Here is a 230,686-nt window from a genome sequence, read left to right on the forward strand (position 1 = left end):
TTGCAAGCATCAAAATATCATTCACCGTGTGAATCAACGATCTTGCTGAACGCTGCCCCGATCACAACTGCAACTGCCAGATCCAGTACATTTCCTCTCATGATGATTTTCTTAGATTCTTTAAACATTTTTCCCCCTGCACTTGTGTAAAAGTGAATGGATCATATATTTACATCATTCCTTAACTCAACCAATTATTCTAGCAAAAAAAAGACGCCCTAAAAAGAGCGAGAGAAGAGGAAATCTTACTTTTGAAATCAATATATAGGCGAATGTGGTAGAGTTTCAACTATATATTGTGTTTTAATTTTAACATATTTTTTTTAATGAGCAACTATTTTCAGAGAATTTTGTTTATTATTTAAGGTATTCAAATCTATTATGTAGGGCAAAAGTCATTATTTGGCACAGAATAGAACAAATGTTCGGAAAGATAGCATGTATATGATATAATAAAGATACGGCAGTACAGATCAGTGGGCGGCCGGCCACCCCGGAAAGGGGGTGAGGCTTCTGAGTATTTTCGAAACCTTAATGGCCATGTTTTCATTTGCCACTCTTGTCATCGCTATTTTGACTTTTCAGCATAGAAAATAGACCTCCCATGGCCCTTATGCATATGGTAGGTCTATACAAACTTAATATGAGCCGAGCCCCACTTTAAGGGACCGTCTGCCGTAAAGCCGTAAATGCTGGCACATTTACGGCTTTTATATTTTTTGCATTTCTTCCATAAGGATACCATAAGATTCTTGGACTGTCACGATAAGCATTATTATGTCTACCTTCAATAGGCTGAATTTTTGTATAATTAGTGTAAACTTTAAAGGAAGGGGAATATAGCATGGGATCAATTGTCTCACTTCAAATTGGAAGGCCGCAGCTGCAAATTCTTTCGGGCGCACAGCTTAATACCGCGATTAACAAAAATCCGGTAGAAAGCGCCGTAGCGACAAAGGAAAATATTAAAGGGGATGGTGTTGGAAACAGAAAAAATCATGGCGGGCCTGACCGGGTGATTTGTTTTTATGCCCATGAGCATTATCCAATGTGGGAAACACTTTTTGCGAAAAGGCTTCCAATGCCTGCTTTTGGTGAAAATCTCACAGTTAGGGGAATGAAAGAAGATGAGGTCTACATAGGAGATATTTTTAAAATTGGCGATGCGCTTGTCCAGATTACTCAAGGCCGTATCCCGTGTGCAACCATTTCCTATTTTAATAAAGAGCACACATTACTTAAAAAGATCCTGGAAACAGCTTATACCGGCTATTTTGCAAGGGTTCTAGAAGAAGGTAGGATCTATTCCCAAGGCTCAATAGAGCTTATGGACAGGGTACAGGATAAAGTGAGTGTCCTTTATGGAAATCAGGTTCTTTTCCACGATAAGGATGGGGTGGAGGGGTTGAGAAGGCTTCTGGAAATTGACGAACTTGCCGAAGTCTGGAAAAACAAAGCATCGCTGAAATTGGATGCTCTGTTTAAAAATAAATAAGGATGTAATTCATTTTTCCGAAACACCTTATTGAAATACGGCATGCTTAAAAATGGTTCTTTTTGCAAATGGCTGTTACACATACAGTTAATTGCGGCCTTACCTTTTTGAATTTTACCGATATATCGCGGAAGCCTGCATAAAATAAATCCTGCTCGATTTGGACCGCATGGGAAAAGGTCTTTTCACGCGACGCATCTTCTTCCCTCGGCTGCACAGTAATTGCGATTCTTCCCCCATCGCGCATTAATTGATGGATTCGGATCAACGATTTTCTTTTATTTTTCCAAAGTGGATAGTTGTTTACTGAAATGACTTTTTTATAGGGTGATAGATTTTCGTTGAAATCAGCAATATCACCCTGGAACAATCTTAGACGCCCGTTTCTGATAACCTGCTCATTTTTTGAAAGGACAGTATGAAGCATAGTCTCTGACAAATCGATCCCGTCAATTTGGAGGTTCCGATATCTTTGGAACATTTCCTCAATGGCGTATCCGGGACCAAATCCTATTTCTAAAATATGGTCTCCTGGTTGGATACCAAGCCGATCGATGGTCCAGCGGTTTATTTTTCTGTTCTCAAAAAACATCACCAAGCCTGCCAGCCTTCCTAGTGCGCCATTTGGTTTCCTAAACTGTTTTGCCAGTGCACCAAGCATCTTGATCCTCCTTGTCTTTAATTGGGCTTTTACTATTCATATAACCAAAATAAACGTAACGAAACATCTGTAGACATATAATTGTTGTTTACAAAAATCAAATCCATTGTATTTCCTCCTCACTAAAACAGGCATCCTAAGTGTCTTTATTGATATTTGTTAGGGAAAAAAAGCGTTTTTTGCAAGAAGAAGGATTGGTGGTGACATTCTCCTCATTTATCAAGGGTTCGAATTACGGCTTCTTTTTCTTTACGGTACCAAGAAAACTTAATGGAATGAAACACTTTCACGAAGTTCACATTATTAATAAAAGGAAAGGGGTAGATCACGTGAAAGTGCTATTTAGTTTTCTTTTCTTCTTTTTTCTTGTGAATGATACAGCTGGGGCTCCTATGGCGAGTCATGCACCTGCAGGCCTCCGAATCAAGGAAATGGCTCGGCCGAATCCGGATGAATTTATGCAGTTTGACCCCATAAAAAGGGCAGAGCAGCAAAAAATAGCATACCTCACATTTGATGATGGCCCATCGACTAATACAAGGGCGGTTCTTGATATCCTTGACAGATACAAAATAAAAGCCACTTTTTTTGTTATGGGTCATGAAGAGCCATATGCCATGAAAGGGTACGAGGAAATCAAACGGAGGGGTCATGTTGTCGCCCTACATTGTTTTACGCATGACTATTCCGTTATTTACCGATCTAAAGATGCATATCTTAACGATTTGAACCAGCTTGAAGCGTTTCTAAAGAAAAATTTCGACCTTTCTTCAAAGCTTGTACGTTTACCTGGAGGTTCTAGAAATATTACGACGAGGCAGGCAAGCACACAACATGTAGTTCCAGGTATTATTAACGAGCTTTCTAAAAAAGGGTATGTTTACTATGACTGGAATGTCGATTCAAAGGATGGTGATAGTCCATTTGTTAGCGAGCAGGCCATTATTAGAAACGTTTTGAAAGGGACAGTAAATCAGGAACATGCAGTTATTTTGCTCCATGACATCAATAGCATGAAAAATACGGTCAAGGCTCTTCCTGAAATTATCGAGGGTTTAAAAGCCCAGGGCTTCGCGTTTGATAGTATCCATGAGTACTCGCCTCAAGTGCAATTTAAATAATACTAGCATTAACAATGTATATAAGAACCTCCCTTCTTGTTTGAATAGAAGATTAGTTTGTATAATAGAAACAACAAGAAGGAGGCACTATCATTGAAAGAACTATCTATTGATGAATTTATTGAAAAAAATGATGCAGTCGCTATTGATGTACGTTCCCCTATTGAATTTGCTGAAGGATCGATTCCGAACGCCAAGAATATTCCTTTGTTTACAAATAGGGAAAGGGAAGAAGTAGGGACGATTTATAAACAACAAGGACCGCAAGCGGCTAAATGGAGAGCCATGGAGATTGTCTCTCCAAAGATTCCCGGCCTTTTAACTGAAATCAAAAGGGTAAAGGAAAACGGAAAAGAACCGGTTCTCTATTGCTGGCGCGGGGGGAGCCGGAGCCAGTCCATGGCTACTTTTGCCGCCCTGTCGGGACTCGAAGTGCCTAGAATTGTTGGAGGGTACCGGGCTTATCGTGAAAAAATACTGGAACAGATACCTGAAATGCTCCAGAAAAAAGCGATTGTTCTACACGGGATGACGGGTGTCGGGAAAACGTTAATCCTTGAAGAATTGAAGGGAAAAGGGTACCCGGTATTAGACTTGGAGAAATACGCAAACCACCGTGGATCCGTTTTCGGCTCATTTGGACAAGGGGATCCTCATAATCAAAAAATCTTTGACGCGCTTTTGTTTGACGAATTATCCCAAATGTCACCATCGAATTATTTTATTATGGAAGCCGAGAGTAAACGAATCGGCCGGGCGACACAACCTGATGCCTTATTAACCGCGAAAGAAGAAGGAATCCACATCAGTGTTCATGCCCTAATGGAAACGCGGACAAAACGGATATATGAAGAGTACGTTTTTCCTTATAAAGAACAACCGTGGTTTAAAGAAAGAGTATGGGAAAGCATCCACAAAATCGAAAAGAAAATCCGAAACAAGGAGTCTTTGCAGAGCTTGTACGAAGCAATAGAAACAGAAAACTATGAAAAGGTTATCAATATCCTGTTTGTGGACTATTATGACCCTCAATATTCCCACAAAGAAAATTCTTATCAAGGGGAATTTTTTTATGTGAATGCCGATTCCATCGCCAGTGCTGTAGCCGAGATTGAAAAAATTATTGAAAAGATTGGATTTGCTGTACCTTCCCAGCTTAATTCACAATAATAAACAGAATATACCTCCTTTGCAGGTCAAGGGAGGTACTTTGCTTTGGAGCCGGATGTTTATTCAGGCTCGTTTTTTTTAAATATCCATCCTCTATTTCCTTAAAAAAGTATCGAAAAAACAGATTCTCTATACTGAAAAGCGTTAACTAAGTGGTTTAGTTTTCCTTTGTTCAGGAAAATAGATAGAGAAAAAAACCATTTGAAAGGACAAGTATAGATATGCTTCCATCACTGTTTTTGGCACACGGAACACCCACCCTTGCTTTAGAAAAACATGAATATGCGGAATTTCTTAAGGGCTATGCATCGGAAATCCCAGTCCCAAAAGCTATTGTGATATTATCAGCACATTGGGAAAGCAGTGAACAAACCGTTACCGCGGTGCAGAAACATGGGATCATCCATGATTTTACCGGATTTTCAGAGGAGCTTTATGACATTACATATCCTGCACCAGGCATGCTTGAATTGGCAGATGATATTCTATCTTTATTGGCCCATGCTGGTGTATTTGCTTTGTTAGATAATAGGCGTCCACTTGATCACGGGGCATGGGTCCCGCTGCATATCATGTACCCGAATGCGGATATACCAGTCATTCCTCTTTCCATTAATCCAAATCTCTCAAATAAAAGGCAATATGAGATTGGTATGGCACTGGCTGAATTAAGGAGTAAGGATGTATTAATAATTGGAAGCGGCGGAATTGTCCATAATCCAGAGGAATTCCGATTGGATATGGATGTTGCAGAGGGATGGGCTGTTTATTTCGAAGAATGGGTCGAAGAAAAAATATGCAATTGGGAATTGGATGATCTGTTTAACTATGAAGCATTAGCACCATATGCAATTTCCGCAGTACCCACTAAGGAGCACTTTACACCTCTGTTAATCGCGATGGGCGCAGGGCATGAAAATAAGGATCCCCGTTTGCTTTACCGATCTTTTGAATACGGAAATTTGAGCCTGACTGCATGGGAGTTTTGAAATAAATCAGTCAGGAGCGGTACAGTTTAACACCAATTATCAGGCAATACAGGGAAGGATATAAAAAGTAATGAAAAGCAAAGCAAATTGTGAAAAAAGTACGATTTCGTTCAATTTTCAGCCAATAATAAAAAAATGCCGTTCTTTTTCACTATTATTGCAGTTCTAAGGTTTGGATATTTCCCGGAAAACATGATAATATAGCATTTGAAAACGTTTTATGCTTTGAATTTTAATAATCTTTCAAAAAAAACACTATTTTTATATAGTAAATCGAAAATAGTTCCTGTTTTTTGGAGAATGTATTGATTTTTTTAGAGCCAAAAACGAAGATGTGAAAATTCTACGAACAGTTGGGGGTTTACGAAATGGCCAACAAGGATGCTAGCGCATATGACCCATGGAAAGTTTTTTCTGGTCCAAACCTTGGCTACGTCATGGAGCAATACGATTTATTTCAAACAAATCCGGATGAAGTAGATCCGGAGCTAAAAACTTTTTTTGAAACCTACGGCCCTCCATCCGAGGAGATCGTAGCTGGGACAGTGAGCGCTCAAATCCCGGTACAGCAACCGGTCTCTTCATCTGGTTCGCTCCCGATGAAGAAAATCATGTCGGCTGTAAAGCTTGCTGAAAATATCCGTACATATGGGCACCTTGCTGCTGATATTTATCCGTTAAATGAGATTGAGCTTGATCATGAACTTCTTCATCTTGATAATTACGGGTTAACTGCCGAGGATTTAAAGGGGATACCGGCTGACCTGATTTGTGATGCTGCGCCATCGAACGTGAAAAACGGCTATGAAGCAATCCAATACTTAAAAGAGCTTTATACCAAAACGATTGCTTTTGAATTTTCTCAGGTAAATGACCCTGAGGAAAGGAAATGGCTGAATAACATGGTTGAGTCTGGGGAGATTTTCCCTGAGATTTCTAAAGAAAAGAAAAACCTGCTTTTAAAGAGGTTGAATGAGGTAGAGGGCTTTGAGAAGTTCCTTCACCGTACATATGTAGGCCAAAAGCGGTTCTCAATTGAAGGACTGGATTCCCTTGTTCCGGTTCTTGATGAAATCATTTCAGAAACCGTCCAAAATGGGACTCCAAATGTTAACATTGCCATGGCACACCGCGGCCGTTTGAATGTGCTTGCTCACGTGCTTGGTAAACCCTATGAAATCATCTTTTCCGAATTCCAGCATTCGCCAAACAAAGACCTGGTTCCTTCTGAAGGTTCCGTCGGGATTAACTATGGCTGGACTGGAGACGTAAAATACCATTTAGGCCTTGATAAACAAATTACGAAAGAAAATACACAAAAAGCCAGGCTGACACTTGCTAACAATCCAAGCCATTTGGAGGTTGTCGGACCTGTAGTGGAAGGTTATACACGGGCCGCGCAAGATAACAGAACAAAGTCAGGTTTCCCTGAAACCGATATCGAAAAGTCGCTTGCTATACTTGTTCACGGGGATGCAGCATTCCCTGGTGAAGGTATTGTTCCCGAAACCATTAATTTAAGCCGGTTGAGAGGCTATCAAATTGGCGGGGCCATCCACATCATTGCAAACAATATGATTGGCTTTACGACTGAAAGCGAGGATTCTCGCTCTACAAAATACGCAAGCGATCCGGCAAAAGGCTTTGAAGTCCCAATCGTGCATGTGAATGCAGATGATATCGAGGCATGCCTTGCTGCAGCCTCCCTTGCACATAAGTACCGTACGAAGTTCAAGAAGGACTTCCTGATTGACTTGATCGGATACAGGCGTTTTGGTCATAACGAAATGGATGAACCGCTTGTTACACAGCCGCAGATGTATACTTTGATTCACAAGCATCCAACTGCTAAAGAAATTTATGCAAATCAACTGCTTAAGTCTGGGAATGCCACCCAGGAAGAAATCGCTCAGGTTGAAGAGCAAGTGGAGGCAAAGCTTAAAAAAGCCTATGATCGAGTATATGGAAACAAACCGGAGGAACCAGAGGAATTAAATCCGCCTGAGACCGTAGAGCATGGTTTGCCAAAGCTTGACACTTCTGTATCTGAAGAAGAATTGAAAGCGATTAATGAAGGTCTGTTGAAATGGCCTGAAGGATTTAAGGCGAACAAAAAGCTCGGCCGCATCCTGTCAAGGCGCCTAGATTCATTTGGTGAAAATGGCAAGATTGATTGGGCCCATGCAGAATCTTTGGCTTTTGCGACTATATTAAAAGATGGAACACCGATCCGATTGACTGGACAAGATTCAGAGCGTGGAACATTTGCCCAGCGTAACATTGTCCTTCATGACAGTGAAACCGGGAAGACGTTTTCCCCGCTGCATACATTAGATGGGGTAAAAGCATCCTTTGCTGTACACAATAGCCCGTTAACGGAAACAGCGGTACTTGCTTTTGAATACGGTTATAATGTTTTTGCTCCTGAAACGCTTGTACTTTGGGAAGCGCAGTTTGGAGACTTTGCAAATACTGCCCAGGTCATTTTTGATCAGTTCATCGCAGCCGGTCGTGCAAAATGGGGACAAAAGTCCGGGCTTGTTATGCTACTTCCTCATGGTTATGAAGGGCAGGGGCCCGAACACTCCAGTGCCCGCCTTGAAAGGTACTTATCATTGGCTGCTGAGAATAACTGGACTGTGGCAAACTTAAGTTCTGCTGCCCAGTATTTCCATCTGCTAAGAAGGCAGGCGGGAATTCTTGAACTGGAGGAAGTGCGCCCGCTTGTTATCATGACACCAAAAAGTATGCTTAGAAACCAAACAATGGCATCACAAATATCGGAATTCAGTGAAGGTGTATTCCGACCAGTCGTCGAAACTCCAAGCGGCAATCCGGAAATGGTGGAGCGGGTCGTATTCTGCACAGGCAAGATTGCAGTGGAATTACGGGAATTAGCAGCTTCCCAGGAAGGTTTAGAGTGGCTGAAAATAATTAGTATCGAGGAAATTTATCCGTTCCCGTTCAAAGAGATTTGTAATCTTCTCAGTCAATATCCAAATCTCAAAGAATTGTTCTGGCTTCAGGAAGAACCGAAAAACATGGGGGCATGGAGCTATATTGAACCAAGGATCAATGCTGCTGCACCAGCCGGCCTTTCTGTGTCCTATATCGGCCGCAAGCGCAGATCAAGTCCTGCAGAGGGTGATCCGCTGGCCCATAAAAAGAAACAGCAGAAAATAATGAGGGAAGCAATCACGCGTACTGTAGAGGGGGAAAAGTAAGATGGCTGAAGTCAAAGTGCCAGAATTAGCGGAATCCATTTCGGAAGGAACAGTTGCCCAATGGCTAAAACAACCGGGGGACCACGTAGAAAAAGGTGACTATATCGTTGAGCTTGAAACTGATAAAGTAAACGTTGAAATCATTTCTGAACACGCAGGAACGATTCAGGAACTTCTTGCTGATGAAGGCGATACCGTCCAAGTTGGACAGGCAATCGCAATTGTTGATGAAAGCGGTACAGCCGGAGGATCATCTTCGGCAGCGGCTGAAGCTCCTAAGGCAGAAGCCCAAGCCCCGGCAGCAGCACCTGAAGCAGCAAAGGCTGCCCCGGCAGCTGAAAGCGCACCTGAACAGCCGGTGACGAAAGATGAGTCTAGTGCCGTAAATGGCCAAAGAACTATTGCATCACCAGCAGCCCGAAAGCTAGCTCGGGAAAAAGGAATCGATTTGACTCAGGTTCCTGTAACGGATCCGCTTGGCAGAGTTCGTGTCCAGGACGTTGAAGCAGCAGGAAAAGCTCCTGTAAAAACGGCTGCACCGGCTCCTGCAGCACAGACAAAGCCTGCTCCGGCTGTGCAACTACAGAATGATGAACGAGTAGAAGTTATTAAAATGTCGCGCCGCCGCCAAACCATTGCGAAGCGATTGGTGGAGGTGCAGCAAACGGCAGCAATGCTGACAACATTTAATGAAGTAGATATGACTGCGATCATGGAGCTGCGCAACCGCCGCAAGGATGCATTCTTCAAGCAGCATGATGTGAAGCTCGGTTTTATGTCTTTCTTCACCAAAGCTGTAATTGGGGCGCTTAAGAAGTACCCACTGTTAAATGCCGAAATTCAGGGCAATGAAATCATTAAGAAAAACTTCTACGATATCGGTGTTGCTGTCTCAACTGATGAAGGACTGGTTGTACCGGTTGTCAGGGATGCGGACCGAAAAGGCTTTGCCGACATTGAAAGCTCTATTGCTGATTTGGCTGTTAAAGCCCGGAACAATAAACTGGCGCTTTCCGACCTTCAAGGCGGTACATTTACCATTACAAATGGCGGTACTTTCGGTTCCCTGCTTTCAACGCCAATTCTGAACGCTCCACAGGTCGGAATTCTGGGAATGCACAAAATCCAGGTAAGACCGGTTGCGATTGATAAGGATCGTATGGAAAACAGACCAATGATGTATCTTGCATTATCTTATGACCACCGCATCGTTGACGGTAAGGAAGCGGTTGGTTTCCTCGTAACAGTGAAAGAATTGCTGGAAGATCCTGAACAATTATTATTGGAAGGCTGATTAATTTTTATAGGTTGCCCGCCCCCTGTCTGTCCTCAGACAGGGGTTTTCTTGCAAGTATGGGGAGCGACTTGCAGAAGTTTGTGTGTTTTGAACGAATTATGGATATATTTGGAAATAATATGTGGAAGTTTGGACAGATTGCCATGAATTTTGAACAGATTAAACTGAAAATTTAATAAAACAGTTCTCACCCAAAAGCAGGAGGCGGAAGAAATGTTAAAAAAGATTAACCTAGAGACGGCAAAGCGTGATGATATGATAGAAGTTACTGGGGACGTACAAAAATTTATTTCCGAAGCCGGACTTGAGTCCGGCACCGCTTTAGTTTATTGTCCTCATACGACAGCAGGAATTACAATCAATGAGAATGCAGATCCCGATGTTAAACAGGATATGCTGCGTAGATTTGACGAAATATATCCGTGGAGTCAGACTCTTGACTTACATGATGAAGGGAACACCGCTGCCCATATGAAGGCAAGCACTGTAGGTTCTTCCCAGCAAATAATCATCCATCAGGGGAAATTAGTGCTTGGCACCTGGCAAGGCATCTATTTCTGCGAGTTTGACGGTCCCCGCAACAGGCATTTTTTCGTCAAACTAATGGAGGGTTAATTTTTGAGAGGTAAGCAACCATAGCTTACCTTCTTTTTTGTATAGAGGTTTCTTAAACAAAGGAATTGGGTAACGGATTGTTGAGGAATAAATTGGAAAGTGTGCAGATTTGTTACATAGTGTTACAAGTGAGGAAGAAAAAGCCTTTATAGGTCAATTGACCCTTTTTTTAAAGGGAAAATAAACCATTAATCCCATATATGGCAATTTTTTTACATGATATATTATAAAATGACTATAATTTTGCAAATAATCAAATCTATATTCTCTTGTGTAAAGCCATTTTAGGAAGAGGTGCTATACATATTGTTCGCTTATTTATATGAAAGGTTAAGAGAAAAACAGGAACACCTCGTACGCTTGAAGACCTGTAAAACTAAATTGGAAGGAAGCCAGGATGAATTCATGAGCTATGAGAGAATGTCCAGGGAGCCGGCGCTTACAGTTGAGACATGGCATGGCAAATGGGCAACTGAGTTTGAGGACATTCGAAACAATGGAATCCTTATGCAATATAAACAACTTGCATACCAACAGTTAAACAATTCTATAACTGCTGTAGAAGCCGCTATTGTAGATACAAAGCTTGAAATTGAAAACATTAAAAACCAAATTGAGGCTGCGGAGGATCGGGAACGGCGGAAACGGGAAAAAGCAAGACAACAATAATAAAGCGTATAAAGGATAGTGAAAAAATTGAGTGAAATTAAACTAAGATCGAGTGACATTAAGGCAGCGTTAAAGGAAATGAATTCCGCTGCCCAGGCACTGGAAACCAGTTATCCTTCCGATATTGCATCTCGCAATCAGCTGGAAATCGTCAATAGAATGAATGAAATAAACACCAGTATGCAGCAGGCTTTAGAAACTTATAAAAAATTACTCCTTGCAAATGTTGATTCCACAATGAAATCGACCGAATGGCTGGAACATGTGGATGCCGAGGTTGCAAGAGCCATTAAAATCAGATAGATCGGGGGATATTCGCCGTGAAAGTCTTGGACGTTAGCGGGCTGGAAAATGGGATAAAGGAAATAGAAAAAATTCTCAAGTCACAGAAAGAACAAGCGGAAGGCATAGAAAAGGCCATCAATGATTTCAACGGGCTGGCCAACTCTTTTTCCGGGAAAGGAGGCAACGCCATCAGGGCCTTTTATGAAGAGTGCCATCTGCCCTTCATCCAATCCTTTCACAACTTTCTTGGCTATTATAGTGAAGCAATCGAAACAATGAAAAAGGAATTGAATGACTTTGAGCCGGTAAACAGCGGATTCATTTCCCAAAGCTTCCTGGAACACGACATCGACCCGGCATTGAACCGATTGAAAAACACTGTATCAGAGATGACCGTTGAAGCGAACGGATACATTGCAGAAGTCAGCGATATTGCCTATATTCCACGTATTGAAGACCATTCATTCCAGGGAATGGTACAAAGCGGCCAAAAGAAAATGGATGAGACAATCGAGAAATTGAATGAATTTGATAAGGACAACGTGTCTGCACTTGGTATTCTGGAAAAAGACGCGCAAAACCTGAAAAGCTATATGAGTAAAATAGAATCACTGTTTCAATCAGGGGGTCTAAGCATTTCAACATACAAGAGCGGGCAGATGGAAAAGTATGAAGAGTACAACAAGGTGACTGCCGATCTGACAAGGGACATGTGGAGTGACCTTACGAACCCTTTTGGGCAGGTGAATGACAGGTTAAGCTGGGCCGATGCGGCTTTTATCAGTACGCACGGATTGTCTTTATTTGGATCAACCATCATGGCAAAAACAATGGAATTCAAATACGTGGGCGGGAAACCGAATGTAAGGCAAATGCTAAAAGGTGATTTTCGATTCAGCGTGAGAGCATCTGATTCATGGACCAGCAGGGGGAATTACAGTTCTTATTTCGCCAGGAAATTCAAAAACTTTCAAGCTTCCTCACCAACTAGCTGGATCGGTAAATTCGTTCACAGGCACGCAGCCACATACCGGACGCCTTCTGATTTTATCAAGTATTTGGCCGGTTATCCGAAGAACATGAATGGCATCATGAGGGGAACAGATTTATATAAGAGTTATTTCAATAGAATCGAATCAGGCTCTAAGGAAATTTTAAAGTCTGTTGCAAAAGCAAAAGGATTTACTAATACAGCAAAGCGGATTCCAATTGTGGGAACGGCGATTTCTTATGTATCAAATTTAGGTGAACTGGTTTCACAGGAAAATAAAGATAAAACACTTATGGAAAAAGCTGGTCGTACTATATTCGGTATTGGAGCTGATACTTTTTCTGTAGCTGCTGGTGCGAAAGGTGGCGCCGTGGTGGGGGCACTTATAGGAGGTCCGCCAGGTGCCATTATCGGAGGGGCTGTTGGAGCGGTTGGAGGTGCTTTTGTCGGAGCTGCCGCTGGCGACAAAATAAAAGACTTGGGTGAAAAAGCGTTTGGAGGACTGGAGAAAGGTTTCAAATCTATAAAGAAATGGTTTAAGTAATATAAAAAAATAGTCTGACTAAAAGAGACTATACTTAATATTGGGAGAAAAAATGGGTAATGATTTTGTACTATATATAAAATATATTGGGATTGTATTAATGTGTACTCAACTAGGTTACGCTAGTGCAATTTTGGTGTTAGGGAAAACGATGCTTGAGTATTATGAATGGGGTTACTTCAAAAAAACCGAAAATTTGTTTCAACGATTAACAAATATTTTTTTAGATGTTACAGCAGGATCCGGTTACTATATTTATAAGGCATTATTACGCTTTCCCTGGATTGTGAGAAAACTTTTATTTTTACTCATTTATGGGATTGCCATATTTGTAGGAATGGTTGTTGTTGCATTTTTAACTACAAGATAGTCACAATTATAAAAAATTAGTAAGGTTTCCCGGGAGTTTAAGAAAATTATTTTTTGCTTTAATTAACATTGGGGCAGTAGCTAGAATGTGAATTAATGACTTAGATGGGAAGGGTGATGCATTTATGAAATTCCTGACTGCATGTACGACAGCAGAGCTTGCGGCAATGGTGTCCATTAATGGCTATCCAGGTGTAGCAAAGGGCATTGCTGAGGCCGGGCTTGGAGAAAGAAGCGCCAAGGAATGGGAAGCCATTATGGAGGTTACTGCCCATCAATTAATACTTAAGCAAATATGGGATGAGGAAAAGGATGAAAGGGATGGGAACCCGTTTACTCCTGAGCTGCAGGAATTTATTAAGAATTATGTAGAATCAAAATGGATGGTACGTTGTACAAATATCCCGAAAAAATCCGTATTGATGATCCACCACATGAACGACGATACCTGGTTAAGCCATATTATTTATAAAGACTTTCTTCATGAGTTCTCATACATAAAATCTGAGGACATTCTCGATTACATAAAAGAATTTTATTTATTCCAGCCAGTTTCACCCGGTATCGAAGCGGAATTTAGATTGACTGATGACCTTTTTGATATGCTAAGCGAAAAGAAGAAGCTTAAAAAAGTCATGAAGTTATCATCGTTTTCATATGAAGAAGAAGAAAGTTTTAACAGTTTTATAGACGACCTGGATCAGCAGCAATGGTCCCTATATAACATTTCGTATTTTAATATTCCCCATTATGAAAAAGAACCGTTCCTGGAGAATATCGTATTCTTCCTGCCAGGCCCAAACGGCATCTGGCTTGTAGAGTACACGGACCATGAAACCAAGCCGGTTCATATACGCCTCGCTTCCAGTGAGGAGTGGAATGATCTTTTGGCCGGTGTCGGCACTGTGGCTTCGTATGCAAACTAGTAGAATAGAAAATGGTGGCATGAAAATTTCATGCTTCTTTTTTTTCAATGAGTACTCATTTGCTAAAACTAAATTTTGTTGCATGGGTTATGAGATTTTAGTATCTTTTGAAGAGTTTTATATTTATTGAAATTGAGCGACTCAAATTAGCTTTTTGTATTAATATTTAAAATACTCACTATAAATAGTTCCTTTTTTTCCGATTTCTATTGACGGTCCTTTAGCCAAAGGTCTAAAATCAGAAAACAATACATATTGCGCCAACTTGACATTGTGGCTGTAAAAGAGGTTTTAGACTATGAGAAAAATACTGACAGATGTAGGTCCGGTAGGATGGAATATTATTATCGGAACCATGTTTGGCCGGATGGCCACCTCGATGAGCATGCCTTTTCTGGCGATTTATTTAACGAAATCCATGAATGTAACCCCGGCGATGACTGGTGCGATTGTTGCTGTCAGTTCCCTTGTCGGCGTGCTGGCAAGCTTTCTGGGAGGTTATTTATCAGACCGGTTTGGCAGGAAAAGGGTCCTCATCTTATCAATTTTTGCCTGGGCTTTTGTTTTTGCCGGGTTTGGTTTTTCAAAGACCGTAGCTGCTTTCTTTATTATGAACTCCTTAAATGGCCTTTGCAGAGCCCTGTTTGAACCTGCGTCAAGAGCGTTGCTGTCCGATATCACCGATCCGAAAAAAAGGCTGCTCATCTTCAACCTGCGTTATTTTGCAATCAATGTCGGGGTAACCTTCGGGCCGCTGCTGGGTTTGAAACTGGGTTCTGCAGACTCAACGGCCACATTTTTTGCTGCCGGTATCATTTATGCTTTATACGGTGTAACCCTGGTGCTTGCATTGACAAGTTATCAAGAGAAGGTTGCTGCCGCCTCCAATACGATCACTTTCACGGAAGCCGCAGGAGTAATAAAACAGGATAAAATTTTTACTATGGCACTGCTCGGTTTGATTCTGGCAATCATCGGATTTTCACAATTCAATTCCACGTTGCCGCAGTATTTCTCTTCTTCGGATGCTTTTGAAGATGGAGTTGCCATCTTTTCATACCTGCTGACGCTAAATGCCATTATTGTAGTCATATTGCAATATCCAATCGTTACTCTAAGCAAAAGGTTCCCTTCCGTTCTTTCCATTGGAGCAGGTAATTTGATTATTTCATTGTCGCTTTTGGGATTCGCTTTTGCAAAGAGCATTCCTGTCTTAATCGCGGTTATTTTATGCTTTACAATTGGTGAGATCCTGATGTTTTCGATGACGGATATTTTCATTGATGATTTGGCGGATTCGGATATGAAGGGAACCTATTTTGGAGCCATGGGCTTTAGCAATCTTGGAAATGTGATTGGGCCTTGGTTTGGCGGTGCTTTGCTCGGGCACTTTGGCGCTGGCCAGCCCCTGTATTTATTTGGGGGACTTGGTGTTACAGCCATCGTGGGAGTCCCGATATTTCTGATTGTCTATATCCAGCTGAAAAAAAGGAAAACCAGTGAATTATCCCATCATATCGAGGTTTCCAGGTAAAAGATGGGTAAGCTGCTGCGTCATGGTTGATCATCCAATACAAAAACTTCCTTAGCTTCCTTGGTAAATATTTTGCACTGATAATATGGGTCAATTCTGTTATCCTTGTCACGTATTTACCAAGGAGGTTACCTGCATGAATCATAAAAAAGTATTATCATTCATTCTGGCTCTTTGTGTCACTACACTTGGATTCAGTTTTGGACAAGGGGAAAAGGAAAACGCCGCTTCTCCTGTTAGCCATAAAGATAGAAATTACCTTTATAAAGCAAAAAAGCCTTTCTTACCAACAGGGGAAAAGCATGTTGTAAAAAAGGGTGAAACGATCTCAGATGTAGCTAAAATGCACGGAGTTCCGATTGATAGGCTAAAGAAGGTTAATGATAGTGAACGGGATGGTGTAAAACCGGGAGAAGCTTTACAGATACCAAAGTCGCCGCTAAAACCTTCTGATAAAGAATTATTGGCAAGGCTTGTGCACGCTGAGGCAAAAGGAGAGCCATACAAAGGTAAGGTCGCCGTAGCCACGGTCGTGTTAAATCGTATCAAAAGTGAGCAGTTTCCGGATACCGTCCGGGACGTGATTTACCAGAAAAACCAGTTTGAGCCTGTGGCAAATGGCAGTATTAATAAGCCAGCGGGGAAAGAAGCGAAAAAGGCGGTTAATGAAGCGATTGCTATTCAGGGTAAAACGGAAAAAGCATTATATTTCTATAATCCAAGTATTTCTGACAGTCAATGGATGAGGCAGCTGACAGTTATCAAGGTTATAGGCAACCATCATTTTGCCATATAAAGTAAACCGGCCGCATGTTATGTTATCTTCTGCAGGCCGGTTTTTTCTTTTGTTGAAATAATATCTCTTTAAAGTGATACAGGGATAAGATATAATGATTTAAACTAACTTGTATTTTCTGCCCGATTTGGAAAATAAGGAGATGACATTTTGGCCGATACCCATGTTTATACAAAAAAAGAGGAAATCGTCAACGCCATTACACATGGTATTGGTGTGTTGTTAAGCATCGCCGCGCTAGTATTCCTAGTTTTATTTTCGGTAAAACAAGGAACTGCATGGCATATTACGGCTTCGTCCATTTATGGAGCTACAATGGTTGTTTTGTTTGCAGCTTCGACATTGGTTCATAGCTTTCCACCCGGAAAAGCCAAGGATGTTTTTGAAATTTTCGACCATTCCGCCATATACTTTTTCATAGCTGGTACATACACACCGTTTACGCTTATTGTTATAAAGGGTGCCCTTGGATGGTCACTATTGGGAATTGTATGGGGTATAGCTCTTGTTGGGATTGTTTTTAAGGCATTTTTTGTGAAAAGATTCTTATTCCTATCCACGATTTTGTATATTGCGATGGGGTGGCTGATTGTGATTGCTTGGAATCCGTTAACGGAAACTTTGCCGCCAGCCGGAATGCAGCTGCTGGTTGTAGGAGGGCTTCTATACACGGTTGGGGCCGTGTTTTATGTGTGGCGCGGATTTCCCTTTCATCATGCTGTCTGGCATATATTTGTGCTCGGTGGTACAGCCGCCCACTTTTTTGCGGTTCTATACTATGTCATCCCGATTACTTTATAAAAAACCTATCCAAACGGATAGGTTTTTTTCTTGGCGGAAAGAGAATGAACGGTAACATTATGTAATATTTAAGGCATCCATTTTCTATGATATGTCCATCACTGTTTCTTGATTGAATAATCCTGTATGAGTATACCTTTTCAGAAAATTCGATCATGTTTTTGCGTAATGAAAAGGGGAATAAGTATGTAAGCCAGTTAGCTGAAATGTAGGCAACAAAAATCAACTGCTATTTCAAGCCAAATGTAGTGGGGCTGGTACAAACATCTAAGAAAGTGGGATAGCATCATGGATGGAATTTTTTACGCGCTGCTTCCGGCAATTTTCTGGGGAAGCATCGTTTTGGTCAGTGTCAAACTGGGAGGCAATGCGTACAGCCAGACATTGGGAATCACCCTTGGCGCACTGCTTTTTTCTTTTATTATGTATATTATTAAGACTCCTCATATGGATATGCTAGTTTGGGTAGTCGGAATCATTTCCGGAATTTCTTGGGCTGTCGGACAGCTCTATCAACTAAACAGTGTTAAGTATATGGGTGTATCAAAAACCGTCCCAATTTCCACAGGGATGCAGCTTTTGGGGACCACTTTGGTTGGAGTTGTAGTTTTTAAGGAGTGGACCACGCAGACAACAATCACCATAGGAGTGATTGCACTTGCGTGTATCATTGCAGGAGTTATTTTAACCGGGTTAGGCAAAAAAGAAGGAAGCGGAAAACAGGAGAATCTGAAGAAAGGGTTATTGGTGCTTGCCATTTCTTCCCTTGGTTTCCTTGGTTATGTAGTCATTGTTAGATGGTTCAACATAGAAGGGTGGGCTGCCATACTACCCCAGTCGATTGGGATGCTTTCAGGTGCTATTTTCCTATCACTAAGGCATAAACCTTTTACAAAATATGCTGTCCGGAATATATTGACCGGAATTATGTGGGCGGTTGGAAACATTGGCCTGCTTCTGGCAAACCCCAAGGTTGGAGTAGCGATCGCTTTTTCACTATCACAAATGGGTATTGTGATATCCACCCTGGGAGGAATTTTTCTATTGGGTGAAAAGAAATCCAGGAAGCAACTAGCATATGTAATCATTGGCTGCTCGCTTGTTATAACAGGCGGAGTTATGCTAGGCATCACAAAAAAATAAGGAGTGGTTAACATGTACAAGGACTTAGAAAATAAAGTTGTGGTTATTACCGGTGCAGCTAAAGGATTAGGCAGGGCAATGGCGGAACGGTTTGGCGAGGAAAAGGCAAAGGTGGTTGTGAATTATCATTCAGACAGCCATGAAGTGGAAGAACTTATTGAAAGGATAAAAGCCTCTGGTGGGGATGCAGTTGCCATAAAGGGTGACGTTTCAAAGGAAGATGATGTAAAAAAGATCATTTCATTTGCGGCTGAAACTTTTGGCTCATTGGATATCATGGTCAATAATGCGGGAATTGAAAATGAAGTGCCGAGTGAACAGCTTTCATTGGAAGATTGGAATAAAGTCATTGATGTGAATTTAACAGGTGTGTTTTTGGGTAGCAGGGAAGCTATTGTGTATATGCTCGAACATGATATAAAAGGGAGCATCATTAATATGTCATCTGTTCATGATAGGATTCCATGGCCCCATTTTGCCCATTACGCGGCAAGCAAAGGCGGTGTTAAAATGCTGACTGAAACGCTTGCGCTTGAATATGCACCAAAACAAATCCGCGTGAACAACATTTCGCCTGGAGCGATTGACACCCCGATTAATGCGGAAAAATTTGCTGATCCCGAAGCGAAAAAAGAAGTGGAGGCTTTAATTCCAATGGGTTATATCGGCAAACCTGAAGAGATTGCTGCATGTGCGGTTTGGCTGGCTTCCAAGGAGTCTAGTTATGTCACAGGATTAACACTTTATGCAGATGGTGGAATGACTAAGTACCCCGGCTTTCAGGCAGGTAAGGGTTGAGTAGACAAGGGAGTGATTTTCACTCCCTTATTTTTATACCGACAAAATATACCAAAAAGAGTATAATAGTAATTATTGGTTAAAGTTTTAAACAAAGAGGGGTAATTATGAGTCGGTATAAAGGATACATAATGGTGATTATTGCAGCTTCGTTATGGGGAATCTCCGGAACAGCCGCCCAGCACTTATTTCAGCAATCCAATGTGGAAATGGGGTGGCTTGTTACAGTCAGGCTGCTCGCTTCAGGAATGCTTTTTTTGCTGTTTGCCCTATTAGGCGGCAAGAAGCAGGCAGTATGGAATGTTTGGAAAGGAAAATATTCCATCTTTCACTTTGTCCTTTTTGGTTTATTTGGAATGCTTGGGGTGCAGTTCACCTATTTTGCGGCTATTGAAGCCGGTAACGCAGCAGTTGCAACTTTGCTCCAATATGCAGCACCGATAATTATTATGGGTTACTATTTGCTAAAGCTCCGCAAATTTCCAAATCGTTTTGAAATCATTGCGGTGTTCTTAACGCTTATGGGAACATTTATGCTTTTGACAGATGGATCGCCAGAAACGCTTGCCGTATCTAAAACTGGGTTATTTTGGGGGATATTATCTGCATTCGCGTTGGCTTTTTATACGCTTTATTCAGACAAATTAGTTAGGGAATTCGATTCAATTATTGTTGTGGGATGGGGAATGATGATTGGAGGCCTGGTGTTATGTCTAGTATATTCTCCTTTTTCTCAGGCATTTGAGTCATTGGATTTTTATGCTGTAATATTGATTTTATTTGTCATTATATTCGGTACATTGATACCGTTTTATTTATTTATTGATAGCATGCGGTATATTACTCCGAAGGAAAGCAGTCTTCTTTCGTGTACAGAGCCTTTATCATCAGTCATTACATCGGTCTTTTGGCTGGGCGTTTCTTTCGGCATGTACCAGGCTCTAGGCGCAATCGGGATTATCTCTATGGTCATTCTCCTAACATTAAGCCCAAAACAGGTTGAAAGTGGCACTGTACCAGTGGACGAAATGGACACCAGATTTTCATGACATCCAAATGCCTAAATTTCATTTTTCATGATGATTGCCTACTCAACATCTGCCTTATAGACATATTACTATAGGGAAAGAACACTTCACCATGAGGAGGAATATTATGAATAACGAACTTCAAATAGCAGATGATATGAGGATACGTCCGTTTGGCTTTGGACGGTGGGGCTTTGGTAGACCATGGGGCTTCGGCCGCTGGGGCTTTGGCCGTCCGTGGGGAGGTTATGGATTTGGAGGGCCTTGGGGCTTCGGATTAGGCTTTCCTTTCTTTGGAGGTTTATTGGGAGGACTTGCAGCGGGTACTTTACTTGGCGGCTTGGGCGGATACGGATATGGTTATCCAGGCTATGGGTATGGCTATGGCTACGGATACCCTGGCTATGGATATGGGTATGGCTATCCGTTTTACGGCGGCTTCATCTAAGAAAGACGACTATCGGGCAGGCATACTGCCCGTTTTTATGTCCAGTCAATTAATCGCACCAGTCCCCTTAAAGCCCACCACAATAACCGAAATGGAAGAACGATCAATTCTGGTACATAGAAAAATAAATCGGCAAAAAAATCAGTCCATGAATACCTAGCTTGATTTCGTGATTTTCGTTTTTGCAGATATTTCTTTCTGCGTTCTTTAAATGGCATAGATACACTCCTTATAAACTGAGGTATTTTTTCCATCGGTTATGGGCAAGCATGTTTGTCAATGGCATGGCCCTTCATTAAAGAGCCTGTTTTTTTCATATAAGTTATGGAAGATTCTAAAGTGGAAGGCAAAATCATCGAATAGGTTCCTTTCATTTTCGGCAAAGCTGTAATTATCTAAAAAGGACTCGAGGATCCTGCTATTTTCTATTTTATCAAACAAACCGGAGACATAGAATTGATAGTTGAATTTTTCATAGAGAAATTCGTATCCACTGTTTTCAAATATATCTTTCACCACACCTGCATCCAATTAAATTCCTCCTTTTGGTGCATATTATTCCAGGGAAAAACGAATCTTAAACAACAGTGATAAAAATCAGGCAAAAAAATACCCGCCAACAGGCGGGAATTGATCATCATTGGGAAAGGGTATCATCATATTTTCTTAGCCTGATAAAACGGTACGTATTAAGGACGATTGCCTTTGAAACGGCATACGTCGGGACAGCCAGCAGCAGGCCGACAACACCGGCAAGACTTCCAGCCACCATTAATAACAGGATAATGGTTAATGGATGAACGTCCAGCTGCCTTCCCATAACCTGTGGAGAAATGAGATTGCTTTCAATCTGTTGGACAATTAGTACAACCAGTACAACCCAAAGGGCCATCATTGGTGAATCGATGAAACCAACGATGACTGCCGGAATAAGACCGATAAATGGCCCTACAAAAGGAATCACATTCGTAAGCATCGAGACGATGGCCAATATTAGCGGGTACTCCAGGCCAATGATCAAATAGCCTATATAAATGAATATTCCCACGAAGACGCTGACAAGAATTTGCCCCTGGATATAGGAGCTTAATGCCTCATCCATGTCTTTTAATACCCTGCGCCCCTCATCTTTATGTTGGTCAGGCACCAGCTTAAGGATTTGATCAGGAAGCCTGTCGCCATCCTTCAGCATATAAAACAGGACAAAAGGAATCAGGACAATGAGAACTAGTATGCTTGTCAGAGTAGAAAGGAAACCAACAGCTTTCGCACCTAAATTGGAAACGAATCCGTTGATGTTTTCTGTAACCTTGTCGGACAGGTTTTCAAAAGAAAAATGTTCGTTTTTCTGAAACCGGTTCACGTACTCATTGTCATTTAAATCAATTACAGTTTCCCTGACTTTTGTAATGTAGGTTGGCGTATTTTCAATCAGGCTGCTGAACTGCTTCTGAAGCGGAGGCCCGACGACAAACACGAGTGAGACGATTAAGCCGATTGCGATCAAATAGATCATTAAGATCGAAAGCACCCGGGGAATAAATCTCGACAATAAATTCACGAGAGGACGTAGCAAATAATAAAGCACACCCGATAGAACGATCGGGGTAAACAAGGTAGTCACCATAACGGCAATTGGCGTAAAAATGAAATTAACTTTTGCGGAAAGTAAAACGATCAGCAAAATAATGATAATTCCATAGCCGAGCCGGAACATTTTCGTTTGCGGCACAATATCAACTCCAATACGGTTTACAGCATAAAACACTGTTTCAATCATACATTATCCATCATAAATTGCAATCTTTAGTGTATCCAGATTTTCCCTTTGAACAAAAACACACTCCCAAATGGAGAAGTGGAGTGTGTTTTTGCAATCGTTTTTAGTTATACATAGAAGCGACTTGCTTTTGGAGCTCGCTGTTTTCCAGGTATTCATCGTATGTTACTTGCTTATCTACCAATCCGTTTGGCGTGATCTCGATGATACGGTTAGCGATTGTTTGGATGAACTGATGGTCATGTGAAGCAAAAATCATTGAACCTTTAAAGTTAATCATCCCATTATTCAAGGCAGTAATGGACTCCAAATCCAGATGGTTGGTCGGTTCATCAAGCATCAATACATTTGAGCCGCTGAGCATCATTTTCGAAAGCATGCAGCGAACCTTTTCGCCTCCGGATAAAACACTAGCCTTCTTCAGAACTTCTTCTCCCGAGAATAGCATTCTTCCAAGGAAGCCGCGGAGGAAGCTTTCACTTTGGTCATTAGGAGAATATTGACGCAGCCAGTCTACAAGAGTGACATCCTTTCCTTCGAAGAATTCAGCATTATCTTTCGGAAAATAAGCCTGGGAAGTTGTGACTCCCCATTTAAAAGAGCCTTCATCAGGTTCGATTTCTCCAGCCAGTATTTTAAATAAAGTGGTTTTAGCGATTTCATCACGTCCGACCAACGCCACTTTATCTCCTTTATTCATGATAAAGCTGACATTATCCAATACCTTTACACCGTCCACGGTTTTGGAAATACCCTCGACGCGAAGCAAATCATTTCCGATTTCGCGTTCAGGCGTGAAATGGACATAAGGATAACGGCGGGAAGAAGGCTGGATGTCATCCAGGGAAATCTTATCAAGCAGCTTCTTTCGAGATGTGGCCTGCTTCGATTTTGAAGCGTTCGCACTGAAGCGGGCGATGAAGTTCTGCAGCTCCTTTATTTTCTCTTCCTTCTTTTTATTGGCTTCCTGTGCCAGTTTTGTAACTAATTGGCTGGATTCATACCAAAAATCATAGTTTCCGACATAAATTTTAATTTTGCCGAAATCGAGATCCGCAATATGCGTACAAACTTTGTTCAGAAAGTGGCGGTCATGCGATACGACAATGACGGTGTTTTCAAAGTTGATCAAAAACTCCTCAAGCCATTGGATCGCCTTAAGGTCAAGGTGGTTGGTAGGCTCATCAAGAAGCAGGACATCAGGCTTGCCGAACAGTGCTTGGGCAAGTAAAACCTTTACTTTATCTCCACCTGTCAGTTCCGCCATTTTTTTGTTGTGAAGGTCCTCTTCAATGCCAAGGCCTTTTAATAAAATAGCAGCTTCGGATTCAGCTTCCCATCCGTTTAGCTCAGCAAATTCGCCTTCCAGCTCCGCAGCTTTCATACCGTCTTCATCGGTGAAGTCAGCTTTCATATAGATGGCGTCTTTTTCCTGCATAACCTGGTACAAACGTGCATGACCCATGATCACGACGGTCATGACCTCCTGGTCTTCATATTCAAAGTGGTTTTGTTTTAAAACAGCAAGGCGTTCACCTGGCCCCATATGAACATCGCCAGTCTGTGCTTCAATTTCGCCAGAAAGGATTTTTAGGAAGGTAGATTTTCCGGCACCATTTGCTCCAATCAATCCGTAACAGTTTCCGGGCGTGAATTTTATATTTACATCTTCAAACAGCTTGCGGTCACCATAGCGCAAGCCGACATTAGTAACAGTAATCATTTGCTCCGCATTCCTCCTTGACAATATCCTTAAAATTATATCATGAATGAGGGAGATCTGGAAAATGGTTTCTGTAGAAGCATTAATAAACGGGCTAGTTTTCAGGTTTATATCAAAAACCACTGAAAATAACAAGGAGGAAGGTGAAGCCGCCTTCCTTCAGAAAAGACTTATTAATTCACTAAACTGTATAAGCCTGTTGACTTATTATAAGAAAAGATGCTGTATGTCTTGGACCGTTCCTTCCGACATTAACTTATTTCTTTAACGGGCTGTTTACCTGCGTACATTTGTTCTTTTTCCATTATGGTAACAAATACCTCGGCAATATGGGGATCCCATTGGGTTCCCTTTCCCTACCTTAAAATCTGCAGTGCCAGGGAAACATCCATCCCATTTCGGTAGGTCCTGTCAGAAGTCATAGCGTCAAAGGCATCCGCTACGGCTATGATTCTGCTAAAAAGGGGAATTTATTTTCCAGTGTGGCAAGCGTACCATTCTTGACAGAATCCATCCCAAGTTTCAATTCATCAATAGGCTTTTGGATGTTATCCGAAAGAAGGACAGATCCACCGAATGCCACAAGAACCAATAACGCAAGGAAAATCACTGGTCAATTCGAAAAATCGTAGAGTACGTTTCGCTCTCCTTCCATCATATTGGCAAAGGTTAATAAACTGAAAAACAAAATGGGAAACACCGCCAGAAACAGGGAGCTAGCAAGAAGTTTCTTTTTAATCCCCAGAAAATAAGTTTCTTTACCGTGTATCAAGTTAGCATCTTGTTTATTCATTTGCCGCGATATGTCGGTCAATAAAGGTTGAACCGCTTTTCATTGTCAGGAAATACTCAATTAGCGCGTGCATGGCCGACATCAATATAGCCCCAATAAAAGCTAAAAGCAATAGGAATGAGGAAGGTGCAAGTCCTTCATATGCATAAATAAAAAGGTCTATGGAATATGGAAGCGGCATTGCCGCAAGAAATCGATTATATTAAATTAGTTAAGCACCAACTGGATCACGAAAAAGGGAAACTTACTTACGAATTTTACTCTTCTGAGGAAATAAGGAAACCGACAATCGTGGCTGTAGACGTCATCCATAAACCTGAAGGCTGGAAAATCAGAAGTTTTGCAATGGATTCCTAATCGTCGTCAGTCTCCCCCTACTTTAACGCATCGCAGTAGTGGGGGACTGACCCCTTTATAAATACACGAGTATGTCATGAATGTCCTCCCAGCCATATGCTACCTCTCTGAGTGGAGCTCCTGACATCAAAATTGGTTTTTTGTTGACGATTTTTCCCCCTAACGAGTCATAAAAGGAGCGGCAGGCGTTTTTTTCCAATGCCCAGATCACGAGGTTAGGGAAACCTTGCCCAATTAACTCTTCAATGACTGGTTTCAACATCTTTTTCCCAATCCCTTTTCTTTGATGGCTTTCTAAAATGTAAAGGGCATATACTTCCCCTAAGTACTTGGGATCACTAGTTTGTTCACGGCCGCCGCTGGCAAACCCTACGATTTCTCCACTTTTATCCTCAGCTATGTAAACAATGCTGTTGCCCTGTGTGATAATGTTTTCCCAAAATACTGCCTTTTCTTCAATGTTTAAACTCTTTAAATAGGCGCTAGGCACAATTCCCTTATAGGTAGTGTTCCAGCTATTGATATGTACATAGGCAATTGCCCTTGCATCCCTAATTGCTGCTTTTCGGATTATCAAAATACTTTTCTCCTTTTGTTTAAACTCGTGTTTCCAGCTATATTTTACCTCATTTCGAGGGAAGAACAACTTCGTTCATTTAGTAAATCAAATTAAATAATATCCGGCTTCGATTTCATTAATCCATGTTTACCTTCCACGGTTTTAGGTTATGAAAATATAGTAGGTAAAAACTAACCACCCAAAGCTGAAAGGATGAATCAATCAAATGAAGTTGAAGGTATCATTTTATTTCCCCAGCGGGGCAGAAGTTTCCCACGAAACAGAAGGGGAAGATTCCACACAATTAATCAGCAATATTCAAAAGCACCGATACTATAACATGGTGAAAGAAAATACACACTATGTAGTAGACACGGAAAAAGCTGCGTACTTTAGTGTTACTGAGATTAATGAATAGTTAGCATGAGCGGCCGGGAAAACGGCCGCTTATTTAATTTCTCAAACCATTGGCGATTCAAAAGTGGGCGGTACGAACAATAAGATAAATATGCAGCGCCTTAGGTTGGAAGATCACAATTAAAGTAGGAATTATGCAAGAAACAGAGATGAGTCGCAACTTCAAATAAACTAGTCATTCGTTCAAAAGTTGAATTACATAAAAGTTCACATCCGTTGAATCCAAGGGTTCATTACAATGTTGATGACCTTTCCTCATTTTTTTTGCCAGACTTTGCCCAAATAGGGTAAAGTTAAGTTAATGACTCTCTAAAAAGGAGACCCTTATGAAAATTGACCTTACAAATCAACAGTACGAACTATTAGTGAAACTGATTGAATATGGAATGTGGGTGGTAGATTCTGAAAACCCCGAATCACCTAATAATGATTACCGGGAGGTGGAACAAACCATTTTAGCAAGTGCAGAGAAATTTCAATTCTTCGATATAATCCAGAACAAGGACCAAAATCTGTTAGAGCCAGCACCTCCATTGCAGAATGAAATATTCCAGGTGTTGGATTCCTATGAAGATATGGTGTTTTGGGATAAATTTGTCTATTACATGGCCCGCAAAGACATTGATACTGAGCACCAAATTCATAACTATAATGAGGAGCAATATATGGACCGGCTCATGGAACTGGAAGAGTATTATCATGAGGAATTTAAACGTTTTGGGGTGGGGAAAGTCAAAATCGAGGACTAAAGGAAACAAATCAGTATGGGTACCGCGATTGAAACCAGTAGTTTGTTTGTTCCCTTCCCATTGCGCATAAAAAAGAACCAGCCTTTCGAAAATGATGATATCATTGAACGAGGAGCTGGTTCTTATTTATTTCTGAAGTTTCCAATTTTTATAGTACGAGTATTTTTATAGCATTTGGTTTATCAATCGGCAAGGTAGATTGGTCTAATCCATTTATAAAGGCCGCTCTATCCATCGATGAGCGGCTTTTTTCTTCTGGCTGCTTCAATTCTTGTAATAAGTGGGATTTTCCCTATCGCTAAGCATATGGTCTTTCAACCGGGGTAGCGCCATTGCCTCAACTCATTTGTGTATTCGTTTAGGGTGGAATAATTTCTGTCTGGCGAATTCAAGGAAAGCCATCATTTCTTCCTTAGTACTAAATCCTGCCTGTGCGCTTTTATTATTGCCGCCGCCTTTGCCGTTAAAAGGAGGTAAATGTTCCTTCAGGAAATTGCCGCAATGTAGTTGTACACTTCCATTATGGGAAAGTAAAATCTTATTGTCCATTAAGGTGCCGAATAACAAGAGGACATCCTTATCTTTTGCCGCAAGTGTAGCAAGTTTCTGAAGATCCTTTAGCGATTTATCGTCAAAAATATAGAAAATATTTTCACTGATGCTTTGTTGTATCAAGTCTTTTATAAGATAAGAAGCATTTTCTTCGGAAAGCCTCTCCTTCTCGATCAAAGCTTGCCTATAGTCCTGTTCTAATTTCTCGACGCGGCTGATGACATCCCTGTGTCCGGTGTTAAATATGGAAGATACGGTATTAAGGATTTCCAGACTGTCATTAAAGTGGGAAAGTGCTCTAAAGCCGCATTTAAAAAATATCCTTGTTACTCCTTTTTGTTTTTCTGTTTTCAGGATTTTAATGCTGCCGATCGAGCCAGTTGCTGACAAATGTGTACCTCCACAAGGATTATATTCGATACCTTCTGTCTCAACGATGCGAATATTCTTAGTTACTTTTGGCATTTTTACGACAGATAGCTTGCTGATCTCTTCGCTTGTCACAAAGTAGCTATGAATCTCCCTACTTTCAAAGATGTATTGATTAACCTGCGTTTCTATATGGCTTATTTGTTCGGATGATAACCCGGGATTATTGATATCAATGGAGACAGAATCGGTTCCAAGGTGAAAGCTGACAGTGTTTGCGTTGTATAATTCCCTGCACACAGCTGATAAAAGGTGTTGGCCGCTATGCTGCTGCATATGGTCAAAGCGCCGTTTCCAGTCGATTTCACATTCAACAGCATCGGTTTCCGGACGCCTTGGCAGTTTATGAAAAACTGTATCATCATCCAAATAAACGTCGAAAACCGGTATCCCACTAATTGTCCCGGTATCAGAAGGCTGTCCGCCTCCTTCCGGGTAAAACGCTGTTTCAGCTAGGGTTACAAGGTAGACCTCATCTTGTTGTATCACTGACTCAATAGTGGTTTCCCATTCCCTTATATATGCATCTTCATAATATAACTTTTTGCCCATTGGAGTTCCTTTCTTCCTTTTTTGACTAGTATATCATTTTTTATAGGCTATACATCCATAAGCAAAAATGATAGATTCAACTATGTTGGAAAAATTTCTAATTTGGGTAAACTGATATAAGAATGTAAGCAAAGCGGGAGGAAGTAAGCATATATGACTATAATAGAAGCCGGTACTGTTGTGGAATTGGAAGTGGAACGGCAGGCCGATTTTGGTGTTTTTTTAACGGACGGAAACGAAGATGTATTACTTCATAATAATGAAATGGAGACGGAACAGGAAATTGAAATAGGGGATAAGGTTCGTGTTTTTCTGTATAACGATAAGCAGGGCCGCATTACTGCTACAATGAAAATACCAGAGATACAAATCGGTACCTACGGCTGGGCCGATGTTGTCAATGTACAAAAGAACCTCGGTGTTTTTGTTGATATTGGAATATCCAAGGATATCCTTGTATCTGTCGACGATCTGCCAGGGCTTGAACATCTTTGGCCAGCAGCAGGGGACAAGCTCTATGTTTCATTGAAAACAGACCGCTACGGCCGTCTGTTTGGAAAGCTTGCAACTGAAGATGTCATCCAGGAAATATCGTTAAAATCCCCTATGAAGGGTATGAGGAATACGGCCGTGAAAGGGCATGTATACCGTCTTTTGAAAGTGGGCTCGTTTATGATATCTGAAGAAGGATATAGATGCTTTATCCATGAAAGTGAACGGAAGGAAGAGCCGCGTCTAGGTGAATTTGTAGATGGTAGGGTTATCGATATAAAAGAAGATGGAAGCTTGAATGTATCCTTGCTTCCATTCAAACAGGATAAAATGTCGGAGGATGCCCAAGTCATTTTCAATTACCTTCAGAATAGGGGCGGGGCAATGCCTTACACTGATAAAACGCCGCCTGAAGACATCCAATTCCATTTTGGCCTGAGCAAAGGCGCATTCAAAAGAGCGCTCGGCAAGCTGATGAAGGAAGGGAAAATTCATCAGGAAGAAGGCTGGACTTATTCGTCCGACCGCAAAACAAACTAAGAAGGAAGTAATATTCATTTTATAAACACAAATACCCGAATTATGCATCGCTGGCGTATATGTATGAGCATCGCCTTTAGTAAAAAGCAGCAGAGTGAAATCTGCTGCTTTTTTGTTAGAAAACTTTTTTCTGATCCTGATCTTCTTTTAAAATTTCAACCGCTTCACGGAATCGCATGGAGTGGACGATTTCACGTTCACGTAAAAAGCGCAGGGAGTCGTTAAGGTCAGGATCATCCGACATGTCAATCAGCCATTGATAGGTTGCTCGTGCTTTTTCCTCGGCGGCAATGTCTTCATATAAATCGGCTATCGGATCTCCTTTCGCCTGGATATAGGCAGCGGTCCACGGAACACCCGCCGCGTTGCTGTAATGCAAGGCAGCATCATGATTTGCATAATGTTCCCCAAGTCCGGCATCTCTTAGCTGCTCTGGTGTTGCGTCTTTTGTAAGCTTATAAACCATTGTAGCAATCATCTCAAGATGCGCAAATTCTTCTGTACCTATATCAGTCAACAACCCGATCACTTTATCGGGTATCGTATAACGCTGGTTTAAGTATCTTAATGCAGCGGCGAGTTCGCCGTCAGCACCGCCGTATTGTTCAATTAAATACTTGGCAAGTGTGGGATTGCAAGTGCTCACTTTTACAGGATATTGCAATTTCTTTTCATAAATCCACATCCTTTTTCCTCCTTAAACCTGCCATGGCCATGGCCCCCGATTCCAATCCCAGCGGGGGCCTGGATCGTTACTAACTCCAAATTGGAATAGAGGTCCGTATTTTTGCTCAAATGCTTGTTTGATTTGCCGGGAATAAGCTGAATATTGATTGAATTGCTGAAGAGCCTGCTGATCTCCGGGATGGGTATCCAGATAGAGGGTTAGTTCGACTAATACGAAATCTACGGCTTGAATCTGTCCCATTAATTGATAATATTCATCATCAATATTTTTCACAAATTAAGACTTCCTTTCATAGGGATTTTCGTAGAAATCGTATAGTGCTTTCCAGAGAGTTCCCCTCCTTAATGCTTCATATGGCTGAAATTGTTCAAGATTAGGAGGTTGAAAGTTCATGAATAAATTGGGAGGAGTGCTATAGTATTTTTGTCCGATTGGCGGACAGGGATCAAAGGGGCTGTGAAAGGGACGATAAGATTTAACCCGTGTAATGTGTTGCGGATTTTCTTGGTGCAATTTAGACCCTCCTTTCTATATCCGTTCCATCTAATTGTATGTATGATGTTGAAAAAAATGATATTAAGGACTGAATATTACAGTATCGCTTGGCCTGACTTGTTTCGTAATATCCTGTTAAAATCCTGTTATGTTTGTTACCAGACTTTTACCTCTTTGACCTTTGTTTGAAAGATTACTATGCTATGATAGGTTTCGTTAGCTTGATAGAAGCTTACAGGGAGGTAACTAATATGAAAAAATCAATCTTGGCTTTCGCAGCCGCTGCTGCAATCACAGGGGGTCTTGGAACTCATGCATCTGCCCAGGATGTGAAAGTAAAAGATGGAGACACACTTTGGGCACTTTCCCAAAAATACGACGTTTCTGTTAAAGACATAAAGACATTGAATAACTTAAATTCTGATGCAATTTACAGCGGGGAAGTCCTTACGGTTTCTGGCCAGAAGGTTTCAAACAAACAATATTATACAGTTGAACAAGGCGATACTCTTTGGAAAATTGCGCAAAAGTATAGCACAAGCGTAGAAAACATAAAATCATTAAATAAATTAACATCCGACATAATCCATCCGAATAGACAGCTTTTGATACTTAAGGGGCAAAAAGGAGCTACAGTGCAACAAGCATCTGCTCCAGCTGCAGCACAAGCCGAGCCAAAAAAATCAGTGGTTAAAGCGGCTACGAATGTACCCGCCTCAAATACCAATGGCTCGTCACAAACAGGTGATGCCGTTAAACAATTGACTGTAAGCGCAACTGGTTATACTGCATCTTGTGAAGGCTGCAGCGGAGTAACAGCGACAGGTGTCGATTTGAAAGCTAATCCAAATGCGAAGGTCATCTCAGTTGATCCAAATGTAATTCCACTTGGTTCAAAAGTTTGGGTAGAGGGCTATGGATACGCTACTGCTGCAGATACAGGCGGCGCCATTAAAGGAAACAAAATCGATCTATTCTTCGCAAATAAACAGGATGCTCTCAATTGGGGAGTAAAGCAAGTGACTGTAAAAGTTTTAAAATAAATAGCATCAAACAACAAGGTGTTAGAGATGGGTAGACCCCCTCTGGCACCTTTTTTAAAACTATTTATTATAACGTGCGTTTTTTTTTCTTTATCTTTATCGGTAAAGCGAAATCACCAATTCTATTCACCCAGCATCTTCATTAATGAAGGAACAAGCAGCAATCTTATAATATTTATTAAGAAAAAGATACATGATAGCAACCCAAAATGATCTTTATGTTTTAAAAAAATAAATTATGTGACTAAACTCAACTCGATGTGTTATAAATGTTATATAATCTTGGTATAAGCAGTGTCCCTTCTTTTTTCTCCGCATATCCTCTTTCTTTCCTAGCTACATCTCTATGAACAAAATGAGACCCAAATCTAGAATGATAATACCAGCAAAACGATAAAAAATAGAATGGGGGATTTTTTTGCTGCATCAAGCAAGGCAATATTTAAAACAGTATTTTGGCTATGATACATTTAGAAACGGTCAAGAAGCGATAATCGCAAATGTTTTGAATGGAACAAATACAGCGGGAATCATGCCGACTGGAGGCGGAAAGTCAATTTGCTACCAAATTCCGGCGCTTATTTTCCCTGGAATCACACTCGTAATTTCCCCATTGATTTCCCTTATGAAGGACCAGGTTGATACCCTCATCCAAAACGGGATTCCTGCAGTTTATTTAAATAGCAGCCTCTCTGCGCAAGAAGCGGATAAAAGAATGGATGATGCAAAGAGCGGGGCTTATAAACTGCTTTATATTGCTCCTGAACGGTTAGAAAACCGATTTTTTCTCGAAAGTTTAAAAGAGTTGGAGATCTCACTTGTCGCCATTGATGAAGCCCACTGTATCTCACAATGGGGCCATGATTTCCGTCCGAGTTACTTAAAGATACAGGCCTTAATCAATCAGCTGCGGTCTGAGCCTTTAATCTTAGCGTTGACAGCCACGGCTACAACTGCAGTGCAGCAAGATATTTGCCGGTCTCTTGGAATTGTCGAAAAAGATGTAGTCGCAACCGGTTTTTCAAGGGACAATTTGTATTTTAGTGTTGTTAAAGGTACTAATAAAACTGCCTATGTAGAAAACTTTCTGGCTCGTAATAAGAACGAAGCGGGAATTATTTATGCTACTACACGAAAAGAAGTGGACTCTTTATATTTACTGCTGACCAAACAAGGAATAAAGACCGGAAGATATCACGCCGGAATGAATGAAATGGAACGCAATGCACAGCAGGTTGCGTTTCTCCAGGACGAACTGCTGGTCATGGTTGCTACGAATGCATTTGGGATGGGAATAGATAAGTCCAATGTGCGATTTGTGATTCACTACCAAACACCAAGGAATATGGAGAGCTATTATCAGGAAGCAGGACGAGCGGGCCGGGACGGGCTGCGAAGCGAATGCATCTTACTGTATTCTCCTCAGGATTTACGGATTCAAAGATTTTTAATTGATCAATCTGACGCTTCAGAGATCCGGAAGGAGCAGGAGCTAAAGAAGTTAAACTTGATGAAGGATTATTGCCATACTGAAGGCTGCTTGCAGGCTTTTATTTTAAAATATTTTGGGCAGCTTGAAGCTGGAGATTGTGGCCATTGTGAAAATTGCCTGGATAAAAGAACCTCTCATGATGTAACCGTGGAAGCGCAGATGGTGCTATCCTGTATTGTGAGGATGGGAGAGAGATTTGGTAAAACGCTAGTCAGCCAGGTGCTCGCCGGATCAAAAAATAAGAAAATTGAAGACTTCGGCTTTGAGAAACTTACTACCTATGGAATCATGAGACAACAGTCAGCTAAATCGATCGCTGATTTTATTGATTTCCTGACTGCGAGGGAGTATATCGAAATGAGCAGTGGACAATTTCCGGTGTTAAAGATAACCAAAGAGGGGAAAAACGTTCTTACTGGTAAGGAAAATGTCCTGCGCAGGGAATATACCAGCACTCACACAATGCTTGAGGATGATGCTCTGTTTGAAAGGCTGCGCACGGTTAGAAGGGAGATTGCCAGGGGTGAAGGGGTACCGCCTTTCATTGTTTTTTCTGATGCAGCCTTAAAGGATATGTCAGCAAGAACGCCGCGTTCAGAAGCTGAGTTTCTAGAAGTGAAAGGAGTTGGAAAACAAAAACAGGAGAGGTATGGCCAACAATTTCTACAGGCAATAGAGGATTACCTTAGTAGCGAAGCAGAGATAGGGGAGAACCAATTATAGACTGGTGCAGTTCATGAAAAAGGGACATACGGTAGCCGATAAAAATAAATATTACTGGTTGAACTTGCGTATACTATCTAAGTAGGCAAAAGAGAGCTTACACGGCTTTCTTATGAATCGAAAAGGAGGTTACTCATGTACTTTGGAAAAAAGAATTCTGAGGAACCCGTAGTGATCATGGAAGACACGGTCGTATACGCTTGTGAAGCCCCAAATTGCAATGGATGGATGAGAAAGGAATTTTCGTCTGATAATCAAACGTGCCCAATGTGCGGCGGAAATTTGCTTGAGGAAATTAGGGAGCTCCCGAAAATCCAAACTGAATATAATTCATTTCGCTGATAAACTTTGATATGCCACTTTCATTAGTGGCTTTCAATTTTTTTACCTTTGGGATGTGAGTGGAATGTTGACTTTTGGGTTTATAGGTGGTATAATTCATTTTCTGTTGTTCTTTATGTTTACGTGGATAACAGTGAGGGTAATTTATATAAGTACACATTTTTATTAAAGTAAATTAAAGTAAAATGAAACAGATGTTTAATCAAAGAAAGTCAGAATGCTTTAGAATAAGTTAGTTACAAAAATTGATAATCCCCATGTGTTTTATCCTTCCACATTAACTGCTTCTACTATTTGGAATGCTTAAAAGCAAGCGATTTTTGCAAAAAGAAAAAAACGCTAAAACTGCTCCAGATCATCTTTGACTCACAATACCCTTTAATAAACATGTGCTATGAAGCTGAAACCTGATTCCAACAGGCGCGGTCCAGGAACCGCATGGATGGAAGAGAGGCAGGGCTTTCATTGTGTTGGGTTTGGCGCGAAAAATTACTCTTTAGTCCTTAACGAACAACGGGCCGTTCATTTATAGCTAGTTGCCCGGAAAAAGTGTTAAAGACAATCGCATGTATACATGCTGAGGCTATCTCGTTGGAAGGAGATAGCCTCTTTCCTTTTTGTCCATCATTATATGTTATAATAAATTTGGAAACAGTTTTACTGGTTTACCAATCTGCTTCATTGAAGATTGTTTAAAGCAAAGAGATGGCACGAACAAATCAAAGGAGTGAGATATATGTACCGACGAATTAATCCAGAAGAAATCGTCCACGTAGAAACAAAAGTATGGCAGTGCACATCCGAAACTTGTAAAGGATGGGTACGAGATAATTTCACGTTCAGCGATGAACCAAGCTGCCCGCTTTGTAACAGTAAAATGCAGGCTGCAACAAAAATGCTCCAAGCGATCAATAATCCGGGAATGAAATAAAGATTATTGGCTAAGGCTGTATCATAAGGGTTTTGATTCGTGGTCTGTATAAAATGCAGTCGGGTCAGACCCTTTGTTTTTTTTGCATAGCCTCTAATATTCTTGGTTACATAATCAATGGATATCCTTCTTCTTAAACCGGCCGCCGCGAACCTCTGCGATATCAGCTACTGCCAGGAAGGCTGTAGGATCATACTCACTGACAATTTCCTTGAGTTTTGCTTCTTCCAAACGGTTAATTACACAAAAAATCACTTTTTTATTATCTCCAGAAAATGCTCCTTCTCCTTTTAGGTAAGTAACGCCCCTCCCTAATCGGTTGATAATGGCATCCCCTATTTCCCGGTACTCTTCGCTTATGATCCACACTGATTTCGATTCATCCAGTCCAGTTATCGTGATATCCATCGTTTTAAAGGCTACAAAATAGGCTAGCAACGAATACATGGCTCGATCCCATGAAAACACGAAACCGGCCGATCCTAGAATAAATAAATTAAAGAACATGACAATCTCGCCTACGGAAAAAGGGAGTTTTTTATTCGCAAGGATTGCTAAGATCTCAGTCCCATCAAGGGAACCTCCGTACCTGATCACGATTCCTATCCCGGCACCTAAAAAAAGTCCGCCGAAAATGGTCGCTAGCAGGATATCCTGTGTTAAGGCAGGCACCGGGTGAAGGAGTGAGGTAGTGATTGAGAGTATAAAAATTCCATACAAAGTAGATAGGGCGAAGGTTTTCCCTATTTGTTTATATCCGAGGAAAAAGAATGGAAGGTTAAGCAGGAAGATAAACACTCCGAGCTGCCAGCCCGTAACATAAGAAAGCATGATTGATATCCCTGTGATCCCCCCGTCAATAACCTTATTTGGAACAAGGAATATTTCAAGGCCTACACCCATCAGTATTGCTCCCAGGGTAATTAATAAACCGCGCTGAAGGATCTTGGTGGCGGGCAGCTTTTTATGCTGGGCCTTTTTAATGGGAATTTCAATTACAGGCGTTTCTGGCACAGTATCCGGCATGGATACACCCCCTTGATTTTTTTTTTGTATATATCTATTATATTTTATTTGGGGTTTTTACGAATGAAATTAATGGATATTATTTTTTACAACCTCTACACACACAGAAAATAGTCAGTACTGCCCTTTTCTACATGCCGTATATTCTATCCTATTTATATGATTTAATAAGAAATATATTAAATGAATCAGGTGATGTTATGAATTATAGCTATCGCATTTCGGTAAGATCGTTTGTTGAGTATGTTTATCGTAGTGGCAGCCTCGATACGCGCTACTATATGAATAATAGTATGGCGGAAGGGACAAAGGTCCACCAAAAAATCCAAAAACAATATCGAGAAAAAGACCAAAATGAATGTTTCCTTAAGACAGATCTTGAATATAAGGACATTACCTTTCAAATCGAAGGAAGGTGCGACGGGCTTTTGTTTGATGAAGGGACCGTCACGGTTGATGAAATTAAATCCAACCAGAAGTCTTGATTTGGTATCTGCAGACAGCCATCCGGTCCATTGGGCACAGGCTAAATGCTATGCATATATGTATACAAAAGCAAATGAGCTAGATCAAATAAATGTGCAGCTGACATATGTTCATACAGAAACAGAACAGATCAAGCGTTTCCAAAAGTTGTATTCTTTTACAGATTTACAGGCCTTTATTCATCAAGTCAGTGAACGGTATTATCCATTTGCGAAATGGCAGGTAACACATTTAATCCGCAGAAATCAGACCGTAGGGGAATGCAATTTTCCATTTTCGGAATATAGAAAGGGCCAAAGAAAACTAGCGGGAGCTGTTTATCAAACCATAAAGGAACAAAGGAGTTTATTTGTTAATGCTCCCACAGGAATAGGAAAAACGATTTCGACCATCTTTCCGTCCCTAAAAGCAATGGGGGAAGGAATGGTTCAAAAGATTTTTTACCTGACTGCACGTACCACAACAAAGCAGTTGGCAGAGGACGCCTTTTCTCTATTGACTAAAGATGGCCTGTCGCTCAAAACAGTTACCATCACTGCTAAGGAGAAGGTTTGCCTTCAGGAAGAAACATTATGTACGAAAGAGGAATGCGAATTTGCTGATGGATATTATGACCGGCTTAATGATGCCATACTTGATATATTAATGAACGAAAATATATTGAATAGTCAGGTGATTCAACGATATGCCAGAAAACACAAATTATGCCCTTTCGAGTTTTCGCTTGATCTTGCCTATTTGGCCGATGCCATCATCTGTGATTACAACTATGTATTCGATCCGCGAGTTTCGCTAAAACGCATCGTGGAGGAGCATAAGAAAAAAACAGTATTACTTGTTGATGAGGCACATAATTTAGTGGACCGGGGCAGGGACATGTTTTCGGCAGAGCTAAATAAATCACCATTTCTACAGTTGAAAAGAGAGTTTAAGAATATTGATAAAGGCCTCTTCACCCATTTTAAAGAAATAAATCAATTTTTCATCGATTTAAAAAAAGAGCACGAATCAATGAATGCCTTCGAATTAAGTGCCATACCGGAAACATTAATTGGACTTCTTAAACAGTGCGTGGAAGCTGCGGAACAATTTTTATCCGTGTCGGTGAATGAAGGGGATAAAGGTCTATTGCTTGAGGTGTACTTTGCTGCGCAGAATTTCTTAAGGATTTCTCAATTGTATGATGAACATTATACAATTTATGCAGAAGTAAAACGCAATGAAGTTAGGCTAAAACTATTCTGTCTTGACCCATCACAGCTGCTTCAGAAAATCTCGGCCGGATTCAGGGCGACGATTCATTTTTCAGCAACTTTAATGCCGATGCCTTACTACAAAGAAATGCTTGGCGCGTCGGTTGATGACTATTCCATTTCTATTTCTTCACCCTTTTCTCGTGAGCAAACGGAGGTTTATATCAAACGGGTGTCGACCCGTTACAGGGATCGTGAATCATCTAAGGGAGAAATTATCGACATGTTAGAAAGTATTTTAACCGTAAGAAGGGGCAACTATCTAGCGTTTTTCCCTTCCTATCAATACATGAATTTAATATATGAAGCTTTAAATAAGGAAACTGGTATTAAAACCCTCATTCAAAGCCCGAATATGATAGACGCTGAAAGGGATGCTTTCTTAACGCGGTTCCAGGAAGAAAACGAATCTACTCTGCTAGCATTCGCCGTAATGGGCGGTATTTTCTCAGAGGGTATCGATCTAAAGGGTGATCGTCTAAACGGCGTCATTGTAGTTGGTGTCGGAATGCCTCAGATTGGTTTCGAACGGGATATTATTAAAAATTATTTTCAAAGACAAGGAAAGAACGGGTTTGATTATGCGTATGTATACCCAGGTATGAATAAGGTCCTGCAGGCAGGGGGGAGGCTTATTCGGTCAGAGCAAGACCATGGCCTGATTGTACTGGCTGATGATCGTTTTTTGACATCCAAATACCAACACATGCTCCCTGAAGAATGGGAAGATTTTACAATTATCTAATACTTTTATCCTAATAATAGCGCGCAGACAGCCGTAAAGTTATTGTTGTACAAGTGCAAATACGATAAGATGATTAGTAAGTCTTGACAGGAAAAGGTGATTAATAATAATGGATGCCGGTATCGTTTCTACCAATCCGATTTTATTATTGGTGGCAGTAATCTTAACGTTTATCGCGACGTATACAGCGCTCGATTTGTTGACCATGCTTCAAACAGCGGAACGTAATAAGAGATTTCTTTTTCTTGGAGCGAGTTTTTCGATGGGCATCGGAATTTGGACGCTCAATTTTTTTGGTGTTTTGGCCTTTGATATAAGCGGTGCTGCAACTTATAATGTGCCGGTGGCCATTTTATCGATCGTTCTAGGCATGGCATTGGCATCGATGGGCTTTTTTTCTGTCACAACCCAAAGGATCCGGTTCACAAATGTGGGCATTTGTAGCCTCCTGCTAACAGTCGCCCTCCTTTCTAATTATGTCGTTGGCATGTATTCATTGAATTATAACTTAAACATTCATATTTATTTGCTATCATTCACTATTGTTCTTATTTTTTGTTTATTTTTGTTTGCGTTCATGGTGTTATTTTATTCAAATAGGATGGGGACATCGAACCGCCTATGGTTTAAGCCGGTTTCGACTTTTATAATTACTGGTGCCATCGCACAAGGGCATTTGTTATTGCTAAGAGCACTGCCTGTTGATGCTCCTGTGAGAACGATCAACCAGCTTGTAAACGAAACGCCATTCATCGTTTATTTGGTCATATTCATGTCCATTTTGATATTAACAGGCCTTCTTGGATCTAGTGCAGCCATTAGCAGGCGCCTTGCTGCGAGCGCTCAGCACGTCAAGGATATTCGATCTGCTTTGGACCAGTCGACGATTGTGGCTATCACTGACGCTCAGGGCATTATTACTTACGTGAACCAAAAATTCATTGAAATCTCCAAATATAATGAGGAAGAACTCATTGGCCATAGTCATGCGGTGATTAACTCTGGCTACCACTCGAAAGCTTTTTTCGCAGAGCTTTGGAATACAATCTCAAAGGGGAGGACCTGGAAAGGGGAAATATGCAATAAAGCTAAAGATGGGACATGGTATTGGGTGGATACAACAATTGTTCCCTTTATGAAAAATGGTAAGCCTTATCAGTATATTTCGATCCGTACCGATATATCCAACAGAAAACAAGCGGAAGAAAGCTTAAAGAATTCGATCAAAGATGTACGTGATATCCATTATGCACTCGAACAATCCTCTATTGTCGCTTTTACGGACGCAAAAGGAATCATCACACAGGTTAATAATAAATTTTGTGATATTTCCGGGTACAGCCATGAGGAGCTAATCGGTAGAAATCACAACATTTTAAACTCCGGTTATCATCCGAAATCCTTTTTTCTGGAGCTGTGGAAAACGATAGGGAATGGGAAGGTATGGAAAGGAGAAATCAAGAATAGAGCAAAAGATGGTACTTACTACTGGGTGGACACCACGATTGTACCTTTCCTTCGAGAAAACGGTAAGCCTTATCAATACCTGGCAATCCGGAATGATATTACAGAAAGGAAGAAAACGGAAGAAGTGCTTCACCGGCAGGATAAATTGGCAGCGGTCGGCCAGCTTGCAGCAGGGGTTGCTCATGAAATACGCAATCCGTTAACTTCCATGAAGGGGTATACCGAATTCCTTCAATTAGATGAGTCTGATCCCTCAAGAAGGGAGTTTCTAGATATTATCCTAGAAGAGATCGAGCGCGTGAACAACATCGTGGAGGATTTTATGGTATTGGCAAAACCAAAAGCCGTTCATCTTGAAATAAAGAATATTATCCCTGTTGTCCGAAATGTGGTGTCCTTGATTGAATTCGAAGCCCGAAAACGGAACATCCACCTTCATTTTCATGCTGCTGAGAAAGATGAAATTCTTGTTTTATGCGATGAAAACCGATTGAAGCAGGTCTTCCTGAATTTCTTAAAAAATGGGATGGAGGCTATACCAAATGGCGGCACAATTGATGTAGCGGTCCAGTGGAAAGACGGGGACGTTCAAATATCCATAACGGATAACGGAGTAGGAATACCCGAGGATAAATTAAAGCGGCTAGGAGAGCCTTTTTATACGACAAAGAAAACAGGAAACGGCCTGGGATTGATGGTTAGCTTTAGGATTATCGAAAGCCATCATGGCCGTGTTCTAGTTGAGAGTGAACTGAACAAAGGAACCCGATTTAACATTGTTCTACCTACGAAAACTGCATAAGTAGGAAGAAACAGGGACAACATGTTCCTGTTTTTTTATTTGGTGTATGAGTATTGAATAGAATGGGAAATAAGCACTGATATTCCTAAAAAAAAAAATGATGAATATCATCAAGCCCAGTTAAAGAAAGGGTTAACGAAAGTTAAGATTTGTAATTTCACCTTTCCATTGTCCGGAAAAATTGTATGATAGGCTTGTAATCCATATTGGACAATCAAGGAGGCAAAGGAAAAATGAAAAATGTAAAACAATGGTTATTGGCGTTGATGGCGGCTTTCCGGCTTTCATGTTAACAGGTATTGCCACAGGTTGCAGTGAGGATTCTGGTTCGGAAGGAACAAATACGGAAAAAACTTAAAACACAGAACAAAACACAGAAGAAGGCCCTGAAGAAAGTGTAGATGAGGAAACAGGCACGGAAGAAAGCACAAATGAACAAACAGAAACTGAAAACGAAACTACCCAGGAAGTAACAGACGAAAGCCAGAATTAAATCATAGGGTGCAGACCAGTTATGGCTCTGCACTTTTTATGTAGTTATGAATCCATTATAGAAATACTAGTAAAAATTTTCTAGTAATACTATAATGTTGATGTTGTATATATTTTGATCACAGTGATTCCGTTTCACCATACTGTAATACAGTGCATGTGGGGTTATTGATAACATCGCACTGAAGGTCAGTGAATAACATTGTCCGGATGAGTATTCGGACAATTTTTATTTTAATTAGCGTAAGCGAGAACATAACGACATCTTGGGGGATACATAGTTTTGGAAAAATCTATTCGACTTAACCTGATGAGGCTGCAGGGTTTTTATCTGTTCGCTTTTTTTGCGATGGGGAGCCTCACCCCTTTATTAAGCGTATACTTAAAAGAAGTGGAGCAGTTGGACGGATATCAAATAGGGACAATTATGTCGGTTGGACCGGTGCTCATGATCATCTTTCAGCCATTATGGGGAATGGCTTGCGATTGGACGGGAAAGCCTGCAAAAATCTTGTCAATTGCTACCCTGCTTGCAGGAGTCTTTGGATTGGGATATTTATTTCTGCATCAGTATCTCCTGTTGGTAGCGGTTGCTGTATTCTTGGCGATCTTCCAAAGCGCGATCATCCCGGTTTCTGATAGCATTTCTCTCCAATACACTAACAAGATCAAGGCGAACTACGGAAGCCTCCGTATGTTTGGTTCACTTGGTTTCGGAATAGCGGTCTTTGCAATGGGGCGCTTGTCTGAAACAAACATAGGTCCCACAGTGATTTTCTATGCTTTCTTTCTTGCATTGGCATTGGCGGCAATGCTTGCACTCAAATTGCCGCAGGAAAGACAGGATTCCAATGGGCGAATCACGCAAGGAATAAAGGAATTGTTTACAATCAAGCGATTTTTGATTTTTCTTGCTGTCACATTTCTGATTTTTGGGCCGAATCTTGCCAATAATGTCTATTATGGTTTATTTGTAGAGGCGCGGGGAGGAACATATACCGGTATTGGGATTGCTTTTCTACTTGCCGTGCTTTCTGAAATTCCGTTCATGAGGATTGCGGCAGGCTGGATCAGCAAATTAGGGCTTCTTCCCATAACGCTAGTCGCCGGGGTTGCTTCAATGGTAAGGTGGATATTTTATTTCACTGAACCTGAACTTGGGATTATATATGTCACGTCTGTAATCCAAGGCTTTTCACTGGGTCTGTTTATTCCGGCGGGGCTCCAATATATCCGCCGGATCATACCGGCACATATTATTGTAACCGCAGTAACGGTGTATTCCGCGATTGGAAACGGTCTGGGTAACTGGTTTAGTACCTTTACTGCAGGAATTGTAATGGACAAAAACGGTATTTATAGCGTTTATCTTTTCTTGGGTATTCTTTCGTTTATTGGTGTGCTTCTGACATTCTGGCTCATAAGGCTAGAAAAGGAAATTTAACTTGGCCCAAACAGCGCTAATTGAATAACATTTGTTGTATATTCGTTTTGCAACCACATTTGATACGGGAGCGGGGAAACCATGAATTTTCATTGCTGTGCCACGTGTATCCATTTTCGGGCGGAAAAGAAGGAAAGCTCTATGAGATATTATTGTTCCCGCCTTGGGTTCGATACAAAAACCACTTACCAATTCAATTGCTGGACACCGACACAGAAGGTACAAAAATTGATGAAAAAGCGTACAGAAAGCTCATAGACTTTTTTCCAGGTAGCCGGAAGTACTGGGAAAACCTACACCTTGCGGATTTTATTCGGATCTTGTAGTATTAGAACATAAGCTGCTTTGTACGTATAGCTTAATTAAGTTTTAACCTTTAAGCTGTAATAGGGAGTTTTATATTAAAACGGAGATGGCGGGCCTCTGTCACGGACAAAGGATATACAGGAACGTTTTTGCAAACACCCACTTTGAGGAGTGGTGGTTTAAAACTTTCTTAACAAAGCTACGGCAAGTGCGGCTTACTCTATACACTTTTGGAAATAAACACCTTTGTATTTTACAGAAATTTAGTGTATTATAATTATATAGCTGCGTTGTACGTATTGCATAATAAAGTTTTAACCTTTAAGCTGTAATAGGGAGTTTTATATTGAAACCGGAATGGCGGGCCTTTATCACGGATAGAGGATAAACAGGAACGTTTCTGCAAACACCCACTTTGAGGAGTGGTGGTTTAAAACTTTCTTATCTAGCTACGGCAAGCGCGGCTTACTTCTTATATATCTGGAAATAAACACCTTTGTATTTTACATAAGTTTAGTGTATTATAATTATATAGCTGCGTTGTACGTATTGCATAATAAAGTTTTAACCTTTAAGCTGTAATAGGGAGTTTTATATTGAAACCGGAATGGCGGGCCTTTATCACTGATAGAGGATAAACAGGAACGTTTCTGCAAACACCCACTTTGAGGAGTGGTGGTTTAAAACTTTCTTATCTGGCTACGGCAAGCGCGGCTTACATATTCGAAATTAAACCAGTCCTTCGGGGGCTGGTTTTTTTGTATTCCTGCGTTTTCGGATGGCATTAGGTACGACTCTTTTTCAATTAAAGACAAGTTATGTTTTAATGGTTGTATCAACAAAAATCGAAAGAGCAAACAGGAATGTCGACTAAAAGTTGCCATTTCCTTGGGCAAGCATCACGTCAGCACATCCTGTGCAAGTGATTATGAAAGGATGGTTTTTCTGCGCAAAAACAGTGTGAAACTCGTGACTTCCCTTTCTGTCGTACTTGGGATAGTGTGGTTAGCAGGTTTTGTATGGGCAGTACAGGATTATTATGGAGGACAATCTGCAACAGGGTTAAAACATACACCTGAAAGACCCGTCAATGAAATGGATGGCCAGGAATTGACTATTGTTGCTTTGGGAGATTCATTAACAAGAGGGACGGGCGATGAAACTGGAAAGGGATATGTCGGGCTTGTAACTGAAGATGTTAAGAAACGGTTTGAGGGAAAGGTTACGGTTCATAACCTCGGAATTAACGGACAAACGTCACGAGAGTTGCGAAAGCAGGTAAAGCAAAGAGAGGTCCGCCGCCAGTTAGGTGCAGCTGATACGATTTTGATTACAATCGGGGGAAATGACTTATTCAGAGGAGGACAAACCCTGCTGGATTATAGCCCTGGCTCACTCAGCAAGCTTCAGGTGAATTTTATCCAGAATCTTACATCGATACTAAAAGATGTCCGTGGCGCAAATCATAACGCAACAATCTTTTTTGTTGGCTTATACAATCCATTTATCAAACTGGAAGATGGAGATGAAACGAGCCGGGTTGTAAGGGAATGGAATAGGTTGAGTGAAGAAACAAGCGCTGCCTTTTCCAATGTCGTGTTTGTACCGACCTACGACATTTTTCAATTATCTGTTGATGATTATCTTTACACCGATCGATTCCATCCGAATAAACAAGGGTACCGATTGATAGCTGAACGAGTTGCCCCTTTGATTAAATGGGAGGAGAAGCAGGAATGAGCAAGGTTACTCTCTCAGTTAGCGACTTAAGAAAGACAATAAAGAAGAAAGAAATTATTAAAGGCTTAAATTTTCAACTCCATGAAGGGGAAGTTTTCGGTTTTCTTGGTCCGAATGGCGCTGGTAAAACTACGACGATCAGAATGCTGGTGGGTTTGATCAAGCCCACATCAGGAGTCATACGGATTTGCGGATATGACGTGAAAAGCGAATTCACGAAGGCCATGCAGTATATGGGGTGTATTGTAGAAAACCCTGAATTGTATCCATTCTTATCCGGCTATGATAATCTTCTTCATTTTGCCAGGATGCTTCCTGATGCGGATGAAGGACGAATACAACATGTGGTTAATTTGGTAGGTCTGCAAACCCGCATTCATGACAAGGTTAAAACCTATTCGCTGGGAATGAGGCAGAGGCTCGGAATAGCTCAGGCCTTATTAAATAAACCAAAAGTGTTAATCCTTGATGAGCCAACAAATGGGCTGGACCCTGCAGGTATCAAGGAAATGAGGCAGTTTATTCGAACTCTGGCCGAAGAAGAGGGCTTAAGTGTCCTTGTTTCCAGCCATTTATTAAGCGAAATCCAACTTTTATGCGACCGTGTTGCCATTATTTCAAACGGGGAAATTATTAAAGTTGATACGGTCCACAATCTTCTCAATAAACAGGAAAAAATGATTTGGAAGCTGGAGCCGTTTGAAAAAGGAAAAAAAATATTAAGCAGCTTAACCGAAGTTATCATAACGGAAGATGGCTATATCATTACGCCTTTTGAAGAAGGGAAGGCGGGTGTCTGGAACCGTGAATTGACAAAAGAGAGCGTTCTTGTAATGGAAATGAATCGGAAGCTTCCCGCCTTAGAGGAATTATTCCTTGAATTGACTGGAGGGGGAGGTGGCGGCATTGGCTAAATTAATCCAAAATGAAATGATGAAATTGCTGGCAAGAAAACGGCTGCATGTGATCGGAATCATCGTCACAGTTCTTGTACTGCTTTTTACTTATGCCCAGTATAAACAAGTGGAAGAACAACGGGAAAAGCTTGGTACTGCAGATTGGAGGGCTGCTGTTCAACAGCAGATCATAGATATACAGAATCGGCTTGGCTCGAGCAGGATGTCCGATGATTGGAGGGAACAGCTTCAGGTTACAATGAAACAGCAGCAATATTATCTTGACCATAACATTAATCCTACGGAACCGGGAGCGCCTTCTTTTATGAGGATGTTCGTCGAAAATTCCAGTGACCTATTCATACCGCTCCTCGTCATGATTATTGCAAGTGACCTTGTTTCGTCAGAACATAGCCTAGGTTCCATGAAACTGCTGCTGACAAGGCCGGTGAAGCGGTGGAAGATTTTGCTCAGCAAGTATATTACCTTACTGTTGGCGATATCAATGATTATCGCTATGGCAGGTTTATTATCCTATATTCTCTCAGGCATTGTATTTGGTTATAAGGGAATAAACGCACCTATTATTACGGGCTTTACTGTAACCGGAGGGAATCTGAATACAAGCGAGGTTCGGCTCGTTGAGCAGTGGAAATTTCTTCTCATGGATTTTGGGCTTGTCTGGTTCGTCGCTGTTGTTGTCGGTACACTTGCATTTATGCTGTCCGTTTTAATTAGGAGTACCGCTGCCGGAATGGGTGTAATGCTTGCTGCACTAATTTCGGGCGCGATTCTTAGCAATATGGTATCTTCTTGGGAGTCTGCAAAGTACTTATTTATGGTGAATTTAAAGCTTACAAATTATTTAAATGGGGTGGCCCCTCCGATTGAAGGAATGACGCTTTTCTCATCACTATTGGTTTTATTTTTCTGGTGGGCTTCGGCCCTTGTTGTTTCCTTTGTGGTTTTTACAAGGGAGGACGTATATTAAATTTCTCAATCTGCCTGTGCGTTGCGGGCAGATTTTTTTCATAACTAGATGAGTAATTTAGGAAAAATAGGGAAAGGGACGGATGGAGGCTCTTTAAGTTCTACTAACCATCATATTTCTGGGATGGAATGATAATACTAACAACGCAGTTTGTTAAGGGAGGATTCCATAATGGATGACAATAATATAAGTAAGAAATTCATTCCCGTCACTTCTGTCACAAGCGGCGACAATATAGCTGTTTCGAGTGATATTTTTTGCTTGCCGATTCAGATCGTCAATATCTGTTACATTGGAAATCCCGGCACGAACGACGATTGGGTTTTGATAGATGCCGGAATGCCTAGGTCAGCGGATGAAATCATAGGGACTGCAAGGGAAATTTACGGAGAACATGTTCCTCCAAAAGCCATCATTCTTACACATGGCCATTTTGACCATGTCGGCGCCTTGCTTGAGTTGGTTGAACAATGGAATGTTCCGGTATATGCTCACGAACTGGAAATGCCATATTTGACTGGAAAGAAGGATTACCCGGAGCCAGACTCTACAGTTGAGGGCGGAATGGTGGCCAAAATGTCAAAATTATTCCCAAACGAAGGAATTGATTTAGGGACACATGTCCGTGCTTTGCCAGCGGATGGGTCGATTCCTGTGCTGCCGGGCTGGAAATGGATCCATACACCGGGGCATACCGAAGGCCACATTTCTTTATTTAGGGAAAGAGATCGGGCTTTAATCGCCGGTGATGCGTTCGTAACTGTCAAACAGGAATCACTGTATAAAGTGATAACCCAGGAAAAAGAAATTAGTGGCCCCCCGAGATATCTAACTCCAGATTGGGCAGCTTCCAAGAAATCGGTGGAAAAGCTCGCGGCTCTAAATCCCACAATGGCCATAACTGGACATGGACTTCCTATGTCAGGCGATGAACTAAGGGTTAACCTGGAAAGGCTTGTGTCCGAATTTGACGAGATTGCAAAGCCCGATTATGGAAAGTTTGTAGACTAATCTACCAGGAGGAATTTGTATGGAAAATAATAAAAAAAAACCATCGTTTGATTCAACTGAAATTGCAGGAAGAACCTTTGATTTTGAAGACTATAATAAGGACGAAGAGGTTTCTTCAGGCCTTGCGGAAACACACGAACAAATGAGCGACCATTATGCAGGACGAGGAGATACGGTAGAAAACCGGGATCGCAACATTTAACCGCGGGAACAACCATAAGGACATTGCGAGTTTCCTTGTCAATGCAAAAAAGACTGACCTAACCAGCAGGATTATGCTAGGACAGCCTTTTATACGGAAAAGCCGGCCTCAGCCCGTGCCGGCTTTCTCTATTTATGCTTCCATCTTTTATTATGAAAATGATGGTGTGGCATAAGAAAATCATTTTGTTCAACCATCTTATAGTGATCTTCATACCGTTTTATGATCCTATCACCGGTTTCTTCTGTAATGATTTCAAACTCGACATATTTCCGGATCAACTTTTTCTTTTCTTCTAAAATATTTTTATGAATTTGTTTTAAGTCTGCTTTTTGTTCTGGAGAGAGGTCAATAGTCCGTTCTTGCAAGGGTGCCTGGGCTCCCTCTGCAGAAACTGCGCCTGTGATCCAACCAATCGACAAGGTAAATGCAATACAAAAAGAAAGAATATATTTTTTCATATTCAAACTCCTTCCATTTTTCTATTATTTTCTGTTAAACATACGAGAATTATGTAATATAGAGACCAACACCTAATGCGTGGTCGCGTCAGGCGAGCCATGTCATCAAAAGAGGTGACGTTATGTATAAAGAACTTAAACAAGTCGACCATCGCCCTTTTCCTCTTCCAAAGGCACCTTGGATTATGACACAGGTATGGAGGAATTTGCTTTTTTTGCATTATCCGATTCAGCCCGAAGCAGTTGAAAAATATATTCCCGATGAACTCATGCTGGATACTTTTGAAGGGAAAGCATGGATAAGCATCATACCCTTGAGGATTACAAATATGAGGGTGAGAGGTCTCCCGCCGTTGCCTTTTTTACATTCATATTTAGAGTTAAACGTAAGGACCTATGTGGTACGTGATGGGATTCCGGGCATTTACTTTTTTAGCTTGGATGCAGATCATCTTCTGGCTGTTGCTGGAGCAAGAATTGGTACGGGCCTGCCGTATAAACAGGCGAAAATAAGGTTTAAAGAAGAACGGGAAACATTTCGGTTAATAAGTGAGCGGCTAAAGGAAGGGGACTTACTCGAGTCGCTGGATGTATCTTATAAGCCAAGCGAAACTTTATATGAAACCGAGCCGGGTTCTGTTGACCACTGGTTATTAGAAAGGTACTGTATGTACTCCTTCCACGGGGGTCACTTGCTTAGGGGCGATATTCACCATGAGAAATGGAAAGTAAGAGATGCAAAAGTAGATATTCTTTTTAATTCCATGGCTCCATACTTGTGTTCCAATTGCTCGGATAACCCGCCAATCATTCATTACTCAAGTAGAAGAAGATTCTTTTTTTATCCACTGGTAAAGCTGCTCTAGATTAACGTGTAAAAGGAAAATAAGCTGGAAAATGGCTAATAAAAAAAGAGGTGTCGTCGAACACCTCTTTTTTGCTTTAACAAGTAATCTTCTTAGTTAGAGCACCAAAAATAGTGTAAAATTTATAATTCCTTCGCCCCCGAGATATAATAACAAACAATCAATCTTTTGGAGGTCCTTCTCCCATCAACCGTTTATGGATCCAGATTGCCGCCTGGGACCCATCGCCCATTGCAATGGTTGTTTGCTCGGAATGTGCGATTAGATCTCCGCCCGCCCATATTCCTTCTATATTAGTTTCTTTTGTGCGAGGGTTTACAATTACATGTTTTTTCTCATTTAAGGATACCCCTGCTTGTTTAGCAAGCTCATAATTTAACTTGTTTCCGCTAAAGCCGGTGAATCCTCGTTCCGCTTCAATGATTTGGCCGCTCTCGAGCATAAAGCCTTTTAGATTTTCATCCTGGTCAAGGATGACTTTTGAAACAGGTTCCGTAATTAGCGGTATATTATGGTTGTCTATCGCTTCTTTAGCACTCCCATCAATCTGGGTTTTGCCATGGTTAATATAAATGATATTATCCGACCAATATGTGAGCATAGCCGCCATATTTGCTCCCGTATTTCCATTTCCTAGAACAACCGTTTTTTTTTCTGAAATCTCATATCCATCGCAGTCGGGGCATACATAAATACTTTTGCCAAGGCAAGGCGCCAAATTTTCGATGCTGGGCAGATTATCGACTAGCCCAGTAGCCAAGAAAACAGTCGCTGCCGAATACTTCCCATCTTTCTCGGTTCCCAGTTCAAACCGTCCTTCATTTTTTGTTAGGCTTACAACCTTATCTTGTAAAAAAGAAACGCCATATTTCTCCGCATGCTGCTTACCGAGCCGCCTTAGTTCAGCCCCGCTTACACCGTCAGGCCATCCCAATATATTATGGTAACATTTGCAAATTGTTGACCTTCCCTGGTTAGAGTCAAGTACCAGTACATCATGGTTATACCTTCCTAACTGGATGGCAGCCTGTAAGCCCGCAATGCCTCCTCCGATAATTACACAATCTGTTTGTCTCATCCAGTCGCCCCCACCTTTGAAATGAATTACAATACCTTGTAGGAAATATACCTAGTTTTAAACTTATATTTGAAGATTATACCACCCGGATACAATGAATAAACTATTCTCCACCTGAAGGGAGATTATGAATTCCATTCTAAAAAAAACGCTACCAGAATATATAAAGAGAGGAGAGAGGAGGAGTTTCATGTCATATAAAGAGGAAGCCATGTTTGAGCACAGCTTCTGGCTTCAGGTGCTAGGTGATCATTCACGATTTATTTTAAATACACTTGCGCCGACAGAAGCTCAAGATATACAAAAGGCACAATACTTTAAACAGAATTATGATGCCATGTTGAACGGTCTGCCGAATCTTTCAGAAAACCAGTTGGTGCCTTTTACAAGCAATGTAAAACAGCTGACGCTCCGCTTTCGTGAATTCAAGTTATCTTTGATTAGAAGGCATCTGAACGGCACAATAAAAATCAATATGACTCCAACGTTCATTAACCACATGGTAAATGAACTGGAGGAATACTTAAACGTTATTGGTTACCTTGAGAAAGGAGAAAAACCGCCGATTTTTCATGAACTCCATCACCATCTTCTGTGGCTAATAGATGCAGCAGGCCATGCAGGCATAATAAATGATACAATGGATGCCGTAGAAAAGGATTTAAAGCTTAAATCCGCCGTTTTTTCAAAGAAATTTGAGGACTTTTATTTGAAGGCCGTTGAACTTACGGGGTATTTGCGAACGAATCTTGATAAATTCCCTGCCTTGCAAAAGATGAATAAAGATGTAAAGCTTGAAATAGAGCTGTTTCGAGTTTTTTTGGGGGAGCTTGAGGAATATGAGCTATCCGAGCAGACATTGGGAATCTTTTCTGCATTGATGGCTGATCATATGGCAAGGGAAGAGTGCTATTATTTAATGAAGGTAGCGGAATCGACCCAAACACAGCCTCCAAATTGCAACCCTTCGAAAAAACGGGTGGAAAAACGGATTGAGAATGAGTAAAAAGGAGGACCTTGGTTGGCCTCCTTTTAACCTTATATTTATTTAGCAGGTTCAATCCACTCCGTGCTCCAGTTCTGGATTTCCCTGATTACCGGCTCAAGAGCTATTCCCTTTTCCGTTAAAGAATATTCTATGCGGACCGGCGTTTCTGGGTAAACCTCCCGCTTTACAATCCCTTCCTGCTCGAGATCCTTTAACCGTTCTGAAAGGATTCTTCCGCTAATCGGAAATGAGGATTCAATGTTACAAAATCGTTGTGGACCGTTTAGAAGTTGGCTGACAATTAGGCCAGTCCAGCGTTTACTCAGTATTTGCATTCCTTTTTCAAAACGAGGGCAAATCGTCGATTTCTCCATATTCATCACCTCTATACATATATTATAGCCCGAAAAAAGGAATTGTAACAGATTGACTTTTTAATAACTAATGCCTTGACACTATTAATATACGATACTATACTAGGTTACGTAAAGTAATCGACATAGAATCCGAAATATTTTCCGCTTTTATAAAGGAATTACTTCCCTTTGTAAAAAAAGATATTAAGCAAAAAATAAAAAGGGCCAGCGTGTTCGGCTCTTTACGTTTTGGGCACCTTGTCGAGATCTTTACCGGTGGTGGGTTTTTTGCCCATCACAAAACACAAAACAATAAAGGCAGGTAAATTTCATATGGCACAAGTTTTGTACATTACCGCACACCCACATGACGAAACACTTTCTTACAGTATGGCAGCAGGAAAAGCGTTCATTGAATCTTACCGGGAAGCAAATCCTGGAGATGAGGTCGTCCACTTAGATCTATATAACCTGGATATCCCACAGCTTGATGCTGATATTTTTAGCGGTTGGGGCAAGTTGCGTTCAGGTTCTCAATTCGACCAGCTTTCAGCAGAGGAACAACGGAAAGTGAGCCGTTTGAACGAGCTCAGTGACCAATTTGTTGCTGCTGACAAATATGTTTTCGTTACACCGTTATGGAACTTCTCTTTCCCACCGGTAATGAAAGCTTATTTAGACTCTGTTGGACAAGCAGGTAAAACATTTAAATATACAGAACAAGGTGCAGTAGGCCTTTTAACTGACAAAAAAGCCCTTCATATTCAGGCACGAGGCGGAATTTATTCAGAACCGCCAATGTCTGAGATAGAAATGGGCCACAGATATATCAAAATTATGATGGACTTCTTTGGTGTCCCATCTGTGGAAGGGCTGTTCATCGAAGGTCATAACCAATTCCCGGATCGCGCAGAAGAAATCAAACAGGATGGAATTGCACGAGCAAAAGAATTAGGAAAAAAATTCTAAGATCATATTGTGGCTGTCTCCATTGATTCGGCTCATCTCCCGCAAGAAATTAAGGAACGGAAGAAAGTAAGCTTTTGGATGTTGCGGCTAGGGTGTTTGAGCAGTCTTAAGGGGGCAGCCTCTTTTTATTACCAGTTTTCTCGTACCGTAAAGTGGTTTTGATACAAATCCAGAAACAGGTTAGATTAAACCATGGCCCTAAAGGATAGGGTCTACATCATGATGCGTAAGAGAAAAAATAAAAGGAAGCCTGGCTGGCTTCCTTTCATTTGTGTTAAACGCTGTCTTCAATTGGACTTCCTCGGAAAGCTTTGCGATTTTCGAGCTTCATCGCAACAAAGAGAAAACAAAATGAAGCGGCAAACCTTGCGGCTGATACAAGCGTCATTGCGGAATCCATGCCAAATTGATTTAGTAAAAAAACACCCATCTGTGGGGCAATAAATCCGACAATTGCGAGCAAAAAGTTATAATTTGCAATGTAGTTCGTCCGTGATTTATCTGGAGTCGCTTTTAAAAGCTGGTTAAACAAAAGCAGATTTGTTCCGGCTACGAAGATCCCGATCCAAAAATTAATTAATGTAATATACACCAGGTTTGTAGACAATATTGTCAAAACAGGAGCTGATGCCATGCCCGCAGCTGCAACAAATAAAAGGATGTTGTTTCCCCATCGGTCCGCAAATTTTGCCCACCATTTAAGGCTGAGAATTTGCGCCAGCTGATTTGTAACTGAAAATAAACTGAACCATAAGGCTGTAGCATGGGCCTCCTTAATGTGATAGATGCTAAAAATCGACCAGCCCATTTGGGCAGATATATTGTAAGCAATCGCACACACCAGAAAGGCAGCATAAGGCTTGTACCTAAAAACGGTAAGCGACAATTTTTGCCTTTTCATTGTTTCTTGTTTTTTTTCGGAGGTAGGAAAATCGTCTTTATGTTTCAATAGGAAAATAATTTCCAGTAGGGCAAGTAGAAAACCGATAGCAAGGAGAATTTGATAAGGAAACGCATCTTGCTTATTAAATAAGCTAAAAAAAAGGCCTGTGAATAAAGTAACGGCCAATGCGGCAACGTATTGCACCTGTTTCGCGAACTGAAAAAGTTTCCTCTGCGGTCTTCAGGCACAATATCCCCAATCATGGACTGCCAGGACAAATTGGAAAGCGCTCCAGGAAAATTTAATAAAGCAATTAATCCAACAAGCAGCCAAGCTGCATAACCGGTTTCAGAAAAAAACGGAATGAACAGAATCAACATAAATAAGAATCTTGTGGCAAAAGTGGAGGCAACTGCGAAGTTTTTCTTACTTTTCGATTCATTGAGCCAAATGGCGCCCGGAATCAGAGCAAGCATTCCGATGATGGACGGTAAGGATGTAATAAGACCCATTTGATTATTAGAAGCACCAAGGACACTAATTGCAAACAATGGAATATACCCATTCACCATGGTGGTGGAAGCGGTAGACGCAATGCCGTTGTATATGCTCAACTTTTCATTTTTTGTAAATCCCAACGATTAATTTCCCCTTTTTATCTTTTCCTGATTCACACACTTCTGTTTCATACTGTAGAGTCGTGTTTATCCTCACATATTCCCATGAACCGAAATGAATTTTACAATGACGGTGCTCGCATGGCAAGAGTGCGGGCGAAAAACAGTCCGATCGGCATACCTTCTCAATTGAGAACAACGGGCATGACCAATGCGTTAACACACAAACGCGCAGAGGTCAGACCCCCAGCGCGTCAATGCGTTAATGAGTTATTGAAGTCAAAGCCCAGACATTTTAGTAAACCATTTGCTGATCCTTGTAGTACTTAAATTCAAGAAGATTGTTTGAAGGGTCGATTAAAAAGAAAGTTAGGTGTTCTTCAGGCATACCCTTAAACCTTGTTCTAGGTTCAAGAAAAAAGGGAAGTTCGCGGGTATAAGCGTAAGAAAGGGTAGTATCATATTCATCTTTATTAAAGAAAGTTACTCCAAAGTGCCTTGGATACATGGCAGGTTCTGGCTCGATACTTTCCGGCTTTAGATGGCATACGAGTTGGTCGCCAAAAAAATTAAATGTGGCGCGGTCATTATATCTCCTGCACACGTTGCATCCAAGCTTCTCGTAAAATACCACTGTTTCATCCAGATCTTTGCAAGGTATCGCCAAATGAAACACTTTATTTGTATCCCGCATATCCTATCTCCTGTGCACTTTCTAGGTCGAACGTATCGGAGCGTAACCCGAGTCTTAATGTTTCCAAGGCGATAGGGTCTGTTAAGGGGATATTCGCAAGATTCACATTAGGTCCTATAGCTTTGATAAAAAAAGTTTGCATTTTTTTAGTCGGTGCTTCAAAAATTAGCCGTTCCATAGCAATGCCGGATGTAAGAAACTGTTCAATTAGCTTGACACGGAGCGTTCCGTCTTTTAAACAAATCCCACTCGTTCCACTTTCTCGTGCTTCCGTAATCACTTTCAGGGAGCCAGCCTCCAGGTCTTCATGAATATATTCCATCCATTCTGAGTCGCTCTGTAGCTCGGCAAGGTCGATGTCTTTTTTTCCGATTTCACTTAACACATTGAATTCCGTTGAAAAATCTGTTATAAATCGTGCTTTTTCTTTATTGGAGATATCAATAGTACCATTTGAAATTTCAATGAAGCGACAATGATTTTTTTTGCAGTACTGATAAAAATCATCAATCTTCCCTTGGCTTAAATATTTTTCAAAAAGGGTACCCCCGAAAAAATATTCGATGTTATTCTCTTGCAAACACTCAATCTTTTCCCTAAGATGTCTGGTCACCAAGGATGTTCCCCATCCGAATTTAATAAAATCAATATAATCACTTGCACTGTTCACAGTATCCTTAAAAAACTGGAGGGGGGCGCCATTGTCAATTACAATTGTGAGTCCGTTCGTCCTTGGTTTATTCTCACGTCTTGGGACGGCAAGTCCGGTTAGATTCATATAAAGAACCTCTCAATCGTCGGTATTTCGCATTCTTGATTCACTTTCATCAAGAAATTGCTGTTTATTTCTTTGCTGCAGGTTGCTATGTCTTTGTAATGGAAATATGGGTTGCTTTCATCAAAGAATTTTTCTGCCACATGTGAATTCTTTATTCTGGCCACCACTTCTTCCGTCGAAATTGTATTAGAACCAGCGATTATGCTATGGATATATTCGGCACAGGCAAGGTCATCATCTCCAGAGGGATGGGAAGCAATGATATTGATCTTTGCAGTTTCATTACTAGAGAGATAACGTTTCCTCGCATATTGGGCAGTCTGCCGTGCGTTGGAAAAGCCGGTCACAAATAATTCGTTTGCATTTAAAGAGTTTAGTGCAGCCCTTACTCCATTGGTTGTTTTTTGGACAATGGTTTTATCTTTTACATCGCATTCCATGATTGTTAGAGGAGAATTATCTAGATCAAACCCCTCTATTGCGATTCCATTGATTTCTCCTGCCAATAAATAGGCCGGATGGCTTTTTCTTAATTGTATGGCTGCATCTACATTTCCAACAAGCAGGATTTGTTTAGCTCCCCTTTCAAAAGCATAGTGGGCAACGGTAAATGCGCGAATGACATCAATCACAATATTGATGTCGGAATTCTCTAAGGTGTGGTCATAGCCCTGAAAAATTCGAATTCCCATGTTCCAACCTCTCCTGGCAAAGATAGATAATTAGGTTTTCAAACAATTATATTCCATAGGCATTTATAAGGTTACGATAATTTCTCCAATTACCAAAATACTTCCTATTCAATAAGAAACAGAAAATTTTGTTTTCCTTAGCTGAGAAAAACATTATTGTACTTTGTACTGACAAGGATTAAGATAAAAGGTGTTGTTTTACAAGAATGTTATAAATGTATTTTGAGATAATTAGAATAAAAGGGAGTTGATACCAGAATGAGTGGTTCTTACGATCCTGATCCCAGCAAAAAAGAGGAGGCTGAAGCCATGAACTTGAGAGCTCTGAAAGTATCAATTCGAAAAAGGTGGAATGGCTTCCTCTAAACGAATGAAGAGGAGGTAAATAAATGCTGGCCATCTATAAGACAACTGAAGACAGACGGTTGGAAACCGTTTCCGAGATATCAAAGGGCTGCTGGATCAATATGGTGGCTCCGACCGAGGACGAAATCGAACAGATTTGCACCAGGCTTGATTTGCCTGTCAATTTTATAAAGGACCCCCTTGACGATGAAGAACGCTCTCGTATCGAAAAGGAAGACGGGAATGTCCTGATCATTGTAGATTACCCCTACATTGCACGTGATGATACAGGATTGGCGATATATGAAACGATACCGATTGGGATGATCTTTACGGAAGAATGTTTTATTACGATCTCGTTAAAAGAAACCCCTGTTTTGGAAAATTTCATCATGAACAGGAAGAAAGATTTTTATACCAATAAAAAAACGCGATTTGCCCTACAGCTCCTATTCGAAATATCTTCCTATTATTTGCGATATTTAAAGCAAATAAACAAAATTTCAAATGAAGCCGAACGGGAGCTCCACCAGTCTATGAAAAATAAAGAGCTTTATACATTCTTAACTTTGGAGAAAAGCCTGGTTTACTTTACTACCTCGTTAAAATCAAACAAAGTAGTTCTCGACAAAATACTTCGGTTTAATTATTTGAGAATGTATGAAGAAGACAAGGAATTGCTTGAAGATGTTATAATCGAAAACACCCAGGCAATAGAGATGGCGGAAACCCACAGCAGCATACTGAGCGGGATGATGGATGCTTTTGCATCGATAATTTCAAACAATGTCAATATCGCAATGAAATTTTTGACTTCGGTGACGATCATTTTAACACTTCCTACAATGGTTGCGAGCTTTTTCGGAATGAATGTGAAGCTGCCATTTGAACATAACCAATTTGCTTTTGTGATTACACTTCTAATCGCAGTTGGCCTGGCGGGTGCAACAGCGTTTATTTTTTGGAAAAAGAAGTATTTTTAACATGAGAAGGCCATCCGTTATGGAGGCCCTTTTTGTATAAAAAGAAATCCCTTCGCTTCACTCTTGGCGCCAATGTATCTGATCAGTCAAATGTAATTATTAACCCCGAAAGCATACTTCGGATAATAGTGAGTAATTTAATCATCAAAGAAATTCCGAAGGCGGGTGTTTCCTTCATCCTTGCCATTTCTTTCGAAATATGGGTTTTCATCCTCCACATTCTCTACATCCAAATTCGTTTGGATGACCAGCCGGGGGCTCCCGGACGGCTCTGCGATTATACGATCATTCAACTCTTTAAAATCCGGCAGCTTTTTGTTGCCTGGTTGCCTCGGTTCCATTCCACGCACCTCCTGGAATTAGGATGTGGAAGGAAGGTGAAATTATGTATTCCCAAATGTGGATGAATAATGGTGGATAGAGGCAGATTACAAGAGAAACACACCAAAAGGGGTGAAAGGATGGATAAATGGAATAGCCAAGCAGCACAGAATAATAATCAAAAATCAAGTGATATAGCGCCGGCAACTGATGCCGCTTCGGATATGAGCATAGAAGGGATCGCTCAAGAAGGTGTTAGCGATATGAAGACGGAAAATGAAGTAAGAAGGCTTAACTTTTAGCACTATGTAAGGATAAATCGGGACAATCGATCTTTTTTCATCAAGAAAATTTTTTTTACAAAAGGCTGACTCGTTTTTACATGAGTCAGCCTCACCTTTCAGTGCCGCTTTTGCTTCTTTCTTGTGGAGGATATCTTACTAGAGCCTGTTTCCACGTTGGTCGTTCCCTGGCCTTCCACCTGCGGAGAACCTAACCCAATGGTCGATGGATCCTTTTTACGCTTATGGTTCACGACTTTCACCTCCATCGTTACTTTCTCTATTTGCCTTGTGTTATATACATAATTCGTGTTCACTGGGAAAGTTTAAATGATGGAGGAGGTGTAAAACCATGGCGAGAATAGGTGTTGAACAATCCTTGAGCAATATACAGCAGGCATTGAGGGATAGAGGGCATGATGTAGTTGAATTGAAACAGGAATCCGATGCAAAAGGCTGCGATTTCTGTGTAATCACAGGCATAGATTCTAATGTGATGGGAATGCAGGACGTTGCCATTCAGGGATCGGTCATTGAAGCTAATGGATTATCCGCTGAAGAAGTATGCCAGCAGGTTGAAAACAGAATATAACGGTATCCGGGATAAACAATTCCCATGAAACGGTGAATCGCTACTTTTTTGCGGCCGTTTCATGGGAATAAGTCATTTTAGAAAAGTCTAATCTTTTACTGACCAGCTATTGTAATTTCAGGTTTGAGCTCTAGTTCGATATTTCCTTTTATAGCCCGCGATATCATACAAGATGTTTCCGCCTTTTCAGCTAATCGGTGTGCCAAGCTTAAATCCCTTTCAGAAGCATCTGGAAGAAGAATGATTTTTGGGGAATGTATGATTTTTTTATATGTTATGACCCCGTTTGTTACATCGACAATCCCTTCTGAATCCATTGTCAATTGCCGTTTTGTAAGTCTGCTCCGTTCCATCATTGCTGCCAATGTAATTATATAACAAGTAGCAGCAGCTCCTAAAAGCATCTCATCCGGGTTAGTTCCGATTCCAGGGCCATCCATCTCTTGTGGTATCGAGATTTTTGTCCGTAAATTTCCTGCCTCGATCTCCCCGACGTCGTTCCTAAGACCAGGCCAATTTGCAGTCAGATAAAAATGATGTTCCGCCATAAAAATGCCTCCTTAATGAATGAATACCTCTAGTTTAATATAATTTTCCTAAATTTTATGTATAGATGCTTGCTTCAGACACTTTGTCCAGCTCTGTTTCTTTCTACTCGCTTAGCTTTAGACCAGCCAAAGATCATCAATGGAATAACAGGGAGGCTAGAGTAAAATAAAAGACTTGGTTCATTTTTACTTTTTTGGATACCGGAGTTTTAGCCTCCTTACTTCCAAGAGAAAAAGCAATAGCTTCCATCCTGTGTCCGTTTGTGAACATTTCCAATCTAAACAGGTGGTCGAGTATACATCTGCCAGCCATTATAACATTGTAATAACAAAAATGTGTTTTCCAAAAAAATAAGTCAGTTGTGCGCAGAAAAATCACCTCTTTTTTTTCAATATCCTGCCGGTGCGTAGGCTCGGGCGTCAGAAAAGAACAATTCCACATTTGTCCTGATGAATTTGTCTATCCCTGTTTTCCGTAACTGAATATATTGCTGATATAAAGCGAAAGGAGGAATAAATATGGCGAGAAGAAATGGCAATGGGGATTCAGAAGCGGATGCTCGTTTTGACGCAGAATTAGACAATGATTTTGACAACGACGTGGATATTGACAATGATAATGATGTAGATTCCGAGAATAGAGTGAAGAATGAGGACCATAATACGAATGTTGCGAAAATCTGCAACTCTGGAAATTCCAGAATCGATCTGGATATCGATGTAGATTCCGATTCTAGCGCCCGTGTACGCTCCCGTTCGCGCGCGAACTCCGATGCGGATGCCGACCAGGATCAAGACTCCGAACAGGATCAAGACACAGATCAGGACCAGGACGTGGATGTGGACGACTAGGTTTCAGGCGGGAAGGGGATGTCCTGTTCCCGCCTTATTTTAAACAGAGGAAGTGTTTTGAATGCCAAGTGAGCAAGACAATGTGTTTTCACGCGGAAATGTCAACCATAATGACACTGATTCCAATGAGAACAATGCCAGGATTGGCCACAGTGGCAACTCTGATGTCGATATCCAGTTGAATGTTCAAGTTGACACAAGGCCGATTGCCTATGCGATTCTTTGTTCTCTGCTCGCGACAAAACAGATGACCAATGAAGAATTTTCAGCAGCAGTCCAGAAAATGGATGAAATGACTCCATATCAGACAAACGATAAGGACAACATTGAGCGGGAACCGGACAAAAAGGGTAAGGGGAATGGTCCAGAAAGGTCACAGAATGAAGGTAAACCTGAAAGTGTGAACAGGCGGAGGCCAAATAATTATCCTGGATTAAGCTTCTTTGGGCCGATGAGAAGGGAAAGGCAATGATTCAGGGGCGTTCATTAGCTTTTCCTTTACATATTTTATTGAGAACTGTTTGTTGTCCCGACTTGTTGTTGGGTGATAGTACTTGGACATTCTTTGTGTCTAACACGCATATTGCAACTTGCTTCGGTCTCCTTTATTAAAAAGCTAATCAACCAATCGGTTGTTTTCTCATGATTTTAGATAAGATTGGCAAACTATGAGACAAAAGGGTGTGTTTTCAAACAGGAGGAACGTAAATGCAAGACGAGAATAGGTATGCGCGTGACAAGGAAATCTGCATGCATTTGGGCGATGACCAGGAGCGGTTTACGGGAGCTGTTGTACCACCGATATTTGGTAACACATTGTTTACCTATCCGACCCTTGAAGAGCTGGCAAAGGCGGAGTCTCAAGAACAGAACCACTATGTATATAGTCGGGGAAGCAATCCCACGGTAGAAATCGCTGAGAAAAAGCTTGCTGCCCTGGAGCGGGGTGAAGCATGCAGGTGTTTCAGTTCAGGAATGGCTGCTATCAGCGCAACCCTATTTAACAGCCTAAAAAAGGGTGACCATGTACTTTGTATTGACAATCTGTATTTCTCAACAATGGATTTAATGAAATATCTACAAAAATTCGGGGTTGAACACTCCGTTGTGTATTCCGTTTCAATTAGTGAGATTGAAAACGGAATCAAAGACAATACCAAGGTGATCTATATAGAAAGCCCAACTGATATGACATACCGCCTCGTAGATTTACAAGCTGTGGCAAAATTAGCAAAAAACAAGGGAATTAGAACAATCATTGATAATACCTGGGCTACCCCCCTTTTTCAAAAGCCGCTAGAAATGGGCATTGATATTGTTATTCATTCCGCGTCAAAGTATTTAGGAGGGCACAGTGATCTATTGGGTGGTGCAGTGATTGCCTCACGTGAAATCATCGATTCCCTCTTTCACAAGGAGCTATTGCTTTTTGGGGCTAATTTATCGCCCTATGAGGCCGCGTTGCTGCTTAGAGGGCTAAGGACTCTGCCCTTCAGAATGAAGGCCCACCAGGAAAATGGCATTCAGGTAGCTAAATTTCTTGAAACCCACCCCGCGGTGAAAAACGTCCATTATCCGGGTTTGCGCTCACATCCTGATTATGAGCTCGGAAAAAGACAGCTCAGCGGCTATTCCGGGTTAATGGGTTTTGAACTGGAGGATGTACATTTTGAACAGGTAAAAAAAGTCGTTAACTCCGTGGAACTCTTTCAGGTAGGCGTCTCGTGGGGTTCATTTGAAAGTTTAATTTATTCCAGAAACAACGGGAAAAATGCTGATCGGCTCAGAAAGGAAAATCAGAGTCCGGGGCTTATCCGGCTGGCAGTAGGATTGGAAGACTGTGACCTGCTTATCGGTGATTTGAAAAAAGCCCTTGATAGATTATTATAATTTTTTGTAGGTCGATTGCGCTGTTATTGTGAAACAGCGCAGCTTTTCTTTATTGACATTTATATTTCAATCATTTATCTTTAAATCAAGGTAAATATCTCGAATTCAAGGTAATAGTTTGTTGAAAAAGGAAAACGGCAAATAATAATGAGACGAGGTGAAAATACATGGAGTTAAAAGGCATCCACCATGTTTCGGCATTAACGAAGAACGCGGAGAAAAACTATCATTTCTATACAAGTGTGATGGGCATGAGGCTCATAAAGAAAACTGTGAATCAGGACGACATCTCGGTTTATCACTTATTCTATGGAGATGGAATCGGAACTCCAGGAACCGAATTTACTTTTTTTGAAATACCAAATGCAGGACGGGCGCATCCAGGAACAAACAGTATTTCAGAAACGTCACTCCGGGTCAGGACCGATGCGGCCTTGGATTATTGGAAGAATCGATTTGCTAGGTTCAGCATCAATCATGGCCAAATAACAGAGCGTTTTGGTCGAAAAGTACTGCCTTTTACAGGTTTTGAGGAACAGAGGCTACTGCTGGTTTCTGACGAATCTGAAGAAGGAACTGTACAAGGGAGTCCTTGGGTATTGAGCCCTGTACCCCCGGAATACGGAATTGTCGGATTGGGCCCGGTAAAGCTAACTGTTACTGATTTGGAAGCAACCTCAGGGATTCTCTCAAGTTTGCTCGGCTTCAGCAAAAAAGGCACCTTTCCTTCCATCTTTCCTGGACAGCGCGATATTGAAGTTTATGAGACTGGCGGGGGCGGAATAGGGGCAGAGGTGCATCTTGAGGAGAGAAAGGATCTTCCGAAGGAGCGGCTGGGCCGTGGAGGTGTCCACCATGTGGCTTTCAGAGTTTCCGATGAACAGGAAATGATGCAGTGGATCAATAAAGTACAAGCGGCAGGGATACCGAATTCAGGGTTTGTCGATCGTTTTTATTTCCGTTCACTCTATTTCAGGGAGCCCAATGGTATTCTTTTCGAGTTGGCAACGGATGGACCTGGCTTTGCTACAGATGAGGAACTGGAACATTTAGGGGAATCTCTGGCGCTGCCGCCATTCTTAGAGGAAAAGCGGCCCATCATAGAAGCAAAACTAAAACCTCTTAAAACGAAGAAATAGGGCTTATTCGATGGAAGGAGAACATGATGAAAAAAAAGACAACTGGTATTCACCATATCACCGCGATTGTAGGGAATCCTCAGGAGAATGTAGATTTTTACGCTGGTGTGCTGGGTCTTCGTCTTGTAAAGAAAACGGTGAACTTTGACGATCCGGGAACATATCACCTTTATTTTGGCGATGAACAAGGGAGCCCGGGAACCATCATGACCTTTTTCCCTTGGCCAAACGCATTCCGTGGTAAAATTGGGGGTGGCCAAGTCGGAAAGACGTCTTTCGTTGTACCGGAGGGTACTCTCGATTTTTGGGAACAACGGTTGGAAAAGTTTAAGATTTCATTTGAAAAATCCTCCCGGTTTGGTGAAGAATACCTTGCTTTTGAAGATCCACATGGTCTAAAACTGGAGCTTACAGCTAGAAAAGAAGGCAGGAAAAGCGATTGGGCTTTTGGCGGGGTTTCACGCGAAAATGCTATTAAAGGCTTTGGAGGAGCAGTATTACTATCTACCCAGCCGGCCAAGACGATGGAGCTGCTTGTGGATGTGATGGGTCTTGAACAGGTAAAAGAAGAGGGCGATTACGTAAGATTTCGTTCAATTGGTGATATAGGTAACACCATAGATGTAGGAAAGTCAGCTATGCCGCTAGGATCTATAGGAGTAGGCATCGTCCACCATATTGCCTGGAGGGCAAAAGATTTTGAAGACCATGAAAGTTGGAAACAGCATGTAGCCAATGCTGGTTATGGTGTTACACCGGTCATCGACCGCCAATATTTCAATGCGATTTATTTCAGGGAAGAGGGCCAAATTCTCTTTGAAATAGCGACCGACCCGCCCGGTTTTACCCGGGATGAAACTGCCGAAGAGATGGGAAGAAGGCTTTTGTTGCCTCCGTGGCTTGAGGAAAGGCGTCAGCGTTTAGAGGCAACGCTCCTGCCTGCCGAGGTACGGGTCTTAAAGGAGGATAAATCATGAACATGAAGCATATTTTTAAAGAAGGAAGCAGCAATAAAGCGCCTGTTCTTTTACTTTTGCATGGTACAGGCGGCACGGAAGAGGATTTGTTGGGGCTTGCAGAATTGATATCCCCTAAGTCATCCATTTTAAGCGTAAGGGGAAACGTTCTGGAGAATGGAATGCCCAGATTTTTTCGCAGATTGGCCGAGGGTGTATTTGATGAGGAGGATCTCGTCATCCGCACAGAGGAATTAAACCAATTTCTTCAGGACGCTTCGGAGCAATACGGGTTCGACCGCTCAAATATAGTGGCGGTTGGGTATTCCAATGGGGCAAACATTGCCGGAAGCCTGCTGTTTCATTATGAAAATTCATTAAAGGGGGCAGTCCTTCACCATCCTATGGTTCCTAGAAGGGGAATAAAGCTGCCGGTTATGCGAGATCTGCCTATTTTTATTGGAGCCGGTAGCAATGATCCAATTTGCCCTGCGAGTGAAACAGAAGAATTAGCATTTTTATTAAAAAATTCCGGGGCAAGCGTTGATATACACTGGGACCAATTTGGGCACCAGCTGACCCGGTCGGAAGCGCTAGCTGCCGCAGGCTGGTTCCAAAAGACTTTCACGGTTGAATAGGAGTTGATTTGAGTGTTAACGTTAAATCCTAATAAAATGTCCGAACGCGACAATTATAAATTTTTAACAGGGAGTATCATTCCAAGGCCGGTAGCGCTTGTCACGACATTATCTGTGAACGGTTCATTAAATATCGCCCCGTTTAGTTACTTTAATATTGTTAGTGCGAACCCGCCTATGATTTCCCTTTCAATCCAGCGCAGAGGTGGAAGCAAAAAGGACACAGCCAAGAACGCTTTGGAAAAAGGTGAGTTTGTGGTCCATATCACAGATGAATCGAATGTAGAAGCTGCCAACAAAACCGCCGCAGAACTGCCTTATGAAGAAAGCGAATTACCGCTGTCGGGCTTTGAGGCAATAGATAGCAGTTCGATATCAGTGCCAGGCATAAAGGAAGCAAAAATCAGATTCGAATGTAAGCTTGAGCATTCACTCGAGTTAGGAGGAGCTGAAGGGGAACCTGCCTGTGATTTACTGATCGGCAGAATTGTAACATATCATATAGAGCCAAGCCTGTATCATGACGGTAAAATCGATCCTTTCAAGTTAAGCCCTGTAAGCCGTCTTGCAGGAAATGATTATGCCTCTTTAGGAAAGACATTCACGCTAAATCGGCCGCGATAAAATAGAACTTCTCCATTTGAAAATGGGGAAGTTTTTTTATGTAGTTTTTCTGTAGGAGCACTTGCGTATAGAAAAATGTTATATTTTACAGTTTATGCTAATAGATTAAAAAGTATTAACCGAAACGGGTTTATGCAATCTAAAACCCACAATACATAAAAGGAGCTGTTTGGCATGCCAGAAGGATTGCATAAAGTTTTGCTTCCGTTTCCCATAAGGATGGTTTGGAATTTTGTAAGTGTTATGGATAATTGGTCTCCCCTGGTGCCAGGATATGTTGGTCACGAAATCATTAGCGATAATGAATCCACATGGGAGTTCGTAGGAGATTTAGGTCCTCTTAAGAAAAAAATAAAAATGAAGGTGCAAATTACAAAATGGGTGGAACCGACGAAGGTGACATTTGATTTGTTAGGCCTGAATGAAAAATTTATTGGAAAAGGTCATTTTTCAGGCAGACAAATAGACCCGCAAACTACTGAGATGGAGGGCTTCCTCGATATTACTGCGAATGGGGCAACTGCACGGCTTACAAATGGATTACTAAAATCTTTTGTTCCCCGCACGTGTACTGAGTTAACAGAAGCTATTGCAGAAAAATTGATCAGTTCAGCTGGGAATGAGCATAATGTTTTAAGGTATCACACTGGTTTTTCCAATAAATAAGCTGTGATATTATTAACCCTGTTTACAAAACCTAAACTTGATGCCAAAGGCGCATCAAGTATCCATCAATTGGGGTGATTCGATGAGTTACAAAGATCAATTAGATCCACACTCTGAGCTTTTTCACCATAATTGGACCAGGCCCAAGCGTGCTAAATCACAGGTAAATGGGCATACTCAAATGACCAAGACCAATATCATATTAAGAAGCAACGCCAAGGCTCATCGCTGGTAAGGATGCTATGGAAAACAGGGAAAAGACGCTTAAGGCGTCTTTTTTCTTTTATGAGTGCTGTTATGGATGTTATGTCTAGGTTGAAAGTAAGGAACCTATGAAAGTTAGGTGGCGTAAGGGTTTCCGTGTAAGTGAATATCTGCTTGAATTGGATGGTGGGTGTTAATTGAAAACTTACTATGGTTTACCAAGAGGAAATAAATTTGGAAAATCAGGGAAATGCTGCTTATGATTACATTTTCATTGCTCAATCCCAAGAAACAACAAACCGCACTAGTATATAACCGTGCGGTTTGTTTAAAACTTTATTCTAAATTCGCATGTTTTCCATACATTGTGTTGGAATCCAGTCCTTTTTTCTCCATGAACCGTAAAATGACAGCATCATAAAACAAAAGGAGTGTTTGCTCAAAAAGCGAACCCATCGGCTGTATTGTTTGGTAGTCGGCTTCGGATTGGTCTTTAGGGGAACCGGGCATTTTGATCGTAAAATTTGCAAGGCGCCCGATCGTAGATTCGGGAAAAATGGTAGCAGCCACCACGGTACCGCCTATGCTTTTTGCTTTTTCAGCCATGGATACAAGGCTTTTTGTTTCCCCTGAACCGGAACCGATGATCAAAATATCACTTTCTTCGAAATTTGCGGTTACTGTTTCCCCGATAACATATGCATCCAAGCCCATATGCATCATCCGCATAGCAAATGACTTGCCCATGAAACCTGACCTGCCTGCTCCAGCGACAAATATTTTCTTTGACTCGAGAATCGCGTTCACCAGCTTTTCCGCTTCTTCATCGGAAATCATGTCTGCTGATCGTTCCAACTCTTTTAAAATCATTGCTAAATACTCGGTTGTCTGCATGTTGCTTTTACCCTTGCTTAATCAGTTTTTTCATTTCGGCTGCCGCCGCTTTTTTATCATCTTTCCCGGTAATGCCGCCACCTACGATTACAAGGTCTGGTTGGGCTTTCATGACTTCAGGGAGTGTTTCTAGCTTAATTCCGCCCGCAATCGCAGTTTTTGCATTTTTTACAACATTTTTGATTTTTCGAAGGTCTTCAAAAGAGTTCTCTCCGACTGCTTGAAGATCATAGCCTGTATGAACACAGATATAGTCTACACCAAACTCATCAAGCTCCTTCGCACGCCCCTCGATGTCTTTTACTGCAATCATATCAACCAGGATTTTCTTGCCCTGTTTTTTCGCTTCTTCAACAGCACCCTTTATCGATTGGTCCTCGGCAGCACCCAGGATTGTGATGATGTCAGCGCCAGCTTCGGATGCTTTCATAACCTCATAACCTGCCGCATCCATGATTTTTAAGTCAGCCAATACTTTTAAGTTTGGGAAAGCTTCCTTGATTTCCTTAACTGCACGAAGCCCTTCATTAATTACAACTGGTGTACCAATCTCGACGATGTCGATATGTTCTTCGACTTCCTTCACCAATTGTTTTGCTTCTGGAATGTTTACAAGGTCTAATGCAAGTTGTAATTCCATGAATGTCTCACTCCTAATCATTTATTTCTTAGGTGTACAGTTTTAAAATTCCCTATAAGGATTACACTAAACCTGGAAAGGAATCTGTACTTAAAGCTTTTACCTGGCAAGTATATCTCCTGTCCGATGAAATAAGAAGTACGCACTTTATTTTTACATAGTAACAAAAAGTATACTATATGTTTTCAATGTCAGTGAGTTAGCATTATCACTCAGACAATTTACAAAAAACTTTCAACGAACCGGGCCCCGTTTGGAATGGAACCCGGTTTTTCCGTTTTTAGATGAAATAGAAACCTTGGTACATACTATTTCTAACACGGTATGAAGGAGAGTAAGGTATGACGATCTACATAAACACATTAGGGATTGTTTTTGTATCAATCGGGATAACCTTGGCTCTCTTCAGTGAAGGGTATCACGCTCAGGCTGTAGTTTCAAAGAGACAGAACACTTTTGATCAGATTTCAAACATACTGGACCATCCGCTGCTTGACGGATCTGTCACAGGAATCAGCGTCAGGAGTGCAGAGAGCGGAGAAATACTATATGAACATAACGGGAATACTCGACTGAGACCTGCGTCAAATATGAAGTTGTTGACGGCAGCAGCGGCGCTGGATCAACTGGGCGAGAATTATACCTTTAAAACGGAATTGATGACAGACGGTTGCATTCGGGCTAGAATTTTAACAGGGAACCTGTATTTGAAAGGATACGGTGATCCCACTTTAGTGGAGAAGGATTTCAATGAAATGGCCGATGCTCTAAAAGACAAGGGTGTCAAATTGATTATTGGGAATATAATAGCTGATGATTCCTGGTACGATAAAGAGAGATATTCGAAAGACCTTCCCTGGACCGACGAAATGCAATATTATGGAGCACAGATTTCGGCCATAACTGCTGCACCAGATGATGACTATGATTCAGGTACGATTGTAGTCAAAGTGAGGCCGGGAAAAAAAGTGAATAGCCCTGCAGTTGTTTCTATATTTCCTCGAACCAAATATGTTAAAGTTATCAACTCAGTAAAAACAGTTGGTCAGGGTAGAAAGAGAACATTAAAAATCCGAAGGGAACATGGAACAAATACAATAACAGCGGAAGGAACCATTCCAGTCGGTGAAAAAGCGGCCAAAAGCCGTGTAGCTATTTGGGAACCCACTGGGTATGCTCTTGAGTTATTTACAAATGCGCTTCAAAAACAAGGGGTAAAAGTGTTAAAAAGGGTGAAGCACGGGATAACTCCAAAGAACGCCACCGTTCTGGTTTCCCATAGATCCATGCCGTTATCCCAGCTCTTGGTACCATTTATGAAACTAAGCAACAACACCCATGCTGAAACTTTGGTCAAGGAAATAGGCAGGACTGCAAAAGGGGAAGGTAATTGGGAAAACGGTCTTGAGGTAATGGAGAGAAATCTTCAAACCCTAGGGGTCGATACCGGAAACATGGTCATTCGCGATGGATCCGGAGTTTCGCATGTCAGCCTGCTTAAGGCTAACGATATCACAAAATTACTTTTCTTATGCCAAACAAAGACATGGTTTCAGACATATCTGAACTCCCTTCCGGTAGCTGGTGCCAGTAATCGTATGGTTGGAGGTACCTTGCAAAAACGAATGAGAAATACCTCAGCAGCAGGAAACGTAAAAGCAAAAACAGGCACTATTTCCACAGTGAGCTCACTTTCGGGCTATGTGTCAGGAAAATCAGGAAAAAAGTATATATTTTCTGTTCTATTGAATAATGTTGCCGACGAAGCAGCAGTTAAAAAAGTGGAGGATCAAATAGCCATATTATTATCCAATCAATAGTCCGAACCATAAGAGGATATGAGTTATTGGTGTCGAATTAGCTTTAATAGGAGGAGAGAAAGAATGAAAACATACATAATTACCGGTGCCTCGAAAGGACTTGGAGAAGCGATTGCTGAACAGTGCTTGCAAGACGGCAATCATTGCATTTTTGTGGCCCGTTCAGCTAATGACCAGCTGATTGAGAAGGCTGGAAGCCAGGGTGTTAAAGTCTCAAGTATTTTCGCTGACCTCGGTGAATCGGACCAGCTTCCTGAACTAGTGGACAGAATTTTTTCTGAAATTAGTGACGCGGAGGAGCTATATCTCATTAATAATGCCGGGGTGGTTGAGCCGATTAAGCCTGTTGGCCAGATTGAGCAGGAAAGATTGGAAACCAGCATTAAGGTTAATTTCCTTGCGCCAATGATGCTATCCAATGCTTTTATTGAAAGGACGAGGGATTTTTCAGGGAAGAAAACTATTGTCAATATATCCTCTGGCGCAGCATTGCGGCCATATCAAGGATGGGCGGCTTATTGCAGCACAAAAGCCGGTCTTGAAATGTTTACCCGGGTTACAGGCGCCGAGCAAGCGCAGGAACGGCATCCTGTTACTATTATTTCGTTCTCACCGGGAATCATGGATACAAATATGCAGGCGGATATCCGGCAGGCTGACGAGAAAGACTTTGCACAAGCTAAGACCTTTCATTCCTTCAAAGAACAGGGGATGTTGAGGCCGCCGCAGCTTGTTGCCGAGAAATTGATGGCGTTACTAGAGGGTGGTCCGCTTGAAAATGGAGGGTTTTATGATGTCAAAAATCTCTTATAGCATTTCTATTATTTTATCGTAGACATATACTAAAGCTTGCCCCAATATGTCTTTCAAGCTTTCCCCTTGCAGTTCAATGGTTTATTGACACCCTTCTGCCAAATAGTGATTGGCCGGCCTTAGTGTCAGTAAGGCTTGGTTTATTGCTCCTATATGTTTTACGTACATTTTTGCAATATGTTGTAAATTATTGGGGACATTAGCTTGGGATCAATATTGAGACTGATATGCGTCAGCAGTTGTTCCAACACGTTCAAAAACAGTCGTTTAAGTTCTTCGATAAATCCCTTAAATTCAACTAAAGCTTTGACGAAAAAGACATTACACAGGGCTGTTTTTTACAACTTGCAACAGCATGTAAACACTGCAATTAGGAACTCATGGTGAAAATCAAATTTTCTCCGTGGGTTTTTTGTTTTGTCATAAGGAAAAAATTTAGGGATTTCATTAAAAGAAGCAAATAATACCAAGCGCTTAATTTGAGAGAAATTACTTTTATATTAGTTAAAAAGAAATTTAATACCTTTACAAACCTCTTATTTCCTGGTATATATTATTATTTAGTTGGTACAAAATTACTAATCAAAATGAAAAAAATATATACACATTAAGGGGGAGCAATCATTGAAATACCGTGTTTCTGCTGTTCAATATCACTTGCATACTATCCAATCATTTGAAGATTTCGCAAATCAATGCGAACATTATATAAAAACTGCCCAGGAATACGGTTCTGAGTTTGTCCTGTTTCCTGAGTTTTTTACAACTCAGTTGTTGTCAATCGGCAGCGACCAGGGAACAAGGTTAACAATCAATGAGCTCCCTGGCTTTACTGAACAATATAAAATGTTATTTTCAAACTTTGCCAAAGAAACTGGCATGCATATTATTGGCGGCACGCATGTTATCCAAAAAGAAGGCCGTCTATATAATGTAGCCCACCTTTTCTATCCGGACGGAAGGATCGGGGAGCAAGCAAAGCTCCACATCACGCCGACCGAAGTTCATGAATGGAATATGTCTGCCGGTGATCACTTGAATATTTTTGAAACTGAGAAAGGAAAGATTGCCATCCTGACTTGTTATGACATTGAATTTCCGGAAATCGTGCGTATGGCAAAGGCAAAGGGAGCAGATGTGATTTTCTGTCCATCATGTACGGATGACCGACATGGCTTCCATCGGGTACGCTACACTTCACATGCCCGCGCAATCGAAAATCAAGTGTATGTTGTAGTTACTGGAACAATTGGTTCCCTTCCAACAGTTGATTTCATGCGTGCTAATTTCGGGCAAGCTGCCGTCATTACACCTAACGATATTCCTTTCCCTCCGAAGGGCATTATGGTGGAAGGTGAGTTAAATAGTGACATGATCGTCACTGCAGATCTGGATTTGAGCCTGTTGCATGAAGTTCGTGAAAAAGGGTCAGTGACAACCTGGAGAGATCGCCGGACTGATTTATACACGGATTGGGAAGAAACTGAAAAAATCTAAGGGTGATGGATGCAGATGCCGTACCGAAAAGAATTATTTGTGTTTGACGATGGAAAGCCTGTCCCTGCTGTCATCCGAAATTATTCGGAAACGGATTTTAATGAACTCATCGCAATTCAGGCGGAATGCTTTCCGCCGCCTTTTCCCTCTGATTTATGGTGGAATAAACAGCAATTGCAAAACCATGTAACATTATTTCTGGACGGTGCATTGTGCATTGAAATAAACGGGGAGGTGGCAGGATCCTTGACAGGCCTATGTGTCAATTTTGACCCTGCCCACCCGGTACATACGTGGGAGGAAATTACCGATTCAGGGTATATACGCAATCATGACCCGAACGGAAATACTCTATATATTGTCGATATAAGTGTTAGGCCGAAATATCGGAAATTCGGATTAGGTAAGCTCATGATGCAGTCTATGTATCATGTTGTCATCGAAAAGAAACTGGATCGATTGCTTGGCGGAGGAAGGATGCCAGGATACCATAAACTGGCAGGTGAGCTAAGCGCTGATCAATATTTGCAGAAAGTAGTGTGCGGGGAATTAAAGGACCCGGTTATTAGCTTTTTGCTAAAGTGCGGCAGAATACCGGTAACAATTGTTGAAAATTATCTTGATGATGAAGAATCACACGGTTATAGCGTGCTGATGGAATGGAAAAACCCGTTTAAATAATCCCATAAAAGGTGGAAGCTTGATGGAATATATTAGAATTTCCAATATAGAAGACCCATTGTTTGAAAAGATGCATGATTTAATGAAGAATGTATTTCCACCGGAAGAAGTGTTGGACTTCCAGCTTTGGAAGGAACCGCTTCAGGATCCTGGCATTCGGGTTTTTGTTGCCGTCCATGATGACAAGGTAGTGGGGGCAACCGAATACCGCTACTATCCTGACTGGAATATTGCCATGACCGATTTTACCATTGTCGGAGAAGCCGGTTTAAGCCTGGGCCGATTCCTTGCCCAAAATAGACAGCGTGATTTAGATGAACTGGCCAGGAATAACGGAAAAGAACTGTTTGGCATGTTTGCCGAAATCTATAATCCTTATATTTCAAACGAGAAGCATGATTTTGGCGGCGTTCAGACAATGAATCCTTTTGTCCGCAGGGAAGTGCTGTCTCACCTTGGATATAAGCGTTTGGACTTTCCATATGTACATCCATCCTGGCAAAATGATGGGGAAGCTGTTTCAGGGCTTGATTTCTGTTTTATGCCACAAAATGAAGAAGTTTCGGAAATACCAGCCGAACTGATTGTTAATTTCTTAACCACTTATTATGCTGTTCTTCCGAAGAAACCGCAGCAGTGGCAAGATATGATAGAAAATCTCAAAGCAGTGAAAAACGTAGCATTGTTGCCTTTATAAAAATGAATCAGGCTTTGAACACTTCCAGATACTCTATTGGCAGATCTACTAAACAAAATACATTTTACGTAAATGGAAACCGGATCCTGGCTGTATTAATATGGCCATGATTCGGTTTTTTTAACTGTATTTCAAAAGTTGTTTAAAAGGACAAATCATACATTTTGATATCTATCCAAACTAACCAGTGCAAATGAGCATAACTATAAAATAAATCACCAAGGAAAGGAGAAAGTTCTTTTGCCTGTAGCCATGCACTTAAATTTAAGAGTTGATCCAACTCAATATATTTCCCAGGTTAGGGAGGTACCAGGCTATGATTATATTCATTTGGTGCGAGTGCCAAAGTATATGGTAAATCTCTCTCGACAGCAATTAGGTTTTATTAATGCTTTTTTTAATCAAGTTAAGAAAATAGATCCTGCCTTGCACTCTGAATGGAAAGAATCAAAATAAAAGGTACTTGCATCTTGGCAGGAATAAGCACGGTTACTATTCAACTTTTTCCAAAGGCTCGCCAAACGGCGGGTTTTTATTTGTTTTAGGGATATTACCGAAATGATTACATGTGGTAACACTTATGACCTTTCATATATATCTTTGTTTGTCATACATTTTATTACTAAAAGAAAAATAGATTTATAATCGCCACAGCCCTGTTTCTATTGGCACTGTTTCTATGTATGTGAGTTTACACCTCAACTGAAGCAAGCATGTTTTATATTTTAGCTGGCAGGGTACTGAAAATGAGAGAAGCTGATTCTATCAGTGCTGATTATCTGGAAAGGGGAGTTTTTTTTGGAAGAAAAGATGCAGATTAATGTAAACGGTGTGGAGATGGAAATCACCGGCAACAAGACAGTCCTTCAAATGCTCTCTGAAAGTTCTATTGAAGTGCCAAGCGTTTGTTACCATCCAAGCTTAGGGCCAATTGAGACTTGCGATACTTGTATTATTAACGTAAATGGAGAGCTAGTCAGGTCATGTTCGACATATTTAAACGATGGGGACGTCGTGAATACCATTTCTTCTGAAGTAAAGCAAGCACAAGTAATGGCGATGGACAAAATCTTATATAACCATGAATTATATTGTACGGTTTGTGATTATAACAATGGAGGGTGCGAGATACATAACACCGTCAAAGAAATGAAAATCAACCACCAGAGTATTCCGTATGACCACAAACCGTACGAGGAAGATAATTCACATCCTTTTTACCGCTATGACCCGGATCAGTGCATCCTATGCGGACGATGCGTGGAAGCATGTCAGGACGTGCAGGTTACAGAGACACTGACCATTGATTGGGAGCGCGAACGGCCGCGCGTCATCTGGGACAAAGATGTACCGATCAATGAATCTTCTTGTGTATCTTGCGGACACTGTTCTACCGTTTGCCCTTGTAACGCCATGATGGAAAAAGGAATGGTAGGGGAGGCTGGATATTTAACCAATATTGCTAAACAGACCTTGCGCCCTATGATTGAAATCACAAAAGGAGTGGAAACCGGCTACGGCTCCATCCTTGCCATTTCCGATATGGAATCGGCCATGCGTGATGAAAGAATCAAGAAAACAAAGACAGTTTGTACCTATTGTGGGGTTGGCTGTAGCTTTGATGTATGGACCAAGGACCGTCAAATCCTGAAGGTAGAGCCCCAGGCAGAAGCACCGGCCAACGGAATCTCTACATGCGTAAAAGGGAAGTTCGGCTGGGACTTTGTCAACAGTGAAGATCGCCTAACCAAGCCGTTAATTCGTGAAGGCGATACCTTCCGCGAAGCTGAATGGGAAGAAGCGCTTAGCTTGGTTGCAAGTAAATTTTCAGAAATAAAGAACCAATACGGGCCTGATTCTTTGGCATTCATTACATCCTCTAAGTGTACGAACGAAGAATCTTATCTAATGCAAAAGCTTGCCCGAGGTATTATTGGTACAAATAACGTTGATAACTGTTCACGATATTGCCAGTCTCCTGCAACAGTAGGGTTAATCCGCACTGTTGGGTATGGAGGCGATTCTGGCACAATCAAAGATATAGAAAAGGCTGGACTTGTTTTAATTGTCGGTTCCAATACTTCCGAATCGCATCCTGTTTTATCCACCAGAGTCAAACGCTCCCATAAACTGCGCGGCCAAAAGCTGATCGTTGCAGACATCAGGAAGCATGAAATGGGAGAGCGAGCCGATTTATTTGTTCATCCTAACGCCGGCTCGGACATGGTATGGTTGTCTGCAGTGACCAAATACATTATCGATCAGGGCTGGACTGATCATAAATTCATTCAGGAGCGCGTCAATGGTTTTGCGGAATTTAAAAAGAGCCTCGAACCATTTACAATGGAATATGCCGAGGAAGCAACAGGAATTGCGAAAGAGGACCTCATTACAATTGCAGAAACAATTCATAAAGCTGAAGGAACTTGTGTGCTATGGGCCATGGGTGTCACCCAGCATATCGGTGGCAGCGATACCAGTACGGCAATTTCAAATCTCTTGCTTGTAACCGGTAATTATTGCAAGCCGGGTGCAGGATCTTACCCATTGCGCGGGCACAACAACGTGCAAGGCGCCAGTGACTTCGGCTCTATGCCAGATCGCCTTCCTGGGTATGAAAAAGTCGCCGATGAAGAGGTTCGTGCTAAGTACGAAAAAGGTTGGGGAGTGAAGATTCCGGAAAAGCCGGGCATGAACAACCATGAAATGATTGAAGGCATCCATGCCGGAGTACTGAAAGCGATGTATGTAAAAGGCGAAGAAATGGGACTGGTGGATTCAAACATTAATCACGTACACGCCGCTTATGAAAAACTTGATTTCTTTGTTGTACAGGATATCTTTTTCTCCAGCACCGCCCAGTATGCGGATGTTGTACTGCCAGCAAGCCCAAGCTTTGAAAAAGAGGGAACGTTCACAAATACAGAGCGTCGTATCCAGAGGCTTTACCAGGTTTTGGAGCCGCTGGGTGAATCCAAGCCTGACTGGCAGATCATTATGGAACTGGCAAACCGGCTTGGTGCTGGCTGGAATTATACACATCCGTCACAAATCATGGATGAGGCCGCGATGCTGTCACCTATTTATGCTGGTGTTACGTATGAACGACTCGAGAGATATAACACATTGCAGTGGCCGGTTAATGCGGACGGAACTGATACACCGCTTCTGTTTGCGGATGGTAAATTCCCATTCCCGGACGGTAAGGCGAACCTCTATCCGGTTCAATGGTCTAAACCGATTGACTTTGGAGAAGAATATGATATCCATGTCAATAACGGACGCTTGCTGGAGCATTTCCATGAAGGAAACCTGACATACCGATCTAAGGGCATATCCATGAAAACTCCGGAAATCTGGCTGGAAGTTTCTCCTGAGCTCGCAGCAGATAGGGGGCTTAAGGACGGTACGCTTGTAAGGCTGACATCTCCTTATGGAAATGTGAAAGTGAAAACTCTTATTACCGACCGTGTCCAAGCTAATGAAGTATACCTGCCGATGAACGATTCAGGTGAAGCGGCGATCAATTTATTAACAAGCAGCTTTTCCGATAAAGATACCGACACGCCTGCTTACAAAGAAACGATGGCTAAAATGGAAATCCTTAAATACGAAGGTACCAATCCAATGCCAAGAATTAACCATCGAAATGGAAATCCACAGCCGCAAATAGGGGTACAGGTTCAAAGAAAATGGGCGCGCAAGGATTATGTTTTTCCTGGAGACGCAGTAAGGGAAAGGAGGAAGCAGCATGGCTAAGGCGATAAAACAAATTCAAAGACTAGAATACTCGGAAGAAGACAAACGGAAAAAAGATTTGCTAGAGGTGGAAAATGCCTTGCTTGAAAATAAGGATGCTATCCTTGAATCGTTGCAGGTAATGAAGCATATGCATGAACGAGGCATTCTGTCTTTGTTAAGGGGAGTGTTCGGCCAAGGAGACAAGGTCCTTCATATTCTTGTTAAAACAGCCGATACACCTGAAACCGCGAATATGCTGAAAAATCTTCTCCTTCTAGCAGGAACGCTTGGAACGTTGAATGTAAAACAGCTTGAACCGTTCATTTTAAAAATCAATTCCGGTATTGCTAGGGTCTCAGAAACTAGAGAAATAGATGATAAAGTCGGATATTTTGATATTGCAAGAGCGCTGAAGGATCCCGAAATAAACCGTTCGGTATCATTGCTGCTTAATTTCCTCAAAGGTATGGGACAGGATACCGAACCGCTAGAGCGAAATACACAGCTGCCAGAAGATCAGCTGTATCAGCAAATACCGCGTGAGAAACATGGAATGCATAAAAGAGATTAAAAAAAAATAAACACCCGGATCGAGCATCCCAGCTTGGTCCGGGTGATTTTTTTTATATAAGTGGTTTGTCCTCCTGCGCATTAATTCCTTAAAGCAGAAGCCCCTTAATATTTCCTTATTACAAAGTGCAACCTATAAGCAAAATATTGAAATTTCTTAAAGGAGTTGAACTGGATGGCTTTATGGCTTTTGTATGCAATCTTGGCTGCTGTTTCAGCTGCATTGGTTAGCATTTTCGGAAAAATCGGACTGCAAAATATTGATGCTAACACGGCAACTGCAGTTAGGGCGTTAATTATGGCTATTTTTTTAATAGTAGTGGTTGCTTATGAAGGCAATTTGAGTAAGATCCCTGACATTGTCGCTGACAGAAAGACTTTTTTCTTTATTATTTTAAGTGGTGTAGCCGGAGCGACGTCGTGGTTATTTTACTTTCTGGCGTTGAAGGTCGGTAAGGTTTCACAGGTGGCACCTATTGATAAACTTAGTGTAGTAATTGCGACAATTATTGCAGTCATCTTTTTTGGTGAGAAATTAAGCTTACTAAATGGCCTAGGAGTTGCCCTGATTGCGATTGGAGTTGTTTTAACCGCGTTATAAAATTGCCATTCAGCCTATCGCCCTAAGCCTTCCATTTCCCCTTATTATCCTAAGTTTGTTAAATTAGTAATATCGTCAGAATTAGAAAGGCAGGAATGGTATGATACATAATATCACAAAAAAAGAGATAAAGTTAATCGCGCTTGATATGGATGGTACGCTATTGAACGAAGATGGCAAAGTAACGGAAGGAAATCGGGCTGCTATTAAAGAGGCGGAGGAAAAGGGAGTAAAGGTAGTGCTCAGTACTGGGAGAGCCTATGCCACATGCAATGAAATCGCAAAATCGCTTGCGTTATCGTCATATCTTATTACGGTGAACGGCAGTGAGATATTTGATCCGAATGGAGACTTGGTTGAAAGGAATATAATCAGTCATGAACTGATTGAATGGATGTGGAATTTAACCCAAAAATATAAAACCGGTTTTTGGGCAACAAGTACCGACAAGGTTTGGAGAGGTGAGATGCCTGAGGATATTCGCTCCTATCAGTGGCTGAAATTTGGATTCAACATTGCGGAAGACAAAATTAGGGATAAGATCTTTTCCTTATTAAAGGAAACCGGGAAGCTTGAAATAAGTAATTCAAGTCCTACAAACATCGAAGCGAATGCTCTAGGAATTAATAAAGCAAAAGCTATAGAAAAGGTATGCAGCTTTCTGGGATTTGGTATGGAAAATGTCATGGCAGTCGGTGACAGTCTGAATGACATTGCGATGATTAAGGAATCTGGATTAGGAATCGCAATGGGGAATGCCCAGGAAATTGTGAAGGAAACTGCTGATTGGATCACCGATACAAACCAAAATGACGGAGTAGCCAAAGCCATCCGGAAATTGGTGTTATAAATCTGGAACCAGTGAGAAGCCGAACTTTATTCCATAATGAATTTCATTGCCCTTTTACTGGATAGCCAATCCGCATAAGCGGGTTGGTTTCTTTTTCGAAAAAAAAGACTTTCTGCCACCAGTTAAGGACAACAAGTCTACCGCAAAACGGGAAAATAACGAGTTGCGTTTTGTCTGAAACTTAAAAAGCTTCAGAAAAGCGACTGGCTTCTCTATAATTGCGTTGAAATTCTATAAGAAAGGAAAAACTTGAACAAAATTTATTCCGGGAGTATGATTGAATAGTGATTCATATCTGAAAATTCAGTACGGAAAGCGAGGAGTTTAAATGGGGAAAACAATTCCAGAAAAATGGTGGAACCAGCTGAGATTACCAGCAATTTCAGCGCCAATGTTTTTAGTGTCTGGCCCAGAGCTTGTGGAGGCTGTATGCATGAACGGCGTAATTGGTTCATTCCCTGCACCGAATGCGCGTCCAATAGAAGTGCTTGATGAGTGGATGGGTCAATTGAATAAAAACCTGGATGAAGCAAGAGCTAAAGAGCCGGAGCGAAAAATCGCGCCGTGGGCCATGAATATGGTCGTCCACAGCTCTTACAGCAGATTACAGGACGAACTCGAATTGGTAAAAAAGCATAAGCCAGAGTTGGTGATTACTTCACTTGGGAGCCCACGTGCTGTGGTCGATACAGTACATAGCTATGGAGGTCTTGTTTTTGCCGATGTCAGCAATCTCAAATGGGCAAAGAAAGCAGCTGAAGCTGGAGCGGACGGGTTAATCCTCGTTGCGAGCGGTGCTGGCGGGCATGCCGGCAATCTGAATAGCTTCGCTTTTGTAGATAGCGTCCGAAAATTCTGGGACGGAATCATCATCCTGGCCGGGGCGATTTCGACAGGGACGAGCATTTTGGCTGCACAGGCCGCCGGAGCAGATCTTGCTTATATGGGTACTCGTTTTATTGTTGCTAAAGAAAGTCTTGCAAACGATGACTACCGACAAATGTTAGTGGATTCTACCCAGGACGACATCATTCTTACCGATGCATTTTCCGGTGTAAATGCAAATATGCTCATACCAAGCATCGTAAAGGCGGGACTGGATCCTGCACATTTAAAGAAAAAGGAAAACGTTGAATTCGACCACATGCAAAAGGAAAACAAAGATGTGAAAGCATGGAAGGATATTTGGTCTGCCGGCCATGGTGTCGGTGCGATTACCGAGATTGATACTGCGGAAGGCATCATTGCAGCGTTGGAAAAGGAATATAATGAAGCGATCGAAAGACTGGCTGTACAGACAGGTAAAGTGAAATCAGTTGTTGTAAAATAAATTTATATGTAAGCGCTTTAAATGAATTCGCTGGTCATGATAAAAAGTGGCCAGTAAATTTAACTATTAAATATTGGTTAGAAGGTGAATTTACTTCTTTTTGGTAGCACTTTCACTCAGGGGACTTCTTGAATTTCAGCCATTTGTCTTTTCATTTTACAAAGGGGGTTTATTTATGGTTCAAACATTCCGGCCATACTGGCCAGCAGGAACACCTGATAAAATCAATTATTTGCATGGAGAAAAGCCTCTTTATCAATATCTCGAGTATCACGCCGCCAAAAAACCCGACGAAGTAGCATATTATTTTTACGGAAATAATATTACATGGAAATCCCTGATTGATCATGTAAATCGGTTTGCTGGTTACCTGCAAGGAAAAGGGTTTAACAAAGGCAGCTATGCAGCTCTATATCTGCAAAATTGCCCGCAATACATCATTGCACACTATGCCATACAGCAGCTGGGCGGCATTGTAATTCCGATTAACCCAATGTTTAAGGAAAGTGAACTGGCATATTGCTTTGAAGAAGCCCCAATTACAGTGATTATCACAAGCGACAGTGCATATGACACCACGTTTAAGGCAGCTGAAAAAAGTGAGTCATCCCCTCTGATTGTCACCACAAATTATTGTGATTATCTACCTAATACACCTATATTCCCGCTCACCGAAGAATTTTCCCAACCGAAACGAAGCAACCAAATAGCAGAAGATATGTGTGAAATCATCCGAACCAGTCCAATTCTAACCGAACATGCTGAAATTGATCTTTGGAATGATGTCGGACTAATGGTATTCACATCCGGAACTACTGGGCGGCCGAAAGGTGCACTTTTGACTTACGGAAATGCATTATTTAAGACGGCAGCCTCCGTTCAGGCTAATGGTCTTTCTGCCAAAGAACGTTTCATGGCCCATGCACCGCTCTGTCATATAGCAGGAATGCTAATGGGACTGAACACTCCAATTTATAGCGGGAATCCCTGCGTCCTTTTTACGAGATTTGATCCAGTATCGACAATCAATGCCATTGAAAAGTATAAAATAACTTCATGGTACAGCATAGCACCGATGAACGGAGCAGTCCTGCAAGTACCGGGTGTTGAAGACAGGGACTTTTCAAGCCTGAAAATAAACCTGGCTACAAGCTTTGGTGTTCAGGTAACACAAGAGCTTTCGGAAAAATGGAGGGCGATAACAAAAGGCTGTCTGATGTACGAAGCTGCATACGGACTGAGTGAAACCCATACTTGTGACACATTCATGCCCAGGGAAAAAATAAAATACGGTTCATGCGGATTGCCAATCATAGGCACGGAAATCAAAATCCTTTCACTAGATAATGGTGAAGAAGCCCCTACGGGAGAATCTGGTGAAATCGTTGTTCGAAATCAGGGAGTCTTCAAAGGCTACTTGAATAGGCCGGAAGCAACTGCGGAAACGCTGAAAGACGGCTGGGTATATACAGGGGATATCGGATATCTAGATCAGGACGGCTATTTGTTTTTTCAGGGGCGGCTAAAAGAGATGATCAAAAGCTCTGGCTATAGTATCTTTCCTGAAGATGTTGAGGCATTGCTTAATGAACATCCAGCCATTAGCCAGTCTGCGGTAATTGGGGTGCCTGACCCGATGCGAGGGGAAAGTGTAAAGGCATTTGTGGTTCTCCATGAATCGGAAAAAAACAGGATCACACCAGACAAAATCATTTCATGGGCAAAGGGACATATGGCAGCATACAAGTATCCTAGATACGTAGAACTCATTGATCAGCTGCCCGCTACCCCATCCGGAAAGGTTTTAAGAAAACTGTTGAAAGAAGGATGACGCCAGTACGATCAAGCCCTTTCCCTCTATTATAAATAATCGACACCTATTTAATAGACTGTTTATGCAGTCTTTTTTTGCTGTGTGGACATATAAGAAAGTCGGATTTGTAATATCGGAAAAAATTTTTAAAATTTTAAATTTTGGTACAAGCTAATCTATTTATTTCTACATAACATAGTGTAAAAGGAAGGGGGCAATCAAATTTGAATGATGTTAATTCCACAAAACAAGCTTCCCTTGTTCCAAACAGGAGATTTATTACCGGACACTTAAAGCAATTTCAGGCCGATCCTCTCGGTTTCCTAAAAAAAGTTGCTGGCCATGGTGAAGTTGCAAAAATGCGTTTTGGGCCTTTCCAGCATGTTTATCTTATATCCGATCCAGAGTTGATTAGGGAGGTGCTGGTCACAAAACAAAAATCCTTTGTAAAATCAAAGGACTTCGATGCGCTAAAAACAATCGTCGGTGAAGGGCTCTTGACCAGTGAAAAAGAGACCCATATGAGGCAGAGAAGGCTCATCCAGCCAGCCTTTAAAAAATCGCATATCAGCAATTATGGCCAGGATATGATAGATGTTACAACTGAATACCTATCGAATTGGAAAGACGGGGAAGAGAGAATAATTACCCAGGATATGATGGATATCACACTTGAAATTATTTCAAAAACAATGTTTAGCATAGACATAAAAGAAGGTTACAGTATCGTTGGCGAGGCTATAGAAACGGCAATGAAAATGGCCGTCCAGAGGATGAGGACAATCATAAATCTTCCATTATGGATTCCGACTAAAAGAAATCGTGATTGTAAACAAGCAATAGATAAACTTAATTCCACAATATTCCAGATTATAGAGAGTAGAAGACAGGATAAGGCAACGCATGAAGACATGCTTGGAATATTAATGGCTGCACGTGATGAACAGGATGGCTCTGGGATGACAGATATTCAAGTCAGAGATGAGCTTATGACAATATTTCTTGCGGGCCACGAAACTACTGCCAATGCTTTATCATGGACTTTGTACTTGCTATCACAGAACCCTGAAGCAGAAAAGAAACTCTTTGAAGAGATTGATATGGTGATTGGTAATCGAACAGTGTCTCCAGGTGACTTTGCCCATTTGCCTTATACCCAAAATATAATCTGGGAATCCATGAGGATCTATCCGCCTGCCTTTGTTATAAGCCGCAAAGCAGCTGAGGATGTCAAAATAGGAGGTTACCAACTTAAAAAAGACGACACCATTATGGTTTCCCAGTATGTCATGCACCATAAGCCGGAGTATTTTTCTGATCCAGAATCCTTTCTTCCTGAAAGGTTCGAAAATAATTTTATTAAAACAATCCCCTCATTCGCATACTTTCCATTTGGAGGCGGTCCAAGGGTCTGTATTGGCAATCATTTTGCACTCTTGGAAGCAGTGCTTGTCCTCGCCACTATTGCCCAGCGTTTCAGAGTCCGGCTCATACCAAACCACCATCCAGTACTATTATACCCATCAATCACTCTGCGGCCCAGAAGCGGATTACGCATGATAGTTGAAGAAAGAACTGAATAACTTTAGACAAGCCAAAAGAGAATATGCACAATAAAAAATTGGAATAAAAAATCTTACACTCTCTTTCCAAAGCTATTAATAGAAAGGGATGATTAAAAATATACCATGACAAAAAACAAAAAAGAGAGCATCCAATCAAACGAGAGTCATTTTTTAACCAGCAAGGATATAAAGTCTATTCATGAATGGATGGCTATTTATAGAAGATACCTCCTCTATACCCCGTGGCAAAAAAAACAACTAGCTCTTCGTACGCTCACACTTCCCTATAAAGTTATTGGAAATGGTCTAAACCGGATGGTCTATGATTTAGATAATGGTTATGTCTTAAAGATTGCACTTTCGGAGATAGGTGTGATAAGCAATTCTCAAGAGTTTAATCTATACCAGACATCCGATTCAACTATTCGAAAATACCTCGCTCCGGTAATGGAAATGGGACAAGGTTGGATTGTCATGAAGAAGATGGATCATAAGGTCCCTATAAATTTGGTAAGCCTGCAAAACCTGACTGAGCTCACAATGAAGTTTTTGCTGCACAGGGTTGTTCCAGTTGATCTAAGACTGGGAAATGTGGCTCTAACAAACGATAACCAAATGATTGTAATCGATTATGGTTTATTTATAACATTATGAATTTGGTTTGCTATTAGGGCAGAATTTTCTTGGTATTACTTGCTTTTTTATAGTTAGAAGTGAAATAAAAATATAAATAGAAAGGACTATGTAAATGGAGAAAAATAAGAAACCAGATGAATTTTACGACACTCTTAGAAAGATGGGTTTAAAGGTAGAGAAAGAAATCAATAAAAAAATTAAGGATTTGCTGAATAATAGAAGAATCATCAACCAGGCAAGCATGGAATCAAATAATATTGCCCAGGCTTTTAAATGGCTGCAGGATTCAATGGAAACAATATCAGCCCTTGGCAATTTTCCGACAAAAAGGGATATAGCCAATGTGGCTAAAATGCAAGTGCAGCTGGAGGGAAAAATTGATCATATTGAGGACATGCTATCGAATCTTGAAAATGACCATAGACCAAAAGGAATTCATTCCATACAAGCGGAATCTGCTGAAAAGGATAGGAAAGCCAGGAAGCGGGCCAGACTGCGCGCAGTCTTACGATCCATGAACCAAGGGGTGGGTTCATAGGATGAAAAAAAGGAACAAAAACAACAACGAGGATGAATCCTTAGCGAAATTTGAATTGGCGCTTAAGGCTTTAAAAAGCCCCTTGCCCGAAATGGGCGTAACCAGAAGAGAAGCTGTATGGAAGAAGAATAAATCAACATTATGGTATTACCCGCCGGAAAGGAAAAAGTATAAAGTTCCAGTGTTTTTAGTCTATTCACTTATCAATACACCTGTCATACTTGACCTTGGTCCTGGCAGCAGCTTAATTGAGCATTTTGTAAACGAAGGTTTTGAAGTGTATCTATTGGATTTCGGTGCGCCTGGATATGAAGATGGAGATATCAGCTTGGAAACCTATATCGTTGATTACATTCAAGTAGGAGTGAGAAGGGCATTGAGGCATTCTGGCGCGGAAGAAATTACTGTATTCGGCACATGTTTAGGAGGCACTCTTGCAGCAATGTACGCTTCCATAGCAGAAGAACCTATCAAAAACCTGATTCTATCTACTCCGCCAATTGATTTTAGTCATACTCCGGAATTTGACCAATGGGCCGAAGCGATCCGAACTGGAGAGGCGAGGTTTGATGAAATCCTTGATGTCATACAAACCGTTCCTGGTGCCTTTGTAAATGAAGGAATAAGTTTACTCATTTCGCCCATTCATTTTTCCAGCTATCTTTCATTAATTAGTAAAGCAGATGACCCCGATTATATTGATAGGTGGCGCCGGTTTAATAAGTGGACGGAAGACCACGTTTCATTTACCGGAGCAGCGATGAAACAAATGCTAAATGATCTAGTTAAAGAAAATAAATTCATTAAAAGAAGACTTAAGATAAAAAACAAAAAGGCCGAATTAGCAAATATTAAAGCAAATTTGCTCGTTGTTGCGGGAAAAGACGATATTTTAATACCTGAAGCGATGATCAAGCCAGTGATGACGATGGTTTCCAGCCAGGATAAAACCTACAAGCTTCTAAAGGGAGGCCATACCACAATTAATATAGCTCCTCGTTTTCCAGATTACCTTGCTGAATGGCTTCCTGACAGATCAACTCCTATATTAAAATCCAGGTAATTGTACAAATTGCTCTTAGGCTATATTTTTTATTAGATCCACACAAAGTCTTCTTACCTGATACATTTTTCAATGAATAAAACGTATCAGGTAAGTCCCAACCATTTCAACGCGAACATATAGATGATTGTAAAAAGTGAAAAGGAAAAGCCATTTGGAAATACAAATCAGCTAGAGTCCGGTTGAATAACCGGTTCTTTTTTACAATAAAGATTGTCTAGTTGTTCGTATACATGGATGAAATAACCGTTTTTCCGTTGTATGTTAAAAGCCCGCATTCTAGTTTTGCAGGAGAAACCAGAATGGTACCCAGGTTGTTTTCTGTTTCAATAATGGAACCATCGTCGAGAGTGTAATAGTCGATCAACTCTTTTGCTACGGTTTCGTGGGAAAAGTCATGGTCAATCTCAACATGAAAAGTTGTCATGTTATCCCGTATACTTTTTTTTCCTTTGTTGTAAAATCGTAACACCGACCTTACTAGTTCATTCGATATGCCCGTCATGGTAGTGTTTTTTAACGGGCTGCTGGTCATCTGGAAAATCGTTTTTTTATCCCCGTTTAAATAAAGTGAATCGGTTTTGGCCATGTAAGCGTACTGTGCATCTCCCGATAAGATTATACAATATGCCGGATCTATATCGGTGATCCATTTATGGAAGCTTTCATACCCTTTCCCATTATATTTCCAGGAATCCATATTAAAGGTTGTCTGTACCGGAATTCGTGTATTAACTAACGGATATGCAGTCTCTTTCATTGCTGAGTCAATTAAACCCACGCTATAAAACGGAACAGAAGAAACAACAATAACGGGGTGCCCCGAATTCCATCCACATTCCAATAACGCAAATTTGGCCTGCAGCCAGCCTAGTTCATTAATGATTTGCGGCGCTCCCCCGTTCGCTGTATGCTCACTTATGGAGGAAGAACGATGCGTTCGCGTATCAAGAAATACGGCCGGGGGATAGGTAGGCGCTGCAAAAGTCCAGACATCAAAGCTCCACATCGATGATTCCCAGTTAAGCCGTGCTTCCTTGATTACATTTTTTGAGGTTAAATGTTTCGAAATCATGTTGATAAAGGATTCATTGAATGACAACGGATTGTTTCCCCACCCCTGGAACGCCCAAAAAGCCGTGAGTGCATTGGAGATTATGTGCCTCCCCAAAGGAGAATGCCTAACAGCATGGCGCCATTCAAAGGTAATATTCCAATCATCCGTTATGTCATGTTCATCAAATATCATATAGGAGGAGATATTAGCCATAAGTCTCCGCACATACGGAAGTGAGTCTGCAAATTTCCTGATTTCCTTTAATTGTTTATTAAAGGCCCGCCTAATGGTTTGCGTGTTCGTTGCAGGGAAAAGAGCTGGATTCCTTTCCATCCATTCATCGAAAGTGGCAAGAAGGCCTTCTTTCTCGGCAAGTCTCCATATTTCAGGATTAAAAGCAAGCAGATACATAGATGCATACTCACCGAATCGCAGCAAATGATTGGACGATTTCCTTGAGGTAAACCTGCACAGGTCGGATGCAATTCGTTGCCTCCCATAAATTGCATCAACGACTGTTTTGTAAGGATCATTGCCTAGGCGAGGCTCTATCTTCACCAAATTCTCTTTCTGGCCTGTAAGGGTTTCTCCAAGCTTCATGATAAATGGCATGACCGGTCCGGCTACATCATCCGCATAAATTTGGTCTCCCATAAGAAACAGAGCTTCCGGCCTTTCCTTTATATTGAGGTAATGCTTCTGCAGTAGCAAATCGGCACCTGCGAGAACATCTTCTCCCTTCCCGTGAATCTTCCGGCCGGAACCGTACAAGATCCTGGATTCCTTTCGCTCGGTAATATAAAAAGAGGGATATTTCAGATGTCCATATACAATGGAATCCCCGGAATCCGGTGATAATAACCCGAGGCTTCTCAAATCAAAAGAGGCCCGGTTTTTAGTAAAACGCAGATTATATCCTAGCAATCGATCCAAAGGAAAAGAATCGCCCTCGGGTGATAATGTTACGATATTGGCTATAAGCTTATCCCCGAGTGACACAGATCTTACAGAGGTGTGACTTTGAACCGGGGTGTAGGTGTACTCGCCAACTTCCTCATTTATCAAAAATAATTCGGCAGTTATGTCGAACATTTCACAGCAGGCAATCCAAATATTTACATGATCGTTTTCTGTCCTGCGCAGGAAGGGGCCTGCCAAGATTACCGGCAATTTCATGGTGCACCACCGCCCATTTTTTCATTTATGCATAGAATATTCAGAAGCAAGGGAAGTTGTGTTGAGGTGACCATTATAAAAAATTAATAGGTATAAAGTTTATAATGATAGTAAAAATTGAGGATAAGAGAAGTGCAAGCATGGAACCAAAAAATTGCCCAACATGTGGTGGAAAGCTTGTGGAGGATGTAAGAGAAACTATAGAATTCCTGCCAGATGGAAAATATGATGATTAATGTCGATCTAAGAAAATTCATTTTATCGTTTTTGTTTGTTGTTATTTATTTTTGGGTGTGATATATTCTTTCAATAGTAAATGACCAAATTTAAATTTTAGTCAGAGGTGTAGATTATGGCAGTTGACCGAAGAAGGTTGATTATCGAAGCTGCAAATAAATCGTTCTCCATGTTCGGTTACAAAGCAACTACAATGGATCATGTCGCCAAGATTGCAAATGTAGGAAAAGGAACGATTTATACGTTCTTTTCCAATAAAGAAGATCTTTTTGAAGAGATTGTATCAAGTTTAGTAAAGGAAATGATCGCCCAGGCAGAAGCGACAATAAATCCAGAAAAGCCGTTTTCAGAAAACGTACAACAGGTCCTGGCTAAGCTGCTTGAGTTTAGAAATACTCATGTTTTGATGATCAAACTGCTGCAGGAAGAAAAGGAAATCGGCACACCTGCCGTCCTTGAAATGTTAAACCATATAGAGGATGAAATTATCGGCTATTTGAAAAGCAAGATCGATACAGCAATCGATAAAGGCTATATTATTGAAAATGACTCGGAAATCACTTCATTTCTTTTATTAAAAACCTATATCTCTCTTGTTTCTGACTGGGAACGTAACCACAAGCCATTATCGTCAGAACAAATTGCCAGCATAATAAAGTTCTATTTGATGAAAGGGTTATCTGTTTGATGATCCTTACTTTTTCTGAAAAAAATGACTAAGTGAGAAAAAAAGTCAAAAGTTCAAATGTGAATAAAAGGAGGATATTTTCAAATTATGTTTACATCAATAAAAGGGGAATTTATGGGGATTTTCAGGAACAAGAAGCTTCTGATCGCCATCATTGGTATCCTTGTCATTCCTTTATTATATAGTGCCGTTTATCTATGGGCTTTCTGGGATCCGTACGGCCATGTTGAACGGATCCCAGTGGCAGTCGTTAATCATGATGAAGGGGCGGAGTATAATGGGAAGAGGCTTGCGATCGGCGATGATTTAGTAGAAAAATTAAAGAATAAGGAAAGCTTTAATTATTCATTTGTAAGTGAAGAAAACGCTGACAGGGGACTTCAAAATGAGAAATATTATCTGAAAATAAAAATTCCAGAAGACTTTTCCAAGAACGCGACAACATTGCAGGACGAAAATCCGAAGAATTTGACTTTGATTTATACGCCAAATGAGGGAACAAACTATCTTTCCACCAAAATAGGAGATGCAGCAATCGAGAAAATGAAGGAGGAGGTTTCTACCGCGGTAACCAAAACATATGCTGAGTCCGTATTTGATAGTATAAAGGATTCCGCTAAAGGCCTTGAAGAAGCAGGGAGCGGAGCAGGAGAGTTAAATGATGGCATTCAATCTGCGAGAAATGGGGCAGTTGACTTACAACAAGGGGCTGCATCCGTGAAAAAAGGCGCCGGAGACTTAGATAACGGACTGAAATCAGCGGAAGAAGGTGCAGACCAAATTAGTAAGGGTGCAGGAGATGCCCATTCAGGCGCTACCGAAATACAAAAGAACCTGAAGACATTGGCACAGAGGTCGGTCACATTTTCAAACGGTATAAAATCTGCGTCGGCAGGTTCCACGAAATTAAGTAACGGGTTGCAGCAATTCAATACTGGATTAGGCCAAATGAAGGAAGGACAAATGCAGCTGCTTGAGGGAGCGAAGAACTCTCAGGCTGGGGCAGGTCGGCTTTCCGTTGGGCTAGAAGATTCCCTTAAAGGGTTCAGCGAAGTACAGGGCAATCTTCATCAATTTACGGAAGGTGCGAATGCGATGGCTGAAGGGGCAAAGGTGATTGCAGGGAATTTAAATGAGTGGAAAGCGGGGGCAGAGGAGGCAAAAAGTAGAGCTTCTGAAGTGAGCAATGGTATAGAAGGCGTGCTAAATGATTTGAAAGAACAATCCGCAGCAACCAAAAATGCAGAACAAAAGCAGCAAATCGATCAGCTAATTGCGACGCTAGATCCTATTTATCAAGGGAGTAAAGGCGTGGCTGATGGAGTTGGAACACTATCCTCAAATGCAGGCGAAATCGCTGCTACAGGTTCAAGCCAATTAACAGATGGTGCAGCCAAAATGGCACAGGGAGAGCAGGCTTTAAGCGATGGTTTTAACCAGTTAGCCGCTGGGCAGCAGGAACTAGCAAAAGGTGCCAGCAATCTAGAAAAAGGACAGGGCGAGCTTGTTAGTGGTTTAGCCTCTTTCGGGGATAAAATCATTGAGGCGCAAACTGGTATGAGTGAGCTTTCAAAGGGAAGCAGTGAGTTAACTTCTGGGCTTGGAAGTCTGGCGGAAGGTTCCGGCCAGATGGAAAATGGGACAGCTCGACTGGTGGAAGGTTCCAAGCAGCTTGCAAATGGAACACAGAGGCTTTCGGAAGGTTCTTCCGAATTGGCCGGCGGTGTGGGACAACTATCACAGGGATCCGGCAAACTTGAAAAAGGAATGGACCAGCTTTTGGGTGGAACAACCGAACTCGAACATGGAATGGGTAAGCTTGAAGATGGTTCGAAACAGCTTAGCGACAAGCTTACAGAGGGAGCTAAGGGTGCAGCAGAGATCAAAGCCAACGATGAAGTATATAACATGTTTGCGAAACCGGTCGACGTGAAAGAAAACCGGGTCAATCATGTACCCAATTACGGTACGGCATTTGCACCTTACTTTTTGTCACTCAGCTTGTATATCGGAGCACTAGTACTATCCATCATCTTTCCACTGCGAAACCCGGCTATTATACCAAGCAATGGTTTCAGCTGGTTTGCCGGAAAACTGGGAGTCATGCTTTCAGTAGGAGTAATCCAGGCTTTGCTAGCTGATTTTGCCTTATTGCAATGGCTTGGACTCGAAGTGAAAAGCGTTCCTTACTTGATGATGTTTAGTATATTAACTAGCTGGACGTATCTTGCCATCATTCAATTCCTGGTTACTGCTTTCGATAATCCAGGACGATTTGTCGCCATCCTGATTCTAATCATGCAGTTGACCAGCAGCGCGGGAACCTTCCCGATTGAATTATCGCCTAAACTTATGCAAGAGATCAGCAGTTATTTGCCGATGACTTATTCTGTTTCAGGATTCCGGAACATTATATCAACAGGCAATTTTGATTTTGCATGGCATTCCGCCGGTACGATGGGAATCTTCTTTGCAACATTCCTGCTGATAACTTTGGGATATTTTCAGTTATCATACAAAAGAATGAAGCACGTTTTTAGCTCTGAAGCCAAAACGGCATAAACTGAAATAACTTAGGAGGCTACTTTAAAGGAAGCCTCCTTTTTGTATATTAGTAGGAACCTAGGCATTTATCATCCGTATCTCAACTGAGTGTTGTTCTCAACGTTTAGTCCCAGCTTGCGTGCCCATCAAAATCTTAACGTATCGTTTTACCAATCGAAACAGAATGGAGGAAATTTTTCAGATATATAGTGTGAATTTCTAATGCAGATAGGAAAGTGATAAATTTTAAATCTGCCAAAACTATTTCCCATTGGATTGGGTTTTGGTGCATCACTTAGAAAACACATTCCACCACTTTTTCTCACCTTTCTCCTTTTTGGCAGCAGCCACTTCCCTAAAGCTTGACACCATATCCTGAAATGCTTCTTCCCTGTCCCGGATAACCTGTGTCAATTCCTTTAAATTTTTATTCATCGCATCGACAAATAGTTCCTGGTCATGATGCAGCGATTTTGATACCGTTCGAATATCCTTCTGTGCCGCTTTAACATCCTGTGCCACCTTATTTGCCAATATCTTATAGTCTTTCGAGGTTGAGTTTGTAGAGTCAGTAAGGCGTTTAGCAATTTTATCGTACGTATCCTCTGATGATTTTATTACGTATTCGGAGAAGGCTTCAATTGTTAAAGAAGTCTGTTCCGAAGCTTTCGCAATGTCCTCCGAAAGAGTTCCGAACGATTCAGAAGTATAATCTACTGCCTTTGTGATTGTCTGGGCGATTTCCTCTGCCTCTGCCTTACGTTTATCGTTGGATCTTTGAATCGATTTGGACAGGCTTTGTACCGTGTGCATGGTTCCTTGGGAAATTTCCTTTTTTACGTCTTCAACTATTTCGGTCTGGCTTGATTGGATCACATTTTTTATATCAGATAACATACTCTGTTTGTAGGTTTCCATAGCTGCGAAAAATTCCTCGATATTTGGAGATTGTACAGGTGAAACCGCATTCTCAGCTGGTACGATAGCATTTTCCTCAGGGCTGGGACTAGAGGTTTTGAATGTTTCGGAAGGAGCCTTCGAATCCTCGTTTAAATGCTTATCCAGCAGCATGCGAATCATATCTTTGCTAAGGTTATTAGCTCGCATTTCTTTTACTTTCTCCAGGAGTATTATTTCTTTTTCCGTGTAAAATCTTGCTCCCTGTTTAGAACGGGGAATATAAATCAGTCCTTGTAGATCCTTCTCCCACTGTCTGATTGTCCCGGTAGGAATGCTGATTTTTTTGGAAACATCTTTAATCGAATAAGCGCGCTGGATTTGATTATTAGTCATATTGCCAATCCTTTCTTTTAAATCATTTTATTTGGTGAAAATATTACATTCGTTTGCAGTGTATATTCTGCAAAGCTTTCGGCATTTTCCTGCCATATGACAAAAGCTCTCAAAAGAAGATGGATTTCTGCAAAACAACGGAAAAAACCGCAAATTGCTGCTCGATATGCCATATAAGCTGATTCAACGATAAAATACTCCAAAGGTAGCTGTTAAAACGAATTCTGAATTGTTACACTATTTGTAACATCATGATTGGCCAAAAAATAGAAGCTGTCAGGAGGGAGTACGAATGAAACAAAAAATGCGGTTAATTCCCTATCAGATCATGGAAGAGACAGAAGAGGTAACAGAAATTCCACGAGGTGTTGAACTCATCCAGGCCCCAAAAATTTGGAAGAAGTCAAAAGGGCAGGGAATGACGGTTGCCATTTTGGATACCGGCTGTGATATAACCCATCCTGACCTAAAAGAGAGGATTATCGGTGGAAGGAATTTTACAGGCGATGACGGGGGAAATCCAGATATTTATAAAGACTACAATGGCCATGGGACCCATGTGGCAGGGACGATTGCCGCTGTTGAGAATGACAAAGGAGTCGTAGGTGTAGCTCCTGAAGCGAATTTATTAATCCTTAAGGTGCTTGATAAAAATGGTTCAGGCAGGTATGAATGGATCATCAATGGCATCCTTTACGCCGTAGAGAAAAAAGTTGATATTATTTCCATGAGCCTTGGAGGTCCAGTGGATGTTCCTGAGCTTCACGATGCTATCAAAAAAGCAATTGCAAGCCATATCCTTGTTGTTTGTGCTGCGGGAAATGAAGGGGATGGGCAGGATTCGACAGATGAGCTGGGTTACCCAGGCTGTTATAACGAAGTCATTAGTGTGGGGGCGATAGACCTTGAACGACGCTCTTCTGAATTTTCGAATTCAAATAATGAAGTGGATTTAGTAGCTCCCGGAGAGAACATCCTTTCAACTTATTTAAATGGAAAATATGCTACTTTAAGAGGGACATCAATGGCAACTCCGCATGTTTCAGGAGCTCTGGCGCTTATCAAAGATCTTTCTAACAAAAGCTTCGAGAGAAACCTGACCGTCCCTGAATTATATGCTCAATTGATCAAGAGAACTGTTCCACTTGGAAACTCTCCACAGCTTGAGGGGAACGGACTTTTATATTTAACAGTAACAGATCATTTGGCGGATGTGTTTACAATGGAAGTAAGCGCTAAGGTAATGGGGCTGAAATGGAAAATCTGAAGCAGTTATCAGAAGAATTTCTGGCAGCAAAGGACTTGTTAAACAAGAGCCGTCAAAACCGTCGATACTATGACGTAACAGTGGATGTTGGAAAACGGAATGAGTATTACAGGCATATTTCGTTCACTGAACCCGGGTTGGCGGACAGCATCCATTCACTGCTTGAGCAAACCCATACGAAAACATTAAATTACACACCGCATCTATATTTATATCCATGGGTCGATTTGCATGAGGATGGAGCTTTGAAAAGCATTTACTCAGGAAAGGGCATGGAACCACTTGAAGCCATCCAGCATGATATTCGACTCTATGAAAATCAGGAAAAAGGGTTAATTACTGCCTTTCAGGGAGAAAATCTATTAAACTGTGAGCATGTCGTCCCCCAATCTTGGTTTGGCAAGAAGGATCCAATGAAAGGGGACTTGCATCACCTCTTCGCCTGTGAACCTGGCTGCAATAGCCGACGGGGCAATTTTCCTTATTATGATTTTCTTGATTATCAGCCTGAGGCGCAGATTCTCGCAGTCAAAGATGGATGCGGAAAGGCAGAGGAGGGCAAGTTCGAGCCTGAATACGGAAAAGGGATTGTCGCCAGGGCAACGCTTTATTTTATGTCCCGGTATCCGAATGAGATTAAACGAGACTTGGTGCATGTCCCACTGTTGCTCGAATGGCACGGAAAATTCCCTGTTTCTGTTTATGAAAAACACCGCAATCTTGCGATCCATGACTTGCAGGGAAACCGTAATCCATTTATAGACTTTCCAGATTTGGCGGAGAAAATAAACTTGAGCTTTATGTAATTGTATGTGGATAAATTTAAAGAGTGAAAAAATGGCAGCTATCAGTTGCCATTTTTTTATGATGTGTATCTATGTAAAGCCATGTAGTAGTTTAGAATCTAGTAATTTACCGGGAAATGAAATATTTCATTGTAAATGTTATTGATAAAATTAAAATTTATGTAATAATTAAGAAAAATAAAAATTCATCTAAGAAATGTTGTAACTGCTATGGAGGAGATTAATATGTCTACAGGAAAAACGGCAATTGTCGTTGGCGGGGGAATCGGAGGGCTCGTTACTGCTCTTGAACTTCACCGCGTTGGCGTATCAGTGCGTGTATTTGAAAGTGTAGAGGAGATTAAAGCGCTGGGAGTTGGCATTAATTTACTTCCCCATGCTGTCCGCGTTTTATCGGAATTGGGCTTAGCGGAGGAACTAGAGCGGATAGGCTTGCCTACAGCGGAACTAATTTATTTCAGCAAATTCGGCCAGAAAATATGGCAGGAACCGCGGGGAGTGAATGCCGGCTATAAATGGCCTCAGTATTCGATTCACCGAGGCCGTTTGCAAATGCTTCTGCTACAGGCAGTAAAAGAACAATTGGGGGAAGAAGCTGTTGTTACCGGACATCATTTGTCTTCATTCAACATATCTGATGACCATGTAGAAGCTCATTTTAAGAATCGAAAAAGTGGGGAGAACATCGGGGCCTATCGTGCAGATATTTTAATAGCAGCGGATGGCATCCACTCTGTGGTCCGTAAACACTTTTATCCTAACGAAGGCCTGCCCAAATTCAGCGGAAGGATTTTATGGCGGGGGGTAACGGAAGCAGACCCGTTTTTAACAGGCAGGTCCATGATTATGTCTGGATATCAGGATCAAAAATTTGTCGCTTATCCAATTTGTCCTGAAACAGCAGCAACCGGACGTTCACTGGTTAACTGGATTGCGGAGCTGGCAGTTGAAGGGGATGCGCCTGCGCGAAGTGATTGGAATCGAAAGGTTAATAAAGAAGTTTTCGCACCACAGTTTGCCAACTGGGATTTTGGATGGCTGAATGTTCCTAAGATCATAGAGGATGCGGAATTTGTTTACGAGTTTCCAATGGTGGACCGAGATCCTTTACCGCAATGGACATTTGGCAGAGTTACTCTACTTGGCGATGCGGCACATCCGATGTATCCGATTGGATCGAACGGGGCGTCACAAGCAATACTCGATGCTAATGCTTTAGGAAACGCAATAATTGAACAGACAAACTTAGAGTCAGCTCTGCGTGTTTATGAAGAAGCACGTATGGAACCAACTGCTTCTATTGTAAGGAGCAACCGTAAAAATGGTCCTGAACAAGTTATGCAAATTGTAGAGGAACGTGCCCCAATGGGCTTTGGAAAATTATCGGACGTTGTTACACAACAAGAGCTGGAAACTATTGCGAATAAATATAAACAAATAGCCGGCTTTGATCGCCAAACACTAAATAGCAAATAGGGGGAATGCAAGATGGTAGAGCATATTGTACTAATTAAGTTTTCGGAGGAACCAACAGAACAGCAAATGGATGAAATGATTACAAAAACATTATCTTTGAAAGACAGGATACCTGGAATTTTGGACATTAGGCAGGGCAAGAACTTTTCCAATAGAAATCAGGGATTTCATGTTGGGTTGACTGTACGCTTTGAGGACAGACAAGCATTGGAAAACTACGGTCCACATCCAGCACATCAAGAGCTCGTCTCATCCCTAAAAGAAATGGGCTTAGTGGATTTACTTGTCGTTGATTTTGATATTAAATAATCCTTTTGCGCTCTTTCACTTTAGTGCTTTGAAGCGTTTAAGCAAAAATGAACTAGCATATGTATTTTTGATTTAACCGCGAGGGGCAGGTATTCTTGTACGACCAATATATTCGGCTTTTTACTATAATTTTAAGAAGGTGCTTAAATGAATAGAGTCAACGCGGGCGAAATCATTGACCGCAGCCGTTTTAGTTCTTTTCATATCTCGTTAATGATTTGGTCCTTTTTGATTATCCTAATTGACGGATATGATGTCGTGATTTACGGTTCGGTCGTTCCGTCTTTGATTGAGGAATGGTCGATGTCACCGGTAACAGCCGGAGCGATTGGCAGCTATACTGTTATTGGTACTGCAGTGGGTGCGGTATTTTTTGGAATGATCGCAGACAGGATAGGCAGAAAGAAAGTTATCGTGTTTTGTACGATTCTCTTTAGTGTTTTCACACCATTATCAGGTTTAGCAGATGGCCCAGTTACATTCACAGTTTTTCGTGTAATAGCAGGCCTTGGTTTAGGCGGAGTAATGCCTAATGTTATAGCTTTAACCACGGAATATGCACCAAAACGCATTAGGAATGTAATGGTTTCTTTTGTATTCTGTGGATATTCGGTTGGTGCTATTGCGGCAGCTCTTGTAAGTAAATCCATCTTGCCTTCGATGGGATGGAAGCCTATTTTTTGGATTGCGGGCCTGCCACTATTGCTATTGCCTTTCATCGTGAAAGCAATCCCGGAATCTGTAAGCTTCCTTTTAGATAAAGGAAAGGATCATGAAATTAAAAAAATACTTAATAAACTGAACACAAAGCTAGAATTGGGAGCGAATACGGGCTTAATAAGAAATGAAACACTAGAAAAACAAAGTTCGCCGATTATCAAATTATTCGAGAAAAAACGCGCCTTTAGTACAATCATGTTTTGGATTTCATGCTTTTGTTGTTTTTTGCTGATTTACGCAATGAATACATGGCTACCAAAATTAATGCTTCAGGCTGGTTATAGTCTAGGTTCCAGTTTGATCTTTGTTGCCATGATGAACGTGGGTGCAATTGTAGGGACAATCGCTTTTAGCGGGCTGACAGATAAATGGGGATTTAAAAAAGTGATGATCCCTTTATATATATGCGGTGCTATTGCACTATCAGCAATCGGACTGACAAAAAATACATTGGTGGCTTATCTTTTAATAGGTGTTATTGGAGCGGCCTCAGTAGGTGTACAAAATATCAGTAATGCTTTTGTTTCACAGTATTATCCGCCTTCCGTGCGTTCAACCGGAATAGGTGCGACAATGGCTTTTGGGAGAGTGGGTGGAATTGTAGCCCCTACTTTTGTAGGGATTTTGCTGACCATGAACTTGCCGGCTCAGATGAATTTTACGGTTATTGCCATTTTTGCGGTATTGGGAGCCATATCAATCTTTTTTGTCCAGGAACGGTACGCTCACTATAACAATGAGGCCGAAGGGGTAGAAGGGTCGGAAGACAATAACCAAGACAAACAAATTACCGCCTTAAAAGCATAGCAGTGTAAACACTAGAAAAACGTGGAGATTTTCCACGTTTTTTTACTATATCAACGTAATTACAGGCGAATTGGGTTTAAAACTCTTTCCCATTCATTTTTCTTTCTGAAAGAACTATGAGAAAATATAGTTGACAAAGAGTGGACCGAACAGGAGGGTAACAAGTAATGGTCAGCAGCATACAAGATTGTACAACCTTACATAACGGTGTAAAAATGCCATGGTTTGGTTTGGGAGTTTATAAAGTGGAGGAAGGAAAAACAGTTATTGAGGCAGTGAAAGCAGCACTCCATCATGGATATCGGAGTATTGATACTGCTTCATTTTATAAGAATGAGGAGGGGGTTGGACATGCTATAAGGGAATCAGGTGTTCCGCGGAAAGAGCTTTTTATTACGACAAAAGTATGGAATACAGATCAAGGTTACAAAAGCACACTACAATCATTTGAAGAAAGCATGAACAAACTTGGCTTGGAGTATTTAGATTTATACTTAATCCACTGGCCTGTCAAGGATAAGTATAAAGAAACATGGAAAGCGCTTGAAACACTATACAAAGAAGGGCGTGTCCGCGCTATTGGTGTAAGCAATTTCCATAAACATCATTTAGAGCATTTGTTAACTGATGCGGACATTAAGCCGATGGTTAATCAGGTCGAATATCATCCACGCTTAACCCAGTTGGAACTGCATACATACTGCCAAGAAAATAGTATTCAGCTTGAAGCGTGGTCTCCACTAATGCGTGGACGGCTATTGGACAACAAAATACTAAACGAAATCGGTGAGAAATACAGTAAAACTGCTTCCCAAGTGATTTTACGATGGGATTTGCAGAACGAAGTAGTGACGATACCAAAGTCAATTAGGGAAGATCGTATTATTGAAAATGCAAGTATCTTTGACTTTCAGCTGACTAGCGAAGACATGGCAAGAATCAATTCCTTAAATGAAAACACCAGGGTTGGAACAAATCCGGACAGCTATGATCTATAAATAGTCACCTGGCTTGCATATATAGAATAAAGCTAAAATAGATGTATGACAGAGCCGATAGAGCGGAGTGGTGGTTCTTCGCTCTATTTACCCTTCTTCTAGGTCATCGATCAAAACCACCCGCTTTACATCATGTGTTCCTCTGGCATGCACCGTTGCCATGTTTGAAGTTTCATCCACACCTTCAATCCACACGGGAACTCCATGGTAGTGGACTGTGATTTCTCGCTCAGAATTCACAATTTCTATTGCTCGATTCATTTTCATGTTCATCACCTCAAACATATTATCCCCAGGTGTATCACTTTTAAAAGAGCTAAATGTTTATTCCTCATTTACGTAAACATACTACTTATTACTATACTCTTAGGAGCAAACAGAAGGATATTATAACAACTATTCATGTATTCTTGTACATGACATACATCAGTTATAAAAATTCTGCCTTGCTTATCCTATGGAAAAGAAGGAGGATGTATTTTGGTATAGCCTTCGATATGTTTCTTTAATGGGTATTTGTTTAATTGTCGCGATGGTTTTAATGGATTCATGGATCATCATGGAGTGGGTTTGTTTACCATGAAAAGGGCCTTCAAATGGCCACGGACCATCGGTTTCAACCATCATTTGTCCAATCGGGAAAACTGACACAAGATCCCGTGTTCTCTGCTTATAAAGGATATCCGGCGTGACAGAAATATTGTGCCCATTCGATGCAATTCTCTCTATAGTTTTTGTATCCCCTTTAAACCAGTGAAAATGAGCCTTCGCAATTGAATGTTTCTCAAGGAGACTGCATACGGATGGTGCGTCTTCATAGATAGCATGCAAAACAATTGGTTTGTTCCATCGTCTGGCATGCAAGATAAACGTTTCTAAGATTTCTTTATATTGTTCCTTAGTGGAATGGCTTTTCCCCAGGGTCTCTGTTCTGTAATAAGGGAGACCGACCTCCCCTACGGCAACCATGGAATCCTGATGGGAATCCATCCATTTCAACAGGTTCTCTAACTCTTGATCTGAGGGTATATCCTGTTCTGGATGAAACCCGAAGGCTGGCTGCACCCTAGAGTCGCTTAAAAGTAATCGATGGTTTTTCATACAGGATTTTAAGTCTGTGGATACCGCAATGACAAATTCAAGGGTATTGTCAGCATTGAAATATTCTTCCACCGTTTTTAAATCAAATTGGTCTAGGTGGATATGTGCGTCAATAATGTTATTCATTGTTTCCCCTCGCCTATTTTAAAGCCTGTGCTTTGATGCTGTATACATATTCCTTTTCTCATAATTTTATCACCAAATCGGTCTGTCATATCAAGAAACAGAAGATTGATCACAATAAATTCGCCCCTGATATTAAGAAAGAGAAAAATAGTAATAAACTGACATGTGAGGAATCAAAGATTGGATAATATGTGGTCCGTAGCTTGCCTAGGATATGAAGCAATTCTAAAGGTTGTTTTCAGGCAATGCTACGATCCATGGAGGAATTCTATAAAAATAACAGAATAATTAATATGAATGTCAGATAATAGCAGTCAAAAGGGTAAGGACTTTTAAGAATGAATAATAGTATGACATTAATTTGTGGAAGGGGAGGAATTTGGATGACGATACATCCTAAAATGCAATTCTTTTTGGATAATCTATTGCCAGTTTACCCGGAAGGATATACTCCAACGTTGGAAGATATCCGTGCAAGGAACAAAAATGTGCCTAAAGGCTCAGTGGAGGCTATTCATAGGGTGGAAGACCGGACGATCAAAGGACCGGAAAGCGAAGTCCCGATTCGTATCTATACCCCGGAAGGAAGCGGCCCATTCCCGATGATCGTTTTTTTCCATGGCGGGGGATTTGTATATGGTGATCTTGAAAGCCACGACTCCGTTTGCCGGAGTATTGTAAAAGCTTCCCAGCACATTCTTGTTGCCGTCGATTACCGGCTGGCTCCGGAACATCCGTTTCCCGCTGCCCCCAACGACTGTTACGCCGCCACTAAGTGGGTGTATGACCATGCTGACGAATTGAATGGTGACAAAGAAAGATTGTCAGTAGCAGGCGATAGCGCCGGCGGAAATTTGGCAACAGTCGTTTCCATTATGTCGAGAGATTTAGGCGGACCGCCAATATACAAACAGGTATTGCTGTATCCAGCCACGGACCGCTACCAACCAGGCAATTATGCCTCTTACGAAGAGAATGGAAGTGGTTACTTCTTAACAACTGAAGCGATGGCCCTTTTCAGCAAACTGTATGTCCAAAATAATGAACTTCCAAACCAACATTATTCATCGCCAATTAATGCGCCAGACTTAAGTGGATTGCCTCCAGCCTATGTGATCACGGCAGGGCTCGACCCACTCCGTGATGAAGGGGAGCTGTATGCAGAAAAGCTGCGTGAAGCAGGGGTGGACGCAGTTGTGAGAAGGGAAGAAGATCAAATCCATGGATTCTTTAATATTTTTGCAATTATGGACTCCAAGGATGATATAAAAGAAGTGTATGAGTCCATCGGATCGTTCTTGAATGGGGCAGCTGTGGTAAGATAGCTGAACTAAATGATGATTAAAAATAATTAAAAAACTAATATAGTATTACTTGGTACTTAACAGATGTTAGGTACCTTTTTTTCGGAAGTGTACCATGAAAGAATGTGTGTTTTAGGATAAATCTACCCATAGTTAAGGTACAGTTATATTTCCAATGGAGCTTGTGTTCTAGATTTAACACGAATAAAGGTCTGTTAAATAGATTTTTTATCTGAAATAATATTAGACGTTTTTGTAAAATCAAAAGAACTTTAGATAAAAAGAGACAAGATTCGGAAAAAATTTCAGAAAATGCACATAAAAAAATAGTGTTTTTAGGAGTTTAGCAGCATAGTTTGTAATCGTTTTCTAAGTATTTATCAGAATTAGTTGAATATTGTCGATATTTCATTATTTACACTCCCTCGTTTGTCATTAATAATTTTATTAGTATTTAAAAATAAAAATATTCCGTCAATTACAAGAAGAAAAGATGGAATATATAACTTCAAAGGGGAGAAATCAATGGATCGTACAGAAAAACCTTGGCTTAAATATTATCACCCAAAGCTAAATGAGTTTGCCACTGTCGAAAATATTTCTTTATTCAAAATGTTCAAAAATGCTGTGGAATGCTATTCCAATGATACTGCTTTAACATTTTACGATAAGAAATTTACATATGAAGAGGTGGCTGGCATTGTTGAAAAATTTGCTGCTTCTCTACATAATTTAGGCTTTAAAAAAGGCGACCGGCTTTCTATCATGCTACCTAATTCACCTCATTATATTTTCTCTCTTTTTGCCGCTTTCCGTTTAGGTGGAATTGGGGTCCAGGTGAATCCGATGTATGTGGAAAGGGAAATCGAGCATGTATTAAAAGATTCCGGTTCAGAGTTTATCGTTGTGTTTGAAGCTTTATACCCTAGAGTGAAGAAAGTCCAAGGGTCATCATCTCTTAAGCATATTATTGTAGTTGGATTTGAGCAGAACAAGATTGATCTGGCTGATGGCGATTTTTATTTTGATAGTCTACTGGCCAGGGAAGTGGAAAATGCTCCAAAAGTAGATATCGTACCTGAAGAAGATGTGGCTGTTTTACAATACACAGGAGGTACAACGGGTGTATCAAAAGGGGTCATGTTAACCCATAAGAATTTAATGTCAAACATTGAACAAGTAAATGATTTCATTTTCAAACCGATCGAAGTACCTCATAACGCAAAAATTATGTCCATTCTTCCTATGTTCCATATATATGGGCTGACATGCAATGTCTTCCTTGGAATTCATGTCGGATGCAACCAAATTATTCTTCCGCGGTTTGATGTTCAAGAAGTAATGGAAACGGTAAAACGCGAGCAACCTTTCCAATTCTCAGCAGTACCTACCATGTACATTGGATTAAACAGCCATCCTCGCCTTGAAGAGTATGGTTTTGATAAAGTTGCTTTCTTTAACAGTGGAGGGGCTGCAATGCCAATCGAACAGCTGCATTTATTTGAAAAACGTACCGGCTGCAAATTAAATGAAGGTTTTGGTCTTTCAGAAGCATCACCTGTAACCCATAATAATCCTACGTTCCTTGAGCGCAGGGTTGGAAGCATCGGCCTGCCTTTACCTAGCCTTGAGGCAAAAATCGTTCGTGAAACGGATGAAGGGTTTACAGAGGTTCCTGTAGGCGAAGCTGGTGAATTAATCGTTAAAGGGCCTCAGGTGATGAAGGGATATTGGCAGCGGCCAGAAGACACAGCAGAAGCAATCAAAGACGGTTGGCTTTATACGGGTGATATTGCAAGGATGGACGAGGATGGTTATTTCTATATCGTTGATCGTAAAAAAGATATGATCATCGCTAGCGGATATAATGTTTACCCTCGTGAAATTGAAGAAGTATTATACCAGCATGAGGCCGTACAGGAAGTGATTGTCGTTGGGGTGCCTGATGAGTATCGGGGGGAAACAGTAAAAGCGTTCGTAACGTTAAAGGCTGGAGCAGCGGTAACTGAAGAAGAACTTATTCTTTATGCAAAGCAATTTTTAGCGCCATACAAAGCTCCAAAATTTGTAGAAATCAGGGACGAGCTGCCAAAGTCTTCAGTAGGTAAATTATTGAGAAGAAAACTACGGGATGAACCTGTTGTTAAAAATTAATAGAGTTTCGACATGGGAGAGGTAAATAAAATGGATATTAAAGAATTGTATGACATTCAAGGGAAAACAGCTATCGTTACGGGAGGTGGACGAGGCCTGGGTGAGCAAATAGCATTTGCTTTGGCTGAAGCAGGAGCAAACGTTGTAGTTTGTTCAAGAAAAATAGAAGCTTGCCAGGAGGTCAGTGACCGTTTGAAGAAGCTTGGTGTTCGTTCCTTGGCGCTACAGTGTGATGTTTCAAAAGCGGAGGATATCCAGTCTGTAGTCCAAAAAACAGTCGATGAGTTTGGTACAATCGATATTCTTGTAAATAATAGCGGAGCATCGTGGGGCGCACCCGCATTGGAGATGGAAGCTGACAAATGGGATAAAGTCATGGATGTAAATGTGAAAGCAATTTTTCTATTTTCCCAGGCAGTCGGTAAAATCATGGTTGAGCAAGGGTCCGGAAAAATTATAAACATTGCCTCAATAGCAGGTTACGGTGGACAGGATCCAAAGGTAATGGACGCTATCGGTTACTCAACAAGTAAAGGTGCAGTTATTACTTTTACAAAGGATTTGGCTGTCAAATTGGCGCCGTATAATGTTCACGTTAATGCGATTGCCCCAGGATTCTTCCCGTCAAAAATGACAAAAGGAATCTTGGACTATGCAGGTGAAAAAATCCTTGAAAGAACACCGGCAGGAAGATTTGGCTCTGATGCCGATATGAAAGGCCCAGCTTTGTTCCTTGCTTCAAAAGCGTCTGATTACGTGTTTGGTCATGTACTGCTGGTCGATGGCGGTTCGAATGCAGCTGCTATTTAATCTAGGGATCAGAAAGCGTTTGTAATTCTTAAAACATGGGACAAATTGGATCATCCTCGACGAGCTTGTCTAAAAAATCATACTTAAACAGTATACAATTAGCCAGTCACTCGAGGCTTTTAGTGAAGCCCTGAGTGATTTCAACAAATTAGTGAACGAGGAATATTTAGAGGAAAAAAATAATAAAATCAAACGTTTAGAAGATGAACTAAAAGAAGTAATCAATCTCTTTACGTAGCTTCATAGAAAAAATGGAGGAACTGAACATGACAGTAAAACAAGGAACGAAACCAAATGATTCAAGCGTCGATTTATTGTGGAATCAAGCTTTTCAGGAATTAGATGCGTGGGTGAAACGCTCAAATTTCAGGGAGGATGTGCTTCTTCAATCCGCCAAGCAGTTTTCTGAAAATGTAAAACGCAACCAAAATAATATAAAGGAACTGTATGGCCAGTTCTCGAAGGAGCTTCGCGATTGGGAAAAAACAGCGAGGGAAGAGCTTTTGACGACAACGACAGGCTTACAATATTTATTCCCGGTTAAATCCTATGAGGAGATCAATAAACAGCTGGACGACGCACAAGACAAAAGAACAACTCTGGTTTCTAGTCCGTTGAATCATCTGGCGAATGGTGACCATGCAGATAACTTCGTATCCGCACTAGAACAATACATTAATTTTAGGCGAAAAAACCGTGCTCTCTATGTGAAGAGTGTGAAGGAAACAGCCTCCATCATCCAAGATAACCAAAGGGCTTTCTTGAACATCATGACAAACCAGATAAAGAATCTCTTTTTTCCTATCAATCAATATATAGAACGTTCAAGCGAAGCGCCAAAATCATAACCATCATTAGGGGGACTAAGAATGGCAAAACAGAAGACTTTCGATCCTTACGATATGTTTAAAAAGTTCAGTAATCAATGGGAAAAACAAATGAACGATTTTATCTACGTTTGGACAAATAACAGTGATTTTGTTCGTTTTTCCCGGTTAAATTCCGATGTACATGCCCGTTACCTGGAATTGTACAAAAGAAATCAAGAGTTTTTCGCAAATCAATTAAATCTTCCAACAAAATCTGACATGGCCAATGTTGCAAAATTAGCCATACAGTCGGAAGAAAAGCTAGATTCGCTGGAAGAACAGATCTGGACATTACAAGATTCAGTTGATTCATCTAATAAAGAAAATGAAACCATGGTGGAAGTTTCCCGCGATATTATAAAACTTGCAAAACAGCTTAAAACAGAGCAGCTGAAAGCAAAAAAAGAACTTGCTGAAACAAAAGAGCTTCGCGCAGAACTTCAGGAAGTAAAAAGTGAACTTTCTGAAATACACAGTTTAAGAGAAGAGATTGCGAACCTGAAAGTGTTAATGGCAGGGAATGTAGACATTGGTAATGAAGGAGAAGCACAAGAAGAGTCTCTAGTGGAAGAACGGGAATTGGAACTTGTTACAAAATGATCAGTCTATAAGGAGGAGCACATTTGGCAACGGAGACAGTTAACAATAAAACCTTACCCACATACGATGTTGAAAAAGAGTTAAACCGTTGGAACAAATTTTTGAATCTTGGAAATCTACCAGAACCTACGGTAGGCCATACGCCAAGAAACGTAGTTTGGAAAAAGAATAAAGCGACTTTATGGCATTATCCAGCTGTCCAGAAGAAATATGATGTACCTTTATTCTTTGTTTATTCCCTTTTCAACCGGTCGTATATTCTTGATCTGGCTCCAGGTTCAAGCGTTATAGAGGGCCTTGTGAACGCTGGCTATGATGTTTATCTATTAGACTGGGGGATCCCAGGCTATGAGGATAAAGATATTAGTATAGAAGATTATGTTATGGACTATATTAAAAAAGGAGTTCAGCGTACATTAAGGCATTCTGGAGCAAATGAGGTTTCTGTGATCGGGTATTGCCTTGGCGGAACACTGGCAGCAATCTATGCCGCAATCGCAGATGAACCGATTAAAAATCTCGCTGTAGCGACAGTCCCAATAGATTTTGGCCCGGCAACCATTCCGGATAAATGGGCAGAAGGATTAAAAAATGGTTCATTCAATGTAGACCGGTTTATCGATGTTTACGGTGTAATTCCGCCTCAATATGTGGAAGGCATGTTCAGGGCAATCAGTTCACCTATCTATTACAGCCCGTATGTTGCGTTTCTGACCCGTGCCACTGATGACCGATTTGTAGAGAAATGGCGCCGTATGGACAAATGGACAAAAGAACATGTACCTTTTACAGGAGAAGCGTTCCGGCAATTAAATAATGATTTTTTCAGGGACAATAAACTGGTAAAAGGCGAATTTAGCGTAAAAGGCAAAGTAGTAAATTTGGGGAATATTAAAGCAAACCTTTTGATAGTCACATCGAAAAATGATCATTTGGTACCTGAAGAACAGAGTCTGCCAATGGTGGAGTTGGTCTCAAGTGAAGACAAAACATATCAGCTAGTCCAGGCGGGCCATGTTTCCTTAGCCTTAACAGGCCAGTTCGCGAAAATCCTGGATGCATGGTTGCGCGACCGTTCAAATTAAAATAAAACCGCCCAACCCCAGTCATAGTTTTTCAGTTGCTTCATACAATAAAAGGTAGGAAGGACGAACTCCTTCCACCTTTTATCCAGCTTTTCTGTGAACCCTTTGCCTACTTAGAAATTGGCACAATGTTTGATTGAATTGTTCAGTAACTTCTAGCTTTGCAATATGTCCCGATTTTTTGAAAATAACCAATTCAGAGTTCGGTATTTCTTCGTGCATGAGAATTTGAATCCAAACAGGGAGGATTGTGTCATATTGGCAGCCGATCACGAGTGTTGGTATACTAATATTTGGCAATAAAGAACGGTTATCAACTTCAAGACATGCGTTCATCGACTTTACATATCCCATCTTATTCGGCCTATAAAATTTAAAAAATTCTTTCATGTTCTCCTCTCTCCAAGAGTATAAACAGGTCTTGGCAGCGATCATCCTTTGTTGTTGGGGGGTAAGAAATAGCGTACGTGCCTTTCGATACTGTAAAAACAACTTTCCTAATTGCTTTGGAGCATAATGGAACGTACTAACCAGGATTAATGATCTGCATCTGTCTGGCGCCTGGCGGTACATCTCCTGGGCAACAGTTCCACCCATTGATAACCCGCAAATGTGCGCGCTTTCAATTTTTAATTCATCCAGTAACGATAAAACATCTTTAGCAAAGTTCTCAATGGATATTCCGTCCATTATTGAATTCTCTCCATGTCCCCTTAAATCTGGAATGATAAGCTCGTACTGATCCGCCAACACGAATTGTTTTTCCCAGCCTTCTTTTACCTCGCCTAACCCGTGAATGAGTACCAGAGGTTCGCCCTTTCCCATACGCAGGTAAGGCATTTTGTTTTTGCTTAAAGCAGTCTTTTTCACTTTGTTTGCCTCCTTTTAGTGTTTTGCTTGGCACGTAGGATAATGGAATTTCCATTTAGCAAAAGCTGAACTGCCTACTGTCTCTGATGTTTCGGTTCTGCCAGTGGGGAGCTTGGTAATCTTTATTTCCGGATTAGACGAATTATAAACATTTCCAAAATTCTTGTTTTTTTATATATATGCACGGTTGACTAAAAATGACTTATAAGTGTAAAATACACATATAGAGAATTTTTTACAGAGGTGAAATTAAATGGCAAATAGCAACAAAGAGCAATCCTTAGCGCCTTCAAAAAACTTCATCATGCCATTCATTTTGCTACTTCTCAGCAGAATGTCCCTTCATGGGTATGAACTTATCCAAAAGCTGCAAAACTTTGGGTTTCGTTCGCTTGATCAGGGTAACCTGTACAGGCTCTTGCGAAAACTAGAAGAGGATGAGTTAGTGTCTTCAGAGTGGGATACAAATGGGGCCGGACCTGCGAAAAGAAAATATTCAATCACGGAAACCGGAATTACCTATTTAAAAGTTCATGCGAACCAGCTGGAAAGCTACCAATCTATGTTGGATCAATTTTTTCGAATGTATTCAAGCTTTCTTGAGCTCTACATTCCTTCTTTTCCTAAGAAGGATTCAATAGAGAAACCTAAGAGTAAAGGGGAGGAATAACCGTGAGTCAAAAGAAGAATGAACAAGGTTCAAAGGAATATGTATCTGATTCATTTGTAAATACGATTTGGAACCAGTACGAAGATGCCTTGCAGCGCTCCCGTAAGCTTCGAGAAAATCGATATGAAGCTTATGTAAAGGCTCTTGAGGAAACCGCTAAGTTTAATTCCGAAGTCCGCAAAGCTGTCAGCTCGTTTTATGGCGAAACCAAAAAAGCTAATGAAGAATTAATAAACTCTTTCCAACGCAATCAATCAGAGGAAGTAGCAATACAAGGAATTGGAGAAAAACGCGAAGCTTTAAGAAATCAATGGAAGGATGTTGCAAGCCGGTGGGAAAAAATCATGCTCACACCTTTTAAAACATCTTTCGATATTGTTGAAAGAATGGAAAAACGAGTAATTGATAATAGCCAATCCTATCTGCAAGACCTAAAAAAGCGTTCCCAAGAACGGTCTACTGCCGCGGATGAATACATAAGGCTGGCAAGAACTACACAACAAAGATATGTACGACGTATTGAAGATAGCTTTAAGGTACTAGTAGGTTCAGGGGAAAATAGACAGTAGACATCTTTCCAATATGCAGCAGCTCCACTTGATCATTCAAGAGGAGCTGCTTTTTATGTTGCATTTTACAGTTTATTCCACGTGAAAAAGGGTATAAATGGATAGCGATATTTGATAATGTTATAGAATGTGCGTCCATCCAAGAATAAATCGCTCTATTGGTATTGCTCCAACACTGAAAAATGCTGTTTCATAAATTCATAAAATACCTTCTCGGAAGGTGCCAACTCCCTATTTTTGGGAGTGATAATGCCGACTGTACGCCTGACTTGCGGACTATTAATTGGAATTTTAACAGTTAAGCGGGGAATGGAGTCGTAAAACGTACTGTCAGGCAAAAGACTGACTCCAATACCTGCCGATACAAGTCCTTTGAGAGCATCCATATCCTCGCCTTCAGAGGTGATATTCGGGGTGAAGCCTGCTTGTTTGCACGCTTGCACTACTATTTTCTGCAAAATATAACCCTGTGGAAAAAGTACAAAATCATCATTTCTCAACTCGTTAAGGGAAAGGCTCTTTTTTTCTGCCAATGGATGTGAAATTGGCAAAAGAGCAGAGATGCTCTCCGTAAATAATATATCTGCGTCGATTCCGGGTTCACCGGTCGGGACTGGCCCAAGAAAAGCTAAGTTGATATCTCCAATTTTCACAGCTTCCATTAATGCTGAGTAGGATCCTTGGCGCAAATGGAAAACGACGTTTGGTTTTTTTTCTTTATAGGCTGAAATAACGGTAGGAAGCAAGTAGCTTGCCAGGCTGGTAGGATAACCGATCTTAATACTTCCGTGATTGGGGTCGAGGTATTCGTCTACCTTTTCCTTTGCATAGTCAATGGCTTTTATCGCAGATTTGGCATGGGTTAAAAAAATCTTTCCAATTTGAGTTAACTTCACATTCCTTCCTGCCCGCTCAAACAGTTTCACACCGAGCTCCGCTTCAAGCTTTCCAATTTGGAGGGAGATAGCAGACTGTGCTACGTGCAAATGATCGGCAGCCTCCGTAACATGCTGGCGTTCGGCAACCTCTATAAAGTATCGTAATTGACGCAACTCCATGATACAGCCTCCAATCATATCGAATCAAGATTATTATAATCTATATTATATATTGTTTATATTAATATGAAAACCTAAAATAGGACTTAAGTGATTTTTCCGGAAAATATTGAAATAAACGGGAGGAGATAAATATGACATACAATCAAATACCAAAAGCGCAAGGTCTCTACCGTCCTGAATTCGAGCATGATGCATGTGGAATCGGATTGTACGCACATATAAAAGGAAACGCAACGCATGAAATCGTAAAAAAAGGACTGCAGATGCTTTGCCAATTAGACCACCGGGGCGGACAGGGAAGCGACCCGCTAACAGGGGATGGCGCAGGATTAATGGTTCAAATCCCGGATCAATTTTTCCGCGAATCTTGTCCGGAAATTAACTTGCCTAAAAAGGGTCGATATGGAGTAGGGATGCTCTTCTTTACGAAAAATGAGGCTGAGCAATCTTCGATTGAAGATAGTATTAATCATTATATAGAACAAGAAGGCCAGGTTCTTCTTGGGTGGAGAACTGTACCTGTTGATGTCAGAAAAATTGGAACAGTAGGAAAAGAGACAGCGCCAGTGGTCCGGCAGGTCTTTATCGGGGCTAATGACAACATATCTGATGACTTAGCCTTTGAAAGAAAACTATATGTAATCAGGAAGCAGGCAGAACATAAAGCTGCTGTGCAAGGAAATAGGTTCTATTTTGCAAGCTTGTCAAGCAGAACAATTGTTTATAAAGGGTTATTAACTCCTGATCAGGTAGATGAATTCTATTTGGATCTTCAAAGCGAAGCCTTTAAGTCCGCTTTTGCATTAGTACATTCACGTTTTAGTACGAACACGTTCCCTAGCTGGGAAAGGGCGCATCCAAACCGCTATCTAATCCACAATGGAGAAATCAATACACTCAGGGGAAATATAAACTGGATGCACGCACGCGAAAAGCAATTCATTTCTAATGCTTTTGGGGAAGACATAAACAAAGTAGCTCCAATTTTGGACATTGATGGAAGCGATTCGTCCATTTTGGATAATGCACTTGAATTCTTTGTGCTGGCTGGGAGAAAGCCTGCCCATGTCGCCATGATGATGATTCCTGAACCTTGGACTGAGAACCCTCACATTTCAAAGGAAAAGAGGGCGTTCTATGAGTACCACAGTACGTTGATGGAGCCATGGGATGGACCGACTGCCATTTCGTTCACCGATGGAAAACAAATCGGTGCCATTCTGGACCGCAACGGACTGCGTCCTGCTCGTTACTATGTAACAAAGGATGATTATATTATTTTTTCTTCGGAGGTCGGTGTAATTGAAGTTGAACCGGAGAATGTTTTATATAAAGAAAGATTAAGCCCAGGGAAAATGCTATTGATCGATTTGGAACAAGGACGGATTATCTCAGATGAGGAAATCAAGTCAGAGATGGCTGCTGCTTATCCTTATCAGCAATGGCTTGATGAACAGCTTGTTGTATTGCCTGATGATGGAGACGCGACGGAAGAAAATCCGAAGTCTGAGCTTTTCGTTCTCCAAAAAGCATTTGGTTATACGTATGAAGATGTTCATAAATATCTAATCCCTGTCGTAACAGAGGGAAAGGACCCGTTAGGATCCATGGGAAATGACACACCTCTTGCGGTATTGTCCGATCGCCCGCAATCATTGTTCAATTATTTCAAGCAAACATTTGCCCAGGTAACGAATCCGCCTATTGATGCCATTCGTGAACAAATCGTAACTTCGACTGTTAGTTATTTAGGGGCAGAAGGAAATCTTCTTCATCCGAATGAAGGAAATTGCCGTCGAATCCAGCTTGAAACGCCAATATTGACAAATGGCCAACTCGCAAAATTGAAAGCGAATGAACTAGAAGGGTTTTCTAGCAAAACCATTCATACTTTATTTACCGGTGACCTGGAAAGCGGACTCTCACGGATTTTTGCTGAAGCCGAAAAAGCTATTGCTGACGGAGCAAGCTTGCTGATTTTAACAGACCGTAATATCAATAGGGATGAAGCGGCGATGCCTATTTTGCTTGCTGCAAGTGCATTACATCAGCATTTGATCCGCCAGGGAAGCCGTACAAAGATAAGTCTTGTAGTTGAATCTGGTGAAACACGGGAAGTGCACCATTTTGCAGCCTTAATTGGTTATGGCGTGGATGCTGTTAATCCGTATTTAGCTTATGAAACTTATAAGCGGGCTATTTTGGACGGCCATTTGGCTATTAGTTATGAAGAAGCGGTTGCAAAGTACGTAAAAGGTATGACAGAAGGCGTTATTAAAGTAATGTCTAAAATGGGAATTTCAACTGTACAAAGCTATCGCGGTGCTCAAATTTTTGAAGCTGTTGGTATTAGTGCAAATGTTATTGAAAAGTATTTCAGCGGTACTCCTTCGCAGATTGACGGAATTCAACTTGACACGATCGCTAAGGAAGCCTTGATGCGCCATGAGGCAGCATATGGTGAATCAATTGATGATACGCTAGAGGCTGGCAGTGATTTTCAATGGAGAAAAACAGGGGAGCATCATGCATTTAACCCTAAGACCATCCATACACTTCAATGGGCGACCCGCAAAGGTGATTATGGATTATATAAACAATATTCCGAAATGGCGAACCAAGAAAGAATCGGATTTTTGCGTAATTTATTCTCCTTCGATATGACTCGCAAGCCTGTATCAATCGATGAAGTAGAGAGCGTAGATTCAATTGTACGCCGTTTTAAATCCGGCGCGATGTCCTTCGGATCGTTAAGCCAGGAAGCACACGAAACTTTGGCAATTGCTATGAACCGTCTAGGCGCTAAGAGCAACAGCGGTGAAGGCGGAGAGCATCCAGCCCGTTATACGCTTGACGAAAATGGAGACAACCGTAGAAGCGGTATCAAGCAGATAGCATCAGGACGGTTCGGGGTAAAGAGCGATTATCTTGTAAATGCAGATGAACTGCAAATCAAGATGGCCCAAGGTGCTAAACCAGGTGAAGGCGGCCAGCTGCCAGGAAACAAAGTGTATCCTTGGGTAGCTGAAGTTCGCGGATCAACACCGGGTGTTGGGCTAATTTCGCCTCCTCCGCATCATGATATTTATTCGATTGAGGATTTGGCGCAGTTGATTCATGATTTGAAAAATGCGAATCGTAATGCACGGATTAGTGTTAAGCTAGTTTCAAAAGCAGGTGTTGGAACCATTGCAGCAGGAGTTGCTAAAGGTGTGGCGGATGTAATTGTTATCAGTGGATATGATGGCGGAACAGGAGCTTCTCCTAAAACGAGCATAAAGCATACTGGTTTGCCGTGGGAGCTTGGGCTCGCTGAAGCACACCAAACTTTGATGATCAATGGACTGCGTGACCGTGTTGTTTTAGAAACTGACGGGAAGCTGATGACTGGAAGGGACGTAGTCATGGCTGCATTGCTCGGTGCAGAGGAATTTGGATTTGCGACAGCGCCGCTTGTTGTTTTGGGCTGCATCATGATGAGGGCATGCCATTTAGATACGTGCCCTGTAGGGGTTGCCACTCAAAATCCAGAGCTTCGTGCAAAATTCACTGGAACGGCCGACCATGTTGTGAACTATATGAGGTTCGTAGCACAGGAAGTCCGTGAGCTTATGGCAGAGTTAGGATTCAGAACGATTGAGGAAATGGTGGGCCGTACGGATGTCCTAGAGGTAAGCGATCGTGCAAAAGCGCATTGGAAAGCAAAGCACTTAGACTTAACTACTTTGTTGTTCCAGCCTGAGGGACCTCGTACTTATAAAACACCACAAAATCATAAAATCGACGAGTCCCTTGATATGAAGGAATTAATGCCGGCTGTGCAGCCAGCATTAGTGGAAGGAAAGCCAGTTGATGTTTCATTCCCTATCACAAATGTCAACCGAGTGGTTGGAACGATTGTTGGTAGTGAAATATCTAAGCGTTATGGGGAAGAAGGACTGCCGGAAGATACAATTACCCTTCGCTTTAACGGATCAGCGGGACAAAGCTTCGGTGCGTTTGTGCCTAAGGGTATGACTCTTCGTTTAACTGGCGATGTCAATGACTATATAGGAAAAGGCTTATCAGGCGGAAAGCTTATTGTGTCAGCATCGGAAGAATCCAAATTGGTAGCAGGCGAAAATGTTATCGCAGGTAACGTCGCATTTTACGGAGCGACAAGCGGTGAAGCATACATTAACGGTCGTGCAGGAGAACGTTTTGCTGTACGGAACAGTGGAGCAAGCTTGGTTGTTGAAGGAATTGGCGACCATGGCTGTGAATATATGACAGGCGGCCGCGTCGTGATTTTAGGAGACGTAGGCAAAAACTTTGGGGCAGGTATGTCAGGTGGAGTTGCTTACGTATTTGCTGAGAACCAGGATGAGTTTAAGCAACTATCCAATCAAGAAATGATTGAATTCGAAGCACTTAGCGATGTAAAGGAAATGAATGACGTTCGTGAAATGATCGTCAAGCATTATGAATATACAGACAGCGCTAAAGCTGCTTATGTGTTGGAAAACTGGAAGGATCTTGTTAGTAAATTCGTAAAAGTCATTCCTAAAGACTACAAGCGAATGATGGAGCTAATAAAGGAACAACAGGAAGCAGGATTATCCGAGACAGCAGCTATCATGAGTGCTTTTCAGGAAAATGCTAACCAAGAGAAAAAAACAGCTGTAAAACAGCTTAATGCAGTAATGTAATTAGGAAGGAGAGAAGGAAATGGGAAAAGCAACAGGATTTTTGGAATATGAGCGTGAGAAGGCAAAAGAACGCAGTCCACTCACGCGCCTAAACGACTGGAAAGAATATTCAACTCCCTTCTCCGATGAAAAGTTAAGCCGTCAAGGAGCAAGATGTATGGATTGCGGCACTCCTTTTTGCCATATGGGCATGGAAGTTCAGGGCACCACAACTGGGTGCCCGATCCACAACCTGATTCCGGAGTGGAATGATCTGGTCTATCGTGGCAAATGGAAAGAAGCATTGGATCGTTTGCTTAAGACAAATAATTTCCCGGAATTCACAGGACGTGTTTGCCCGGCTCCGTGTGAAGGTTCTTGTACGCTTGCTATTTCCGATCCGGCAGTCGCAATCAAAAGCATTGAACGGACGATAATCGATAAAGGTTTTGAAAATGGCTGGATCAAGCCACGCATTCCAGCCAAACGCACTGGAAAGAAAATCGCTATCATTGGTTCCGGCCCGGCTGGATTGGCTAGTGCGGACCAGCTGAATCAGGCAGGTCATACTGTGACAGTTTTTGAACGTGCAGACCGCCCAGGCGGACTATTGATGTATGGAATTCCAAACATGAAGCTGGAAAAAGGAATTGTTGAACGTCGTATCAAGCTGTTAAGCCAGGAAGGCATCGATTTTGTCACGAACACAGAGGTAGGCAAAGATATTACAGCTGAAGAGCTTAAACATCAGTTTGATGCCGTCATTTTATGTACGGGAGCACAAAAACAGCGTAACCTAGATATTGATGGGCGTGAAGCGAAGGGCATCCATTTTGCTATGGATTACTTGACTTCAACAACCAAGAGCCTTTTGGATTCAAACTTCGAAGATGGCCAGTTTATTGATGTGGAAGGTCAGGATGTGATTGTAATCGGAGGCGGTGATACAGGTGCTGACTGTGTTGCTACTGCGTTGCGCCAAAAATGCCGCAGTGTTGTACAATTTGGTAAGCACCCACTGCTCCCGGCAACACGGACTCCTGAGAATATGTGGCCAGCTTATCCAAACGTATTTACACTTGATTATGCATATGAGGAAGCTGAAGCTAAGTTTGGTAATGATCCAAGGCAATATTCTATTCAAACGAAGAAAATTGTTAATGATGAAAATGGCCATGTAAAAGAATTGCATACCATTCAGATGGAAAAGATCCAGCATGAAAACGGCCAGTACATCTTTAAAGAAATTCCAGGAACAGAAAAAGTATGGCCGGCACAGCATGTCTTTATCGCTATAGGGTTTGAGGGTACCGAACAGCCGCTGTTACAGCAATTCGGCGTGAAAGCAACCAATCAAAAAGTTGATGCCGTTTATGGTGATTTCTCTACCAATGTAGAAGGCGTTTTTGCTGCTGGAGACGCAAGAAGAGGCCAGAGCCTAATCGTTTGGGCAATCAATGAAGGCCGTGAAGTAGCTCGTGAAGTAGACCGTTATTTGATGGGAAGCACAGTTCTTCCGTCATACAATATATAAAATGTTTTTAATGGGGTCAGTCCCCCGGTGCGTTAATGCGTTAGAGCACCAGGGGACTGACCTTTTTTATTTTGTGATGTATACGTTTTTCATAATGTGGGATCATTTTTCAGACAAATTGTGTAATGCTTCATGTGTCTAGTTGCCTTCTAATGTTAATTTTATTCCAATATTTTTTTATTAATTATGTAATTTTTAACAAAATTATAGGGACACCACTCGTCAGGGAGATTGGCTGTTGCTAAACGGCAAATTACAAGGTATGTTTATATGCTATTTAATGTGAGGATTTTGGTGGGGTTCTTCTCCAAGATGGAAAAAAAGTGCCGGATTCCTAGTTGTTTAATGAACTAGGAATCCAAGCACATTCTCATTTTTTAAGCAGAAAGCTTATTTCTTTCTTTTTCTAATTGTTTTGATGGTTTTACCCATTTATAAAACAGGATTCCGCTCGCTAGTAATATCATTCCAAATGTAAATGTTTTGATATCTGCAGTACCCGCATAGATGACCCAAACGGAATAAATGGTTGAAAGAGCGGCAATTACTCCATCGGTAATCCTGCTTCTTCCAGTTGTATAGGTTTCTCCAGTAAGAATCAATTTTAATTGGAATACGGATGCAATAAAGTAAGGAACAAGGTAGGATAATGTCGCAACAACAATAATAAACTCAAAAGCCTTAGAAATTGTGTTAGAAATGGTTGAAAATATAAATAATTGACCAAGAATATTAGTGATTGTTAACGAAAAAGTAGGAATTCCTTTTTTGTTTACTTTTAAGAATGCTGGAAGGAATAATCCTTGTTTAGCCGCTTGATAAGGAACCTCAGAGCTAAGCATCACCCAACCTATTGTGGAGCCGAATAAGCTAATGAGGCCGATAGCCGCTAAAACTTTGCCGGCAACTGGGCCTAATACTGCCGAAATGGCGTCAATCAGTGGCTTATCAGAGGCTATAAGAACATGATGATTTAACATTCCCATTACGAGTGTGCTAATTCCGATATAAATGGCAAGAGCCATCAATAACCCTAACATCGTCGCACGCTTGACATCAACCTGTTTTTTTGCGCGAGAGGCAAACACAACAGCGGATTCCACTCCGATAAATGCCCATAAAGTAGTAACTGCCGCGTTATTGATTTGGCCGAATAAACCGATAGTATGACCGGCCTCATCGACTCTTGGTGCGACAAATGGAAGCATATTCGCTTTTTGGAAAGCAAACAATCCAACCAAAATAAATAAGAAGAAGGCAATCACCTTTGCAGCTGTCGCAAGGAAGTTCAATTTTCCGGCACTTTCTACACCTCTTAAGATGATGAAGTGAGTTCCCCATAAGAGGGTTGTGCAGACAGCAAATGTTAAGGCATTCCCTACTTTTAACGTAAAGCTCCCGATTGTAAACAGTTCAGCCTGATTCGTTAAAGCCGGGAAGAAAGTAGACAAATATCCTGCAAATGTTGTTATGATTGCAATATTACCTGCTAAATTTCCAATCCAATATCCCCATGAAGCCATGAATCCAGATAAAGTGGATGCATTGCTGCCAAGCTTAAATAGTTCCTTAGCGTAAATTTGGGGACCGCCTGTTAGCTTTGGCTTTCTTAATGCTAGGTTCCCAAACACAAGTGTTGTCATCAATACACCAAAGCCTGTTACCAACCAAGCAGAGAGCACACCTGCTGGACTGGCAGCTTCACTTAAAGACCTTGGCAGCATAAAAATTCCGGAACCGACCATATTTCCAACTACTAACGCAGTTAAAATCCATAAACCGAGTTTTTTGCTGTTATCCATATATAAATGATCTCCTTTCTGGATATCCTCTTGCTGCTCAAAATAGGAGACTATCTTTTTTGTCAAAAATAAGCACAAAAAAACACACGCTTGAAACGGTGTGTGTAAAAAACCGAATCAGACAAAAAGGGATAGTTCAACATAGCTTAACACTATGACAGTCCTGCACCTATTCGGTAACAGTCCCAGCTGCTATAACCAGAGAATTACAGCGCTTCGGCGAATCGTCCTTTCGTTTGACCTCATCGAGTTCCCTGACTCTCCATCAAAGTACTATTACTCTTCGCGACCTCTACCTCATCTTGAGCTGATGAGGGTTATATTCAATTACCTGTATAATACTACGGTGAATTCATAGTAGAGTCAATGGTATATTTTAGTTTAGTAAAGTGATAAAGAAGGGGGGCAGTCCCCCAGTGCATTAACGCTTTACTGCACCGGGGGACTGACCCCTAAATTTTAAGCGGAGAGGATTTCTTTTTCTGGAATTTTTGTTTTTTGAGGTTTAACCCATTTATAAAAAATAATTCCACTTACTAAGAGTGCCATGCCAAGAGCGAATGTTGTTAGATCCGCCGTGCCGGCGATAATGACCCATACGGAATAAATCGTGGCCAGTGTTCCAATCATTCCATCTTTGATACGGCTTTTTTTGTCTGTATAGGTTTCTCCGGTTATAACAAGCTTCAGCTGGAATATTGAAGAAATCAAATAAGGGACAAGGTACGCTAGTGTTGCAATGACAATTGCAAAATTAAACGCTTTTGAAATCGTGTTGGATATCGTTGAAAAGATTAACAACTGTCCAATTACATTTGTTATAATCAGGGCAAATACAGGAATTCCTTTTTTGTTCACCTTTTTGAATGCTGGTAGGAACAGGCCTTGCTTTGCCGCCTGATAAGGAACCTCGGCACTCAGCATAATCCATCCCAGAATCGAGCCGAATAAGCTGATCAAAGCAAATCCTGCAAGTACTTTTCCTGCAACCGGCCCCATAACCGTTGTAATAGCGTCGATTAATGGTTTATTGGAAGCAGCCAGCGCACTTGGGCTTAACATTCCCATAACAAGCGTGCTGATACCAATGTAGATGGCAAGTGCGATCATCAATCCAAGCATAGTAGCGCGTTTTACGTCCACTTGTTTTTTCGCGCGGGATCCGAACACAACGGCGGATTCCACTCCGACAAATGCCCATAAAGTTGTTATGGCTGCATTATTGATTTGGCTGAATACACCTATAGCTTGTCCAGCTTCATCAAATCTCGGTGCAACAAATGGCATGATATTAGACTTTTGAAAAGTGAATAAACCAACCACAATAAATAAAAAGAATCCAATTACTTTGCCGGAAGTGGCAACAAAATTCAGCTTTCCTGCGCTATCCATACCTCGTAAGATAATAAAATGGGTGCCCCATAAAAGAAGTGTACAAACAACAAAGGTTAAGGCATTGCCGATTTTTAATGTGAAGCCGCCTATTGAGAACAGCTCAGCCTGATTTACTAAGATAGGGAAAAAGGTAGACAGATATCCGGCAAAAGTTGTGATCACCGCGATATTGCCGGCTGCATTTCCTACCCAATAGCCCCAAGAAGCCATGAAGCCTGACAGAGTGGATGCATTACTTCCAGACTTAAATAATTCTTTTGCGTAAATTTGCGGGCCGCCGGTCAAATTTGGCTTCCTAATGGCTAAGTTGCCAAACACAAAAGCGAGCATTAATACCCCAAAGCCTGTTATTAACCATGCCGATAGGACACCGGCAGGACTTGCAGCTTCACTTAAAGATCCAGGCAACATAAAAATGCCTGAACCAACCATATTTCCAATGACGAGGGCTGTTAAAATCCACAGTCCTAATTTTTTATTTGTTCCCATTTTCAAGTTCCCCTTTCTAGTGTGTTCTTCTCGATGTGAAATAGGAGAGTTTATTTTAAAAAATTTTTAGTTGGCAGATGAGAATTTATTCAATCACCTGTAATAATATACGTGCATTTTTATAACAAGTCAATGGATTTTCTTGCATAAAGAATAGTAAGGTATATACTTTCAAAAGTGGAAAAACACAGATATGTTTGAATACTAAGTTAAGGAGATAAGAGTAGGGAAAACGAATTATTGTATTGCGTATCCGGCGGTAATATATTCTTATTGGCTATGTCTTTTTTGATTTAAATACGGCTAATTGAAATAGTTTTTTTATAAGGGACCTTACTTGGTGAAAAATAATACTGTATATTCTTCTTACCTTGTTAACTCATCAAGTGAATTCAAGCTTGATTATTCCTAATCTTAGAGTGAAATTATTGCAGAATATACGGTTCATGGATTATAAGAGCAGTGGAAGTCTATTGGTTACCTGAATAGATTAATCTCAAGCTTGTGCAAAATTGCTTTTCATAATGTTATGATGTTTGTTTGGTTTGTAGGGAGGTAGAAAAAATAGCGGCAGCTAACGAATATTCATAGGAGGAAAGGCGGTGATAGGGATGATGAAGGGTATAATGATTACTTCTAAGGTCATTTTAAAAAAGTAACATCGTTTTAAATCCTACTGATAATGAAGTTAAGAGGATATGCGATACCTTCCAAAAATAAAGGCATCGCCCGGTTTAAACTCATGATCTCTGTAGTTTCTATTATTCCCCAGAATAAGAAGGTAGCTGCAAATGGAAAACTGTCCCTTTTCCTATAGTGCTTTGGACAGAAATTCTTCCGCCATGTTCGTGAATGGTTGTAAATACCTGTGTCAGGCCCAAACCAGTTCCTTCGCTTTTGCTGGTGAAAAACGGTGTACCGAGCAATTTTAATTTATCGTGCGGTATGCCTACTCCCGTATCACATATTTTGATGCAAATTACTCCATCTTGGTAATAGTGTTCGACTTTTATCTTTCCTTTGTCTGGGATTGCTTCAAAAGCATTTTTAATAAGGTTGAATAATGCCTTAAGGAATAAATTCCTTTTGCCCATTATTTTCTTGTTTGAATCACTTATATCCATTTCTATTTCCACGTTATACAATTTATCCTGGAATAGGTTCACAATAGAATATAGTTCATTGCTTAAATAAATTGGAACAGTAGGTTCTTCATGTAAATCAGGTTTTGATACATGCAACAAATTCTCCAGCGTATCCAATGCCTTCTTCAATTCAGATTCAATCGTATATATATACGGATGTGGATTGGATTCCTTCATTAGTTGCAAAAAACCCTTCACGGATGTCAGGGGATTTTTGACTTCGTGTGCAATTCCTGCTGCTATTTGCCCTAGTGAAGCCAACTTTTCTCTATCATTCAACAGCTTTTCAGCCGTTTTTTTGTGTGTTATGTCCTGGATCACCACTTGGGCATATACCTTATCTTTTAAATAATAAGGTGCAATCCTGACTTCAACATCTATTATTACGCCATCTTTTCTTATCATTTTGGCTTCTGCGAGTTCCATTGACTCTTCTTGCTTTTCCAATACTGTTAATAACCTTTCTTTGCAGGTAGCATGTAATTCATGAGGAACAAACTCATGCATATTTTTAAATAGGATATCCGATGAAGATGTTGCCTTTAGCAACGTTAAACAAGCGTTATTACAATAAAGAATTTTGCAGTCTCCGTCTAAAATCCAGAACGAATTTAACGACCGTTCGACCAATTGGTGAAAATCGATATCATCACACTCAATTTGCAGATTCAAGTTAACCGCCCCATTCACATACAACTCATAAAACTTTTATTCATAAACCTATATAATCGATCTTATACTATTAGAACCTTTAATTGTGTTAACAATGTATATATATGTTAAAAATTTTACTATATTTATAGATAAGGTAACAATATTTTTCAGTATAAAGGCAAGTATATTTTTATATGAAAAGATGGCAGGAATTATGTAAATGATAATCTTTTGAACATTTCGATGCATTGTTGCTATTTCAAGGTATACAAATAAGCGGGAATCACCTTTTTGTCAGGAAGGTCATTTATACACCAATCCGAATGACATCTTTTTGGATGCAGGATAATTTAACAACAATTTAAAGAAAACAAAAATTTAGAAGAAGTAAAAGCCAGGGATCCCACCTTAACAACATATTTACGGGCTTTTATCGTCCGTAGTGAAAGGAAAGAGGATGTTAAAACTGGTACCTTTTCCTGGCTCGCTTTCTACTTTGATTGTTCCGTCCATCATTTCGATCAGCCGATAGCTTAGTGACAAACTGAGGCCGGTTCCTTTTTCTTTCGTTGAATAGAATGGTGTACCGAGGCGTTGCATTTGTTCTTCTTTCATTCCTATTCCGTTATCACAAATCTTAAGCAACATAGTTTTTTCTTTTGAAATTGTGGTTATTTCTACTTTTCCTTTGCCAGTAGAGGCCTCAATTCCATTTTTTAATATATTGACCAGACTTTGGGTCAGCTTTTCTGTGCTTCCATTAATAAATATGTTTGGAGTTACGTTGGATACAAGTTTGACATTATGAAAGGCTGCGTATGGAGACATCATAGAGAGTAAATTTGAAACAAGTGCAGAAATATCGATCTTTTCTAATTCCTCCACCTCGGGCCGAGCAAAGGAAATATAGTCGGATATCGTACTTTGTGCGCGGTCCATTTCGGATATAGCCAAATCTATGTAGCTTTGATTTCTTTCATTTGAAATCTCCTCCTTAAGCAATTGCATAAATCCACGGCTTGCCGTCATTGGACTCCTTATTTCATGTGCTATTGAGGCAGTAAGCTCCCCTAAAACGTTCATTTTTTCTGCGTGATGCACTTCTATTCGCAATCGTACAATTTCCAGCAATCGCTCAATGAGATAAATTGATAAGCATACTGTGAATAATGATACTCCACAAAATATTAAGATAAACAGATTGGAAGTCTTTGGAGCAAACCCGATATGTTGTGCTAATATGATGGGAAAAAAAGACATGCTGGCTACAATAATCGATACAAGGAACAACTTGTTTCTTAAATTGTATCGCAAAAAGAGAGGCCTTACTGAAATCACAATGGAAATAAATGCAGAGTAAAATAAAATTGTATTGAGGACTCCGCTGCCCCCTAGAAAAAATCGATAAACTACCATAATTCCTGTTAAGACTAGCCCTATCCAGGCTCCTCCATAAAAAGTGCCAATTAATATAGGTATTTGTCTCAAATCATAAAAATAACCGGTTGACTGAGAAACAGGGAAAGCAATACACAATAAAAGAGAACAGCTGCAAAGTAACGTAATGATGAACTGATTCCGCTTTACAGTCATTATTTTAATTCGGTTAATGTGATCAGCCCAAAAAATCTGATAGGCGAAAATTGAAAGAATAATGAACAACATATTGAGTAAGAATTCTTGGATTCCGAACAATTGTGGCTCCCCCTATTATGAAAAAACATCTATTTTATTGTAAATCCATTATCTTTATTTTTCTATATTTTTTACAGATTAACTAAAAAACGGTTATTGTTTAATTAGCCAGACCATGTTCCTATACCTTGTGGGAAGTAAAGAAACAAAACAGTTTAAGGATAAGGATTCAGATAAAGCATGTACTAGAGTCATTTAACCTTTTACAAATTAGCTAGTACGTTTATGAGAACTTCTGCAGAGTTTTACTCTCGAATAAAAGAGCCGGCTGCCATTGCTTTATTTAAGAAGAGTTACTTTTTTCTCGATATTTTTGAATACTATAGATTGTTGCTTTGGAAAGACAAAGCTTCAAATTTTTTACCAATATATTTTTTACTTAAAACAGGCCAAATGGAAGCTCCTTGAAATGCTCGTTTATCTTTTTTATTTATGGGGAATAAAAGGACTATGATAGGATAGGAGGGACAAGTTTTATGGCCAAATCAAAAAATAGTGTTTTGGGACTTGCTGCTTTGGGAGCGGCTGTCTATTTATTCCGTAACAAGGAAGCACGTGATAAAGTGTTTAATCAGGTTCAGTCAATGGTCTCCCCGGAGATGCGTGATAAAATCATGACGCAGGTTAGGGCTTTTACGGGAAATAGTACGGTAACAAAAACTGAGAAAACTTCGGAGAATATGTCTCCTGAACCAAACAGCCAGGCCTTAACAACTGCTGATACAATGAAAGCCCAAACTGAGGAAAGACTGGGTTCTCAAGACAATGACGATATAAAAGAAGTTAAAGTTACAAACTGATTACTCTGGTGTTAATAAATTACTTCTCATGAAAAGCTGTTTTTAGACAGCTTTTTATCTTTGTGAAAAGCGAAATAAGAGCGGGTTGTACTGTATAAAATAAGCAAGCGGAGGTGAACCAATAATGGAAAAAGAAATTTTAAAAAAGGCCAGGGACATGGACCGAGATGTGGAGTATGATTTTAACAATGGAAGTAGAATTAGAGATGAGGTTGATGAAAATCGACCGGGGTCAAGGAAAGGAAAGCATGGTGGACATCCACCTGATGTTGAATAAGAGAGGCCAACAAGAGGGAGTCCGACTGGGACTCCCTTTTTCAGTGTTTGATGTTAATCACGTTTAAGCCAAAGCAATTTCTATATCTTGCTCTTACATTCCTGAATCCGTTCACTGCGCTGGTATAAAGCGGTATACTAGTAGATGGAGGTACTCGAAATACAAGAGCCGGTTCTAGCGGATGATTCTATAGGACATGCAAGAGGGAATGGTTCTTTACCATTAACAGAAGAAAAATGGGAAGCTATTATGCATGACAATGTGGCGTACAACGGAAAGTTTTTTTACGCCGTGAAGACTACACGTATTTTCTGTAGGCCTTCGTGTAAATCCCGACTTCCTAATAAGGAAAACGTTCTTGTTTTTGAATATACCCAGCATGCCATTAAAGCAGGTTTTCGTCCATGTAAACGATGCAATCCAACCGAAGGTCTTTTACCAGATCATAACTGGGTCGCACTAATTATTGATTATATTGACACACATTATAGTGAAAAACTGACGCTTGAATCACTCGCTGCTGTTTGCCATCTTAGCCCTTACCATTTTCATCGGACTTTTAGAAGAATCAAAGGGATCACTCCGATTGAATATGTGCAGCAAGTGAGAATAACAAGGGCTGTGAAATACCTGATTGAATCAAAAGAGTCGATTGCAAATATTGCCGAGGCAGTCGGCATATACAATACATCTTATTTTACAACATTATTCAAACGGAAATTGGGGCAAACGCCTACTGAATATCGGAACGTAAATACAAAAAAAGAAAGATAAGAAGGTGATAAATTTGAAATTAAAAGATAAGCCGGCCATTTATTATTCCGAACTAGAGTATGGTGAGTGGAGAATTTACATGGCAGCAACGTTAAAAGGGCTTTGTTATGTAGGTTCTCAGGATAAAACATTTGAACAGCTATCTGATTGGGTTAAACGGCACTTTCCTGGCAGCCTTCTTTTACTGGATAGAGTAAAGTTACAGCCATATAAGGAACAGCTTATTGAATATTTTCAAGGTATTCGCCTAAGTTTTACCTTGCCATTTGATTTGCGGGGCACTTCTTTTCAACGCACAGTATGGGAAGCGCTTGGTAAAATTCCTTACGGGCAAACCTGCTCCTATTCGGACATTGCACAAGAAATCCAAAACCAGAAAGCCGTTCGTGCAATTGGTGCGGCAATCGGGGCAAACCCTGTGCTGATAACGATTCCATGCCACAGGGTAGTTGGAAAAAATGGGCGGCTCACCGGTTACCGGGATGGGTTAGAAATGAAGGAAAAACTCCTGCATTTGGAACAGGGAAATCTTCCCGTTACCTTGAAAAGGTGACCTTATTTTTTATTGGAGATGAAACTGTCTATTGGTCAACTGATAAAAACATAAATTCTTTTAATATCGTATAAATTGACCCAACCATCACACTCTAACGATAGACCATAATAGTTAGGGTGAAGACATTGCAAAGTGATTGGGTTTCCGTTATTCCCTTTTTAGTTGTGATTCCTATTGCCATGAAAACAAAACAGGTGCTTCCTGGTTTGTTTGCCGGATTACTGGCGGGTTCTTATCTTCTTCAGCCAACACTTGTTGGTGGTATGGAAAAAATGGTGCAATTCCTCATCAAGGGACTTGTAGATCCAAACAACATAAAAATCCTTATGTTTCTTTATTCTTTTTCTGGACTCATAGGAATGATCAAGATCTCAGGAGGAATACGCGGATTTGTTGAAGAAGCTTCTGCTCGGATTAAGACAAAAAGAGAGGCTTTGATTCTAACATACGTTTCTACTATTGGGACGTTTGCTGCACCTAGTTTTCGATTTGTGACTGTTGCGCCAATTATGCGTGCGCTTCTAAAAAAAGTGAACATGTCAACACAGGAATTAGGGTTTGTAATTGAAACCACAGCTGCCCCGCTGATTGTCCTTATTCCCATTGCTACAGCATTTGTCGGCTATATGACATCTATTGTTGATATTGCCATTTCGAATGAAAATATAGAAGCCGATCCATATAAGCTATTTTTAAAAAGCATTCCTTATAATTTCTTTTCATTTGTGATCATTTTGCTTGGGATTTACTTAAGCTTTTTCCATCATTCCAAATCCACTCAAGACAGCAATCCGGAAAAAGTCGGAAAAAAGGGAACGGATGGGGAGGATGACTGGCATAATTGTGATCCTGCAGTTTCAAGGGATTTGCCTTCCAAGCCTTTGAATTTGCTGGTCCCGTTATTTTTGGTGGTGAGTTTAACGCTGCTGCTAACATGGTGGGATGGCTATAAGAAAGAAAAAGGGATAGTCATTGCATTCTTAAAGGCGGATGTTATGGATGCTATGCTGATCTCGCTTGTTTTCACTACATTATTCACTTTCCTTTTTCTGCGCTTGCAGAAAATGAAAACGGCCGATCTATTGAGTAGCTTTATCACTGGAGGAAATGAGTTAATGTCAGTAGTTGTATTGCTGGCAGCAGTTTGGGGACTATCCTCAGTAACAGAGCAGTTGGGCTTTTCCGGTTTTATAGCGAACCATACAGGATGGATACCGCCATCCATTGTAGTCCCGCTTTTGTTTATCTTTGGGGCAGCCGTTTCTTATGTTATTGGGTCGGCGTGGGGAACCTGGGGAATTCTGATGCCGCTTGGAATTACAATGTCCCAGGCAGCAGGCGTTTCCCTTCCTCTTGTTATTGGTGCCGTTTTTGCGAGCGGAACCTTTGGGGCCTTTACCTCTCCCTTAAGCGATGACACAAACACGATTGCCAGAATACTAAACTTATCCGCGATGGAATACGCCCGGTTCAAATTAAAGCCAGCCTTGATTGCAGCAGGAATTACCGCTGTTTTATACGGAGCTACAGTTTTCTTTTAATAAAGAATTCGAACTCTAAGAATGAAAAAACCACCGTCCAAAGATTGGAAGGTGGTTTTCATAGTTCATCTGTTTTTAAATGGCTTTAATCCGCGTCTTTGAATTTCATCCTTTAAATACTTAATCAAATCCTGATCCTTATTCGACGATACAGCATCACGATACGAAACAACCAACAGCTCATTACTCATGATTTTCATAGTGCATGCCTCCCAGGTAGGATGGATTTGGTGCTCATTGCTATTGTAAATGTTTTGTTAACATTTGAAAAGACCGAAAATTCAATAAAATCAAAAAGGTACTTTTGGCGGATTTAAAAGATTAGGAATGTTACGCCACCAGGTTTATTCGGGCTAAAGAGACAGGATCCATCCCTGTGCTTATCTACCTACTTACAAATGCAATGCGGTGGGACTTGGTATTGGTTTGTCGTAATTTTGCCAATAAAAATTGAGAGACAAAAATGTTATGGGCTTTAATTAAATCTCAAGTTAAAGCAGGCAATAACTTAGCAATTGCTAACGATGTACATCTTGCCGAAGCAGTGCATTTAAAGGCAAGTTCGGTTTGTTGGGATTGGATAACCGCTACAGAAAATGCTATAAACAACCCTCAATCGAATGCTTCAACCTCTAAGATTATTGATGAGGCTGGAGTAGATGTTGGTTTAGGGGCAGTTTCTTTGGCTGGTGGCGTTATTGCCGTATCGCTAATGGCCAGTATTGAAACACCATTCATTGGTGTAGCTACTATAAGATTTGCAGCCTCCGTAGCCATAACGTCTTTATTTGAGGGATTAAGTTGATAAGGATGAAAAAACGGTGTTAACAATAACAAAAAATGGTGTTCAAAATGGAGTAAAAACGATAGCAGGCTGGTTTAAATAAAAATTTTATTAAGGGGTTTACGAATATTACATATTAGGTGGGTAGTACATGTTTAAAATTAGTAAATATGTAAAATACAGGCAGTTACCAAACCGTATAAGAGAACAATTAGAACCTTTCTCAACTTTGAAAAGCAAAATCATTATTAGTAGTTTTACAACCTAAAAAAGCAAGAAACCTTTAATAAAGCTGGCGTGGAATAACTTTAGAAGGTGAGTTCCTTACTTTTTAATGAGTAAAGGTGCCATACCCCCACTTAGATATTTCGCGGCGGGGGTATGGCACCTATTTCGTTCATACATAAAGGTACAGGGGACTAACCTCATTATAGTAAATATGTTGCTGTACCGATTTCTGCAACAATCAAGTTCGATTGCAGGGCATGCTGTTCACCGGGCATAGAGTTTTCTCGAGTAGCCGCCAGAGTGAATTGTCTGAAATAGGAACTTTCCAGACCGATAATATGCCGCGTTAAATAGGCTGATTGGACGGGATTTGGCTTTCTTTTCGTATTTAATACCTGAATAATTCCTTCCTTTGTCGTTATCCCAATGCCGTGTCCATAGAAAAGATTTTCCCCAAGCATGATCGCATTTTCTCCTTGCCACTGTGGAGTCTTGGGGTGATGGTCTGGATTTTTGAAGTACAAACAGTCTCCAGGCAGGTAATCGGTTCCCTGGTGAAAACGAAGCGCTAAATTCTGATGGTATTCCCAATCAAACAGGTAAATGCCTCTAAAAAGCCGATCAAATTGTTTCGCTCCAATCAGGTCCAAAACAGCCTTATAAAAAATGATCACCATGGCGGTAGCACACTCAAAAGCATAAAGTTTTCCATTTATATAAATATCTTCAATGGCTGTATGAGGCAAAGCGAATGGCTGAAGGATAAACGCTCCTTCGCTGGTAAGCCGCCAAAACTGAGGATTGCATTTGGAATAGTCAAACGTAGTAAATTGAGCTCCGCTTTTATGAAGCTTAAAAGCAGCTTCCATGATACGCAGACGAGTTTCCACCTCAAATTCAAGTTCCTCTATGCTATCAAATTCATACACATTACGGTACCTGCCCATGAATAGAAGGATTTCTGCGGCTCTGCCAGAGGAAAAACCTAGCTGGATCTGTTTGGCATCGACCAATTGCTGATTAATCTTAATCATGAACTTATCCGCCTTCTTCAGTTTTGTCATTCCTAAATTCGGGCTAATTGTTGTCATATTCAGTTTATTCCACAGGTCATTTAATGTTCACCAAAGTTTACTTTGCTTGCTCCACATGAAGTTCGATTAAATTTCCATCAGGGTCGGCGCAAAATATTTGCGCAAAGCCGCTCACACTTTTCGGATTTTCCAGTATTTCCAAATGGTGTGCCTTTAGCCAGCGCAAAGTCTCCTCATAGCTTTCTACCCTTAGGGCAAGATGCCCCTCTTTAGTATTTAGTTGTTTATCTTTGCGAATAGTTTGTGAATTTGGAAGCACGATCAAATGTAGCTGTTGATGCTGTCCGATTTGGTACCAGGCGCCTTCAAAATCAAAATCTGGCCGTTCTATTTCTTGTAAACAGAGTATGTCACTGTAAAACCGCTTTGCTTTTTCTAAATTGGTTACATTTAGCCCTACATGGTGAAGCTGCATATAATTGATCAATCGAGAACCCTCCTTTCTAGGTAAACCAGCACGAATTGTTTCTTTTAAAATAGTATCATAATTAGGAAAGAACTATCATTGTTTAGACTGGTACTCCGGTGAAAGTGACTTAATGCGATTTGAAATATACTCCAGCCATATATCTAACATCGTGTAAAATTCTAATAATAACACCCATTGTTTTCTAAAAGAGGAACAAATTAATATTCTGTTGTATAATAGAATACAAATACTGTAAAGAAGCTTAATAAGATGGGTGTGGTTATATTGAGAACATCACAAAAGATAACGGGTGTTGACTTGATTGAACTACCTACTGAATGGCCGGTAGGTCCGGTAAACGTTTTTCTAATTTATGGAGAGAAATTAACATTGGTGGATTGCGGGAGAAATATTGATTCAGCGTGGCGGCAATTCAATCTTGCGTTAAAAGATCGTGGGCTGACAATTATGGACATTGAACAAATCGTATTAACTCATCATCATGATGACCACGTTGGTTTCCTGGATAGGCTGGTGTACTTGAACCCTGTCCCGATCTATGCGCACAAGAATTGTCGTCCCTATTTGACAAAGGATGAAGGACATTTTGCAGGTGGTACTCAATTCTTCATTAACTTCTATAAGGAGTTCGGGATACCGGAGGAAGTCTCTAATGAACTGGCAAATCTAAAAGACTGGAACCAAGGCTTGGAGAATAAATTATATATCACCGAGGAGATAGATGAGGGTACAGCCATTCCTGGGCTGCCTGATTGGCAGGTGATTCAGACAAAAGGCCATGCGCAAAGCCACATAGCGCTTTACCGGTCAAGTGACCAGGTGTTAATTTGCGGGGACCATATAATCAAGCATACACCTGCAGGGGTTTTTCTGGAGGCGCCAATCCATCCGGAAACAGAGCGTAGCAAGCCGCTGAATCAGTATGTCGATAACTTGAAGAAGTGCCTGGAATACCCGATCACTATAACACTTTCCGGACATGGTGAACCTATTGTGAACACGCATGAGTTTATAAAGGAAACCTTGAAAAAGATTGAAAAAAGGGCGCAACGGGTCAAAGGAAAATTAGAAAATGCCAGAAAGACCGGTTATGAATTGTTGCAGGAATTGTATCCTGGCAGATATGAAGATGCCTTAATCTTGCTCGCATCCGATACAATCGGCTTATTGGATTATTTATTGGAGAGAGGGGATATATTCTCTGAGAAAGAGGATGGGGTCTTTTATTATTTCGCCTAAAATGAATGAGTGTTCAGTCGACAGGCGTTTAAGACGAAAAAAACAATCCCCCGTAAAACCTGGGGGATTGTACTTATAGGTAGTACTGCTGTTTAACTGACAGGCGAGTCAGTAGCCTCGTACATTTCCTTTAATTTTCTTTTTAAAATTTTGCCTACACCGTTTCTTGGCAACTGTTCTAAAAACACAACGCGTTTAGGGGATTTATATTTTGCAAGCTTTTGCTGGGAATACGCAATGAGTTCTTCAGCGCCGACCGTTTTCCCCGGTTTCCGGATGATACAGGCAACTACTTCTTCACCCATTTTTTCATCTGGAATCCCAATCACCGCTGCTTCTGCTACCGCGTCATGTGATGCAAGCACTTCTTCAATGTCCCGAGGATACACATTGAAACCGCCTCGGATTATTAAATCTTTTTTTCTGTCCACGATATATAAATAGTCCTCATTATCCATTGTTACTAAATCGCCAGTATAAAGCCAGCCATCCCTAATGGTATTTTTCGTCTCGTCCTCCAGACCATAATAACCTGGTGTGATATTATCTCCTTTGACAATCAATTCACCGATTTCTCCTCTTGGGACTTCCCTCCCGTTTTCATCTACAACGCGCACCTCGACACCAGGAATTGGAACACCGACGGACCCGGGTTTAATTGGCATACCTTCTCGATGAGCGGAAACAACAGGTGCGGCTTCAGAAAGGCCATAACCTTCCCTGATTTCAGCATTGAACTTGTTCTTGAAAGCCTCAATTATAGCTACTGGCAATGCAGCTGACCCGCTTGCAACGGATTCGAGGCTTGAAAGGTCATAATTATGGGCATTTGGAGAGGATACCATTCCATAAAGCATAGCGGGAACAGCTGAGAAACTCTTGACCTTAAACTTTTCGATGCTTGCAAAAACTTGGTCCACGTCGAATTTAGGGAAAATAACGACAGAGCTTCCTAAAAGAAAGCAAGAATTCATCGCCGTAAACCCATAAACATGGGCCAAAGGCAAAACGCCAAGGGTAGTCCCTCGTCCTCCGTCTGCGCGGTCCTTCACCAATTCATAGGCAGAATTGGCACTGCTATAAAGATTTTTATGGGTGAGCATAACCCCCTTTGGCCTGCCAGTTGTACCTGAAGTATAGAGGATGACGGCTACATCATTTTCCGATGCCATGGCTAATTGTTCCAAAGAGGCATCCATGGCTTCCATTTCTTTATACAATTCGATGATTTCGAAGCCTTCATAGGCGTTTTTGTTTTCCAATGAATCTACAACGATGAATAATGGTTTGTAAGAAAGATTTTTAGAAGCTTCAATCATATTCGGAAGGACTTGAGAAGATGTAATGATTGCTTTAGCTTTCGAATCATTTAAGATGAAGTGGATTTCATTAGGGTGGAGTAGGAACATAACCGGAATGACAATGCTACGGGAACGTAAAATGCCTTGATAAGAGAATATGACCTCCGGACAATTTGGCATACTGACTAAAACTCTTTCTCCATCGGCGATGTTGCGGTTTCTTAATAGAATCGAGATTTTCTTTGCCATTTGTTCCACATCAGTATTGGTATATTCCTTATTTCCGAAATACAGAAAAGGATATTCCCCGTAATGTTCCTTCGTATGGTCTATTAAATTAGTTAAGAGCATTTTAAACCTCCTTCTAAACTATAGTAAATGGAAGTAACTTATTTATGGATTTTATCAGATAAAACAATCTAATGAAAGCGTTTTCCGAAAAGTTTTTTACGTTTATTCATCCCTTTCCTTGTATTAAGTATATTGGTATGTACTTGAAAAATGACAGGTTTCGGGCCTGTAAAATTACTAGACTTGATGTATAAATGGCGACTTAGCCATTTTTTAGAGTAACCTGGATTAATTTTCTGTAGTGGAAAGAAAAGATCTTACACAAACACGTAAAAGAATTTAATTCAGCTACTACTTATGTTAAAAGGGAAAGGAAATTTATAGAAAAAGTTTTTACTAGGAAAAATAAATATGGTAAAGTGGGATAAATAGTTTAAATTTTCAGAATTATTTTCGACAAAAGACGACATAACCCACAAGCTGAAATATAAAAGATTTTTAGGAGGGATGAAAAAGATGGATTTAGCTTTTAGCAAAGAACAGGATGAGTATAGACAACATGTAAGGGAATGGTTAATCAACAACATTCCAGAAGGATGGGGAACACCGGAATTCGATTGGCCAAATGATGAAACCGAGAGAGGAAAGATTCTTCGGGAATGGGACCGGAAATTATATGAAGGCGGTTTTGCCGGTATATCTTGGCCCAAGCAATATGGCGGCCAGGGTTTATCTCATGTAGAAGAAATCATTTACGATGAAGAGGCAGGCAAACTTAATGCCCCAAGTGGTTTAAATGTACTAGGCAAATTGCTCCTAGGCCCCACATTGCTATTGTTTGGAACGGAAGAGCAAAAACAATGCTTTCTTCCTCCGTTGCTGAAAGGAGATGAGGTCTGGTGCCAGGGTTTTTCTGAACCAAATGCAGGGTCTGACCTTGCTGCCATCCAGACACGTGCCGAACTGCAGGGCGATAAATGGGTGATTAACGGGCAAAAGGTGTGGACCAGCTTTGCCCACCATGCAGATTGGTGTTTTGTATTGGCAAGAACGGACCATGAGCTGCCTAAACATAAAGGCATCACATTCTTTTTAGTGCCGATGGATACGGAAGGAATTACTGTTAGGCCTCTCGTTCAAATAAATGGAAACAGGGATTTTAACGAAGTGTTTTTTGATAACGTTTACATACCTAAGGAAAACGTTGTTGGCGGCATCAATAATGGATGGAATGTAGCTATGGGGACGCTCGGGTTTGAGCGTGGAACGTTGGCGCTTGGACGCCAGGTGCGCTTCCAGAATGAGTTCAATACATTGGCCCGGATAAGTTCATCGCTTAAAAAATCTGAAGAAAGCTATTACCGGCAAAAAATGGCGGAACTATTCGCTGAAATCCGCATCCTGAGATACCACGGCTTAAAAACGATCAGCCAGCTGCTAAATGAAGGGAAATTAGGGCCGGAAGCTTCTCTGCAAAAACTATTTTGGTCGACCATGCATGTAAACTTGGGGAAATTAGGCTTGGAAGTACTTGGTGACCAAGGGCTATACATCGGAAAGGAAAGCATAGGTCGCGGCGTTTTGCAGGACATTGATCTGGGATCGCGTGGTGCGACCATCTATGCAGGTACAACGCAAATACAAAAAAATATCATTGCCGAGAGAGTACTCGGCATGCCAAAGTGAGGTGCTTGTAAATGTTTTTTGGTTTTACTTATGAAGAAAAAATGCTGAGACGAAGTGTAAGGGACATGTTTAAGTCCCGCAATACATCAGAGCATGTCAGGACCTTTATGGAAAATCAATTATTGCCAAGCCAGATGCAAAAGCTTCTTGCAAGCCAGGGATTGTTGGGAATTATTGATTTAGACGGTGCCGCTGAAGAAGGAAAAGGGCTCATGAACGCGATTTTGGTAGCCCAGGAAGCAGGACGTTATTTGTTGACTTATCCTTTTGTTGAAGCCATGGCTGGGTTGGCTGCACTTAAAACCTGCAAGCAGCAAATACGGTTGGCAGAGGAAATTGAGGCAGGAAATAAAGTATTGACCGTTGCTTGGGTGAATGTTGATGCCAAAGTGAAAAAGTCTGAGGATGGATATGTGCTAGATGGAACCCTTAGAGAAGTGCCGTTTGCAAAAGATGCTGACGTGATTTTGGCTAATGTAAGAGTTGCCGGAAAAGGGTTTACGCCCGAGGAGGAAGAGACGCTTGTTGTGATTCACGCAAAAAGTCCAGGCATCATTATCCGAAATACTTATTCAATAGATGAGACGTATCCACTTTATGAAATAAGTCTATTAAACTATCCGATTCAAACGGAGCAAATTGTGCGAGGGTTCGGCATGGGGCAAGGCCACGCCCTTATGGAGAAAATAAAGAGGATAGGAGCCCTTCTTGTGTCTGCAGAACTTGTCGGCTGCTCGGAAAGGGTTTTATATGATACGGTGGAATACACAAAGCAGCGAAAACAGTTTGGTGTTTTGATTGGCACTTTTCAGGCAGTGAAGCACATGGCAGCCGACATGTATTTAAAGGTGGAAAGTGGAAAAGCCGCTGTAGAATACGCAGCTTGGGCAGCCGACACAGAGAATGAAGATGCGGAATTGGCAATTTCCATAGCCAAATCCTATACATCGGATGCCGCCATCCAGGTATGCGGCGATGCCATCCAATTGCATGGAGGCATAGGTTTCACATGGGAAAATGATATGCATTTATATTTTAAACGGGCAAGGCGAAGTGCGGCTGTCCTTGGAGATGTGTATTCACATCGCGAAAAAATTGCAAAAGCCGCAATCGATGAAGCCATAAGCCAGCCGGCATCAGCTTCTAAGATGCCGAAGTCTGTACCTGTTTAATTTCGTTGAAAAAGGCCGGGGGCATTCCTTAAAAGGGCTTGCCCTTATTTTTGATTGTCCCGATTATCGTCTGAAGGTAAAACCGGTGAAGGCAGCTAGAATGGCCAGTACTTTCTTGAACTTAAAATTAAATAGGATTTACAATAAGTTATCTCTAATTGCTCAACTTTTGCCTAACTGATCATTTCCTGAAAGGAAATACATGAAGATAGAATTTTTTTAATAGTTAGAATATTTTGCGGCTAAAGCAACATTAATGTTACACTAGTATGGTAAACTAGCGTAGTTGTTGCCCTGCTTCATTTCATTTAGTTACGCAGGTTTTTTAAAAAAGAAAAGGGGGATAAAAATGGCTGAAGACATACTTAAAATCCTGGAAAGCAAGAACATTGTTGTACCTCAACACCACATTGAACCTTTATTGGCACAATGGCAAGGCTATCAACAATTAAAAAAGAATGTGGATGCAGTAAAACATGCAGACTATGATATCGGATTAACACATATCCCTGGAGGTGACAGAGCGTGAATCAAGAACTTTCAGCAAAATCGATTCAAGAATTAATGCCGTTAATTCGTGATAAAAGCATTTCTCCAGTAGAAGTGACAAAATCTGTATTAGAAAATGTAGAGTCCTATGACGATCAAGTGAATGCATACATAGAAGTTCAAAAGGACGAGTCAATCAAAGCAGCCCAACAGGCTGAAAGTGAAATCATGAACGGTAACTACCGAGGACAGCTACATGGGATTCCAATGGCTCTGAAGGATATATTATATTTTAAAAATGAAAAGGCAACAATGGGGTCCAAAATCCATAAAGATTTCATAGCTGGTTTTGATGCCACAGCAGTATCGAAACTCAAAGATGAAGGAACCATTTTTACAGGTAAACTTAATATGCATGAATATGCCTGGGGTGCTACAACGACAAATCCTCATTTCGGTGCAACTCGAAACCCTTGGGACTTAACCAAAATCCCGGGAGGCTCAAGTGGAGGTTCAGCAGCAGCAGTTGCCAGCGATATGACGATTGCTTCCCTGGGGACAGATACAGGGGGATCAATAAGGATTCCGGCTTCCTGCTGTGGCATTATTGGTTTAAAACCGACTCACGGAAGAATTAGTAAATATGGATGCTTCCCATTATCTTGGTCCTTAGACCATATTGGCCCAATGACAAAAACAGTATATGATGCTGCATTACTTCTGGAAACTCTTTCTGGCTACGACCCGCAAGATCCAACTTCTGCAGATGTCCCCAACAAGAATTTCACAGATTTATTATCAGACGATATTAAAGGTACTGTTATCGGTATAAATGAGGAATATTTTTTTAACAATGTCGACAGTAGAGTTGAAGAAAGTGTCAAAAAAGCCATACTTGAACTGGAAAAATTAGGAGCAAAAATTGAAACTGTCCGTATTCCCGCCCTTGCGCTTTCTGAATTCGCCGAACTGGTTACGATTACGACCGAAGCTAGTGCCATCCATCATGATAACCTGATTTCACAGCCAGGGAATTTTGGTGATGATGTTCGATTTTTACTTGAATTTGGAGAGCTTATCCCTGCTGTCGATTATTTAAAGGCTCAGCAAATCCGTCGTCAGCTTAGTAATGATTTTGCGAAGGCATTTAAGCAGGTGGATGTGCTGATTACTCCTACGTTGCCTTTCCTCGCACCTAATATTGGTGAGCTAACTGTGAATATAAATGGAGTACAATTAAGTTTTCTTGACCAGGTTATCCGTTTTACAGGTCCAGGAAATTTAACAGGCCTCCCGGCTTTAAGTATTCCGTGCGGGATTGCTGACGGCCTTCCGGTAGGACTGCAAATTATGGGACCCGCATTTAAAGAGGAAAACGTTTTAAAGGTAGCGTATATCATAGAAAAGCTTAACCTCCTGCAAGGGAGGAAAGCAGATTTGCGTGGGGCCGTTTCTAGCTAATATTTTTGGAGTATTTGGATTGGTTTTGTTTCAATGGCGATTTATCTGAATACACAAGAGGGCTTTCAGAGACATGCTTCTGCTGCAGTAAAAACGGGCTGGTTTGATCCTTTTTGATTACAGACAGAACCTAAGGTTTATCGCTAGATCCTGAAGATATCAGCCAAACACCCGATTATCAGCTAATTCTAGGTATATCAGCCAAACACCCGATCAGCTAACTATAGGATATATCAGCCAAACGCCCAGCTAACTTAAAGGATATATCGCCAAAGTCCAAACCTGAAATGTCGGTAAATTTGTGATATGGCTTGAAGTGGTAGTTGAAGCTACTCTGTAGCATGAAAAAAGGTATTCTAAAATATGCAAACACAGTGAGGGGGGAGGGATGATTCTTCCCTCTCCTTTTCATTCATTGTAATACTAATATAATGGAAAGATTCGTTATTCATGCTTTTTAACTGCAAGAACCATCCATTCATCTATAGTTAAGGACTGAATTTCGCCATTTGTTGTCTCTATGGAGAAATAGCCCTTGATTTTTTCATTAGCAGAAAGTACATGGGAATCTACATTTTTGATTTGTTCTTCAGATGTTGTTGTACGTCTGACCCAATCAGGGTAAGTAAATGTCTTCTTGCGGGGCGCTGCTTTGAGTAATATTAAGCCCGCAAGCTCCAACCATTTTGTCCATTCCTTGACGGAATAACTGCGTACATGGCTATCATCACGTAATTTTTCGAGTTTGTTAACAAAATCATCCAGCTCTTGTTCTGCGGGAGCAACATTGTCTATAAGAAGAAATTTACCGCCCTGCTTAAGTACACGAGCAGCCTCTTTAACAAATTCTTCAGGATGGGAGAAATGATGGGGTGCAATCCTGCAAGTTACCGCATCAAACGTGTTATCTAAAAATGGCAACGACTCTGCATCCGCTATAACATAAAACACATTTGTTTGTGTTTGTTCCAAATGGCGTTTGGCGGTTTCCAGCATCTTGAGAGTGAGATCCGTTGCAAACACTTGGGCGGCATACGGTGCAATAGCTTTTACTACATGGCCTCCCCCAGTTGCGATATCGAGTACGATTGATTCTGTTTTTAGCTTGAGCCAGTTAGGCAGAAGGGCAAGGTCAGACCCATTTGAATGGGTTGTGCTTGTTACATATTTTTCTGCATATTTTCCAAATTGCTCCTGAACTTTCTTTTTAATGGAATCATCTTTTTCTTTCATACGAACATTCTCCTTTTGGAAAAATTGTTAGAAAAAATTTGACGATAAAATAACTTTATATCATTTTTCTTTGAAGTCCGTAACAATTCCTTCTATTTTATATGTAGTGATAAACGAATAAATGTTTTGATTTCATGCTGGAACTTTCATCAATCGAGAGAATTTATACAGAGCATACTCTTGTATAGGAAACATAGAGAAAGCAAATTATATAAACGAAAATTTGGAATAGAGGGTGAGAAGTATGTCGCAGGATCACGTCAAAAAAGCGGACCGTCTATCAGACAATAATGATGTTCAGCAGCCTTTGAAGGCCACAGGAACGAATGACACGGGCTTTGATTGGGCAACAGATGGTGCAAAACTAGTGGACAAGCCTAAAAAGGGTGATACCCTAATGGGGGAAGACGGCATCACAGGCCGTATTCGATAGGTTTGCTTATTCCATAAATGAAAGACTGGAGGCGAAAATGTTGAAAACAAAAGATGATTTTTCTAAAGGCGCAAAAGTGACACAAGACAACCAAATATTTGCCGGCGGCGGGAAGAGCAAAAGTGAGAGGACAAATCAAAGCAATTCAGGCAGCTCTAATGGTTCCCAAAATACAAAATAAACTAAAAAAGGAAGGCGAAGATATCAAATTCTTGGCCTTCCTTTTTTACATGTGTTGAAGCTGGTTTAAATACTTTTCGTTGACTTTATTTCGATAACCGGTTTCACAGAAGGCATATTCGCAATAAACACTCCAAGCAATACTAACACGCCGCCAATAATCTGGCTAAGCAGGATTTCATCACCTAATACAAAATGGGAAGCAAGTATGGCGATAAACGGCGGTATATTCATGAACATGGCGGCAGTTCCGGCCCCGACTGAGGCAATGCCGTTATTCCACCAGAAACCGGCCAGTCCCTGCGCGATAACCCCTGCTGAAATGAGCAAGACCCATAGTAGCGGTGAATGGCTTATTTCCCAACCGCTGATCAATCCTTCAACGCCTGCGGCCGGAATCATTAGCGCACTTCCAAGCACCGTAGAAAAAATTGTGACAGCGAATGAATTCATCGTTTTTGTTAAGCCTCGGACAAATAAAAGGCTAACCGATAAACTTACCATGGCCAGCACTATGTTGAAATCTCCCCATGAAATGCCCAAAGATCCTTGGGAAATCCCTATGATTGAGAAGACACCAGCCAAGCTGATTACAGCCCCTGCAGCTTTTTTACCTGTCAATTTTTCTTTAAATACGATTCGTTCAAGGATGATTGTAGCGATCGGAGACATGGCGATAATCAAGGATGCGTTTCCTGGAGTGGTGTGATTTAGCCCTGTAAAATAAAAGGTTTGATTAAGGAGAGTTCCAAAAATCCCGACACCTGCGAGGTATTTCCATTCAGTGGAAGTAGGGAACTTCATCCCTTTATGGATGAATGCTACACCAATTAAAAATAAAGATGTAAAACAGATTCGTACCGTTGATAAAAAGACAGGGGAGAAATGCCCAAGCAGATATGCGCTAATTGGAAAGTTAAATCCCCATAGGACTGTTACCAGAAATAAGCTTATAAAAGCTTTATTAAAACCAAATGACATAACAATTGACACTTACCTTTCTTTAAAGACGTATAACATACGTAAATCGTTTTTAATTATAGCATGGATCCTCATTAAATAATCCTAAAAATTTCGGGAATCGAAAAATATTGTTGGAATAATTGCTAGTAGTATGGATTCTGAAATAGTTAAATCATCTGCTGGCTTACTGATTATTTGAATGTTGAGTATTTTTTCGTTGGCATTTAGCTTTACAGAGTAATTACCAACGAAAAAAAGACAGGGTGTCCTTTTTGGAGACCCTGTCTTGGGCAATCGCGCTTTTGAATTAGCGGATCCCTTTCATAAAGCTTTGAATTTTTGGAGATATTGCTAATAATAGGACACCAAGCACAAGAGATGCTACACCGATTCCTCCGAAGTATGCAATTTCATTATCAGCAGAGTAGAATCGAACAAGCTGGGCATTTAGCGCTTGAGCTGCTGCGCTTGCCAGGAACCATAAGCTCATTGTTTGTGCTGAGAAAGAAGCGGGAGCTAATTTGGTTGTAGCGGAAAGGCCGACAGGGGACAAGCATAACTCCCCTAGTACAACTAGGAAGTAGCTTAGTACAAGCCACAATGGATTTACTAAAGTATCGTTGCCGCTTAGGTATCCAGGCAGCAAAATAACAAGGAACGAGAGACCTGCAAACAATAAACCAAGTGAGAACTTTTGTGGAACCGTTGGCTGTCGGTCTCCCATCTTAACCCATAACCATGCAAATACGGGTGCCAGGATAATTATGAACAATGGATTTAGCGATTGGAACCACTCCGGTGCAATCGTGATTCCAGCAAATGTTAAATCAGTACGTTTATCAGCATAGTTGGCTAAGATGGTAGAACCTTGTTCCTGGATTGCCCAGAACATTACGGCCGCGATAAATAACGGGATATAGGCGATTAATCGTGAACGTTCAACGGCGTTTGTTTTCGGGCTGCGATACATAAAAATAAAAAATGCCGTTGGAATAAGAATACCAAGGATGCCGACCAGGTTAATAAAGCTATCTATTGTTAATGCATTACGAGAGATAGCAAGGGCAATGATAACTGCGAGAATGACAATGGATAAACCAATTAATGTGAAAACTTTCTTCTTTTCATCCGAAGATAGAGGATTGGCAGGAATTGTTCCAGCCAGGCCTAGATTATTCTTCTTAGTTGCCATAAATACGATAAGGCCCAATAACATACCAATTGCGGCGGCTGCAAAACCTACGTGGAAATTATAATTTGTACGGAGTGCCCCAACAATTAATGGCGCAAGGAAGCCGCCCATGTTAATTCCCATATAGAATATTGTAAAACCAGCATCACGGCGGTTATCATTTTCAGCATACATTTCCCCTACAACACTCGAAACGTTCGGTTTTAATAAACCAGTACCAATTACAATCAAAACCATGGATACGAAAAACATTTCAAGGCTTCCGGGAAGAGCTAACACAATATGCCCGAGCATAATCAAAATACCGCCATAGAACACAGCTTTGGATGTCCCAAAAATCCTATCGGCTAACCAACCGCCGATAATTCCGGACATGTATACCAGTGATCCGTATATAGAAACGATCGCCATTGCTGTCGTTTCATCTAAACCTAAACCACCTTTTGATACTTCATAATACATATAAAAAACGAGAATCGCTCTCATTCCATAATACGAGAAACGCTCCCAGAACTCAGTGAAGAAAAGAGTGAACAGACCCTTTGGATGTCCGAAGAAACCCTTTTGAGGCACACTATCCACAATTTTCTGTTTATTTATTGATGACATTTTTCTTCCTCCTTTAACATTATTCTATAATAACGAATTACTTTTCTGTGTGTAAATAAAATAATCTAATTTTATGTAAAAAAATACTTCAAATACATGAAAACAGTGGAAATACAATATATTAGAATAATATTTTAATTGTTAATAGTAAGAATATTTTGATGATAATAGTACATATAATCATTTGAAGAACACTTAAAAATTCATATAAGCCATTATTTGGTTGGGAGGAAGTTCTGGATGTAAACCACTAATTCGTCAATGGAAGCATTAGGGAGAGTGATTACATGAAAGATAAAATTATGGTTTTTGTGTACGGAACTCTTCGCAAACATGAGAGGAATCACCATTTTCTTGAAAATGAAAGGTGTTTTGCGGAACAAGCTTGGATGAATGGGAGGCTTATGGAATCAAATTCCGGGTTGCCGTTTTTAGAAGTATCGAAAGAAGGAAAGGTCTTTGGAGAGTTGTATGAAGTGAGTTTCATTCGGCTTCAACACCTTGACTGGCTAGAAGACTATGAGGGTCCCGGGAAAGATAATTTATACGATAGATTGGTACAAAGGGTGTATACCAATACAGGCTCCTATGATGCATTTGTTTATGTAGCGCCTTCTGGAGGCAAACTTGAAGACATGAAAGCTATTAAAGGTGGAGACTGGAGAGTACATCGGTTTCGAAAGGAAAAAGCAAAATATATATACTTCGCTTATGCGAGCTGTATGGATCATGAACGGTTTAAGTCGTCCGGAGTAGATCATCTTTTTCAAAATATTAAGGGATGCGGGACACTGCGTGGCTACTCTCTTAGGTTTACCAAGAAATCATATGACGGCGGCCGCGCTGATATCGTAGAAGAAGGGGGCGTGGTAGAAGGGAAAGTGTACGAAGTATCACAGGAAGGCCTCGATTATTTATATATGCGAGAGGGAGTAGGGTTAGACATATATAGGCCTGCATTGGTGGATATCGAAATAAACGGAAACACTGTTGAAAATGTGGTGACATTTATAGTAGTAGACAAGGATGAGGAAACCGCACCGCCTGTTCATTATTTAGAGGAAATATTACGCGGGGGGAGTGGCCTTCTTAGTGATGCTTACATGCAAGAACTAAAAGATAGGCTGGAAGTAAACTTTCATCTCAAGATAGAATAGAAAAAGCAAAAACCGCTGTTTGCCTAACCTCCTATGAAAACTTTGAAAAACAGTTACTACAGTAAATTTATAGAACATACCAAAACTACAAGTAGACTATCGAAAAACAAACGTGGCAGCACCTAAGTACGCGAAGAAGTTTTCTTAATAATTTTGGAGACTTACAACATTTAATAATAAAAATAAGTTCCTGGTGCTGAGGAGCTTATTTTTTTTATTATAATACACCCCTTTAGCGGGTTGCTTTGAAAACAATTACTACACCTGCAATTGAAAGAAGGGATATAGAACTCAAGAAGGAATACGCTTTACAACTATGTTTACAATTAGATTCTAAAAAAAGATTTGCTACAGAAGAAATTGGATAAAAATGCATAAATACTATTCTGAAAATATTGATAATTCTAAAATTATATGGTTATAATATATTAAACTAAATTTAGTTCCCACAGGCTCTTTACTTTTATCGTGAGCAGCATATGTTTGCTTTCCTGTAATAGTTGGAAAGCCTGATAGATTGAAAGCGTTTCATCGTAGAGTTTTCTATGGGTGTAACACACTTTACTAAAGTTATTGCTACCCTAGATTGCGCCAATGTACTGCTTTTCTTATGATGCAAACTTTAAACATGGGGGCTGGCGAGGAGGGATGGTTAAAAAGCAGTGAATATTTTGAAATATCAATATCGGCAACATGAAACCACTAGAACAGCTGTTGTTACATTTAAATAATTTTGCACTCATTATGGAAGGTTTTGTTTTATATTACAGTTACTGCACGAGATTAGGAAGGAGTTAGCTTCAATGAAAAAAAGTCGAATTCTTTTTGCCAGCCTTTCTGGATCGGTCATTGAGTGGTATGACTTCTATTTATACGGAACGGCTACAGGTTTGGTTTTCTCAACTCTCTTTTTTCCTTCAGGTGACCCAGCTGTGTCGCTTCTACTAGCGTTTGTCACCTTTGGCGCAGGATATGCGGCCAGGCCGCTTGGCAGCATTCTGTTTGGCCACATGGGCGACCGCTTGGGGCGAAAAGCATCGCTTATTTTTACCCTTGTAGGTATGGGAGGCAGTTCCGTGCTTATGGGCCTGCTTCCAACTTATGAACAAGTTGGTCTGCTTGCCCCAATTCTATTGGTTATACTACGGCTGATCCAAGGTCTCTCCCTTGGAGGTGAATGGGGTGGCGCTATCCTTCTTGCAACTGAGTATGCACCGAAGGGAGTCCGCGGACTTTATGGTTCCATTCCTCAGTTGGGAGTACCAATTGGGTTGGTCGCAGGATCCTTTAGTTTAACTCTTATTAGCTCCTTAACTACTGATAGCCAGTTTTTAGCCTGGGGTTGGAGGATACCGTTCCTTTTAAGTGGGGTATTGATTGCTCTTGCGGTTTGGGTCCGGAGCGGAATCGAGGAAACACCGGACTTTCAGAAGCAGAAGGAAAGTGGGGATATTGCGAAGGTTCCTATTATTGAAACGTTCCGGAACGATGGAAAAACCGTGTTTCGTTTGATTGGGCTAAAAGTTGGTGACGGCTTCTTTAACGTATTTATTATGTCTTTTATACTCGTTTATACAACTGTGTATATTGGTTATTCACGTGATACAGCTCTAACCGGGCTTACGATTGGGTGTGCCACCATGCTTTTAACTATTCCTATTGTGGGATACATTTCGGATTTTATTGGACGAAAGGTTATATACATAGGGGGCTTGTCGCTATTATTCGTATCTGCTGTTCCATATTTTACATTGATAGGGAAAGGAGAGGTTCCGTTTTTCATCATGCAGGCAGTTGTGCTTGGGATCTTATGGGGAGCGGTATTTTCAACACAAGGTACATTATTTTCAGAGCTTTTCCCGGCCAAAGTCCGGTATACTGGGTTGTCTGTTGGATATCAGGTTGCAGCGGCATTAGCGGGATTTGGACCTTTGATGTGGACACCAATGGCAGAAAAATTCGGTCCGTCTCCATGGGTCTTTGGCGGCTTTATGATGGCTGGACTGGCAATCTCCTTGATTTTGTGCCTCACTCTATCAGATACTCGGAAAGCAGAAAATTCACGTTACGAAGAAAATGTGAAATCTGTAGGAAGCTGATATCAATTTGACAAATTTTTTTGGGAGATGATGCGAGGGTTTTCTCGCTTCCATTCATTTGTTGTCAATTGTTAAGATTGGCGGTTAATGATTCTAGAAGAATGGAAAAGATAGAAAGCTTAAGGGCACTCTAACTTTGGAGTGTCTTTTTTGTGCAGTACTTGCCGGGAAGATGTGCTGCCACTCCTGCATTTTCACATCATAATATTCCTGCTTTTTTGCGGCACAATAATTTTTAATTTAACAGTCAAGGGGGTTCGTTATGAAATTAGTGATTTCTACGCTTCTATTTCTTGTAGCCCTATGGGTTCCCTCAGAGGTTTTCGGAGCTCAGGCGGTTCCTATTTTAATTTACCATTCCATCGACGAGTACAAAGGGATGGGATCTAAAGAATTATTCGTAACACCTGATAACTTTGAGAAACAAATGCAGTACTTAAAGAATCAAGGATACACACTGCTTACATTTGAACGTTGGAACGAGATTAGCCGAGTGGATAAACCAATTTTTGTCACATTTGACGATGGTTATAAAAATAATGAAAATGCGTTTCATATCTTTAGGAGTCTGTCTAGTGATACATTTAAGCCTGTTGGTACGCTTTTTGTAATATCTGATTTTGTCGGACGTCCGAATCGATTATCAAAAACGGAACTTAAGAACATGTCCGATTCGGGATATTTCTCCATACAGTCCCACACTGCCACACATCCTGATTTAACAAAAACAACTGACTATCAAACTGAGCTTAAGGGGTCAAAAGAAAAGATTGAAAAAATCACAGGCAAACCCGTGATTGCTCTTTCTTATCCGTATGGAAACTTCAATGACCGTGTTGTTGCGGAAACCAAAAAATACTATCGGTTTGGAATCACCACCACTCCTGGACCATATATAGAAAAAGGGATGAAAAACGAACAATATTTGTTGCCGAGGACTTATGTCAAATATTCAACTACGCTAGAAGACTTTGCAAAGTTAGTGCGATTAAATTAAATCAAGCAGAAGCATTCACTCGATGGGCGATTGCGGTTAAAAAGTGGAATGTTTCAACCCTGAACGAATACATTAGTGGTGTGGGGATAGTGGTAGTTTTGCAATTTGGATGTCTACAGGATTAGTTGTCATTGTTTTTCCTTCCGTAAAGGGGAGTAGCGTCAGGGATATCCTGAAATAAAGTCGTCATTACATGGAATTTTCCATCGGCTTTATTGGCCTATTTGCTCTAGGCTCAGCGAGACCTTTGCCTTCATGGCAGAGGTCTCTTTTATGTTTTAAAAAGGAGGCGCGCATATGGAATTTATAACAGGATTGTTTGCCATCATTATGATTGATTTGGTTCTGGCCGGTGACAATGCCATCCTTATTGGCCTGGCAGCTCGTAAACTTCCGAAAGAGCAGCAACGAAAAGTTATAATTTGGGGATCTGTCGGAGCTATTGTGATTCGAATCATTGCGAGCATGCTTGTGGTAGTGCTCTTGGATATCCCTGGACTACATCTAGTAGGCGGCTTGCTTCTGGTATGGATTGCTTATAAGCTTTTGCTGGATGAAGAAGCACATCAAGTTAAGGCGGCTGATTCCATGTGGGCAGCGATAAGGACTGTGATCATAGCGGATGCTTTGATGGGATTGGATAATGTGCTAGCAGTTGCGGGGGCTGCACATGGGAATTTCCTTCTGGTAGTAATCGGCTTGCTTGTTTCGATTCCGATCGTCATGTATGGAAGCACAATGATACTTAAATTGATCGAACGCTTTCCTATTATTATCACCATAGGCGCAGCAATCCTTGGATGGACAGCAGCTAAAATGATGGTTTCAGAGCCGTTTTTAAGTGGGTATTTTTCAAATGTTTTCATAAAATATGGGTTTGAGGCATTGGTGGTTGCCGCCATTTTATTTGTGGGCAATTATAAACAGCAAAAAATTGTTCTTGAACGGGAAGCGGGGAATGAATTACTACTAAAACAGAATGTCCAATAGCGATTGAGACGATGAAAGAGGCTTTTCTTTATGGAAAGTCTCTTTTTTATGGTACTTGATAGGAAATTTAACTGGTCAAGTAGAAAGAAATAAAGAACCTGAACATAAAGCATTCACAGCAAAAAAAGGAGTTTTTTAACTTTTGGAAATAATTATCATCTTTATATTGTAAACTTAAAAAATATGTGATAAAATATCAGAATATTTGAAATAAACAAAAAATAATTTCTGTACCAAAAGTGTTTTAACTTCTCAGTGTTTCCGAATGATGTAATTGTTTTTGCCAATCAATAAAAACAGTGTTTTGTAATAAGAAACATATTTCGTCGCATTTTAATTTTTTGTTTTTCATGTAAATAAAATAAGCGATATTAAGGGGATGTAAGGATGAGAAAAATTAGAGAACAGGCCTTGGAGCTTCATAAGCAAGCAAAAGGAAAATTAAGTGTAGAATTGAAGGTTGGGTTGAAAGATGCCCATGATTTAAGCTTGGCGTATTCGCCTGGTGTTGCAGAGCCATGCACCGAAATCCATCAGGATCCAGGAAAAATTTATGATTATACGATAAAGGGGAATTTGGTTGGGGTGATCTCGGATGGTTCTGCTGTGCTCGGCCTTGGAAATATTGGCGGAGCGGCTTCCATGCCTGTTTTAGAAGGGAAAGCAGCACTATTTAAAGCGTTTGCGAATGTAGATGCCTTCCCTATTGCATTGAATACTACTGACCCGGAAGAAATCATTAAAATTGTGAAGGCTATGGAACCTACATTTGGGGGAATCAATTTAGAGGATATCTCAGCGCCTAATTGCTTTATCATTGAAGAACGGCTGAAAAAGGAAATGAATATACCAGTCTTCCATGATGACCAACATGGAACAGCCATTGTCACTGCTGCGGGACTTATCAACGCCTTGAAGGTTGTAAACAAAAAGCTGGAAGATATCACTATAGTCATTAATGGGGCGGGAGCGGCTGGCATTGCCATTGCCAAGCTGCTTCATGGAATGGGTGTATATGACATCATTTTGTGTGACACTAAAGGTTCCATTTATCAAGGGCGCACTTATGGCATGAATACAGTGAAGGAATCCATTGCACGAATTACAAATAAAAATAAGGTATCTGGGAATTTGGATGAAGTGATTGAAGCTGCCGATGTCTTTATCGGGGTTTCCGTTGCAGGGGCGCTGACACAGGGAATGATAGGCCAAATGAATGAAAAACCGATTGTTTTTGCAATGGCCAATCCAAACCCTGAAATCATGCCAGCTGAAGCGATAGCTGCTGGGGCAGCTGTAATCGGGACCGGCCGTTCGGATCTGCCCAACCAAGTAAACAATGTACTTGCCTTCCCTGGAATTTTCAAAGGGGCACTCCGAGTGCTGGCCTCAGAAATCAATGAAGAGATGAAATTGGCTGCCGTGTACGCTATTGCGGACCTAGTTGGCCCTGAAGATCTTACGCAGGATTATGTCATCCCGAACGCGTTTGATACCAGGGTAGCAGAAGCTGTCTCATATGCTGTGGCAAAGGCAGCTGTGGCTACCGGTGTAGCTAGAAGGAGATTGGATGCTACAGCTGCGACTGTAATAATTTAAAAATTTATGTTAAAGAACGATGGACCACGGCGTTTTGCCGCGGTCTTTCTGTATGTAGATGGGTATTACAGCAAAAGAAAAAAGTGATAAAACTATATAAGGAATAATTTTGAATTATGAAGCCATATTACGCAAAACTATATGATTATTAAATAAGTCAAAAAAATGTCGTTTTAAAAATAGGTTAAAATAATTGGTATTTCCCCCGATATTATAAAGAAATAAACTTTAGCAAAACCACGGAGGTGACAATACCATGAAATTAAAACAACGCATGCTTATCGTAATTTTAGGATCAATATTGGCAATATTGGGTGCAATGATAACTTACATAAGTACCAACACAAATCAAAGTGCTGTGAACTCGGCAACCTCATTGGCGTCGGTATCAAGTGAAAAGATTGCTGGGTCTGTTAAGAACGACATTGACATGGCAATGGATACAGCTCGGACCATTTCTCAGGGGTTTGAAGGGATGATAAGTGCCAAGCAAGAAAATCGAGAGATGGTTAACTCCATGTTAAAACGGGTCTTAGAGGGTAACGACTCATTTTTGGCCACCTGGACAGTGTGGGAACCGAATGCATTTGATGGTCTAGACCAGAAGTATTCAAAAACCAAGGGAACCGATGGGACAGGGCGACTTATTCCCTACTGGTCCAGAACGGACGATCGTGTTTCTTTGACGGCATTGACCGATTATGATAAACCAGGTGCTGGGGACTATTATCTACTGGCAAAGAACAGTGGAAATGAAACCATATTAAATCCGTATATGTATAAAGTAGGAAACAAAGAAGTACTAATAACATCTGTGGTATCACCTATTAAAAAGGATGGGAAGGTCATTGGGGCTGCTGGTATCGATATAAGTCTTGACCGTTTACAATCCATGATGGAAGACTTTACATTATATGAAACTGGTTTTGCATCGATTTTCGCAAACGATGGATCCATTGTGACTTCACCAAAGCCTGACCATATTAATAAAAGATTAGATGAAGTATCTAAAGGTTCAACTGTTGCTGTAATCATGAAGTCAGTACAACAAGGAGAATCATACAAGTTTGTTTCAAACGATGAATTCAAATTCTTTACACCTATTGAAATCGGTCGTAGCAAAACACCTTGGTCAGTTGGTATCACTATACCAATGAATGAGATCACTGCTGAGTCTGACCAGTTGCTCCTGTCAACTGTGTTAACTGGAGCGTTTGGGTTAATCCTGTTAGGTATCGTTGTCTTCTTCACAACAAATTCAATTGTGAAACCCATTATTTCTTCTGTAACAATTGGTGAATATATGGCCAAGGGAGATTTTACACATACTGTTCCAGACCGCTATTTGAATCGAAAGGACGAAATAGGAACCTTGGCCAGGGTTTTTCAAAGCATTACGAGCAGCATGAAGACGATGATAGGCCAAGTGAATCTTAATGCGTCACAAGTAGCTGCTACCTCAGAGCAATTATCAGCTGGTGCGGAGCAAACAGGAAAAGCCACTGAACAAATTACGATAGCGATTCAGGAGGTAGCTTTAGGCGCAGACACACAAGTAAATCATGCATCCCAGGCGACCACGGTAGTAACAGAAATTTCACAGGGGATGAGTAAGGCGGCAGCCTCGATTCAGGCGGTAGCGGATTTAGCAGATACTGCAAACCAAAAGGCACATGCAGGTAACCACGTAGTCGGGGACACGGTCAATCAAATCAATACCATTCAACAAAAGGTAGGCTCAACGGCAGAGGTTGTCGAAACGTTAGAAAAAAAATCAAAAGAAATTGGCCAAATTGTTGATATAATTACTCAAATTGCGGACCAAACTAACTTATTGGCATTGAACGCAGCGATAGAAGCTGCAAGAGCAGGAGAACATGGAAAAGGATTTGCTGTTGTTGCAGATGAGGTTCGGAAATTAGCTGAACAGTCAGGCCATGCTGCAGGAGAAATTAAAGCATTAATCATGCATATCCAAATGGAATCAACCAAAGCAATGCAATCGATGCATGAAGGAACAGTCTCGGTGGGGCAAGGAATTGATATGGTCCATCAAACAGGTAAGGCATTTAAGGAAATTTCAAACCTGATTGAAGAAGTTTCCTTTATGTCTCAAGAAGTTTCTGCTATTATTGAACAGGTTAATGCCAGCTCCAAAAATACAGTAGATATGATGGAAGAGATCAGTTATATATCCAAACAGTCCGCAGCAAATACGCAAAACGTTGCGGCATCTGCAGAGGAACAAAATGCATCGATGGAAGAAATATCTGCTTCATCAGAAAGTCTTAGCAGAATGGCACAAGAGCTACAAGAGACTGTTAGTCAATTTAAATTATGATGTATTCCACCTGGGGGATTCCAGGTGGTTTTTTATTAATGGAGTTTACTTTCTTAGGTCTTTATAAACGAATCATTCAGCAATCATTAGCTTAGCGGTGACTCCTTTAGCTTTAATATAAAAGTGTAATCTGGCAAATGACAATTACCAGTAAAGCGTAATATAAAATATAAATAGGGGGATAAAAATCTAGTTGGGAATGTTTTGGGATTGTATAGTGAAAAAAAGGCTAAAAAATAAAGTATGAATCTTTACATACCGTACCAGGGTATAATATAATGCGGATAAAGGAGGCGAAGCGATGTCTTTAGAATTAAATAATGAAGAAACAATGGCCGAGGAATGTTGTGGATTAGAACACAGTGACAGAAAGAGCCATCATTCAGATAAAGTGAAGAAAAATCTAGTGACACGGTTAAACCGAATAGAGGGACAAATCCGTGGAATTAAAGGATTAATTGAAAAGGATACCTACTGTGATGATGTAATAACCCAAATATCAGCAACCCAATCAGCTCTAAATAGTGTAGCAAAGCTTTTGCTTGAAGGACATATGAAAAGTTGTGTGGTTGAACGGATTCAAGAAGGAGATCTTGAAGTTCTGGATGAGGTTCTCATCACTGTACAAAAATTAATGAAAAAATAACGGAGGAGATCAACAATGGAAAATGTAACGTTAAATGTAAAAGGCATGTCTTGTGGACATTGTGTTAAAGCGGTTGAAGGAAGTGTAGGAAAGCTTAACGGTGTAGAAAGTGTGAAAGTGGATCTTGATAAAGGCCAAGTTGCAGTAAAATTTGACTCGAATGTTGCTACACTTGATAAAATTAAAGAAACAATCGATGATCAAGGGTATGACGTTGAATAATTGCTTTGACACAAGAACGTGACTGATTTTTCAGCACGTTCTGTTTTTCATTTTACGGGCTGAAGGTTCTACATATAGCGTTATAAAAAAGTGATTGACTTATACGGTAGGAGGGTATAGTATTACTGTATTAAATAATTAATCTTTCTTTATAGAAGGAGTGGTTTGAAGATGAGTAGTGGCGCTTTGAAAGAGGTTCAATTGCCTATTTCAGGTATGACCTGTGCCGCCTGTGCAACCCGCATTGAAAAAGGATTAAACAAACTAGAAGGCGTTGAGAATGCCAATGTTAATCTAGCGTTGGAAAAAGCGTCTGTGATGTACAATCCAGAGGTCACTAAGGTGGAGGACTTAGAGAAAAAGGTTACTGACCTTGGCTATGGGGTTGTTAAGGAAAAGATTGACTTTGATTTGATCGGAATGACCTGTGCCGCATGCGCAGCACGGATTGAAAAAGGATTGAACAAACTGGAGGGTGTCAGTAATGCTACAGTCAATTTGGCCCTTGAAACAGGAACGGTAGAATATAACCCTTCAGAGATCACCATTCAAGACATGATCAAGAAGGTTGAAAGCATTGGTTATGAAGTAAAATTAAAGCAAGAAAATAAGGAAACGGCAGATTATCGGGCGATGGAAATTAAAAAGCAGAAAGGAAAATTCATTTTCTCGTTAATCCTTTCTCTTCCATTACTGTGGTCTATGATAGGGCACTTTGAATTTACATCCTTCCTCTATGTACCTGATCTGTTTATGAATCCTTGGGTACAGCTTGCGCTTGCTGCACCGGTACAATTTATTATTGGCAGGCAGTTTTACGTGGGAGCTTATAAAGCGCTTCGTAATAAAAGTTCCAACATGGATGTGCTCGTTGCATTAGGGACTTCCGCCGCGTTTTTCTACAGTTTATACCAATCGATCCTATCAATTGGCTCTCATGCGCATAGGGTAGAGCTATATTATGAAACGAGTGCTATTTTGATTACATTGATCATCTTAGGTAAACTGTTTGAGGCCCGAGCAAAAGGGCGGTCATCAGAAGCTATTAAAAAATTGATGGGCCTTCAGGCGAAAACAGCCATGGTGGTTCGAGCGGGAGAAGAAATGGAAGTTCCTCTTGAAGAAGTGGCAGCTGGTGACATCGTCTATGTGAAACCCGGAGAAAAGGTACCAGTTGATGGTGAGATTGTCGAAGGGCGGTCCGCACTTGATGAATCCATGTTAACGGGCGAAAGTGTGCCGGTAAGTAAAACAGTGGGGGATTCCGTCATCGGTGCAACCCTTAATAAAAATGGCTTTTTGAAGGTAAAAGCAACGAAAGTAGGGAAAGATACAGCCCTTGCCCAAATCATCAAGGTGGTAGAAGAGGCACAAGGTTCAAAGGCTCCTATCCAACGTGTGGCGGACCAAATTTCTGGCATATTTGTGCCAATTGTAGTAGGAATTTCAATTGCCGTATTTCTGATTTGGTATTTATGGGTGAGTCCCGGCGAATTTGCGGAAGCACTGGAGAAGTTGATTGCAGTTCTGGTCATTGCTTGTCCTTGTGCCCTTGGGTTGGCAACTCCAACTTCAATAATGGCCGGCTCTGGACGTGCGGCCGAGTACGGGGTCTTGTTTAAAGGCGGGGAACATTTGGAAGCAACGCACCGTATCACAACTGTCGTTTTAGATAAAACAGGTACGGTTACAAACGGAAAACCGGTGTTAACGGATGCAATGGTGGAAGGCAGCATAAATGAAGCCAAATTCCTTGCCCTTGTAGGTGCAGCCGAAACACAATCTGAACATCCTCTTGCTGAAGCGATCGTTCAGGGCGTTAAGGAAAAAAATATTTCCTTGCCGGATGTGCAAGAATTCGAAGCAATTCCAGGCCACGGAATAAAGGCAACAGTCGAGAACCAGCAACTTTTAATCGGTACCAGAAGATTAATGGCAAAATATAATGTCTCCATTAATAATGCGGCCAATGAAATGGAAAGATTTGAAGATAACGGAAAAACCGCAATGCTTGTCGCGATTGATGGTGCTTATGAGGGAATAGTGGCTGTAGCAGATACTGTTAAAGAAACATCCAGGGAAGCAATTAAACGATTGAAAGATGCTGGACTTGAAATAATCATGATGACAGGTGACAATCAGCGCACTGCACAGGCCATTGCAAATGAAGTAGGCATTGATAAAGTAATTGCGGAAGTCCTGCCGGAAGGAAAAGCGGATGAAGTGAAGAAGCTACAGGAACAAGGCAAGCGGGTCGCGATGGTTGGTGATGGGATCAATGATGCGCCAGCGTTGGCCATGGCTGATATAGGAATGGCAATTGGAACCGGAACGGATGTGGCTATGGAAGCGGCCGATATTACCCTCATGAGAGGTAATTTAAATAGCATTGCTGATGCAATCGTAATAAGTAAGAAGACGATCCGAAATATCAAGCAAAACCTGTTCTGGGCATTGGCGTATAATTCGCTCGGTATACCGGTAGCAGCAGCAGGATTTCTTGCCCCATGGCTTGCGGGTGCGGCGATGGCGTTTAGTTCCGTATCTGTTGTGTTAAATGCACTGCGCTTGCAACGGATAAAGTTGAATGAAAAGACAATGTAACACATTTTATTGCATCACTAAGACAATTTTGCAAAAGTAATGTTTCGCCCCGGGAATTAGTCGATTTCCGGGGCGAAAATATGAATAAAATTGAGTAAATTTATAATACTAAACGTACAATAGGGTTACTAGTTACATGGTTCAAGGATGTGTTGTCCTGAAGGTTATAGCAATTCTGGTTTGAAAGTTTTACAATCCGTTTCTTTGCTATCTGATGCATGGTTGCCATTGTGGCTTACTACATAAATGGAATCAGCCTTACATTTATTTCCTGTTCCCCAATACGTACAGTTATTCACTTCACAAAGTACATCTTTCGCCATGCTTTGGAACACCTCCTGATTATTATCATTTACGTAACAACTTTCATTGATACTTTTATATCAACAATCTTCTCTGGATTATTTGGTATTTTATTATGAGATGGCATGGGGAATTTTTGAATTGCAAATTCGTACCTCCCCTGTTTTAAAGCATCTGTTAGTAAACAGAAAAAAATTGTTCACCCGGTGTATAAATTCCTCTATGTAATGTTTGAAGAGTCAGCATGAATGTCTTTATACTGTATTGAAAGGCATTTAATGAACAATTGTTGATTTAATTGAGTTGAAAACCATCATATAAACGTGGAGGGATTTGTAATAAAACTTGAAAATAAGGTAGCAGTGAATATTAGCTCCAGTATGACAGGCATTAATGAATTCGATATGGGACGTATCCAACCTGGAATGGGGATTAACCCTCGAGTAGGCAAACAGGAAGAAATCGCAACGGTAGCCCTCTTCTTAGCTTCGGATGAATCAAGTTTTATGAACGGAACAGTCAATACAGCAGATGCTGGATGGACAGCATATTAATGAATTCATAAAGATCCTATCACAAAAAATGATGGAACAAGGGTTTGAGTCCATGTTTAACGAAAAGAGGATAGATGAGTAGAGATCGTGCTCTGCTGATTTATCCTTTTTGTGTTTCCCTATTTTCTTATAAATCAATCTAACTATAGTTGTGGGAAAATTGACATTTTTTGAAAAAATTCGTACCATAAGACCAATCATGAGATTTCACAATTTTTAAACGTTATATAAACCGAACACAAAAATCATATGGTTTAGGGGGATTTCGATGAGCCAATCTGATAGCAGCAGTGTCATCTCGATAAGGAACGTCACTTGGAAACAAGAGGGAAAGGCTATATTAAACAACATATCCTGGGAGATCAAGAAAGGTGAAAATTGGGCTCTGTTGGGTTTGAATGGTTCTGGGAAAACCTCCATTCTCAAGATGATTACAGGGTACCAATGGCCGACTACTGGAGATGTTTCTGTGTTGGGGAACCAGTTTGGCAAGACAAACATTCCAATGCTACGAAGGTCAATAGGCTGGGTAAGTACGTCCTTGGACGACAAATTTCATATCAGGCAGTTTGATACAGGTCTTGAAGTCGTTCTTAGCGGCAAATTTGCTTCGGTCGGCCTCTTTGAAGATATTACAGAAAAAGATTTAGACAAAGCCTATCATTTACTTGAACAATTTAACATAGGTCATCTGGCAAACGAAGTGATTACGACCTTCTCACAAGGAGAGAAACGAAAAGCTATGATTGCAAGATCATTAATGGCTGGTCCGCGTGTGTTGATTTTGGACGAGCCCTGCAATGGATTGGATATTAAATCAAAGGAACAGCTTTTATCGACAATCGAACAGATGTCTGCCATGCCTGATGGCCCGACGCTATTATATGTAACTCATAATGTCGAGGAAATTATCCCTTCCATATCCCATGTTATATTGATGCATTCAGGAGGCATTATTGCTCAAGGAGATAAAGAACACACCCTAACAGAACCGTTGCTTCAAAACACCTTTGACGTGCCATTATCACTTGATTGGGAAAATGATCGTCCTTGGATCCGGGTTAAATCAGAACATATGATTTTTGATTAAACTTGGAGTTTATTCAAAACGTGTGAATAGGGGTCAGATTGTTTGGCCTCTTTTCAAACACAAGAAGATGATTTCAACACTGTAAAAAACCTTGAAATTGAAAGCGTTTTCAACTATAGTTGATACATGAAGTGAAATTTCCATATAGTCGTGGATATGCCAGCCATTTTCGGCCTATTCATGGCATTTGAAATTGTAATTATTTGAATCGTAAATTTGATGTTAGTAGAACTGTTTTTTGGGGAATGTAATATATAAATTATAGGAGAGTAAATGAAGGAGGAGAAAATCAATGGAAGAATATAAACTGACTGATTTTGCGCACGAAGAGGGATTTGAACTAAACACATATTTAACCTATCTGTTTGAACATGCAAAAGCAGGTGCTCCTGAACGAGATCTTCAGGCTATCAATGAATGAAGCAAAAAATGAAGTCAAATATTAGGATACATTACTTAATATAGGCGGTCTTGCATGTTCTGAATAGAAGAACTGGCAAGCCGTTTATTTTTTTGCTTAAAGGGTGTTTCGAAAAATACAACTGACAATTATGGGACACAACAATAAAGAGATAGTAAAGCCCTATCTCTTTATCAAAGGCAAGTTAAAAGCTTTCAAAAAAATCCTCAAAAAATTCTTTGGTTGAAAAGAACTCACCGTCACACCCGCAGTTGCAACCAGAGTTGCAGCTGCACTTTTCATTTCTTTCACAATTACACCCTTTTACTTCGTTAAAGTTACAGTTTTTGTTCCATTCGCAGAAAGACACTAGGTTCACCTCCTTGATGATGGAATATTTTATTCACATCAAGAAGGTTAATTGAGGGCAATAACCTAGAGATAATGCGGTTTTTATTTTTGTCTATTTTGTAATTGAACAGGAAAATAAATTGAAGCGGACTTGGTGGGATTTGAACCCACAAGACACACAACAGTTTGCGCCTAAAACTGCTGGTTGCTCTGTGCTTTGAGCTACAAGTCCATACAAATATTATTTACAGAATGGATCAGTTTATTCATGGAGATGTGAAACATTAAAGACACTGTTTTTAAAGCAATAGATGCAGTTGACCAATTCGAAATGATTCTAGGTAAACGGCAGTACTATATTCTGTTCGAAATTAGACCGTTAACGTATAAACAACCAGTGGAGGCTGCATTCAAATGAGGATGATCTTATCGGATTACACTTTTTTTGGCTTTTTTTGTGCGTATAGGCCCGCAATTTGAATTGAAAGAATAAGTTAGAGGGATATTTGCAAATTGTTATTCAGAATATTATTTACGTTTCCGGTCCATTGGGATATAATCGCATAAGACAACTCGGATTTAAAATGGGAGGCAACACGATGACTGTCGGTATTACGGTTTTGGGTTTAATAGTAGGCACTCTAGTTGGCATGACGGGAGTAGGGGGAGCAGCCCTTTTGACGCCTTTTTTGATAGTAATGGGCATTAATCCGACGATAGCAGTAGGAACTGATCTCGTCTATAATTCAATTACAAAAGTATTCGGGGCAGCTCAGCATTGGCGGCAAAAAACCATCAATTTTCAATTGGTAAAATATTTAGCGTTTGGGAGCATTCCCAGTGCCGTCATAGCAATCGGCTCCTTGCACCTATTTCCAGCATTTCAACAGCACCAGGAAAACATCATTAAACATACACTTGGTTATGTGCTCACATTGGTCTCGATTTCTATTATTCTGCGAGTCTTTTTTGATAAGAAAATGGGACTGAATCGTTGGCAGAAGCTGCCCTTGGAAAACAAGAAGACATTAACCATTCTGGTTGGTGCATTCTTTGGATTTATCGTTGGCTTAACTTCACTTGGTTCAGGATCTTTATTTGCGATTGCAATGCTATATCTTTTCAACATGAAAACCTCCGAGCTAGTGGGGACAGATATCGCGCACGCTTTCTTGTTAGTCACGGTTGCTGGCATTCTTAATGCCAGCTTTGGTAACGTTGATTATTTGTTGGCAGCCAACTTGCTATTGGGTTCGATTCCGGGGGTACTATTAGGCAGTAGGCTATCGCTCAAGGTATCACCGAAACCGCTCCAGGTCATTATCGCTACCATTATCTTAATAAGTGGTATTAAGCTCATCAGTTAGAAATGTTTTACTGTATACAAGTATGAAAAAGACGATTCTCCACTAATCTGTGAGCATCGTCTTTTTTTTATTCTGTAAGTTGATGTATAGTAGGAAAGGAGAATTTTTGATAAAGGTCGTGTGTACATGATCCCATTACTCATATTGACGATGTTGGCAGCAACCTGGTTCGCTTACACGCGCCATTTTCCGGTGAAAAAAGTGGATTGTAGAAAAAAAGAATATATCATCAAGGACGATAACATCATTATGTTGGATATAAGAGATTATAATGAGATACATGATTCGGACAGCCGTACGTTGAACATTCCGTATGCGTATCTTAGACGATTTAATAACGAAATTTCCAATGGAAATATACATGTGATTGCGGCCAATCAATTAGAATTGAATTTAGGGGTACGCTTTCTTAGGAAAAAAGGCTTTAACGTAACGAGCTATGAAGTTAAGGATTGTCCATGTAAGGGGAGCAGCAATAAAGGGCCAACTCGTTCCAATTAAGGAGGAAGCTTTAGCAATAAAGTTATTTCCAATATTACTATTATAGGTTTATAAAATGGGCTTGAGAAAATCAAAAATGGGTGTAACAATAAGAATAAAGAAAGAAATTTACGCAGAACCATACCTAATAAGAATTATCTTATAATCAATACGATTGCTAAACATAAGAGCAGTATTTCTCAAGGGTTCTCAGCACATCCTCAGAAGGAAGGGTGTGGTGCTGATGACGGCCTTTGAAGCGTTGATGTTTGCATGTGCGTTTGCAAGCCTGATCGTGGCTGTTCTGTCATTTAACCAAAAAAAATAATTCACCCGCAAGAGACGATGTGACAAGGGTGAATTATTCCTCATAATCGCTGGTCCCCTTGTGAAGGAACCTCATAATTTAGACCGTTGGTTGGCCACTGACGGTCCTTTTTTATTGTATGTAAATTTCCTCCTGATTGATACCTGCCTCTTTCCATTGTATTTCGCCGTGCATGGCGATCAGAAAATGCCATATAAAAAATGGCCATCTGCTGAAATACAAAGGGTTGTCTACCTGTTTTTCGAAAATATATTATAACTGACAATACTTTTAAAGAAAGCAGGGCTGGGCATGAAGAGCAAAATCCATCGATGTAATTGCAAGAAGGTCTGGACTGTGCAAAACCGAAAAGTGACAATGAGCGCCAATACCGTGCTCTTGAATGGTGATTGGATTACGGAGGTGAAACCTGATAGGAGCTCTAATCCTAAAGGATTTGTTACAACAAGTAAAAGTGATGAAATTATCTTGAATCCGTCCATTGACTTTTTAACACATTTTAACAAAGTAGCCAAGCTGATTTATGATAAACAAAGGGTATACTTCAATGTGAGCAGCGGAAAGTATTTGTATTTTGATGTGGATGGCTCTTGTTACATACTTAGTAAAAGAAACGGGTTACATTGGAGTCGTGGGTATTAGATATCGCTATTTTCGCTATGAGGCACCCTGTTTTGTTATGAGAATATAGTTTACCGGAAATATTGGTCGGTATTTTTTTTTGAATATTTGTGAAAAGATGTAGATTTATGTCGATGTTTACCATAGTAAATATATTTAAAGGGGAATATAAAAAGAAATGAAGAAGGTAAACATCAAGAAAAAACTCGTGGGATGCTTTATTATTGTATCTCTCATCTTTGGAATGGCAGTAGGCTATTCCTATTTCAAAATTAAGCAAATGCATGATTCTTACGCATATTTACTTAAAAATGCGGCAGCAATGAACATGCTTGTTCAAAACATGGAAAAAGACTTGGCCATGAAGATCGCGGATTTAAGAGGGTATTTGCTGTACGGTGATCCTGAAATGGTGGAACAAATGAAAGAAACACATGAAACCATTCAGGCAGACATAGATGATGCCCGTAAATTAGCTACAAGAAAAGAATCCCTTGATTATCTAGATAAGTTGGAACAACTAAATATTAACTGGCAAGAAGAAGCGGATAAAGTAATTGAACATTCAGCTATTAATAAAGCTGAAGCTTTAAAAATGGCTAGAGGACACGTGGTTCCAGTAAGCCAGGAAATGAACGACACGGCAAATAAATTTGATGATTGGTTAACAAATGATATATTAAACAAAAACATCGCACAAGCAGATGATGATTCCCGCCGAGCTTTGGAATTAGTTTTAATCATTAGTTCTATTGCAACATTGCTTGCGATTGGTTGTGGTTTCTGGGTATCAACCATTATATCCCGTCCTATTGTGCAATTGAACAACATTGTCAAAAAGGTAGCTGACGGTGACTTAAACGTTGAACAGGTTAATGTAAACAGCAAGGATGAGATATTTGAGTTGAATCAATCGTTCGAACAGATGACCAAAAACCTTCAGGAAATCATTGTCGGCATTTCGAATAACGCCAACCAGGTGGCCGCTTCTGCTGAGCAGCTGCATTCTAGTGCAGATCAATCTACTACAGCGACAGAAACGGTTGCCACGGCTATCCAGGAGATTGCTACAGGTGCAGAAAATGCCACACATGCGCTTGAGAAAAATTCGGATTCCTTACAAGAAGTGCTAAAAGGAGTCTTGCGAATTTCCGAAAGTTCTTCAAGCGTTTCACAATTAGCGAGAAACACGTCAAGTGAAGCTGAAGAGGGAAGCAAGTTTGTGTCGGATAATCTTTCACAAATGCAATTCATCCACGATTCGGTCAGTGAATCCAATAAAGTTATTGGACAGCTATTCGAACGTTCACAAGAAATAGGTAAGATTCTTGATGTTATCAGTGGAATTGCTGATCAGACAAACCTCTTAGCCCTAAATGCAGCGATTGAAGCAGCAAGAGCCGGAGAGCATGGAAAAGGATTTGCGGTTGTGGCTGATGAGGTAAGAAAGCTAGCGGAACAATCCCAGTCTTCAACAAAGCTAATCGCTGAACTAATCAGTGTGATTCAAAGAGATACAGAGCAATCCGTAAAAATTATGAGTGAAGTGATGGGGAATGCGGAAAAGGGTTTAAAAGTCTCATCTGCAACTTCAAGTAAATTTGAGACAATCCTAGAGAGCACTCGAAATATAACTCCACAAATCGAGGACATAAGTGCTACTGTCCGACAAATTACTGCCAGTGTTGAAGAAGTGGCAGAATCGGCAAAAGTCATTACGAACCTCGCAAAGAGTAACGCTTCCAGCTCGGAGGATGTAGCTGCTTCTACGGAAGAACAATTGGCTTCTATGCAAGAAATCAATGCTTCCTCAACCGCCCTAGCAAGAATGGCAGAAGAATTACAGGCTATGGTAAACAAATTTAAACTGTAAAAAACAAGTGCGTGGCTCAGTGAGGTCGCGCACTTTTTACTTGTTTGCTTCACCAAATTGCATTTCTTAGTGGCCGAAGCGGTAGGGCCTAACTAATAAAGAAGCCCTGGATATTAAAGAAATGGACAGGAGATTTTTAAATTCTGGAAAAGTGGAGGACTGGTTGGGACCCTTTGAACGGACGAGATATGGGAGTTTAAATAATTAATAGTGCGGGTTAATTGTTTGTCCGCACTCTCATAATTCTAAGAAACATAATAGGCAAATCCTATTGAACTTGCGAATTAGAGTTTATCCAGTTTATCTAGCTTTTCTGAAATCTCTCTAGTGAATTAGTTTCTTTTCCTGTTCAAGTTTCTGGAATTTGAATGCAAACCAGATAATAAATACAACAGGTGCTGATCAAAAGGAGGAGGTCCGTTAATGAGTGGTGACGCAGTCTTTGCTATTTTGCCTATCTGAAATGGTTAATTACACCACGATGAGAAGAGGGTGAAGTGACTACTTTCTGTGACGGAAATCTACGTGGTACACTCTTTTTTGTTCCGAAGTAGAATTTACATTTTCCATGAAAGGAATTTTGGCGTATTCTAGTAAAAGTTCCTTCAATTTCTTCATCCTTACCGGTCCGATACCAGGGAGGCCATCTGGAATATCGAGTTTAACATGGTCGTTTTTTTTGTAAAGGCGGATACTTCCATGACCCATTGCTGTCTTTTTACCAAGCATATATGTAAAGGTAAAGTTTTGCTCCATATGCGATGATAATTCAGGCAATCCAAGGCCTTCATAAATTTCAGGGACTACATGATACACAGGTTGGCCTGTGAATGAGAACGAACTGATATTCATACGGGTTCTCCTTTTCTGTTTCTTCAACTAAGGACAACAAAATTTTCTCCATTGTCCTAGGGTGTAATTTTTAATTATTTTAATTCCGTAAAATAATGCTAAGCTCTCCGTATAAAAAAGCTTATTGACGCTGGGCTTCGGTAATAAAACTGCTATGCGGTTGTTACTAACCACTTTTTGTGACTGGGTTGTTGTGAAACTTGGGTACATCATTTTTTAGAAGGGAGTATGCGGAGGGGGGAATTGATTACGGATTTAGGGAAGGCTTCAAAGCATAACCAATCAATTTCTGGATTATCCGCTAAATTCCTGATATGGGTTAAAATATTAGTTTTCCCTTTTTTATCTTGAAGGCCAATGAAAAATTTTATATCTGGGAAAAGTGTATAGGAAGCCTTTGCGACCTATACACTTTTGGACTTTATTTAGCGATACCAAGCCTTACATTCGTTTCAGGCACACTTAGTCCAAGGCGTTTCAGATGCTTGCGAATACCGCTGCGTTCCCAGGTTTTGAGGAGCGGTACATCTAAAGCTTGTTTTGGATAGAAAATGCCGATACTCGTGATTTCATCAAAGGTCAGTCCTTGGCGTACATATTTTTCAATCATTTCATCCCTTTTTTCAATAATGGCAAGGAAGCTTTCCATTCCTTGTTCGAATTCTTGCCTAGAAAAAATCCCTTTTTGGTGACCAGTGATAAATGTGTCAGCATCCAGGCTGAGCAGGCATTCTCCTGACTTAATGAAGTCTTCAATGCTCCCATCTGTACCGTTATACCAGGGACCAAATGAAGTCATATCGTAATCACCTACAAATACAACACCCAATTCTGGAAAGTAAGGGCAAGAAAGTCCTGAGGTATGTCCTGGCGTATGTAGAAAAACAACCTTTACGCCGCCAAAAGAATACTCCATATCATATTTATATGCCTGGGAATATCCTCCGAGGTTTTCGACCCATTCCTGCGGCAGGTCTTTCTTCCAAATTTCAACTCCTTCAGAACCCCATTCCTGATACACTCCATTAAGCCTGGCTATCCCTTCAACCGTTTCAGCTTTTTTAAATTCAATCGGATTTATCCATTTTTCTGCATTGGGAAAAAGATAATTGTGTCGTGTATGGTCAGGGTGGTAGTGAGTGTTTACTATTAACTCAATACCGTACTGCTGGTCTATTTCCTGTAAGGCTTTTGGATCAGCACCAGAATCAATCAACACTTTTTCGTTACAATCAATGTACAGGCTTCTTGAAAAAGGAACCTTACTATTATTAGGAGCTTCCACTATTATAAGGGGACCTTTGCGATTCATCATGTTCACCTCTTTAAAAATTTTCATTATACCCGAGTAGGTTTCAGGGCAATTCATATATAATGAATGATTATTCATTCATTATACCATAGCTTTTCGAAACATACATAATTAGAAGGGTACCTAAGCGGCATCTAGCGTTTAATGGTAGTCAAACAGCCTTAGCTCCATGTTTGGGGAGTAAGGCTTCATTTTCTATGATGTAAAACAATAATATTGTTGTAATAGAGCATTTAGAAGATTACTCACTATTGTGCAGACACGGTTGGTTCCACAACAGTCAATGTATTATCCCTTGTATTTAAGGTAGCATTTGCACCAATCGGTATGGCAGCTTTATAATAGCCATGTCCTGTAGCAAGGTTAACCATTAATGGTTTTCCTAAGGGAACTAATAAGCTGTTAATTAACTCTTCATAAGTTGTATTGTATGATACAGTACAGTTCGTACATTGTCCCATAACGATACCCAAGCATTCTTGAAGCTTTCCTGCCAATAACAGTTGAGATAGATATCGATAAATCATATTTGTAGGAGCATGGGTTTCTTCCAAGAAGAGTATTTTACCACGTGTATCGATTTCATATGGCGTACCAAATGCATTGACCAATGAAGTCATGTTTCCTCCAACTATTGGGCCTGTAACATTCCCCGGCACTAGACTTCTAAGCGGTAAATCTGGCGGATTCTCAATGACCCTTCTAGGTGTCGTTGCAGAGGTTGCTGCAAAGAATTGATTATAATTGTAAGTAGGTGTGTCCGGTCTAAAATCAATGAGCATAAGGCTATGGAACGTGATTAAGTTACTTCGTTGGTATAGATTATTCAACAGTATTGTCACGTCACTATAGCCAGATATAATTTTGGGGTTCTCCCGTATTACTTCAAAATCAAGATAAGGCAGAATGCTCTGAACCCCTGTACCTCCACGGGTTGGCAGAATCATTTTTATTCGCGCATCCCTAAACATGTTCATCAGGTCTTCAGCTCGTTCCTGGGCCGGTGCAGAGACGATTCCTTCATAAGAATAAACGTGCTTTCCATAAACTACATTAAACCCCATGTCCCTTAAAGTTTCCGATCTGGTGTTAATTAGATCGGCATCAAGAGGGCTTCCAGGTGAAACCAATCCAATTGTGTCCCCTCTTCGCAACATTGGTGGTCTGATTGCCATCTTTTTCCACTCCTCATTTGCTTTACAAATTAACCACCGGCATTCAGTCGCCTGCGTTTGACCTTCTGCCGCTTCTATAGAAAAATTTGGTATGCAGTTACATATTTAAATATCCAGGCCTTTTAGGAACTTTTTAATGTGTCATTAAAGTTTGGCAGGTTTAAAGCTTGAACTGTCCAACCCCAAATAAAAATTCTCTTTTTTGCATTTTAATGATCCTAATGCCAGACACATTATTTAGATGACGAGACCAGAAAGGAAGCAGCTTGAAAGTGCTTAGTGATAAGGCTTCCTTTCCGAGGAAACGTGACGGTAATCACTTCCTTAATACCCGGCTTTTGTCCTTCATGTCCACCATGAAGGACATTGGAGGGGGGCTTATACGAACCCATGTATCTTTTTCTGCCCGGAATTTTGGGTATGTTCCCAACTAATCTATGCAAGTGCTCAAAACGAGTGCAAGTATCATTGCTACTAAAACTATAACAACTCATTCTCCAAAAATTGAAACGCAACATAAACATATATAGAATTCTACTTCCAAAATCAGTATGTTCTTAAGTATACTAATAAGAATAACGTTGCTTAATTTTTCGATATGGTTTTACTAGAAAAGTAGGGGTTTATAATTATCCTTAATGTTAAAATACTTGGTGAATGGTTTATGTGGACTTATTAATTCGGCTTTTTTACCCTCCGTTCAGGAAGGCTCGTCCGCGCAGGGTTAGTCGGGATCTAAGCCGAGGCGAAAACATACTTGTCCGGGAGTTTTTATCGAAAAATCCCAATCCTTACATATGACCGAATGTTTGTTATGATGAAAAAAATGGTAAAACAGGCTAAGGGGGATTTTTTAATGAACCTAGAAAAATATAAAAATCATTTGTTTCAAAATATAAAAAAACAACTCTCTGCATGGTTCGACACAGATGAAGCAGAAACTGTACCAGCACCGGAATTGTATAGATTCTTGCATTCTATCAAGGGGACCTCTGGTACTTTGGAGCTTAGAGGTTTACAGCAAATATCCGAGAATCTATTAAAGGACATAGATGAAGACAGCCAGGAAACTTGGGGAAAAAAATCATTAAGGAACTTCCTCTATGATTTAATTGAGTTGACCTATGAATATGAGCACTTTGAGGATAAAGAACCCAAAAGCAAGAAAAATTCTAATTCACCTCTCATTCAATTAATAGATGATGATGTATCCATGTTAATTTTGCTGAAGGATGCTCTCGAAGAGCAAGGGTGGATGGTAATTACGAATACAAACCCTGAAAAGGCTATGCATCAATACTTTGAAATGCAGCCAGATTGCCTAATCTCTGACCTCCATTTTCCTGATACAAGCGGCTTTCAAGTGCTAAGGGATTTACAGGAACACAATGAAAAATATTTTATCCCGAAAATTATCCTCAGTGTGAAGAATGATAGAGAAACACGGATTTATGCTTACAAAATGGGTGCTGATGATTTTATCAGCAAGCCTGTTGATATTGAAGAATTTGTTGCAAAGGTGGAAAGGCATCTACAACGCAAAAAAATCTTTGATCAATCCGTTTTGATTGATGAATTAACACAGGTCTATAACAGGCGCTTTTTTGATCGCAGCTTACAAAGGTTTTTTGATGAATGGAAGCGGACTAAACAGCCATTTACAATTTCGGCTATAGATATCGACCACTTTAAAAATGTTAACGACACATATGGCCACCAAACAGGGGACATGGTCCTTATCGAGTTTGCTGCGTTCCTAAAAACCAATGTTCGCAGTACCGATATTGTTTATCGTTACGGTGGAGAAGAATTCGTTATTATTTTCCCTAGAACGACTGGAACAGAAGCAAAAACCAGGCTAACCCATTTAATTAAGGAGTTCTCAAACCAGGTTATTACAAGTAAGGATGGACAAACATTCTCTGTCACTTTCTCGGCTGGAGTGTTTACGGTCGAGGATGAAACAGCTACTCCGTCCAGTGCTTTTAAAAATGCAGATCAAGCGTTATACAAAGCAAAGAATAGCGGACGTGCACGGGTTGAATCGAGCGAGGCCTCTTCTGGTTCTTATCGAAAGAAAATCATGTGTGTTACTGTAATTGATGATGATGTGATTATCAGAACCATGCTAAACCAGATCTTGCAAGCCATGACACTTGACCATTGGGAATTAGATGTAGCGGATTTCGAGGATGGACATACTTTTTTCCAATCCGGCAGGGCGGATCATAATTTGGATCATTTCTTGATATTGGATGGGGTTATGCCGGTAATGGATGGTCTTGAAGTGCTTCAAAAAATTAAAAAGCTGCCGAACAGCCATCTTTATAAAATATTGATGCTGACCGGCCGAAAAAGCGAATACGACATTGCGCGTGCATTAAAGCTCGGTGCAGATGATTATGTTACCAAACCATTTAGCATCACTGAGCTACAGGCCCGGATTGAAAGACTATTAAAAAGGGGAAATTAAATGCTGATAAACGAGATAGTTGTTCTGGGTTTAGCAACTCTCATTCTTTTAGCCCTTTTGTTGATACAATTAATTTATCTTATCATTAGAAAGGCATTGGAAATAAAGAAAAGGAAACAGCTGGACCAACTAAAGGAAGAATATCAACCAATCCTGTTCAGCTACATAAGCAGCGGACATTTAACCAGGAAAATTCAGACGGATACACTCGCAAAAAAGAAGGCTGTCGAGGAGTTGCTAGGCAGCTTTTCGGATTTATTGGAAGAAAAGCAAATGAATGAACGGTTAACAGCATTTGCTGAACAGCATCTTGGGAAATTATATCAGAAACAGCTGCGGAGCAGAAGCTGGAGCATAAGGATGAATACATTATCATACATTGATGGATTTCAAATGAAAAGCATGCTCCCTTATATATTAAAGATTCTAGAGAAGACTTCTTCATCAGATGAGGAAAAAGTATTATGCCTTCGTATTTTGGCATCTTTTCAAGAATCGCAGTTGGTCGATTATCTAAATCAGGCTGCCTTTCTTTCAGACAGCGACTATCGAAACATTTTAATGCGATTGGACAAAAAAATATTTGATTTATGTGTATTAAACTATCATAAAAGCCACGAATATATGAAATACGCCATTTTAGATGTGATCGGCATAAAAAAAGAACTGGACTATACTAGTTTTCTAAACCATATATTCCAATCCTCAAATGGCGAGGAAAGAATCAGGTCGCTAAAGGCCATCGCAAATGTAGGATATATCAAGGAGCCGGAAAAGATTTTACCTTTGGCTGAGTCCGATAGATGGGAAGAGAGAATGATTGCTGCCCGCATTTTTGGAATCATAAAGGATCCCCATTTCATCCCATTGTTGATCAGCCTAATTCACGACCAAAACTGGTGGGTTCGTTCAGAGGCAGGGGCTTCACTGTTGTCGTTCCCAAGCGGCAGAGATATATTACACGATATTAGCAAGCATGACGAAGACCGCTTTGCCAGAGATATGGCATGGCAATGGCTTCATAAAGGGGCAATTTAACACATGTCAATCATTGGTACGCTGCTAGGCTGGTTCTTAGTAATTTATATGGTTTTGGTCATTGGCTTTTATACAGTTATTTTATTTATTTCCATCCTCCAGCTTCGACGAAAATACCACTTGGATACAAAGAAGCTTCATGAGGACCTTGCCAATGAAGTTTATGTAAAGCCCATTTCGATATTAGTCCCTGCTTATAATGAAGAAGCCGGAATAATTCAAAGTGTGCGGTCACTTCTCAGCATACAATATCCAGTTTTTGAAGTCGTCGTCATTAATGACGGTTCCAAAGATGCGACACTGGACAAAATGATCGAGCATTATGAAATGAAGCCTGTCGGGAAGGTTATTCGAAAGACTCTTAACACGGCAGAAGTGAAAGGGATATACCAGTCGGAATTATTGCCTCATCTCTATTTAATAGATAAGGAAAATGGAGGAAAAGCGGATGCCTTGAATGCAGGCCTCAATTTTTCCAATTATCCATACTTTTGTTCACTTGATGGAGATTCCATACTGGAAAGCGATGCTTTTATTAAAGTAATGAAACCGATTCTCGACTCAAATGGAGAAGTCATTGCCTCAGGAGGGAGCATACGTATCGCTAATGGCTGCGAAATACGCAACGGGAATATTCTAAAAATCGGTCTTTCTGATAAACCACTTGTAATCATGCAGACAATTGAGTATTTACGGGCCTTTTTGATGGGAAGAATCGGCTTGTCGCGCCATAATCTTCTATTAATTGTTTCCGGTGCCTTTGGCGTTTTCTCTAAGCAATGGGTATTTGATGCTGGAGGATACAAAAAGGATACAGTCGGGGAGGATATGGAGCTTGTTGTCAGACTTCATAGATTAATTAAAGAAAAAAAAGCTAAGAAAAAAATTGTATATGTTCCCGATCCAGTCTGCTGGACGGAGGTTCCGGAAGAAGCGACATATCTTAGAAGGCAACGGAGAAGGTGGCACCAAGGATTGTTTGAAAGTCTATCTGCCCACCGCAACCTATTATTTAATCCGAAATACGGTTCAATCGGATTCGTTTCGATTCCTTACTTTTGGATTATTGAATTTTTTGGACCGATTATAGAATTTTTCGGGTACATCTATATTATATTCTCCTTGTTTTTTGGTGGAATTTATCTGGAATTTGCAATTTTGATATTTTTGCTATCCTGTCTATACGGGTCTGTGTTCTCTATGGCTGCTGTTTTGTTGGAGGAATGGAGCCTCAGGAAGTACCCTAAGGTCTCGGATATTATCAAGCTCTTTTTCTATTCCTTGACTGAAACACTTTGGTTTAGGCCTTTGACAGTGATATGGCGCATGGAAGGAATCTGGAATATTATAAGAGGAAACAGCAGCTGGGGAGAAATGAAGCGAAAGGGAGTCTCTCAATGAAGAAACTATCAAAAACTGAATGGAAATTCCTTGGTTTTATTGTCCTGATACTGGCTGTCCTGACCTCTCCTTTCTGGCTTTGGCGTTTGACCCCTGAGCATAAGCTTAATACATTAATCGTTGATAAGACCGTTCCAGATACATCATACAGGGAGCATAAAGGCTTTACATGGCTTCTGAATAATGGCCGGTACGTCAAGCCTGACGGCACTTCTTTTTCGGAGGCCGAGGACTACATAGGATACCAGCCGGAAAGTAAGCAACAAAAAGAAATGCCGGCCTCCCTAAAAGAATATCAACTTATCTATCTATCAGACCAGTACGGTGTGTATGAAAACGACATTTCCACCAAAAATGGGAACAATCGTCCAAGAAAAATAACGGGCGGTTTAACGGTGGATGAAATAGAAAAGATCAAAAATGGTTTGCTTTCTTCTGGCCATAAAACCTTAGTTGCCGAGTTTAATGCCTTTGCAAGTCCAACAGGGAGCAGAGCGCGTGAAGAAATGTCAAATTTGTTGAATGTTGATTGGACAGGCTGGACGGGAAGATATTTTCAAGACCTTGGCAATGATGAGGTGCCTGATTGGTTAAAGAAAAACTATACACAAAGCAAGGAAAAGAAGTGGAGCTTTTCCGGTTCTGGACTTGTATTTATCAATCAGGAAGGCTTTATAGAAGTGATAACCGAAAAAGAACTGAACGATGAAGGGCTGCGTTTTTCATTAACCGATAGCGGTCAGGATTTACTGGATACAGAATTAAATGCCCAATATAAATACTGGTTTGACATTATCAATCCCCGCAATCCGGATGAAGTCGTTGCAGAATATGAGCTGCCAATAGGAAAAGCGACAGCTGCCAGAGTGAAAGAATTAGGAATACCACTTACCTTTCCAGCCATTATTTATCATCGTAATGCAAAATACACCAGCTATTATTTCTCAGGTGATTTTGCAGATGAAAAAGAAGTACCGGCCATTTATCAAACAAAGGGTTTAAACACATGGAAGAAACATATCGGTGCCAAAGATTCCTTTTATTGGACTGCTTATGTGCCCTTGATGAATGCGATTCTCGACCGTGGATTGCAAAAAGTGGCGGAACAGGAAAAAGTGGAGGTTAAGAAAGTAAACGGAGTATTAGTGAACAGCCAAACCGATAAACGATATATGCAGATATTGAAAAATGGGAAATGGGAGAATGTGCTGATTAAGGGAGTGAATATGGGAATCGCAAAACCTGATTCGTTTCCCGGTGAAACCGCGATAAAGAAGGAAGAGTACTATCGATGGTTCAAACAAATTGGCGATATGAATGCTAATGCGATCAGGGTCTATACCCTTCATCCACCTGGATTCTATGAAGCGCTTTATGAATATAACCAAATGGCCGAAAAACCTTTGTACTTATTTCATGGAATATGGATTAATGAGGAAGATCTTGTTACTGAAAAAAACGTTTTTTCAGATAAACTAACAAAGGACTTTCAAAGCGATATTAAACAAATAGTAGATGTCATCCACGGCAATGGCGATATTCCGCCACGTCCCGGACATGCTTCCGGCGCATACAAACATGATATATCTAAATATATTCTCGGCTATATCCTGGGAATTGAGTGGGATCCTGAAGCTGTCCAGCAGAGTAACATGAAAAACCCTGCGGTGACGTCTTTTGATGGCGCTTATTTTCAAACGGCGAATGCATCACCCTTTGAGAATTGGCTTGCAAGCATGATGGACTTTACAACCCAATATGAAGTCCATAAATACAAATGGCAGCACTCTATGAGTTTTAGCAATTGGCCAACAACCGATTTGATAAAACACCCTGCGGAGCCGTCGGTTAAAGAGGATATGGTAGCGATAAATCCAAATCATATTAAGAAAAAAAATACTTTCCAGGCAGGACTGTTTGCTTCCTATCATATCTATCCATATTATCCGGATTTCATGAACTACGAAAAGAAATACATCAACTATGTGGATCATTGGGGGAAAAAGAATGGTTATGAAGGCTACCTTCATGATTTAATTATTGCACACGAAATGCCAGTGCTCGTTGCGGAATTTGGAGTACCAGCTTCCAGGGGATTAACTCACAGAAATCCATTCGGATTTAATCAGGGCTTCCATTCTGAGGAAGAACAGGGGACATTGAATAAGCAGTTGTTCGAATCAATTGTACATGAGAAGTATGCTGGTGGATTGGTGTTTACCTGGCAGGACGAATGGTTCAAAAGAACCTGGAACACAATGGATTTTGATAATCCGGACAGGCGCCCATTCTGGTCAAATGTCCAAACCAATGAGCAGCACTTCGGAGTATTAGCTTTTGAACCAGGAAAGCGGGGACATGGAATCTATCCAGATGGTAAAATTTCCGACTGGAAAATAAATAACATAAAGCCTTTTTACGAAAATAAGGATCCGAAATCGATTTTAAAGGAAATGTATGTTTCTTCGGATGAAGCATATGTGCATATAAGATTGGACTACCGAAAGCCAATTGATTGGGATAAATATAAAACCTTAGTCTTATTTGATACAATTCCTGGCCAAGGACAGAAAAAAATCAAACTGAACGGTATCCCCTCATTCACTTTAAAAAACGGGATTGATTTTGTTGCAAAATTAGATGGCCCGAAACAATCAAAGCTGCTTGTGGATAGCTATTATGATAGCTTTTACTATCAGTATGCAGAGTCTTTAAAAATGATTCCGAGCGTCCCTTATGCCGCGAAAAAGGATAATGGCCAATTCCATCCTGTACGTTTAGCCTTAAATAAGGCCATGACCATCCCTTCAACGAATGAAAAGATTCCTTTCCAAGCATACGAAACCGGGGTTCTAAAGTTTGGAAACGGAAATCCTGATAGCAAAGATTATGATTCTTTAACCGATATAAGTATAAGCAAGGATAAACAAATCGTTGAAATGCGTATTCCCTGGGGGATGTTAAATTTAAAGGATCCAAGCCTTAAAGAAGCAATGGGCGATTTATGGAAAAATGGGCTCGAATCAAAAACAACAATAAAAGGAATTACAATTGCGGCTGTTGTAATGGATGAAGGAAACCTGTCATCAAGCCTGCCACAATATAAAAGAGAACCATTTAGCTTAAGGCCGCTGAAAAGTTATGACTGGAATGGATGGGAAGAGGCCCGCTATTTTGAAAGGTTAAAAGATTCTTATTTCATTATGAAGGATGCTTATAAAAATGCTTCGGTTAAGGAGGACTAGCTTTGAAAAGGATTTTATTGGCAGAAGATGAAGAAGTATTGCGGATGCTGATTGTCGATACACTTGAAGATGAAGACTTTGAAGTTGACGAGGCAGCGGATGGACAAGAAGCAATGGAATATCTGGAGAAAAATAATTACGATCTTGTCATACTGGATTATATGATGCCGGTCCATACGGGATTGGAGATCATTGAGAAGTTAAGAAGCGATGATTCAAAAAAAGGTCTGAAAATCATGATGTTATCTGCGAAGAGCCAACAGCATGAACAGGATGCAGTACTGGGAGCAGGGGCGGACTACTTTATGGCCAAACCCTTCTCACCGCTCGACCTATTGGCAAAAATTGAGGGAATCCTACATGAAGATGATTGAGTACATCAAAAAGAGTTTGTCCCGACAGGTGGTATACCTGATGTGGGCATTCCTAATACTCATTTTGATCGGGACTTCCATATTGTTTTATTACCAACACAATCTAGGACAACACTATATCGGTGAACGGGAAAGCATGGTCGAGAAAAGGCAGCTTATTCAAGATATTTCAGGAAACTTTAATTCCGCCTTATTCGACATCCGAGGATACTTAGCCCTTGATAACAGTCAGCTTAAAGACAGTGCCTTGGCTCAGGAAAGGGTTATAAGAAATCTAAATCAAAGATTTTCATCCCAAATTAAGAACAAAAATCAAGCAGATATTGAGCTATACAATGAACTTACTACCTTTACAGATTATTATTTTGACGATACCCTGCCAGTCGTTATTCAAGCTTTTGAATCAGGTGACCGAGAAACAGTAAAAAATATTGCTAATACTTCAGCGACCAAAAGAGTAACTGAATTTCAAGATTACTTGAACGCTTATGCTAAATCACTGGATCGGCAGTTGAATCAAAACGCAGAAAATCTTAGAAATGACCTGACATTCCTGCAAATTGCGCTTGTTAGTTTTTTAATTCTGTTTTTCATTTTAATGCAGGTTTTCATCAGAATCATCGTTAAAAATATAGGAAAGCCGCTTAGTGATTTTGCCTATGCGGCAAATGAAATTGCAGCAGGCCGTGACGCCGTCATAGACGTCCAGCATTCCAGAACGGATGAACTAGGTGCCTTATCAGTCGCGTTCAAAAAAATGATTGCAAGTGTACAGGACAAGGAACAAGATCTGATGGCACAAAACGAGGAATTAATGGCACAGCAGGATGAATTGCAAGCCGGCCAGCTGGAATTGGAAGATGCATTGGATGTGCTCAAGGAAAACGAGAAGACATTATCACGCAGGAATGAACTCATTAATGGTATATCCAACACCCTTGATAAAGATGAGTTACTTCGTACAATTGTGGAAAGCATGTGCAAAATCATTTCAGCCGACAAAGGGATCATTGTGTTAATGAATGATCTTTCCTATGCATCATCTGGCGTCAGCGAACGCGGGGTCCAACAGTTTTTGGAAAATATGGATAATGGAATGCATGAGCGGTTGTTCAGCAATAAACGTGCATTTTTTATCAAGAGGGAACAGGACGGTACGGAAAAAGGCTACCATGAAAACATTAACTATAGCTATGACTTATATATACCAGTCCAGTCTTCATCAAAGGAAGTAGAAGCGATTCTTGTATTCAGCAGATATAGCCATGAATACAGTGGAAAAGAGCTGCATGATTATGAAACACTGGCTAAGCAAGTCTCTATTTCTCTGGAAAAAATTAAGCTTTTTGAGCAAACTGAAAGCGACCGGCAGCTTAATCAGGATATTTTTAATACCGTTCAGGAAGGAATTCAATTGATCGATAAAGACGGGACAATCGTTCAGGTAAATCAGCAGCTGTGCGAAATATATGGTTGTTCCTATACTGTAGACAATATGTCCGGTCTGACATGGGACAGTTGGACGAAGTTGATGGAGGAACAGATACAGGAAGACAACTTTGTAAGTATGCTGAAAGAAGCTCTGGAAAATGCAAAGGCTGGAGAGGACAATGATTTTTCAGTCCAATATTCCAAGAAAGACAGCAACAGGGTGTATAAAGTATATTGCAAGACCCTTACAACTGGGAACGAAGAATTTGGTACACTTCTGGTACATCGCGATATAACCAAGGAATACGAAGTGGATCAAATGAAGTCCGAATTCGTCAGCACAGTCAGCCATGAGCTTCGGACACCGCTCGCAAGTGTGTTAGGTTTTACCGAATTGATGCTCAATAAAAAGCTGACGCCGGAAAGACAAACCAAATATCTTCAAACGATATACAATGAAGCAAACAGATTAACTTCACTAATCAATGACTTCCTGGATGTCCAGAGGATGGAATCTGGTAAACAGACATATGAAAAGAAGTATATTGAATTACTGCCGATCATCCAAAAGGTAGTTGAAAGTCAGCAAGTAAACACCTCTATTCATAAACTCCAGGTTGAAGTGTTGACGGAGGAAAATGTTATCCTCGGGGATAAGACCAAGATCCAACAAGTTTTCACAAATATAATCCATAATGCGATCAAATACAGTCCTAACGGCGGTAATATATCAATAAAGATTTACGATAACGAGAAGGAAATTAAGGTGGATGTAACAGATCAAGGACTTGGTATCCCAAAGGATTCCGTCGGGAAGCTATTCCAAAAATTCTATAGGGTCGATAACTCAGACCGCAGGAGAATAGGAGGAACCGGTTTAGGGTTATCAATTGTTGATGAAATCATGAAGGCTCATGAAGGCGAGATAATGGTAGAATCTGAATACGGCAAAGGAACAACATTTACATTATCTTTCGCGAAAATGACAAGCAGGCATAATGACAAGAGGCAAGAGGTACCAGGAAGCGGACTTTTCTATAACGTAATGGTAATCGAAGACGATCTTAGTCTTGCTGATCTTATTAAGCAGGAGCTCTTTGATTCTGGTTTTAACGTTACCTACTATAAGAACGGTTCTAAAGCAATGGAAGCAATGAAGCTCCAAACTCCGGATGCCATTGTGCTTGATATTATGCTCGAAGAAGGAGAAATGGATGGCTGGTCCATCATGAAACAAATGAAACAGTCAGCCGAACTAAGTCAAATTCCAATCTTTGTTTCAACTGCTCTTGAGGAAAGGGAGCGTGGAATATCGCTTGGGGCAAATGATTTTTTGATAAAGCCTTATAAGTTAAGCGATCTTTCCAAAACTATTATGCAGACCTTATTAAGCTCGGGGAAACAGGGGCAGATTATGGTGCCTGAATAACTGTAAGGATACAATCTGTTGAATGGCGGGCAGGAATATAATCATTATTGAAAAAACTTAGGCATCAAAATGCCTAAGTTTTTTTCGCATTGCAGAAAAGAGTAGATAATCACTAGGGCATTCCTTATATTCTTCAATATCCCACGAGTATATCAACTCGAACCATTTAGCTTCATGGAAACAAATCCTTGCTTTTTACTTGTTTCACTTGTATCAAAGAGCTCCAGTTCCGAAGGAGTTATATTGGATTTTTTCACTGTGGGATTTGGTTTCCTAGATTTCTTTTTCAGCTCCTGCTGGAAGTTTAATAAAGCTTGAGATACAGGAGTGTTTGTTTTTTGTTTTTTCTTTTTTTGAAAGATGATGGGTAGTCACTCCTCTCGAGGAATGTACATATGAACCATTGAATAGAAATAGGCTAGAAGCCATTAAATTAAGGGAGGGTTGATTCCGATTGAAGCACGTAGTCAATTTAGAAATGGAACGACTCATTGCAACATTAACAAATGACCAGACTATGGATGGCTCATGGGACTATGCCTTTGATACGGGGATTAAAACAGACGCATATATGATTATATTATTACGCTCATTGGAGATACATGATGATAAGTTGATACAAGCGCTGGTTGGGAGAATCTTAAGCAAGCAGGAAAGGAACGGGGCCTGGAAGCTATATCATGATGAAGGAACAGGAAATTTGTCCTCAACTCTGGAGGCGTATTACGGACTTCTTTATTCTGGTTATATCAATGAACAAGATCCGAGGATGAGGGCTGCCAGGCGATTTATCTTGGGGCAAGGGGGGATGGAAAAGGCAGGAATGTTTACAAAAATAATGCTGGCTTTGACCGGCCAATCCCCCTGGCCTGCTGTCTTTCCCGTCCCGATAGAAGTAATGCTTACCCCTCTTTCCCTTCCTATCAATTTTTACGATTTTTCTATTTATGCCAGGGCAAACCTGACACCAATTCTTATTGTGGGAAATAAAAGGTTTCAGATAAAAACAGAACGAAGCCCGGACATATCAAGCTTATTAAATGGGCGTCCATATAATGAAGAAGATCCATTTTTTCATATGGAGAATGTTAGGGAGTGGAGGAATTTATTCACTCTGATTAAACAGGGAATTAACTCGATCGCCGGTATCCCTAAACAGGTAAGAGAGATGGCATTTGAACAGGCAAAACGGTATATGTTGGACCGGATTGAGGAGGATGGCACTTTTTACAGCTATTTCAGTTCCACTTTTCTAATGATATTTGCTCTTTTATCTCTTGATTATCCAAAAAACCATCCAATCATCAGAAACGCCATGAAAGGGCTAAAATCAATGGCCTGTAATGTCAATGGACATTTACACATGCAATATACAACAGCAGATGTATGGAATACCTCTTTAATCAGTTACGCGCTCCAGGAAGCGGGCGTTCCTGACTCTGCGGAGCCGATCCAAAAGGCAAACCGATATTTATTATCAAGACAGCATACGAAATATGGGGACTGGGTGATTCATAATCCTGATACATTGCCAGGAGGTTGGGGTTTTTCAAATATCAACACAATCAATCCTGATGTTGATGATACAACTGCCAGCTTGCGTTCAATTCAAGTTTTAGTAAACAAACAGCCGCAATATTCATCAGCATGGGCAAGAGGGGTCAACTGGGTTTTTTCAATGCAAAATGATGATGGTGGATGGGCGGCATTTGAAAGAAATGTAGATAAAAAACTATTGAACTTATTGCCGGTGGAGGGAGCTGAATTTCTTCTGCTCGACCCATCCTCAGCTGATTTAACGGGAAGGACCCTTGAGTTCTTAGGCAAGTATACCAATCTAAATAAGAATCACCCTTCCTTAAAAAGGGGGAGAAAATGGATCCGCAGCGACCAACGGATGGATGGTTCCTGGTACGGACGCTGGGGGATCTGTTATATATACGGAACATGGGCGGCTATCACTGGATTGATGGCGAGCGGGACACGGTCTGAGTCATCCATCATCCAAAAGTCTGTCGCATGGCTAAAGAACATACAAAATAAGGATGGAGGTTGGGGGGAATCATGCCATAGCGATACACAGAAGAAATATATTCCCTTAGGAGCAAGTACATTGACGGATACTGCATGGGCAGTGGATGCTATAATTGCCGCTTCCGACAAATTGACACCAGAAATTCAGGCGGGAATCAACTATTTACTCGAAAATGGGAGCAGACAGCATTGGACAGAGCAATATCCGAAAGGACAAGGAGCCGGGGGGGCGTTTTATATCCATTATCATAGCTATCGCTACATTTGGCCGCTTTTGGCGTTGAGTCATTTTAATAAGAAGTTTTTAATGGAATGAAAAACTATAGATGAAAAGGAACCCAGAATGTTGCGGCTGCTACTGAAGAACAACTAGTTTCTATGCAGGAGATTTCAGCTTCGGCAAATGCCGCTCATATAGGCTGTTCAGTAGCAGAGATGAAGGTACCGTATGAATTTCAGACAAATGCTAACTCATTGGTGAAAATTAAAAAAACTAGTGAAAGGCGGGGGGAACTTCCTTAATAAATAACGGGTGCGATGCTTTAAGAAGCGTCGCACTTTTATTGTCTGTTAACTCCGCTCCATTGGACCATTAAATCGGGACTGCCTTCACTTTTTTCGTAACCAACTCAAAAGACTAAGTATAATTAACCCAATCATGATACAAGAATATGTTTGGATTGCGTAGGTAAGACCTATCCACTGCCCGATATAACCCAGTGTAATAATCGGAATACTTATACCTAAATATGTTACAACAAAAAAATAAGAAGTCATGTTTGCTCGAATATCGTCCGTAGACATTTTGTTAAGGTAGGCTAAACTCCCCGCATAGCTTGGTCCATTGCCCATACCGATAAAAAGGGTGGTTAAAAAAAGTAAAATTAAAGACTTGGTTAATAAGGTGAATATCATACATAGCAATCCAAGAACTAATAAGATGTAGCCTATTATTATTAAGCGTTTAACAGGTTGTTTTCTCAATATGATTTGATGGATGGTAGATATGCCTAAAACTAAAGCCACCATGGTACCTGATAAGCTAAGACTAGATTGATGGGTAAAAAGGTTGAGATATGTTGGCATTACTGATAACATCAAACTCATAATTCCCCAAGAAAGAAAAGAAGTAGAAGACGCCAACAGGAACGGTCTTTGGAACTCTCTATCAACCGATGGAAGATGCAGAGATGTTACACGTTCCGTAGCTTTAATATCCTCCACCATCAAACGCAACCCTATGAACCCCACCATGGCAAGCAATAAATGCATGATATAAGAAAACTGCAACGGGTATGGTGCGTACTCTCCTAAGAAACCAGAAATAAGCGGTCCAATTGCATTTCCAAGGGTCCCAGCTATAGCTGCAATGAAGGCACTTTTCTGTTTGTCTTGATTAGGATGCAGCTCCGTCATGAATGTAACTGCGACTCCATTCAGTATCCCTACAGATAATCCTTGAAAGACCCGTGACACTATCAATCCACCTATACCATCAGACAATGCGAAGCCAATAGAACCGAAGACTGATAGAAGAACCCCGGAAAATAGTACCTTTTTTCTTTCCCATTTTTTACAGATTTGTGCAACTAATATTATAGTTGGAATCACGATTAAAGCGTAGAGAGCATATATAAAGGTCATTGTACTCGGTGACATTTGCCATTTTTCACGGTACAACGCATAAAGAGGGGCGGGGAGATTCGTCCCTAGTAAGGTGATAAACAAACTATATGCCACTAACCAAAAGGAATACTGATGCTGGCGGGACACATCAACCCTTATTACATGAGACACGTTTCCTAATTGAACAGCAAATGATTCAAACGAGTTGTCGACTCCGGTAGCTGCAATTTTTATTTTTGTGAGATTTGTTTTTTTGTGCTTCCGCGCCTTAATCTCTTCAATATTGTATCCACCACGGACAAATAAATCAGATAATTGAGCTAAAACCCCTGGCTGGTTTTGGACAAGAATCGATATTGTTTGTGTCAACAAGGTTCTCAATCCTTTCATTTTTTGTTCTCATTTCATGTCTTATATAGGAGTTATTTATCTAACTACTATAAAAAAACTAAAGAAAATACGGTTCTTTATTCGAACCGTTTTCCTGTAACGACGTGGAACAAATCCGGATCATTTCTCCAAAATGATTGCACTTTATCTGATCCTACTTGTTTGGCTAATTCTCCATATGCAATATCGTGCCTAATGTATTCGATTGCCACTAAAACTAATGCAGGGTCTTTTGTTTTAACTGCCCAAGCAGCAGTGCTAGGGGCGAAATTAGCAATTAAAACTTCCTCCTGGTCGCGAGCCACAATGGTCAGTCGCCCACCCATCCGTTTTTCTGCTATATCTGGAGCCATGAAATCGTGATGATAGGTCACACCCAGTTTAGTGTCCGGTTCCGAAAAAACCATTGAAAACACCTTAATACCTTCATTAATTCGTTTTTCTATTAAATCTTTCACGAAAGATGCTTGTGGATTCCAAATCGACAGCCAAACTTCTTCCTGTGCCTTATCAATCATGTCCAAAATTTCAGCCATTACATGCTCATCGCTATTCACACGCCAAATCACATCGGTGTCCCGTTCATTTTCCAGAGTCATTAAATTTTTTTCTAGAAAATTGAAGGATTGATCAAAGCTTTTCCGTAACCGGTCCATTAACTCTTTTGCCGGAAGGGGCACATATTTCACAGGTTCCGACGGGACAGTAAAAATAGCTCCCTTGTCCAGCAGCTTCCCTAGAACCTCATAGACCATTGAGCGAGGGACACCGGATCGCTTACTGACCTCATATCCCGTCACAGGAGAATTTTTTAGCAAATTAATATAGGCCTTGCATTCATATTGGGAAAAACCTAATTTCTGCAGTTCTTTAACAATTTCCTCCATAGCTTCTTCCTTTTAGTAGTTATTGTAATAATTACTATATTCTGTGGTTTTGGAATTGTCAATCTTAGAAAGGGCGGTGTTTTATAAAATTTTCAAAATACTATTAGCATTATTTATATCTCGAACCTGCCTGAAAAACCTATTGAGTCTATGATTTCTTTAAAACTCGACTGAGTATTTTCAACAATTCCAAGACCTTGTTGGACGTCATCCTTCACTTGGTTGATAGAATCAGTTGAGCGAACCATATCTGTTTGAATTTCTTTGACTAATTGAGAAATTTGAGTGGATGATGCTTGGGACTGCTCCGCCTGTTTACGTACTTCATCTGCTACTACCGCAAATCCTTTTTCATGTTCTCCAGCTCGCACGGCCTCAATTAGGGTTCGGTCTGCGTGCCATTAGTTTTTTAACCAGTAACCTAGTTAAGATATGATCGGTTCCTTTAGGAAGAGTGGAGATGGGAAGTAAGGGACGTTATTTCGTGAATGCGAATGTTAGACAAGTTAGAGAGGTATCATGGAAAGAATCATAAATTATAGAAATTCTAAGTACTGTTTGAAGTAACAGATCAGGCTCGCCTGTATTTTTTGTGCAAAAAAAATGTCTTGTCTTGGAAACTTCTTATCAAAATGCATGAATGGAACATTTCCGGTACTCAATATAGGAAAAACTGTGTCCAAAAGGAGTGAAAATGTGTTTAAAGGCGATTGGACATGATTCTACACATATGTTTTTATTAGAAATAGGTTAAAGTACCTAAATGGTTTGCGATATATAGGAACTATTAACTATGAAAATCACCTTACATATTTTCATTTTTACCAAGTAATAAAGGATGTCAGAAATGAATCAAAATAAAGGATATACACTGCGTTTTATGATTAGCTTGCTGGTTATTGCATCTGTATTGCTTACTGCCACTGTAAGCATGTACTCTTCAATAAGTTCTAATAAACGATCATTAACGGTAAACTATCTTGATTACAATCATCAATATGCGGAAAAACTAGCTTTAGAGACTAATACAATCTTATCGTCGATGCAGCAAAAATTAGACGCTGTGGCAAAACTGGCGACCCATCATTCTTTTACACAAGAAGAGGTTGATCTTTTGCTAACTGCAAACATGCACTTCTTCAATTCTATTTTTATAGTTGATTCTAACCGGGTAATTCAGCATATTAGTCCTTCGAATACTGGCTTAACAACAGGTATACAGCTAAATACTGATACGGCAAAATTGGCTGTCAAACTAAAGAAGAGCTTTATTTCAAACCCTTATAAAGCCACATCTGGACGGCTTATTCTTCTAATATCGTCTCCGATTTTTAAACAGGATGGAACATATGCAGGATTTGTAGGAGGTACGATTTATTTAGAGGAAGATAATGTTCTTAGCCAGATGTTATCAGAGCATTTTTATGGAAATGGTTCATTTGTTTATGTCACGGACCAGGACGGAAACATTATTTTTCATCCTGACAAACGAAGAATCAATACTTCAGCATTATCAAACAGTACTGTAAAAAAAGCACTTTCAGGGAGAAGCGGGTCACAGCAGGTCCGGAATTCTAAAGGAAAAGAATACTTTATGGGGTATGCATATGAGCCCAATACAGGTTGGGGGATAGTATCACAGACACCGGTTACGGTTTTAAAACAGCCGCTTAATGAATTGATCGTTCAAATGATACTAAAATCTTTACCACTCTTTATATTAATTTTATTGATTTCCTGGTTGCTTGCCTATCGTATTTCAAAGCCGCTGCATGTATTAGCAAAAGGATCTGAGGAGGCTATAAGGCGAAATAAGCAAATTCCCGCACAGCCCAAAATGAGTTCCGGAATCTATGAAGTGAAGCAGCTATATAAGCATATAAACAATCATATAGAACTCTTAAACAGGGAAAATCAAATTGACGGATTGACAGAACTTGCGAATCGAAAAACCTTTCAACGAGTGATTGAGGAGTGGGTGGATAATGGAATATCTTTTTCCCTCATTCTTCTCGATGTTGATCATTTTAAAACGATCAATGATGAATATGGACATGTAACAGGTGACGAAGTTTTAAAATCGATCGCTTCTACAATCCGATTGTTTACAAGAGACGGTGATTTGAACTTCAGATATGGTGGTGAGGAGTTCGGCATTCTAGTAAAGGATGCTAATAAAGGTACTGCATTTAAAATAGCAGAACAAGTAAGAACTGCTGTAGAGAAGTGCCGAACCCCATCGGGAAGAAACATAACCATTTCTCTTGGTATATCAGAGTTTATCAATGAGACATCAAATACAGATGAAATAATAAAAAAGGCTGACTATGCTCTCTATCAATCCAAGTCCAATGGGAGAAACGTAACAACCATATATAAGGGTTAACATATGAAATAAAGCGCGAGGGAGATCACATGGAAAACTATTACCGCAAAATTATAAATAAAATGTCGGGAGAACAGAATAACTCTTCTTTTGAGCTTGCCTTTTATCAAACAACGTTTCATACATTAATAGAAAAAGCGCCAGTTGGCATGTATATATTAGAGGAAGGGAAAATCGCTTATGTAAACCTGTTTTATGCGAAGCTATTAGGATATAAAAAACAGGAATTATCCGAAACGGAATTTTCCCTTGAAAAAATTATTTACCCTGAAGATCTCCTCATCTTAAAAAACCATATACAAAAGATTGGTTCCATAGAAGACGATGTGGCAAGGTTCAGGGTTCGACAGATTAAAAAAGACGGAACTGTACTGCTGACAGAAATAAATATCTCTATTACAGAATTTTATGGGAAACCAATATTTTTTGGCACAGTAATTAATATTTCCGAACAAGTAGCGGCCCAGCAGCAGGTGTATGACGCCAATGAACGGTACCGATCCCTATTCGAAAATAGTCCGGATGCAATTTTCTCATTTAACCACGAAGGAAATTTCATTAGCGCAAATCCTGCGACAGAGAAGATATCGGGATACTCGGATAAGGAGTTATTGAATATGTCTTTTATGTCCCTTGTGTCAACAGAGGATTTACCGATGGCTATTAAAAGCTTTGAAGAGGGAAAACAAGGTATGTCAAGTAACTACAACTTAACAGTAGAACGTAAAGATGGAAAAAGGATACATTTAGACACTATTCATTTTCCTATGAGAGTGAATGGAGAGATTATGGGTACATACGGTGTTGCAAGAGAAATTACAGAAAAAATTCAATATGAGCAGCAATTGGAAAAGCTCGCATTTTATGACCCTCTAACTGAATTGCCCAATCGGAGGTTGTTTGAGGACCGATTAGGACAATTACTCGATCAGCAAGACAGTAATGACAATCAACAATTTGCTGTTATGTTTTTGGACTTAGACCGGTTTAAATTTATTAATAACTCATTGGGCCATCAGAATGGCGATCAATTCTTAAAGCTGGTAGCAGCAAGATTAAAGCAACATCTGCGGAAATCCGATACGATTAGCCGTGTGGCTGGAGATGAGTTTACCATTCTTTTTCCAGACATTAGAAAAGAGGAAGCGATAAACATTGCAATACATCTTAATGAAGCGATAAAGGAGCCATTCGAAATAGCGGGCAATGTTATAACGGTTTCAGCAAGTATTGGCATTGCTTTAAATACAGATATGGCGGAAGCAACAGTTGAGGAGATCATCCGAAATGCTGATACTGCCATGCAGCATACTAAAAAATTCAAGAAGAATATTTATACTCTATATACGGAAGAGCTGGATACGAAGGTATCTTATAAGTTTTCAATTGAAAATGACTTAAAGGTTGCGATTGAGAATAATGAATTGGAGCTATATTATCAGCCGATTATTGATTTAAAAACCAATCAGCTAAAGGCAATGGAAGCCCTCATTCGCTGGAACCATCCAGAACATGGACTTATCCCGCCAAATGATTTTATTCCTGTAGCAGAGGAAAGCGGGCAAATCATTGAAATCGGCTCATGGGTGCTTAAGACCGCATGCCGTCAGAATAAAAAGTGGCAGGAATCAGGGATACTTCCTTTTAAAGTTGCAGTAAATGTTTCTACCAAACAGCTGCAGCATTATAACTTTATTGATTCAGTAGCTAAGACCTTGGAGGAAGAACAGCTAGAGCCCAATTGGCTTGAACTGGAGGTAACAGAGAGCATTCTTCATGAGGATGTTGAATTTATAAAGGAAAACTTATTGAAGTTAAAGGATATTGGAGTGTCGCTATCTATCGATGATTTTGGGACAGGCTATACTTCGTTAAACTATTTGAGAGAATATCCGTTTGATAAATTAAAGATAGACCGCAGTTTTATTGATGACATCAATCGGGATTTAAATGGAAAACGGATTACATCAGCTGTCATATCTTTAGCCCACAGTTTAAATATGGATGTCGTTGCGGAAGGAATAGAAAACGAAACCCAGCTGAACTACCTATATGATAAATGTTGCGATGAAGGCCAAGGGTATTATTTTAATAAACCTTTGCCAGCGGATACATTGAAATTCAGTTAAATGAATAGATGGCAAAACTAACATGGTAGATGAAACTAGATTGGCGGATGGGAAAAATATAATCCCATAGCATTTGGATAAAGAACGTACACCAATCGGTTAGATTGGTGTTTTTTTGCTTTGGCTTTGTCAATCGGAGCAACAGCAAGTGCAGTTTTCTACCTACAGATGTAAAAACCTGAGGAGGCTAACTAAACACAAATTCCCTGAAACATGGTGTTTAGCAATTTATGTATAAGGTAACGCATTCCCTAATGGATGGCACTATAAAAAACAAAAAGATAGCACAAAGCTATCCCTTTACAATCAACCTTCTATTTGAATAGATGTGTTAAGCTTTTGAACCACATATTCCCCGATTTCATCAATCGACTGTTTGGCTTCCGGTGTGGGGAACTGTTGAAAAACATGCCACATCTCTTCCCAAATTTTAAAGGTTACATCAATACCCGCGGCCCGTGCTTTTTCAACCAGCCGCACGGAATCATCCAACAAGATTTCATCATTGCCGACATGTACGATCATAGGAGGTAATCCTTTCAGGTCAGCATAGATTGGTGAAACATGAGGATGTCGAGGATCCAGGCTACCTATATATAAAACAGGGCTTTGACGGGTTTGTTCCGGATTTAACCATGGATCTACTGAAGCACGTGATTCCATTGATTCCCCTGTACCTTCCATATCAGTCCACGGAGATAGAAGAACGGCAGCTGCAGGTAAGGTGTCACCAGCTTCCCTAAGTGACAATAGAGTCGCCATCGTCAGACCTCCTCCGGCTGAATCCCCGCCAATTATGATACGTTCAGGTGAAACCCCAGAAGAGACTACCCATCGATAGGCTTTTACCGCATCCTCGATGGCAGCAGGATATGGGTTTTCTGGTGCAAGGCGATAGTCAATTACTAACACACGTGTAGCTGTGGCACGGGAAAGCTTAGAAGCTATATCTCGATGAGTATTTAAGCTTCCTACTATATAGCCTCCACCGTGAAGATACAGGAATACGGCATCCTGTCGGGCATTCGGAGCAGCGACCCATTCCACGGGGATGCCTTCTACGGAAAGCTTCTCTACCTTAACTTCAGGATCTAAAGGGAAGGATCCCAATAATTTGTCTAACCCTTCCCTAGATTCTTGAAGACTGACCGGTTTTCCCTTCTGAGATGTTACGTGCTCAATCAGACGTTTACGAATTGCAATCGCCTCATTACTTGCCATTACATGACCTCCTTTAAAATCGAAACGAATACAATAAGTATTCAGCAAAGAGTATGTTTTTCCTCTCTTGGCCCTCATTTCTTGTTTATTTGTAAGAAAGATGATAAAGAAAAATCTTATGTATTCAATTTAATGGCACTTCATTATTTGTATTTTTTGTGTCAATACTTATTGATTGGAAAAAGTAAATTTACAAAATTGTCTAATAATTGCATAATCGAACTAGAGGGAGTAGGAAGAAAGTCATATAAACAAAAAGTGATGATGGGCCAAGCTTTCATTCATTCGAAAAAGGTTTTCGGATATTAGTGATTTGAATTGCGGTGAGAGGAATATCTAAGCAGAGTTCCTTATAGATTAGCTTGAAATGTTCAGTCAGCAGGTTATATTGGAGGTGAGGAATATTTGAACACAAGTGGTAGATATAGATGCCATTTACCAGTGAGGTAAGGAAAAAATATAGCAAAGATTGTGTCTATAGTGAATAGAATGGTTCAATCTTTTCTTAGAAGAAAACCTTTTAGGCGCCATCTTGGCGGATCACCGCCTAAAAGGCCAGAGATGGAGTATACCAACTCTATATTTCTAGTATACTCCTATTATTTTTAAAAATGAATAGGGGGGATATTTTTGAAACCAAGAAGCAGTTATTTGATTAATGAGAAAACCGTACTTCTGGCGACAGAATTTGATAAACATGGACATGAATGTACAAGAATCATTCACGGAGATCATGAGTTTCTGGTTGGAAAACGGTTGAAGGAAATTATGGATGCAACTTTAAAGTGCTTTGGGTCCAGTCTAGCGATTTCAGTATTGAGCTCGAAAGGAATCCTCGGCAGGAAGTACATGGTTCCTATAGTGATCAATCCGGGCTCAAGTATTGTATTGATACCATTTAAGAGAGCAGGCAGAAAGGAAATGATATGGCTTGCTCTATCCCATATTATAGAAGCAGAGAAAATCAGTAAAGAAACCACTAAAATTTACATGAATTACGGACATAGTCTGACTATGAATATGAAAATAAAACATTTTGAAACAAGACGCCAGATTGGAGCTTTTCTTCAGATAAAAGTAATTGAAAACGCAGCCAAAAGCGCTACCTTTCTTTATGAACCAGAGAGTGGCTTTAAGATTATGGAAAGTAAGGCGGAATATAATCTGATTATAAAGAAGGGCAATCAAGAATGAAGTCTTTTTAAATCTATTGCGAATACTCAGATAGAGATTTAAAATGGGGAGGATAATAGATAGAGAGAAGGATACACCATGTGGCTTGCTGCAGCATTCGTAACAACTTTAAGCTTCGGAACGAATAACACAATATTTAAATGGAGTACCGGGAACGGTTTATCAAAAGTACATATTCAGTTTTTCTTTTACTTAGTGGCTTTTATGCTTACACTGGGGTATGGAATTTTTGCGGAGGCTTTACATTTCAACCTGCTTGCAATCATTTTAGGGGGTCTGATCGGAATTTTAAATGCCAATGGCAATATACAAATGTCAAGGGCTTTTGAAAAAGGTCCAGCCAGTCTGACATCGCCTCTAATAGGTGCAAATGCCATTTTCCCTATATTTGGTGCAGCTATTATCTTTCATGAACAGATTAGCCTTCTTCAATGGATTGGCATAGCGTCCATTCTTGGCTCAGCCATAATCATTCAATATTCACCGGGAACAACCCGTCTCATAGAGTACCGTCCATGGCTTCTCCGTGTACTTTTAGCAATCATATCATTTGGAATCCTGGGTATTCTAATGAAAACCACTTCTTATTTGGACATCAGTTCGCTCAATACCCTTATTTGCATGTACGGAGGCGGCTGCATTTATTTGGGAATGACGAGCCTTCGGGAGAAGGAAAACTGGCGGAAATCTGAAGTAAATGTCGGGACATTTGTGGGATTAATCAGCGTAATCGGTTACAGTTGTTATTTCTATGCCCTCCAGAATGGACCAGCAAGTGTAATATTTCCGGTCGTAAGTCTAAATTGCGTCGTTGTAATACTCGCCGGCTGTTGGATATTTAAGGAGAAATTAAAGGGATATCAGCTTATTGGTATTTTTTCAGCTCTTCTTGGGATCATTTTCACAAAGATGTAAGAATGAAATCAATATTTTTGTACAAAAGACGCCATTTATAAGAGAAAAGGTAAATAAGATTCCCCGCGGATATGGCAAGTATATAGAAAGGTCAACCAAGTTATTAATTTTGGCTGACCTTTCCAATAGAAAATAGTTACGATTGTACCTGTATAGTCAATGGATGCGGACTTACCATGTTGACTTAGCTATTCGCCTATGTCAGAGTAATTAGCTTAAATCTCCGCCTTGCAGGATTTGTTCCATGGAATTTATTTTTTCCTCTAAACCATCCATATTTTTATTTAATAAAACAGGATCCACTTTTCCTTTTAATTGTTTGCTTATTTCTATTGCTAAGGAGTCCAGCTGTGACCACTCTTCATAATGCTCTGCTGCCACATTATTATAAAATCCTTTAAGAGCCTTTTCTAATTCTTCAATTTCTGGCTTCATTAATGCGTAGTTCTGTTCAAATTTGTACTGTTTCAGGACTGCTAAATGATGTTTTACTTTCCCTTTATGTATTACATTAATGAAAAGTATAAAGCCCATCAACGTGATTTACAGCAAATACATAAATTCTCTACATCTTAACGCTCTCCTACAATCACTGTTTAATGGTAAGATATGTAAGGTTCTGATATAGAAAATTCAATAATAAAATCCCCATTGTTTTCTATAATAAAAATTTAAACTACTTAACAAATTTTTAATGAACCTTTATGGTAAAAATACAAATAAATAATGGGATTTTAACATTATTTTAGTTTAATTGGAGATGAGCGATAAAAACGATATACTAGGAGATGTTTAATTTTGGGTAAAAATCTTTTTGCAAAGAAAAGAACTGCAATGGCACTTGCACTTGCATTAACTATCCCGGCATTAACACCTGCAGAAGCCGCTACTTCTCACGATGTTAAAATTGATGCTGTTAAGTTTAATGGCATGCCTGCACCTACTACCATTGAACAGATGGTTCACACATATACGAATGCATCAGTAGAAGTGAAATATAGTGATGGAAAGGTAAAAACATTCCCGCTAACATATAAAAGATTATTTAAATCTGAGGATAAAGTAGCCACTGTTAAAGGTGAAAAAGTTCCGGCTGGTACACCGATCGATGTGAATGGCAATCCTATCGTTGATAGTAGTGTCCCTGGAGATCCGCAATATTTTGTTTCGGACGCTCCGGATTCAAACAGTTTATTAAACCCAATCAAGGGCCAGCTATATATGGTCACACATTATGAATATGACACAATTGATGCTGCAGGAAAATCAGCATATGGGCTAGTACCAGCTTCTATGTCCTTGACACATTTGGAACAAGACTCTAAAACAGGTGAGTTAGCACCTAAGGAAGTAAAGAAAATAGATTTCTCAGAAGTGAATGGGCTTTGGATTCCTTGTAATGGTTCTACTTCACCTTGGAACACACATTTAGGATCTGAGGAATATGAACCTGATGCGCGCGCTTTTGAAACGGACCCTGCTTCAAGTGCAAGAACCTGGACTGAAAGCTTTGCAGAGCTTTATTTTGGTGATAAGTCAAAGGCTAATCCTTACTTCTATGGCTATATCCCTGAAATCCATGTTAAGAAAAATGGAAAAACAAAAGTCGAAAAGCACTACAGCGCAGGCCGCTTCTCTCATGAAGTGATGAAAATGATGCCTGATAATAAAACTGCATTCTTCGGTGATGATGGTTCCAATACAACAATGTTCATGTATGTAGCAGATAAAGAAGCAAACCTATCAGCCGGTACTCTATACGCAGCTAAATTCCACCAGACAGGTTCTGAAAATGGTGGTTCTGGTAATCTTGAATGGATCAAGCTTGGACATTCAACTGATAAGGAAATTAAAAAAATAATCGATAAAGGCATTAAGTACAGCGATATTTTTGAAACATCAGAGGAGCCAAAAGAAGGATTTAAAGCGATCAAACAATATTCAGCAGGCGGTAAAGTGGAGTACTTGAAGCTAAAACCTGGTATGGAAAAAGCGGCAGCATTCCTTGAGTCCCGACGCTATGCAGCTTATTTAGGCGCAACATCCGAATTTAATAAGATGGAAGGTATTACAGTAAACGAGAAAAACAAAAAAGTATATGTGGCCATTTCTGATTTAAGCGGCGGTATGGAAAAAGATAAAACCGGAAAAGAACCAGCGGATGATATTCAGCTGCCAAAAAGTAAATCAGGCGTAACATACCAGCTCGATTTAAAACCTGGCCAAAAGGATAGCGGTGGTAATAGCATTGCAAGTGATTATGTAGCGGCATCCTTGTCTGGATTAGTTGTCGGCGAAGATCTTTCAACTCCCGATGCTTATGGTAACACTTCTAATGTGGAAAAAGTGGCAGGTCCAGATAACTTGAGTTACTCTGAGGCGGCGAGAACACTATTCATTGGTGAAGATACAAGCAGGCATACAAATAACTACGTATGGGCTTATAATATCGACACGAAAGAGTTAACACGTGTTCTGTCTGCTCCAGCAGGGGCTGAATCAACTGGATTATTTGCAGCTGATGACCGAAACGGCTTCTCTTACATTATGAGTAACTTCCAGCATCCTGGTGATGAAGTAGATAGTAAGGCCATTACTGCTGTGAATAAAGAGGAGCTTTTGAGTGCTATCGATAGAGAAATCGGTATTAATAAGACTGGTGGAGTTGGATATATCTCTGGACTTCCATCTCTTGTATCAAAATCTGAGGCTCAAGATAATGAAAACCAAAAAAACAATCATGGCAAAGAAGAAAAATAGCACTAAACCTTTACATTAAATATTGCCAACTCTTAATGCGGAGCCTGTCTTTTTAGGATAGGCTCCCTTTTATATTGCAATGCGAAACGGCTTTTTTGGCTGTTTTCGACAGGCAACCAAATTTGTTACCGTATAGAAGCAAAGGGTCTAAAAAATGGTTGACTCTTTTTTTAATGCCATTAAGTATATATAAACCCTTTGTTCTGATGATTCTCAGACTTTATCCTTTAAATCTCTGATGAAGTCCCTTTTCTTGACTATTTCAGATGCTTTGTCTTTCAAATCCCGATGAGAGTTTTATTTTATTGAAAAAAGGAAAAAGAATAGAGAATCTTTGTCTTCTTATATTGGGACATGAAATTGTCAATTAGATATTGAAAAAAAGTTAGCGTAATTGCGATTCTAATATATTAAAAAAGTTAGGGAGTGAACGTTATGTTTGGGAAAGGTAAGGATGAAGAAACTGAAACAGTTGTAACAGAAGCCAAAAGCAAGGAAAAGGGTTTCGGATCTAAAATGATGGATTTCAGTGAGGAAGCCATAACAAAGGTAAGGGAATATATAAAAGATAAGGATAAACTGAAACGATTGATCAGGGATGCTGAAGAAAAATCCGAGCAAGCGAAAAATAAGAAAGGGTTTGTTCAAGATACTTTGGATAACTTAAAATCTATGTTTGAGCTTGTAAAAGCATACATCAAGGGTGATTATAGGAACATTCCTTATCGATCCCTGATTGTCATAATAGGAGCTATTTTATACTTTGTTATGCCGGCAGATTCGATTCCTGATGTATTAGTTGGTCTAGGATTCACCGACGATGCAGCAGTCATTGCATTTGCATTAAAACAAGTGAAAGAGGATTTGGATAAATTCATAGTCTGGAAAAACACTCAAGAAAGCATGGAGGAGGAAGGCTTAACTGAGTAGAGTGCTTTATTGGTAAAAGTAAGCAATCCCTTGGTGTACTTAAAATGGGATGGTGTCCAAAGCCTGTTGGATGACACAAAACAAGACAAGACCCTTGAAGTAATTCTTTTATGGATGGATAATCGGTTGTCCCAACCGAAAAAATTAAACGATTAGAGATTTTATGGAACTAAATTTTATTAGGATTAAACGGCGGAAATCGAAGGATTGGCCGCCTTATTTTGTATGTCATTCCCTATGGGTTGAAACACTGATCCTTATCTTTGTTTTGGTTTTAATTTCTCTCTCTCGGCTTTGATAGAAGTGATTATTATTAACTAAGGCATTCCAAAAGCGTACTATTTTCACAACATTTTTTCTTTTTAAAACTTACAATTGGAAAAGTATTCAACCTGGTGTAATATTAGGGTAAAAAATAAGAGGTGGATATAATGTCATCAGGTTCAAGTTCTGCCAGTGAGATAAAGGCTGATGGCTCATTCAATCGCCAGGTAAATCGATTTACAACACCTTTTGGGCCGAATCGTGGGGATCTTCCGGTTGAAGCTGGCAGATATCGTTTGTTATGGTCCGCTGTCTGTCCCTGGGCGCACCGTTCGGTTATTGTCCGAAGAATTCTTGGATTGGAAGATGCAATCAGCTTGGGCACAGCAAGCCCAATGCGTCCCAAACTCCCTCATGTTGACTGGGAATTTTCGCTGGATGATGGTGGAATGGATCCAGTACTGGGAATTCAATATATGAGTGAGATATACAAACAGACCGAACCTGAGTATAGCGGAAGGCCAACTGTACCGGTAGTGGTCGATGTAAAGAAAAAAAAGGTTGTAAACAATGATTATTTTAAGCTGACAAACTACTTGGAAACTGTGTGGGCCCCTTTTCACAAAGCGAATGCTCCAGATTTGTATCCAGAAAACCTTCGTGAGGAGATTGATCAATTAAACGATATCATCTTCCATGATGTGAACAATGGGGTTTATAAGTGCGGATTTGCACAATCCCAGGAAGCATACGAGTTGGCCTATGATACATTATTTTCCAGATTAGATGAGTTGGACCAGCGTCTTTCTGACAGGCGTTTCTTATTCGGCGATTATATTACAGATTCAGATGTCAGGCTATATGCCACTTTAGTTCGCTTCGATACAGCCTATTACACAGCCTTTAAGGCGAACCGGAACCGGATTGTTGACTTCCCTAATCTATGGGGCTATTTAAGAGATTTATATCAAACACCAGGATTTGGCGATACAACAGATTTCCATGCCATAAAAGTGCACTATCATCTCTCAAACCATATAGCTAGTGACGATCAAAAAAGCTACAACATATTGCCAAAGGGACCAGACCTTACAGGACTTCATTCTGCTCATAATCGTGAAGTTTTAAGCGGTAAAATACATACGTTTATTATGAAATAAAAAATATATGATAATAGTGGGGGAAGCTTATGATCATTCGTAATGCAGAGGTTCATGAACTGCCTTATATCCGTGTGCAGAGAGTTGGCGCATACCAAGAGCATGCGGCAGCTATCCCAGAGGGGCATTGGAACGCCTTAAAAAAGGCAATCTCATCTAATGCGGATACACTGGATGGCGTTGAATTACTTGTCGCTGAGGTGGATGGGAAAATTGTTGGCAGCGTTGCATTGTTTCCTGCTAAAAGTGACGCATACGAAGGATATGTTGATGCATTGGATTATCCTGAAATTCGGATGCTTGCTGTAGCGCCGGAAGCCCGAGGGAAAGGTGTTGCCAAGGCTTTGGTTACCGAGTGCATAAAGAGAGCGGATGGAAGAGGGTTTACATCTGTTGGGCTTCATACTGGCCAATTCATGAAAGCGGCCATGAGATTGTATGAAGCACTGGGATTTGAAAGAGTGCCGCAATATGATTTTGAACCTGCAAATGATGGTATTATTGTGAAGGCCTATCGACTTAATTTTAAATAATGGCGACTAGTATATTTATACCAGCAGGAATGTTTAGTTGCTAAAGGAATGATTTTTTGAGATTTTTGGGAGTAATAGTGGGTTATTTCGTGGCAGATTCATTTTTTCATATGATCCATGCCTTTGCGGCAGGGTTAAAGGCTGATAGTCCGGCGGAGAGAATTGGAGCCGTTGTTTTTGGAATGGCGGTGCTGATGATTTTGATGGGGCTTTTTAAAAAGTTCTTTTCTCAATCATTTTTTCAGGGCTTTATAGTGGCGGCAGGACTATTTTTAAGCTTTGATATTGTAGTATTCCACTGGGTTTTTCAGCTTCACAGAATTACGAATGGTCCTGAGGCGAATTGGCTGGAGCCGGTACTGGTTGTGTTCGGCAGCATTTTTGTCTGGTACGGGATAACAAAGGAGCGGCAGAAAGCCAAAGTCGAGCATACAGCAAATGCTTACCATGGTTAATAAATTCAACATGTATGATTAGCATACAAAACGGAGGCTACTATGATTAAAGCAGTATTTTTTGATTTAGATGACACACTTCTTTGGGACCAAAAAAGTGTAAAGGAAGCGTTTGTGGCTACATGTAAAATTGCCCAGGAGCGCTACGGCATTGATCCTGAAAAACTGGAGGAAGCGGTTCGGGAAGAGGCGAGGAAATTATATTCCACCTATGAGGTATTCCCTTTTACACAGATGATTGGAATCAATCCGTTTGAGGGGCTATGGGGGAATTTTTTAGATGACCACGATGATTTTAGGAAATTGAAGGACCAGGTTCCAACTTACAGACAAGATGCCTGGACTTTAGGGCTTAAGAGGTTGGGCGTCGATGACCCGGACTTTGGATTTGAGTTAGGGGAAAGATTCCCAGAGGAGCGCAGGAAGGTACCTTTCGTATACGAAGAAACCTTTACTACGCTCGATAAATTAAAAGGGAACTATCAGCTTTTGCTACTTACAAATGGCTCTCCTGATCTGCAAAAAACAAAACTCCAGATTACATCTGAACTGGTTCCTTATTTTGACCAGATCGTAATCTCGGGCGACTATGGAAGAGGGAAGCCGGATCCTGGGATTTTTGAACATGCTTTATCGCTCATGTCCTTACAGAAGGATGAAGCGATTATGGTCGGAGATAACCTAATGACAGATATTCTAGGGGCAAATCGGGCAGGTATCCGTACGGTTTGGATTAACCGTCATAACAAAGTCCGTGAAGAGGTTGAACCTACATATGAAATTCAGCATTTAGAAGAGCTGTTTCCAATTTTGGATGAGTTAAAGGAAAAGTAGGACGAAGGAGAAATCTTGCAGATGATTACTTGATGATGTCTGCAAGATTTTTTTATCTATTTTTTAGATCATTGTGTTTTACACAAACTCCTATGGAAACTTTTAGGCTTAATTTTACCCAAGGTGTCAGTTTAAACCTGAAGGGCTAGACCTCCCGCGATTTTTCCAACATTTTTGCGTATAGAGAAATCATTAAACGGTATGCTATCTACTGACTCTATCGAAGGTCATTAACTAACGCATGAAGATTCTTTTTTACTTTGGCAAATTCCAACGTAGTATAGGAATTCAAACAATATGACTTAATTTTAGAAAAGGAAGAAGGTTCTACAATCGCTTCAGGCAAATACTTTTCACAACGGTTCCATGCATCTTTTTCTTCTTGTATTAGGAATTGTTTATATTTCTCGACGTCTTTATTAGTAAGCCTGGATTGGTTACATCCAGAAACAAACTGCTTCAGTCTTTTGATCAATGGTTGTTCTTGATCCTGCAAAACATGGCCAAGTTCATGCAAGATTAGGATTGTTATAAAATGAGAAAGATCTATTGAATGTTTAAAATACATATTCCATCGTCTAAATATCCGGGAAGGGTTTAAATAAATTGTCTTCTTTATGTAATTGTAACTAGCTCCCTTGCAGAATGAAAAGTATCCTACTTTAAAATGCACGGGATGCCCTAGCTCTTTTAATCTTGAGACACAGAGTTCCGAGAGAGAGAAAACCATATCATAACGATCAATTAGCTGGACAATTGAACCGATTGCAGCAGACGTGTTATATTGCAAATCCTTGACCAGATTTCTATCTAAAATTCGTAATACCCCGGATGGATGAACAAAATGAAGGACATCGGACCCAGTGATAAAATTTAATTTGTATTGGTCAAAACCAAGAACGCTTAATTCTTCATTTACTCTTTCAAAGATCTGGTTATTTGTCATGGTTTATTCCATCCTCGCCCAATGATTTCTGGAAGCAGCCAAGCTAAAAAAATATAGAATATACTATTAGTACCTAGTCCTATAATTATGCCATACCTACGGCGTTGTCGAAAACCAAAAATATTTGTTGTTTTGCACAATATTCTGTCGGTGTGTCGGAATATAGTTATTTTTTGTGAATGCTCCATGGCCAGGAGAGGAGTAGCAGTGGGTTATACATGATATGGTGTCGGAGGCTGTTTGAAATAGTAATTTGCTCTACGCGGATCTAGGCGTTGTTTGGGGGAGTTAAGGAATCTTCGGAAATTTTAAGCGGTTATACAAGGCTCGGCTATTTTGTGGCAAAACCGGCACCGTTTACAAGATAATCTTATAAAACAAGGGGCGGTCCGAAAAGTAGTTTTTTTAGCACAAAAATTAAAAAGCAAAACCCAAGAATGCTGTTATATCAACATTCTTGGGTTTTTATTTTGGGAGAATTCTACCCTATAAAGGACTTTCTGGACAGTCCCTGTTTGTGTTACCTGATGTTATGTTCGTTACGAATTTTTTCCAGTAGTGATTTGCAACCTTGGGAAACAAGTTGATAGGTTTCCTCAAAATCTCCTGTGTAATACGGGTCTGGTACATCCTGATTAAGTTCCACTATATCGAGAAGGCGGAGGATCTTAGGATGGTCAGCCCTGCCGGTAATCTCCTGGATGTTCCTTACGTTGCTTTTATCCATTCCAATTATGTAATCGAACTTTTCAAAGTCATCCTTTGTTAATTGACGTCCGACAAGGCCTTTTGCTGATATATTGTATTTCTTTAGAATGGTAAGGGTGCCTTTGTGTGGTGGAGATCCAATATGCCAAGAGCTCGTTGCAGCGGAGTCAACGGTTATTTTGTCAGTGAGATTTTCTTTGACTACCAGATCGCGAAATAAAGCTTCAGCCATAGGTGAACGACAAATGTTTCCTAGGCAGACAAACAAAACGTTAATCATGTTAGTAGCTCCTTTATGAATAAACTCATCATATATATTAACTTGAAATAAAAATTGTTGCCATAAATAGAGAAACTTGAATGAAATTTCAAGATTTATCTGTGTTCGTTTGGCGTAAGGATTGCCTTCATGGGATTTCCTGCAACGTAATACTATTATAATTTCAACAATATTTAAAATGTGATGATCCGTTGCCATATTGAAGACTCTTTTTTTCATACAAATCTAATGAAATGCAGAATTTGTATAGAGGCTGCAGTTGTTGTTTTCGCATATTTTGGTTTCGATGCCGTTTCGACCGCAGCGGAGGAAGTGAAAAATCCTCAAAGAAATCTTCCAATAGGAATCCTGTCGGCATTAGGTATATGTACAATTTTGTATATTGCTGTATCCTTGATTCTTAAAGGAATTGTGCCTTATGACATGTTAAATGTAAAAGACCCGGTAGCATTTGCGTTTAAATTCATCGGCCAGGACTGGGCTGCAGGACTTATCTCCCTGGGTGCCATAATGGGAATAACGACTGTTTTGCTAGTCATGATGTTTGGACAAACACGTTTATTTTATGCAATAAGCAAGGATGGACTGCTTCCGAAGTTCCTGTCTAAGATACATCCAAAAACAAAAATTCCACTGCCAAGCACATGGGTTACGGGTGTGCTTGTAGCAACATTTGCCGGCTTATTCCCATTAGATAAATTAGCGGAATTAACGAGCATAGGTACATTATTCGCTTTTTCCTCCGTTTCACTGGGAGTAATCGTTTTGAGAAAAACTAATCCTGATCTGAAGCGCGGATTTAAAACGCCATGGGTACCTGTTATTCCTGCATTGGCCATTATCTTCTGTTTTTATCTGATGCTTCAGCTGTCTGCGTTTACTTGGACAGGATTCGTTGTATGGTTAGTTATTGGACTTGTGATCTATGCAACATATGGATATAGAAACAGCCAGCTTCGTTAAGAATGTTGTTTCGTATAGGCTTAGGAATTTTTGATGCCATACAATTTAATTTATTAATGTACCTCAGATTGTAACGGTCTGAGCTTTTTTATGACTTACTAACAGCATTCCCTGCCATTTGAGATGAAAAATCACAAGACATGAAAATTTTTTTTTAAAACATTTGACTCATTTGGAATTAACTATATAATGTAATAGAACATTAGTCCTAGTTAAATATATCCACATATGTCGGAGGGCAAATATGAGTATTTATAATTTCTCTGCTGTTGCAATGAATGGGCAAGCAACATCATTACAAGAATTCCAAGGGAAAGTTGTTTTAATCGTCAACACAGCTGGTAGATGCGGGTTTACATATCAGTACGAAGATCTTCAACGTTTATATGATCGTTACAAAGACAAAGGATTTGTGATTTTAGGTTTTCCTTGTAATCAATTTGACCATCAAGAACCTGATTCCAATGAAACGATCCAAACAAACTGTTTATTAAATTATGGGGTGAATTTCCCTCTATTCCAAAAGATAAACGTGCGTGATAAAGGAGCTCACCCGCTATTTGAATATCTGTCAAATTCAAAGGCTTTTGAGGGATTTAATCCATTTCACCCAGTTGCTAAAATCCTATTGCCATTGATAAAAGAAAAGCATCCTGAGTATTTACTAGATGACTATTCAATTAAATGGAACTTTACTAAATTCTTAATCGATACAAATGGGAACGTAATCAAACGATTCGAATGTACAACTGATCCGGTCGATATGGAGCAAGATATTGAAAACCTATTGGAATCTGTAACAATCTAATCTTTTATGTTGTTTCTATTGGTATTTTACTAGAAATGACTAGCACTAGCATTCTGTATACTTATAATCATTTATATAATAGAAAACTTGCACAGCACCCCGTTGTTAGAAGTACCCCTAACAATGGAGGTGCTGTTTTTATTGTGATTTCTTTAGTAAAACATGCAGGATGAAGCAGAAAGAATGTAGGTAATAATAATTGCTTAAGCTATTTTAGGGATTCGCTTACTTTTTTCACCCTTTAGAGTTAAATTGCCCATACCATGTGGTACAGTCTTTTTCAATTTCCAAATATAAACTTTCTAAAGTATACTAATATTTTCAGTGATAAAAAGCATGATGGTATTAACAAAAAAGGATAATCATGTATACTCGAAATATATTTTATTTAGGGTAAGATTAAACGGAGGCAAAAAAATCCGCTCGTCCGAAACATTTTATTAATCATCAAGATTACAAGAGTATTGAAAATCTGAGTTATATTGTGGAACGTATATACGGCTTGCAGTCTCAGGTTTAGCTCTAAGTAGGAAAGAAGTGGATAGTTTGGGAAAGATGTATTTGTTATTAGTGATCATTATGGTGGTTTGGGGGCTGAATGTGCCAGCTACGAAAATCCTTGTTGACCAATTTATGCCGGTGACTATTACAGCGCTGCGCATATTTACAGCAGGGATTACAGTGTTTGTGATCCTGTATATTTCAAAGCTGTTTCGGATGCCAATGAAAAAAGAGATCCCATCGCTTATTTTGGGTTCCGTTTTAAATGTTGCAGTTCATCATTATTTTCTCGCTGTTGGCCTAAGGAATACAACAGCAGTAAATGGCGGGATTATTTTGGGCCTTGGTCCAATGCTTACCGCTATCCTGTCCATTATTTTACTTGGAAGCCGGTTTACCGTTGTAAAAGGTTTTGGTTTTGTCATTGGTTTTGCTGGTGTGTTGGTGATTGTTCTACAAGGGAAAACGGGATTTGAGGAGGTGTCCAGCGGCGATTTATTTATATTTATCTCCATTTTGTCACAAGCGCTCAGCTTTATTTTGATTAAAAGAGTCTCAAAATCGATGGATCCTCGTTTGCTGACCGGGTATATGCTCGTGATAGGATCCTTTATGCTATTGATGATGAGCTTAATCGTGGAACCTGGGGGGCTTAAGAGTGTGGATACAGGTTCAGCCTTAGATTACATCATCTTTTTCGCATCAGCCATTTTGGCCACCGCGATCGGGCATATGACCTACAATTATGCAATAGGAAAAATCGGAGCAGCAGAATCGGCCATTTTCATGAATTTGCCGCCGTTTTTTTCTCTCTCCGGTTCGGCACTTTTATTGAATGAACACATTTATCCTGCCCACTTAATCGGTCTTATTTTTATAATTGCGGGCGTAGTGGCTGGTTCGGGGGCCTATAAACAACTGCGCAAATCGAAACACACAGGGATTCCATTATAAAGATGGAATTGGAATTTGTGTGTAATGTCCAAATATAATCCGGGAAAGCTTGTTGGCTTTTTTGAATGATCTCAGGAAGGGAATAAAAGCAGGAGTTAAACAAGTCTTCGAATTCCAGGAACCCATTAGTGCAAGAGAATTCCCGGTAAAGTAAGAGTAAAAAAGAATTAACACACATAAAAGACATAATGTTGAAGAATTAGGAGTACATCATGCAAGGGAAAACACACATTGCCGGTGGCTTAGCTGCTGGCGCATTTTATTTAACCGCCGGAGGTTCAGTGGAGCAGGAAACTTTATTTTTCGCTAGCTGTGCAGTCGGTGCATTAATACCGGATATTGACCATACAGGGTCTACGATTGGACGGAAAATTCCGTTGCTGGATAATTTGGTGAGCTCCCTGTTCGGCCATCGCGCTTTTACGCATAGTTTACTATTTTTATTTCTAGCCTATTTATTATTTACCCAAACCCCTTGGCCAGAAGCGATTGAGTTCGGCATTTGGCTTGGAATGGCCAGCCATCTTGTATTGGATATGATTACTGTTAAAGGCATTAAATTATTCTGGCCGATTAAAATAGATATCGGATTTCCTTGGGGAATTAAAACAGGGAGTGCTTTGGAAAAAGGGTTTTTCGGATTGTTGGTCGTATTTATAGGTTATTGCGGCTATCAATTATTTATAAAATAATGGTGCTATTTGTTAATTTTATCGTTTAGAAATAGTAATAGGGATATCAAAAAAGCTAGTGAAGAGTTTACCATGAATATGCCGTTTGTAAGCGGATCGAGTAAAATACTAGTAGAATGTTAAGCGGGTTTTGGAAAGGGGTTTAAAGGGCAATGACTTTATTCAAATATAGAATCATTGTCAGCATCGTCTACATCATATATATATTTTCTCCTTTCATTACAGGAGTAGAAACGCCGTTAAATATTGATATAACATTCCTTTTTCTTCTAATGGTTTCAGTGTGGGTCTATGAGTGGAGAATAAACAAAAAAGGAAAGAGTGATTGAAAATGCTATTCGGTTGGCTTCGAAAAAAGGGAGAAACTCCGTTGGTTGACCCGGAACTATTTGCAAGGGTGAACAGATTGGCCAGAACACCAGTCGGTCCTAGGAAGGTTCCATTATACAGGACACCCACAGCAAAACGTAACGCCTTTAGGGTAATTAAAGGAGATAAGAAAGAGTAGTGTTCATACTGCTATACTAGTTGAAAAAGCTGCCTTTACACGGTAGCTTTTTTGATCTGATTTATTTTTTAAACCTTTTACCCATAGTGCTACATGGCGTCAAAAAAAATTCCTAGAAACTAGTTTATCAGTAAATGATTAGGGGAAAAATACTACCTTACAGGTTCCTTTTCAACATATGCTAAAGAATTTATAGACTTTAGACCTATATTCTGGTTAAATAGTCATATTATATATTATAGAAACCTCAAATAATCCGATAAAGGCAAACTTATCGAAAGGTAAGGACGCAAAGCAACAGACCTAAAGCTAAGGCTATGGTGGCTGTGTTACCGAAAAAAGGTTGTAGATCTCGTGCACACAGCTCTTTTTTGGGGCTGTGTGTTTTTCATATTCAGTGAGATAGATAGGCTATAAAATGAAGAGCAAGAGTTGTGAAAGAGTACCTGTAACATGTTTTTAGCTCGTTTTTCTTTTAAGTGTTATCAGACCAGAAAGGAGAAGTATGATAAAAAATATGCAAAATTCTAATTTTTTTCTAGATCTCTTCAGTCAGCAGTCTTTTGGTCAAGCACAACTACGTGACTTACAGGTTAGTGAGCAGAAAATTCGCATGTTAATTGATTTAATTCCAGAAATACTCTTGGTGAAGGATGAAAAGGGCCGCTGGCTTGTGGCAAACCAAATGGCTTTGGATTTATATGAGCTAGGTGACTGTGAATATATAGGAAAAACAGATGCAGACCTTGCTAAGATCAATCCAAAGTACATAGAATCGTTCAACTATAATATAAAAACTGATGAGCTTGCTTGGAGAAACAGTTCTACTACTACAGTGGAAAAGACGGTTGAAAAGCCTGATGGGAACAAACAGGTTTGGGAGGTCATGAAGACACCTATATTTGATAAAAATGGAAACCCGCATCGCCTGATTATTGTGAGCCGTGATATTACTGACCGTAAAATAGCAGAAACAGCTTTGCAATTGAGTGAAGAGAAGTACCGATTGATTGCTAATAATATGAAAGATCTGATAGGTATGCTTGATGAAAATGGTAAGGTAAGATATGTATCTCCCTCTTTTGGCAGGGTGTTAGGATATCAAGTCATTCCTGATGGAGAGTTTGACTTTTTCAGTATTGTGCACGATGAGGATCTTTCTTACGTAAATGAAACATTTTACAAGGTGATTTCTCAACAGCAAGACCTGACAGCTGAGTTTAGATGTAGGCACAGTGATGGGGAATACATATGGTTTGAAATCAATTTTGCATGTGTGAATGGTATCGGTGGTGTGGTCGATCACATCATGATCGTTGCTCGGGATATTAGTGAGAGAAAAAATTATGAACATCATTTACAGTCCATAGCATACCACGATTATTTGACAGGACTCCCAAATCGAAATATGCTATACTCCCTATTCTCGAAGCAGCTTAAGGCTGCTTCACGGAAGAACCAAAGTCTTGCAGTATTATTTATAGACCTGGACCGATTTAAAACAATAAACGATACTCTAGGGCATCACACTGGCGATAAACTCCTTCAAGCTGTATCCAAACGTTTAACAAATATTATAAGAGAAGGTGATTTCGTCTTTCGACAGGGAGGAGACGAATTCATTATCATCCTAACAGACGCCAATAGGGCTGCTGCAACCAAGATTGCAGAGAGAATTCTACGAGTGCTGTCAGAGCCATTTCGATTGAATAATCATGATGTGTTCAGTACTCCAAGTATCGGGATCAGTTTGTTTCCCGATCACGGGGAGACTGTAGAAAAACTAATCCAAAATGCGGACACTGCCATGTATCAAGCGAAAAAAGCAGGAAAAAACACGTTTGAATTTTTCTATTCTAAAGAAAACCAAACCCTGATTGACCCCTTAAGAATGGAAATGGATCTTCACAAAGCAATCGAGAGGCATGAACTTGTCCTTCACTACCAACCCAAAGTGAGTTTGAAAACTGGGAAAATTGTCGGAGCAGAGGCTTTAATCCGCTGGTTCCACTCTGAAAACGGATTGGTTTCACCTGCAGAGTTCATCCCGATTGCAGAAGAAACGGGCTTGATACTGCCGATTGGGGAATGGGCCATTTATACGGCCTGTAGACAGGTTAAAGAGTGGATAAACAAAGGGTTTTCCACTGTGATTTCCGTTAATATTTCAACCACACAGTTTGTACAATCAAATTTTGTGGCATCCATTGAACGGATTCTGGGGGAAACCGAGCTTGAACCCCAATGCTTAGAAATAGAGATCACAGAGAGTGTTTCGGCTGATATTGAACACACGATCACTACATTGCGTGGGTTGAAAAAATTGGGTGTTCGTATCAGCATAGACGATTTTGGCACAGGATTCAGTTCTTTAAATTATTTGAAGCAATTTCCGGTTGATACCTTAAAAATCGATCAATCTTTTACCCGTGAGCTTTACAATAATCCAAACGATGAAACGATTGTGAAAACTATCATATCAATGGCCCATAATCTTAATTTAACTGTAGTTGCAGAGGGAATCGAAACGAAGGAACAACTGATGTTCCTACAACAGTACTTTTGTGATGAAGGCCAGGGATATTTGATAAGCAGGCCAGTGTCCCCACAGGAATTCGAATCAACCTTTGACAAAGTTGAAACCATTGTGGAACAGTGCGGGCTTTCACTAGATAAGAACGAGAGACAGTGGACCGATGAAATATTGCGCATGGCGCGTGAGGAATTAAATAATACGATTAGGCTTCAGCAGGGGATGACATTAAAATTTAAGAAAATAAATAACAAGTTCATTCATACTTTATGTGATGGCGAGTTATTATACCGCATGGGTTTTATTCCAAATGAAGTGGTAGGTAAGCAGCTTTTCGACTTTCTCCCAGATGATGTTGCAAGCGAAAAGACTAAATATTATGAGCGGGCTTGGGAAGGGGATGAACGCGTTACTTATGAAGGGGAAATTAATGGCATCCACTACCTTGAGGTGTTTAGCCCAATTAAATCTGGTGGAAATGTAGTCGAGGTAATAGGATCATGTGTAGATATTAGTGAACGGAGAAAAGTAGAAGAAGCCCTTAGACAAACGGAATATCAATATCGATTGATCTTGGAAAATGCCACCGACTTGATCCGGATAGCCGATAAAGATAGAAAGTTGTTATTCATTTCCCCTTCCCATGAAAAAGTACTGGGATATAGAACAGAGGAACTTGAAGGCAAAAGTATGGATGAATATATTCATCCAGGGGATTTAGTAAGTCTGGAAAAAATTAGGGAGTTTATGATAACGACCAGTACTGCTAGGCATTGCCAATGCAGAATGCTGCATAAAAATGGATATTGGGTCTCGATGGAAATTGGTTTAACCCCTGTGTTTCATGATGACGGACGCCTGAAATACATTGTTTCCGTTGGGAGGCCGAAAGACATGTAACAAGCTTAAGTGCCTCCAAAGAAAAAAACTAATCCGTAATTCTGTAAATAAGATAGACTGAGGTGCCAGCTCCTGATGCTATCATTCATCAGGGGGCTGGATTTTTTACTTACTAGTTTGGTATTCGTGAACAACTTAGTAAAAATGGTATATTATTCCATTTAATTTACCTAATATTTCCTTCTTTTGGCTCCTTGTATAATTAATGCATCACTTTTTATGATAAATACTTCCATTACGTACAGAAATAATAGGGGGATATGATGAAAAAGATACCTATGCTTGTTACTACTTTGTTACTTTCTTTGGGAACGGCCCAATTTTCGGCAACCGCGCAGGAAGTGACAGAGAAAGATTATATTGTCGTGCTGAAGTCAAACAAAACCGACAGTGCCTCTCTTCAAACTCTTCAGGATCTTGGGACCGAAGTCCTTTTTCAGGCGCCGGAAATTGGAGTTGTTAATGTGAAGTCAGATGATCCGGCCTTCCTTGAAAAACTGGAGGGGAATTCTAGCATTCTTGAAGCCTCTGAAGATATTGAAATCCGTGTTGACGAGGAAGAAGCTGTTGCTCTCAATCTTCAAGAAAGCGGATTTTCACCAAGAGGAGCTGCCGATCTATATGAGCAGTATCAGTGGGACATCAAGCGAGTAACCGAAAACGGAAAGTCATGGACCATCAATCCTGGAAATAAAGAGACTCTTGTTGCAGTTATCGATACAGGCATTGATTTTAACCATCCTGATTTAAAAAAGAATCTGGTGTTCGGTAAAGCGTTCTTCCCTGGCGCACAGCCTGAGGATGCCTATATGGATGCAACTTCTCACGGTACACATGTTGCCGGGACAATTGCTGCCAACGGAAGAGTGATGGGAGTAGGTCCGGAACTGGCTATTGCTTCTTATCGTGTTGCGGATCCTAAGGGGAACATGGATTGGACAGGAATTTTATCCGCTATCACAACTGCAGCGGATGACGGTGCCGTTTCAGCAAACCTTAGCATTGGAACTTACACCGTTATGAATGACAAGCAGGACCGTGCTATTCATCTATCTGCCAAAAGGGCTGTGCAATATGCTTTAAATAAAGGAATGCTAATAGTTGCCGCTAATGGCAATGAGGGATTGGATTTAGGTAAACGGATGGCAACGGAACAAGGAGAAGGCAAATTATACGACGGACCTTTATTTGATACCTTTTCAAGCATTCCGGGAGTGGTCAGTGTTTCTTCTACAACAAACCGTGACACTTTGTCGTACTACTCAAATTATGGTTCTTCAAACGTCCATCTTTCCGCCCCTGGAGGAGATTTAGGTCCAAACTGGCCAAATGAACAAGCAGATCCTTCATTAATGGAAAGAGAGGCGAGCGCTCTTTCAACCATTCCGGTTGAATTGGGTTCATATGGCCGGAAGATCGGGACAAGCATGGCTGCCCCGAAAGTAACAGCCGCTGCTGCGCTTCTGAAAGCCGAATACCCACAATTCACACCGCAACAGATTTCAACCCACCTGCAAAATACGGCAGAGGATCTAGGGAAACCTGGCCACGATGAATTTTTCGGGCATGGTTTAGTAAATGTGTATCAGGCATTGCAATAAACAGATGCATGGCAGGAGGATGTAAGAAGCTGAAGCGACCTCGCTTCAGCTTCTGTTATTCTACGAATATTGTACTGTATTCAACTTAAAGCAAGAAGTAGCTCCGGCCTATTTCTTCCAGCCGTTAAAAAGTCGATTTATTAAAACGTAATTAAGTTCAATCTGCAATAAACACATTACTATCAGATCTTCCCAATTGTCGCTTTGATTATATTGAGTAAAAGCCGGGGGTCTCAAAGTGCTCCATTTTTGGTCATTTCACTATTCGTTGACTGGCGTAATGATCTCCACTTCAAAGCTTACCCTTTTCCTAATCGCTTAAAAATTTGTTTTCCGCTTAAATACCTGGGCTATGCTTTATGTGTAATTTCGTTAATAAATTGTGATATTCTCGCTAGAATTCTGGGTGTTCGCTGAATATTAAGACTAGCGCTTAAATAGGTGGATTTCACTAATATATTGGAATATCACCACAATTCATCATTCTGGTGTTTAGTCTGAGGCCAATAAAACGAAGAAACTGCAGAAAAAAATTCAAAAAACTCAAGAGTGTAAATATAAGTTTTAAGCTTAATAAACTTCTGGATAAGAAGAGAGCCAACTTTTAGAACAATTAGAGTTTCGCCGCTACTCTTTAGATTTTTAGAACTGGCATATATAAAAGCTTTTCATTGTATGAACAACGTTTTAACACTGATGGGGTAAAGAGTTAGCCTTTTGCCAAGCCTTTAAAAGGCTCTAAAGAGTGACGCTTTCATTCTTCACCTGTGATATCTTTTCTATGTATCTTTTATAGGCGGCTTTCAGCGCGACAATTACCGATCCCGAGGAAGGCGCAAAATAGTGTGTTTCAATGTGCTTCACAAGTGTGTCTACCCCATTGCTTAAATTATACCCAATGGTCATGCGCCGGAAAAAATCCTGGGCTAAATCTGTGATAAATGTGAATTCGGCGTTGACGATTACATGATTAGACGGATTGATTTCTAAAACAATTCCCGCATGTTTATAAATCTCGTACATGGCACTGCCTTGTGGAGCTTTTGCGTAAGCGGTTACCAAAACGGTTTTAAGATTATTTTCACTCACATAGAACCCTCCCTGGTAAATTTGTTTCCTGTATATTTTCATCATAACAATTTTTTTAAATAAAGTTGACGATTATCTGAAAATAAAATAAGATAAACGTAAGAAAATTGAATTTTTTGACATTTAGAAAAGCGTATTCTTAACGGTGAAACCAAACATTTCATTTAACTTAAGAAAGCCTAGCTTTTCCATTAAAGATAAGAATGCTACACGTCCATTCTTATTTTTCATGGTGCAGCTAGGTTTTTATTTTTATAAAAAATAAGGAAAGGGGGGATCAGGATTACATATCGCAAAGTTTCCATAATTGGTGCGGGTAGTATGGGAATTGGGATTGCCCTGCTTCTTTCGCAACAAAATGTAAGCGTTACCCTTCATGATAACAATCCAATCGTTTTAGAGGGAGCGAGAGAAAAGCTTAAACACCAGCTTCAGGAATTACAGGAGTACCATCTCATTGGAGAAAGTGCTATGGATGAGGCACTGAAAAATGTTACGTATTCAGTAAATCTTGAAAATATACAAGGATCATGGATGGTGATCGAAGCGGTTCCAGAAATTTTGGAGCTTAAACAAGAAGTTTTTCAGCAAATAGAAAATATATGTGAACGAAGCGTGATTCTTGCGACCAATACATCAGGTCTGCCAATTAATGATTTGGCGCAAAACCTAATGCATCCAGAACGGTTTATCGGAACCCATTTTTTTATGCCGGCTTCGGCTATTCCGTTAATTGAAGTTATAAAAGGAGAAAAGACTTCCGAAACGGTATGTCATGAGGTAATCGACTTTTATAAACAGATTGGCAAAAAGCCGGTTCTGATTCAAAAAGATGTCCCTGGGTTTATCGGAAATCGAATTCAGCATGCAATGGCAAGAGAAGCCATTTCGTTGTTTGAGGCTGGTGTAGCGAGTGCTGAAGATATCGATATGGTGGTCCGATGGAGTCTGGGAGTACGCTTGCTATTCACCGGGCCGCTTGAACAGCGGGACTTAAATGGTTTGGATGTTCATCACCATATCGCTTCTTATCTTTATAAAGATTTGGAAAACAGAACAGAGCCATCAGAGATGTTATCTAAAAAAGTAAAACTCGGGGAGTTAGGTTTGAAGACCGGAAAAGGATTTTATCAGTGGACAGATGAACAGCAAAAAACGGAAATGGAAAAGAAAAATCTAAAGCTGCTGCAGCTAATGCAATGGCTTAAAGAAAAACATCCTGAGTGAAGAAATTCATAAACATATTGTAAAGGAGCATAGCAATGAATGTAGTAGATTTATCCGTGTTATTGTATGATGGTTTAGTTTCTTTTCCATCCCATCCTAAGGTAGTAATGATGGATCATATCACCCATGATTTTTCAAAGCCAAGATATACCGCTCCCTGTGAGGGGTATGCAAGTAAAATTTTTATGATGTCCGACCATAGCGGAACCCATATGGATGCCCCTTATCACTTTTTTAAGGATGGATTAACCATTGAACAGATTCCGATTGAAGCAACAATGGGAAATGCAAAGGTAATTGATGTATCAGAAAAAGATCCACATGAGCTCGTTACAAGAGAAATGGTTGAAGCTGCAGTAGAAAAGGATCAATTAGAAATTAATGAGAAGGATATTGTGCTTTTTCGATGCTGGCCTGGTGAATGGAATGGAGAGGGATTCCACCAGTGTAAATCACTCGCTCCATCGGTTGCTGATTGGGTTGTCGACCATAAGCTTAAGGCGATTGGCCTTGATTTGCCGAACGCGGATATTAATGAAAATATGCAACGGGATGTACACTTAATGCTGTTGGGACGTAATATCTTGATCATGGAGAATATCGTAAATCTTGATAAGCTTTCAAAGAAATCCTTTTATTTTATAGGAACTCCCCTTAATTTGAAGGGATTGACCGGTTCACCAATCCGTGCCATTGCCATAGAGAAATGGTAGAGATCCAGGAGAAAATTAAACGTGGAAAGTCAGAAGCTTTTTGATGAGAATGTTTACCCCATTCTCATAAGAAACATGATTGCCAAGCAATGAAATAGTACGTGGTGAAATAACGGGTTAAAGGTGTATATGGAGTTACCGAAAGGACCCTAAAGCGGGCCATCTCAATGGCAGTATATGGAAAATTTACATACGAAAAATTAGTCTCCCACACTTTTCCAGTGGAACAAGATATAGAAGGCTTTGAACTTGGCGTGAAAAAACAGGCTATAAAGGTGCTTGTAAAACCATAATTAGAGAGGTGGTAAGGAATATGAGTGAAATGAATGGTTTGGAGTATTTTGAAAAGGTGTATGGCCAGGTTCCTGATTGGGCAGCAAAAATGCACCAGTTTGCACCAGAGGCATTGGGTTATTACACAAAGCTTAGAAATGAGATCCTTGTAAAAGGAACGATGGCTCAAAAGGATAAGGAATTGATATTGGTAGGCATTAACGCTGCAAGACGATATGAACGGAGCATGCTGTACCATACAAAAGGAGCAATGGATGCCGGAGCGACTGTAGAAGAAATTGTTGATATCATTTCTACTTGCATCATTTCCAGAGGGATCCCTGCTTGGCTGACAGGAATCAAAGCCATACAGTATGCGATTGAAGTTATGAACAACAAACGTTCCACGGAAAGGTCTGAAGCAGGAGTCTGCTTCCAGAGTGTAGAAGAATGCCTTAGCTATTATGAACAGGAAACCGGTAAAATTCCAAACTGGATCGAATTGCTGATGGAACATAATCCTGACGTACTGCTTCAATACAGCAACCTCAGGAATGCAGTATTGAAGGATCATTACGTTTCAAGAAAGCTGAAAGAGCTTCTCCTTGTTGGAATCAATGTTTGTGAAAGATACAAAGAAGGAGTCAGCCTTCATGTAAATGGCGCAAAGAAATTTGGTGCAACCGACGAAGAAATAGCAGAAGTTTCCCTTGTCGGACTACTGACAGCAGGAATTCCTGCCTGGTTTGAAGGCAGCGACTTTTTGTAAGGAGGTCAGTCCCCTGCTGCATTAATACGTTACAGTACTGGTGGTAAGCTCCCACTACCCTCCATTTAGGGGCCAGTCCCCGGCAAGGTCTCAGCACCTGATAGGATCTGTCAATATGGAAGACAACTCTTAAAGATAGCATTGTAAATGAAGATAAAAGCTAAAATCTTTGGTTATATATCATATATGATATATAAAATTTCTTTCTGTGAGAGGTAATGCTTATTGAAATATAAAACGAAGAAAGAGTTAATCTATCAACAGCTTAGGGAGGAGATACTAAGCGGTCAGTATGATTTTAGGGAAAAACTCGTTATTAGCAGGCTCGCAAAGCGGTTTGAATGCAGTGAAATTCCAGTAAGGGAAGCCATGAATTTGCTGGAATCCGACGGTCTTATCGAAATCAAACCCCATGTTGGAGCCATGGTAAGTACGTTGTCTGCAAAAGATATCCAGGAAATATTCGAATTGAGGGTCGAGCTGGAAGGTCTGGCAACAAGATTCGCTGTGGATCAACTAACCGAAGACCACCTAGATGATCTAAGAAGAATATTGAATGAATCTATTAAGGCATACAAGGAAAAAAACCACGTCCATTTCGCCGAACTGAATTTTGAGTTTCATATGAAGATTTACGCTGTATGTGATAACAAGCTTTTGATAAAGATGATCAAGGATTTATGGAGCCATACAAAACGGTATCCGTCTATTTTCAGAGAAAATGATACCCATATTCAGCAGTCGATTAAGGAGCATGAAGAAATTTTAGCAGCATTAGAAAAGAGGGACAGCATGCTCGCAGAAAATTCCATGATTAAGCACAAAGCCCGTGCTGGAAAAGAAACACTACGGGTCAAACAATGGGAATTTTACAACAGGCTGAACAGCCTTATATCCAATCAAGGTGTATAAAAATATAACGAAAAGGAGAATGACAATGAAATTCATACGTTTTTCCAAAGATGATGAAGTGATGTTTGGGATTTTGGATGGAAAAGCTATTACAAAATTAAATGGTGATTTTCTGTTTGAGGCAGCGAGTCCACTGGATCAGACTTATACTCTTGAAGAAGTAAAAATCCTTGCGCCAGTTGTTCCTGGACAAATCGTGGGAATAGGACTTAATTATGCCCTGCACGCGGAAGAGAGTGGCAAGCCGTTACCGGATGAACCAATGATGTTTATGGTGTCACCGAGTGCAGTAATCGGAGAGGGAGAGGTTATCGCATTGCCTTCCATCGACCATCGCATTGACCATGAAGTGGAGTTAGCCATTGTCATTGGGAAACAAGCCCATAAAGTAAAAAAAGAGGACGCACTTTCTTATGTATTCGGTTATACGTGCTGCAATGATATTTCGGACAGGGATCTGCAGAAAAAAGATGGCCAATTCACCAGAGCCAAGTCCTATGCAACATTTAAGCCGCTGGGTCCTGTCATTGAAACGGAGCTTGACCCGGACAATGTTGAACTCAAACTATCTGTAAATGGGGAAATCAGACAGCATTCCAATACTAATGACTTAATTCATGATGTGAGAAGCCTTATTGAAACGGTTACTGATGTGATGACTTTGAATCCTGGCGATATCATCATTACTGGAACGCCATTCGGGGTTGGCCCGCTTCATCCAGGAGATGAGATCGTCATGGAAATAGAAGGTATAGGAACGTTAAGAAATAGAGTTACGGCAGGTTAAGAAAAAGTTAAATGAGTAAGGGAGGTTATTCAATGCTTATACACATTGAGGCAATAGAATCTTTTTCAAATCAATGCTTCATGACGCTAGGAATGCCTGAACACGAGGCGGAAATCATTACTGAAGCCATGCTGGAAGCGGATTTGCGCGAGATTCATAGCCATGGTTTTATGAGATTGCCAATCTATGTAGAGAGAATCCAAAAAGGACTGATTCAAAAGGAAGCCAGTATTACATATGAAACCGACACCAATACGTTGGCTCTGATTGATGGCGGTTTCTCAGCGGGTCAAGTCGCCGCCTATGAGGCTATGAAGAAGGCAATCGAAAAAGCGGAACTCTCCGGACTCGGGCTTGTTGTTGTGAAAAATAGCAATCACTTTGGGATTTCGGCGTATTATTCTCTCATGGCAGCGGAAAAGAATATGATCGGGATCGTCATGAGCAATGTTGCTCCGCTGATGCCGGCAATCGGAGGCGCAGAGAAAGTCATCGGAAACAATCCACTTTCCATTGCTGCGCCAACGCGTACCGATTATCCGCTAGTTTTAGATATGGCCATGAGCAATACCGCTTTTGGAAAAATTTTATATGCAAAAGAGAAGAAAGAGAAGATTCCGGAAGGCTGGGGTGTAGATGCAAAGGGACTACCGACGACGGATCCTGAAGAGGTACTGAATGGTGGATTCCTTTCTCCGGTTGGCGGTCCAAAAGGCTTTGGTTTGGCACTCATGGCAGAGGTATTGACTGGCATTCTGTCAGGCGGCCCTTTTTCGAAGATGATCCCTTCCATGTACGATGTCACACAAAAGCAATCCATTTCTCATTTTATGTTAGCGATCGACATCAAGCAGCTTCTTCCACTGGACATTTACTATGAGAATGTTAATCAACTAGTTTCTTATATGAAAAACTCCAAACTAGCGGAAGGAACGAAAGAAATTTTCCTGCCTGGAGAAATTGAATTTTTAAAAGAAAAAAAGAATAAGGAACAAGGGATTCATATGGAAGAAGAGACTTTCGAATCCTTAAATAGCCTAGCAAAAGAATTGGGGATCAATAGATTAGAGAGCTCAAACGTTTCACTGTAGTAATGAACTCTAGGACGAGGAGGAAAGAGAATGGAGACGCAGCATTCAAGTTCAGAGATTCAACGAAAAAAAATGAAAGTAATCGATACCGACGTCCATCATGAACTAGCATCGATACATGATCTAGTCCCATATCTATCCGATCATTGGAAAAGGTATATTACCGATTATGAATGGAAGCCGATCAAGACGGTACCATTCCATCAGGTAAGGCAGGGAACAAAGCACAGAAATGATGCGTTCCCGGAGGTCGGCCAGCCAGGCTCGAATCTGGAATTGATGCAAAAGCAATTGTTAGATGAACATGACATTACCTATGCCGTTTTGGGCGGATGGTTTCATGAAGCGACAGTAGCGACCGGCTGGTTTGAGTTTGCAGCTGCAAGGGCCTCCGCGTATAACGACTACACCATAGAAAAATTCTTAAACAAGGATAAGAGATTATTAGGATCTATCACCATCCCACGTGATCCGCAAGCGGCTGTAAGGGAGATAGAACGAGTAGGCACACACCCGCAAATGGTTCAGGTTATGCTTTCAATCGGAAATTTCGCGTGGGGCGACCCATATTATCATCCTATTTTTGAAGCGGCCAACCGAATGGGTTTAGCAATAGGGATGCATCTTTCTGCTGACATCACGGTTTCCGGCAATGATTTTCTTCGCTACTATGTGGCCTGGCGTTCCGCCCATCCACAAGCATACATGACACAGGTCATCAGCTTAATTACGAATGGGGTTTTTGATAAATTCCCAGATTTACAGGTTGCTATAATAGAGGGAGGCTTTGAGTGGGTGCCTTTTATGATGAACCGCATGGACTCCGCCTACAAAGCTTTAAGGCAGGAAACACCTTGGGTCAAGCGGATGCCAAGTGAATACTTCCGCGACAATATGAGGTTTGCCACCCAGCCATGGAATGATATCTCCACTAAGCACTTCCTGGATATTGTAGACATGATGGGAACCGATAACATGCTGATATTTTCGACGGATTACCCGCATTGGGATTTTGACTCTCCGAAAAGGACACTGCCGCCAAAAATCCCGGAAGGACTCAAAGAAAAAATCCTTTTTGAAAATGCGCGGGAGTTATACCATCTCTAGCATATAAAAGGGTGCATGATCATTATGCGGATAAAATCTTTTATCCGATTTAATAAACACAAGAAAGGGGGAGGAACTAGTGAGACATCCAGTATGTGAAGAAGCGCTTTTAAAACCTGGAGAAATGAAAGCGGTTAACATCGAGCGGACACCCATCGTTGTTATACGGTCAAAGACCGGTGAGATTTTTGCTTTGCGCAATGTTTGCCCTCATAAAGGTCCGGCCCTTTCAGATGGTTCGCTGGATGGAACCTGCAGTGCATCAGAGCCGGGAGAATATAATTTGGAAAAGGATGGAGAAATTCTAAAATGTCCATGGCACAGCTGGGAGTTTGATATAAGGACTGGATGCTCGCTGTTTGACCCGGACAGGGTCCGGGTGAAGACCTATCAAGTGACAAGCGAAGAGGGTACTATTTTTGTCCATGTTTAAAGAAAATATATAAATCTCTAAAAAAGGAGTGAAATCGGTGGGGAAATTAGATGGCAAAATAGCTTTGGTTACTGGATCTGCCGGAGGGTTAGGAAGAGAGATTGCTACCAGTTTTGCAAAAGAGGGCGCTATCGTTGTCTTGAATGATGTGAATGAAGAATTATTAAAGAGCACCGCTGATGAACTCCAAGAAGAATACCAGGTAGACTATGTGGTCGCCGATGTTTCTAAAAAAAGTGATGTTCTCAGAATGATGGAACATGTCGTTGAGAAACACGGCAGGATAGATATCCTGGTCAACAATGCAGGAGGAAGCTTACATACACCGAGAGTGCTGGAAGAGATTGAGGAAGAAGATTGGGATAAAGTTCTGGGTGTAAATCTTAAGGGTACGTTTTTAGCTTCACAAGCAGCAGTTAGGTACATGAAGCAAAATGGTGGAGGCAGAATCATCAATATGTCTTCCATAGGCGGAAGGACAGCCAGTTTGGTAACCGGTGTCGCATATGCAGCTGCGAAGGGCGGTGTCCTGTCATTAACCAGAAGATTGGCTGCCGAGGTAGGCCCTCATGGAATAAATGTCAATGCAATAGCGCCCGGAACAATTATCAGCGGAGAAAGAATGCATAAGCTTTTTTATAAGGAAAACTCAAAAGAGCAACAAGAGCGGGTCATAAGTGAAATTCCATCAAGGAAACTTGGAGAAAAAGAAGACATTGCTTCTGCAGCTGTTTTCCTAGCTTCCCAAGATTCTAAATATATGAATGGCGCGGTGATTGACGTTAATGGTGGAAGGTTCATGGGTTGACTTTATTTTTAGTAGCTGGGAGGGGTCGTTAAATGGCCAAAATAATAGATATGACAATGCCGATTTTTGAGGGGATGCCTCAGCATCCTGCACATGGAAACACACCGCACTTTATGTCTGGTACAAGAAGCCATGATGCATGGCGCAATTTTAATAGAGTGAATCATTATGACGAATCCGACCTGGTATCGTTCGAAAATGAAAATATCATTATATGCGGACATACAGGAACGCATATGGATGCTTGCTTCCATGGTGATCCTAAATCGGATTATACGATTGATAAAATGCCGATCGAATGCGGTTTTGGAGATGCTGTGTGGCTGGACGTTTCGTTCAGGTATGGACCAAAAGCTGAAGTGACCGCTAAGGATTTAAAAGAAGCGGAAGAAAAGTCCGGGACAAGTATTCGACCTGGTGACATTGTATTAATTCATACCGGATGGTCCACTGTCAAAGATCCGATGAAATATGCTTTTGATCATATGGGACTATCCATTGATGCGGGTGAATGGCTGAGGGAGAAGAAGGTAAAGACAGTCGGGATTGATAATTGTAATGTCGACGCACCAGGAGCACTTACTCTTCCCGTCCACATGAATTTCTTAAGGCCCCGGTCACTGGGTTTGGCAAATGATGATTTTATCGCCATCATTGAAAATCTCGTTAACATTAACCGAATTCCCAAATCAAGATTCCTTTTCTCCGGTGCACCTATCCCCTATCTGGGTGGCACAGGAGGTCAAGTGCGTGCCCTGGCATTCGTAGAGTAGAGCATTTTTAAAAATAAGGAGGTAAAGTGATGTCGAAGCTTACAAATTTTTTTACCGAATTGATGAGAAAATATCTGCCTGATCCATTTGTATTTGCGATCGGTTTAACGTTGCTAACAATCCTTTTGGCTGTACTTGTTGAAGGCCAAGGAATTTTGGCAGCATCCGTGAGCTGGGGGAGTGGATTCTGGAACCTGCTCGCGTTCACTACGCAAATTTGTGTGATGCTAGCGATGGGCTATGTCCTTGCCAGTGCCCCGCTGGTAAATCGATTATTAGATAAGTTGGTAAGTTTAGTGCATACACCTAGAACAGCCATTATTGTGGCAACCTTGGTCGGAGGCATTGGAAGCTATCTGAATTGGGCTTTCGGACTGGTCATCGGCGGAATTGTCGCAAAAAAGCTGGGCTCAAAGGTGAAAGGAGTACATTACCCGCTCATCATCGCAGCTGCGTACAGTGGTTTTTCACTTTATGGCATGGGCCTATCTGGAAGTATACCTGTTCTAATTTCAACACCAGGCCATCCGATGGAAAAAGAGATGGGAGTTATCCCTTTATCCGCAACGATTTTTACATGGCCTATGATTGTTACTGCCCTCATTACCATCATTACTTTGCCTATATTAAACGCGATGCTCCATCCAAAGAACAAGAAGGATATTATTGAACTGGATCCATCACTTGATGCTGCTGCCAAAGAGACAGCTGCCACCACAGCGACCGCCTCCATTCAAACACCTGTGACCTTTGCAACCAAAATGAACAACAGCAGAATTTTAAGCCTTTTAATCGGTGTTTTAGGGTATACCTATATAATCCATCACTTTGCCACAGGCGGAACACTCGATTTCAACACGATTAATTTTATCATTCTGTTTGGTGGAATCTTGCTTTTGGGAACACCCGCAAACTATGTGACTCAATTAAATGAAGGAATTAAAACAGTTTCAGGAATTCTTTTGCAATACCCTTTTTATGCAGGTATTATGGCCATTATGGCGGGTTCGGGGCTAGTAGACACAATCTCCAGGATTTTTGTTGACGTGGCAAGTGCAGAAACATTACCACTTTGGGGATTGTGGAGCTCTTATGTGATTAATTTTTTTGCTCCATCTGGGGGCGGACACTGGGTTATTCAGGGTCCATTTATGATAGAAGCGGCAAAACAAATGGGTGCATCGCTCAGCCAAACATCCATGTCCGTTATGTTAGGAAATGCCTGGAATGACCTTGTACAGCCTTTCTGGATCCTGCCAGTCCTTGCGATTTCCGGCCTTAAATTAAAAGACGTGATGGGGTACCTTGTTATCATGATGATCTGGGTCGGGATTGTGTATAGTGCTGCCGTGTTAATTTGGGGGTATATGGGGTAGTAGATAAAGTTATTGTTTTGCAGCTGACATAGTGTTAGCTGTCTTTTTATATATATGTTGCTAGTGAGTAAGATCTATTAAATGAAATGAAACTTTTCATTTTTAATTTGGTATAATTTTTAAAAATATTTCTAATTTCGGTAGCAGGTTGAGTGAGAATTTGTTACAATGAAATCAATTCAAAAGGCTATGTGTAACTGGCGAAACGCGGATAACCGTGAGGGAGCACATAGTGTCGCAGCCGTTCGCCTGGGCAGAGGTAAGGGAAATATCCCTTGCCTCTTTCTGTATTCCGGGAGATGATATTGGAGTCGATACTATTTACCATTCCAATAGAAAATTGTAAAATTGCAATAGTAGCTATTTTTACTTTAACCAAGGCTTGTTTGCTTAATTCAGAAATTTTAAAAATATCATAGATAAAAAGAGGAGACTACAACATGAGCTCAGTAATTGTAGACAAAGTGAAAACAATCAAAACCTTAAATAATATTGCAGAAAGCGGACTAAATGTATTCAATAAGGATGCCTTTACTATCGATAATGATAGTGAAAATCCAGATGCCATTGTTGTTCGCAGCTTCAATATGCATTCTTTGGAATTCGGCGATAATCTAAAAGCAATCGCACGGGCAGGAGCCGGGGTCAACAATATTCCAGTCGACAAGTGTACAGAGCAAGGAATTGTCGTTTTCAATACTCCTGGTGCCAATGCCAATGCTGTAAAAGAAATGGTACTAACCACACTAATGGCATCATCCCGTAACCTTTTTGCTGGTGTAGCCTGGACAAAGACGTTAGAAGGGGAAGGCGACCAAATTCCAAAGCTTGTAGAGGCAGGAAAGAAAGCATTTGTAGGAAAAGAAATTAAGGGGAAAACTCTGGGTGTAATCGGTTTAGGAGCAATCGGTGCGCTTGTAGCGAATGATGCTCTTGATTTAGAGATGGATGTCATTGGATTTGACCCGTTCATTTCTGTCGACACAGCTTGGAACCTGTCCCGTAACGTTCAGCGCGCTATGACACTTGAACAGTTGTTTGCTAACTCTGATTATATTACTGTGCATGTTCCATTAACCGATGATACAAGAGGGATGTTTAACAAAGAGACTTTCAGTATCATGAAGCCAGACGTTCATATTTTGAATTTCTCACGCGGTGAACTTGTAAATGAAACGGATATGGCAGTAGCTCTTGAAAGCGGCAAAGTTGGCTGCTATATTACAGACTTCCCGAATGAAAATGTGATCGGAATGAAAAATACGGTTTCCATTCCACACCTTGGGGCCTCTACAAGAGAGTCAGAAGAAAACTGTGCCATTATGGCAGCTCGTCAGGTAAAAGAATTTTTAGAAACAGGAAATATCAAAAACTCAGTAAACTTCCCGAACACTTCCCTTCCTTACACTGGGAAGAGACGTGTGGCAGCTTTCCACCAAAACGTTCCAAACATGGTTGGACAGATCACACAGGCTTTATCAAGCTATCATTTAAACATTGCTGACATGGTTAACAGAAGCCGCGGCGAATATGCATATACGATGATTGACATTGACAATAAAATAAACGGTGATGTCATTCCTGGATTGCTGGAAAAAATCTGCAACATTGATGGTATTGTTACGGTTCGCGTTATTTAAATGAAGGCATCTTTTGATGACTACCTGGGTGCAGTGAATGTATTTCGTGATACATCTAAAGTTTCGCTGATAAATTTGGGGTTCTGCGATAAATCCGGAGTTTAGCTGATAAATCTTGAATTTCACTGTTAACCGGAATCCGTATTCAGCTAGTAAAGCGGGCCACAGGGCACTTTAAAAAGGGGGTAACCCAAGAGTCAGAATTACTGACACATGGGTAGCCCCTTTTGTTTTTGTATATTTTCGATTTACAGATGACCATCAGTCGATGGTTCAATAAGGATCATTTGTAACAATTCTTCTAGGTGAAAGAACAACTCCGGGCTCTGCGTCAATAAAAGCAATTACTAGACAATGTATTCACTTTGTAGCTGGTTTTTATCAGTCTTTAAACTTTGTATCACTAACTTTAAAATGTACATTAAAAGCGATTCCATCTGCGTAGCTCTTATTTTCTATGTCTGAATTTTTTCTTTTTGCTGCCCCAAGCTCATATATGACTGTCTTAGATGGCATGCGAGATGAATTTTTAACAGGGTGTCAGGATCATCTAGTGAAACATCCATTAGTTCTTCAATTTTTCTGAGCCGCTGGTACAGTGTATTTATGTGGAGATGTAACAGTTCAGCGGTTTTTGTTGTCGAGCGGTTTGTCTGAAAATAAGTAATAAGGGTTTCAACTAACTCATTTTTACGTCCCTTTGCGAGGTCTAATGGAGCGAAGATTTCCAATATGAACCTTTCAATATCTTCGGTAGATTGTTTTAGAAATAACCGATTGATTCCAATATCGGTAATCTGAATGATTCCTGGAAGTTTACGAGATGCAACATAGGAAAGGGCGTTGTGTGCTTCATTTTGTGATTTTGAGATAGAGGAAATACCTTGATATAACGAACCGATCCCTCCGTAAAGCCGAATGCCTTCAGTCATTTCCCATTCCTTCAATACTGATTTCAGCTTTTTGATGACTGATGACAGGTTTTCAGGATCTGGCAGTGAAATTAGTACGGTTATTAGATTGTGGTCACCAAAAACGATTTTGGATACATCAGGGGTCTTTTTCTTGATGGTAGATACAAGACGATGTACAGATCTTCCTAGTACTTGAAGGTCAGTATAGTTAGGAATTTCGGTTAGCGTGACAAACATATGTGTATGGAGATCAATGCCCAGGTTAAAACCTTTGGAATATAGTAAGTGCTCATCCTGGTTCTGTAAAAGCTCTACGTAGAATTGATGTGTTTTTTTATAGTAAACTTCAGTTAACGATTGTCTTTTGGATAATTCCAAGGCTAGTACAGATCCGCCTTGTTCTAGCAACATATGATCAAGTTGGGTTAAGGGCCTTTCTGTAATGGAAATAACTAAACAACCCAAGCAAATCGTTCCTACTAATACGGGGTAAATATAAAAGGCATGTTCCTCCTTATCATAGAGGTCAACATAAATAGGACTTGTTTTCTCGGATACTAATTTCGATAATTCGTCCATGCTAAACCGTAACTGTTTCCTTTGCTTTTTAGGGAAACACTCATATTCAGTCATATCCACAAACAATAGAGAAGGGCTAACCATACGATTTAGCTCTTGTGTAATGGCTTCTGCACCTTTATTTTGCAACGAGAGATTTGTCAACGAGGAATGAATTTCGTTACGTTTCATAAGGACATGATTCTTTCGTTGAATCTCTGTGAACAGCCTGGCATTTACAATAGCGATCGCAATTTGTGCGCATAGGCTATTCAACAGCTGTAGGTCCCACTCGTTGATACTATAATCACGGCCGGTCAAATGAATCCCCAAGACGCCAATGATTTCACCCTGGAATGATATAGGGACAGTCATGCACGCCTTTACTGTTAAATGATGAAAGGCAGATTTTAAATAATGCATATTATCCTCTGAGGTATCCTTCATGGCATCGTTTGCTTCGCGGAATTTATAGTAAATTCTTGATTTCCCATCCTGGTAGGTTCTTCCGGTTACCGACTCACCAATCTTATAATGTACCTTCTCTATATCTTTTTTCCATCCTCTATACGCTTTACAAGTTAAACGGTCGATGGCTGGGTTATACATCCAAAGAGCGGAAGTATTTGCCCCTGGTATCACAGCTGCCACGTTATCAAGGATCCGTGTCAATAATTCGTCCAATTCAAGTGCTGAGTTGATTTTCTGGACACCATCAATTAATTTTTGTAATTCCGTTTCCTTATTGCGCAAGGCCAAATGTGTATACACAGGATACAAAAGGTGATATAAAATCTGGACTGTATCAATATCAGGTGAGAGTAAATTTTCAGTACTTATGATGGTTACTTTAAAATCTTGTGGATAGCTTAAGGTGAGGGAGTTAGTTTTCTCTAATTTTATGCAGCTTTCATAATCGAAATCAGAAGACAATTCCATTTTGCTTCCTTCACAATGAAATAGAGTCCATACATGAAGCTTCGGCTCAAAAATCCAAATCTGGTAGGAATATACGGATAGATTTCTGGATAAAAAGGAACTCACCAGTGTCTTATTTAACAAACCAGTATCACCTCAATGTAAAATTCTACAGTTTATACACCAAAAGAGTGGAATACCTCACATTGATTACATTTTAGCAATTATATATACTTACCGTAAAGACAGAATATTTAGACATTTTTCTCAGAAATGTAAGCGGTTACTTTATGTTTGTACTTTTATCTTGTATTTGTATGAGGTAAAACCCTGTCTTCTTTAATACATACGCACATTACAACAGTGCTTCAGAGTTATCAATCTACCAGAATATAACTGTCCACCTTCGTTCTCCATTTTTTCTATCCATCATCTAGTAGTTATTCAGCTTACTTTTTATCTATCATTAAAAAACAGAAGTGAACTGCTCTTGCGTATTATCCTGTAGGCCAGTAAGAGTCTGCACATTATCTTTCAAGAACAGAAGAAAGAATTGCTGTGATTAACAAGGGGTGAAAATTATTTAAGAAATTCAAATAATCTTAGGAGGGGTAAATACTTTGGATGTATTTACTGTTAACGATCAGCCACTTCATCAATTCCTTCGTCATCATGCTATTGCAACTCCTGAAAAAGCAGCCATTATCTATTACGGACGATATATTTCCTATAAGGAACTCGATGATTTATCGAATCGTTTTGCTAACTTCCTTTTGTCGAAAGGAATCAGAAAAGGGGATAAAGTGGCTCTTTTTTTACCCAATTGCCCGCAATTTCTCATTTGTTTTTATGGAATACAAAAAATAGGAGCCATAGTCGGACCATGCAGCCCTATGTTCAAAGAGTGGGAACTGGAGTATGAACTGACCGACCTTCAGGCAAAAGCAATTATAGCACTTGATCAACTGTATCCCATTGTAGATATCGTACTTCCAAAAACCGCAGTTGAAATCGTTATTACTACTAGTCTATTAGACTTCCTTCCAAGCATTCCCACACCGGCGTTCCCAGAAGAAATAATAGAGAAACAATTTTATTCTGGGACATATGATCTTTCCGAACTGCTTGAAAGCAGTCCTTCAGATTTCCCGACTGTTGATCTTGAGATGAATGAAGATGTTTGTCTTATTGTATACACATCCGGTTCAACTGGATTGCCTAAAGGAGCGATGTTAACGTATCGTAATGCTTTGTATAAATCCCGTGCTGTGGCACAAACCCGGGGATTTACCGGTAAGGATGTTTCATACTCTGTTATGCCAATTTGCCATATTGCAGGAATGCTTGCGATGAATGTCACGATTTTTTCAGGCGGGACAACGGTTTTAATGTATCGGTTTACCACAGAGTCCGCATTGGACGTTATGGAACGATACCATATCACCGTCGCACAGACGGTAGTGCCAATGAATGTGGCCATAATGAATGATCCGCATTCTAAACATGTGGATTTTAGTTCTTTACGAATGAATTCTTGCACCAGCTTCGGTATACAGCTTTCAGAAGAAATATCGAATCAATGGAAAGAGCTGACTGGTGTTATTCTATTTGAATCCGCGTACGGATTAAGTGAAACCCATACTGCCGATGCCATAATGCCTCCTGATGCAGTAAAGTTCGGGACTACCGGTAAGCCGCCCATTGGAACTGAAATTAAGATCGTGTCACTCGATGATTTTCCAAGCGAGCTTCCGAATGGGCAGGAGGGAGAAATTATTATTAAGAGCCCCGGAGTGTTTAAGGGATACTTTAATAAACCAGAAGCAACAGCCAAAGCGCTGCGTGATGGATGGCTCTTCACAGGTGATATTGGAAAGCTCGATGAAGACGGTTACCTTTATTTTCTTGGACGAGTAAAGGAAATGATTAAATGTTCAGGGTATAGCGTGTTTCCGGAAGAGGTGGAATTGATGCTGATTAACCATCCTGCTGTAGCACAAGCGGCTGTAGTGGGAGTTCCTGATTCAGTACGGGGGGAATCAGTCAAGGCATTCGTGGTAATTCACCAAGACTATAAGGATAAGGTATCACCGGAGGACATCATAGATTGGAGCCGAGAAAAGATGGCAGCTTATAAATACCCGCGCCACATGGAATTTAGGGAGAGCCTTCCTAAAACGAGTACTGGTAAATTGCTTCGCAGAATGCTAAAGGAAGAAGAACAAACGAAAATTATTTAAGGAGGTCAAAAGGTTTATGAAGAAGGTGACAAAAGTATTCTTTGCCATTCTCTTATCCTCGATTTTGATGATTGCAGGCTGCTCTAATTCTAGCACGAACACCACAGGTAATACCTCCGAAAAACAGAGTAGCAGCGGCCCGAAAAAAGGTGGCAGCCTAGTGGTTGCTTACGATTCTGATATCAGTAACTATGACCCGATTCTGGGTAACTCAGGAAATGACCATCCGCTGTTATATCCTGTATACGACACACTTGTGAACTATAATGACAAATTAGAACCACAACCAGGTCTGGCTGAATCATGGGAAGCACCCGATAATAAAACTCTAATTCTTCACTTGAAAAAGGGTGTTACATTTCATGACGGATCACCTTTTAATGCTGACGCCGTCAAGTTTAACCTTGACAGGGTCAGGTCTGCAGATTCAAAGGTGTCTGACTTAATAAGTGTGGAAACTGTGGAAGTGGTGGACCAGGAAACGGTAAAGTTACATCTTAAACAACCTGATTCATCCATTGTTTTAGCCCTTTCGGACCGTTCGGGAATGATGGTTTCCCCAACAGCCGTTAAGAAATATGGAGCTGACTACGCTCAGAATCCTGTTGGCACAGGGCCATATAAGATGGTTAAGTGGATCCGAAACGGTGAAATACAATTTGAAGCCAATCAAGACTATTGGCAGGAAGGCCTTCCTTACCTTGATAAGATTACAGCAAAGATCATGCCTGATGAAAATACTCGTATGAATGCCTTGAAATCAGGACAAGTGCAGTTTTATTGGAATGTTTCTCCAGATAATAGCCAGGTATTAAAAAATGACAAAACCATCAAAATGGATACAAAAATGAAAGTAGCTTTTTATAATATCTACCTAAATACGAAAATGCCTCCATTCGATAAAAAGGAAGTAAGGCAGGCGTTACAACTTGCCATCGACCGCGAGGCGTTGGTTAAGGCTTTGACATTCGGTGCAGGAGAGCCTGCGTATCAAACCTTTCCGAAAGAATATTGGGCAGCAAGTCCAGATATGAAGATTCCATACGATCCGGCTAAATCAAAAGAACTTTTGAAAACAGCAGGTGTGGAAAATGTGACATTTGACATGTTTGTGCCGACTTCTTCATTCTATCAGCGGCTAGGTGAAGCGATTAAAGGTCAAGTAAAGGAAGCCGGATTCAATATTAATATATTGCCGATGGAGCTTACTAAAGGCGTAGCCCTGTATTTCAATGAAAAACAACTTCCGGCTAATCTAACTTCATGGACCGGCCGTCCGGACCCGCAACAGACAATCAATCTATTCCTTGCCGGAAAAGGCTTCTACAATGTTGGCGGGGAAACGACTCCAAACAAAGAACAGTTGATAACACAAGCGGCAGGCACTTCTGACCAGAAGGAACGAGCAAAATTATATGGAGAGATCAACCAGATGTCGCTGCTGGATGAATCCATGACTGTGCCGATCATCTTCACTCCTTCCACTGCAGCCATGTCATTAGATGTGAATGGTTTTGAAGGAACATTGTTGGGCAAGCCTAAGATTTCTTTCCTATGGCTAGAAAAACGATAATGGTCCAGAAAGGAGAGGAAGACAATGTTTCTTAAATTCCTTCTAAGACGTGTAATGTATGTGATACCAATGCTAATTGTTACTACAATGGTAGTCTTTTCCTTGATTTTACTTATACCTGGTGATCCTGCCATTGCACTGCTAGGGGACAATGCTACGGAAGAAAAACTGGCCCAGTTGAGGAGTCAACTGGGTCTGGATCAACCTCTATTGGTTCAATATGGGAATTGGCTGTTACATGCCTTTCAAGGCGACCTTGGGAGATCACTTTTCACTGGCGAGATCGTAAGTGAAGCTGTTTTTTCAAGACTTGGCGTAACTCTACAGATCGTCATGACAGCTATGGTTTTCTCATTTGTAATCGGTATGTTCTTTGCCATCACTTCTATTATCAAACCTAATAGCTGGATGGACTATGTTGCCAGGTTTTTTGGTACTCTCGGTACGGCCATCCCTAACTTTTGGTTAGCCATGTTGTTAGTTGTCCTTTTCAGTGTCAAGCTAGGGTGGCTTCCTGCCACTGGTTTTATTAGCCTATTTGAAAGTCCCGCAGGATTTGTACAAAGTGTGCTCCTTCCAGCCTTTTGCCTAGGGGCTTTTGGAGCCGCTCAAATCACTCGTCAATTACGCTCCTCTCTTGTTGAGGTATTGGACACCGACTATATTCGAACTGCTTATTCAAAAGGGTTGTTGTTGTGGGCAGTCATTTGGAAGCACGGGCTAAGGAATGCCATGCTTCCGGTAGTTACGACAGCAGGCCTGTTATTCGGAAATATGCTTGGAGCCACAGTGGTAGTTGAAAATGTGTTTGCCATTCCAGGAATGGGACAGCTGGCTGTTCATTCCATTCTGCAAAGAGATTTCCCCATGCTGCAAGGGGTAGTGCTCGTCATGGTAGTAATGGTGCTTATCATTAACTTTGTTACAGATGTTCTATACGGTCTCCTGGATCCGCGAATTGAATTTGATTGAAAAAGAGGGAGGGGTCAGATGAATGTTCGAATGATCGGCCGTCGACTCGTAAAGGAGCGTCTTGCCTTCGTCAGTCTAATCTATCTTGTATTACTGATACTGGTATCTATATTCGCCCGGCATTTGGCTCCCTTTGATCCAGATGCCCAAAATTTAAACAATTTAATGTTACCGCCAAATGGTACCCATTGGTTTGGTACAGATGAGCTGGGAAGAGATATCTTCAGCCGGCTCCTGCTAGGTGGTCAGGCTGCGATTCAAGCAGGATTAGTTGCAATAATCATTCCCCTTTTTATTGGTGTGCCATTAGGAATTATTTCAGGGTATTTGGGAGGCATAGTGGATGATATCTTTATGCGGATTGTCGATGCCATTCTTTCTTTTCCAGCCATCCTGCTTGCCTTAGGAATCACTGGTGCACTTGGGGTAAGTTTATGGAATGCAATGATTGCCATCGGAATTATCTTTACCCCTCAATTTGCAAGATTGGCGAGGGGGCAGACCCTACAGGTTAGGCGTGAGCCCTACGTGGAAGCATCCAAAATTTCCGGTGCAGGACCCATTTGGATTATGATTCGGCATATTCTCCCTAACATAGCCTCGCCAATCATTGTTCAGGCGTCTTTTAGCTTCAGTCTGGCCATTTTAGTTGAGGCGTCACTAAGCTTTCTGGGAATGGGGGCTCAGTCCCCTCAAATCAGTTGGGGCGGGATGCTTCACCAAGCTTACAGCATGATTGCTGTCAACCCATTGATGATGGTTTTCCCTGGATTAGCCATTTTGGTCTCCGTATTAGCTGGTAACTTTTTTGGCGACGGACTACGGGTTGCCGTCGATCCAAAAATTAAGCGCAATTAGGAGGGGAAGATTTGAAGAGCCACTATGAAACATTATTAGAAGTGAAAAATCTAAAATCCTATTTTCCATCGTCGAGAGGGAATATAAATGCGGTCAATGATGTTTCATTCCATATAGGCAGAGGAGAAATTGTAGCGCTCGTAGGGGAGTCCGGAAGCGGGAAAAGTGTTACCGCTCTATCGATAATGGGTTTGAATGCCCCAACCATTCAGTATGGGAAAAATAGCAGCATCTTATTTAAAGGCGAAAATTTGCTGCAAATGAAGAAACGACAGTTAAAAAAAATCCGCGGCAACGAAATATCCATGATTTTTCAAGATCCAATGTCATCCTTAAATCCCCTCCAAAAGATAGGAACTCAAATTGCTGAACCAATACAGCTGCATCAAGGTTTAAGTTATAAAAAAGCACTCCCGTTGGTTGAAGAATTGTTGACAAAGGTCGGTATACCCGATGCCGGCAGAAGGGTTATGGATTATCCCCACCAG

211 protein-coding genes, 1 tRNA gene, 3 other RNA genes, 5 pseudogenes and 4 riboswitches (2 of these 224 cut by a window edge) are annotated in these 230,686 nt (G+C 40.5%); of the genes and pseudogenes, 163 read left to right on the plus strand and 57 right to left on the minus strand.

Going from position 1 to position 230,686, the window contains the following annotated elements; genetic code table 11:
• Both CUU64_RS06335 and CUU64_RS22500 read right to left on the minus strand, forming a co-directional pair.
• Positions 1–10 carry the start of an MscL family protein gene (locus CUU64_RS06335; protein WP_257985458.1) on the minus strand. The gene continues 266 nt to the left of window position 1, outside the view, so only the first 10 of its 276 coding nucleotides appear in the window; the start codon lies at positions 8–10; the stop codon falls past the left edge of the window.
• Between the two features lie 7 nt (positions 11–17).
• A complete protein-coding gene (locus tag CUU64_RS22500) occupies positions 18–128 on the minus strand; it encodes an MscL family protein (protein ID WP_257985439.1) in 111 nt (36 codons plus the stop codon).
• A gap of 376 nt (positions 129–504) precedes the next feature.
• Between CUU64_RS22500 and CUU64_RS23070 the strand changes: the two genes are divergently transcribed.
• The gene (locus CUU64_RS23070; protein ID WP_219621860.1) at positions 505–597 is read left to right on the plus strand and encodes a putative holin-like toxin; all 93 of its coding nucleotides are present in this window, start codon (positions 505–507) and stop codon (positions 595–597) included.
• Between the two features lie 247 nt (positions 598–844).
• Positions 845–1,495, plus strand: coding sequence for an MOSC domain-containing protein (locus tag CUU64_RS06340; RefSeq protein ID WP_101632412.1), 651 nt, complete (start codon positions 845–847; stop codon positions 1,493–1,495).
• A 46-nt stretch (positions 1,496–1,541) separates the two neighbouring features.
• Here CUU64_RS06340 and CUU64_RS06345 read toward each other — a convergent pair whose 3' ends face one another.
• Positions 1,542–2,156, minus strand: a complete 615-nt coding sequence (locus CUU64_RS06345) for an SAM-dependent methyltransferase (protein ID WP_101632413.1) — start codon at positions 2,154–2,156, stop codon at positions 1,542–1,544.
• Between the two features lie 329 nt (positions 2,157–2,485).
• Here CUU64_RS06345 and CUU64_RS06350 point away from each other — a divergent pair, with 329 nt between their 5' ends.
• The 18 genes from CUU64_RS06350 (at position 2,486) to CUU64_RS06435 (ending at position 20,904) form a co-directional block, all read left to right on the plus strand.
• Positions 2,486–3,277, plus strand: coding sequence for a polysaccharide deacetylase family protein (locus CUU64_RS06350; RefSeq protein WP_180954479.1), 792 nt, complete (start codon positions 2,486–2,488; stop codon positions 3,275–3,277).
• A 93-nt stretch (positions 3,278–3,370) separates the two neighbouring features.
• Positions 3,371–4,447 carry a tRNA 2-selenouridine(34) synthase MnmH gene (gene mnmH / locus CUU64_RS06355; protein ID WP_101632415.1) on the plus strand — a complete coding sequence of 359 codons (1,077 nt, stop codon included), beginning with the start codon at positions 3,371–3,373 and terminating at the stop codon, positions 4,445–4,447.
• 221 nt (positions 4,448–4,668) lie between these two features.
• Positions 4,669–5,436: a dioxygenase family protein gene (locus tag CUU64_RS06360; RefSeq protein ID WP_101632416.1), complete on the plus strand. Its 768-nt coding sequence runs from the start codon at positions 4,669–4,671 to the stop codon at positions 5,434–5,436.
• 368 nt (positions 5,437–5,804) lie between these two features.
• Positions 5,805–8,660 (plus strand): 2-oxoglutarate dehydrogenase E1 component, encoded by a 2,856-nt coding sequence (gene sucA, locus CUU64_RS06365; RefSeq protein ID WP_101632417.1) that lies wholly within the window; start codon positions 5,805–5,807, stop codon positions 8,658–8,660.
• A gap of 1 nt (position 8,661) precedes the next feature.
• Entirely contained in the window at positions 8,662–9,954 is a 1,293-nt protein-coding gene (gene odhB / locus CUU64_RS06370; RefSeq protein ID WP_101632418.1) for a 2-oxoglutarate dehydrogenase complex dihydrolipoyllysine-residue succinyltransferase, read from the plus strand.
• A 216-nt stretch (positions 9,955–10,170) separates the two neighbouring features.
• Positions 10,171–10,572: a secondary thiamine-phosphate synthase enzyme YjbQ gene (locus CUU64_RS06375; protein WP_101632419.1), complete on the plus strand. Its 402-nt coding sequence runs from the start codon at positions 10,171–10,173 to the stop codon at positions 10,570–10,572.
• A gap of 306 nt (positions 10,573–10,878) precedes the next feature.
• Complete coding sequence (locus tag CUU64_RS06380; RefSeq protein ID WP_180954480.1) at positions 10,879–11,241, plus strand: YwqH-like family protein; 363 nt, start codon at positions 10,879–10,881, stop codon at positions 11,239–11,241.
• 27 nt (positions 11,242–11,268) lie between these two features.
• Positions 11,269–11,544, plus strand: a complete 276-nt coding sequence (locus tag CUU64_RS06385; RefSeq protein WP_101632421.1) for a YwqI/YxiC family protein — start codon at positions 11,269–11,271, stop codon at positions 11,542–11,544.
• A 17-nt stretch (positions 11,545–11,561) separates the two neighbouring features.
• On the plus strand, positions 11,562–13,061 hold the full coding sequence (locus CUU64_RS06390) for a ribonuclease YeeF family protein (RefSeq protein ID WP_180954481.1): 1,500 nt from the start codon (positions 11,562–11,564) through the stop codon (positions 13,059–13,061).
• Between the two features lie 40 nt (positions 13,062–13,101).
• Positions 13,102–13,431 (plus strand): hypothetical protein, encoded by a 330-nt coding sequence (locus tag CUU64_RS06395; protein ID WP_142383597.1) that lies wholly within the window; start codon positions 13,102–13,104, stop codon positions 13,429–13,431.
• 124 nt (positions 13,432–13,555) lie between these two features.
• Positions 13,556–14,356, plus strand: coding sequence for a hypothetical protein (locus CUU64_RS06400; protein WP_101632424.1), 801 nt, complete (start codon positions 13,556–13,558; stop codon positions 14,354–14,356).
• A gap of 298 nt (positions 14,357–14,654) precedes the next feature.
• Positions 14,655–15,890 carry an MDR family MFS transporter gene (locus CUU64_RS06405; RefSeq protein WP_101632425.1) on the plus strand — a complete coding sequence of 412 codons (1,236 nt, stop codon included), beginning with the start codon at positions 14,655–14,657 and terminating at the stop codon, positions 15,888–15,890.
• 136 nt (positions 15,891–16,026) lie between these two features.
• On the plus strand, positions 16,027–16,686 hold the full coding sequence (locus CUU64_RS06410) for a cell wall hydrolase (RefSeq protein ID WP_101632426.1): 660 nt from the start codon (positions 16,027–16,029) through the stop codon (positions 16,684–16,686).
• Between the two features lie 150 nt (positions 16,687–16,836).
• Complete coding sequence (gene trhA / locus CUU64_RS06415; protein WP_101632427.1) at positions 16,837–17,487, plus strand: PAQR family membrane homeostasis protein TrhA; 651 nt, start codon at positions 16,837–16,839, stop codon at positions 17,485–17,487.
• A gap of 288 nt (positions 17,488–17,775) precedes the next feature.
• A complete protein-coding gene (locus CUU64_RS06420) occupies positions 17,776–18,630 on the plus strand; it encodes a GRP family sugar transporter (protein ID WP_101632428.1) in 855 nt (284 codons plus the stop codon).
• 12 nt (positions 18,631–18,642) lie between these two features.
• Positions 18,643–19,428 carry a glucose-1-dehydrogenase gene (locus CUU64_RS06425; RefSeq protein ID WP_101632429.1) on the plus strand — a complete coding sequence of 262 codons (786 nt, stop codon included), beginning with the start codon at positions 18,643–18,645 and terminating at the stop codon, positions 19,426–19,428.
• A 107-nt stretch (positions 19,429–19,535) separates the two neighbouring features.
• On the plus strand, positions 19,536–20,477 hold the full coding sequence (locus CUU64_RS06430; RefSeq protein WP_101632430.1) for a DMT family transporter: 942 nt from the start codon (positions 19,536–19,538) through the stop codon (positions 20,475–20,477).
• Between the two features lie 106 nt (positions 20,478–20,583).
• The gene (locus CUU64_RS06435; protein WP_101632431.1) at positions 20,584–20,904 is read left to right on the plus strand and encodes a hypothetical protein; all 321 of its coding nucleotides are present in this window, start codon (positions 20,584–20,586) and stop codon (positions 20,902–20,904) included.
• Between the two features lie 276 nt (positions 20,905–21,180).
• Here the strand turns inward: CUU64_RS06435 and CUU64_RS06445 are convergent, their stop codons facing one another.
• The 4 genes and pseudogenes from CUU64_RS06445 to CUU64_RS23075 form a co-directional block, all read right to left on the minus strand.
• Entirely contained in the window at positions 21,181–21,435 is a 255-nt protein-coding gene (locus CUU64_RS06445) for a hypothetical protein (protein ID WP_101632433.1), read from the minus strand.
• Between the two features lie 106 nt (positions 21,436–21,541).
• The gene (locus CUU64_RS06450; RefSeq protein ID WP_257985440.1) at positions 21,542–22,684 is read right to left on the minus strand and encodes an AI-2E family transporter; all 1,143 of its coding nucleotides are present in this window, start codon (positions 22,682–22,684) and stop codon (positions 21,542–21,544) included.
• 103 nt (positions 22,685–22,787) lie between these two features.
• Positions 22,788–24,407: an ABC-F family ATP-binding cassette domain-containing protein gene (locus CUU64_RS06455; protein WP_101632434.1), complete on the minus strand. Its 1,620-nt coding sequence runs from the start codon at positions 24,405–24,407 to the stop codon at positions 22,788–22,790.
• A 251-nt stretch (positions 24,408–24,658) separates the two neighbouring features.
• Positions 24,659–24,877 (minus strand): annotated as a pseudogene (locus CUU64_RS23075) (HD-GYP domain-containing protein); the annotation flags it as partial.
• Between the two features lie 491 nt (positions 24,878–25,368).
• Here CUU64_RS23075 and CUU64_RS06480 point away from each other — a divergent pair.
• Positions 25,369–25,557 carry a hypothetical protein gene (locus tag CUU64_RS06480; protein WP_101632438.1) on the plus strand — a complete coding sequence of 63 codons (189 nt, stop codon included), beginning with the start codon at positions 25,369–25,371 and terminating at the stop codon, positions 25,555–25,557.
• A gap of 55 nt (positions 25,558–25,612) precedes the next feature.
• Here the strand turns inward: CUU64_RS06480 and CUU64_RS06485 are convergent, their stop codons facing one another.
• Complete coding sequence (locus tag CUU64_RS06485) at positions 25,613–26,134, minus strand: GNAT family N-acetyltransferase (RefSeq protein ID WP_180954482.1); 522 nt, start codon at positions 26,132–26,134, stop codon at positions 25,613–25,615.
• A gap of 208 nt (positions 26,135–26,342) precedes the next feature.
• Here CUU64_RS06485 and CUU64_RS06490 point away from each other — a divergent pair, with 208 nt between their 5' ends.
• The gene (locus CUU64_RS06490) at positions 26,343–26,534 is read left to right on the plus strand and encodes a hypothetical protein (RefSeq protein WP_101632440.1); all 192 of its coding nucleotides are present in this window, start codon (positions 26,343–26,345) and stop codon (positions 26,532–26,534) included.
• A 325-nt stretch (positions 26,535–26,859) separates the two neighbouring features.
• Positions 26,860–27,282, plus strand: coding sequence for a hypothetical protein (locus tag CUU64_RS06495; RefSeq protein ID WP_101632441.1), 423 nt, complete (start codon positions 26,860–26,862; stop codon positions 27,280–27,282).
• A gap of 342 nt (positions 27,283–27,624) precedes the next feature.
• Here the strand turns inward: CUU64_RS06495 and CUU64_RS06500 are convergent, their stop codons facing one another.
• Positions 27,625–28,815: an alanyl-tRNA editing protein gene (locus tag CUU64_RS06500; RefSeq protein WP_101632442.1), complete on the minus strand. Its 1,191-nt coding sequence runs from the start codon at positions 28,813–28,815 to the stop codon at positions 27,625–27,627.
• Positions 28,816–28,968: 153 nt separating this feature from the next.
• Between CUU64_RS06500 and CUU64_RS06505 the strand changes: the two genes are divergently transcribed.
• Positions 28,969–29,847, plus strand: coding sequence for a CvfB family protein (locus CUU64_RS06505; protein WP_101632443.1), 879 nt, complete (start codon positions 28,969–28,971; stop codon positions 29,845–29,847).
• 115 nt (positions 29,848–29,962) lie between these two features.
• Here the strand turns inward: CUU64_RS06505 and cotJC are convergent, their stop codons facing one another.
• Genes cotJC through CUU64_RS06520 form a run of 3 tightly spaced genes read right to left on the minus strand, consistent with a single transcriptional unit; the run spans position 29,963 to position 31,048 of the window.
• Complete coding sequence (gene cotJC / locus CUU64_RS06510; RefSeq protein ID WP_101632444.1) at positions 29,963–30,532, minus strand: spore coat protein CotJC; 570 nt, start codon at positions 30,530–30,532, stop codon at positions 29,963–29,965.
• Positions 30,533–30,544: 12 nt separating this feature from the next.
• Positions 30,545–30,775 carry a spore coat protein CotJB gene (locus CUU64_RS06515; protein WP_101632949.1) on the minus strand — a complete coding sequence of 77 codons (231 nt, stop codon included), beginning with the start codon at positions 30,773–30,775 and terminating at the stop codon, positions 30,545–30,547.
• Between the two features lie 36 nt (positions 30,776–30,811).
• Positions 30,812–31,048, minus strand: a complete 237-nt coding sequence (locus CUU64_RS06520; RefSeq protein ID WP_180954483.1) for a spore coat associated protein CotJA — start codon at positions 31,046–31,048, stop codon at positions 30,812–30,814.
• A gap of 233 nt (positions 31,049–31,281) precedes the next feature.
• Here CUU64_RS06520 and CUU64_RS06525 point away from each other — a divergent pair, with 233 nt between their 5' ends.
• The 4 genes from CUU64_RS06525 to CUU64_RS06540 all read left to right on the plus strand — a co-directional run bounded on the left by CUU64_RS06525 (position 31,282) and on the right by CUU64_RS06540 (position 35,561).
• Complete coding sequence (locus tag CUU64_RS06525; protein ID WP_101632445.1) at positions 31,282–32,073, plus strand: 3D domain-containing protein; 792 nt, start codon at positions 31,282–31,284, stop codon at positions 32,071–32,073.
• 418 nt (positions 32,074–32,491) lie between these two features.
• Positions 32,492–34,288 carry a DNA helicase RecQ gene (recQ, locus tag CUU64_RS06530; protein ID WP_101632446.1) on the plus strand — a complete coding sequence of 599 codons (1,797 nt, stop codon included), beginning with the start codon at positions 32,492–32,494 and terminating at the stop codon, positions 34,286–34,288.
• 135 nt (positions 34,289–34,423) lie between these two features.
• Positions 34,424–34,630 carry a cold-inducible protein YdjO-related protein gene (locus tag CUU64_RS06535; RefSeq protein WP_101632447.1) on the plus strand — a complete coding sequence of 69 codons (207 nt, stop codon included), beginning with the start codon at positions 34,424–34,426 and terminating at the stop codon, positions 34,628–34,630.
• A 736-nt stretch (positions 34,631–35,366) separates the two neighbouring features.
• Positions 35,367–35,561, plus strand: coding sequence for a cold-shock protein (locus CUU64_RS06540; protein ID WP_101632448.1), 195 nt, complete (start codon positions 35,367–35,369; stop codon positions 35,559–35,561).
• Positions 35,562–35,675: 114 nt separating this feature from the next.
• On the opposite strand, the gene CUU64_RS06545 is transcribed toward CUU64_RS06540, so the two are convergent.
• Complete coding sequence (locus tag CUU64_RS06545; RefSeq protein WP_101632449.1) at positions 35,676–36,587, minus strand: YitT family protein; 912 nt, start codon at positions 36,585–36,587, stop codon at positions 35,676–35,678.
• A 200-nt stretch (positions 36,588–36,787) separates the two neighbouring features.
• On the opposite strand from CUU64_RS06545, the gene CUU64_RS22915 reads away from it, so the two are divergent.
• From CUU64_RS22915 to CUU64_RS06600, 12 genes are all read left to right on the plus strand, one after another.
• Positions 36,788–37,072, plus strand: coding sequence for a hypothetical protein (locus CUU64_RS22915; protein WP_308302338.1), 285 nt, complete (start codon positions 36,788–36,790; stop codon positions 37,070–37,072).
• Positions 37,044–39,071, plus strand: coding sequence for an ATP-dependent DNA helicase (locus tag CUU64_RS06550; RefSeq protein WP_308302345.1), 2,028 nt, complete (start codon positions 37,044–37,046; stop codon positions 39,069–39,071). The genes CUU64_RS22915 and CUU64_RS06550 overlap by 29 nt, the downstream gene beginning before the upstream one ends.
• Before the next feature lie 109 nt (positions 39,072–39,180).
• Complete coding sequence (locus CUU64_RS06555; RefSeq protein ID WP_101632450.1) at positions 39,181–41,340, plus strand: PAS domain S-box protein; 2,160 nt, start codon at positions 39,181–39,183, stop codon at positions 41,338–41,340.
• A gap of 775 nt (positions 41,341–42,115) precedes the next feature.
• Positions 42,116–43,276 (plus strand): MFS transporter, encoded by a 1,161-nt coding sequence (locus CUU64_RS06560; protein WP_101632451.1) that lies wholly within the window; start codon positions 42,116–42,118, stop codon positions 43,274–43,276.
• 334 nt (positions 43,277–43,610) lie between these two features.
• A non-coding RNA gene (gene ssrS, locus CUU64_RS06565) (6S RNA) lies at positions 43,611–43,803 on the plus strand.
• A gap of 58 nt (positions 43,804–43,861) precedes the next feature.
• A non-coding RNA gene (gene ssrS / locus CUU64_RS06570) (6S RNA) lies at positions 43,862–44,053 on the plus strand.
• Positions 44,054–44,111: 58 nt separating this feature from the next.
• Positions 44,112–44,303, plus strand: a non-coding RNA gene (ssrS, locus tag CUU64_RS06575) — 6S RNA.
• A 167-nt stretch (positions 44,304–44,470) separates the two neighbouring features.
• Positions 44,471–45,322, plus strand: a complete 852-nt coding sequence (locus tag CUU64_RS06580) for a GDSL-type esterase/lipase family protein (protein ID WP_257985441.1) — start codon at positions 44,471–44,473, stop codon at positions 45,320–45,322.
• A complete protein-coding gene (locus CUU64_RS06585; RefSeq protein WP_101632452.1) occupies positions 45,319–46,236 on the plus strand; it encodes an ABC transporter ATP-binding protein in 918 nt (305 codons plus the stop codon). Before CUU64_RS06580 ends, CUU64_RS06585 begins: the two co-directional genes overlap by 4 nt.
• On the plus strand, positions 46,229–47,209 hold the full coding sequence (locus CUU64_RS06590; RefSeq protein WP_101632453.1) for an ABC transporter permease: 981 nt from the start codon (positions 46,229–46,231) through the stop codon (positions 47,207–47,209). Before CUU64_RS06585 ends, CUU64_RS06590 begins: the two co-directional genes overlap by 8 nt.
• 171 nt (positions 47,210–47,380) lie before the next feature.
• Positions 47,381–48,220, plus strand: a complete 840-nt coding sequence (locus CUU64_RS06595) for an MBL fold metallo-hydrolase (protein WP_101632454.1) — start codon at positions 47,381–47,383, stop codon at positions 48,218–48,220.
• A gap of 19 nt (positions 48,221–48,239) precedes the next feature.
• A complete protein-coding gene (locus CUU64_RS06600; RefSeq protein WP_101632455.1) occupies positions 48,240–48,422 on the plus strand; it encodes a YozQ family protein in 183 nt (60 codons plus the stop codon).
• Between the two features lie 128 nt (positions 48,423–48,550).
• On the opposite strand, the gene CUU64_RS06605 is transcribed toward CUU64_RS06600, so the two are convergent.
• Entirely contained in the window at positions 48,551–48,883 is a 333-nt protein-coding gene (locus CUU64_RS06605) for a DUF2680 domain-containing protein (protein ID WP_101632456.1), read from the minus strand.
• Positions 48,884–49,005: 122 nt separating this feature from the next.
• Between CUU64_RS06605 and CUU64_RS06610 the strand changes: the two genes are divergently transcribed.
• Positions 49,006–49,749 carry a YqjF family protein gene (locus tag CUU64_RS06610; RefSeq protein ID WP_101632457.1) on the plus strand — a complete coding sequence of 248 codons (744 nt, stop codon included), beginning with the start codon at positions 49,006–49,008 and terminating at the stop codon, positions 49,747–49,749.
• A 160-nt stretch (positions 49,750–49,909) separates the two neighbouring features.
• Here CUU64_RS06610 and CUU64_RS06615 read toward each other — a convergent pair whose 3' ends face one another.
• Positions 49,910–50,827: an NAD(P)/FAD-dependent oxidoreductase gene (locus CUU64_RS06615; RefSeq protein WP_101632458.1), complete on the minus strand. Its 918-nt coding sequence runs from the start codon at positions 50,825–50,827 to the stop codon at positions 49,910–49,912.
• Between the two features lie 190 nt (positions 50,828–51,017).
• Between CUU64_RS06615 and CUU64_RS06620 the strand changes: the two genes are divergently transcribed.
• Positions 51,018–51,833 (plus strand): DUF2935 domain-containing protein, encoded by an 816-nt coding sequence (locus tag CUU64_RS06620; RefSeq protein WP_101632459.1) that lies wholly within the window; start codon positions 51,018–51,020, stop codon positions 51,831–51,833.
• Positions 51,834–51,871: 38 nt separating this feature from the next.
• On the opposite strand, the gene CUU64_RS06625 is transcribed toward CUU64_RS06620, so the two are convergent.
• On the minus strand, positions 51,872–52,189 hold the full coding sequence (locus CUU64_RS06625; RefSeq protein ID WP_101632460.1) for a winged helix-turn-helix transcriptional regulator: 318 nt from the start codon (positions 52,187–52,189) through the stop codon (positions 51,872–51,874).
• 315 nt (positions 52,190–52,504) lie between these two features.
• Between CUU64_RS06625 and CUU64_RS06630 the strand changes: the two genes are divergently transcribed.
• Positions 52,505–53,140 (plus strand): FMN-dependent NADH-azoreductase, encoded by a 636-nt coding sequence (locus tag CUU64_RS06630; RefSeq protein ID WP_101632952.1) that lies wholly within the window; start codon positions 52,505–52,507, stop codon positions 53,138–53,140.
• A gap of 274 nt (positions 53,141–53,414) precedes the next feature.
• On the opposite strand, the gene CUU64_RS06635 is transcribed toward CUU64_RS06630, so the two are convergent.
• The 5 genes and pseudogenes from CUU64_RS06635 to CUU64_RS06655 form a co-directional block, all read right to left on the minus strand.
• Positions 53,415–54,227 carry an MFS transporter gene (locus tag CUU64_RS06635; RefSeq protein WP_101632461.1) on the minus strand — a complete coding sequence of 271 codons (813 nt, stop codon included), beginning with the start codon at positions 54,225–54,227 and terminating at the stop codon, positions 53,415–53,417.
• A 71-nt stretch (positions 54,228–54,298) separates the two neighbouring features.
• Positions 54,299–54,595, minus strand: a pseudogene (locus CUU64_RS22505) (MFS transporter); the annotation flags it as partial.
• Positions 54,596–54,935: 340 nt separating this feature from the next.
• Entirely contained in the window at positions 54,936–55,334 is a 399-nt protein-coding gene (locus CUU64_RS06645) for a VOC family protein (protein ID WP_101632463.1), read from the minus strand.
• A complete protein-coding gene (locus CUU64_RS06650; protein WP_101632464.1) occupies positions 55,318–56,112 on the minus strand; it encodes a phosphosulfolactate synthase in 795 nt (264 codons plus the stop codon). The genes CUU64_RS06645 and CUU64_RS06650 overlap by 17 nt, the downstream gene beginning before the upstream one ends.
• On the minus strand, positions 56,109–56,804 hold the full coding sequence (locus CUU64_RS06655; protein ID WP_101632465.1) for a 2-phosphosulfolactate phosphatase: 696 nt from the start codon (positions 56,802–56,804) through the stop codon (positions 56,109–56,111). Before CUU64_RS06655 ends, CUU64_RS06650 begins: the two co-directional genes overlap by 4 nt.
• Before the next feature lie 389 nt (positions 56,805–57,193).
• Here CUU64_RS06655 and CUU64_RS06660 point away from each other — a divergent pair, with 389 nt between their 5' ends.
• Positions 57,194–58,132, plus strand: coding sequence for a magnesium transporter CorA family protein (locus tag CUU64_RS06660; protein ID WP_101632466.1), 939 nt, complete (start codon positions 57,194–57,196; stop codon positions 58,130–58,132).
• A 137-nt stretch (positions 58,133–58,269) separates the two neighbouring features.
• On the opposite strand, the gene CUU64_RS06665 is transcribed toward CUU64_RS06660, so the two are convergent.
• Complete coding sequence (locus tag CUU64_RS06665) at positions 58,270–58,473, minus strand: hypothetical protein (RefSeq protein WP_101632467.1); 204 nt, start codon at positions 58,471–58,473, stop codon at positions 58,270–58,272.
• Positions 58,474–58,593: 120 nt separating this feature from the next.
• On the opposite strand from CUU64_RS06665, the gene CUU64_RS21880 reads away from it, so the two are divergent.
• Entirely contained in the window at positions 58,594–58,755 is a 162-nt protein-coding gene (locus CUU64_RS21880) for a hypothetical protein (RefSeq protein ID WP_180954484.1), read from the plus strand.
• Between the two features lie 98 nt (positions 58,756–58,853).
• On the opposite strand, the gene CUU64_RS06675 is transcribed toward CUU64_RS21880, so the two are convergent.
• Complete coding sequence (locus CUU64_RS06675; RefSeq protein WP_101632469.1) at positions 58,854–58,988, minus strand: YuzL family protein; 135 nt, start codon at positions 58,986–58,988, stop codon at positions 58,854–58,856.
• Between the two features lie 98 nt (positions 58,989–59,086).
• On the opposite strand from CUU64_RS06675, the gene CUU64_RS06680 reads away from it, so the two are divergent.
• On the plus strand, positions 59,087–59,326 hold the full coding sequence (locus tag CUU64_RS06680; protein WP_101632470.1) for a YkuS family protein: 240 nt from the start codon (positions 59,087–59,089) through the stop codon (positions 59,324–59,326).
• A gap of 95 nt (positions 59,327–59,421) precedes the next feature.
• Here CUU64_RS06680 and CUU64_RS06685 read toward each other — a convergent pair whose 3' ends face one another.
• Positions 59,422–59,874, minus strand: coding sequence for an OsmC family protein (locus CUU64_RS06685; RefSeq protein ID WP_101632471.1), 453 nt, complete (start codon positions 59,872–59,874; stop codon positions 59,422–59,424).
• A gap of 519 nt (positions 59,875–60,393) precedes the next feature.
• Between CUU64_RS06685 and CUU64_RS06695 the strand changes: the two genes are divergently transcribed.
• From CUU64_RS06695 to CUU64_RS06735, 9 genes are all read left to right on the plus strand, one after another.
• Complete coding sequence (locus CUU64_RS06695) at positions 60,394–60,726, plus strand: hypothetical protein (protein WP_101632473.1); 333 nt, start codon at positions 60,394–60,396, stop codon at positions 60,724–60,726.
• Between the two features lie 61 nt (positions 60,727–60,787).
• Positions 60,788–61,198, plus strand: coding sequence for a hypothetical protein (locus CUU64_RS06700; protein WP_101632474.1), 411 nt, complete (start codon positions 60,788–60,790; stop codon positions 61,196–61,198).
• 236 nt (positions 61,199–61,434) lie between these two features.
• Positions 61,435–62,616 (plus strand): trans-sulfuration enzyme family protein, encoded by a 1,182-nt coding sequence (locus CUU64_RS06705; protein WP_101632475.1) that lies wholly within the window; start codon positions 61,435–61,437, stop codon positions 62,614–62,616.
• A gap of 167 nt (positions 62,617–62,783) precedes the next feature.
• Positions 62,784–63,755: a ring-cleaving dioxygenase gene (locus CUU64_RS06710; RefSeq protein ID WP_101632476.1), complete on the plus strand. Its 972-nt coding sequence runs from the start codon at positions 62,784–62,786 to the stop codon at positions 63,753–63,755.
• A gap of 26 nt (positions 63,756–63,781) precedes the next feature.
• Positions 63,782–64,732: a ring-cleaving dioxygenase gene (locus CUU64_RS06715; RefSeq protein WP_101632477.1), complete on the plus strand. Its 951-nt coding sequence runs from the start codon at positions 63,782–63,784 to the stop codon at positions 64,730–64,732.
• Between the two features lie 2 nt (positions 64,733–64,734).
• On the plus strand, positions 64,735–65,349 hold the full coding sequence (locus CUU64_RS06720) for an alpha/beta hydrolase (protein WP_180954508.1): 615 nt from the start codon (positions 64,735–64,737) through the stop codon (positions 65,347–65,349).
• Between the two features lie 12 nt (positions 65,350–65,361).
• Complete coding sequence (locus CUU64_RS06725) at positions 65,362–65,973, plus strand: flavin reductase family protein (protein ID WP_101632479.1); 612 nt, start codon at positions 65,362–65,364, stop codon at positions 65,971–65,973.
• Positions 65,974–66,147: 174 nt separating this feature from the next.
• On the plus strand, positions 66,148–66,639 hold the full coding sequence (locus CUU64_RS06730; RefSeq protein WP_101632480.1) for an SRPBCC family protein: 492 nt from the start codon (positions 66,148–66,150) through the stop codon (positions 66,637–66,639).
• Positions 66,640–66,721: 82 nt separating this feature from the next.
• Entirely contained in the window at positions 66,722–66,874 is a 153-nt protein-coding gene (locus CUU64_RS06735; protein ID WP_101632481.1) for a YpzG family protein, read from the plus strand.
• 305 nt (positions 66,875–67,179) lie between these two features.
• On the opposite strand, the gene hxlB is transcribed toward CUU64_RS06735, so the two are convergent.
• A complete protein-coding gene (gene hxlB, locus CUU64_RS06740) occupies positions 67,180–67,737 on the minus strand; it encodes a 6-phospho-3-hexuloisomerase (protein WP_101632482.1) in 558 nt (185 codons plus the stop codon).
• A gap of 7 nt (positions 67,738–67,744) precedes the next feature.
• Positions 67,745–68,377, minus strand: a complete 633-nt coding sequence (gene hxlA, locus CUU64_RS06745; RefSeq protein ID WP_101632483.1) for a 3-hexulose-6-phosphate synthase — start codon at positions 68,375–68,377, stop codon at positions 67,745–67,747.
• Between the two features lie 341 nt (positions 68,378–68,718).
• Between hxlA and dacB the strand changes: the two genes are divergently transcribed.
• The 17 genes and pseudogenes from dacB to CUU64_RS06830 all read left to right on the plus strand — a co-directional run bounded on the left by dacB (position 68,719) and on the right by CUU64_RS06830 (position 86,592).
• On the plus strand, positions 68,719–70,197 hold the full coding sequence (gene dacB / locus CUU64_RS06750; RefSeq protein WP_101632484.1) for a D-alanyl-D-alanine carboxypeptidase/D-alanyl-D-alanine endopeptidase: 1,479 nt from the start codon (positions 68,719–68,721) through the stop codon (positions 70,195–70,197).
• Positions 70,198–70,260: 63 nt separating this feature from the next.
• Complete coding sequence (locus CUU64_RS06755) at positions 70,261–71,010, plus strand: (S)-benzoin forming benzil reductase (RefSeq protein WP_180954485.1); 750 nt, start codon at positions 70,261–70,263, stop codon at positions 71,008–71,010.
• A gap of 56 nt (positions 71,011–71,066) precedes the next feature.
• Positions 71,067–71,297, plus strand: a pseudogene (locus tag CUU64_RS22510) (ABC transporter transmembrane domain-containing protein); the annotation flags it as partial.
• 337 nt (positions 71,298–71,634) lie between these two features.
• Positions 71,635–72,507, plus strand: coding sequence for a carbon-nitrogen hydrolase family protein (locus tag CUU64_RS06765; protein WP_101632486.1), 873 nt, complete (start codon positions 71,635–71,637; stop codon positions 72,505–72,507).
• A gap of 15 nt (positions 72,508–72,522) precedes the next feature.
• Entirely contained in the window at positions 72,523–73,188 is a 666-nt protein-coding gene (locus CUU64_RS06770) for a GNAT family N-acetyltransferase (RefSeq protein WP_374702703.1), read from the plus strand.
• A gap of 22 nt (positions 73,189–73,210) precedes the next feature.
• Positions 73,211–73,885, plus strand: a complete 675-nt coding sequence (locus CUU64_RS06775) for a GNAT family acetyltransferase (protein WP_101632488.1) — start codon at positions 73,211–73,213, stop codon at positions 73,883–73,885.
• Between the two features lie 240 nt (positions 73,886–74,125).
• On the plus strand, positions 74,126–74,341 hold the full coding sequence (locus tag CUU64_RS06780) for a hypothetical protein (protein ID WP_101632493.1): 216 nt from the start codon (positions 74,126–74,128) through the stop codon (positions 74,339–74,341).
• A 354-nt stretch (positions 74,342–74,695) separates the two neighbouring features.
• A complete protein-coding gene (gene fdhF / locus CUU64_RS06785) occupies positions 74,696–77,644 on the plus strand; it encodes a formate dehydrogenase subunit alpha (RefSeq protein WP_101632953.1) in 2,949 nt (982 codons plus the stop codon).
• Entirely contained in the window at positions 77,637–78,197 is a 561-nt protein-coding gene (locus CUU64_RS06790) for a helical membrane plugin domain-containing protein (protein ID WP_101632495.1), read from the plus strand. Before fdhF ends, CUU64_RS06790 begins: the two co-directional genes overlap by 8 nt.
• Before the next feature lie 174 nt (positions 78,198–78,371).
• Positions 78,372–78,797 (plus strand): EamA family transporter, encoded by a 426-nt coding sequence (locus CUU64_RS06795; protein WP_101632508.1) that lies wholly within the window; start codon positions 78,372–78,374, stop codon positions 78,795–78,797.
• Positions 78,798–78,897: 100 nt separating this feature from the next.
• Entirely contained in the window at positions 78,898–79,647 is a 750-nt protein-coding gene (locus CUU64_RS06800; RefSeq protein WP_101632514.1) for a Cof-type HAD-IIB family hydrolase, read from the plus strand.
• Positions 79,648–79,975: 328 nt separating this feature from the next.
• A complete protein-coding gene (locus tag CUU64_RS06805) occupies positions 79,976–80,977 on the plus strand; it encodes an NAD(P)H-dependent flavin oxidoreductase (protein ID WP_101632516.1) in 1,002 nt (333 codons plus the stop codon).
• A 175-nt stretch (positions 80,978–81,152) separates the two neighbouring features.
• Positions 81,153–82,808, plus strand: a complete 1,656-nt coding sequence (locus tag CUU64_RS06810) for an AMP-binding protein (protein WP_101632517.1) — start codon at positions 81,153–81,155, stop codon at positions 82,806–82,808.
• 206 nt (positions 82,809–83,014) lie between these two features.
• Positions 83,015–84,373, plus strand: coding sequence for a cytochrome P450 (locus tag CUU64_RS06815; protein WP_180954486.1), 1,359 nt, complete (start codon positions 83,015–83,017; stop codon positions 84,371–84,373).
• A gap of 105 nt (positions 84,374–84,478) precedes the next feature.
• Entirely contained in the window at positions 84,479–85,009 is a 531-nt protein-coding gene (locus CUU64_RS06820; RefSeq protein WP_101632519.1) for a hypothetical protein, read from the plus strand.
• Positions 85,010–85,103: 94 nt separating this feature from the next.
• Positions 85,104–85,529 carry a hypothetical protein gene (locus tag CUU64_RS06825; RefSeq protein WP_101632521.1) on the plus strand — a complete coding sequence of 142 codons (426 nt, stop codon included), beginning with the start codon at positions 85,104–85,106 and terminating at the stop codon, positions 85,527–85,529.
• 1 nt (position 85,530) lies between these two features.
• A complete protein-coding gene (locus CUU64_RS06830; RefSeq protein WP_101632524.1) occupies positions 85,531–86,592 on the plus strand; it encodes an alpha/beta fold hydrolase in 1,062 nt (353 codons plus the stop codon).
• A gap of 217 nt (positions 86,593–86,809) precedes the next feature.
• Here CUU64_RS06830 and CUU64_RS06835 read toward each other — a convergent pair whose 3' ends face one another.
• On the minus strand, positions 86,810–88,825 hold the full coding sequence (locus CUU64_RS06835; RefSeq protein WP_101632526.1) for a metallophosphoesterase family protein: 2,016 nt from the start codon (positions 88,823–88,825) through the stop codon (positions 86,810–86,812).
• Between the two features lie 104 nt (positions 88,826–88,929).
• Here CUU64_RS06835 and CUU64_RS22515 point away from each other — a divergent pair, with 104 nt between their 5' ends.
• The 3 genes from CUU64_RS22515 (at position 88,930) to CUU64_RS06845 (ending at position 92,312) form a co-directional block, all read left to right on the plus strand.
• Positions 88,930–89,061, plus strand: coding sequence for a hypothetical protein (locus tag CUU64_RS22515; protein ID WP_257985442.1), 132 nt, complete (start codon positions 88,930–88,932; stop codon positions 89,059–89,061).
• Between the two features lie 116 nt (positions 89,062–89,177).
• Complete coding sequence (locus CUU64_RS06840; protein ID WP_101632528.1) at positions 89,178–89,750, plus strand: TetR/AcrR family transcriptional regulator; 573 nt, start codon at positions 89,178–89,180, stop codon at positions 89,748–89,750.
• 87 nt (positions 89,751–89,837) lie between these two features.
• The gene (locus CUU64_RS06845; protein WP_101632530.1) at positions 89,838–92,312 is read left to right on the plus strand and encodes a YhgE/Pip domain-containing protein; all 2,475 of its coding nucleotides are present in this window, start codon (positions 89,838–89,840) and stop codon (positions 92,310–92,312) included.
• Between the two features lie 273 nt (positions 92,313–92,585).
• On the opposite strand, the gene CUU64_RS06850 is transcribed toward CUU64_RS06845, so the two are convergent.
• Positions 92,586–93,587: a MerR family transcriptional regulator gene (locus tag CUU64_RS06850; protein WP_101632534.1), complete on the minus strand. Its 1,002-nt coding sequence runs from the start codon at positions 93,585–93,587 to the stop codon at positions 92,586–92,588.
• A gap of 292 nt (positions 93,588–93,879) precedes the next feature.
• Between CUU64_RS06850 and CUU64_RS06855 the strand changes: the two genes are divergently transcribed.
• The 6 genes from CUU64_RS06855 to CUU64_RS06880 all read left to right on the plus strand — a co-directional run bounded on the left by CUU64_RS06855 (position 93,880) and on the right by CUU64_RS06880 (position 99,970).
• The gene (locus CUU64_RS06855) at positions 93,880–94,854 is read left to right on the plus strand and encodes a S8 family peptidase (protein ID WP_101632536.1); all 975 of its coding nucleotides are present in this window, start codon (positions 93,880–93,882) and stop codon (positions 94,852–94,854) included.
• Positions 94,842–95,660 carry an endonuclease I family protein gene (locus CUU64_RS06860; RefSeq protein ID WP_101632537.1) on the plus strand — a complete coding sequence of 273 codons (819 nt, stop codon included), beginning with the start codon at positions 94,842–94,844 and terminating at the stop codon, positions 95,658–95,660. Before CUU64_RS06855 ends, CUU64_RS06860 begins: the two co-directional genes overlap by 13 nt.
• A gap of 225 nt (positions 95,661–95,885) precedes the next feature.
• The gene (locus tag CUU64_RS06865; RefSeq protein WP_101632539.1) at positions 95,886–97,136 is read left to right on the plus strand and encodes a flavin-dependent oxidoreductase; all 1,251 of its coding nucleotides are present in this window, start codon (positions 95,886–95,888) and stop codon (positions 97,134–97,136) included.
• A 12-nt stretch (positions 97,137–97,148) separates the two neighbouring features.
• Positions 97,149–97,445, plus strand: a complete 297-nt coding sequence (locus CUU64_RS06870) for a Dabb family protein (RefSeq protein WP_101632545.1) — start codon at positions 97,149–97,151, stop codon at positions 97,443–97,445.
• A 147-nt stretch (positions 97,446–97,592) separates the two neighbouring features.
• On the plus strand, positions 97,593–98,972 hold the full coding sequence (locus CUU64_RS06875) for an MFS transporter (RefSeq protein WP_101632548.1): 1,380 nt from the start codon (positions 97,593–97,595) through the stop codon (positions 98,970–98,972).
• 167 nt (positions 98,973–99,139) lie between these two features.
• Positions 99,140–99,970, plus strand: coding sequence for an aldo/keto reductase (locus tag CUU64_RS06880; RefSeq protein WP_101632554.1), 831 nt, complete (start codon positions 99,140–99,142; stop codon positions 99,968–99,970).
• An 87-nt stretch (positions 99,971–100,057) separates the two neighbouring features.
• Here CUU64_RS06880 and CUU64_RS06885 read toward each other — a convergent pair whose 3' ends face one another.
• Both CUU64_RS06885 and CUU64_RS06890 read right to left on the minus strand, forming a co-directional pair.
• Positions 100,058–100,237, minus strand: a complete 180-nt coding sequence (locus CUU64_RS06885; protein WP_101632955.1) for an H-type small acid-soluble spore protein — start codon at positions 100,235–100,237, stop codon at positions 100,058–100,060.
• 183 nt (positions 100,238–100,420) lie between these two features.
• Entirely contained in the window at positions 100,421–101,197 is a 777-nt protein-coding gene (locus CUU64_RS06890) for a TatD family hydrolase (protein ID WP_101632566.1), read from the minus strand.
• A 383-nt stretch (positions 101,198–101,580) separates the two neighbouring features.
• On the opposite strand from CUU64_RS06890, the gene CUU64_RS06895 reads away from it, so the two are divergent.
• The 6 genes from CUU64_RS06895 to CUU64_RS06920 all read left to right on the plus strand — a co-directional run bounded on the left by CUU64_RS06895 (position 101,581) and on the right by CUU64_RS06920 (position 108,019).
• Complete coding sequence (locus CUU64_RS06895; protein WP_101632591.1) at positions 101,581–102,522, plus strand: alpha/beta hydrolase; 942 nt, start codon at positions 101,581–101,583, stop codon at positions 102,520–102,522.
• A gap of 504 nt (positions 102,523–103,026) precedes the next feature.
• Complete coding sequence (locus tag CUU64_RS06900; protein ID WP_101632622.1) at positions 103,027–104,655, plus strand: long-chain-fatty-acid--CoA ligase; 1,629 nt, start codon at positions 103,027–103,029, stop codon at positions 104,653–104,655.
• A 30-nt stretch (positions 104,656–104,685) separates the two neighbouring features.
• Positions 104,686–105,465 (plus strand): SDR family oxidoreductase, encoded by a 780-nt coding sequence (locus tag CUU64_RS06905; RefSeq protein WP_101632641.1) that lies wholly within the window; start codon positions 104,686–104,688, stop codon positions 105,463–105,465.
• A 266-nt stretch (positions 105,466–105,731) separates the two neighbouring features.
• Positions 105,732–106,313, plus strand: coding sequence for a hypothetical protein (locus tag CUU64_RS06910; protein ID WP_101632643.1), 582 nt, complete (start codon positions 105,732–105,734; stop codon positions 106,311–106,313).
• Between the two features lie 21 nt (positions 106,314–106,334).
• Entirely contained in the window at positions 106,335–106,934 is a 600-nt protein-coding gene (locus tag CUU64_RS06915; protein WP_180954487.1) for a polyhydroxyalkanoate biosynthesis repressor PhaR, read from the plus strand.
• Positions 106,935–106,957: 23 nt separating this feature from the next.
• On the plus strand, positions 106,958–108,019 hold the full coding sequence (locus tag CUU64_RS06920; protein WP_101632688.1) for an alpha/beta fold hydrolase: 1,062 nt from the start codon (positions 106,958–106,960) through the stop codon (positions 108,017–108,019).
• A gap of 81 nt (positions 108,020–108,100) precedes the next feature.
• Here CUU64_RS06920 and CUU64_RS06925 read toward each other — a convergent pair whose 3' ends face one another.
• Entirely contained in the window at positions 108,101–108,889 is a 789-nt protein-coding gene (locus CUU64_RS06925) for an alpha/beta fold hydrolase (protein ID WP_257985443.1), read from the minus strand.
• A gap of 253 nt (positions 108,890–109,142) precedes the next feature.
• Here CUU64_RS06925 and phaQ point away from each other — a divergent pair, with 253 nt between their 5' ends.
• Both phaQ and CUU64_RS06935 read left to right on the plus strand, forming a co-directional pair.
• Complete coding sequence (phaQ, locus tag CUU64_RS06930) at positions 109,143–109,559, plus strand: poly-beta-hydroxybutyrate-responsive repressor (protein WP_101632725.1); 417 nt, start codon at positions 109,143–109,145, stop codon at positions 109,557–109,559.
• A 2-nt stretch (positions 109,560–109,561) separates the two neighbouring features.
• Complete coding sequence (locus tag CUU64_RS06935; RefSeq protein WP_180954488.1) at positions 109,562–110,128, plus strand: hypothetical protein; 567 nt, start codon at positions 109,562–109,564, stop codon at positions 110,126–110,128.
• Positions 110,129–110,283: 155 nt separating this feature from the next.
• Here the strand turns inward: CUU64_RS06935 and gltC are convergent, their stop codons facing one another.
• Positions 110,284–111,186: a glutamate biosynthesis transcriptional regulator GltC gene (gene gltC / locus CUU64_RS06940; RefSeq protein WP_101632729.1), complete on the minus strand. Its 903-nt coding sequence runs from the start codon at positions 111,184–111,186 to the stop codon at positions 110,284–110,286.
• 134 nt (positions 111,187–111,320) lie between these two features.
• Between gltC and gltB the strand changes: the two genes are divergently transcribed.
• The gene (gltB, locus tag CUU64_RS06945) at positions 111,321–115,877 is read left to right on the plus strand and encodes a glutamate synthase large subunit (protein ID WP_101632731.1); all 4,557 of its coding nucleotides are present in this window, start codon (positions 111,321–111,323) and stop codon (positions 115,875–115,877) included.
• Between the two features lie 19 nt (positions 115,878–115,896).
• Entirely contained in the window at positions 115,897–117,390 is a 1,494-nt protein-coding gene (gene gltD / locus CUU64_RS06950) for a glutamate synthase small subunit (RefSeq protein WP_101632753.1), read from the plus strand.
• Positions 117,391–117,767: 377 nt separating this feature from the next.
• Here the strand turns inward: gltD and CUU64_RS06955 are convergent, their stop codons facing one another.
• The 4 genes from CUU64_RS06955 to CUU64_RS06970 form a co-directional block, all read right to left on the minus strand.
• The gene (locus CUU64_RS06955) at positions 117,768–119,192 is read right to left on the minus strand and encodes an amino acid permease (RefSeq protein WP_101632766.1); all 1,425 of its coding nucleotides are present in this window, start codon (positions 119,190–119,192) and stop codon (positions 117,768–117,770) included.
• 124 nt (positions 119,193–119,316) lie between these two features.
• A riboswitch (Lysine riboswitch) is annotated at positions 119,317–119,495 on the minus strand.
• A 156-nt stretch (positions 119,496–119,651) separates the two neighbouring features.
• Positions 119,652–121,076, minus strand: a complete 1,425-nt coding sequence (locus CUU64_RS06960; protein ID WP_101632782.1) for an amino acid permease — start codon at positions 121,074–121,076, stop codon at positions 119,652–119,654.
• Positions 121,077–121,837: 761 nt separating this feature from the next.
• Positions 121,838–122,893: a two-component system sensor histidine kinase NtrB gene (locus tag CUU64_RS06965; protein ID WP_101632789.1), complete on the minus strand. Its 1,056-nt coding sequence runs from the start codon at positions 122,891–122,893 to the stop codon at positions 121,838–121,840.
• A 402-nt stretch (positions 122,894–123,295) separates the two neighbouring features.
• Complete coding sequence (locus tag CUU64_RS06970; RefSeq protein ID WP_101632790.1) at positions 123,296–124,570, minus strand: ATP-binding protein; 1,275 nt, start codon at positions 124,568–124,570, stop codon at positions 123,296–123,298.
• 476 nt (positions 124,571–125,046) lie between these two features.
• On the opposite strand from CUU64_RS06970, the gene CUU64_RS06975 reads away from it, so the two are divergent.
• The 5 genes from CUU64_RS06975 to CUU64_RS06990 all read left to right on the plus strand — a co-directional run bounded on the left by CUU64_RS06975 (position 125,047) and on the right by CUU64_RS06990 (position 128,518).
• Entirely contained in the window at positions 125,047–125,370 is a 324-nt protein-coding gene (locus tag CUU64_RS06975; protein WP_101632791.1) for a hypothetical protein, read from the plus strand.
• A 124-nt stretch (positions 125,371–125,494) separates the two neighbouring features.
• Positions 125,495–125,647, plus strand: coding sequence for a hypothetical protein (locus tag CUU64_RS21885; protein WP_180954489.1), 153 nt, complete (start codon positions 125,495–125,497; stop codon positions 125,645–125,647).
• A gap of 144 nt (positions 125,648–125,791) precedes the next feature.
• Positions 125,792–126,421 carry a bifunctional transcriptional activator/DNA repair enzyme AdaA gene (locus tag CUU64_RS06980; protein WP_101632792.1) on the plus strand — a complete coding sequence of 210 codons (630 nt, stop codon included), beginning with the start codon at positions 125,792–125,794 and terminating at the stop codon, positions 126,419–126,421.
• Positions 126,422–126,434: 13 nt separating this feature from the next.
• A complete protein-coding gene (locus CUU64_RS06985) occupies positions 126,435–126,974 on the plus strand; it encodes a methylated-DNA--[protein]-cysteine S-methyltransferase (protein ID WP_101632793.1) in 540 nt (179 codons plus the stop codon).
• A 128-nt stretch (positions 126,975–127,102) separates the two neighbouring features.
• Positions 127,103–128,518: a Na+/H+ antiporter NhaC family protein gene (locus CUU64_RS06990; protein WP_101632794.1), complete on the plus strand. Its 1,416-nt coding sequence runs from the start codon at positions 127,103–127,105 to the stop codon at positions 128,516–128,518.
• Positions 128,519–128,583: 65 nt separating this feature from the next.
• Here the strand turns inward: CUU64_RS06990 and sda are convergent, their stop codons facing one another.
• On the minus strand, positions 128,584–128,718 hold the full coding sequence (sda, locus tag CUU64_RS06995; protein ID WP_101632795.1) for a sporulation histidine kinase inhibitor Sda: 135 nt from the start codon (positions 128,716–128,718) through the stop codon (positions 128,584–128,586).
• A gap of 263 nt (positions 128,719–128,981) precedes the next feature.
• Here sda and CUU64_RS07000 point away from each other — a divergent pair, with 263 nt between their 5' ends.
• The gene (locus CUU64_RS07000; protein ID WP_101632796.1) at positions 128,982–129,323 is read left to right on the plus strand and encodes a hypothetical protein; all 342 of its coding nucleotides are present in this window, start codon (positions 128,982–128,984) and stop codon (positions 129,321–129,323) included.
• Between the two features lie 407 nt (positions 129,324–129,730).
• Here CUU64_RS07000 and CUU64_RS07005 read toward each other — a convergent pair whose 3' ends face one another.
• Both CUU64_RS07005 and CUU64_RS07010 read right to left on the minus strand, forming a co-directional pair.
• Complete coding sequence (locus CUU64_RS07005) at positions 129,731–130,564, minus strand: protein-glutamine gamma-glutamyltransferase (protein WP_101632957.1); 834 nt, start codon at positions 130,562–130,564, stop codon at positions 129,731–129,733.
• Positions 130,565–130,661: 97 nt separating this feature from the next.
• A complete protein-coding gene (locus CUU64_RS07010; RefSeq protein WP_101632797.1) occupies positions 130,662–131,051 on the minus strand; it encodes a VOC family protein in 390 nt (129 codons plus the stop codon).
• Between the two features lie 267 nt (positions 131,052–131,318).
• Here CUU64_RS07010 and CUU64_RS07015 point away from each other — a divergent pair, with 267 nt between their 5' ends.
• The gene (locus tag CUU64_RS07015; protein ID WP_180954490.1) at positions 131,319–132,293 is read left to right on the plus strand and encodes an MBL fold metallo-hydrolase; all 975 of its coding nucleotides are present in this window, start codon (positions 131,319–131,321) and stop codon (positions 132,291–132,293) included.
• Between the two features lie 92 nt (positions 132,294–132,385).
• Here the strand turns inward: CUU64_RS07015 and CUU64_RS07020 are convergent, their stop codons facing one another.
• Positions 132,386–133,945: a class I adenylate-forming enzyme family protein gene (locus CUU64_RS07020; RefSeq protein ID WP_101632799.1), complete on the minus strand. Its 1,560-nt coding sequence runs from the start codon at positions 133,943–133,945 to the stop codon at positions 132,386–132,388.
• Between the two features lie 456 nt (positions 133,946–134,401).
• Here CUU64_RS07020 and CUU64_RS07025 point away from each other — a divergent pair, with 456 nt between their 5' ends.
• The 4 genes from CUU64_RS07025 to CUU64_RS07040 all read left to right on the plus strand — a co-directional run bounded on the left by CUU64_RS07025 (position 134,402) and on the right by CUU64_RS07040 (position 138,693).
• Complete coding sequence (locus CUU64_RS07025) at positions 134,402–135,571, plus strand: acyl-CoA dehydrogenase family protein (RefSeq protein WP_101632800.1); 1,170 nt, start codon at positions 134,402–134,404, stop codon at positions 135,569–135,571.
• A gap of 11 nt (positions 135,572–135,582) precedes the next feature.
• Positions 135,583–136,743: an acyl-CoA dehydrogenase family protein gene (locus CUU64_RS07030; protein ID WP_101632801.1), complete on the plus strand. Its 1,161-nt coding sequence runs from the start codon at positions 135,583–135,585 to the stop codon at positions 136,741–136,743.
• Between the two features lie 349 nt (positions 136,744–137,092).
• Entirely contained in the window at positions 137,093–137,272 is a 180-nt protein-coding gene (locus CUU64_RS07035; protein ID WP_101632802.1) for a hypothetical protein, read from the plus strand.
• Positions 137,269–138,693, plus strand: a complete 1,425-nt coding sequence (locus tag CUU64_RS07040; protein ID WP_101632803.1) for an amidase — start codon at positions 137,269–137,271, stop codon at positions 138,691–138,693. The genes CUU64_RS07035 and CUU64_RS07040 overlap by 4 nt, the downstream gene beginning before the upstream one ends.
• 444 nt (positions 138,694–139,137) lie before the next feature.
• Here CUU64_RS07040 and CUU64_RS07045 read toward each other — a convergent pair whose 3' ends face one another.
• The gene (locus CUU64_RS07045; protein WP_101632804.1) at positions 139,138–139,926 is read right to left on the minus strand and encodes a class I SAM-dependent methyltransferase; all 789 of its coding nucleotides are present in this window, start codon (positions 139,924–139,926) and stop codon (positions 139,138–139,140) included.
• Positions 139,927–140,170: 244 nt separating this feature from the next.
• On the opposite strand from CUU64_RS07045, the gene CUU64_RS07050 reads away from it, so the two are divergent.
• Both CUU64_RS07050 and CUU64_RS21890 read left to right on the plus strand, forming a co-directional pair.
• Positions 140,171–140,359 carry a hypothetical protein gene (locus CUU64_RS07050; protein ID WP_101632805.1) on the plus strand — a complete coding sequence of 63 codons (189 nt, stop codon included), beginning with the start codon at positions 140,171–140,173 and terminating at the stop codon, positions 140,357–140,359.
• A 37-nt stretch (positions 140,360–140,396) separates the two neighbouring features.
• Positions 140,397–140,540, plus strand: coding sequence for a hypothetical protein (locus tag CUU64_RS21890; protein WP_180954491.1), 144 nt, complete (start codon positions 140,397–140,399; stop codon positions 140,538–140,540).
• A gap of 65 nt (positions 140,541–140,605) precedes the next feature.
• On the opposite strand, the gene CUU64_RS07055 is transcribed toward CUU64_RS21890, so the two are convergent.
• Both CUU64_RS07055 and CUU64_RS07060 read right to left on the minus strand, forming a co-directional pair.
• The gene (locus CUU64_RS07055; RefSeq protein ID WP_101632806.1) at positions 140,606–141,520 is read right to left on the minus strand and encodes a DMT family transporter; all 915 of its coding nucleotides are present in this window, start codon (positions 141,518–141,520) and stop codon (positions 140,606–140,608) included.
• 289 nt (positions 141,521–141,809) lie between these two features.
• Positions 141,810–143,303: a peptide MFS transporter gene (locus CUU64_RS07060; RefSeq protein ID WP_101632807.1), complete on the minus strand. Its 1,494-nt coding sequence runs from the start codon at positions 143,301–143,303 to the stop codon at positions 141,810–141,812.
• Positions 143,304–143,590: 287 nt separating this feature from the next.
• Here CUU64_RS07060 and CUU64_RS07065 point away from each other — a divergent pair, with 287 nt between their 5' ends.
• The 10 genes and pseudogenes from CUU64_RS07065 (at position 143,591) to CUU64_RS07105 (ending at position 155,958) form a co-directional block, all read left to right on the plus strand.
• Positions 143,591–144,460, plus strand: a complete 870-nt coding sequence (locus tag CUU64_RS07065) for a gamma-glutamylcyclotransferase family protein (RefSeq protein WP_101632808.1) — start codon at positions 143,591–143,593, stop codon at positions 144,458–144,460.
• 803 nt (positions 144,461–145,263) lie between these two features.
• Positions 145,264–146,559: an MFS transporter gene (locus CUU64_RS07070; RefSeq protein ID WP_101632809.1), complete on the plus strand. Its 1,296-nt coding sequence runs from the start codon at positions 145,264–145,266 to the stop codon at positions 146,557–146,559.
• 262 nt (positions 146,560–146,821) lie between these two features.
• The gene (locus tag CUU64_RS07075; RefSeq protein ID WP_101632810.1) at positions 146,822–147,556 is read left to right on the plus strand and encodes a polysaccharide deacetylase family protein; all 735 of its coding nucleotides are present in this window, start codon (positions 146,822–146,824) and stop codon (positions 147,554–147,556) included.
• A gap of 138 nt (positions 147,557–147,694) precedes the next feature.
• Positions 147,695–147,793: riboswitch (yybP-ykoY riboswitch) on the plus strand.
• Positions 147,794–147,853: 60 nt separating this feature from the next.
• On the plus strand, positions 147,854–148,546 hold the full coding sequence (locus CUU64_RS07080) for a TerC family protein (protein ID WP_101632811.1): 693 nt from the start codon (positions 147,854–147,856) through the stop codon (positions 148,544–148,546).
• A gap of 387 nt (positions 148,547–148,933) precedes the next feature.
• Positions 148,934–150,145: an NAD(P)-dependent malic enzyme gene (locus CUU64_RS07085; protein ID WP_101632812.1), complete on the plus strand. Its 1,212-nt coding sequence runs from the start codon at positions 148,934–148,936 to the stop codon at positions 150,143–150,145.
• 319 nt (positions 150,146–150,464) lie between these two features.
• A pseudogene (locus tag CUU64_RS23080) lies at positions 150,465–151,277 on the plus strand (PDC sensor domain-containing protein); the annotation flags it as partial.
• A gap of 474 nt (positions 151,278–151,751) precedes the next feature.
• Complete coding sequence (locus CUU64_RS23085; RefSeq protein WP_374702708.1) at positions 151,752–152,486, plus strand: methyl-accepting chemotaxis protein; 735 nt, start codon at positions 151,752–151,754, stop codon at positions 152,484–152,486.
• A gap of 301 nt (positions 152,487–152,787) precedes the next feature.
• Entirely contained in the window at positions 152,788–153,132 is a 345-nt protein-coding gene (locus CUU64_RS07095) for a metal-sensitive transcriptional regulator (RefSeq protein WP_101632814.1), read from the plus strand.
• A 15-nt stretch (positions 153,133–153,147) separates the two neighbouring features.
• Positions 153,148–153,354, plus strand: a complete 207-nt coding sequence (gene copZ / locus CUU64_RS07100) for a copper chaperone CopZ (protein ID WP_101632815.1) — start codon at positions 153,148–153,150, stop codon at positions 153,352–153,354.
• A gap of 171 nt (positions 153,355–153,525) precedes the next feature.
• The gene (locus CUU64_RS07105) at positions 153,526–155,958 is read left to right on the plus strand and encodes a heavy metal translocating P-type ATPase (RefSeq protein WP_101632816.1); all 2,433 of its coding nucleotides are present in this window, start codon (positions 153,526–153,528) and stop codon (positions 155,956–155,958) included.
• Positions 155,959–156,122: 164 nt separating this feature from the next.
• Here CUU64_RS07105 and CUU64_RS07110 read toward each other — a convergent pair whose 3' ends face one another.
• Positions 156,123–156,281, minus strand: a complete 159-nt coding sequence (locus CUU64_RS07110) for a DUF1540 domain-containing protein (protein ID WP_101632817.1) — start codon at positions 156,279–156,281, stop codon at positions 156,123–156,125.
• A gap of 342 nt (positions 156,282–156,623) precedes the next feature.
• Here CUU64_RS07110 and CUU64_RS07115 point away from each other — a divergent pair, with 342 nt between their 5' ends.
• From CUU64_RS07115 to CUU64_RS22520, 3 genes are all read left to right on the plus strand, one after another.
• Entirely contained in the window at positions 156,624–156,815 is a 192-nt protein-coding gene (locus CUU64_RS07115; RefSeq protein ID WP_374702704.1) for an SDR family oxidoreductase, read from the plus strand.
• 268 nt (positions 156,816–157,083) lie between these two features.
• Entirely contained in the window at positions 157,084–157,905 is an 822-nt protein-coding gene (locus CUU64_RS07120; protein ID WP_101632818.1) for an ABC transporter ATP-binding protein, read from the plus strand.
• 292 nt (positions 157,906–158,197) lie between these two features.
• Positions 158,198–158,326 (plus strand): hypothetical protein, encoded by a 129-nt coding sequence (locus CUU64_RS22520; protein ID WP_257985444.1) that lies wholly within the window; start codon positions 158,198–158,200, stop codon positions 158,324–158,326.
• Positions 158,327–158,802: 476 nt separating this feature from the next.
• Here CUU64_RS22520 and CUU64_RS21895 read toward each other — a convergent pair.
• Positions 158,803–158,888 (minus strand) — tRNA-OTHER (locus tag CUU64_RS21895).
• 367 nt (positions 158,889–159,255) lie between these two features.
• On the opposite strand from CUU64_RS21895, the gene CUU64_RS07125 reads away from it, so the two are divergent.
• The 5 genes from CUU64_RS07125 to CUU64_RS07140 all read left to right on the plus strand — a co-directional run bounded on the left by CUU64_RS07125 (position 159,256) and on the right by CUU64_RS07140 (position 163,325).
• Positions 159,256–160,023, plus strand: coding sequence for a sulfite exporter TauE/SafE family protein (locus tag CUU64_RS07125; protein ID WP_101632819.1), 768 nt, complete (start codon positions 159,256–159,258; stop codon positions 160,021–160,023).
• 126 nt (positions 160,024–160,149) lie between these two features.
• Positions 160,150–160,524, plus strand: coding sequence for a sulfurtransferase (locus CUU64_RS07130; RefSeq protein WP_101632820.1), 375 nt, complete (start codon positions 160,150–160,152; stop codon positions 160,522–160,524).
• 214 nt (positions 160,525–160,738) lie between these two features.
• Complete coding sequence (locus tag CUU64_RS22330; RefSeq protein WP_219621861.1) at positions 160,739–160,831, plus strand: putative holin-like toxin; 93 nt, start codon at positions 160,739–160,741, stop codon at positions 160,829–160,831.
• Positions 160,832–161,122: 291 nt separating this feature from the next.
• Positions 161,123–161,473, plus strand: coding sequence for a hypothetical protein (locus CUU64_RS07135; RefSeq protein ID WP_101632821.1), 351 nt, complete (start codon positions 161,123–161,125; stop codon positions 161,471–161,473).
• Positions 161,474–161,630: 157 nt separating this feature from the next.
• Complete coding sequence (locus tag CUU64_RS07140) at positions 161,631–163,325, plus strand: methyl-accepting chemotaxis protein (RefSeq protein WP_101632822.1); 1,695 nt, start codon at positions 161,631–161,633, stop codon at positions 163,323–163,325.
• A 501-nt stretch (positions 163,326–163,826) separates the two neighbouring features.
• On the opposite strand, the gene CUU64_RS07145 is transcribed toward CUU64_RS07140, so the two are convergent.
• The 3 genes from CUU64_RS07145 to CUU64_RS07155 all read right to left on the minus strand — a co-directional run bounded on the left by CUU64_RS07145 (position 163,827) and on the right by CUU64_RS07155 (position 166,664).
• On the minus strand, positions 163,827–164,177 hold the full coding sequence (locus CUU64_RS07145; RefSeq protein WP_101632823.1) for a hypothetical protein: 351 nt from the start codon (positions 164,175–164,177) through the stop codon (positions 163,827–163,829).
• A 421-nt stretch (positions 164,178–164,598) separates the two neighbouring features.
• Entirely contained in the window at positions 164,599–165,489 is an 891-nt protein-coding gene (locus CUU64_RS07150) for an MBL fold metallo-hydrolase (RefSeq protein WP_101632824.1), read from the minus strand.
• A gap of 248 nt (positions 165,490–165,737) precedes the next feature.
• The gene (locus CUU64_RS07155; RefSeq protein WP_101632825.1) at positions 165,738–166,664 is read right to left on the minus strand and encodes a S66 peptidase family protein; all 927 of its coding nucleotides are present in this window, start codon (positions 166,662–166,664) and stop codon (positions 165,738–165,740) included.
• A gap of 856 nt (positions 166,665–167,520) precedes the next feature.
• Between CUU64_RS07155 and CUU64_RS07160 the strand changes: the two genes are divergently transcribed.
• The 7 genes from CUU64_RS07160 to shc all read left to right on the plus strand — a co-directional run bounded on the left by CUU64_RS07160 (position 167,521) and on the right by shc (position 180,405).
• Positions 167,521–169,137, plus strand: coding sequence for a GGDEF domain-containing response regulator (locus CUU64_RS07160; RefSeq protein WP_257985445.1), 1,617 nt, complete (start codon positions 167,521–167,523; stop codon positions 169,135–169,137).
• Positions 169,138–170,175: a HEAT repeat domain-containing protein gene (locus CUU64_RS07165; RefSeq protein ID WP_101632826.1), complete on the plus strand. Its 1,038-nt coding sequence runs from the start codon at positions 169,138–169,140 to the stop codon at positions 170,173–170,175.
• Between the two features lie 3 nt (positions 170,176–170,178).
• Positions 170,179–171,576 carry a glycosyltransferase family 2 protein gene (locus CUU64_RS07170; protein WP_101632827.1) on the plus strand — a complete coding sequence of 466 codons (1,398 nt, stop codon included), beginning with the start codon at positions 170,179–170,181 and terminating at the stop codon, positions 171,574–171,576.
• Positions 171,573–174,821 carry a hypothetical protein gene (locus CUU64_RS07175; protein ID WP_101632828.1) on the plus strand — a complete coding sequence of 1,083 codons (3,249 nt, stop codon included), beginning with the start codon at positions 171,573–171,575 and terminating at the stop codon, positions 174,819–174,821. The genes CUU64_RS07170 and CUU64_RS07175 overlap by 4 nt, the downstream gene beginning before the upstream one ends.
• Before the next feature lie 2 nt (positions 174,822–174,823).
• Positions 174,824–175,195 carry a response regulator transcription factor gene (locus CUU64_RS07180; RefSeq protein WP_101632829.1) on the plus strand — a complete coding sequence of 124 codons (372 nt, stop codon included), beginning with the start codon at positions 174,824–174,826 and terminating at the stop codon, positions 175,193–175,195.
• 40 nt (positions 175,196–175,235) lie between these two features.
• Entirely contained in the window at positions 175,236–178,055 is a 2,820-nt protein-coding gene (locus CUU64_RS07185) for an ATP-binding protein (protein ID WP_180954492.1), read from the plus strand.
• A gap of 478 nt (positions 178,056–178,533) precedes the next feature.
• Positions 178,534–180,405: a squalene--hopene cyclase gene (gene shc / locus CUU64_RS07190; protein ID WP_101632960.1), complete on the plus strand. Its 1,872-nt coding sequence runs from the start codon at positions 178,534–178,536 to the stop codon at positions 180,403–180,405.
• Between the two features lie 293 nt (positions 180,406–180,698).
• Here the strand turns inward: shc and CUU64_RS07195 are convergent, their stop codons facing one another.
• The 3 genes and pseudogenes from CUU64_RS07195 to CUU64_RS07205 all read right to left on the minus strand — a co-directional run.
• On the minus strand, positions 180,699–182,105 hold the full coding sequence (locus CUU64_RS07195; RefSeq protein WP_101632831.1) for an MFS transporter: 1,407 nt from the start codon (positions 182,103–182,105) through the stop codon (positions 180,699–180,701).
• A 77-nt stretch (positions 182,106–182,182) separates the two neighbouring features.
• Positions 182,183–182,992 (minus strand): TrmB family transcriptional regulator, encoded by an 810-nt coding sequence (locus CUU64_RS07200; RefSeq protein ID WP_101632832.1) that lies wholly within the window; start codon positions 182,990–182,992, stop codon positions 182,183–182,185.
• 140 nt (positions 182,993–183,132) lie between these two features.
• Positions 183,133–183,372: pseudogene (locus tag CUU64_RS07205) on the minus strand (methyl-accepting chemotaxis protein); the annotation flags it as partial.
• 467 nt (positions 183,373–183,839) lie between these two features.
• Here CUU64_RS07205 and CUU64_RS07210 point away from each other — a divergent pair.
• Positions 183,840–185,378, plus strand: coding sequence for a sensor domain-containing diguanylate cyclase (locus CUU64_RS07210; protein ID WP_257985446.1), 1,539 nt, complete (start codon positions 183,840–183,842; stop codon positions 185,376–185,378).
• A gap of 29 nt (positions 185,379–185,407) precedes the next feature.
• Positions 185,408–187,507 (plus strand): sensor domain-containing protein, encoded by a 2,100-nt coding sequence (locus CUU64_RS07215; RefSeq protein WP_257985447.1) that lies wholly within the window; start codon positions 185,408–185,410, stop codon positions 187,505–187,507.
• 306 nt (positions 187,508–187,813) lie between these two features.
• Here the strand turns inward: CUU64_RS07215 and CUU64_RS07220 are convergent, their stop codons facing one another.
• The gene (locus tag CUU64_RS07220; protein ID WP_101632835.1) at positions 187,814–188,728 is read right to left on the minus strand and encodes an alpha/beta hydrolase; all 915 of its coding nucleotides are present in this window, start codon (positions 188,726–188,728) and stop codon (positions 187,814–187,816) included.
• A gap of 630 nt (positions 188,729–189,358) precedes the next feature.
• On the opposite strand from CUU64_RS07220, the gene CUU64_RS07225 reads away from it, so the two are divergent.
• The gene (locus tag CUU64_RS07225; RefSeq protein ID WP_180954493.1) at positions 189,359–189,922 is read left to right on the plus strand and encodes a competence protein ComK; all 564 of its coding nucleotides are present in this window, start codon (positions 189,359–189,361) and stop codon (positions 189,920–189,922) included.
• Positions 189,923–190,000: 78 nt separating this feature from the next.
• Entirely contained in the window at positions 190,001–190,837 is an 837-nt protein-coding gene (locus CUU64_RS07230) for a DMT family transporter (RefSeq protein ID WP_101632837.1), read from the plus strand.
• 210 nt (positions 190,838–191,047) lie between these two features.
• On the opposite strand, the gene CUU64_RS07235 is transcribed toward CUU64_RS07230, so the two are convergent.
• A complete protein-coding gene (locus tag CUU64_RS07235) occupies positions 191,048–191,272 on the minus strand; it encodes a hypothetical protein (protein WP_142383598.1) in 225 nt (74 codons plus the stop codon).
• A gap of 399 nt (positions 191,273–191,671) precedes the next feature.
• Between CUU64_RS07235 and CUU64_RS07240 the strand changes: the two genes are divergently transcribed.
• From CUU64_RS07240 to CUU64_RS07265, 6 genes are all read left to right on the plus strand, one after another.
• On the plus strand, positions 191,672–193,597 hold the full coding sequence (locus tag CUU64_RS07240) for a PhoX family protein (RefSeq protein ID WP_101632962.1): 1,926 nt from the start codon (positions 191,672–191,674) through the stop codon (positions 193,595–193,597).
• A gap of 435 nt (positions 193,598–194,032) precedes the next feature.
• Positions 194,033–194,527, plus strand: a complete 495-nt coding sequence (locus CUU64_RS07245) for a YkvA family protein (protein ID WP_101632839.1) — start codon at positions 194,033–194,035, stop codon at positions 194,525–194,527.
• A gap of 431 nt (positions 194,528–194,958) precedes the next feature.
• Positions 194,959–195,951, plus strand: a complete 993-nt coding sequence (locus tag CUU64_RS07250; protein ID WP_101632840.1) for a glutathione S-transferase family protein — start codon at positions 194,959–194,961, stop codon at positions 195,949–195,951.
• A 29-nt stretch (positions 195,952–195,980) separates the two neighbouring features.
• Complete coding sequence (locus CUU64_RS07255; RefSeq protein WP_101632841.1) at positions 195,981–196,484, plus strand: GNAT family N-acetyltransferase; 504 nt, start codon at positions 195,981–195,983, stop codon at positions 196,482–196,484.
• Between the two features lie 89 nt (positions 196,485–196,573).
• Positions 196,574–196,939, plus strand: a complete 366-nt coding sequence (locus tag CUU64_RS07260; protein ID WP_142383599.1) for a DUF2243 domain-containing protein — start codon at positions 196,574–196,576, stop codon at positions 196,937–196,939.
• A gap of 42 nt (positions 196,940–196,981) precedes the next feature.
• On the plus strand, positions 196,982–197,773 hold the full coding sequence (locus tag CUU64_RS07265; RefSeq protein ID WP_101632843.1) for an HAD family hydrolase: 792 nt from the start codon (positions 196,982–196,984) through the stop codon (positions 197,771–197,773).
• 217 nt (positions 197,774–197,990) lie between these two features.
• Here CUU64_RS07265 and CUU64_RS07270 read toward each other — a convergent pair whose 3' ends face one another.
• Positions 197,991–198,719, minus strand: coding sequence for a hypothetical protein (locus CUU64_RS07270; RefSeq protein WP_101632844.1), 729 nt, complete (start codon positions 198,717–198,719; stop codon positions 197,991–197,993).
• 520 nt (positions 198,720–199,239) lie between these two features.
• Positions 199,240–199,707, minus strand: coding sequence for a low molecular weight protein-tyrosine-phosphatase (locus CUU64_RS07275; RefSeq protein ID WP_101632963.1), 468 nt, complete (start codon positions 199,705–199,707; stop codon positions 199,240–199,242).
• 183 nt (positions 199,708–199,890) lie between these two features.
• Between CUU64_RS07275 and CUU64_RS07280 the strand changes: the two genes are divergently transcribed.
• The 6 genes from CUU64_RS07280 to CUU64_RS07305 all read left to right on the plus strand — a co-directional run bounded on the left by CUU64_RS07280 (position 199,891) and on the right by CUU64_RS07305 (position 209,167).
• Positions 199,891–200,670 (plus strand): APC family permease, encoded by a 780-nt coding sequence (locus tag CUU64_RS07280; RefSeq protein WP_101632845.1) that lies wholly within the window; start codon positions 199,891–199,893, stop codon positions 200,668–200,670.
• 244 nt (positions 200,671–200,914) lie between these two features.
• The gene (locus CUU64_RS07285; protein WP_101632846.1) at positions 200,915–201,478 is read left to right on the plus strand and encodes a glutathione peroxidase; all 564 of its coding nucleotides are present in this window, start codon (positions 200,915–200,917) and stop codon (positions 201,476–201,478) included.
• Between the two features lie 555 nt (positions 201,479–202,033).
• Positions 202,034–202,933: a DMT family transporter gene (locus tag CUU64_RS07290; protein WP_101632964.1), complete on the plus strand. Its 900-nt coding sequence runs from the start codon at positions 202,034–202,036 to the stop codon at positions 202,931–202,933.
• A 212-nt stretch (positions 202,934–203,145) separates the two neighbouring features.
• Positions 203,146–203,625: a metal-dependent hydrolase gene (locus tag CUU64_RS07295; RefSeq protein WP_101632847.1), complete on the plus strand. Its 480-nt coding sequence runs from the start codon at positions 203,146–203,148 to the stop codon at positions 203,623–203,625.
• Between the two features lie 762 nt (positions 203,626–204,387).
• A riboswitch (cyclic di-GMP riboswitch) is annotated at positions 204,388–204,470 on the plus strand.
• Between the two features lie 180 nt (positions 204,471–204,650).
• The gene (locus CUU64_RS07300) at positions 204,651–207,566 is read left to right on the plus strand and encodes an EAL domain-containing protein (protein ID WP_257985459.1); all 2,916 of its coding nucleotides are present in this window, start codon (positions 204,651–204,653) and stop codon (positions 207,564–207,566) included.
• 263 nt (positions 207,567–207,829) lie between these two features.
• Positions 207,830–209,167, plus strand: coding sequence for a S8 family serine peptidase (locus CUU64_RS07305; RefSeq protein WP_180954495.1), 1,338 nt, complete (start codon positions 207,830–207,832; stop codon positions 209,165–209,167).
• 738 nt (positions 209,168–209,905) lie between these two features.
• On the opposite strand, the gene CUU64_RS07310 is transcribed toward CUU64_RS07305, so the two are convergent.
• On the minus strand, positions 209,906–210,256 hold the full coding sequence (locus CUU64_RS07310) for a DUF3870 domain-containing protein (protein ID WP_257985448.1): 351 nt from the start codon (positions 210,254–210,256) through the stop codon (positions 209,906–209,908).
• 306 nt (positions 210,257–210,562) lie between these two features.
• On the opposite strand from CUU64_RS07310, the gene CUU64_RS07315 reads away from it, so the two are divergent.
• The 13 genes from CUU64_RS07315 (at position 210,563) to CUU64_RS07370 (ending at position 222,165) form a co-directional block, all read left to right on the plus strand.
• A complete protein-coding gene (locus CUU64_RS07315) occupies positions 210,563–211,483 on the plus strand; it encodes a 3-hydroxyacyl-CoA dehydrogenase NAD-binding domain-containing protein (protein ID WP_257985460.1) in 921 nt (306 codons plus the stop codon).
• A 35-nt stretch (positions 211,484–211,518) separates the two neighbouring features.
• Complete coding sequence (locus CUU64_RS07320) at positions 211,519–212,196, plus strand: cyclase family protein (protein WP_101632852.1); 678 nt, start codon at positions 211,519–211,521, stop codon at positions 212,194–212,196.
• Positions 212,197–212,363: 167 nt separating this feature from the next.
• Positions 212,364–212,489: a hypothetical protein gene (locus tag CUU64_RS22525; RefSeq protein WP_257985449.1), complete on the plus strand. Its 126-nt coding sequence runs from the start codon at positions 212,364–212,366 to the stop codon at positions 212,487–212,489.
• Between the two features lie 20 nt (positions 212,490–212,509).
• A complete protein-coding gene (locus CUU64_RS07325; protein WP_101632853.1) occupies positions 212,510–213,238 on the plus strand; it encodes a carboxymuconolactone decarboxylase family protein in 729 nt (242 codons plus the stop codon).
• Between the two features lie 225 nt (positions 213,239–213,463).
• A complete protein-coding gene (locus tag CUU64_RS07330; RefSeq protein WP_101632854.1) occupies positions 213,464–214,150 on the plus strand; it encodes a GntR family transcriptional regulator in 687 nt (228 codons plus the stop codon).
• A gap of 25 nt (positions 214,151–214,175) precedes the next feature.
• Positions 214,176–214,937: a fumarylacetoacetate hydrolase family protein gene (locus CUU64_RS07335; RefSeq protein ID WP_101632855.1), complete on the plus strand. Its 762-nt coding sequence runs from the start codon at positions 214,176–214,178 to the stop codon at positions 214,935–214,937.
• Between the two features lie 32 nt (positions 214,938–214,969).
• Positions 214,970–216,028, plus strand: coding sequence for an Ldh family oxidoreductase (locus tag CUU64_RS07340; protein WP_180954496.1), 1,059 nt, complete (start codon positions 214,970–214,972; stop codon positions 216,026–216,028).
• A 30-nt stretch (positions 216,029–216,058) separates the two neighbouring features.
• Positions 216,059–217,135, plus strand: coding sequence for an amidohydrolase family protein (locus CUU64_RS07345; RefSeq protein WP_101632857.1), 1,077 nt, complete (start codon positions 216,059–216,061; stop codon positions 217,133–217,135).
• 79 nt (positions 217,136–217,214) lie between these two features.
• Positions 217,215–217,568, plus strand: a complete 354-nt coding sequence (locus CUU64_RS07350; protein WP_101632858.1) for a Rieske (2Fe-2S) protein — start codon at positions 217,215–217,217, stop codon at positions 217,566–217,568.
• Between the two features lie 37 nt (positions 217,569–217,605).
• Positions 217,606–218,376 (plus strand): SDR family NAD(P)-dependent oxidoreductase, encoded by a 771-nt coding sequence (locus CUU64_RS07355; RefSeq protein ID WP_180954497.1) that lies wholly within the window; start codon positions 217,606–217,608, stop codon positions 218,374–218,376.
• A 32-nt stretch (positions 218,377–218,408) separates the two neighbouring features.
• Positions 218,409–219,149 (plus strand): cyclase family protein, encoded by a 741-nt coding sequence (locus tag CUU64_RS07360; protein ID WP_101632860.1) that lies wholly within the window; start codon positions 218,409–218,411, stop codon positions 219,147–219,149.
• Between the two features lie 29 nt (positions 219,150–219,178).
• The gene (locus tag CUU64_RS07365; RefSeq protein WP_101632861.1) at positions 219,179–220,525 is read left to right on the plus strand and encodes a short-chain fatty acid transporter; all 1,347 of its coding nucleotides are present in this window, start codon (positions 219,179–219,181) and stop codon (positions 220,523–220,525) included.
• Positions 220,526–220,708: 183 nt separating this feature from the next.
• Positions 220,709–220,787: riboswitch (ZMP/ZTP riboswitch) on the plus strand.
• Positions 220,788–220,965: 178 nt separating this feature from the next.
• Complete coding sequence (locus CUU64_RS07370) at positions 220,966–222,165, plus strand: phosphoglycerate dehydrogenase (protein WP_101632862.1); 1,200 nt, start codon at positions 220,966–220,968, stop codon at positions 222,163–222,165.
• Positions 222,166–222,620: 455 nt separating this feature from the next.
• Here the strand turns inward: CUU64_RS07370 and CUU64_RS07375 are convergent, their stop codons facing one another.
• On the minus strand, positions 222,621–224,699 hold the full coding sequence (locus CUU64_RS07375; protein ID WP_101632863.1) for a helix-turn-helix domain-containing protein: 2,079 nt from the start codon (positions 224,697–224,699) through the stop codon (positions 222,621–222,623).
• A gap of 476 nt (positions 224,700–225,175) precedes the next feature.
• Between CUU64_RS07375 and CUU64_RS07380 the strand changes: the two genes are divergently transcribed.
• The 5 genes in view from CUU64_RS07380 to CUU64_RS07400 are tightly spaced (at most 24 nt apart) and all read left to right on the plus strand, a layout consistent with a single transcriptional unit that may run on beyond the window.
• Complete coding sequence (locus CUU64_RS07380; protein WP_101632864.1) at positions 225,176–226,795, plus strand: AMP-binding protein; 1,620 nt, start codon at positions 225,176–225,178, stop codon at positions 226,793–226,795.
• 16 nt (positions 226,796–226,811) lie between these two features.
• Positions 226,812–228,368 (plus strand): ABC transporter substrate-binding protein, encoded by a 1,557-nt coding sequence (locus tag CUU64_RS07385; RefSeq protein WP_101632865.1) that lies wholly within the window; start codon positions 226,812–226,814, stop codon positions 228,366–228,368.
• Between the two features lie 24 nt (positions 228,369–228,392).
• Positions 228,393–229,340 carry an ABC transporter permease gene (locus tag CUU64_RS07390; RefSeq protein ID WP_101632866.1) on the plus strand — a complete coding sequence of 316 codons (948 nt, stop codon included), beginning with the start codon at positions 228,393–228,395 and terminating at the stop codon, positions 229,338–229,340.
• 18 nt (positions 229,341–229,358) lie between these two features.
• Positions 229,359–230,198: an ABC transporter permease gene (locus CUU64_RS07395; RefSeq protein ID WP_101632867.1), complete on the plus strand. Its 840-nt coding sequence runs from the start codon at positions 229,359–229,361 to the stop codon at positions 230,196–230,198.
• Between the two features lie 11 nt (positions 230,199–230,209).
• On the plus strand, positions 230,210–230,686 hold the start of the coding sequence (locus CUU64_RS07400; RefSeq protein ID WP_101632868.1) for an ABC transporter ATP-binding protein. 537 nt of this gene lie beyond the right edge of the window; only the first 477 of its 1,014 coding nucleotides appear in the window; its start codon is at positions 230,210–230,212; the stop codon falls past the right edge of the window.

The organism is Bacillus sp. V5-8f, assembly GCF_002863565.1.
Lineage (GTDB): Bacteria > Bacillota > Bacilli > Bacillales > DSM-1321 > Peribacillus.

Coding starts and splice junctions, on each gene's coding strand:
- CUU64_RS07360 (WP_101632860.1), top strand. CDS start 218,409: ATGGCCAAAATAATAGATATGACAATGCCGATTTTTGAGGGGATGCCT.
- copZ (WP_101632815.1), top strand. CDS start 153,148: ATGGAAAATGTAACGTTAAATGTAAAAGGCATGTCTTGTGGACATTGT.
- CUU64_RS07065 (WP_101632808.1), top strand. CDS start 143,591: ATGAAAGATAAAATTATGGTTTTTGTGTACGGAACTCTTCGCAAACAT.
- CUU64_RS07030 (WP_101632801.1), top strand. CDS start 135,583: ATGTTTTTTGGTTTTACTTATGAAGAAAAAATGCTGAGACGAAGTGTA.
- CUU64_RS06905 (WP_101632641.1), top strand. CDS start 104,686: ATGGATATTAAAGAATTGTATGACATTCAAGGGAAAACAGCTATCGTT.
- CUU64_RS07130 (WP_101632820.1), top strand. CDS start 160,150: ATGATCCCATTACTCATATTGACGATGTTGGCAGCAACCTGGTTCGCT.
- CUU64_RS07135 (WP_101632821.1), top strand. CDS start 161,123: ATGAAGAGCAAAATCCATCGATGTAATTGCAAGAAGGTCTGGACTGTG.
- CUU64_RS07140 (WP_101632822.1), top strand. CDS start 161,631: ATGAAGAAGGTAAACATCAAGAAAAAACTCGTGGGATGCTTTATTATT.
- CUU64_RS07265 (WP_101632843.1), top strand. CDS start 196,982: ATGATTAAAGCAGTATTTTTTGATTTAGATGACACACTTCTTTGGGAC.
- gltC (WP_101632729.1), bottom strand. CDS start 111,186: ATGGAGTTGCGTCAATTACGATACTTTATAGAGGTTGCCGAACGCCAG.
- CUU64_RS06800 (WP_101632514.1), top strand. CDS start 78,898: ATGATACATAATATCACAAAAAAAGAGATAAAGTTAATCGCGCTTGAT.
- CUU64_RS06735 (WP_101632481.1), top strand. CDS start 66,722: ATGAGTTACAAAGATCAATTAGATCCACACTCTGAGCTTTTTCACCAT.
- CUU64_RS07075 (WP_101632810.1), top strand. CDS start 146,822: ATGAAATTAGTGATTTCTACGCTTCTATTTCTTGTAGCCCTATGGGTT.
- CUU64_RS06610 (WP_101632457.1), top strand. CDS start 49,006: ATGTATAAAGAACTTAAACAAGTCGACCATCGCCCTTTTCCTCTTCCA.
- CUU64_RS07290 (WP_101632964.1), top strand. CDS start 202,034: ATGTATTTGTTATTAGTGATCATTATGGTGGTTTGGGGGCTGAATGTG.
- CUU64_RS06875 (WP_101632548.1), top strand. CDS start 97,593: ATGAATAGAGTCAACGCGGGCGAAATCATTGACCGCAGCCGTTTTAGT.
- CUU64_RS07035 (WP_101632802.1), top strand. CDS start 137,093: ATGGCTGAAGACATACTTAAAATCCTGGAAAGCAAGAACATTGTTGTA.
- CUU64_RS06430 (WP_101632430.1), top strand. CDS start 19,536: ATGAGTCGGTATAAAGGATACATAATGGTGATTATTGCAGCTTCGTTA.
- CUU64_RS06625 (WP_101632460.1), bottom strand. CDS start 52,189: ATGGAGAAATCGACGATTTGCCCTCGTTTTGAAAAAGGAATGCAAATA.
- CUU64_RS07045 (WP_101632804.1), bottom strand. CDS start 139,926: ATGAAAGAAAAAGATGATTCCATTAAAAAGAAAGTTCAGGAGCAATTT.
- CUU64_RS06660 (WP_101632466.1), top strand. CDS start 57,194: ATGCTGGCCATCTATAAGACAACTGAAGACAGACGGTTGGAAACCGTT.
- CUU64_RS07365 (WP_101632861.1), top strand. CDS start 219,179: ATGTCGAAGCTTACAAATTTTTTTACCGAATTGATGAGAAAATATCTG.
- CUU64_RS06605 (WP_101632456.1), bottom strand. CDS start 48,883: ATGAAAAAATATATTCTTTCTTTTTGTATTGCATTTACCTTGTCGATT.
- CUU64_RS06730 (WP_101632480.1), top strand. CDS start 66,148: ATGCCAGAAGGATTGCATAAAGTTTTGCTTCCGTTTCCCATAAGGATG.
- CUU64_RS22500 (WP_257985439.1), bottom strand. CDS start 128: ATGTTTAAAGAATCTAAGAAAATCATCATGAGAGGAAATGTACTGGAT.
- CUU64_RS07255 (WP_101632841.1), top strand. CDS start 195,981: ATGATCATTCGTAATGCAGAGGTTCATGAACTGCCTTATATCCGTGTG.
- CUU64_RS06795 (WP_101632508.1), top strand. CDS start 78,372: ATGGCTTTATGGCTTTTGTATGCAATCTTGGCTGCTGTTTCAGCTGCA.
- CUU64_RS07345 (WP_101632857.1), top strand. CDS start 216,059: ATGGAGACGCAGCATTCAAGTTCAGAGATTCAACGAAAAAAAATGAAA.
- CUU64_RS07385 (WP_101632865.1), top strand. CDS start 226,812: ATGAAGAAGGTGACAAAAGTATTCTTTGCCATTCTCTTATCCTCGATT.
- CUU64_RS07165 (WP_101632826.1), top strand. CDS start 169,138: ATGCTGATAAACGAGATAGTTGTTCTGGGTTTAGCAACTCTCATTCTT.
- CUU64_RS07080 (WP_101632811.1), top strand. CDS start 147,854: ATGGAATTTATAACAGGATTGTTTGCCATCATTATGATTGATTTGGTT.
- CUU64_RS06710 (WP_101632476.1), top strand. CDS start 62,784: ATGGAGTTAAAAGGCATCCACCATGTTTCGGCATTAACGAAGAACGCG.
- CUU64_RS06900 (WP_101632622.1), top strand. CDS start 103,027: ATGGATCGTACAGAAAAACCTTGGCTTAAATATTATCACCCAAAGCTA.
- CUU64_RS06910 (WP_101632643.1), top strand. CDS start 105,732: ATGACAGTAAAACAAGGAACGAAACCAAATGATTCAAGCGTCGATTTA.
- CUU64_RS07085 (WP_101632812.1), top strand. CDS start 148,934: ATGAGAAAAATTAGAGAACAGGCCTTGGAGCTTCATAAGCAAGCAAAA.
- CUU64_RS06620 (WP_101632459.1), top strand. CDS start 51,018: ATGTCATATAAAGAGGAAGCCATGTTTGAGCACAGCTTCTGGCTTCAG.
- CUU64_RS07295 (WP_101632847.1), top strand. CDS start 203,146: ATGCAAGGGAAAACACACATTGCCGGTGGCTTAGCTGCTGGCGCATTT.
- CUU64_RS06655 (WP_101632465.1), bottom strand. CDS start 56,804: ATGGGAATTCGAATTTTTCAGGGCTATGACCACACCTTAGAGAATTCC.
- CUU64_RS07275 (WP_101632963.1), bottom strand. CDS start 199,707: ATGATTAACGTTTTGTTTGTCTGCCTAGGAAACATTTGTCGTTCACCT.
- CUU64_RS06885 (WP_101632955.1), bottom strand. CDS start 100,237: ATGAAAATGAATCGAGCAATAGAAATTGTGAATTCTGAGCGAGAAATC.
- CUU64_RS06695 (WP_101632473.1), top strand. CDS start 60,394: ATGGCGAGAAGAAATGGCAATGGGGATTCAGAAGCGGATGCTCGTTTT.
- cotJC (WP_101632444.1), bottom strand. CDS start 30,532: ATGTGGATTTATGAAAAGAAATTGCAATATCCTGTAAAAGTGAGCACT.
- CUU64_RS06500 (WP_101632442.1), bottom strand. CDS start 28,815: ATGGGCAAAAAGTTATATTATGAAGATGCATATATAAGGGAATGGGAA.
- CUU64_RS06840 (WP_101632528.1), top strand. CDS start 89,178: ATGGCAGTTGACCGAAGAAGGTTGATTATCGAAGCTGCAAATAAATCG.
- CUU64_RS06975 (WP_101632791.1), top strand. CDS start 125,047: ATGGCCAAATCAAAAAATAGTGTTTTGGGACTTGCTGCTTTGGGAGCG.
- CUU64_RS06825 (WP_101632521.1), top strand. CDS start 85,104: ATGGAGAAAAATAAGAAACCAGATGAATTTTACGACACTCTTAGAAAG.
- CUU64_RS06845 (WP_101632530.1), top strand. CDS start 89,838: ATGTTTACATCAATAAAAGGGGAATTTATGGGGATTTTCAGGAACAAG.
- CUU64_RS06810 (WP_101632517.1), top strand. CDS start 81,153: ATGGTTCAAACATTCCGGCCATACTGGCCAGCAGGAACACCTGATAAA.
- CUU64_RS06555 (WP_101632450.1), top strand. CDS start 39,181: ATGGATGCCGGTATCGTTTCTACCAATCCGATTTTATTATTGGTGGCA.
- CUU64_RS06700 (WP_101632474.1), top strand. CDS start 60,788: ATGCCAAGTGAGCAAGACAATGTGTTTTCACGCGGAAATGTCAACCAT.
- CUU64_RS06630 (WP_101632952.1), top strand. CDS start 52,505: ATGGCACAAGTTTTGTACATTACCGCACACCCACATGACGAAACACTT.
- CUU64_RS07095 (WP_101632814.1), top strand. CDS start 152,788: ATGTCTTTAGAATTAAATAATGAAGAAACAATGGCCGAGGAATGTTGT.
- CUU64_RS07240 (WP_101632962.1), top strand. CDS start 191,672: ATGGCACTTGCACTTGCATTAACTATCCCGGCATTAACACCTGCAGAA.
- CUU64_RS06375 (WP_101632419.1), top strand. CDS start 10,171: ATGTTAAAAAAGATTAACCTAGAGACGGCAAAGCGTGATGATATGATA.
- CUU64_RS07125 (WP_101632819.1), top strand. CDS start 159,256: ATGACTGTCGGTATTACGGTTTTGGGTTTAATAGTAGGCACTCTAGTT.
- CUU64_RS06515 (WP_101632949.1), bottom strand. CDS start 30,775: ATGGGACAGATTCAAGCCGTAGATTTCGTATTAGTCGAACTAACCCTC.
- CUU64_RS07070 (WP_101632809.1), top strand. CDS start 145,264: ATGAAAAAAAGTCGAATTCTTTTTGCCAGCCTTTCTGGATCGGTCATT.
- CUU64_RS06890 (WP_101632566.1), bottom strand. CDS start 101,197: ATGAATAACATTATTGACGCACATATCCACCTAGACCAATTTGATTTA.
- CUU64_RS07185 (WP_180954492.1), top strand. CDS start 175,236: ATGTGGGCATTCCTAATACTCATTTTGATCGGGACTTCCATATTGTTT.
- sda (WP_101632795.1), bottom strand. CDS start 128,718: ATGAAAATCATGAGTAATGAGCTGTTGGTTGTTTCGTATCGTGATGCT.
- phaQ (WP_101632725.1), top strand. CDS start 109,143: ATGGCAAATAGCAACAAAGAGCAATCCTTAGCGCCTTCAAAAAACTTC.
- CUU64_RS06550 (WP_308302345.1), top strand. CDS start 37,044: ATGAAATTAAATCCAACCAGAAGTCTTGATTTGGTATCTGCAGACAGC.
- CUU64_RS07060 (WP_101632807.1), bottom strand. CDS start 143,303: ATGTCATCAATAAATAAACAGAAAATTGTGGATAGTGTGCCTCAAAAG.
- CUU64_RS06830 (WP_101632524.1), top strand. CDS start 85,531: ATGAAAAAAAGGAACAAAAACAACAACGAGGATGAATCCTTAGCGAAA.
- CUU64_RS07340 (WP_180954496.1), top strand. CDS start 214,970: ATGCTTATACACATTGAGGCAATAGAATCTTTTTCAAATCAATGCTTC.
- CUU64_RS06505 (WP_101632443.1), top strand. CDS start 28,969: ATGACTATAATAGAAGCCGGTACTGTTGTGGAATTGGAAGTGGAACGG.
- CUU64_RS07000 (WP_101632796.1), top strand. CDS start 128,982: ATGTTATGGGCTTTAATTAAATCTCAAGTTAAAGCAGGCAATAACTTA.
- CUU64_RS06615 (WP_101632458.1), bottom strand. CDS start 50,827: ATGAGACAAACAGATTGTGTAATTATCGGAGGAGGCATTGCGGGCTTA.
- CUU64_RS07110 (WP_101632817.1), bottom strand. CDS start 156,281: ATGGCGAAAGATGTACTTTGTGAAGTGAATAACTGTACGTATTGGGGA.
- CUU64_RS07395 (WP_101632867.1), top strand. CDS start 229,359: ATGAATGTTCGAATGATCGGCCGTCGACTCGTAAAGGAGCGTCTTGCC.
- CUU64_RS06720 (WP_180954508.1), top strand. CDS start 64,735: ATGAAGCATATTTTTAAAGAAGGAAGCAGCAATAAAGCGCCTGTTCTT.
- CUU64_RS07305 (WP_180954495.1), top strand. CDS start 207,830: ATGAAAAAGATACCTATGCTTGTTACTACTTTGTTACTTTCTTTGGGA.
- CUU64_RS07175 (WP_101632828.1), top strand. CDS start 171,573: ATGAAGAAACTATCAAAAACTGAATGGAAATTCCTTGGTTTTATTGTC.
- CUU64_RS06755 (WP_180954485.1), top strand. CDS start 70,261: ATGAAAACATACATAATTACCGGTGCCTCGAAAGGACTTGGAGAAGCG.
- CUU64_RS06665 (WP_101632467.1), bottom strand. CDS start 58,473: ATGGAACCGAGGCAACCAGGCAACAAAAAGCTGCCGGATTTTAAAGAG.
- CUU64_RS06340 (WP_101632412.1), top strand. CDS start 845: ATGGGATCAATTGTCTCACTTCAAATTGGAAGGCCGCAGCTGCAAATT.
- CUU64_RS06490 (WP_101632440.1), top strand. CDS start 26,343: ATGAAGTTGAAGGTATCATTTTATTTCCCCAGCGGGGCAGAAGTTTCC.
- CUU64_RS06650 (WP_101632464.1), bottom strand. CDS start 56,112: ATGAATCTAACCGGACTTGCCGTCCCAAGACGTGAGAATAAACCAAGG.
- CUU64_RS07230 (WP_101632837.1), top strand. CDS start 190,001: ATGTGGCTTGCTGCAGCATTCGTAACAACTTTAAGCTTCGGAACGAAT.
- CUU64_RS06805 (WP_101632516.1), top strand. CDS start 79,976: ATGGGGAAAACAATTCCAGAAAAATGGTGGAACCAGCTGAGATTACCA.
- CUU64_RS21880 (WP_180954484.1), top strand. CDS start 58,594: ATGGATAAATGGAATAGCCAAGCAGCACAGAATAATAATCAAAAATCA.
- CUU64_RS06770 (WP_374702703.1), top strand. CDS start 72,523: ATGCCGTACCGAAAAGAATTATTTGTGTTTGACGATGGAAAGCCTGTC.
- CUU64_RS07210 (WP_257985446.1), top strand. CDS start 183,840: ATGAATCAAAATAAAGGATATACACTGCGTTTTATGATTAGCTTGCTG.
- gltB (WP_101632731.1), top strand. CDS start 111,321: ATGACATACAATCAAATACCAAAAGCGCAAGGTCTCTACCGTCCTGAA.
- CUU64_RS06865 (WP_101632539.1), top strand. CDS start 95,886: ATGTCTACAGGAAAAACGGCAATTGTCGTTGGCGGGGGAATCGGAGGG.
- CUU64_RS06435 (WP_101632431.1), top strand. CDS start 20,584: ATGAATAACGAACTTCAAATAGCAGATGATATGAGGATACGTCCGTTT.
- CUU64_RS06960 (WP_101632782.1), bottom strand. CDS start 121,076: ATGGGAACAAATAAAAAATTAGGACTGTGGATTTTAACAGCCCTCGTC.
- CUU64_RS06410 (WP_101632426.1), top strand. CDS start 16,027: ATGAATCATAAAAAAGTATTATCATTCATTCTGGCTCTTTGTGTCACT.
- CUU64_RS07220 (WP_101632835.1), bottom strand. CDS start 188,728: ATGGCAAGTAATGAGGCGATTGCAATTCGTAAACGTCTGATTGAGCAC.
- dacB (WP_101632484.1), top strand. CDS start 68,719: ATGACGATCTACATAAACACATTAGGGATTGTTTTTGTATCAATCGGG.
- CUU64_RS06450 (WP_257985440.1), bottom strand. CDS start 22,684: ATGATTGAAACAGTGTTTTATGCTGTAAACCGTATTGGAGTTGATATT.
- CUU64_RS22515 (WP_257985442.1), top strand. CDS start 88,930: ATGATAGTAAAAATTGAGGATAAGAGAAGTGCAAGCATGGAACCAAAA.
- CUU64_RS06480 (WP_101632438.1), top strand. CDS start 25,369: ATGGAAGCGGCATTGCCGCAAGAAATCGATTATATTAAATTAGTTAAG.
- CUU64_RS06705 (WP_101632475.1), top strand. CDS start 61,435: ATGCAAGACGAGAATAGGTATGCGCGTGACAAGGAAATCTGCATGCAT.
- CUU64_RS06425 (WP_101632429.1), top strand. CDS start 18,643: ATGTACAAGGACTTAGAAAATAAAGTTGTGGTTATTACCGGTGCAGCT.
- odhB (WP_101632418.1), top strand. CDS start 8,662: ATGGCTGAAGTCAAAGTGCCAGAATTAGCGGAATCCATTTCGGAAGGA.
- CUU64_RS06545 (WP_101632449.1), bottom strand. CDS start 36,587: ATGCCGGATACTGTGCCAGAAACGCCTGTAATTGAAATTCCCATTAAA.
- CUU64_RS07155 (WP_101632825.1), bottom strand. CDS start 166,664: ATGGCAATCAGACCACCAATGTTGCGAAGAGGGGACACAATTGGATTG.
- CUU64_RS22525 (WP_257985449.1), top strand. CDS start 212,364: ATGGCAGTATATGGAAAATTTACATACGAAAAATTAGTCTCCCACACT.
- CUU64_RS07245 (WP_101632839.1), top strand. CDS start 194,033: ATGTTTGGGAAAGGTAAGGATGAAGAAACTGAAACAGTTGTAACAGAA.
- CUU64_RS06790 (WP_101632495.1), top strand. CDS start 77,637: ATGGCTAAGGCGATAAAACAAATTCAAAGACTAGAATACTCGGAAGAA.
- CUU64_RS06405 (WP_101632425.1), top strand. CDS start 14,655: ATGAGAAAAATACTGACAGATGTAGGTCCGGTAGGATGGAATATTATT.
- CUU64_RS22915 (WP_308302338.1), top strand. CDS start 36,788: ATGAATTATAGCTATCGCATTTCGGTAAGATCGTTTGTTGAGTATGTT.
- CUU64_RS07120 (WP_101632818.1), top strand. CDS start 157,084: ATGAGCCAATCTGATAGCAGCAGTGTCATCTCGATAAGGAACGTCACT.
- CUU64_RS23085 (WP_374702708.1), top strand. CDS start 151,752: ATGAGTAAGGCGGCAGCCTCGATTCAGGCGGTAGCGGATTTAGCAGAT.
- gltD (WP_101632753.1), top strand. CDS start 115,897: ATGGGAAAAGCAACAGGATTTTTGGAATATGAGCGTGAGAAGGCAAAA.
- CUU64_RS06540 (WP_101632448.1), top strand. CDS start 35,367: ATGTACCGACGAATTAATCCAGAAGAAATCGTCCACGTAGAAACAAAA.
- CUU64_RS07150 (WP_101632824.1), bottom strand. CDS start 165,489: ATGAATCGCAAAGGTCCCCTTATAATAGTGGAAGCTCCTAATAATAGT.
- CUU64_RS06420 (WP_101632428.1), top strand. CDS start 17,776: ATGGATGGAATTTTTTACGCGCTGCTTCCGGCAATTTTCTGGGGAAGC.
- CUU64_RS06595 (WP_101632454.1), top strand. CDS start 47,381: ATGGATGACAATAATATAAGTAAGAAATTCATTCCCGTCACTTCTGTC.
- CUU64_RS07390 (WP_101632866.1), top strand. CDS start 228,393: ATGTTTCTTAAATTCCTTCTAAGACGTGTAATGTATGTGATACCAATG.
- CUU64_RS07195 (WP_101632831.1), bottom strand. CDS start 182,105: ATGAAAGGATTGAGAACCTTGTTGACACAAACAATATCGATTCTTGTC.
- CUU64_RS07335 (WP_101632855.1), top strand. CDS start 214,176: ATGAAATTCATACGTTTTTCCAAAGATGATGAAGTGATGTTTGGGATT.
- CUU64_RS07370 (WP_101632862.1), top strand. CDS start 220,966: ATGAGCTCAGTAATTGTAGACAAAGTGAAAACAATCAAAACCTTAAAT.
- CUU64_RS07025 (WP_101632800.1), top strand. CDS start 134,402: ATGGATTTAGCTTTTAGCAAAGAACAGGATGAGTATAGACAACATGTA.
- CUU64_RS07235 (WP_142383598.1), bottom strand. CDS start 191,272: ATGAAGCCAGAAATTGAAGAATTAGAAAAGGCTCTTAAAGGATTTTAT.
- CUU64_RS07145 (WP_101632823.1), bottom strand. CDS start 164,177: ATGAATATCAGTTCGTTCTCATTCACAGGCCAACCTGTGTATCATGTA.
- CUU64_RS06400 (WP_101632424.1), top strand. CDS start 13,556: ATGAAATTCCTGACTGCATGTACGACAGCAGAGCTTGCGGCAATGGTG.
- CUU64_RS07020 (WP_101632799.1), bottom strand. CDS start 133,945: ATGCTCTTAACTAATTTAATAGACCATACGAAGGAACATTACGGGGAA.
- CUU64_RS07005 (WP_101632957.1), bottom strand. CDS start 130,564: ATGATTAAGATTAATCAGCAATTGGTCGATGCCAAACAGATCCAGCTA.
- CUU64_RS07250 (WP_101632840.1), top strand. CDS start 194,959: ATGTCATCAGGTTCAAGTTCTGCCAGTGAGATAAAGGCTGATGGCTCA.
- CUU64_RS06455 (WP_101632434.1), bottom strand. CDS start 24,407: ATGATTACTGTTACTAATGTCGGCTTGCGCTATGGTGACCGCAAGCTG.
- CUU64_RS06775 (WP_101632488.1), top strand. CDS start 73,211: ATGGAATATATTAGAATTTCCAATATAGAAGACCCATTGTTTGAAAAG.
- CUU64_RS07200 (WP_101632832.1), bottom strand. CDS start 182,992: ATGGAGGAAATTGTTAAAGAACTGCAGAAATTAGGTTTTTCCCAATAT.
- CUU64_RS06850 (WP_101632534.1), bottom strand. CDS start 93,587: ATGACTAATAATCAAATCCAGCGCGCTTATTCGATTAAAGATGTTTCC.
- CUU64_RS07160 (WP_257985445.1), top strand. CDS start 167,521: ATGAACCTAGAAAAATATAAAAATCATTTGTTTCAAAATATAAAAAAA.
- CUU64_RS06895 (WP_101632591.1), top strand. CDS start 101,581: ATGACGATACATCCTAAAATGCAATTCTTTTTGGATAATCTATTGCCA.
- CUU64_RS06645 (WP_101632463.1), bottom strand. CDS start 55,334: ATGCGGGATACAAATAAAGTGTTTCATTTGGCGATACCTTGCAAAGAT.
- CUU64_RS22520 (WP_257985444.1), top strand. CDS start 158,198: ATGGAAGAATATAAACTGACTGATTTTGCGCACGAAGAGGGATTTGAA.
- CUU64_RS07105 (WP_101632816.1), top strand. CDS start 153,526: ATGAGTAGTGGCGCTTTGAAAGAGGTTCAATTGCCTATTTCAGGTATG.
- CUU64_RS07320 (WP_101632852.1), top strand. CDS start 211,519: ATGAATGTAGTAGATTTATCCGTGTTATTGTATGATGGTTTAGTTTCT.
- CUU64_RS07285 (WP_101632846.1), top strand. CDS start 200,915: ATGAGTATTTATAATTTCTCTGCTGTTGCAATGAATGGGCAAGCAACA.
- CUU64_RS21890 (WP_180954491.1), top strand. CDS start 140,397: ATGTTGAAAACAAAAGATGATTTTTCTAAAGGCGCAAAAGTGACACAA.
- CUU64_RS07325 (WP_101632853.1), top strand. CDS start 212,510: ATGAGTGAAATGAATGGTTTGGAGTATTTTGAAAAGGTGTATGGCCAG.
- CUU64_RS06955 (WP_101632766.1), bottom strand. CDS start 119,192: ATGGATAACAGCAAAAAACTCGGTTTATGGATTTTAACTGCGTTAGTA.
- hxlA (WP_101632483.1), bottom strand. CDS start 68,377: ATGGAATTACAACTTGCATTAGACCTTGTAAACATTCCAGAAGCAAAA.
- CUU64_RS06345 (WP_101632413.1), bottom strand. CDS start 2,156: ATGCTTGGTGCACTGGCAAAACAGTTTAGGAAACCAAATGGCGCACTA.
- CUU64_RS06715 (WP_101632477.1), top strand. CDS start 63,782: ATGAAAAAAAAGACAACTGGTATTCACCATATCACCGCGATTGTAGGG.
- CUU64_RS06870 (WP_101632545.1), top strand. CDS start 97,149: ATGGTAGAGCATATTGTACTAATTAAGTTTTCGGAGGAACCAACAGAA.
- CUU64_RS07170 (WP_101632827.1), top strand. CDS start 170,179: ATGTCAATCATTGGTACGCTGCTAGGCTGGTTCTTAGTAATTTATATG.
- CUU64_RS07055 (WP_101632806.1), bottom strand. CDS start 141,520: ATGTCATTTGGTTTTAATAAAGCTTTTATAAGCTTATTTCTGGTAACA.
- CUU64_RS06860 (WP_101632537.1), top strand. CDS start 94,842: ATGGAAAATCTGAAGCAGTTATCAGAAGAATTTCTGGCAGCAAAGGAC.
- CUU64_RS06820 (WP_101632519.1), top strand. CDS start 84,479: ATGACAAAAAACAAAAAAGAGAGCATCCAATCAAACGAGAGTCATTTT.
- CUU64_RS06585 (WP_101632452.1), top strand. CDS start 45,319: ATGAGCAAGGTTACTCTCTCAGTTAGCGACTTAAGAAAGACAATAAAG.
- shc (WP_101632960.1), top strand. CDS start 178,534: ATGGAACGACTCATTGCAACATTAACAAATGACCAGACTATGGATGGC.
- CUU64_RS06915 (WP_180954487.1), top strand. CDS start 106,335: ATGGCAAAACAGAAGACTTTCGATCCTTACGATATGTTTAAAAAGTTC.
- CUU64_RS06685 (WP_101632471.1), bottom strand. CDS start 59,874: ATGGCGGAACATCATTTTTATCTGACTGCAAATTGGCCTGGTCTTAGG.
- fdhF (WP_101632953.1), top strand. CDS start 74,696: ATGCAGATTAATGTAAACGGTGTGGAGATGGAAATCACCGGCAACAAG.
- CUU64_RS06360 (WP_101632416.1), top strand. CDS start 4,669: ATGCTTCCATCACTGTTTTTGGCACACGGAACACCCACCCTTGCTTTA.
- CUU64_RS07300 (WP_257985459.1), top strand. CDS start 204,651: ATGCAAAATTCTAATTTTTTTCTAGATCTCTTCAGTCAGCAGTCTTTT.
- sucA (WP_101632417.1), top strand. CDS start 5,805: ATGGCCAACAAGGATGCTAGCGCATATGACCCATGGAAAGTTTTTTCT.
- CUU64_RS06680 (WP_101632470.1), top strand. CDS start 59,087: ATGGCGAGAATAGGTGTTGAACAATCCTTGAGCAATATACAGCAGGCA.
- CUU64_RS06600 (WP_101632455.1), top strand. CDS start 48,240: ATGGAAAATAATAAAAAAAAACCATCGTTTGATTCAACTGAAATTGCA.
- CUU64_RS06855 (WP_101632536.1), top strand. CDS start 93,880: ATGAAACAAAAAATGCGGTTAATTCCCTATCAGATCATGGAAGAGACA.
- CUU64_RS06980 (WP_101632792.1), top strand. CDS start 125,792: ATGGAGGTACTCGAAATACAAGAGCCGGTTCTAGCGGATGATTCTATA.
- CUU64_RS06495 (WP_101632441.1), top strand. CDS start 26,860: ATGAAAATTGACCTTACAAATCAACAGTACGAACTATTAGTGAAACTG.
- CUU64_RS07050 (WP_101632805.1), top strand. CDS start 140,171: ATGTCGCAGGATCACGTCAAAAAAGCGGACCGTCTATCAGACAATAAT.
- CUU64_RS07215 (WP_257985447.1), top strand. CDS start 185,408: ATGGAAAACTATTACCGCAAAATTATAAATAAAATGTCGGGAGAACAG.
- CUU64_RS07270 (WP_101632844.1), bottom strand. CDS start 198,719: ATGACAAATAACCAGATCTTTGAAAGAGTAAATGAAGAATTAAGCGTT.
- hxlB (WP_101632482.1), bottom strand. CDS start 67,737: ATGCAGACAACCGAGTATTTAGCAATGATTTTAAAAGAGTTGGAACGA.
- CUU64_RS07280 (WP_101632845.1), top strand. CDS start 199,891: ATGATCCGTTGCCATATTGAAGACTCTTTTTTTCATACAAATCTAATG.
- CUU64_RS21885 (WP_180954489.1), top strand. CDS start 125,495: ATGGAAAAAGAAATTTTAAAAAAGGCCAGGGACATGGACCGAGATGTG.
- CUU64_RS06535 (WP_101632447.1), top strand. CDS start 34,424: ATGTACTTTGGAAAAAAGAATTCTGAGGAACCCGTAGTGATCATGGAA.
- CUU64_RS06525 (WP_101632445.1), top strand. CDS start 31,282: ATGAAAAAATCAATCTTGGCTTTCGCAGCCGCTGCTGCAATCACAGGG.
- CUU64_RS06835 (WP_101632526.1), bottom strand. CDS start 88,825: ATGAAATTGCCGGTAATCTTGGCAGGCCCCTTCCTGCGCAGGACAGAA.
- CUU64_RS06880 (WP_101632554.1), top strand. CDS start 99,140: ATGGTCAGCAGCATACAAGATTGTACAACCTTACATAACGGTGTAAAA.